Raw genomic sequence first — 220,030 nt, forward strand, 5'->3', positions numbered from 1 at the left:
CCGGACAACTTCTACTTCGCGCTGTTGCATCCGGGAATCTCGCAGGATCAGGTGCCGCAAGGGCAAGACTGGGTCAGCTTCGACACCGATGGATTCAACACGCTGGACGTGGCGGCGTGGGCGAATCGTGACTTCATGCAACTCGTCGAAGACGCACAGTCGACCTACAACGAACAGCAACGAACGAACCTCTACCGACAGGCCGGAAAACTCGCCCACGACGAAGCGCCGTGGGTGTTCATGGACCACGCGAAGGAGCTTCGCGGCGTGAGTAACCAGGTCGATGGCTTCGTTGTCGAACTCATTTCCGGTCCATTCCTAAATCTCGTTTCATTGAAAGGATAGTCGCTAACTTCCTTATACTCTCAATTTTCGACGTATATCTGGATAACAAATCGCCATCGAAGCCCAATTTAAGGCTTTGTTTCCTGCGTACTCTTCCTAATTTGGGTTCGGTATGTTTATATAGAACATGTGACCACACTGGCGTATGGCGTCACGCGACAGGTTAACAGATAGGCGTAGTTTCCTCAAAGCGGCTGGCGGTGCTGCTGCCGCGGCGGCACTGGCGGGCTGTACGAGTGATAGCGGCGATGGCGGTAACGATGGCGACGGCAACGGTGGGAAGAAAGGTGGCACGCTCACCTTCGCCCGCGGGAGCAACTCCAAGACGCTCGACTTCCAGAACACGACCAGCGGTGAGGACGCGAAGGTCACGAACCAGATCTACGACACCCTCATCGCGTTCAAACCGGGCAAGACCTCCCTGACGGAAGGACTTGCGAAGAAGTGGAACGTCAACGGAAAGAAGGTCACGCTCGACCTCCGCAAGGGCGTGAAGTTCCACAACGGTGAGGAGTTCACCGCGTCCGACTTCGTCGCGACGTTCCGCCGATTCGTCGACGAGGAATACAAGCACTACCCCGGCAAGGACTACGCGTCCGGCTACGGTCCGTACACGTTCGGCGTCGTCAAAGACGTGAAAGCTGCCGCCGAATACAAGCTGGAGATCACGCTGAACAAGAAGTACGCGCCCATGCTCGCCAACCTCGCGATGTTCGTCTCCGGAGTTCACTCGGAGAAGGAGATCAAGGCGAAGGGCAAGAAGCTGGCCAAGCAGCCGGTCGGTACTGGTCCGTTCAAGCTGAAGAACTGGGACCGGAACAACAACCGTGTCCGTCTCGAAAAGAACGACGACTACTGGGGCGAAGGTCCCTACGTGGACGAGGTCGTGTTCACGGTCGTCGGAAACAACACCTCGCGCGCACAGACGCTCGACGCGGGCGACGCCGACATCATCGACGGTCTCGGCGCGCAGTCGTCCCAGCAGGTCGAGAAGTCCGGGAAGGCAAAACTCGTCTCGGACGCCGGTATCAACGTCGGTTACATGGCGTTCAACATGGCGAAGGTCGAAGCCTTCCGCAAGAAGAAGGTTCGACAGGCTATCAGCCACGCGATCGACACGAAGTCCATCGTCGAGACCATCTACAAGGGCATCGCAAAGCAGGCCAGTCAGCCGATCCCGAGCAGCGTGATGGGATACAACGACAGTCTCAGCCCGTACAAGTACGACAAGGAGAAGGCGAAGAAACTCCTCAAGGAAGCGGGCTACGAGAGCGGCTTCTCGTTCGAACTGGCGACGTTCAAGAACCCGCGGACCTACAACCCGAGCCCGATTCAGGCGGCGCAGACGGTCAAGTCGAACCTGAACGACATCGGCATCAACGTCAGCATCAAACAGATGGCGTTCGATCCGTTCCTCGACTACACGGACTCGTACAAACACGACGCGTGTTTCCTCGGCTGGATGACGGACAACGCCGACCCGGACAACTTCTACTACGCACTGCTCCACCCCGGCGTCTCCACGGACAAAGTGCCGAGCGGCCAGGACTGGGTCGACCCGGGCAAGCACGAGATCAACACGCTGGATGCAGCGGCGTGGGCCAACAAGGACTTCATGAAACTCGTCGAAGAGGCGCAGGCTTCCTACGACGATGCTACCCGTAAAGAGAAGTACAAGAAAGCTGGCAAGATCGCACACGACGAAGCGCCGTGGGTGTTCATGGATCACGCGAAAGACCTTCGCGGTGTTCACAACTCCGTCAAGAACTTCAAACTTGCACCCATCAGCGGCCCGTTCCTGCGGCTCGTGAAACTTAGCTAACGAGGCTTTTTTCACCCCTGAGGTTTCAGTTCCGGGTGATGATCTCCAAGCGGTTCGTTGTCAAACGACTGTTGTTACTTATTCCCGTGCTATTCGGGGTGGCGACGTTCGTGTTCGCTATTCTCCAACTCGCACCGGGAGATCCTGCGCGCGTGGTCGCGGGGCAGCGTGCGTCGGAGGAGTTCGTTCGGCAAGTTCGCCACGAACTCGGACTCGACGACCCGATATGGGTACAGTATGGACGATTTCTGATGGATGCGGTGCAGCTCAACTTCGGGCAGTCCTATCAGATTCGAAAAGGAGTTCCGGTCACCGAGATCCTTCAGAACCGGCTTCCGGTGACCGTCGAGATGGCACTTTACGGCCAGCTCTTCGGCATCCTCTTCGGGATTCCGCTCGGGGTGCTCTCGGCCATCAAGCAAGACTCCCTGACCGACCACCTCACTCGCGTCGGTGCGCTCGCGGGAATCAGCATCCCCATCTACTGGAGTGGGCCGTTGCTCATCCTGCTGTTCGCTCAGTACCTCAGCCTTCTCCCGCCGAGTGGGCGCATCGGTTCGGCGCACAGCATCAATCCGATAACCGGTCTCATCACGGTCGATACCCTGTTGAGAGGGAACTTCGCGGCATTCCAGTCTGCGTCGCTGCACCTACTGCTCCCGGCAGCGGTCATCGGGATCTATTCGATGGCGCTCATCTCGCGGATGATGCGCTCGTCGATGCTGGAAGTCATCCGGCAGGATTACATTCGAACTGCCCGCGCGAAGGGACAGGGCGCGAAGATCACCATCATGAAACATGGCTTCCGTAACGCGATGATTCCGGTCGTCACCGTCATCGGCATCCAGTTCGGCACCCTCCTCGGTGGGGCCGTGCTGACGGAAACCGTCTTCGGTATCCCCGGTATCGGCACGATGCTCGTGTCCGCCATCGAAGTCGGTGACTTCCCAGTGGTACAGGGAACCGTGTTGACCTTCGCGTTCCTGTTCACGGTGGTCAACCTGTTCGTCGACATCACCTACTCCTACCTTGACCCGAGGATCGAACAATGAGCACGCAAACCGAAACCAGCGAGACGGCCTCCCGTGGCTTCGTCGAACGCCTGCGGGCGTCGCCGTTTCTCTCCGAACTCCTGTCGAATCGCCTCGCAGTCACCGGGTTGGTCATCATCGCGTTCATGGTGATCGTCGCCATCTACGCCCGACTGACCATCGACCTTGCGGCTATCAAGCAGACCCAGATCGGCACCAACCCGAGTCTCGCACGACCGAGTGGCGAGTACTTCTTCGGGACGAACCTGCAGGCACAAGACCTCTTCCCCCGAGTTCTGTACGGCGCGTGGTACGCCATGCTGTTCGGGACGGTCACGGTCAGTGCCTCGACCTTTCTCGGCGTCGGACTCGGCATCGTCGCTGCGTACTACAGTGACATGACGGACAACGTCATCATGCGGACGATGGATGTGCTCCTCGCGTTTCCGGCGCTTCTGCTGTCGCTGGCGCTGGTCGCCATCTTCCCCGACGAGTGGGGTCTCTGGCGCGCGGTCGGCGCACTGACGCTCGTCTACACGCCACGGTTCGCTCGTGTCGTCCGTGGTGCGGCGCTCAAGGTGCTCGAAGACGAGTACATCGACGCGACGGTGGCGCTCGGTGCCAAAGATCCTCGCGTCCTCGTTCGTCACGTCTTGCCGAACTGTCTCGCCCCGATCACGGTGCAGAGTACGCTCAACTTCGGTCTCGCCATCATCGACATCGCGGCACTGTCGTTCCTCGGCTTCGGTGCCGAGGCCGGAACGCCGTCGTGGGGGCTGATGCTGTCGAACGGCGTCAAGCACGGGCTGTTCAGCGTCCCCAGCGCGTGGTGGTGGTCGTTCTTCCCCGGCCTGTTCCTCGCCGTGACGGTGCTCGGCTTCAACCTGCTCGGTGACGGGATGCGCGACGCGCTCGACCCACGGATGCGAGAGACCGTGGACTGATGGATCTAACCGGTTATCTGCTCCCTCGGGTTCGTCTCGTCTCGCGGTTCGGACTATACGGACTCGTGCTCGGTGGCGTGGGTGTCTTGCTCGTCGTCGCCGCGGGCGAGACGGTAACGTTCGCCAGTCGGAAGGTGTTCGCCGTCGCCGCGCTCGCGCTCGGCTTCGGTGTGCTCGGTTGGTCGGGGTCGGTGTTCGCTGGCCAGGCCGTCGAGAACATGCAGGAGTACCTCGATTCGAACAGCGACTGGACGGAGGCCGACTCCCGACGAGCGATGACCGTCATCGGAAGTCTCGGCGCTGGCGGCATGCTCGGAACGAGCGTGATGACGCTCGTCTTGCGTGTGGCATACTGAGCCGTAAGATTTTTGGTCACCTATCATAGTTAAGAATGGTATGCCACTCCTCGAATCGACGCTCGTAGGTCTTCTCCTCGCAGGTATCGGCATCGCGATAGTGACACGACCGCGAGAAATATTCTACATCCGACAATCGATGGGCGTCGTCTCAGCAGCCGATCCTGGTGGGTTCGGTGTCGCACGATATCAGCTCTATGGGCTGGTGTGCGTGCTCGTGGGGCTGCTGATGGTACTCGTTCCGTTCTTCCTGCCGTAGCGGCGAAACACATTCCGACCTACGGGCCTTCTATCTTCCTATGAACGCGTGTTCCTACTGTGGATGCGATATCGACGACCACCAACCCGTGTTCGTCTCCGAGCGTATCGACGGAGCGAGACGACAGACTGGCCAGTTCTGTAACTACGCCTGTCTGTCAGCGCACATCGAGGACGAGGCGTTGACGACAGGTACCCGTTGTCAGCTATAGATGCGACGCGAACCAGTCTCCCGTGAGGTCGGCGACCGTCTCTAACGCGCCAGGCTCTTCGAACAGGTGTCCGGCACCGTCGACGACCTCCAATCGTTTCTCACCGGTCAGTTGGGCGTACGCCTCACGATTCAGTTCGAGCACTTGCGTGTCGCGCCCGCCCACGACGAACAGGGTGGGTGCTCGAACGTCGCCGAGCACGTCCGTAGCGAGGTCGACGCGCCCGCCGCGCGAGACGACCGCACCCACTTCGTGGCGGCGTGCCGCTGCGCGGAGCGCGGCGGCGGCCCCCGTACTCGACCCGAAGTAGCCGACACGATAGTCGGACGTCTCCTCACGGCTCTCGACCCACTCCGTCACGGCGACGAGTCGGTCGGTCAACAGGGCGATGTCGAATCGATTCTCGTACGTCGCGTCCTCTTGCTCGGTGAGCAGGTCGAACAACAGAGTACCGAGTCCGAACGCACGCAATCGCTCGGCGACGAAGTTGTTTCGCGGACTCTTCCGACTGCTACCGCTTCCGTGTGCGAACACGACCAATCCCGTCGCATCATGTGGAATCTGCAGGTCGCCTTCGAGTCGGATGCCATCGACCGGTATCTCGACTACAGTGTTTTGCTCCCCCACCATACCGAATCGAGTTTCGACGTGCAGGCCGGTAACTGTAGCGCCCAGGGTCGGGTGGCGACCCGAGTCAGGTGGCGAGCCACATCATTGGCGAAGTCGCCGTTCCGCCGCATCGCGTTCTTCTGGCGTGTTGACGTTCACCGACCAGCCCTCGGTCGTCATCACGTGCATCGTGTGGTCGTCCACGAATCGCTGGATCGACTCCGCGAGTTCGTACTCGCCTCGAACCGACAGCTCCGTCTCCGAACAGGCGTCGAAGATGTGTGGACTGTAGACGGCGAATCCCGCCGCGACGAGACTCGGTTCTGGCGGATCGTCGGGCTCTTTCTCGATTCCGAGCAGTTCTCCCTCCTCGGTCACGTCGCAGATGGCTTTCACGCGCGCCGCCTCGACCGGAACCCCTTCGGCGTGTTGTACCGCGTCGATACCCACTTCGCGCTGGCGTTCAACCAGCGGGCGAAGGTCGGATCGGATCACGCAATCCCCGTCCAGACACATGAAATCACCTTCGACGCACGGTTCGGCCTGCAAGAGTGCGTGTGCCATCCCCAACTGTTCGTCTTGCCAGGCGTAGGTTATCGGCACGCCGTCGAACGTTTCCCCGTAGTATTCCTGTATCTGGTCGCCCTGATAGCCGACGACGACGACCAGTTCGTCCGCCCCGAGACCGACGACTGTCTCGAAACAGCGAGTGAGGATGGGTTTTCCGGCGACCTCGACCAACGCTTTCGGCTTCTCTGCGGTCAGCGGTCGGAGGCGGGTACCTTCTCCTGCGGCGAGGACGACTGCTTGCATGTTCGTCCTGTCCAGTTGAAACGAAAAATCGCTTTGGGCCTATGCCCGGACGTTCTCGCCGATCGGGTCGCCGAACTCGCCATCCTCGAAGACGATGTTGCCTCGCACCATCGTCAACTCAGGGAAGACACCCGTCCAGCCCTCGAACGGCGTCCAGCCGCATTTCGAGTGGAGGTCGTCACCGCGAATCTCGCGGGTTTCGTCGGGGTCGACCAGCACGACGTCGGCCATGCGCCCCTCCTCGATGCGACCCTTTCGTGGCATTCCGAACACCTTCGAAGGGTTGCGGGCGGTGAGGTCGGCCACGCGGTCGTAGCTCAGATTATCTTTTCGGGCCTGTTCCAGCAGAAGGGGAAGCATCGTCTCGACGCCGGGGACGCCGCTCGGTGCGTTCCAGATGTCCGCATCTTTCTCTTCGCGGGTGTGCGGTGCATGGTCGGTTGCGATGATATCGACTATCCCGTTCGCCACGCGCGCAAAGACCTCCTCCCGTCGCGTCTCGCTCCGCAGGGGCGGGTTCATCCGCCCGAACGTCCCGAGTTCGGCGAGGTCGTCACGCGAGAGGAACAGGTGGTGGGGAGTCACCTCACAGGTCGCGCCCGCATCGTGGGCGGCGTCGATACCTTCCGGCGTGCTCGTGTGTGCGATGTGGAGTCGGGCATCGAGTTCATCGCCGACCTCGCAGGCGCGTGCGACGGCATCGGCCTCGGCTTCTGCCGTGCGGTAGGCACTCCACGCATCAGCGTCGTCGCGTGATTTCGCGTCCTGGTCGAAGAGATCCGCGTTCTCCGCGTGAACCGTCACGACGACGTAGTCGTCCGTTGCGCGTTCGACCGCCGTGCGAAACAGGTCTTCTTCGATCCCCATCTTCCCCGTCGAGTCGGCAAGGAACACCTCGCCAAGTGCGAGGATGGGTCGGTCGAACAACTCCTCGGGCTTCCAATCGGGTGTGACCCCACCGTTGATGCCGTAATCGACGTAGGAGCCTTCGGCCAGTTCGGCCTTCTCGTCGAACCCGTCACCATCGACCGTCGGCGGGTTCGTGTTCGGTTGGTCGACGACCGTGGTTACGCCACCTGCGGCGGCGCTCTTGCTGCCGGTCTTCCACGTCTCCTTGTGCGGAAATCCGGGTTGCCGAAAGTGAACGTGAGCGTCGATGGCCCCCGGTAGAAGCAGTTTCCCTGTCGCATCGATGACCTCACCGGACTCGGTAAGCGAAGATCCGACCGCAGCGATCCGCCCCGCGTCGGTGTCGATTCGGACGTCGCGTCGGCTCCCGTCAGCGAGCGTCGCATCCCGGATAGTGAGCATATCCGCCACTGTTTCGGGAATCGTCCTAAGTGTCCCGGTCGCCAGCGTGTTCGGAGCCGCTGTCTCCCTCGACGAGCTCGGCCTGTGTGTCCATGTCGGCCTGTGCGTCCACGTTTGCCTGTTCGGTCTTCTCGTCTCCGTCGACGTATTCGACCGTCGTGTCCGCATCGCCGACCAGCAACTCTTCGATGGTTTCGATCACGAGATCCGGGTCTGCATCGCTGTCTACATTGGCGATACTCCCCACCGACTCCTGGTCGAACGGGACGTCGAGAGCAGCGTAGATGGGGTCGAGCACGCCCGCAATCTCTTTGTGGCCATCGACGATGACCACACCGGAGACGAGCGCCGCGCCGGATTGAACCCGCTGTGCGACCCCTGCGAGTTTGCCTTTCCACTGGAGCGAGTAGTCTCCGGGGCAGAACGACCGGGGTGGTTCCCCGCGCTGTGCCGGAACGCCGAGTCGCCAGAAGGCACGTTGTATCGCCTCGGTCGTCTCGGCGTATCGTTCTTCCATCCCGGTTCGCATATCTTCGAGCGGAACGGTGTGAGCGAACGCGACCGTCGTTCCGGTGTAGGCGACCGCGCGTCCACCGACGCTTCGCTCGACGGGTTCGAACTCGCACGTTCGAGCGATTGACTTCGCCACTTCGAAGCTCTCGGATCGTGCATCTCGACGCCCGAATGCGATCTGCCGGTGTGGCGTCCAGACGCGAACCGCCGGTTCGCCGGTCGCTGCCGTCTCCGCGAGCATCGCAGCTGTGACCTCCCGGTCGTCGTTTCGACTTTCGGCCCGACCACGGAGCACGCGCATAGCACCCCATTGGACCCGACGTATGTAAACGCTCCCGGTCCAGAGTGAACACATGGTCGTCTTTCCGTCGGAGGTGCTCGCGCGCTATCCGCGCTTTTCGCTCTACAACTCGCCGTACATCGCACACGACGAGGGATGTGCCATCGACCTCTATCCGGATAGCGCAGACCGCGGCTCGCGAACCGAACTCGCGCCCAGCCCCGTCGCTGGCGAGGTGGTCGCGGTGCGGTCGGTGACGGCACCGTCGAAACCCTACGCCGTCCCCGACGATCACCTCATCGTGGTCGATACCGGCGACTATCTGGCCCGGATGCTCCACGTCGACCCCGGCGTCGAACCCGGAGACCAGGTAGCGGTCGGTGACTCGCTGGGCGAGCTGGTTCGCTCGGGATTCTTCGCACCGTGGGTCGCAAACCACATCCACCTCGGTTTTCGAGAGCGTGGCGCGAACCCGGTGCGTGCCTCCGGGTCGCTTCCACTCGACCTCGATGTCGAGATCGAACCGCTCTCGTGGGGTGGGTCGGGTCGCGTAGTCGAGACTGCCGAGACGTTCGTCGTGCTAGATGCGCCCGCTCACCCCGCACCCGGCGAGCGATTCGTCGGAATCGCGGATGGCGATGGGCGAGTGCTGGACGGTGGGCTACCCCACTACGAAGGCGGGGGCGTTCTCGGTGCGGGAACCCCATCGGATTCGACTCGTCCATCGGATGTGGACAGGCCTCTGGATTCCGTCTCGCTCGCTGGTGCGCGCGTGGGCGTAGCCGACGGGCGAACCGTAACGTGGGACGACGTGGAGGTTCGCGCGAACGGAACTCCGATCACGGGCGTCTCGCTTTTCCTCTCGCGCGAGCAGTTCGGCGCGAAACTGGTCTGTCCGGGCCACGATTTCGAAGTCGGTGACGCAGTTTCGGTCAGCGTTCACTGATTCGCCATCGAGTTTCGGCGTGCGATTTTGCCCGTTCTTGCGTACAAGAACCGCTTAGTTTTCGGTTGTCTGTCGTCACATCGTGGCGACTCTGGTTCCGTCTTCGGTCATAAACATTCGGCACGACGTGGGGCTATTTCGGATTCGGTCGGGAACATCCTCGACGCAGTAAGGTCACTTGCGGGCCTGGTGGTGACGGGCGAACGAGGGAGTCCGGGAGCAGACGCGAAACGTCTGCGAGCGAGCGCCCGAGTGAGGGCGTGGTTTTGCTCAAGCGCCACCACCGAACTCGACTCCACCAGCGTCGGTGACCAGCACTCCTCTATCCAAATCCGTCTTTCCGACTCGTCGCAGCAGTGCTTGCGCGGTTGCGCGACCTCGACTATATAAACAGTACAAATTAGTACATTTCAGTATGTCTCGGTTTAAACGGTTATAGCCACCTCTCAGAACCCAATAACCATATTTTACAGGCGGTCGAGGCGAATGCCCCGGGGCTTGATCCCGAGGTGGTTCACCATCGCTGCGAAGTTCCTCCTGCGCTACTCGAACGTCACGTCGTCCAGTTCCACGCCTTCGCCGAACAACCACGCGGCGTGATCGACCGCGTACTCCTTGTGGCCTTCGTCGATGTAGCCGACGGCGTCTTCTACGATGACGGGCTTGAAATCGCGCAGTCCGGCGCTTCCGGCGGTGTGGAGTACACAGACGTTGGCCAGCGTCCCGCAGATGAGCAGGTCTTTGATGCCGTGGGTGTCGAGGTAGCCTTCGAGGTCGGTACGGTAGAAGGCGTCGTAGGTGTGTTTCGTCACGACGTGGTCGTCTTCGTGTACGTCGAGGTCGTCGATTATCTCCGCCTCCCACGAGCCTTCCACGACGTGCTCACCCCAGCGGTCGAACTCGTCGTAGTAGTGGGTGTCCTCGAACTGCTCCGGCGGGTGGACGTCGCGCGTGAACACGACCGACGCGCCCGCTTCGCGTGCTCGCGCGAGGAGTCGCTGGATGTGTTCGATGACCGCTTCGCTTCCGGGTGCGTGGAGGCTCCCATCTGGGTGACAGAAGCCGTTTTGCATATCGACGACGACGACAGCCGTCGAGTCGGGTTCGAAGTTCATACCCGACGCTATGGTCGGTCTGTAGGAAACGGTTTCGCAGATAGTCAACGTGTCTCTTCTGACGTGTTACCACTCGTCACTTTCAAGAGCTTTTTTACACAGCAGTTCTTGTTGTCACCTACAGAATGCGAACGATTACCGTCGTCGCGGTTGCTCTGATGCTCGTGCTGGCTGGCTGTTCGCAGGCCCCTGGTGCGAACGATACGACGAGCAACACCGACACAACGCAAACGACCCAGTCCCCCGGTACCACGACCGATGGCCCGGCCCAGAAGAAGGCGGTTCATCCGCCAGATCCGGACTCGGACGTGCTCGGCTGGGAGGAGGGCTACTGGTACAACGAGACGGTCAACGTCACTCGGAGTGACGGTCTGAACGACTCCGAGATGGACGCCGTCGTCAGTCGGTCGATGGCCCGCGTCGAGAAGATTCGGCGGCTGGAGTTCGACAAGAAGGTTCCGGTAAAGGTCATCTCGCGCAAACAGTTCCGCAAGGAGCAGTCGAATCGGAAGACGCCCGAGAAGCGCAAACTGTTCGACAACGTCAAATACGAGGCGCTGATGATGATCGGCGAATCGACCGACTCTATCGCCGTGCAGAACCAGAACTCCGGGTCGTCCGTCGGCGGCTACTACAGCCCGAGCAAGCAGTCCATCGTCATCATCTCGAACAACGAGAGCGCGCCCAAGATGAACGAGATCACGCTCTCACAGGAGCTGTTCCACGCGCTCCAGGATCAGAAGTTCGGCTTCGATTCGTTCAAGCAGAACACTCGTGAGCGCCACAACGCCATCGACGGCGTCATCGAGGGCGATGGGAACTATCTCGACTATCTCTACGAGAAGCGGTGTAACAACCAGTGGAAAGGCACCTGTCTAATGCCCGACGACAGCGAGAGCGTCGGTGGCGGCAAGCTCGCCAACATCGGCCCGTATCTGATCAAGTACCAGCCGTACAGCGACGGCCCGCCGTTCGTGAAACAGATCCGCGAGAAGAATGGCTGGAAGGCTGTCAACGACCTCTACAAGAACCCGCCTGCGAGCACCGAGCAGGTTATCCACCCCGAGAAGTATCCCGACGAAAAACCGGCCCAGATAACGGTTCGGGACAAGACGAGCAATGGCTGGCAGCGTCTGAAGCCGGAGGGGCGTCCGAACTTCGGCGAAGTCGGGGAGGCTGGCATCTTTGCGATGTTCATGTATCCCTACTACGAGACTCAGGGGAAACAACAGATCATCCCCGCCCAGCAGTTCTTCAACATGAAGTCGGACGGCGAGAGCCTCAAGGAGTTCGACCCACTGAACTACCGGAGCACGCCGACCGAAGGCTGGGACGGTGACAAGATCGTCGTCTACACGAACAACGACGCCAAGCAAAACGAGACGGGCTACGTCTTCAAGACGAAGTGGGACTCCACGAAAGACGCCAAGGAGTTCGCCTCGGCCTACGAGAAACTGCTCAAGTATCGCAACGGCAAGCAGGTCGATGGTCGGAAGAACACGTGGACGGTGCCGGACAGCACCAAGTTCGGTGACGCCTTCTACATCCAACAGCAGGGCAACACCGTCGTCATCGTGAACGCGCCGACCGTCTCCGACCTCTCGGACGTGCGGAACGGGTCTGCACCGAAGGCGTAATCTCGACGACCCCCTTTTCAGTCGGCGATAAATCCGGAGCTTTTTCGCTCTCGTGTGAGTACCTTTCGCGCATGAACGACAGGTGGTTCGCGTGAGCGACCGATTCGACGTGGTTCCCGAGGCGTCCATCCGCGACGGAACCGCGACGGACGCCTACTTCCTTCGCACCGAGACGACGCTCGAATCTGCGGGGAGAGATCCCCACGTCGTCGCCGAGGTGACCGCCGACCAGTTCCCGACCGGTGAGTTCGAACTGCTCTCGGGCGTGAAAGACGCAGCCCACCTCCTCGAAGGGCTTCCCATCGACGTTGACGCGATGGCCGAGGGCCGACTGTTCGATGGCGGGCCGGTGCTCACCATCGAAGGAAACTACCTCGATTTCGCCCGGTACGAAACCTCACTTCTGGGCTTTCTCTCACACGCCTCCGGGATGGCGACCAACGCGCTCGAAACGCGACTCGCCGCCCCGGACTCGACCGTGTTGAGTTTCGGCGCGCGTCACGTCCACCCATCTATCGCCGCGGTCGTGGAGCGATCCGCGCTCGTCGCTGGACTCGACGGTATCTCCCACGTCGCGGCGGGTAAGATCGTCGGGAAGGAGGCCAGTGGGACGATGCCCCACGCACTGCTCATCTGTTTCGGCAGCGGAAATCAGGAGGACGCGTGGCGGGCGTTCGACGACGCGGTCGGCGAGGACGTTCCACGGGTCGCGCTCTGTGACACTTTCTCCGACGAGAAAGACGAGGTGCTTCGTGCGGCCGACACGCTCGGTGACGCACTCGACAGCGTCCGCATCGACACGACCGGGTCGCGCCGAGGGAACTTCCGCCATATCCTCCGCGAACTGCGCTGGGAACTCGATTCACACGGTTTCGAGGACGTCGATATCTTCGCCAGCGGCGGTCTCGGCCCGGAGGAACTGCGCGACCTGCGCGACGTGGCCGATGGCTTCGGCGTCGGAAGTCACATCAGCAATGCGAACCCCGTCGACTTCGCGCTCGATATCGTGGAGATCGATGGCGAACCGGTGTCGAAACGCGGGAAACTCTCGGGGAAGAAGCAGGTGTATCGAACGACGGACGGTGGCCATCACGTCAGTCTCGCGCGTCACGACGCGGACGGCGAACCACTGTTACAACCGTTGCTCCGCGACGGCGAACTCGTTCGGGAGTTCATCGTAGAAGCGGCGGCTCGGCGTGCCAACGACGACGCAGCAGCAGTCGGGTTTCGGGATTAAAGGCGTTCGATACTGCCTTCCGGTTCTCGCTCGCGGAACACTGGCCCTTCGACGAGGGTGACGAACACGTCGTCTTGCTCCCACGCGCCGTTGGGAAGTCCAGCTTTGCGACAGGTTCTATCGAGATACTCGAACGTACTCCAGTTGTGTTCGACCGGCAGGGTGGGGTACATCCACGCCTGGTTGCCGTGGCCTTCGACCGCGAGGCCGTGTCGACCCACTTTGATGTCGTTCGCGGGGTCGTCGGTCAACATCGTATTCTCGACGATGAATACAGAGATGTTGAGATTCGATAGCTCGGCAGGTTCGATCTCCGAACCGCAGGAGTCGCCGCTGGCTGCCTCGATAGCCGAATCGACGATCGCGTGCCCTAGCTGCTCGCTCGTTTCGTAGGCACCGGCACAACCGCGCAGGCTTCCACGCCCACGGGTCGATTCCAGTCGAACGAAGACGCCCGTTCGAGCGTAGAACGCCTCACGCATACTGCCGGGTTGTTCGCGCTGTCCATTGATTACGTACGACGTAACCGCCTCCCGTGCGAGTTCGACCGCGCGCGTGCCATCCTCGTAGGTGAGGGTAACTGCCTGTGCCTCAGACATACAAACTACTTGTATGCATAGAAGCGTCTTCAACGCTTCCCTTCAATCTGGCTGGCTTTAAGCCCCCATGACTGTCCAGACCGAACGGCTTAAACGCGTCTGTGGGCTAGCTTACTACGGCAGAGGGAGCCCGGTTCCCGCGGTAGACGGTACCGACGGTTGTCGGAACCCACGTGAGGAAAGTCCCCCCACCGTCCGGGCAGGCAACCGGACGCAAGTCCGGAGTGGGAGACCGCTGGCTCTGGAACAGAAACGAGACCACTCCGCGTGACCGATGCAGTGTGCGAACCGACCCGTGAGGGAAGGGAGTTAACCCACCGAGGAATGAACGCGGAGAATGGATGGAACGGCGAATCCTTGCCGGTGCAAGTCCACGCCATAATGGTAGCCCGGACACGCTGTCGGAGCAATCCGACGAGCCTCCGGATGGAATCCGGAGACGGCGTGGACGCTTAGCCGAATGCCGGGCCGAACAGAAGGGGGCTTACTCCCCTCAGCCGCTTTTCAGATGCCGAACGCGAGAGCCAGTAACGCGACCAGAGCGAGTAGTTCGAGGAGAACCACTGCCAGGCCCGCGCCTGCTTTGATGTGCCTCATGCTGCCCGGTTTCACCATCGACACCACACTCAATAAGTGAGAACGATGGTTCGCTACCGTTTCCGTTTTCAATGGTGCATTAACCGATTGAACGGTTTGAATTGACAGATATGGTACCATAAACGACCGTTGAACGGTTATACACATCTGATATACTCCCGCTAACAGCTGATATGCACCTTCTATCTAGTAACTAACGACCCCATATTTACTAGAATTTCGTAACTGGACCCGACTTCCTGACAGGGCAATTAATAACTATCCAGTTGCTAGCATCGGCTGATGAGTAACAATCGGACGGAGACGCTTCGCCTCTCTGTACCCGGCATGGACTGCCCGTCCTGCGCCGGAAAGGTCACCGCGAGCGTCGAGTCCGTCGATGGAGTCACCGAGACCGACGCACAGGTCGCCGCCGGACGACTCGTCGTCTCGTACGATTCCGAGCGAGCCGACGCCGAGGACGTTCGAACTGCGGTCGAGAGCGCGGGCTACGAAGTGGACGACACACGCACCGAGACCCTCTCGGTTCCCGATATGGACTGTCCCTCCTGTGCTGGAAAGGTCGAAAACGCGCTGGACGACGTGGTTGGTGTCACGGAGTACGACACACAACCTACGTCGGGGCGCGTCGTCGTCACCGCCACCGAAACCTCTCGTGACGACCTCGTGAAGGCGGTTGAGGGCGCAGGCTACGAAGTCGCTGACGTAGCGAGCGACGACGGGCAGGCAGTGGGATCGCCACGCGAGGTGTGGACGAGCCCGCGCGCGCTGAAGACGTGGACGGGAGCGGCCTTCCTCGTCGCCGGACTGGTTCTCCACTTCTTGGTTCCCGCCGTGAATCCAACTCTCTTCGATGCCCTCGGTCGGGAGTTCACCGTCGCCGATCTGGGCTTTCTCGCCGCCACCGCTATCAGCGGTCAGGTGATCGTTCGCAACGGCTACTACTCCGCGAAGAACGCCAGCCTCGACATCGACCTATTGATGGGTGCCGGAATCCTGGGTGCGCTCGCGGTCGGTCTATACTTCGAAGCCGCGACGCTCGCAGTGCTTTTCAGCATCGCCGAACTGCTGGAACGCTTCTCGATGGATCGCGCCCGCAACTCGTTGCGCGAACTCATCGACCTCTCGCCCGACACTGCGACGGTACGGAGAGATAGCGACGAGGAGACGCTCCCCGTCGAAGAGGTTCACGTCGGCGACACCGTTGTCGTCCGCCCCGGCGAGAAGATCCCGGTCGATGGCGACGTCCGTGACGGCACGAGTTCGGTCAATCAGGCCCCCATCACGGGCGAAAGCGTTCCGGTCGAGAAGAGCGAGGGCGACGAGGTGTTCGCCGGGACGGTGAACGGGGAAGGGTACCTCGAAGTCGAAGCGACCGCGGAGGCGGGCGATTCGACCCTCTCACACATCGTGGAACTGGTGGAGGATGCCGAGAGCAACCAGACCGAGCACGAACAGTTCGTCGACCGATTCGCGAGCTACTACACGCCCGTCGTCGTGACAGCAGCCATCCTCACCGCCGCAGTCCCACCGCTCCTGTTCGGCAGGACGTTCGAGGTGTGGTTCGTCCGCGGTCTCACCCTGCTCGTCGTGGCCTGTCCCTGCGCGTTCGTCATCAGCACGCCCGTCAGTGTCGTCTCTGGCATCACCAGCGCGGCGCGAAACGGCGTCCTCGTCAAAGGTGGCGACCACCTCGAAGCGATGGGCGAAGTAGACACCGTCGCGTTCGACAAGACCGGCACGCTGACGAAAGGCGAGCTGGCGGTCACCGACGTCATCTCGCTCAACGGCAACAGCGAAGACGACGTGCTCCGCTGTGCGCACAGCCTCGAACGCCGGAGCGAACACCCCATCGCCGAGGCTATCGTGGATCACGCTCACGAACGAGGCGTCGAAGAGCGCGAAGTCTCTGATTTCGAGAGCCTAACGGGGAAGGGCGTCCGAGCCGACCTCGACGGAGTAACCCACTACGCCGGGAAACCCGCGCTGTTCGCTGAGTTGGGTTTCGACCTCGAACACACGCACGTCAGTACGGACGGGGGGATGGTCATGGACGACGACGTAGCCGAGGATGCGACGGTCGAGACCGAAAGCATCTGTGACCACCGCGACGACTGCCTCGACCTCCTCTCCGAAGTCGTCCCGCGCTTCGAGCAGGAGGGCAAGACCATCGTTCTCGTCGGCACCGAAGACGAACTGGAAGGCGTCGTCGCCGTCGCTGACGAGGTACGCCCCGGCGCGAGCGAGACGGTCGCTCGACTCCACGACCTCGCCATCTCCCGCGTCGTCATGCTCACGGGCGACAACGAGGGCACGGCGCGCGCCATCGCGGAGGAGGTCGGCGTAGACGAGTACCGCGCCGAACTCCTCCCGGAGGACAAGGTCGAGGTGGTCGAATCCCTCGCGGACGACGGCGTTGCGATGGTCGGCGACGGCATCAACGACGCCCCCGCGATGGCCGCCGCAACGGTCGGAATCGCCATGGGTGCGGCGGGAACCGACACCGCCATCGAGACCGCCGACGTGGCGCTGATGGGTGACGACATCGAGAAACTCCCCTACCTCCGAAATCTCGCCCGGAAGGCGAACCGCGTCATCCGGCAGAACATCTGGGCGAGTCTCGCAGTGAAAGGTGTCCTCGCGGTCGGCGCACCCCTCGGCCTCGTGCAGGTCGTCCACGCGATCGTCATCGGCGACATGGGGATGAGCCTCGGCGTGACGACCAACGCTATGCGACTGGCGGGAATCTCTCCCGACGACGAGTGAGCCACGCCGTCGATTTACACTCGTAGTCGCGCTGTCGGGTTGCTCCCGTCGAGATAGCTCGAAGACCCGTTCGATTCTCTAGAAGACTTATACGGAAGTGATAGTTTCCACGACGTATGTGCGAACTGAAACGCCGCTCCGTTCTCGCTGCGCTCGGGGGTGCTCTCGTAACTGGGGGATGTGTAAGTGACTCGAATGGAGGGCGTGGCTCCGACGAATCGACCACCGATCACCGTCAGGGGACGACCCAGACCACCGATCTCGATGAGAAGACCACCACCGACGAGACGTCCACGACAGGCGACTGGATATCACACGCATCGAACACGCCCAACCCTGACCATTCGATTACCCTCCGAAACGAGAACGACGAAATCAAAATTGTCCGCCTCCGGATCGTTCGAGAGGCGACTGGCAAGACGGTTTACGACAAGACGCACGAACTCTCGGCGGGAGGCGGCGTCCACGCGTACAACCTGAAGCAGGCCGACCCCGACGGTGTCGAAGCGTTCTCGGTCTGCGGAGAGCTAGTCGGTGACGCGCTGACCGCGACCGAAACCCACACGTCGAGTTCACGCGGGGAATCGGACAAGTCCGATTCCCCCCGCCGTGGCTGTGCGACCATCAGAACGAGTCAGTGCTACGGAGATGCCCACGTGACGGTTCGCGACGACGAGGTTCAGGTCGTCTACGCTATCTGCTGATCGACCACGCCACCAACTACGATACCCTTCAGCCCGTATCTCGCCCGATGGCGCACGACCACGGTGACGACGATACCACCATCCGCCCGCTGACGCTCGCGCTGGCGATCAACACCGTCTTCTTCGTCGTCGAACTCGTCGGTGCGATATTCGCCGGGTCGCTCACTCTCCTCGCCGACGCGGTTCACATGCTCGCCGACAGCGCTAGTCTCGCGCTCGCGCTGGTCGCGGCGTGGATATCTGCCCGGCCTGCCGACGCCAAACGAACCTACGGCTACCAGCGCGCGGAGGTGCTCGGTGCGCTCGGAAACGGAGTCCTCTTGCTCGCCGCGGTCGGCTACGTCCTCTTCGACGCGCTTCGCCGGTTTCAGAACCCGCAACCGGTGGACGCCGAACTGGTCATCCTGGTGGGTGTGCTCGGATTGCTGGCGAACCTCGCCGCGGCGTGGGTGCTGTCGGGCCACCGTGAGATCCTCAACGTCGAAGGAGCGTTCCTCCATCTGCTCTCGGATGCCGCCGGGAGCGTGGCGGCCATCTCGGTCGGTGTTGCGCTCGTCTTCACCGACCTGTACGTCCTCGACCCACTGTTCGCCGTGCTGGTCGCCGCGCTGGTGCTGTACTCCGCGAAAGATCTCTTCGTGGAGAGTATGAACATCCTCCTCCAGGGAACACCATCGGAAATCGCGGTGGACGAGGTACGCGACTATCTCGACGGACTGCCGGGGGTCGTGGAGTCCCACGACGTTCACGTCTGGTCGCTCAGTTCGACGCAGTACGCCCTCTCGGCACACGTCGTGGTCGAAGACGACGCCGACCCGGACGCGGTGCTCCGGCATTGCCAGGTCGAACTGGCGAACCGATTCGGCATCGACCACGCGACCATCCAGGTCGAATCGGGGTCGTTCAGCCACACTTTCGATTTCGACTGCTACTTCCGGGACCGCAAGGCTTGATACTACGAACGACGGAAAGAAGGATAATGACGTGGCGCGCGCTGTCGCTCGCAGTCTGTCTCGTCCTCGCTGGCTGTGCTGGAGCACAATTCGACCGATCGACGACACCCCAAACGACAGACCTCCAGACGACGGAACCGACGACCCAAACCACTGGAACGGTCGTCGACCGGTCTAATCCGTGGGGAGAGTCGGAGTTGACGGTCGCCATCAACGGTAGTGCGAACGGATCGCGTGACTACACCGACGAAGTTCGGCAGGCGCTCGACTACTGGGAGCAACATAGCGAGCAGTACGCGGGCTACGCGCTCGAGTACGAACTCGTTCCGAACGCCGAGAATCCGGATCTGATCATCAACTTCGTCGAGGAGGTTCAGAGTTGTCCCGGAATCGATCACGCTGCGGGCTGTGCACCATATATCACGAAATCGTCACAGATCTCCCGTCCGATGCGCATGGAGATCGACGATGCCTTTTCGAGCAATTCGACCGTCCTCATCCTGAAACACGAACTCGGCCACACGCTCGGGTTGAACCACAGTTCCGCCCCGCAGTCCGTCATGTCCGACGCGGCGGCCCTTTCGCGCAAACCGATGACGAACGCGACAGATCGGTCACTCCCGTGGTCGAACTCGAATCTCACCGTCTACCTCGGCCCGACCGACGACAGAGACGCCGTGAAAGAACAGGTACAACACGCCCTCGACTACTACAACCGGGGCGCAGCGGGAACCGTCCCCGCGAACGTCACGCTCTCGTTCACACAGACTCGATCGGAGGCCGATATCATCGTGCGCTTCCCCGACGAACTCCCCTGCAATCCGGAGGCGAGTGGTTCCTGCGGTGGCGTGCGTGGAATCGATCCCGATGGTGACGGGGCGCTGGAAGAGTACGACCGTCTGCTCATCTCCATCAGTGGCGTCGAAACCGATGCCGTCGGCTGGTACGTCGGCTACTGGTTGGGGTACGGTTTCGCCCTCGAAGAATCGGAACTCGCACCGCCGTTCAAAGACGCCTCGCCCAAAGAACGGCGAAGTAAGTGGTGGACTTAGAGCGAATCCAGCGCGCCCTTCGCGTTGAGTCGCCCCGCACCGAGGTCGGCGTCGCTCTGTCCGGCAACACCGTCAGCACCGTGTTTGATAGCGGATTCGATCTGCTTCGCGGTCGTGCTCGGGTCGGTCTCGCGCACGAGTGCTGCCACACCGGTCACCTGCGGTGCCGCCATCGAGGTGCCTGCGAAGTAGGCGTAGTACGCGCCGTAGATTTCCGGCGGCACCGACGACACGACCAGATTCGTCGGGTACGGCCATTCGGTGTCCGACGCGAGCGTCTTTTCGAGCGTCTCGTAGCCGCCGCCGGGCGCACCGACGTCGATCTCGTCCGTCCCGTAGTTGGAGTAGAAGACGCGCTTGTCGTTCGGCCCGGTCGCGCTGATGCTCATCGCACCTGCGACGCTGTTCGGGAGCGTGAAGTAGCCGCCCTGCTGGAGGTTCGCCCCGGAGTTTCCGGCGCTGGCGACGACCAGCGTTCCGCGACGGGTCGCGCTCTGGATGACGCGCTCGTAGCCCGTTCGGAGGCCACCCGCGTTGTACTCCGGCGGGATGGGTGACGTGCCGAGGCTCATGTTCGCCGCGTCTGCACCGATCTCCGCGGCGTAGTCGATCGCCTTCAGGATGTCTCCGCGCGTCGTGTACAGGCCGCCATCGACGTAGTAGAAAACGCGGAGCGAGACGATCTCGGCGTCTGGTGCCGTCCCGGCGACGCCCTGCATTCCCTCGTTGCTCGCCGCCGCGATGCCCGCGACGTGAGTACCGTGGCCGTACACGTCCTGTGTGTCGTCCGTCACGTCGCCGAACTTGAACAGCTTGCTCAGCGATTCGTTGGTGTTCTCCGCGAGGTCGGGGTGGTCGAAGTCGACACCCGTGTCGATGATGGCGAGTCGCGTGCCCTGTCCGGTCGCCTGTGTGTGAGCCTCGGATACGTCGGTGACCTGTTTATCCCACTGGAGCGGGTACAGGTCTTCGTCGGTGGTATCTTCCTCGCGCTCGGGCGCGTTGAGTTCGAGCTGCTGGTCTGCCGCCACTTCGGAGACGCCGGAGACGCTCTCCAGTGCAGTCCGGTCGTCGGCGATGACCAGGAAGACGTTGCCACCCAGTTCGTGCTGGACGGAGAATCCCGCGTCTACGATGTTGTCACGGACGCCACTTCCGCTTCCGACGACGATGTATCGAGAGCCACCTCCTGCCGATACCGGCCCTGCCACCGTCAGTGTTGTTCCTGCCACTGCAATCTGCTTCAAGAAATCTCGTCTGTCGTATCTCATTTCTTTAACCACGACTGTTGTTTGTACACGATTATTTATAAATCATGTGTAGATAGCAAATATCCTTATACGTTCGAAACTGCATAAATATGGGGTCCATTCGGAGATACTGGCTGATTCTGCAGATATACTCGCTCTTCGGTGTGATCGTGATTTTGTGTCGAAATGCGTATATCCAACCGCTCGTTTCGCCCAGCTGAAATCAGTTCTCGAACCCGTCTTCGAACCGGAACGTTCCGTCGCGCTGGACGACCTGACCGTCCACTTCCAACCGCGAACTCTCGCTCACGTCGGTGATCATATCGACGTGTACTGCGCTGTCGTTGCCCGACTCTCCCTCCGGCAGGCAGGAATCGTAGGCCCGACCGACCGCGAGGTGGATGGTGTCGCCCATCTTCTCGTCGAAGAGGATGTTGTCGGTGAAGCGGTCGATACCCCGATTCATCCCGATGCCGAGTTCGCCGAGTCTGCGTGCGCCATCGTCTGCGTCGAGGATCTCTGCCAGTATGTCTTCGCCGATCTCGGCACTGAAATCGACCACTTCACCGTCTTCGAAGGTGAGGTGGACGTTCTGGATGCGCCTGCCCTGATGGGTCATCGGCACGTCGAAGAACACCTCTCCCTCGGTGGCGTAGGGGGCAGTGAACACCTCGCCACTGGGGAGGTTGTGCGAGTCGTAGGCGACCGACGCACAGCTGTTGACAGCGGTTCGGTCCTCGATGGACATCGTGATGTCGGTGTTCTCCTTGACGATTCGGACCTCGCTTCCCTCGTCCAGTATCGTCTTCATCTTCTCCATCTCGTCGGCGAGCGATTCCCAATCGTGGAGGACGGCGTCGTACACGAAATCCTGGTACTCTTCGTAGGCCATCCCCGCCTGCTGTGCGTGGGCACGTGTGGGATGCAGCGTTGCAACCCAATCGGTTTCGAGCCACGCTCCTCGAATTCCCGTCCGGGCCTTCGAGTGTTCCTGCTGTACCGCTCCGGGAACGTCGGCCTCCGCCATCGTGTTCGTGCTCCCCCCGAGTCGAAGCACCACGTCGGCGTTCTCGTACATCGCCAGTTCGTGTGCAGGGTCTTCGTCGAAATCTCCCTCGTGTGCCCGGAGATATGCTCGCTCGACCTCCTCCGATTTGTACACCGTCAGTAGATTCGCATCGTGCTCGCCGACCTTCTCGCCGACCGCGACCGCGAGGTCATGTGCGCCCTCGTCGACGAGAACGACGACATCGTCACCTGCCTCGACCCGCGCGCTCCAGTCGACCAGCACCTCGGCATGTTTGTGGATCCGTTCGTCCATACCCGACAGTCGAAGGCCGGAAGAAAAGTCCCCGCGATTCAGAACCGCGGCGATTGCTCTTCGACGACATCTGCGACTTCGTCCAACTCGTCGGCCAACGTAACGAGCACGTCGTCGAGCGTGACGATACCGGTGAGCCGTCCACCTTCGACGACCGGCACCCGCCGAATCGCGGCGTCGTCCATCCGCTCGACCAGGTCGTGAACGCTCGCGTCAGATTCGATGGTTATCGGATCGCGGGTCATCACGTCGCCGACCGTCCGACTCGATGCGTCGGCTTCATCTCTCAACGAGAGTGCTATCTGTCGATCGGTGACGATTCCGACCGGTTGGTCACCATCGACGATGGGAACGCAACCGACGTTCTCGTCGGCCATCGTCGTGGCGATATCCGGGAGCGTGCTGTCTTCGGTAGCTGTCACTACGTCCGTCGTTGCGATATCGGTAACTGGCATTGTTCCCCCGGACGGGAATCGACGGGAAATCACCTAAAGACGACGGCCACCATCGCATACGCAGCGATTGCTGCCAGTACGATAGTTCCGCCAGCGGCCAGTCCGTGGGCGTACGACAGCGTGATTCCGACGACGACGGCTATTTCTCCGACGACGACACCCAGGACGAGCGACTGTCGGAAACTGCGAGCGACTTGCGACGCTGTGGCGACGGGAACCACCAACATCGCCGCAACGAGGATGACGCCCATGATTTGCATGGCCGCGACGACGACCAATGCGGTCAGCACGACGAGCAAACGGTTGTACCGCCGTACCGGGATACCCGAAACTCGGGCCGCTGTTTCGTCGAATGTAACGGCGAACAGTTGTCGTCGCGTTAGACCGACGATACCGACGACGAGTGTCGAGAGTGCGATCATCACCGAGACGTTCTCCGATGTAACCGTCGCCAAACTTCCGAATAGATACTGGTCGATACCCACCGCGATTCCACCATCGGAGAGACTGATGAGCACGCTTCCGAGAGCGAACCCGCCCGACAGCACGATAGCCATCGGCACGTCACCGTAGGCGTCAGTGTGCTCTGCAAGCGCCTGTATCGCCAGTGCTGCGATCACCGAGACCACGAGTGCGGTGAGATACGGCGAAACCACGACGTTCACGCTTCCGAGAAACAGTCCGACCGCGACACCAGCGAACGCCGAGTGAGCCAACGTATCTCCGATGAGAGCCATTCCTCGGTGGACGAGAAACGACCCGACGAGTGGTGCGACGAGACCCACGCAGAGTCCCGCGACGAACGCGAGGCGCATGAACCGATAGCCGAGCATCTCCGTGAGATCAATCATGGTCGTGGAGGAGTTGTCGCTGATTCGCGCCGTAGGCATCCGCCAGTACGTCGCTAGCTTCGAACTCGTCGGTACTGCCGTGGAAGTACAGCTTTCTGTTTAGACAGGCGATCCTGTCCGCGTGTTCGGTGACGACGCCGATATCGTGCTCGACGAGAACGACGGCCAATCCGTTCCGATTTAGGTCGTGTAGCAGTCTATAAAACGCCTCTCGTGATTCAGCATCGACGCCGACGGTCGGCTCGTCCAGCACGAGTATCTCCGCATCGGCGGCCAGCGCGCGGGCGATGAACACGCGCTGTTGCTGTCCGCCTGAGAGTCGGGCGACACGGCGGTTAGCAAGATTGGCGATTCCGACCGTTTCCATCGCATGCTCGATGGCGTCGCGGTCTTGCTCTCCGACGAATCCGAATCCGAGGTGGGAACTTCGACCCGCAGAGACGACTTCTTCCACTGTCACGGGCATCCCCGAAACCGCCGCCACGTTCTGTGCGACGTAGCCGACCCGTCCGCCCTTTCTGCCCTTTCGGGGCGGTTCGCCGAACAGTCGAACCGTCCCTTCGTCAGGGTCGCGTAGACCGAGGACGAGTTCGAGAAGTGTGCTCTTACCGGACCCGTTCGGTCCGACGAGTCCGATAAATTCGCCGTCTTTCACCGCCAGTGAAACGTCCGAAAGAACCGGTTGGTCGCCGTATCCGAACGTCACCGAGTCGACTTCGACGACCGTCATTTCGCCCCCAATGCCGTCTTCAGGGAGGGGCGGTTCACTCGTTCCATGATTTCGACGTAGCCCCAGTCTTTTCGGTTCCACTCCTTCGTCACGCCGGGGATCGGCGTGATGGGGAGGTGGTCTTTCGCGTCGGTTTCGGCGACGAGTTGCGTTGCAGCCCTGTCGGATTCGAACACCGGTGCGAGAACGTGTTCGATGTCGTGCTCTTCGATGATATTCTGCGCGCGCTGCACGTCCTTCGGACTCGGCGAGGCATCCGGTGCGAGTCCGGTCAGCGCGTGAATCTCGAATCCGTATCGCGCTCCGAGATACTGGAAGGCGTTGTGGCCCGCGACGAGAACCGCGTCTCTGTTCCTCGATTCGAGCTCGGACTCGAACGTTGCGTCGAGTTCGTCCAGTCGGTTTCGATAGTTCGCCGCGTTCTCAGCGATTGCATCGTCGGAAACGCCGTCCGTTCCCGAAAGATCATCTTCGATGGTCGAAACGGCCTGTTTCGCTCTCTGTGGGTCGAGCCAGAAGTGAGGGTCACTCGCTTCGTGGTCGTGTCCCCCTTCGTCCTTTTCGTGGTCGGTATCGGTTTCGTCCCCGTGATTTCCCCCACTGTGCTCGTTTCCTTCTCCGTGGTTCTCACCCCCTTCGTGATGTTCGTCTGCGCCGCCCCCGACGTGGCCCGGTGCGGGTAGGAAGTCGATCCCGTGTCTGGCCTCGACGATGGTGATCTCGGGCCGTTCTTCTCTTACGTTCTTCACCATCTTGTCGGCCCACGGTTGGAACCCCTCGCCCATGTAGACGAGTGCATCGGATTCGAGTGCATCCCGCTGTACCCGTGCTGACGGTTCCCATCCGTGTCCATGCTGACCGATCGGCACCAAACTCTCGACGGTTTTGGCATCTCTCTCGACGTTTCGGACAAAATCGGTCAAGACGAAAAACGACGTGCGTATCGTGGTAGAACCATCCGCGTTTTTTCCGGTTGAGGAACCGAGACAGCCACCAACGGTTCCACTTGCAAACATCGCAGCCCCGATCTTGATCGCGTGTCTTCGAGCGAGTTTCGTCATCTGAATATTACTAACTTCGACACCATAATTAATAAATACTGCTATATAGTGTCTATGAGTTGTTAATCCGCTGTTCGCTCGCTCGAATAGCACGAATGTCGAGCATCGCCTCTGGTTCGGTGGCGTCACGTTGGTCTGTCGTGCGTCGAAAAAACAGAACGGCAGTCGTTCGAGGGACGTTTCAGGGGAAGACGAGCACGGTCGCGTGCTCGGTTTCGAGCACTTCGACCTCTTCGCCGCTCTCCGCGCGGTACTCTTCTTCGATCTCCACCCAGTCGCCGTCGAGGGTGACCTCTTCGCCCGCCGCGTCCAGCGTGATCTCGCCGTGGGTGTCCAACTGAGCTTTGAGTTCGGCAGGGTCGGTCGATTCCAGTGCACCGATGACTGCGCCTGCTTTATCACGGAACTTCGGCCCGATAGATGCGTGGTCGGGAGAGACCCCGACAGGAGCGAGTTCGACGTTCGGTCTGCCCGCTTCGAGGTAGACCGGGCCGTTCACCGCCTCGCTCAGGTCGTACGTGTCGGGGTTACGTTCCGCGTCAGCGTACAGTTCGATACGGTCGAGTTCCTGATTGAGCGCCATCCCCTCGTCGGATTTCCACGCTCGAATTTCGCTCGCAACCTCGGCGATGATCTCGCCAGCGAGCTCGGCTTCCTCGTCGTGCATCTCCACGTCGGGCCACTCGGCCCGGTGGACGCTTCCCTCGGTTCCGGGGAGGTGGCTGTAGATCTCCTCGGTGAGGAACGGCGAGAACGGTGAGAGCATCCGAGCGACCGCCGAGACACAGGTGTAGAGTGCGTGGCGGGCAGCGTTTCGTTCTCCGGGTCGACCTTCGTATAGTCGTCCCTTGACGAGTTCGAGGTAATCGTCTGCGAGGTCCTCCCAGACGAACTCACGGAGCGTGCGGAGTGCGGAGTCGAAGCGGTACGCCTCCATGTCCTCGCTCACTTTCTGGGCCGTCTGGGACAACCGCGACAGCACCCAACGGTCTGCGTCACGGTACGCCGGATCGGTGACGTTCGGTGTGTTCTCGTCGAAGTGATTCGCGGAGAACTGGAAGATGTTCCACACCTTCGTCAGGAAGCGGGAGGCGGATTTGACCTCCTTCCACTGGAACTGGATGTCGCTACCCGGTTGCCCGCCGAGTGCGAGCGACTGTCGGAAGGCGTCCGCGCTATGTTTCTCGACCGCTTCGGTCGGCGCAACGACGTTCCCTTGGGATTTGCTCATCTTGTTCCCGTCCGGACCGAACACCATCCCGTTGATGAGGATGCTGTCCCACGGGCGCTTGCCCGTGAGTTTCCCCACACGGAGGAGGGTGTAGAACGCCCACGTTCGGATGATGTCGTGTCCCTGTGGGCGGAGCGCCACGGGTTCGAACTCGTCCAGGTCGAGGTGGTCGGGCCACCCGGAGATGTGGAGCGGGGTGATAGAGGAGTCCATCCACGTATCCATCACGTCCGTCTCGCCTGTCCACGAGTCAGCCCCGCACTCGGGACAGTCACCGATTTCCGGGCCGGTTTCAGTCGGATCGACGGGGAGTTCGTCGACCTCGGCGATGTGCCAGTGGCCGCACTCTTCACACTCCCACGCGGGGATCGGCGTGGCGAACACGCGCTGGCGGGAGATGACCCAGTCCCATCCCATGCCCTCGGTCCACTCTTCGAGACGCGAGTGCATGTGGTCGGGAATCCACTCGACCTCTGCTGCCTTCTCCAGAATCTCGTCGGGGTGAACCTCGACGAACCACTGCTCTTTCGAGAGGATCTCGATGGGTGTATCACAGCGCCAGCAGGTGCCGACGGACTGCTCTGTCGGTTCGGAGTCGTTCAGATACCCCTCCTCGTCCAGCGTCTCGGCGACTTCTCCTTTCGCTTCTTCGATGGTCAGTCCCTCGAACTCGTTTGCGAGTTCGTTCAGGCGACCGTCCTCGGTGAACACCGGACGCAGGTCGAGGTCGTGTTCGACCCACCAGTCGACGTCCTGTTTGTCGCCGAAGGTACAGATCATCACCGCACCGGTTCCGAAGTCGCCATCGACGTCGTCGTCGCCGACGAGTTCGACTTCCTGCCCGAACAGGGGAACCTCGAACGTCTCGCCGATCCGGTCTTCGTAGCGTTCGTCCTCGGGATCGACGGCCATGCCGACGCAGGCCGAGAGCAGTTCGGGGCGCGTCGTTGCGATTTCTATCTCTTCGTTATCGACGCCCTCGAACGTGATGTAGTAGAGAGTCCCCGTCCGGTCTTCGTTCTCGACTTCCGCGTCGGCGATGGCGGTCTCACATCGTGGACACCAGTTGACGGGGTGTTCGTCGCGGTAGACGTACTCTTCCATCTCGACGAACGATTGCTGGGTCTTCGCCCAGTATTCGGAATCCATCGTCCGGAACTCGGCGTTCCAGTCGATAGAGAAGCCCAGCTCGTTCATCGTCTCTTTCATCGAGTCGATCTGCTCTTCGGTGTGCTCGATGCAGAGTTCGCGGAACTCCTCGCGTGACACGTCGGTTCGGTGAATGTCGTGATCCTCTTCGACTTTCACTTCGGTCGGCAGACCGTGGCAGTCCCAGCCCTGTGGGAAGAGAACCTGCTTCCCCTGAAGACGCTGGTACCGCGCTGCGAAGTCGATGTAACTCCACTGGAGACCGTGCCCGATGTGGAGGTTTCCTGTCGGGTACGGTGGTGGTGTGTCGATGACGTAGTCCAGGTCGCCATCGGGGGTGTACACGTCCGAGTCTTGCCACTCGTCGCGCCATTTTCGTTCGATACGGTCGGGTTCGTAGTCGGTTGGAACGTCAGTCATGTCAAATCGCTACCGCTGGATGGTCGATCGGCGAGAAATGCGGATAACTCGTCGTCTGCACTAGAGACGTACTACCGACACCATCGCGCTCATACCTGTGACTCTGCGCGCCTTCGCTGATAAAGGTTCCCGTCCGACGCCGCCTCGAAAACAACCTCGAACCGTCCGATCTGTCCAAATTAGAACGAACGCCGTGCGAGTCCTCATAGTATCGGGATGGTTTACTTCGAGCCCATCGACCTCCGGATATCGCCAGATGAAGCGACCGATATCGTCCGAAGAGAGGTGGACGCTCTTCGAGTGGTTCGGAACGACGGCGATATCGGGTTCCGAACGTCCACCGGGTTCGTTGTCATCACGATTCGACCGACTCCCGAGTCGGAGTCGGGGAAGGCAAAGGCGACGCTTCGGTACCGGGTCGATCCGAGACTGCCCATCTTTCTTCACGGACTGTCGAAGGGGGGCGAGAGTCGGGACGCGTTCGACGTGCATCGCGTGTCGGCGAATTGTCTCTCCGTAACGTGATTTTTATACTCTCCCATCCGTCTCATCCACTATGACCATCTACGAGTCCGAGATTCCCGGCGTCGGGCATAAGTTCGAACTCGAACTCGATGACGAAGAGCGACTCGTCGTCATCATCCACCACGACGGAAAACGTGAACTCTACCGGCGGCCATCGCCGAACGAGGACAGCGTCAAACTGGCCTCACTGACCGGGAAGAAGGCGCGACAGCTCGGTTCCATCCTCGAAGGTGCGTACTTCCAACCCGTCGAGATGGACGAACTGAGAGTCCCGCTCGGGGAGGCCATCATCGAGTGGGTCGAAGTCAAAGACGGGTCGCCGCTGGTCGGACGAACCTTGGCGGAGGCCGCGATTCGCCGACAGACGGGCGTCTCGGTCATCGCTATCCAACGCGGCGAGGAGACGATTGCGAACCCGGGCCCCGAGACGGAGATCGAACCCGGTGATATCCTGGTCGCCATCGGAACCCGTGAAGAGCAGGCGGAACTCACGGAGCTACTGAGCGCCAACGACGACGAGGATACGCAGTCCTGACGATGGCGGAGCCGCTCCTCGTCCAGTTCGGAATCGCAGTGACGGCCATCGCTCTTGTCGGCGCGCTCGCGGTTCGCGTCGGTCTCTCGGTCATCCCTGCATACATCGTCGTCGGCATCCTCGTCGGCCCGAACGAACCGACGAGCATCGGGGGTATCTCGCTTCGACTCGTTCAGACACACGAGTTCATCGACGTACTCGCGGAACTCGGAATCGTCTTTCTCCTCTTTTTCCTCGGGTTGGAGTTCAGCCTCGAACAACTCGTCAGCAACCGCGAGAGACTCGTCCGAATCGGTCTCGTGGACCTCGGTATCAACTTCCTACTCGGTCTCGGCCTCGGACTGTTCTTCGGCTTCTCGTGGCTCGAAGCGTTCTTCCTCGCGGGTATCGTATACATCTCGTCCAGCGCCGTGATCACGAAGTCGCTCATCGACGAGGGATGGATCGCGAACGCGGAGAGCGAACCGATCCTCGGAACCCTCGTCTTCGAAGACATCTTCATCGCCGTCTATCTGGCACTGCTCTCGGCAGTTGCGCTGGGTGAGGGGAGCGTTTCGGATGTCGCCCTCTCGGTCGGCACGGCGTTCGCCTTCCTCGCTGTTCTCGTCGCGGTCGCGTGGTACGGAACCGAGTACGTCGAACGACTTTTCAGCGTGTCGTCGAACGAACTGTTCCTGCTCAGGGTGACGGGCATAACCGTCCTCGTCGCTGGTGTCGCGTTGCTACTGGGCATCAGCGAGGCCGTCGCCGCCTTCTTCGTCGGGACGATGTTCGGTCGAACCGACCACGTCCAGCGTATCGAGCAGGTTCTGGCACCGTCCCGCGACCTGTTCGCCGCGGTCTTTTTCTTCTCCATCGGATTGACGACCAAAATAACCCTCTTGGCCGACGTTGCCGTGTTACTGACGGTGAGTGTCGTCGTTACGACCGTCGGAAAATTGGTGAGCGGGACGCTCTCGGGTGCGTTCTACGAACTCGACCGAAGGCGCTCGATTCGCGTCGGGCTCGGGATGGTTCCTCGGGGCGAGTTCTCGCTGGTGTTGGCAACGCTCGCCATGAGCGTCGATACGGGCGCGCTCGGTGAGCTGATACCAGCGTTCGCGGTGGGGTACGTCCTCGTCATGAGCATCCTCGGGACGCTGTTGATTCAGCACGCTGATAGGCTGACGAACGCGGTAGAGACGGTCGCATCGTAGCGAGTCGGCGTCTCGACTCCGCCCCGAACCGCAACCCCTACCACCCCTGGCACGCAGATTTCAGCCATGCAACTGGGCGTCATCGGACTGGGGCGTATGGGACGAATCGTGGTGGACAGAACCCTCGACGCCGGACACGACGTGGTCGCGTACGACGTGGCCGAGCAAGCGATCGAATCGGCGACAGAGGCGGGTGCGGAACCCGCGGATTCGGTGGCCGACCTCGCGGAGATACTCGGCGAGGAGAAACGGATATGGCTCATGGTGCCCGCCGGAGAGCCGGTGGACGCCGCACTGGAAGATCTGGAACCCTACCTCGGCGAGGACGACATCGTGGTCGATGGCGGCAACTCCTACTTCGAGGATTCCGTGCGCCGGGCCGAGACGACCCCGGCGGCTTACCTCGACTGCGGAACCAGCGGCGGCCCGGCGGGTGCCGAACTCGGCTTCTCGCTGATGGTCGGCGGCCCGGCGTGGGCCTACGACGAATTGACGCCGGTCTTCGACGCCGTGGCAACCGGGCCGGACGGTCACGACCGCATGGGCGAAGCCGGGTCGGGCCACTACGTGAAGATGGTTCACAACGGCGTCGAATACGCGCTGATGCAGACCTACGGCGAAGGGTTCGAACTCCTCCACGAAGGTCGGTACGACCTCGATCTGGAAGCTGTCGCCCGGACGTGGAACAACGGCGCGGTCATTCGCTCATGGCTCCTCGAACTCTGTGAAGAAGCGTTCCGCGAGGAGGGATCCGACCTGGGGGACGTTGCCGACCACATCGCGGGCGGTTCGACCGGCACTTGGACGGTACAGGAGGCACTGGAGCAGGAAGTACCGGTGCCACTCATCTATCAGTCGCTCGCCGAGCGCCACGGCAGTCGTACTGAGGGCCGTTTCTCGCGGCGACTGGCGAACCGACTGCGGTACGGATTCGGTCGGCACGAGGTTAAACGAGAGTAGTTTCCGAGAGCGACGAGTGGAACGAGGAGCGAGCGGACTCGGCGTGCACCGTGGGGAGCACCGAGGTTTTGGTCCAGATTTTGTAATCGGAGCGACCGAGCAATCGGTCGCTCCGTGCAGGAAAAGGTGGACGCGCTTCGGTCGGTACGAGGTCAGGCGAGAGTAGTCACCGGAAGCACGCAGTTCCCGTGAACGACCAGCGGGAGTGAACGGGGACAGCGAAGAGTGAGCGAGAACAGGAATCGCGAAATCGTGCGCGACTTTGCGCCGATCACCGACGTGCGACGACGACGTGTGCCTCCATCGGGAAGATGATGCCGTCGTCGTCCGTGTACTCTCGGAGTGTTTCTTCGACATCCCGAACCAGTGCTTCTCGCACGTCTCGCTCTAGCCCGCCGAGTGGCCCGGCTAACGGTGAACTCGCGGCCTCTCGGCGCACGAACTCCTCCGGAGACGGGTATCGCATGGGTTCGATACCGATAGTGATGGAGACGTCGTGGAATCCGGCGTCGCTAACGAGGTCGCGCAATTCGTTCATTCCCCACGAGGGAAACGGTGAGCGCATCATCGCCGCCGCCTCGTCGCCGATGTGGCGCTCCAGGGCGTCCGCCATCACGACGTAGCTGTGATTGAACTCGATGGGCCGCCAGACGCTGACTGCGAGGCGGCCATCGGGCACGAGGACGCGGTGCATCTTCTGTAGTGCGGTCGACGGGTTCGGCACGAACTGGAGAACTTGCTGGCAGAACACCGCGTCGAACGTCTCGTCAGAAAACGGGAGGTCGACGGCATCTCCTTCTCGCCACTCGACTACTGTGCCCTCGCCCGATGAGATCGTTTTCGCCACTTCGAGCATGGCCTCGTTGGGATCGAGTCCGATGACGGAGCCGTCGGGCCCTACTCTTCGAGCCGCACGTCGTGCGACGATTCCGGTTCCACATCCGACGTCGAGCGCACGGTTACCCGGCTCGAGACCAGCACGTTCGACGAGTTCGTCCGCCCAGGGTGCGAACATCCTCGGAACGAGGTATCGTTCGTACGATTCTGCGCTGTTGCCCCCAAGCTGCCAGCCGTCCGACGGTTGTTGAATCTCGTCTGTGTCTCTCATAGTACCTCTGAAGATATATCATGAATTACTATGAAACTAGCTTGCGGGATATTTCACAGTGCGAAAACGACGACGAGGTTGCTCGACGGTCGTCGTTTCCTTCGAAAAAATGACGTTTCCCACGCGAACGAGGTCGTTCGGTGATTCCAGCGATTCCTCCGATTCGGTTGTTGCCGTCGTACTTGCCGATGGTTCGGCAGCCTCCTTCGTGCTCGCGTCAATCACAATGCTGTTAAACCACCACTCCGTAGCCACCGCCATATGGTAAACGAACTGGGTCTGGGACTCGGGCTACTGCTCACGCTCACCGCAGTGGCTCTGCACTTCACCAAGGGAACCGAATGGCGCGTTGCTGACGACATCTCCCAGGAAGTGCTCGAAAAGCGTGCGGCGAGTGTCCCCGAAACCGACTTCCCCGAACCGATGAATCGCTCCATTGGTGGCGGCGGGGTCGCCGTCGGTGCCGGTGCGGAAGGCGAACTCGAAGGCGAGGAGGCTGAGGAAGAAGAGGAAGGCTTCGACCCTGCTGCCATCCCGGAAGACGAGGTCGAATACTACGAGGTCGAGTACGTCAAAGAAGGCTCGACGATCGAAGTCGCCAACAACGAAACGCTCCTCGAAGCGGGCGAAGACGAGGGTTGGGATCTGCCGTACTCCTGCCGTGAAGGCTCGTGTCTCTCCTGTGGTGCGAAGATCGCCGAGGGAGACCCCGAGGACATCGTCCACAGCAACAACGACACGCTCAGCGACGACGAACTCGATCAGGGGTACATTCTGTCTTGCACTGCGTATCCGAAGGCCGATATCAGCATCGAGACGAACGAGACTCCCTGACGATTTCTTTTCTCGCTGTTTCGATTCAACATTCGTAAGTCAAAGCGTTGAAATCCCTTCTAATCATGTAGAATACTAGTGGATAAAACGCAGGACACTATCACTGAAGGGAAGCTTTCGCGTCCACTGTTCAGTCTCGCGTGGCCCATCATCATCACCCAACTACTCCAGGTCGCCTACAATATCACCGACACCATCTGGCTGGGCCGGGTCTCGACCTCCGCAGTCGGTGCGCTCAGTCTCGCACTCCCCGTGAGCGTGCTCATCATCTCCATCAGCGGTGGCTTCACCGTCGCTGGCAGTACACTCGTCGCACAGTACACCGGGGCCGATAGCAACACCTCCGCCGGGGCGATCGCTGGACAGACCATCTCGTTCGTCGCCGGACTGGCGATCGTTCTCGGGATCGCGGGCTACTTTCTCGTCGATCCCCTCCTGGCGTTGTACCCCGCGCAGCAATCGACCGCCGAGACGGTCGTGCCGATGGCGGGCAACTACCTCCGGGTGTTGTTCCTCGGGACGCCCTTCATCTTCGGCTTCCACGTCTTCTCCGCGCTCATGCGCGGCCACGGCGACACGCGCCTCCCGATGCGCGTGATGACCGTCAGCGTCCTGCTGAACGTCGTCTTAGACCCCCTGTTCATCTTCGGCTGGGGGCCGATCGATGGGATGGCGATCCAGGGTGCGGCGATAGCGACCGTCCTCTCGCGCGGCGTTGCGACGGTCATCGGCGTGTACGTCCTGTTCGGAACGCCGTACGGCCCGGACGTACAGCTTCGACACCTCGTTCCCGATGCATCGAACATCTGGAATATCGTTCGCATCGGGACACCGAGTGCCCTGGAAGAGTCGTCCGGCGCGCTGGCGATGCTCACTCTCACGGCCATCATCGTCACGTTCGCGCCACCGGTCATCGCCGCCTACGGTCTCGGTAATCGCGTCGTCTCGCTCGTCTTCCTCCCCGCCGTAGAGTTGGGCCGGGCGACCAACACGATGGTCGGCCAGAACCTCGGGGCGAGGAACGTCGACCGGGCAGAACAGGCGGTCTGGCTCGCGGCGAAAGCAGGTTGTGCAGTGATGGTCGTGGTCGCTATCATCGCGGCTCTGTTCGCCGATACGTTCGTCGGCATCTTCCTGACCACCGGAACGCCGGACGCCGACCAGACGCTCCAATTAGCTGGGGAGTATCTCCGCATCCGAACCGTCGAGTTCGCGTTCATCGGCCTGTTCCACGTCCTCGTCGGTGCGTATCGCGGCGCGGGCAACACCAAGACCGCGATGGCGTTCTCGATGGTGACGCTGTGGTTCTGCCGCGTGCCTGCGGTGTACTATCTCGCCATCGTCCGCGACCTCGGACCGACGGGTATCTGGCTCGGTGTCGCTATCGGGCATATCATCGGTGCCATCGGCGCGGGCCTGTGGTTCACTCGCGGCACGTGGAAGCAAGCCGTCATCAGCGAGCCAGCGACGAGTTCACAGAGCAGTGTCGAGGATTGACCGGGTCAAAACCTTAATGCCGCCGGGAGAGTAGAACTGGGTGAGGGCGCGTAGCTCAGTGGACAGAGTTCTTGGTTCCGGACCAAGATGTCGCGGGTTCAAATCCCGTCGCGCCCGTGCACTCGCGGGTCGATTCGAATCCAATCGCCTGCGGCGGGTTCCTTGTCTGGAACCAGGGCAACTTCGACCACATCGACGAACTAATGTCTGAAGAATACGTCGGACATTGGTTCGGCTTCGAGGGCGAATCCGTCTATCTCGACGGGTTCAAGGAGTTCATCCGTGCGGTGCGGACCGGGTTCCCGGACTTGGAGATGACCGTCGAGTTCATGTTCGCCGAGGAGGACATGATTGCCATTGGATTCACCGTTGTCGGCACCCACGAGGGGGAATTCATGGGAGTTCCCCCGACTGGGAAGGCGGGTAACCCAGTGCCGGGCATCATGGTTCACCGATTCGAGGACGGGAAGGTCGTCGAAGGATGGGCGGTTTGGGACTCGCTCGGCCTCATGCAGCAACTCGGCGTCATCCCCGAGAAGTTTAGCCTCGCAAGCTTCCTCGAAACGACCCTCAACCTCACCAAACAGGACGTTCTCAAGCGTACCGGGCGTAACGCCTGATTCGACTGAGACCACTTTTTCACCCGGACTGATGCTCACTGCGAACCAGTCCCCGGTATGTTGGCGTACTCTAAGTGGAATGTATTCGAAAATTCTACATTGTCAAGGAACTGCAGCCAGTACTCCATTGTCTCGCGCTCCGTATGCCGGTCGTCGACTTCGTCCACTTCCACTTTGGATAAGGATTTAATTTAATTAGAATACGATTAATTTGTAAAGATGTGACTCGAGGGGCAACACGCCCTCGAGAGGAGTACTATGACATCGAAACCACGCCCAGCAGTCCCCGACCGTGTTCGAAGCGCCGGTGTCCCTGCAGCACTCATCGCCGGTGGTTTCAGCCTCTGGCAGACGAATCGCACGCTCGCGACCGCATTCATCGCCCTTGGCATCCTCACGTGGCTCGTCGTCCAGCGGGTATAACGATGCACGTCATTCCCCGGCGAACTCATCCGCCTGTAACTTTGGGGGTGGCGGCGCAACCGTCTGCATCACCCGAAAAAGAACTATTCGACAGCAAAGGTGACGAGCGACGCACCCACGATTCTATGTGGTGATGGGCACGCACTGACCTCCCTGAAGGAGGCTGGACTCTCTTGGAGTTCAAACAACTAATTATGTCTGGGTCTTCACGGTGGCCGGACGGAGGTCACCTTCGTTGCGCCGCCAGAGTTTGTAGCGGTGCAGGTCACGCCCGGTGAGCGTGTTCAGGTTGTCGATGTCCTGCTCGTCACACCAGCGCAGGAAGTGGCCGAGCCGCGATGAGTGACTGTAGATAGTGGCGGTCGAGAGTTCGGTGCGTTTTTCGTCCAGGTACCAGTCAACGGCGTCCTGTGGCGCTATCGGTTCGAGGTCTGTGGTCAAGATTGCCTCGCAAACCGAGGGGACGGTATCGGCTGGCCCGTAGCTCGATTGAACGCGAGCTTTGGTTCCCCACGGTGCGGAAGCGCAGGCGCTGTGCGCCGAGTACCGCGTGATGTCGCGGGTGAGCGGTGCAGCGCCGGTGGCGCGAACCGCGAGTCACGGAAGGGGTTCTGAAACTTGTTTTCAGGTTCCCTTCCGGTGGTTCAAATCCCGTCGCGCCCGTAAGCCGAAACCGAGCACCGCAACGGATTCGAGGTACAGGAGAGGCAGTACTATTCTGTGGGACTGGGCGACCGATGAGTGTTACCAATATGACCAGGGGCTCCAGAAACTGATCCTCCTCTTGATTGTGGCTATTTCGATATCTAATGCCGATATATCGGATTTTATACTGCGTATTTATAAATACGGTTGGAAAAAGGATTATGTGTATCGTCCAGAATGGGTAAGAAAATGGTCCCCCTCCGAATTTCAGGTCTCGACGACAGGTTACGCATACCACATGATATCTGCGCCCTCAGCAGCGTGCTGCTGCTCGGGCTGCTCTAGATCGAGGCGATTCCCCTCCCCATCCAGCCCTACATCGCTCCAGCAACCTCGTTGCTCGCGCTTGTACTGTTTCCTCTGTTGTTGTCTCGGCAGCGCACCCTCCGCCCCTCCCCGTTGTGGGGTGCGCTGTCGCTCTTCGTTGGGTATACGTTCGTGCTCTCGCTTCTCGCCGTGACCATCGATGTCCTCGTCGGTGGTGCTGGCTTGAATCGAGTGTGGCTGTTCGGACGGCAACTAGTGGCTCTCAGTAGCGGTGTCGCCGTCTTCTACGTGCTCAGACGTGCCCTGTCGGTCGTCGAGACCGAGACGATACTGCGAAGCATCCTCGTCGGTGGGCTTCCCTCCCTCGGCGCTGCCTGGCTTACTCTCGGCTGGCAGGCGACCCACTTCGACGCGCTCGCTGTGATTCCACTGGTGTTCCGGGGATTCGCCTCGACTGGATACGACGGGTTGACCCGCACCTCCAGGTTGATGAGCGAGCCCGCGCACTTCGCGTTCTTTCTGATCGCACTCTTGCTCCCGATCTGCCTGCTCGGATATCACCGCGCACAGACGACGAATGACCGCCGACTGTGGGGCGGTGCTCTCATCGCGCTCGCCGGGGCTTTCATCGGCACGCTTCTCGACATCCGGTGTCCTCCTCCTCGTAGTCTTCGTGGGGGCGATCACGCTGCTGAGCGGAAACTGGAAGCTCATGGGTGTCGGCCTGGTGGTCTGTGGTCTGGGTGCAGGGCTATTCGTGCTTGCGTTCCCTGGGACGTATCTCGCGTATCAGCTCACGAACCTCGTGACTGGCTCTTGGGGCACGTCGATACTCACGCGATTTTATTCGACGATCGGGCCTTTCATCACCGCGTTCTCGTCTATCCACGGGTTCGTTGGCTACGGCCTCGGTGGGACGAATCACCACATCCAGGCGATCGTCCCGCCGGACGGCGTCGCTCGCCTGGCAAAGGTCTCGTGGGAAAACTCCGTGAACCTGAAAACGTTGATCGGGCGGCTCACCGCTGAAACGGGGATCATCGGGGTGAGCCTGTTCGGGATCACTCTGACGATGGCCTATTTCGAACTTGCTCGCCTGAATCGCTCGTTCACACCAACGACGTGGTCAGTGTCGGCGCGGGTCATCTTGGCGGGGCTCGTCACGACCGTCTTCGGGCACGGCATCGCCATGGGTTCGTTTGCGATCCCCTTCCTCTGGTTCTGGCTTGCGCTCGTCGACGTCCAACATCTGCAATCACCTACCTATGACGGGCTAGCGGATATCTGACCATCCCCGTACCTCTGTATTATCGCAGACAGACGAACTTCAGTCATGCCCGTTACGTTCTACACCGGCTATCACACGACACCAGACAGGCAGTCCCTACCGTCTCCACAGGTGGTGAGTAACTAACATATTCCATACCTACACGATCACCTAGCACCTGCAGAGAGACCCCGAGTACCCCATCCGCGACCCTGCCGACTGCCCGACCGTTCGCCAGACACGTGACGGCGAGTGGATCGCCAGAGACGCTGACGGACACTTCGCACGCGGTTCGACCCCTGCCGCAGCGATAGCCACGCTCAGGAAGTGATTCTCAGAAAAGAGTCCGACACTGCGGTCCCGTAGTGTCGGACTCAGAACACGCCGCTTTCCGGAGCCACGTCCAGTCCTGCGGCGATCTCGTTCGCCTCCGCTCGAATCGCGTCGGCGTCGGCGACGACCACCTCACCGTCCTGCTGGAGCACCTTTCCGGCGACCATCGTGAACTCCACGTCGTCGCCGTGGGCAGCAAAGACGGCGTGCGAGAGGGGGTCGTACAGCGGCGTGGCACGAGTCAGGTCGGTCGTCAGGCCGACGATGTCGGCCTGCCAGCCCTCGCGAAGCTTCCCGACGCGCTCGAATCCGGCGGCGCGGGCACCATTTATCGTCGCCATCTCGAAGATGGTCTGGGTGGGGGTTGCCCGCGCGTCGAGTTCGCCGACCTTCTGAAGGAGGCTGGCCTGTCGCATCTCGGTGAAGGGGTCGAGCGTGTTGTTGCAGGGCGGGCCGTCGTTCCCGAGCGCGACGTTGATGCCCCGGTCGAGATATTCGACGACCGGTGCGATGCCACTGGCGAGTTTCATGTTCGAGGAGGGGCAGTAGGTGACGTGCGTGCCGGTTTCGGCGAGCACGTCGCGCTCCGATTCGTCCGTCCAGACGCAGTGGGCGAGCACCACGTCCTCGCCGGTCAGTCCGACCTCGTCCAGCCAGTGGATGTTGCGGTGACCCGTCTCGGCTTCGACGGTGGCGACCTCGTCGCGGTTCTCGCTCGCGTGGGTGTGGATACGCACGCCTTCGTGGTCGTCCGCGAGGCGGCGCACGCCCCGGAGACAGTCTTCCGAACAGGTGACGGCGAATCGCGGCGTCACGGCGTAGCGAATCAAGCCGTCGTTCGTGCCGTGATAGCGGTCGATGAGTCGTTCGGTCTCCCGAAGTCCGGCATCGGTGTCCTCCCGCAGTCCGTCGGGGGCGTTCTTGTCCATCAGCACCTTCCCGAGGCGACCCCGGATACCCATCTCGATGGCGGCCTCGAAGGCCCGGTCGGCGTGCCGAACCGAGAGGTGGTCGATACAGGTGGTCGTCCCGCTCTCGACGAGTTCGAGGTAGCCCAGTTTCGCGGCGACGGCCATCTCGTCGGCGTCGAGGCCAGCCTCCATCGGGAGGACGTACTCGAAGAGCCAGTCGAGGAGTTCGGTGTCGTCGGCGATACCTCGCCCGAGACTCTGTACCGAGTGGACGTGCCCCCCGACTAGCCCCGGCATCAGAACGTCGTACTCGTCCACGTCGTGGTCGGGATAGCTGTCGAGTACGTCCGGTCGCTCGCCGACTGCCTCGATGGTATCGCCGTCCACGACGACCGCCCCGTCGTCGATGATCGTCGTCGCGTCGGCGATTACCGTTCCGGTCAGTATCATATGTTCGATTTCTACCGTCTCCAACGGTGGGCCTGACGGTCATGAGTACTTCGGTTTCGGCATCTGTGTGGATCGTGGCATCTGCGTTGAACCGGTCGAACTGGTCGCCCGTTCACCCATCTATTTCAGCCAGTGGTCGAATCGTCCCGTATGCAAACGGCGGCGATGCGGGACACTGTTCGAGACCGGACGTTCGAGGTGTCCCCGTCGGAATTCGAAGTGCTCTGTAAGATGGTGCTCGTCCGGAAACTCGATACCGAGTCGCTTCGGGTGACTGCGTTCCAGAACGACGCCGGTATCGATATCGAGGGAATCATCGACGAAGAGTTACTCCGTGCTCGGCTAGGAGTGCAAGTCAAACGATACGCGGAGGGAAACTCGGTCGGATTGAGTTACATCCAGCGGTTCGACGGTGCGCTTAGGCAGGGAAATCACCAGATTGGGACACACATCACCACGAGTTCCTACACGAGTGGCGCTATCGACGCCGCAGACAGTTCCCACATTTGTCTCGTGGACGGGGAGCGACTCGCAGAACTCATGGTCGAACACGAGATCGGTGTCGAACGAACACACACCGGATGCGAACTCGATCCAGAGTTCTGGGCGGTGTTCGAGGAACCGGAACGCGACGATCAAGTTCCGACAATCGAAGTACCACTGGCGGATAGTTTCGACACGCTTCGGCGAGTGCTAGAAGCGATCGACACGACTGACGGATCGAAACACAAGATAACCGAGTATGTGCGGGGATCGACCGGTGATTCGTTCTCCCCACGGCATGCCGATCTGTACGCCACCGCGGGCTGGTTGCTCGGGTTCGCTCACAAGGAAACGCCGGTCGTCGTGGATGGCCGCGAACAGCGTCGATGGGGGCTGACACGCTCCGGTGTGGAGTATCTCGAACTTCTCGTAAGAGGCGACGACGAGGTCGCCACAGAACTTCTCGTCTCGGCCATCGCGAACGTCGAGATCGTCTCACGGGCTCGGGACGCCCTTTACGGACAGGGACGGTTGACTCGAGACCAACTCGTCGACGTACTCGAAACCGAGTCGGAGCTGTCACGGTCGAGTGCGAACCGGCGTGCGAGCACCGTGAAGAAGTGGCTCGCCATGCTCCCGGATGTCGAGGAACGACGCGATGGCCGCCAAACCGTACTCGTCCGTGTGTAAGCCGGTTTTCGAGGCGTTAGGCTGTCCCTAATCATCGTTTGCTGGTCTTCGTTTCCCTCCGTATGGTGGTGATTTCGGCGGCGACGTCCGGAGCAGTGTACGTAACAGGGAATGGATGCGGCAAATTTCACCGACCCATCTACGAGTCGAAATATTGAAACCGACCTATTTCGTTTCGAAAAGACGATGACTAGCACACAGCCCCGCAGTTCTATCACGGAGGGTGGGCTGGTGCGCCCGATGTTCGAACTCGCGTGGCCGATCGTCGTCATCCAACTCCTGCAGGTGATGTACAACGTCGCGGACACCTTCTGGCTGGGGCGGCTGTCGGCCAATGCGGTCGGTGCGATGAGTATCGCGTTCCCGCTCATCTTCTTCCTCATCTCCGTCGCGGGTGGGTTCACCACCGCCGGGAGCATCCTCGTCGCCCAGTACACCGGGGCCGACAGCGAGGCCTCCGCTGGGAAGGTCGCAGGCCAGATTCTCGTCTTCGTGCTGTTCCTGTCGGTCGTCCTCGGAGTCGCTGGCCACTTCCTCACCCAGCCGATGCTCTCGCTCATGCCGACACAGGATGCGACGGCCGAGAACGTCGTTCCGCTCGCTCGCCAGTACATGGAGACGTTCTTCCTCGGAATGCCGTTCCTGTTCGGCTTCTTCGTCTTCAACTCGCTGATGCGCGGCTACGGCAACACCCGGACACCCATGCGTATCATGCTCGTCAGCGTCGCCATCAACGTCGTACTCGACCCGCTCCTCATCTTCGGCGTGGGACCGTTCCCGAAGATGGATATCGTCGGTGCGGCGATGGCCACGATCATCGCGCGGGGTGTCGCAACCGTCCTCGGGTTGTACGTCCTGTTCGGTGCTCACGCCGGGCCTGACGTGAGCGTCGACGACCTCGTCCCCGATTTCGGTCACATCTGGGACATCATCCGCCTCGGAACGCCCAGCGCGCTCGAACAGTCGACGAGTGCACTCGCCATGATCACACTGACCACGATGGTGGTTCAGTTCGCCCCGCCCGTCGTCAGTGCTTACGGACTTGGTAATCGACTCGCGTCACTCGTTTTCCTCCCGGCGATGGGGTTGGGGAGAGCGACGAACACGATGGTCGGTCAGAATCTCGGGGCGAAGAAACCGGATCGCGCGGAACGAGCGGTCTGGCTGGCTGCGAAGGTCGGGTCGGCGGTGATGCTCGCCGTCGCCATCGTCGCAGCCCTGTTCTCCGAACCCATCGTTGGGGTGTTCATGGCGACCGGGACCGAGAACGCGGCCCGAACCATCGAATTCGGAAGCGAGTATCTCCGGATTCGCTCCGTCGAGTTCGCGTTCATGGCGCTCTTACAGGTACTGCTCGGAGCGTATCGCGGGGCGGGTAACACCAAGACGGCGATGGGATTCTCGATGGTGGCGCTATGGATCGGACGAGTGCCCACGGTGTACTATCTCGCGTTCGTCCGTGACCTCGGGCCGGAAGGAATCTGGATCGGAATGGCGTTCGGAAACGTCGTCGGGGCCATCGCGGCGGCGCTCTGGTTCACTCGCGGGACGTGGAAACAGACGGTTATCGACGAACCGGGCGTTGCTTTTACGGACGGCGATGGTGACTGATTTTCAACTGCCGGGTTTAAGCGTGCCATAATAAAATGAGTAGACCCAGTAGTGGCCTCCAATGAGTCTGGCGAGCGTCGCGCAACAGGGTGGGTTACCCTGTCCGACGAACGACACGAGATACGCTGGCCGAAACTGTATCCGAGGTGAGAAACGATGAGCGGCAACGTCGATGTCCTTCTTATCGGTATCGACGCGGGCTGTCTTCCCGTCTTCGAGCGGCTCTACGAGGATGACGTCGTCCCGAATATCAGATCGATCTGTGAGGACGGTGTCGCTGCTCCGTTGGAATCCCAGATGCCGCCGTGGACACCGAGTGCGTGGCCCTCGATGTACACCGGCGTCAACCCCGGACAACACGGTGTCTGTGGCTTCGTCACCTACGATGGGTACGATTTCCGTGTGGTCAGTGGAAACGACGTCGAAGAACACGCTATCTGGTCGTTGTTCGACGAACACGACCTGTCGAGCGTCGTCGTCAACGTCCCGGTGACACACCCCCCCGACGAGTTCGACGGCGCGCTCATTCCGGGATTCATCGGTCCCGAGAACCCACGTTGCCACCCAGAAGGGGCGTTAGAGGAGGTACGTGAGGCGATCGGCGAATACCGAGTGTATCCGAACTACTCGCGCGAACACTCCGATTTCACCGACGAACAGAAGATGGACGAGTACACGACACTCGTCCGGATGCGCGGCGAAGCGTTCCGCTATCTCGCCGACAAACACGAACCCGATTTCGGCTTCGTCCAGTTCCAGAAACCCGACACCGTCTTCCACGAGTTCGACGGCGACTGGGAGAAGGTGACGACCGTCTACGAGGAGACGGACAGACAGATCGGCCAGATCTTGGAGGAATGCGACCCGAACACGGTCTTCATCGCCAGCGATCACGGGATGGGTCCGTACGAGAAGTACGAGTTCCGCGTCAACGAGTTCCTGCGCGACGCAGGCTACGTGAAAGCGAGGAAAGGCGGCAAAGGTATGCCGTCGTGGAACCCGATCCAGGAGGAACTGCGCGAAGGGAAAGACACCCGAACGTGGGAACCGAACACTGTCGAACGTATCGCGGCGAAAGCAGCCCAGTTCGGCCTGACCGCACACCGCATCCGAACCGGACTGGAGAAGGTCGGACTCGCCGAGATCGCAAAGCAGTACGCGCCGAAGAACGTGGCTCGAACTGCCAACGAGCAGGTCGACTTCCCGAACTCGGTCGCGTACATGCGAGCACGAACCGAGTTGGGCGTCCGCATCAATCTTCAGGGACGGGAACCGAACGGCGTCGTTCCACCGGAGGAGTACGACGAACTGCGCGATGAACTGATAACGAAACTCAGCGCGGTCGAGACGCCCGACGGCGAACCCGTCTTCGGCGAGGTCGCACCGCGCGAGGAGTACTTCCACGGGAAGAACGTGGAGAACGCTCCGGACATCGTGACGATGCCGAACGAGATGGGTCAGTTCCTCTCCGCACAACTGCTCGGCGACTACTTCGCGCCACCGACGGAACCGTGGAACCACAAATTGGAGGGCGTCGTCGCCGCGAAAGGGGCGGGAATCGACACCGAAGCGATGCCGACGAAGGCCCACATCTTCGACATCGCTCCGACCATCATGTCCGCGTTGGGTATCCCGTACAGTGACCGGATGGACGGGAACGTGATTCCCATCGTCGCGGATGTCGGCTCTCAGTCCTATCCCGAGTACGATGAAAGCGACGAAATGGCGATGGACGAGAAGGGAGAAGAGGACGTCGAAGAGCGGTTGGCCGACCTCGGCTACATGCAGTAGACGGCCACCTTCCTTATCCACGACGGCGTCGAACCCCGTGTTCTGGGGTTCGATGGAACGAAACGAATTACCGGGGATGGATGCATCACTCTGGCTAGAGACGACGCAGTCGTCCGACTTCGACCCGCTCGATGGTGATCGTCGGGTCGACGTGGCGATCGTCGGCGGTGGAATCGCGGGGCTGTCGGCGGCGGCGGAGTTGAAAGACGCCGGAAGGACGGTGGCTGTGCTCGAAGCAGAGCGGGTAGTTTCCGGTGTTACGGCGCGAACGACGGCGAAGCTGACGAGCCAACACGGTCTCGTCTACCGCGAACTGCTGTCGCGCTTCGGTCACGAACGCGCTCGCCAGTACGCGACGGCCAACGAGGCGGCTATCGAGATCGTCGCCGAACGTTCCGAGAAGGTAGACTGCGATTTCAGTCGTCGTCCCGCCTACACGTACGTCACCGATTCCGGCGAACGAGGTCGAATCCGACGCGAGGTCGAGACTGCCCGAAGTCTGGGGCTTCCGGCTTCGTTCGTCGAGAGCGTTCCACTCGATGTGGATGCGAACTGTGCAGTCCGGTTCGACGACCAGGCGCAGTTCCATCCCCGGAAGTACTTGCTCACCCTCACAGACGAGATTCAGGGTGACGGGTGTGAGGTGTTCGAAGAGACGCGGGCAACCGACCTCCACTCGGGACACCCCTGTCGCGTCGAGACTGAACGCGGGACGGTGACCGCAGACCACGTCGTCGTTGCGACCCACTTCCCGTTCGTCGACCCCGCCGGATACTTCGCCCGGCAGTACCCGAAACGGTCGTACGTGCTGGCGGTTCGCACGCGTGACCCACCACCGGAAGGGATGTACTACCGGTCGGGCGACCCCTACTTCTCGGTTCGTTCACACGAGACGAACGGCGAGTCGTTCGTCCTCTGTGGCGGCCAGAATCACAAGACTGGACAGGGCGGTTCGACGAGCGACCGGTATCGGGCGGTCGAACGGGAGGCCCGACGTCGGTTCGACATCGAAGAAGTCGCGTACCGCTGGTCGACACAAGATTACGTTTCGACCGACCGCGTCCCGTTCGTCGGTCCCATCGCCCCGTGGCACTCGAACGTCTTCGTCGCCACTGGCTTCGGCGGTTGGGGGATGACGAACGGTATCGCGGCGGGTCGAATCGTCGCCGAGGAGATCGCAGGAGATGGAAGCGAGTGGGCCGACGTGTTCGACCCAGAACGTCTCCCGCCACTCGGAACCGCTCGGGAGTTTCTATCGGAGAACGCGAACGTCGGGACGAAGTTCGTCTCCGACTGGATGAGAAAACCATATGGGGCACGAGAGTCGCTCGCACCGGGCGACGCCCGAATCGTCCGTGAAAGCGGGAATGTCATCGCCGAACACCGCGACGAAGACGGCGAACTGCACCGCGTGTCGGCGGTCTGTACGCACATGAAATGTCTCGTAAAGTGGAACGACGCGGAGCAGACGTGGGACTGCCCGTGTCACGGGTCGCGGTTCGACTACGACGGTGGGGTTATCGACGGTCCCGCCAACCGCGATCTCCCCGAACGGTAGCGAGACGTTAGCTCATCATCTTCCGTCACCTTATCCAACGTTGTCATTTCGGCGATTACACATACCACGCTTATGCGAATTCTGGGTTTATCGATATATGTGGCATGACAACAAACGACACATATATCGGTCGCCGAGCGTTCCTGCGGGCGACTGGCGGAGCAGGAACGACACTGGCATTCTGCGGACGTGTCGGTGCACGTTCGCGTCAGGGGAATCAGATCGCATTCGGGCAGCCAGCGTCGTTGACGGGGAAGTGGGATTTCCTCCAACCGGCGGTGTCGCAGTCGACCGACCTCGCTATCGGCGAGATAAACGATGCAGGGGGGCCACTGGATCAGCAGGTCAATCTCGTGCGGCGGGATACGGCTGTCGAGCCACAGCAGGCTCGAACCGTCGTCCAGCAGATGAACAACAACGACAACGTCGCCGCCATCCTCGGGCTGTTCTCCAGCGAGATCACGCCGTTGTTCCAGTTCCTCAAGTCACAGCAGGTACCCATCGTAACGCCGTGGCCGGGGAGTACCGCGCTCGACGGACGGGGCGGCGACAAGGGGACGCCGGGGAACCTGAGCGACGACGACTGGATATGGCGCACCATCATCGGTGACACCGTCCACACCATCGGCGCGGCGAAGAAGATGGTCGACGAAGGCTTCGACCGCGTCGCCATCATGAACGGCACCAGCCAGGGTGAGCGGTCGTGGGCCGATGCGTTCCAATCCGCCTACGAGAACGGCGGCGGAACGATCGACCAGCGCGTCCAGGTCGAGGAGGGTAAATCGACCTACCAATCCGAACTCGACCGACTGTTCAACGGTAACTTCGGCGCGTGGGCGCTGGCGGTCGCGCTCGAAGACGCGGTCACCATCGTGCGAGAGTGGTCGAGCGCAGGCTACGGCAAACAACTGCTGCTGGAGGACGGACTGCGCGACCAGGATCTCATCGACGGCGCAGGCCAGCAGGCGAGCGGTGCGTGGCTCGCCGCCGCAACCGGACAGGGACCGGGATACGACGCGTTCATCCAGAAGTTCCAGCAGGCGGGTGACGCCGACATCCACCCGTGGGGTGTCGCGGCCTACGACGCGACCAACGTCGTCGCACTCGCCATCGAGCGGGCGGGCGACGCCAGTCGTGATGCGATCGAACGCAACATCGGCCCCGTCTCACGCGGTGGTGGAACGAAAGTCAGTACGTTCGCGGAGGGGAAGGAGGCGCTCTCGAACGACGAGGGGATCAACTATCAGGGGGCGGCGACGCCGGTCAACTTCACCGACTTCGGCAACGTGTTCGGTGCGGTCGGCGTCGAGCGCATCTCTGCGCAGGGGTTCGAGCAGATCGACACCATCCCGACGAGCGAGTTGAAACCGCTGGTCGAGACGTACTGACCACCGCATGGTTTTGCAGGACGTGGTGTTCGGGGTCGTGCTCGGGTCGTACATCGCCGTGGCTGCCATCGGCTTCACGCTGGTCTACGGACTGGTGAACATGATCAACTTCGCCCACGGCGAGTACGTGACCATCGGCGCGTTCGTCGGCTTCGGCCTGGCCGAGCAGTGGGGGCTCCCGACCACCGCGACCATCCTTGGCGTCGTCCTGCTCACGGCAGTCGCGGGGTGGGGGCTTGCGATCCTCTTCTTCCGACCGCTCGCCCAGACTGGGCCGATTCCACTGCTCCTGACCTCGATCGGTGTCGGTCTCATTCTTCGGAACGGCATCCGACTTGTCGCCGGGCCAGACCCGCGCCGATTCTCGCTCGCGCAGCCGAACGTCTATCGCTCGGAGGCGCTCGACGTATTCGTCACGAGCCAGCACCTGTTCGTCGTCGGCATCGCGCTCGCCTCGTTCGTCACCATGCATCTCCTGCTTCAGTACACGAAACTCGGCACGGCACTGCGCGCGATGAGTGACAACGAAGATCTCGCGCGGATCACCGGCGTCAACACGACCCGGATGCGAAGCGTCGTCTGGCTGCTCTCGTCGGGACTCGCCGGGTTGGCGGGTTACCTCCTGGCCGTCCAGCGCGCGGCCAGCCCGTCGGTCGGCTTCGAACAGCTCCTGTTGATAATCACCGCTGCCATCCTCGGCGGTGCGGGAAGCGTGTACGGCGCTATCGTCGGTTCGTACCTCCTCGGAATCACGGTCTCGTTGTCGATCGGTCTCCTGCCGAGTTGGGCGACCCAACTGGGAACGACGATGGCGTTTCTGGTGCTCATCGTGGTCCTGCTGGTACGCCCCGGCGGTATCGCCGGGACGGAGGTGCGGGCGTGAGCGTGGCCGACCGACTCTCGCTCGACCGCTTGCCCCTCTCGGCGGGGACGACGGGCGTTCTGTTGCTCGGGCTGACGCTCGTACTTCTGGCAGTTCCGCTTTCGATCCCACTGCCGGGGTTCGCGCTGGTCTTTCTGGAAGTCGGTGTGACGTTCCTGTTGTACGGGCTGTTGGTGCTCGGCCTGAACCTCCAGTTCGGATTCACCGGTCTCGTCAACTTCGGTCACGTCGCCTTCTTCGCGGTCGGCGGCTACGCCGCCGCCATGCTGACTGCCCAGAATCCATTCGCCGGCGTCGGTCTCGGCCTCCCGTGGCCGGTCGGCCTCCTCGCAGCGGTCGTCGCGGCGTCGCTTCTCGGTGCGGTCATCGGGGTGGCGACGCTCCGACTCAGGGACGACTTTCTGGCGATCGCCACGCTCGCCGTGGCCGAGATACTCCACGACCTGTTGGGGAGCTTCGAGAACGTGACCGGTGCGAATATCGGTATCCTGAACGTTCCACAACCGGTTTCGGCGCTGGCGGCCGACTCGGATACGGAACTCGCCGGAACCGTCCTGCTGCTCGTCGGCATCCTGCTCCTGTCCTACGCAGGATTGCGGCGACTGACGGATGCCCCGTACGGGCGGGTTCTTCGAGCCGTTCGCGCAGATGACCGCGTGACCGCCGCACTCGGGAAGAACGTCTTCGATTACAAGTTACAGGCGTTCGTCTTCGGGGCTGCGCTCGGCGGCTTGGCAGGCGGACTGTTCGCGTTCTACAACGGCGCGGTCGCGCCCGGTTTCTTCGGACTCAACGTTACGGTGTTGGTCTGGGTCGGGATGCTCATCGGCGGCCCCGGCAACCATCGCGGCGTGCTCGCAGGCGTCGGTATCGTGCTGGCGCTTCGATTGCTCACCCGCTTTCTCAACCAGCAGCTCCCGTTCGTCGGTCAGGACCAGTTCGCGTCCGTCCGACTCGTCCTCATCGGCTTAGTCCTCGTTCTCATCATTCGCTACCGACCGGCCGGTATCTGGGGCGACCCGGACGAGCTGGGGGTGAACCGATGAGTCTGCTCGATGCCGATGGCCTGCGGAAGTCCTTCGACGGCGTGCAGGCGCTCGATGGGGTCGACCTCACGGTCGATCAAGGCGGTCTCGTCGGTCTCATCGGTCCGAACGGTGCGGGGAAGACGACCCTGTTCGACTGTCTCTCCGGCGTCCAGTCGCCGGACGAGGGACGAGTTCGATTCGAGGGTCGAGACGTGACGCACGTGGCGACCCACGACCGGGCCACTCGTGGGATGGTTCGGACGTTCCAGCGAACCCGCGAACTGCGGACGCTGACCGTCGCCGAGAACGTGCGATTGCCCGCAGCTGACCATCCCGGCGAGCGTGCGTGGCCCGCGCTGGTTCGCACGGACGCCGCGGTCGAGCGGGAGCGGGCGGTGCGCGCACGAGCGACCGAACTCATCGACTTCTTCGACCTCGGCCCGCTCACGGACGAGTACGCGGGCAACCTCTCGGGTGGCCAGCGCAAACTACTGGAGTTCGCTCGCGCACTGATGCTCGACCCGACTCTCCTGTTGCTGGACGAACCGTTCGCTGGCGTGAATCCGACGCTGACCCGGAAACTCACGTCGTTCGTCGAGCAGATGAACGACGAGGGGTTGACATTCCTCATCGTCGAGCACGAGATCGAGACGCTGGCCGACCTCGTCGACCGCCTGATCGTACTGAATCAGGGTCGAGTGTTGGCCGACGACACCCCGGAGGCGGTGTTGCGCGACGAACGAGTCATCGACGCGTATCTGGGCGGTCGCGTCTGATGAGTGCAGCGGTGAACGACGTTACGCACGGCGACCAGACAGCAACAGGCCGCCCGGACGTTCGACTTCGAGAACTGAACGACTGGTTCCGTTGTTTTGTACTGTTTTCTACTGAAATGTACTGGTTGCGCCATCAGACGGCGTGCGAGGTGCGAGTGAAACGAGTACCGAGCGCGCCCACGCCGCTGGCGGGGAGGTTTGGGGATACCTGTGGTGCGGTGTGGTGCGGTTGCGGTATTTTGCTCTAGCGAATCCTCTCGGTTCGGCAGCAGTGCGGTCGTTCGTGACTGCCGTTGGTTCATCTCCGAGTCTGCTCTCGCTCCTGATTCGCAGCGAACGAAACTGCTCTCGCTCTCGTCACCACTGGGTCAACGCTCTCGCTCCATGTGAGTACGACAGTACGCCGAAAAAGGTCAGGACGCCGGAGATCGAGGCCAGTCCACCGACGTAGAAGACCCACTCGATGCCGGGGCCGGTCATCAGGATTCCTGCCAGAATCGGCGCGAGGATGCTGCCGGGTCGCCAGACGAGTTCTCGAACCCCGAAGCTACTGGCGACGCCCGCGCCATCCGCGCCCTCGTCTGCGAACAGCGCCATGCTGGCAGGTTCGCGGAAGCTATCGGCGACTCCCAGCAGGGCGTTCAGACCGACCAGCGGGCGGAACGCGGGCGAGAGGTCGCCGAGCACGGGGAACGCGGCGGGGAGCGCGAGCGCCCGGCCCATCGCGGGTGCGGACGGGATCAGGAGGGCGACGAGTCCGTACATCCCGCCGCCAGCGAAGACGAACAGTGCCCGACCGTAGTGGTCCGAGAGCCGCCCCGTGTGGGGCTGAAAGAGCATGTTCGTGAACTTCTCGGCGATGAGGATGGTGCTGACTGCGAGGGTCGCGTAGGCCAATCCACCTTTCGCCGCCTCCACACCGGCGAACACGAGCACCCAACTCCTGACCATCGTCACCGCCACGGAATACTGCGCTCGGAAACTGGTGAGCGTCAGGAGCCGACGATTGAACGCCAGTTTCGAGAAGGGAAAGCCCTCGATGCGCGTCTCGTCGCGCTCTACGAACACGAGGACACCGAGCAGTGCCGGAACGAGCAGGGCGACGATGACGCCGAAGACGACGCCGAACCCGTACAGTTCGTACAGCGCGGCGGCGGAGAGCGACCCGAGGATCGACGCCGCGAACCGCGCAGCGTTGGCCTTGCCGATGTGGTTCGACCGCGTTCCCGTCGTCGAGAGTTCACCGACGAGCGAGAGCGTGATGAGTCCCGTCCCGGTGATCGCCACGCCCTGAAGCGCACGAGCCGTGATGAATCCCAAACTGCTCTCCACGAAGGGGAACGCGGCGTATGCCACGATGGAGAGTGCGAGACTGCCGAGCAGGACGGTTCGCTTGTCGTAGCGGTCGCCCGCCCACGCCATCGGTACGACCACGACCGACTGCGCTGCCGTGAGTCCGGAGACGAACAGCCCGACGACGACCCCCGATTTCGGGTCGAGAACGTTGAGATACGTCGGGAGGAGTGCCGCCAGCGTGATGAACCCGAAGCCGCTGGCGAACCGCGAGAGATAGAGTGCGTAGAACTGAACCCGGTTTCGATGCACGACTCTCTCTGCGAAGAAACGTCGAAAAGGCCTTTCGTTTCGAAACCAACTCGTTCTCGAACCGGTTCGGCGACGAGTTCAGTCGTCCGCACTGGCCACGGGTTGCCCCGAGAACGCGGTCTTGGCTTCGGGCGACAGGCGGTTCACGACCGCGCGCCCGTCGCGCTCGCGCTCGACCAGTCCGTCTTCTTCCAGTCGTTTCAGGTGATGCGTGACGGTGCTCGGGTCGCGTCCCAGTTCGTCGGCCAACTCGCCGACCGAGGCGGGTTCCCTGCGCGCGACCGCGTCGAGCACTGCGGCGGGGGTCGGTACGGTCGGGATCGCAGCGACAGGGAGTGCGTTCTATCGAGTGCGGTCGAATCTTCGGCGACTACTGGGGAACGACGAGGAGTGATGCGTCGTTTCGAACTGGGACGTCGTTTCGAACGGGGTTACCGTTATTCTCGACAGTTCGAGCACAGCCCATCTTCGAGATAGACGTCGAGCATTTGTTCTCCACAGTTGTCACACTGGTTGAGTACGTCGCTGGCTGTCACGTCGCTTCGTTCGCTGGTAGTAACCCGATGAGAATAGGGATATCGATTTCGGAGAAGTAGAACCTGTTTCAGTAGTTTACCAGAGTGACATCGCTATACGTTCCCATATTCCCGTTCTCTGCACGAGTCACGGCGTCTGCGGCGTCCACGAAGCCCGACCCGATATTCCACGGCGTGTAGCTACTGAGTGCATCTTCAGCTTCTGCCGAGACGGTGTTCAGCAGTTCGGCTGGCGTCGGCGACCCGCTGTTGTTCTGCCGGTAGGCGTCGACGACGAGCGTGGCGATTCCGGCGACTGCCGGGCAGGCCATGCTCGTTCCGCTGATGGTCGCGTACCACAGCCGGGTGTCCCCGCTGGACGCATTGAGCGGGTCGGTCGGTTCCATCGTGCTGACGATGGCGTTGCCGGGCGCACCGACACCGGGCCGGTAGATGCCGAGCGGGCCGGACGCCGACCCGTCACTGCGATACTGCTCCAGGTTGTCGAGTGCCGTCTTTCGATCCCAGTTGCTCGGGTCGGCGCTCTGTTTACGACCTCGTGATGAGAAATCGGTCACCGATCTATCGTCTTTCGTCGCGGCGACACCGAGGACGTTCGGTGCTTTCGCGTACTGATTGAGCGTGTTCGTGTTCGGTCCGGAGTTGCCCGCCGCGAACACCGGCAGGAGCCCCTGTGTCCACGCCTCCCACGTGGCGACGTTGAGCGCGTCGTCCGGGTTGAACGCCTCGCCGTTCGAGGAACCATAGGAGTTCGAGACGATGGAGATGTCGGTCTCGCCTGCTTGCTGGCGCGCGAGCAGGTGGTCGAACGCGGCGACCGGTTTGACGATGAGGAGGGTCAACCCCGCCGAGTAGACGGTGAGGTCGGCGTCCGGAGCCATCCCTCGGAACTGGCCGTCGCTTTGTGTTCCGTCGCCAGCGATGGTTCCAGAACAGTGGGTACCGTGCCCGTTGTCGTCGGTATCGAGTTCGCCCGCCCGAACCCAGAGCGTCGGCTCTCCAAGTGGGTTGCCCGCCCAGCGCCAGTTCGAGACGAGACTGGCATCGAGGTCCGGATGGTCGCCGTCCACGCCCGAGTCGATGACTGCGGTGTGAACCCCCTCTCCGGTGTATCCTTTCGACTGCACTTCCGACACGCGCGTTACGTCGCGCGTGTCGTCGTTGTAGTAGTCGAGTTCGACGTTCTTCTGGACGTATCGAACCGAATCCCAGTCGGCGACGGTCTCCAACTGACTGACCGAGAGTTCAGTGTAGCCGATGGGCAGCACCTCGAACTTGTGATGACCGTTTTCGAGGTCGAGTGTGCCGAGTCGGTCGACATCGTCGTTGCTTTCGAAGACGACGAGTGCCTCTTGCAGGGCGCTCGTCGTCAGGTCGAACGCAGAGTCGAGTACGCCATCCCCTGCCATCGCCGTTCCGCTGAAGGGTATCGTCGATGCGACAGCCGTCGCACCGGTCGTTTTCAGAAATCGCCGCCGTCCATGTGGCTGGTTGACAACCATTCTATCTCCTATCGTATGTTCTAAGAACTAATAAATTTCCAACGATATTCGAAAAATAATAGAGTATGTAATATTTAGAAAAGTGATATTAGGCGAACGGCTCAGTTCATCTACTCGACGGTCGGTTGCTCGACATTTTCGCCCTGATAATCGCCGTCGTACGTTCCGTCGTGGTCTGCCTCGCTGAGGACGAGTTGCGCGATGCGTGCCCCGCGTTCGAGTTCGATGTCGTGGTGAACCTGCAACAGGCCTTCGCCTTTGCCCTCGTATCCCGCATCCCAGACTGCCGTGTTGAGCATACAGGAGTTACGCATGAGCGACGACCGGGGGAAGATGAATCCGACGTGGCCTTCGGGAATCCGGACGGTCTCGGCGTACTGGACGATGTAGCCACCTTCCGGGAGATAGTAGGTATCAGGCGACTTCTCGGTCACCTCTTCGGGTTCGACCTGCTGGCGGTCTCCGATCTCCTTCCCGTTGCGTCCGATACGGCCTGAATCGCGCTGTTCGTAGACGGTTTCGAGCGTCAGGTCGAGGCCGTTGGGCTGTACCTGCTCGTCCCTGGTTTCCGCGATGTGCTCGGCAACGAACGTTCCGCTCTGGAACATGCTCGAACGGATTCCGCGCGGAGGCAAAATGGTTGTCTTTCTCACTCGACGTACTCGACCGACCCGAGAGATGCGCCGTCCGCCGCGTCGAGTTCGCGTGCCCGGACGGTTTCGACGCTCGCGTTGGGGCCAAGCTGGACGTGACCACCGACGACCGTCTCGACATCCACGTAGTCGAGTGCGATGTCGTCTCCTTCGACGTGTTCGGCCCGGAGGAATCCATCGGGTCTGTCTCGGGTGACGACTACGGAATCGGCGACGAGTCGCCCGACGTTCGATTCCGAGACGAGTTCGAAGGCGAGGTCGTCCGCCTCGATTCGCTCCGCTTCGATGGCTCCGTGGACGCGAACCGTCTCGGCGTCGAGCGTCGTCAGTTCGACCGCGCCGGACGACTCGAACGTCGCCACTTCGACTGTTTCGAGGTGGGCCGCCCCCGAGCATTCGAGGGTATCGGCGACGACCGTTCCTTCGACGTGTATCGACCCGGAGACGACGAGGTGATCCATCCGAACGTCTCCTTCGACGTTCGTGGCCCCGGATACGTCTGCCGTCTCTCCGAGCAGATCTCCCTCGACGTTCGTCGGCCCTGCAAACGAAGCACTCTCGACGTTGACATCTCTCTCGACGGTCACGACGCCAGAAACCTCGAACCGTTCTGCATCGACTTCATCGAAGCTGGTTATTCCGCTCACCCGGATCGTTCCGTCTCGGTCGCCATCTCGGTTGGTGTGTGCTTCCATCACAGTTGGCGTTCCACGACTATCTCCATAAATCTATGCACTAGATGTGAGTCCAATGTGAGTTCTGTGTGAGTTCAGTAGCAATAGTTATGTCAGATGGTGTGGTACGCAGTGATATGGCCCGAGAGATTCGGATCAGCATCGACGATGACGAAGTGTTCGAACGCCTGAAACGCCGGAAGCGGGAACTCGACCTTTCGTGGGAGGAAGCCCTTCGCCGGGGTCTGGAACGCGGACGCGGAGAACCGTCTAGCGCGTGGGGAGGCGACCGCTCTCGACGCCCGCCACGCCCACCGCGTCCACCGCGCCCCCCGCGTGGACACGGACGACACGTCTCGACCCACGGTGGTGATTCGACCCGTGGGGGTGGTGAGCATCCCAGTCCGTTCGACCCCGATTTCGGCGACCGCCTTCGCCGGGAGATCCAGCGGTCGGTACAGGAGTCGATGGAAACCGTCGAGGAATCGATGCACGCCGTTCAGGAGGGACTCGACGCCGAGATCGACCGACTCGAAGATGCGGAAGACGCAGTCCTATCGTTCCCGTCTCTCGACGACGAGCGCGCGCAGGTACCCCTGCGAGTGAACCTTCGGACGAGTCCCGACGGCCTCGACGTCGAAGTCGTCGCCGTTCGCCGCGGCAAGGATACGACGGCGACGAACCGCTTCGCCGACGATCAGCGAGCACAGATAAACCGTCGTCTCGCCTCGGGCGAGTCCGCTCGACTCGAACTCCAGGGTGGCACCGAAACCTACGACGTCGTTCCGGCGCTTTCGTGGGGTCGTGCGGACGATGGGACGCCGACCGTGACCGACGTCGAGATCGCCGACGTTCGGTTCGACTGATTAATCATAGGATCTCCATCATCTAGTTCGACGTGCGATTTTTGAATGGCGAAAATTGCCACGCGAGAGCGCCATTTACAACGAACGATAGAACAGAAACACGCGGGATTTATACCTCCGGAGAGTCGATTATCGACCGATATGGGACAGACACTGACGGAAAAGATTCTCGATGACCACCTCGTCGATGGCGAACTCGAAACCGGCGAGGAGATCGGGATCGAGATCGATCAGGTTCTCACACAGGACACGACAGGGACGCTCGTGTGGCTCCAGTTCGAGGCGCTCGAACTGGACGAAGTCCAGACGGAGATCGCTGCCCAGTACTGTGACCACCAGACGTACCAGTTCGACTTCAAGAACACGGACGACCACCGGTTCCTTCGCTCGGCGGCGGGCACGTTCGGCGCACACTACTCTCGCCCCGGCAACGGTATCTGCCACAACGTCCACAAGGAGAACTTCGCCGCACCCGGCAAGACGATGCTCGGGTCGGACTCGCACACGCCGACTCCCGGTGGTCTCGGTGAACTCGCCATCGGTTCCGGTGGACTCGACGTGGCTGTCGCCATGGGTGGCGGCCCGTACTACATCGAGATGCCCGAGATCGTCAACGTCCGCCTCGAAGGTGAACTCCCCGAGTGGGCCACCGCGAAGGACGTCATCCTCGAGATGCTCCGTCGTCTCTCCGTGAAAGGCGGCGTCGGCAAGATCTTCGAATACACCGGCCCCGGCGTCGAGACGCTCTCGGTTCCCGAGCGCACGACCATCACCAACATGGGGACGGAACTCGGCGCGACGACCTCCATCTTCCCGACGGACGAGAAGACCGAGGATTGGCTTGACCGCCTCGGCCGCAAGGACGAGTACGTCGACCTCCAGCCCGACGAGGACGCGGAGTACGACGACGAACTCGTCATCGACCTCTCCGACCTCGAACCGCTCATCGCCAAGCCGTCGATGCCGGACAACGTCGTTCCCGTCCGCGAAGTCGCTGGCCAGTCGGTCGATCAGGTCATCATCGGCTCCTGTACGAACGGTGGCTACGAGGACATCCTCCCCGCCGCGAAGATGCTCGAAGGTCGCACGGTCAACCGGAAGACCGACCTGATCGTCGCACCCGGCTCCAAGCAGGCCTCCGAGATGCTCGCCCGCGAGGGCTGGGTCGCCGAACTGATGGCGGCAGGCGTCAACTTCTCCGAGGCGACCTGCGGTGCCTGTATCGGAATCGGTCACGTTCCGGCGTCCGACTCCGTCTCGCTCCGAACGTTCAACCGCAACTTCGAGGGTCGCTCCGGTATCGAGGACGACTCGGTCTACCTCTGTTCGCCCGAAGTCGCCACCGCGGCGGCCATCAAAGGCGAGATCATCGACCCGCGTGACCTCGCAGACGAACTCGGCGACCTCGAAGACCCCGGCTTCGAACTCGGCGACAACTACGGCACCAGCGCCGACGATCCCGACCTCATCTCCCCCGACGAGGCCGTGGACGACGAACTCATCAAAGGGCCGAACATCGGCGACGTCCCGCTGAAGGACGAACTCGAATCCGACCTCGAAGGCCCGGCCCTGCTCAAGATGCAGGACAACATCACGACCGACCACATCATCCCGGCGACGCAGGACATCCTGATGTACCGGTCGAACATCCCGAAGCTCTCCGAGTTCACCCTCTCGCGCGTGGACGACTCGTTCGCACAGCGCGCACTCGACGCCGACGGCGGGTTCCTCGTCGCTGGCGAGAACTACGGACAGGGTAGCTCGCGCGAGCACGCCGCACTGTGCCCGATGTACCTCGGTGTCGAGGGCGTCCTCGCACAGAGCTTCGCCCGCATCCACAAGGCGAACCTGTTCAACTTCGGTCTCCTCCCGCTCGAAATCGACGCGGACGACTACGAGCAGATCGAGCAGGGCGACGACATCGAGATCGTCGACGACGTGGCCGAAGCAGTCCGCTCCGGCCAGGAGGAGTTCACGGTTCGCGTGAACGACGAGTGGGAACTCACCGCAACGCTCGACGCCTCCGACCGCGAGCGCCGTATCCTCGCCGACGGTGGCAAACTGCCCCACACGAAGAAGCAGGCCGAGTCCGGAAGCGGCGCGGCTCCTGCGGACGACTAGAACCGCCCTCTTCGCTACCACCTTTTACGATGGTCGCAGGCAGGAGTGACGACCACCGTGGTCGTCACTCCTGCTGGCTCCCTGTAAAAGCTGGACCAAAAGCACGGCGTCACCCCCTCAGTCGTGCCTTCAGCAGACGCTTTGCGTCTGCTTTCGGCACTCTTTCGAGGGTTCCTTAGCCCGGAAAATCGGAGATTTCCCGGGCCGACGACCGAGCGGAACGCAGTGAAGCGAGGGAGGAGGCTTTTGATCGACCTTTTGTCAGGGAGGGAGGCCACGACCGACGCCACGTGGCGCGGATCTCGGCACCCGACCGCAACAAAAGGTTGTGGGGCATGAAAACTATAGTATCCCACGCCGAACTCCATGGTGTGACGACCACCGCGAGCGAAGCGGACACGTTCACCATCCGCCCAGCCGAGGATGCCGACCTGCTCGCCGTCTTTCGTATCGAGAAGACGTCGTTCAGACAGCCGTGGCCATTCTCGGCGTTCGAACGATACGTGGGTGAACCGACGTTTCTCGTCGCGGTGAACGGCGGAAAGGTCGTCGGCTACGTCGTGGCAGACCTGATCCCGAACCACGGGCGGGCGCTCGGGCACATCAAAGACCTCGCGGTTCACCCCGCCCGTCGCGGCGAGGGCATCGGTCGGAAGTTGTTAGAGCGTGCCCTCGCCGGACTCCAGGTTCGTGATGTCCGTTCTGTCAAGTTGGAAGTGCGCGCGAGCAACGAACCGGCCATCTCGCTGTATCGCCAGTTCGGCTTCCGCTACCTTCGGACGGTGCCACGCTACTACGGCGACGGTGAGGACGCGATGGTGATGGTGGTCGAACTCGACTGAATCGTTTTTCTGTCCGCACTTCGTACCCCTGGGTATGGGATTCGCGTGTCCGGTCTGCGAGACGCCACAGTCCGATGGGGAGCACCTCGCCAACCATCTCGCGTTCGCCGCCATCCTCGGCGACGACGAACACGAAGCGTGGCTGGACGAGCACGTCCCGGAGTGGGACGACTACGGCCCGGACGAACTCGCGCCGCGCGTCACCGAGCTGGCACCGGAAGCGGACTATCCACACGTGTTCGACGACACGGTTCACGACCACGACCATGGCCACGAACTGGAAGACGAACTTCAGCAAACCGGTGGCTACGGACGGGATACCCGAACGAGTGGGACTGGTGGCGGGATGTCTGGCGGTGTGATGGGGACAGAGGCCCAGTCGATCCTCGACGAAGCGCGTCGGATGACCGAGGAGATGCTGGAGGAAGGTGAGGACGAGGACGAAAGCGAGTAGTCCCCACCCCGAGAACCGCCACGCATGGAGACTCACGGTATTCTCGCTCCGGACGACGAGGGGGACGTGCGAGAACAGTACGAGGCCATCGGCCCGGCGGCACAGACCGTCGTCAAGGAGACGGCGAAAGCGATGCACTTCGACCGCGAGGAGTACGGCGAGCGCGTGACGAGTGAGGTGGTCGAAACCGCCCGCGACGCACTCTTTGCGTCACTGCTGGAAGTCCACACCGGAACGCGCGAGGAGTTCGAAGCGGCGATTCCGAACGATTTCGACGTTCACGAAGAGGGAAGCGAGAACGTCGCCCACGTCGCGTGGCACGTCGCTCCCGCGACGGAGACCGTCGTCGCAGCTACGTATCAACAGAAAGAGCAAGCGGCGATCGGGACGCTTCAGCGAATCGCGTTCGGACGGGTGTATCGAGCGATCGTCTGAACGACCTCTGCAGATTGCCGGGACTCCTGCTCCTCGATCTGGACAGTGTGACTCGCCGGAAAATTCAGTGGTGCTATTCGTCTTGTACGTCGTCGAGGCACTCGCTGTACTCGTTTTGCGGTGCACTACACTGTCCGGCACATGGGTGGTCGATGCGTTCGCGGAGCCGCGCCACCACCTCGTCGGAGAGTGCGTTGCCCATCTCGCGGGCTTCCTCGGGATCGTCGAGTTCGAGGTCGTCCGCGAAGAAGTTCTCCGTGACGCAGTGTTTCCACATCACTTCTCGGGCGGTCGCCTCCCCCTCGTCGGTGAGTGTTGCACCCTTGTACTTCTCGTAGGTCGCGAGGTCACGCGTTTCGAGGGTGGCGAGCATCTCGGTGACGCTGGCGGCACTCACGTCGAGGGCCGTCGCCAGTTCGCCGGTTTTCGCCGGGCGGCCAGTGCTCTGGCTGACGAGGTGGATCATGCTGAGGTAGCGCCCGACGCTCGCAGAAACCTCGTTCATGCTGAGAAGCTAGCGCGTGGCGAAGTCATAAATCATTCCCCACGACCTTTTGCTGCGGTCGGGGGCCAGCGGGCGCGTGCCGTCGCACGCGCCCGCTGGCCGTCCTCCCTGGTAAAAGGTCGATCAAAAGCACTCTTCACCCCACTTCGGGGGTTCGTCGGCCCGGAAAATCTCCGATTTTCCGGTGAGTGAGCTAGCCCCCTGGCGGTCGTGTCGCCTGCTGACTTTTGGGGTCATCACGTCTGCTACGTCCTGAAAACGGGTGTTTCCGTCTCTCGTCGTGACCTGTTCGCCACCGCCTGCCGATCGCGATTCGTTCCTTCCGATTTTAAACGTTCGCCGCCACAGTTCGAACCATGACCGATGATCTGCGAGACGACGATTGGCGCGACCACGACTGGCCGGTGCTCGAATCGGAAGTGGAGTACGATACCGGCTGGTACACGGGCGGCTACGATCTCGTGGAGCAGCCAGATGGAACGACGAAAAAGTACTACTGGGCGGAACTCCCACCAGCGGTGGTCGTTCTGGCCGTCGCAGATGGGCAGGTCGTGTTCGTCGAACAGTACCGACCTCCGATTCGAGAGCTGTGTCTGGAGTGCCCCGCCGGAATCGTCGAAGACGGGGAATCGTACACCACCGCCGGAGCGCGGGAACTCCGCGAAGAGACCGGCTTCGAGGCCGACGGGATCGCCCTGCTCGAATCGTTCTGGGTCGCCACCGGTGTTCTGCGCCACGAACGCGGCATCGTTTTCGCGGAGGGGTTGACCCCGACCGAGCGCGAACTGGACGACAACGAGTTCCTCTCGGTGCGAACGCTTCCGGTCGAAGATGCCCTCGACGCCGCCCGCGAAGCACCGGCCAACGACGCGACCATCGAAGCCCTGCTCCTTGCAAGTGAGGCTGGCCTGCTCGACAGATGAACTGGGAACGTCGCGGGGAGACGAGCCTCTCGGTTGGGAAGTACGCCGTGGGGTACGATGCCCTCCAGCGACCCGACGGAAAGAGCGTTCGGCGCCTCTGGTTCGACCCGCCGGACTCGGTCGCCATCGTTGCCCGCACCGGCGACGAGATCGTGCTCATCGAGGAGTATCGCCCGCGTCTCGGCGAGACGATGGTGTCGTGTCCGGCAGGCCGCGTCGAACCCGGCGAGTCGTTCGAGATGGCGGCGAAACGCGAACTCCACGAGGAGACGGGGTACGAGGCGGGTGCGGTCGAACATCTCGAAACCTACTTTCCGGCAGCAGGGATGCGAAAGCGTCGGGGAGTCGTCTTCGCAACCGATCTCACTCCGGGCGACCAGCATCTCGACCCCGACGAGTTCATCGACGTTCGAACCGTCCCCGTCTCGGACGCTATCGACGCGGTTCGTGCCGGGCCGACCTGCGGCTGGTCGCTCCCGCCGTTGCTCCTCGCTCGTGAAGAAGGGTTACTCTGACCGCCTTCATCACTCCAATCGTCCAGCACGAATCGCCCGGAGAGTCGGCGTGCTCTTTGGCTCCGACGACTCTTCCTGGGTCGGGTCCGGAATCGCCGTCACCACCGTCGCTTTTCGTGTCATGAAATTGCTGTATGGTAACGATGCTCAAAAGCCTTCCGCCGGTGAGATACGTTTTTTCCTGCCTTCTTCTGGGTCGTATCTTCGATGTCGAAGATGCCGGGGGTCTGGCAGGCGACCAATCCGTTTATTCCGGCGGCGACCTTAGCTTGCGTCGATGGACGCGGAGATCTCCACGACAGCGGTTCACGAACTCGTCGAATCGGAAGATGACGTCCGGATCGTCGACATCCGGTCGCAAGCCGAGTTCGATCACGGTCACATCCCCGGCAGCGAGAACATCCCGTTTCACGAACTCCCGCAACGAATCTCGGAACTGGACGACGCCGAACACATCGTCACCGTCTGTCCCGTCGGCCAGTCGAGCGTACAGGCCGCCCGACTCATCAGCTCCTACGAGGGCGTTCCGTCGGATGCACAGGTCGAGAGTATGGCTGGCGGACTGGAAGATTGGGAGTACGCACTCGAATCGGCGAACGACGCCGAGTGCGATGCACCGTTCTGAGTTCGTCGGGAAGATCACACCGGGGTTCGATATCAGGGGCTGTTTGTCTCGCTCCTATTCTCACTGAGATGCGCTAAAAATAAGTAGCGCGTGGCTTTTCTGTAGAAAATCCGACCGACGCTCGTCGTTAGGCGACGTTGAATCCTTTGTCTCGGAGGAAATCCTCGACACGACCGGTGTGGTTTCCTTGGAGTTCTATCTGGCCATCTTCGACTGTTCCGCCACAGGCGAATTTCGACTTTAGATCTGAAGATAGACTATCCAAGTCTACATCCTTGGGGTCGAATCCTTCGATGATCGTTACCTCTTTTCCGTAACGGCGCTCGTCGATGCGGATGGTGATCTGCTGGGATTCTTTTGCGACGTCTTCACAGACGCAAAGCTCCTGAGGCAGCCCGCACGTCGAGCAGACTTCCGACATTACGCATGGGGCTACGAAAGCAACCTATTAAACATTGTCGGGTATGTTGCCATATCGAGTGGTAATCAGCCACGCATGTTCCGTCGCCTGGACCCTCGGACGATGTCGTTCACGAGCGACACCGCCTCGTCCGCCTGCTCGCTCGTCACCTCGCCTGCGTAGCGTGCCCGCTCGTACAGTGTGCCCACGCGCTGTGCTCGCTCGTCCACACCGACGTGCGAGAGCGCGGCGATGTACTCTCGCGGCGTCTCGCCCGGTCGTCGCTCCCGATGCTTTCGAGCGAGATGGTACTCCAGTCGGTCGAACGCGCGTTCGACGTCCGTCTCCGGTTCGTCCCGTGGCTGCCAGCGCACCCACACCGCACGATAGACGGTTCCGAGGGTGCCGGTTCGTCTCGCTACGAGTAACAAGCCGAAAGCCAGTAACCCACCGTACAGTAGTTGTTCTGTCGACGGCATCCGGACCGGAACCCCGCTACCGCCGACGGTCGTCGTGTTTGCCGACGTGTTCGTCGTCACGACGCTCGTCCCGTCGCCGATGCCGATATCTCCGCGCCGACCCTGGTCGACGTCCGGCCCAGTTCGCGTGTTATTCGAGGAGTCGCTTTCGTCGGTCGTCGAATCGGTCGGGCTGGTCGTGGTCGGCGATTCCGGTGTCCACGTTCCGTTTTCGCTTCCGCTCGCGTCGACGTCCGTGACGTTGTTCGCGCGCGCTTCTTCGACCATGTTCTGCTCGGCGTCCTGCCGCGGGCCACTCGGCGTCGGGTCGAACCGAACCCAACCCGCGTTCGGGAAGTACACCTCGACCCACGCGTGTGAATCGAGACCACGGACGACCCACCTGTCTTCGTCGACGCGCTGTCCCGACGTGTAGCCGGTGACGAACCGTGCCGGGATTCCCTGGGTCCGGAGCATTGTCACCATCGACGTCGCGTAGTAGACGCAGTAGCCTTCCTCCATCTGGAAGACGAACTTCTCGGCCACGTCACCCTGTGGTTTCTCGACTTCGAGGGAGTATCGCTTGTTCTCTTCGAGCCAGCGTTCGATGTAGAGGGCTTTCTCGTATGGGTTGTCCGCCCTGGCCGTGATCTGGTTGGTCTTCTGTTTCAGCCGCTTCGACGTGCTTGCGGGGAGTTGCGTGTATCGATGCTCGACCGACGAGGGGTAGTCCGTCCCGGCGTTCCGCAGTCGGTTCGGACTCTTCACCGGCACGCGGCTGACGACGCTGTACGTCTGTCCATCCACCATAACGTTCTTTGGCGAGAAGCTTCCACCGCTCCCGATTCGAACGTTATTCTTGGCTTTGCCGATGGCCCGTATCGGTTTCCACGCGGCGGGCATGGCGTTGACGCGATCCGCCTTGACCCTGAACGTCTGTCGCACTTCGTACGAACTACCCACCGGTGGTGACTGCACAGTGTAGGGGCGACTGCCTTCGGTTCGCATCCAGTTGGTTCCGGTGTAGCGGTCGTATGCGGCCACCCGCCAGTAGCTTCCACGATTCGCCTCCACCGTATAGTACACTTTCGGCGAGAGTTTGATGCTTCCCTGGATGGCAACGCTTTGGCTATTGCTGACGAGTCCGCCGCCACCGCCGGAGCCACCACCGCCACTCGGCAAGATCGGACTCACGCTCCCACCCGGTACGACGCTCACGGTCGTCGAGAGGAGTATCATCCCGACCAGCGCCACGGCCAGCACGTCGACCTGTGCGACGGTTCCGCCGTACTGCGCCATCGTCCCGAAAGCGAGGATGCCGAGGATACCGACCATTCCGAAGAGCGTCACGAACGATCCGGCATCACTCGTGAGAACGAAGAACCCGAGCGCCGCCCCGCCGCTCACGGCGGCGAGCACGTATCGCCGCCGGAAGACGAGATACCACGGGACGAAGACGGTCGCTGGCGCGACGCCGAGCGCCCACGTTCCGACCTCTCGCATCTGGAGGATCGACAGCCCCGTCAACAGTGCCACGTTGTCAGCGACGATACGGCCTGTCTGTGAGAGATTCGCACCTGGTACCGTCGAATAGTAGCTGAACAATCCGCCACCGAGCAACACTCCGCCGAGGACGAACGCAGTCCACGCCGGGAGTTTGCGGGCCAATATCGTCGCTCCGACGAGGGCGCCCGCAGCGTACAGGAGCAGGTCGTCACTGCCACCGACGACGTTCGTGATGTGATAGAAGACGCGGAGATACGATGCGATGAGCACCGCTGTCGAACCGACGGCGAACCAGTGGTAGGGAATCCTGATTCCACCGAACCGAACCGCGTCGTTCTGTACCGTGCTCATCGTCGATCACCACTTTCTAGTCCGGTTTCTGATGGAATTTGCATTCCACCGTCCGTCCGCGCCATCCGACTCGATGGACTACTCTGTTTCCCACCAGCCGCGAACTCGTCGAACGACACCGTGCGCCCGCGGAACTCGATCTCGGCGTCCTCGCGCTCGGTCATCCCCCGGATGACGATATCTGCTCGTTCCCGGTCACGTTCGTGAACTCGGCCACTTTCCATGTGTGCGAGCAGCGTGAGGATGGTGGTCTGTTGGCCATCGCTGAAGTCGGGCGCGACACGGCCTTCTGGCGTCGTCATCCCGACGGCGACGCCAGCATCGAGCAGGGCGGCGGCGATACTCGCCGCCGCATCCGCCACGATATCGACCCGGCCACCGTCCGCCTCTGCGCTGATCTCGATCCGCTGTCGCTCCTCTTCCGATTCGAACTCCCGGACGAGCAAGTCTTCGTCCGGTCGTTTCGCGCTCGATTTCCAGTGTACGTCTCGAAGTGGGTCACCGCGCTGGTACTCGCGCAACTGGTCGAACTCGCGCCGTGCCGCGATGCCGAGACTCTCGTGGAGTGCGGTCACCGTCTTCACGTCGTTCACCTGCTGGATTCGCGGGAAGACGAGGATCGACTCTCGAACCTGATGGGTGAACGTTCGCTGAAACAGGCCGAATACGTCGCTTGCGACGACGCGCACGGGACCGATGGCCTGCTCCCCGCGATCGGCGAGACCAACGTCGAATTCGAGCGTCGTCTCGCCGATACTGGCGTCGACCGGTTCGCCCGAATGGTCGATTCCGTCTGCGAGCTGTAACGAGACGCTCCCGACGAACGGGTCGGGGGCCGAGAAATCGAGTGTGATGGTCGCCTCGTCGCCGCGAAAGCCGACCTGCGGTGCCGACACGACGAGGTTCGGATGGCTGGTTCGTTTCAACTGGACGTATCCGACGAGCAGCGCGACGAGGAGCGGCCCGACGACGGCGTTCAGCGACCGCGCACCGAACGCGAACGCCAGTAGGACACCTGCCACGCCGACGACGACGAACGTCTTTCCGCGTCGCGTCAGCATCTTACTCCACCGGAACGCTGTCGAGGGCGTCCTGGACGATAGCGTCTCCTTCGTCACCACCCATCGTTCCGCTTTCACTGCGGATTCGGTGGGGCAGCACCGTCACCGCCTCCGATTTCACGTCGTCGGGGACGACGTACTCCCGCCCTTCGAGGACGGCTCGCGCTTGTGCCGCACGGAGCAGGGCGATCGACCCCCGTGGACTCACGCCGAGTTGACTGCGGTCACGGGTGTAGTTTGCCAGTCGCGTGACGTAATCGCGGACGGGCGGTCTGACGGTCACCTTCGTGATGGTCGCCCGTGCCCGGCGGATGTCGCTGGCGCTCGCCACCGGATCGAGTCGTCGGATCGGGTGTTCGCCGACGATGCGCCGGAGCACCTCCGACTCGTCCTCCGGACTCGGATAGCCGAGCGTGAGTTTCTTCATGAATCGGTCGACCTCGGCGACGGGCAGTTCGTACGCCCGGTCTTGTTCGACCGCGTTCTGCGTGGCGATGACCGTGAACGGGCTGGGAACGTCGTGAGTCGTCCCGTCGATGGTGACCTGCTCTTCTTCCATGGCTTCCAGCAGGGCGGCCTGCGTCTTCGGCGGTGCCCGGTTGATCTCGTCCGCGAGGACGACGTTGCCGAAGATCGGGCCGGGCTGGAACTCGAACTCGTTGGTCTTCTGGTTGTAGACGTTCACGCCGGTCACGTCCGATGGAAGGAGGTCGGGCGTGAACTGCACTCGCTTGAACGAACAGTCGATAGAGCGCGCCAACGACCGGGCCAACATCGTCTTGCCGACGCCCGGAACGTCTTCTAGCAGGAGATGACCACGGGCGAGGATCGTCGTCAGAATGTGTTCAGCTACGTCGTGTTTCCCGACGATGACGTGTTCGATGTTCTCGATGATCCGCTGTGCTAGATCCGCAGCGTCCTCGATAGAAAGTGGGTCTGCAAACTCGTCTGTCGGGCGTTCCACGGAGGTCGGCTCGGGGTCTTTGTTAGCTTCCTTCATGCTATGAATGACGCGATTGGGTACGGGTTCGAATTGCCCCTTCTGGAGACGCTCTCTCACCGTCTCCTTCGTTACACGTACAAGGGGGACATACCTTTGTAACTTTTGTCGCTACCCAAAGATGTGTAGCCATTCCTCTTGAATGCTTTGTGCATTGGTATCTCGATACCCGAGATATGTTGGTGAGCGAAGAAACGGAAGCGGTCGCGTCTCGTCTACGTGACGGTGTGTCGACTATCTCTGCGACGAACTTGTCCGTTCACCACTCCTTGCAGTCGGCACAGACCATCCCGTCGTCGTCCCGCCACCGTCGCTCGACCGACTCACCACAACCCGCACATGTCGCCCCGTCGGGCGTCCAGTCGTAGGTCGCGCGTGCCGGTTCGACCTCCTCTTCATCGTCGTGGCTCCCCGTTTCATCACCGTGGCTCTTCTCTTCGTCGCTGTAGCTCTCCTTCCTTTCCTCGCTGGCTTCCGTATCGACCCCTTCGTCACCCTTCTCGTCGGCGTCCGTCGGGCCGAAATCGGACAGTGACGTCTCTTCTGACACGTCCCCGCCTACGAAGTCGCTCGTCGTAAGCGTGACGGAGCAAACAAGTACCCCCAGTACCGACTTCCGACCATGGCAAGCCTCGTCCACAATATCACCGAGATGATTCGTCTGTTCACCGAGATAGCGACGGCGAGTCCCGTCACTGCGCTTCTCGTGCTCGCTGGCGCGATACTCGTCGGCCTCCCGGTGCTGGTCTTCGGCTACCTCGCCCTCGGCGGCCTCGTGTCGCCACTCATCCCCGACTCGCCCGGTCGAGCGCCGCCGCAGTGAGGCTGATCGCTTTCTCGCGGTCGGGGCCGAGCGGCGACCCGGCGACGAAGCTGTCCGCGTAGTCGAGAACTCGGCTGATTCGGTCGGCCACCGACTCCGACGTTCCGGCGATGGCGAAGGCATCTATCATCTCCGGCGTCACCTGTTCGAACGCATCCGAGAAGTCGCCCGATTCGATCGTTTCACCGATCCCTTCCGCCCGTTCGTGGTCGAGACCGTGTCTGTCGAGCACCGGTTTTGCCGCACCGCCCGCGATGAACGCCACTGGGGGGCGAGCGGCCTCGCGTGCTTCGTCTCCGTCTTCGGCGACGCTCACGCAGGCGTACGCCGCGAAATCGAAGTCGCCTCGCTCGTCTGGTCGTTCGTCCAACCCCTCCGCGATTCGCTCGGCGGCCCACTCGAAATCGCGAGGATGGGATGCGTTGACCAGCGCCCCGTCGGCGTGTTTCGCGCTCATCCGGAGCATGTGTGGGCCCTGCGCGCCGACGTACACCGGAATCTCGCCTGCCGAGTAGTTCAGTCCCGCATCTCGCACGGTGAAGGTGCCATCGTGGGTCACGCGCTCCCCGGCCCACAGTCGCTTCGAGACCTTCATCGTCTCCAGTACGCGCCGCAAGGGACGGTCACGGTCGATCCCGAGATTTCGCAGGGTCGAGCGGTCGCCTGCGCCGAACCCACAGACCCCTCGCCCATCGCTGGCTTCGTCGATGGTGGCGACACGGGAGGCGAGAGTGACCGGGTGGGTTTCGTAGGGATTCACGACGCCCGGGCCGAGACGGATGTCCTCGGTCGTCTGTGCCACCTGAGAGAGGACGACGAACGGGTCGCGGTTGTTGTAGTGACTGCTGGCGAACAGCGTGTCGAACCCCTCGTTTTCCGCCCGCTCACTGAGCGCGACCAGTTCGTCGATGGGATGTTCGGGCGTGAGTTCAATCCCGTGCAAACTCCCACCCCCGGAGTGCCTGCCGGATGAAATCGCCCTCGACCGCTCGAAAGAGGTTCTCGCTACCCTCGTGGTTGCCGAACTCCCAGTCCCGGACGACGACGACCGGCAGGCCGTCGTCGCCCTCGCCGGTCACGAGGTTGGCGGTCGACGCGAGTTCGTCCACGACCGACTCGACCGTCACTTCGAGTTCGTGGCCGTCCCTGTCGCGCTCGCCGCGCCAGTCCCTGCTCGCGGGCATCCCGGCCCAGCCGAGGGCGACGCCGCGCTGACCGTGCCGAAACGGTCGGCCACAGGTGTCGGTGACGACGACCGGTACGTCCACCGAGAGGTTCGCTCGGATCCGCCCGGCACTTTCGCTCGGCTGTTTCGGGAGCAAGAGGAGGTCGGCGTCCCCGGTGTTCGAGCGGTCGATCCCCGCGTTCACGCCGATGTGACCGAAGCGCGTCGCGGTGAGCAGGAAGGGAGCCTCCACGATTATCTCCGTGCTCTCTTCCAGCACGGCCTGTGCGAATCGGGGGTCTTTCTCCTCACCCGAGATGTCGGCGAGTCGGGCCGCGAGTTCCTCCGCACGCGGACTCGCCGGAAACGCCGAGAGGTCGGCCATCCGGCCCTCGGCTTTCGAGACGATGGTGCTCGCTACCAGTAGTACGTCGCCCGGTTCGAGGTCGACGCGCTCCTCGACGAGTCCGGCGATGTCGTCGCCGGGTTCGACCTCCGGGATCCCCGGTACCGCGAAGACGTTCATGACCGGTCGTTGGTGCGCCCGGATAAAAACCCGCCCGGAACGAGCAAATCGCGTCAGCTTTCGTGCATCTGGACGGTCAGGGTGCCGTCGTCGATGGTCGCAACGAGCATCGTCGCCTTCCGGGCGGGTGCTGCGCCGGTGGCGCTCCCCGGATTGAGTAGCCGGACGCCATCGACCACCTCGTCCATCACCCGGTGTGTGTGCCCGGCGACGCCGACCGCTGACGAGTCGGCGGTTTCGCGAACCGTCTCCGCAATGCGCTCTCGATATCCTCGTTTCGGCCCCGTCCCGTGAGTTACGACGAACGTGATTCCGCCGATGTCGAGCGTCGCCACCTCCGGAAGTCGCAGCGAGTGGGGGTCGGTGTTTCCGGTGACTGTGGTGAGGTTGCCGTCGGTCAGTTCCGACACCGACGCCAAAGCGTCTGCCGAATCGAAGTCCCCTGCGTGGATCGTGTGGTCTGCGCGCTGGATCCTGGTTCGAACCCAGTCGGGGATTCGATTCGCGCGCGAGGGGATGTGGGTATCGCTGATGATGGCGACCCGGAGCATGGTCGGTGTTTCGACACACTGGTTGAAAAGCGTTCGAGGGACGAATCGCCCAGAACGCTTTTTTCTTCGCTTTCGAAGTTCAACAGTATGGGCCACGGTACGCGACGAGATTTCCTTCGTGCTACCGGTGTCGGTGTCCTGGGGCTATGTAGCGGTTGCAGTACCTTTCGAGCGGATTCGCGCTGGACGGTAGAACTGCCTGGGTCGCCCGCCCGAGCGTCTGCCACGACTGACACCGGATTCGTCGTTGCATCCACGCTGGCGACCGAGGGTGGAATAGATCACGTTCGCTTTTCCGGCGACTCCGAACGTCTCGCCACGCTCTCGCGTATCACCACGGCACCCGTCCTCGATGGAAAGCGCGTACTCGTCGAAGCCGATGGCATCATCCACGAAGTCCCACTCTCACAGAAGAAGTCGACGAGCCTCGGAACCGCTTATCTGGCGTTCGGGCGCTACTCTCCCGTGGTCTCGAACGCACGGATGTACGGTATCGGCTACAGCGAAATCATCGGGCGGTACGTCGTGTTCTCCCTCGACCTCGACGCGGGACGAGTCGAATGGCTGCGTCGATACGGGAACGTGCGTGCATCTGTCGACACCGATGGTGACCGCGTGTTCGCCGGTTCTCCAGCGGGCGTGGTGCGGGCGTTCGACGCAGCAAACGGAACGCCACACTGGAGATGGAAAACAGCCGGAGATGCACTGCTCACGCATCACGACGGGACTCTCTTCGTCGCATCGACGGACGGTCTCACGGCGTTGGATCCCACCGACGGAGCCGTGCGTTGGCACAACGAGAGTAACTGGATCGGGGCGGTCGGAACCATCCCCGAGGTGAACGATTCGAGCGTCTACGCGGTGCTGTCGTTCTACTCGAACCGGGGTCGGACGCGACTCGCGATGGAGACGTATCTGGTGGCGTACAACCGGAAGACAGGTGAAGAACGGTGGCGGACCCGCGTGAAATTCGGCACCCCAATATCGGTGACGAAGAATGCCGTGGTCGCCGAATCGGTCGAACGAGTCGAAACGACGGGAAGCAACGCGAAACGTCGAGAGCGACTGTCCATCTTCGGTGTCGGTGGCGCACGCAAACAGCAGTTCGACCTGTCAGGACGGTTGACGATGAAGCCCATCCTCCACGACGATGTCGTCATCGTCGGGGACGACAACACCATCGTCGCACACGACCGGTAATCTGCTCACCGACCGAACCTCACTGACCCACCGACCGATTCATTCGCCCACCGACGACCCTTTTGCCCGCAGGTTCACGTACCGCCACGACGACGATTCGACCATGGACGAAACGCACGTCGTCACCTGCTTTCTCCGGAACCGTGGCGAAGTGTTGCTCCTCCGGCGGAGCGACGAGGTCGGGTCGTACTCTGGACTGTGGGGCGGGGTCGCCGGACACGCGGAGGGTGACCCGGACACGCTCGCACGCGAGGAGATCGCGGAGGAGACGGGGCTGCTCGACGCCTGTACGCTCGTGCGAGCAGGTGACTCGTTCGAGGTGAACGACGAATCGCTCGATACGCGGTGGGTCGTCCACCCATTTCTGTTCGACTGTGCGAGCCGAGACGCGACGACGGACTGGGAGACGACCGAGACGGCCTGGGTTACGCCGACCGACATTCTCCGTCGGGAGACGGTGCCCGACCTATGGACGTCCTACGAGCAGGTTGCACCCTCGGTCGAATCCGTCGCGGGCGACGACGAACACGGCTCCGCGTACATCTCGGTTCGTGCGCTCGAAGTCCTCCGCGACAGGGCCGGACTGCTCGCGGTACGCGGTGGTGAGCGAGAAGGGCTGGGAAGTGCGCGGGACGAGTTGGCCGAGGTCGCGCGTGACCTGCTCGATGCCCGCCCGAGCATGGCTGCGCTCGCAAACCGGGTGAACCGAGCGATGACCGACGCGAAATCACTGGAAGCGGTCGAGCAGGCGGCCATCGACGGTATCGAGCGAGCCTATCGGGTGGACCAAGAGGCGACCGACGCTGCGAGCGAGCGATTCGCGGATTCCACGGTGCTAACGCTCTCGCGCTCGGGAACCGTGCTCGATGCGCTTCGGGACACAGAGCACGTCTTCGTCGCGGAATCGCGGCCAGCCCGTGAGGGTGTCGGAGTCGCGGAATCGCTCGCTACGGCGACGGACGTGACGATTCACACCGACGCCGCGATGGCGCACGTGCTGGCGACCGAGGACGTAGACTGCGTGGTCGTCGGTGCGGATTCGGTACTTCCCGATGGCGACGTGGTGAACAAGACCGGGACGCGGGCGGCGGCGGTGGCGGCAGTTCACGAATCCGTGCCCGTGTTCGTCGTCACCGCGACCGACAAGGTTCGAATCGAGGATGAGCCGGTGTTGGAATCGGGTATCCTGACGGCGGTGTACGACGGCAACGCGGACGTTTCTGTACTGAATCCGACGTTCGACGTGACGCCTGCGGGGTTCGTTTCGGGCTACGTGACCGAGCGCGGAATTCTTGATGGTGAGGATATTCGTGACGTGGTCGAGGAACTGCGCGAACTGGCCGAATGGGGCGAGTAACAAGAGTCAAACCGCTCGGGTGGCTACTTCCGGACGGGCGGCGGTGACGAAAGTTACCCCCTCCGAGCCCCTTGTGACGAGGTCTTTACCCGAGCCGCCCGTTCCGAAGATTCAACCTGTAGCCGTGGGTATCCCTCGTCTATGCAGGTTTCACACCTCGGAATCCACGACTCGGTCGGTGCCGTCTTTCCACCCGAACAACTCCGCGACGAACTTTCGTCGCTCGACCTGGAGGTAGTCGTCGTGGGCCACGACGCGGACGACCTCGCGGCGTGCGATGCCCTCGTCACGTTCGGCTACAGCGAGGCGTTTCTCGATTCCGGATTGCAGTGGATTCACTCGATCCAAGCGGGCTACGACCGTTTCCCGCTCGACGAGCTCGAATCGAAGGGTATCGTCCTGACGAACAGCACTGGTATCCACGGAACCAGCGTCGGCGAGACCGCACTGGGGATGATGCTGTCGCTCGCTCGCCGTTTGCACACCTACGCCAAGCAACAACCCGAGCGCGAGTGGAACCGTCCGGCGTGGGACGAACCGTTCACGCTTCAGGACGAACCGCTGTGTGTCGTCGGTCTCGGAACCCTGGGGCAGGGAATCGCGAAGCGGGCGGACGCCATCGGGATGCGCGTTACGGGAGTTCGGCGCTCGACCGACCCGGTCCCCCACGTTCACGAGGTGTACGCGAACGACGACTTGCACGAGGCCGTCGCGAAAGCGCGGTTCGTCGCGCTGGCGACGCCTCTCACGTCCGAGACGCGCGAACTGATGGGTGAAGCGGAGTTCGCCGCCATGCGCGACGACGCCTACTTCGTCAACGTGGCTCGCGGAAAATGTGTCGACGAAGATGCGCTGATATCGGCGCTGGAGGAGGACGAGATCGCGGGTGCGGCCCTCGACGTGTTCGAAACTGAACCGCTTCCCGAATCGTCGCCGCTCTGGACGATGGACGAGGCCGTCGTCACACCCCACGCCGCAGCGGCGGAGATCGATTACTACCGTCACATCGCCAAACTGGTGCGGGAGAACGTCCGGCAGATCGACGCCGACGAGGGACTGGTCAATCGAGTCGTTTAGTGCCCAGACGAGCGTCATAGCTGGGTCGTGTCTCTGTGCGGGTTCGATGTCGCCACGCTCGTTTTCACAAGCAGCGATCTCGTGAGAGAGCATACACGCAAACGAACACCTTTTGAGGGAGGGTACCCGAGTGCCACCCATGGCGACTGAACAGGCATCAGAGCGACGGTCGGCCCATCTCCGGAGTATCACCGTCACGTCGCTCGCTTCGCTGGCCGGAATCGTTGCGGCGTTCGTCTCTGCCTCCCTGGTAGGGACGACTCCGGCGGCAGCGAAGGATCAGATGGGACTGGCGATCGTCCTCGGCTTCGTGGTCATCCAGCTCCCACTGCTCCGTTTCATCGGCTTCGAGTTGGATGGTGCGAAAGATTACCTCTACGTGACGTTCATGACGTTCTCGCTGTGGTTCATCACGTGGGGCATCCTGCTGATAAACCACGTGCAGGTGTAACCATGGCGGAGGACAGTATCGCCGTCGTCGACCTGGAGCGTTGCTCACCCGACCGGTGTAACTACGAGTGTAAGAACTACTGCCCACCGAACCGAACCGGCAAGGAATGTATCACGCTCCGGGGCGAGGACGCGGACGAAGGCGGCCCCGACCAGATCCACATCAGCGAGGAGATCTGTCTCGGCGAAACCTGTGGCATCTGCGTCGAGAAGTGTCCCTTCGACGCTATCGAGATCATCAATCTCCCACAGGAGCTACAGGACGACCCGGCCCACCGATACGGCGAGAACGCCTTCGCGCTGTACGGTCTCCCCGTCCCTGAGAAGGGACAGGTGACGGGTATCCTCGGCCCCAACGGGAGCGGGAAGACGACCGCCGTGAAGATCCTGGCGGGCGAACTTGCACCCAACCTCGGCCAGTTCCACGATCCGCCGGGGTGGGACACGGTGCTCGAACGCTACCGAGGGACGGAGCTTCAGAACTACCTTGGCGCAGTGCGAGACGGCGACGTGACCGTCGCACGAAAGCCCCAGTACGTCGATAAGATCCCGACTCGGTTCGATGGCAGTACCGCCACACTGCTCGAACGAACCGACGAGCGCGGCGTGTTGGACGACCTCCTCGAACGCCTCGAGATCGAGCACGTGATGGAACAGGATATCGACAGCCTCTCCGGCGGGGAACTCCAGCGCGTGGCGCTGGTGGCCGCACTCGCCCGTGACGCGGACTTCTACTTCCTGGACGAGATCACACCGTATCTCGACATCAGCCAGCGGGTGAAGGTCGCGCGCCTGATCCAGGAGATGGCGAACGAGGACGGGCGGTCGATGCTCGTGGTCGAACACGACCTCGCCATCCTCGATCTGGTGGCCGACAACCTCCACGTGGCCTACGGTGAACCGGGCGCGTACGGTGTCATCACGACGCCGAAATCGGTGCGCAACGGCATCAACGAGTATCTCGCAGGCTACCTCAACAACGAGAACATGCGTATCCGTCCGAACGCCATCGAGTTCGACGAACACGCACCCCGCGAGACGACGACCGCCGACCCACTCGTCGAGTATCCCGACCTCTCGAAATCCTACGGCGAGGGCGAGTTCTCGCTCGACATGGAGGGCGGGACGATCTACGAGAACGAAGTGCTCGGCATCGTCGGCCCGAACGGGATCGGGAAATCGACGTTCGCCAAACTGCTCGCTGGACGACTCAACCCCGACAAGGGAAGTGTGGACTTCGACCTCGACATCTCCTACAAACCCCAGTACATCGAGATCGACCAGCCGATGCGAGTGGACGCCTTCCTCTCCTCGCTGACTGACGACTTCGGTTCGTCGTACTGGAACACGGAGGTCGCTCAACCGCTCCAACTCGACCGTATCATGGAGCAGAACCTCACCGACCTCTCCGGCGGTGAGCGCCAGCGAGTCGCCATCGCGGCCTGTCTCTCGAAGGACGCCGACCTCTATCTGCTGGACGAACCCTCGGCGTACCTCGACGTGGAACAGCGCGTCCGAGCGACGCGCGCCATCCGACGCTACGCCGAGATACAGGACGCCACCGTGTTGCTCATCGACCACGACATCTACATGATCGACCTCGTCTCCGACCGCCTGATGGTGTTCGACGGCGAACCCGCAGAACACGGTCACGCCGGTCGCCCGAAGGGCATGCGCGAGGGGATGAACGACTTCCTCGCCAACCTCGATATCACCTTCCGCCGCGACGAGAACGTGGGTCGCCCACGCATCAACAAGCCCGGCAGTCAACTCGACCGCCAGCAGAAGGGCGACGGCGAGTACTACTACAGCTAATCCGGTTTTTCAGCTTCTTCGCTTCTTCAGACGATAGCGACTCGAAGGTAGTGGTATCGTCCCTCGTACCGCACGACCTTCACGCGATCTTCGTCGTGGAAACTGAACTCGCCGTCCAGCGTCACGGAGCAATCGCACTCCATGGCTTCTTCGACCACCTGCTTGCGCTCCGCCGAGAGATCTTCGAAGGCGACTCGCTCGCTAGCGTCAAACTTCATAGCCTGGCCCTCGTTCAGTTCCGAGACCGAGAGGAACTGGGTACCTTTGGCGGGTGTCGTCTCGGTGTCCCCGGTCGTTTTGGTGGTGGTCGTCGATATCGCGGAAATCGTCTCGCCGGTCGAGGTCTGCGTCGATTCGACCATCGCCGGTTCCGCCGTGTCGGGGTTCGGTGAGACGCCGGAGCAACCGGCGAGCAGGAGCGAGAGGGCGACCAATCCAGCGACAGCTATCTGCCTGTCGAAGATCACCGATTCCGAATATTTATTTCGATAAGTGCTTTGTGCTGCTGGAATACGACTGAGCAAGAATGCGTGACGAACCGAATCACCTTTTTTCCGACCGGTCGAATCGCCGGACAGTGATCTCGACGCTCGTCGCGTGGCTTTCGGTCTCCGACAACCGCGCGAAACTGTTCGCCTTCCTCGCCGTCTCGCTCTTCGCTGTCGCTGGCGTCGGGGCGCTCTCCGCCCCCGACCGACCGTTTCTGACGACGGACGAAGAGCGCCCGACGAACAACACCCTCGTCGCCCTTCAGGGGTACGAACACGAGGGGCGCGCCATCGAGGTGAACCCGGAGGGCGAAGTCGTCTGGGAGTACGCGAAGGCAGACGACGTGTTCGACGTGGAACCCCTCGGGCCGAATCGCGTCCAGATCGCGGTGGCCGACGAACTCCCGGACGAGCAGTGTCCACCCCGATTCCGCGACGACGGACACGAGAACTGCGTGCGAAACGCGCTCAGGATAATCGACCGAAACACGAAAGCGACGCTGTGGGAGTACGCGTGGTTCGACGCGAAGCTCCACGCACACGAACTGCACGATGCCGACCACTACTCCGTCGATGGCGACGACCGCTGGGTGCTAGTGGACATGGGTAACGACCGCGTGTTCGCGGTGAACCGCGAGAAGGAGGTTCTCTGGCAGTGGAACGCGACCGACCGCTACCAGCGCCCGCAGAAGTTGGGGCCGGAAGGCGACTGGACGCACGCCAACGACGTGGACAGGGTCGAGCCGGGTGTCTTCCGGGTCAGTCTCCGGAACTTCGACACGGTGGTCGATCTCCACGTCGAGAGCGACGCGACTGGAAACGAAGCGGAATCGGTTCGCGTGGAGAGGGTCGTCGGCCCCGATTCGTTCTCGAAACGCGGCGACATCCTCCACGAGCAACACAACCCCGACACACTCGACGACCCCGATACGCCCGGCGATACGCTGCTCGTCGCCGACAGCGAGCACGACCGCGTGGTCGAGATACGAAACGGCGAACTCGTCTGGGAGTACGGCGGTAGCGCCGTCTTCGATTGGCCTCGTGACGCCGACCGCCTCTCGAACGGGCACACGCTGGTCACGGATTCGTACAACGACCGCGTCGTCGAGGTGGATGAGAACGGCGAGATCGTCTGGGCCATCGAAACCGGATCGCTCCCATACGAGGCAGACCGCCTGCCGGGTGAGGGAAGCGACGGTCAGACAGCGGGTGAAGTGGGGATCCCGAACCGGACACAGGATGCGTCGGTCGTCCGCGAACGCGGCGCGTGGGCCATCTCGATGGCGAAGTACGTCGGGCCGGACAGTCTCGCAGAACAGTTGTTCGTCGTCGTCCTCGGTCTGCTCGCACTCGTTGGTGTGGCTATCGAACGCTGGCGATAATCAGTGATTATACTCAGAGTACCTGCCGCTGGCAGGTGCCACAGAGGTTCTCTTCTTTCACGTCCACTTCGCGGACGGTCGGCGAGAAGTTCATCACACACCGCGAGTTGTCGCAGTGTTCGAGTCCGAGCGTGTGGCCGATCTCGTGGACGACTTCCTTGCGGACGCGGTCGGAGAACAGTTCGTTCGCTGGCTTCGTCGAGATACCGCCGTCGGAGGAGAGACCGTCGGATGCAGGTTGCAGTCGGTAGGTAGAGATGACGCTTCCGCTGCCGTCGAGATAGGCGAGTCCGAAGACGTAGTTCCGGCGGCGGTAGAAGAGATCCTGGGGCGTGATGGCGATGTTCTTCTCCCCGGTTCCGATCCGACTCGCCATCTCGATGAAGTCCTCGGCACGGTACTGTTCGCGGTTCGGGTCGTGTGACCCGGCTGGAATCCCCTGTCGTTCGTGCACCATAACGTCGCAGTCGTAGATCGTCCGGAGGGCCGCAGACGCCTCGCGTTTGACCCGCCCCGCTACGTCCCCCACAGGGACGATGTCAATCAACATAGCAACTCCTATGGGGGGACGCCCCATAAACATCCCGCCGTGAATCAGCCTACCCGCGACGGAATCGTCACCCGCCTCGCCGACTACCGGCGCGCCGTCGAGATCGGTATCGGCGATCGAACCGATGTCGCGGAGGCGCTCTCCGACGCTGGCGTGGCCGTCACCGCGACAGATGTCTACCCGAGAGAGGTTCCCGAGGGCGTTCGGTTCGTACTGGACGACGTGACCGACCCCGACGCGACAGTCTACGAGGATGCCGACGTACTCTACGCACTGAACATCCCACCAGAACTGCATCGTCCTGCGCTGGCGGTCGCACGCGCCTGCGACGCCGATTTCGTTTTCACGACGCTCGGTGGCGACCAACCCTCGGTTCCGGTTCGCCGGGAGACGATTCCGGGCGAGACGCTGTTCTGGGCGCGAGAATGAACAGCAGATTTTTCGACTTCCTCGAAGAATCCCTCGAAACCGTCGTTCCTAGGCCCTTGCTGAAAGGGATTCTCGTGACGAACACGAGTCTCCACGGAAGGGGGAGATGGCTCTTCTTCCGCCGGTGTTCGGTCGTTACTTCCTCAGAGTTCGGCTCCGTAGTCGATCTCGGTAATCGCCTGACGGACGCGCTCTTCGGTTCCCGGTTCGCCTCGGACGGTGACCTCGTCGGCGTGGGCGTTGGGAGCGACACTACTTACTCCTGGAAGGCGCGTCACCTTCCTTCGGACGGTGTTCTCACAACTTTTGCAACTCATGCCGATCACGTGGACTGTGTACTCTTTCATCTGCACTCGATCAGACGGCCTCTATCCAGTTAATACCGGAATATCCGACAGATATATCGATTATTTTCCTAAATCGTGTCGTCTTGGTCACTCGGATTCGAAACACTGCCGACGATTCCAATTCAGATGAGGACTGGCGAAAGTCTACTCCGCCGGTTTCCGTGCCACTAGCGTCACTGCTGCGTGTTGGTGCGGCTCTCCACCGGAGTCGTCGTCGAAGATGAATTCATCTTCGTCCACGATCTCCCAGTCGTCGTAGTAGCTTCGGAGTTCACCCTGTTCGTAGAAGTGTTCATTCTCCCCCCAGTCGGGCGCGGGCGGAACGTCGGGGTGGTCGACGAAGGCGAACAGGACGTGGATGCCGTCGTTCGTCGTGTCGCTCTTGAACTGGTCGAACTGTCGTTCGCGGTTCTCGGGGCGAAGATACTGGAGCGTGCCACAGGAGTACACCACGTCCATCGCCGGGAAGTCGAGATCGTTCACGTCGGCCTCACGGGTCTGGATCTCGACGCCGCGCTCCTCGGCGAGTCGCTCGGCTTTGTCGAGTCCGTTAGACACCGGATCTACCGCGAGGACGCTGTATCCCGCTTCAGCGAGGTAGACCGCGTCCCGACCCTCGCCCGCGCCGATATCGACTGCGGCAGGGGTCGCTCGGTCGGGGGCGAACTCCAGCACTGCTTCGGTTAATCCGTTGGGGTCTGTCCCCCAGTAGTACTCCTCGCGTCCATAGACGCGCTGGAGTTCGTCGTACTGCATCGCTCGTGCTTCGAAGGGGAGACGGAAAAAGGTGATTCGGCAGACCCTTACTCCATCGCACGAACGCCAGCACATGAACGTGGACGCTGTCGTACTCGACATCGACGGAGTGCTCGTGGACGTGGCGGACTCCTACCGCCGCGCCATCGTGGAATCGGTCACGAAGCTCTACGACGACACGATTTCGAAAGCCGACGTGCAGGCGTTCAAGGATGCGGGCGGGTTCAACAACGACTGGGAACTCACCTACGCCGCAGCCCTGTACGTCCTCGCTTCGCGCGAGGGACTTGACCAATCCATCGAAACGTTCACCGACCGGATCACCGAGGAGGGCGGTGGACTCGACGCCGCAGAGGAAGTCGTCGCCGACGCGCTCCCCGACGACGCCCTCGCCCGAGTTCGAGATGCGTGGCATCCGGAACGATTGCGCGAAGTGTTCCAGCAACTCTATCTCGGCAGGGAACTGTACGCCGAGATCGAAGCCGCAGAACCGACGCTTTCCACGCGCGGCTACATTAACGACGAACCCGTGCTGGTCGAATCGGAGACGATCACCGAACTCACCGGGAACTACCCGGTCGGAATCGTCACCGGCAGACCCGCAGCCGAGGCCGACATCGCCCTCGAACGCGCCGGACTGGACGTGGCCGACGAGCACCGATTCACGATGGACGACTGGGAGCAGGGGAAGCCACACCCCCACGCACTGACGACGCTCGCCGAACGCTTCGACGCGAGTTCGGTCGTCTTCGTCGGCGACACGCTAGACGACGTTCGAACCGCAGTGAACGCGAGCGAGTCGGACTCCAGCCGCGAGTACGTCGGCGTCGGCGTCCTGACGGGCGGGCTGACGGGCGAGGAAGGCCGAAGGAAGTACGAGGCGGAGGGTGCTGCGGCGGTCGTCGATTGGATAAACGACCTGCCTGCACTGCTTACAGAAGACTGATGCCGTTTGGTGGGGACTGGCGGGTATGGTCTCCGCTGAACACGCCGTCAGAGCCGTCCTGCTCGCCCTCCTCCTCGCGTTCACTTTGGGTGCGATCCTCTCACCGCCCGACCCCTTCACGCAGGTTTTCTACACGGTTCCCCTGTTCGTCGTGATGCTTCCGGTGGCACACTTCGCGCTGGAACATCTCGCGTAGTTCAGTCCAGCATGACGGGCTAAGCTCGACCTGCGGGCGCTTCAGACGGAACATAACAAAGTGGCCAACTCGCGTTCTCGGCGACGGTAGTCCGCGCAAAGCGTGGATGTGACGAGAAAATGAGTTCTCGAACGCCCCTGAGCACCCCGCACCGAATCGAGAGGTCAAATCGCCGATGAGCAGACGTGCCGTACTGACCGCCCTCCTCGTCGTTTCGCTGGTCGGAACTGCTGTCGCCCTTCCTCCGCCCGGACTCCCCGGTGACGACTTGCCCGACGCGCCAGCGTCAGACCACGACACCTACGCCATCCAGCAGGGCGGCACCTGTGTCCCGGTGAAACCGATCCGGGGGAACCAGAACGTCGTCGAGTTCTACGACTACCGAAATCCCTACACCGAACCGAGCGACTGGTCGTACAGCTCCTTCGCGCCATCGTCGGTCACCCGCGACAACGGGAGCACGATGTTCCTCTACGAGGCTCCCAACGGCGTCGTCAGCCTCGTGATACTGCACGATCAGCGGCGAAGCGAGCGTATCGGGGATGGGCTGCCGATGAGCGCGGTGACGTTCCGGTTCGGCGGTCTGCCGGGGTCGGGTCAGTGGGTGCTCATGGACGACACCTACGAGAACCGAGACGACCGCTGGTCGCGGAACCGTATCGACTGGACGTGGACTGGCTCGCGCGTCGATGGTGCCGTCTTCCGCGGGCTATCGGGTGAGTTCCGGATGACCGTCGTCCCGAGGTGGAACGAGGATGCCGCACTGCACGACACGCGTTTCGAATCGGAATCGGTGAACTCGTGGACGTTCCTCTCCGGCAGTGTCGGCAACCCGTCCGAAACGCAACTCGACATGGGTACACCCCTCGTCGTCACACCCGACGGCTGCGGTGCGCCGCCGGAAGCCGCGCTCAGTGCGACTGGGTCGGATGAGGGGGACGAGACGGACGGATCGGAGGCAAAGACGGGCGAACCGGTGTCCTTCGACGCAGGCGAGACGACCGACCCGGACGACGACGTGACGGAGTATCGCTGGGATTTCGACGGCGACGGGACGGTGGACGAGACGACGAAGAACCCGACGATCGAGCACGTCTTCGAATCCCCGGGCGAGTACTCGGCGCGAGTGACGGTCGTCGATAGTGAGGGCCACACCGACGCCGCGACAGCGACCGTCCGGGTGAGCCGACCGATCCCCGATATCAGCGTTGCGAGCGCGTCACTCGACCAGCCGCAGGTTTCGCCGGGTGAGACGGTGACCGTGACTGCGACCCTGGAAAACGTGGGCGATGGGGACGGGACAGCGATCGTCGAACTGTCCGTCGAGGAAACCGCCGTCGAGTCGAAGCAGGTGGATGTACCCGCAGGCGCGTCCCGAGAGGTGACGTTCACCTACCGGGCAGAGTCGCCGGGCGAACACGCGGTGCGCGTGAGCGGTGTGGAGGGCGAGGCAGGGACGGTCGAGGCGGGGACACTCGTGGTCGAGCGATCTACGACCACTGAGTCGCCGGGTGATGGGACGGGTGACAGTGAGACGGGTGACGATGAGAAGACGGGTGACGAGACGAAGAGCGATTCCAACGCACTCCCCGGATTGGACGTGCTGGCAGCCCATCCCAAGTGGGGAACGATCGCGGTCGGACTCGCACTGCTCGCCGGGGCTATCGCGGCGCGACGGTGACGAGGCGTTTTTATTCGTGCCCTCCATAGCGCCTGTCAATGACGACGATCCTCGTCGTGGACAACCACGGCCAGTTCACGCACCTCGAACACCGGGCGCTCCGGGATATGGGTCTCGAAACCGATCTCATCGATAACACCACGTCGCCCGAAGAGATCGACGCCGACGGCCTCGTCCTCTCCGGCGGCCCCTCGATGGACGACATCGGACACTGTGCGGAGTACCTCGAACTCGACGTGCCCGTTCTCGGCATCTGTCTCGGCATGCAGGTGATGGCTCACGTCCTCGATGGCGAGGTCGGCGGAGGCGACTACGGCGGCTACGCCGACGTGACGGTCGAGATAACCGAAGACGACGACCCGCTCGTCGGGTCGCTCGCGCCCGAGACGCGCGTGTGGGCCAGCCACGCCGACGAAGTGAAACAGGTTCCATCCGGCTTCGAACGCACCGCCACGAGCGACGTATGTGGCATCGAGGCGATGAGCGATACCGACCGCAACCTGTACGGCGTCCAGTGGCACCCGGAAGTGGCACACACCGACGAAGGGGAGGAAGTGTTCGAAAATTTCCTCGCTATCTGTGAGTAGCATTCTTTAACTCTCCTCGGCGTAGGTTTCCTGCAATGACAGCGACCCAGAGCGACCTGGCGAGTCTGTCCCGGTACATCTTCCGCGCGCCGCGGTGGTACGCGAGTGTGATGTTCGCACTCCTCATCGCGGCCCTCGCCGGTATCGGGGCATTCGACTCCCAATATATCCTCCAGGATGCGTGGGAGGGTATCTTCTTCATCGGGATTCCGACGGTCGCCGCGAGCGTTCTGACGACGCCGGTAGACCGCCGTCTCGGCGGGCAGTTGACCTACAATCGGTCGTCACTGCTGGCGTTGACGTGCGAAGTGCTCGTCGTCGCAGTGATGACCATCGCGGGGATAATCGCGACGCTCACGTGGGTCGGCCAGCAGTTCGTCTTCGACGCTCTTCTCGTCAGTCTCGCGTCCGTGTTCGCTTTCCGTCTCCTCGTCGTGATGGCCGTCTCCCGCAGTTCGTTTCTCGTCTCGACCATCCCGGCCAGCATCCAGACCGCCACCGCCGCGTTGCTCTTTTTCATCTACAGCGAGACGATCCGCGTCTTCGAAGTCGGTGGCCCACTCGTGCAGAATCTGCTCGCTCGTGGCGACAAGGCTCCGGAGGCCCTCGGCGTCATCTCGCCGCGCGATTTCCTCCTTCTCGCCATCGTCAGTGGGATGTACGCTCTCGGCGTGTACGGCTTCCTCACCGTCATCGACCGCCCGTGGCGGCGCAGTCTCGGCGTCAGTTCACTCGACTTCATCCGGGGCTTCATCGGCCACATCGCGGAAGGAACCCGCGAACTGGAGGACTTCTTCGAGCAGATCGGCCAGCAGGCGGTCGTTCCCGTCACTGTCCTCTCGTTCCGGCGAACCGACGGGAGTGAGAAAGCCAGGTTCGTCCTGCCGATGATCCATCCCGGGCCGATGGGCGAGATCGGCGGCGGCAACCTCCCCCGGCGCGTGGCGAGCCAGTCGGAGGGACTCGCGTTTCCGCCTCACGCCACCGCCGGACACGACTTCAACCTCGTCACCGAGCGCGAGGTCGACACCATCCTCGAAACCGCGAAGGATGCCTACGAACGGATCGAGTACAGCGACAGTGCGACACGAAGCATCCGGACACAGAACGGGGACGCCAAGATAGTGGGACAGGGGTTCGGTGACGACGCCTTGCTCGTGGCAACGTATTCCCCCCAGTTCGCCGACGACGTGGAGTACGCGGTCGGCCTCGCTGCCGCCGCGGAAGCGCGGTCGAGTGGACTGGACGACGTGATGCTCGTGGACGCCCACAACTGCAACAACGGACTCCAGGGCGAGGATATCGGCCACGTCTACCCCGGCAGCGAACGCTCGTTCCAGATGATCCAGGCCGCGCGCGCCGCCGCGACAGAACTCGGCGATGCGGAGCGCGGACAGCCGAAACTCGGTGTCGCGTGGGACGAGACGCGGTGGACGCCCGCCGACGGGATCGGCCCGCTCGGTGTCCGCGTCGCCGTGGTCGACGTCGCCAGGCAACGGACGGCCTACGTGCTCGTGGACGGAAACAACATGGAACCCGGCCTTCGAGACAGAATCGTGGCCGCGGTCGAGGCGGACGAGGTGGAGGTGATGACCACTGACACCCACGTCGTCAACATGATCGAATCCTCGAATCAGGTCGGCGGCGCGCTCGACCACGACGAACTCATCGCGCTGGTCGATGGACTGGTCGAGGACGCTGTCGCCGACCTCGAACCGATCGAAGGAGGGATGGAGAGCGAGTACGCCGAGGTGACGGTGTTCGGCAACGATCGCACCGAGACGCTGGCGAGTCACGCCAACGCCGTCATTGCCATGGGTGGGGCGCTGGCGGGTGCGGTCATCCTCGCGGTGATGGCCATCAGCGTGCTCATCTTCTTCCTCGCCTGAATCCGCGTCTCACGCGGATTTCATCACTCGTCTCGTTCGCATCCCATCTCTTCTCCCGGCTCATTTCGCGTCTTATTCTGCGCTCGGTGCCTGTCAGACCATTTTGCAGTCGCGTTTATCGACGTTCCAGTCCTCTCTATCGGTGGTGGGGAACATGGCGATAGAGACCATCGAATCGACGGCAGCGGAGTTCGAATCGGCAGTCGCGGCGTTCGAATCCGAACTGAAAGGAGACCTCGTCACGCCCGAAGACGAGGATGCGTACGACGAAGCACGTCGAGTGTGGAACGGGATGATAAACCGACGACCGTCGATGGTCGCCCGGTGTGAGGGGGTCGCAGACGTTATCGTGGCAGTGACCTTCGCGCGAGAGCACGGCCTGCCGATCGCGGTCCGTGGCGGCGGTCACGGCGTCGCCGGACGAGCGACGGTGAACGACGGACTCGTCGTCGACCTCGAACCGATGAACTGGGTGCGGGTCGAACCGGACGACAGACGAGTCCGTGCCGGAGCGGGGGCGACGTGGGGCGACCTCGACCGCGAGACGCAAGCCTTCGGACTGGCCGTGCCGGGCGGCGTCGTCTCCGACACCGGTATCGCGGGACTCACGTTGGGCGGCGGGATGGGTCACGTCCGCCGGAAGTACGGTCTCTCCTGCGACAACCTCGTCTCGGCGGACGTGGTGACCGCGGATGGCGAGTTCATCACCGCCAGTGAGGACGAACACGAGGACCTGTACTGGGCGCTCCGCGGCGGTGGCGGCAACTTCGGCGTCGTCACGTCGTTCGAGTACGACTGCCACCCGGTCGGGCCGGAGGTCGCCACGTGTTTCGTCTGGCACGACGGGGACCGGGTGACCGAGGCCCTCCAGTTCTTCCGGGAGTACGCAAAAGACGTCCCCGACGAGGTGAGTCTGCTCCCGTTCTACGCGTGGGTGCCCGAGATGGACGAGTTCCCGGAATCGTTGTGGGGCGATCCTGCCGTCGTCTTCCTCGGCTGTTACGCTGGCGACCCCGAGGAGGGCGAAGAAGCGCTTCGACCCGTCCGAGAGTTCGCCGACCCGGTCGCGGATTTCAGCGGGACGATGCCCTACGTCGAACTGCAGACGATGCTGGACGAAGATTACCCGAACGGCCGGTACTACTACTGGAAGTCGCTCTATCTGGACGACCTGAACGACGACATCATCGAGAGTATCGTCTCCTGCTCGGAGCGATGCCCGGTGCCGCTTTCGACCGTCGATATTTGGCACCTCGGCGGCGAGGTCGCCCGCATCGGCGAGGAGGAGACCGCCTTCGCACACCGGGATGCACCCTACAGTCTCAACTTCGAAGCCAACTGGGACGACCCGAGAAAGACCGAATCCGCCCTCGCGTGGGTGCGCGAGGGCATCGCGGAGATGCGAGAGCATCCCGAAGTGCGCGGCCAGTACGTCAACTTCCCCGGTCTCGAAGAGGAGCCATCGGCGGTTCCCTTCGGCGAGAATGCCGAGCGACTCGCGGCGGTGAAAGCCGAATACGACCCCGAGAACGTCTTCACCGCACACGGTAACATCGAACCCAAGGAGTGAGACTGGCGGTCGTGTGGTGCTGAACGTACCGGTTTTTCTTGTTGTTCGACTCTTGTGGGACGGTCTCTTGGCGATGATTCGGCGAGGATGACGAAGAAATCGACAAGATACTAGCTGACGCTAGCGACTAGTCACGCCCTCCTCGGCCACTCGCTCGCAGACGCTCCGCGTCTGCTCCCGAACTCCCTCGTTCGCCCGTTGCCACCAGGCCGCGAGCAGTTGGTCGGCATGCCACCGTGCGTCAGCTGGCCGGCTTTCTGCTGGAAGTCGCCCGGACGGGCACCCGCCGAAAGCGGCTGGTCGGCTTCGGTTCTGGCACGGCCCGCCCCGCCTGCTGTCCCGGTGCTTTGAAAACGCTTCGCGTATGTGATCAGAAGGGAAGAGCTTGCTCTTCAGTAGGCGTGATTAGGCTCAAGCAGCAGCTAGCGTCACGCTGGTTCCATTGCCGGTTTCGATAGCTTGTCGTGGGCGAGGCGTTGCTCAGGCATCGGCAGCGAACTCGACTTCATCGACATTGTTCTCACTGCGACCGAGTGTGAGTGGATCAGATTACTTATATACAGTACAAGATAGTACGTTTCAGTACAAACCGTTGGCAGTACATTTCAGTACGATATCGCACATGCGGTTCTCCCCCATCGACATCACGAAGAACCGTTCCGAGAGAAGGGGCGACCGTGACCGGCGGCGCACGAAACCTACTCTCCCCCGACGTTTCCGCCGAGGGTTTTCGGGTCACCACCTTCGGCCTGTCCCGACGTGTAGCCCTCCACGCAGGTCCCCGCCTACTCCACAGAGGGAGGGCGTTTCACTGCTCGGTTCACGCCGGTTCGCCCGAGGGAAAGGTGCCCGGCCACCGGTTGTCTCAGTGGGTATCGGGTGGGCGGTTCAGTCCGGAAGAACTCTGTCTCACGACGCGAGGAAAGCGCGCCGATTCCGCCGTCTCCGGCGGTCGTCCCCCAGACGGGCCTGTGACTGGTAACGCGTCACACACGAGTCGAAGATATGATAGTAAATAAACGTTGATGAAAAGTTCTCTGGAAGAAGGAGTCGAAAATTAGGCGTGCTCGGCGAACAGTTCGTCCACTGCCGCGCGGGCCGCCAGTGCGGCGTCGTTCGCCACCTTCTCCTCGTCCCGATCCGCTTCGGGCGCGTTGACGTACACGTCCACGTCGAGGATACCCTCTTCGAACGTGACGGTCACGTCGAAATCCTTGACCTGCGATTGCTTGATTCGTTGGAAGATAACGTCCTCGGCTGCCTCTGCGGCAGTCTGGACGACTTCTTCGTCACTGACCATCGCTTACGCGCCGCCAGCGCCGCCGGGGCCGGTCGGGCCACCTGGGCCTGCGCCTGCACCGCCGCCGAGCATGCCCTGGAGTTCGCCCTGCAGTTTCTCGAACTGCTCTCGAACGCGCTCTTCCTGCTTTTCGAGCGTCTCGACGCGGATTTCGAGACTGTCTACCTTGTCTTCGAGGTCGTCCTGTGCCTCGTCGTAGTCCGTCTTGACGAACAGTTCGCCGACCTCGCGGAACATCGTCGTGTCCTCGTCGATGTTCTCCAGCTCGTCGAGCGCGTTCTGCGCGTCGGTCAACTCCGTCTCGGCCTGGTTCTTCTGCACTGCGACCTGCTGTGCCGTGTCCTGAAGATCCTGCAGTTGTTCGAGCTTCTCCTGTGCTTCTGGTGGAAGATTACCCTGCATACCTCTTCTCTCGTGGTGGGGACGGAAAAAGCCACGCTTTTAGCTGAGCACGGAACAGCAGCCGATCCCGACCGCTGTCGGTCGATTCGGGTCGCATCGTTCGGGGAACGTTGTCGTTCCCCAACTCGGTTCGACTCGACCAGACCCAAATCGACCAACCTCTTCCCCGGCAGAACCATTATAGTATATTGACACGAATCGCCACGTATGAACGTCTTCGTCGCAGGCGCGACCGGTGTCCTCGGTCGCCGACTCGTCACCGAACTCACCGACAGCGGCCACACCGTCGTCGGACTCACGCGCGACACGCGGGGAGACGAAATCGTCGCCGAACGCGGCGGTGAACCCCGACGTGGCGACGTGCTCGACCGCGAATCGCTTCTGACCGCCGCCGAGAACTGTGACGTCCTGATCCACGCCGCGACCGCGATTCCGACGAGCCGAAAACCGACGGAAGAAGAGTGGGTTCGCAACGACCGAGTGCGTGTCGAGGGAGCACGGAATCTCGTCTCGGTCGCTACAGAAATCGACGCTCGTCGACTCCTTCTTCAGAGCATCACGTGGCTCGCCCGTCAGCCAAGCGGCGAGTCGTTCGACGAGGATTCCCCACCGAATCCGGATCGGACGACGAAGTCGGCCGACGACGCGGAGCGGATCGTCCAGCGTGGCGCTGACGAACACGATTTCGAGGTCGGCATCCTGCGCTGCGGGTGGTTCTACGCACCGGACTCCCCCCACACCCGTCAGATGGGTTCCGGACTGCTCGACGGGAAGTTCCCCATCCTCGGTGGTGGACTATTCGGAAGACAGGACGCGACCCTCTCGATCCTCCACGTCGAAGACGCGGCACGGGCGTTCGCCACCGCAGCTGAATCCGACGCCACCGGTCTCTGGCACGTCACCGACGACGAACCGGTCACGCTCGCTACATTCCTGCGGACGTTCGCCGACCGACTGGGGGCGTCCGAACCCCGACGGATTCCGGGGTGGCTGCTACGCCCCGTCGTCGGCAAGGCGTCGGTTCGCCTGCTGACGAGTTCGGCACCGACATCGAACGAGCGATTCCGCGAGACGCTCGACTGGGAGCCACGCTACCCGACCTACCGGGAGGGTATCGCCGACGTGGTCGAGACGTGGCGCGAGGAGGGGACGCTCGCCGAGATGGCAGGCACGCCCTCACCCGGATCTCCTGCCACCGCCGGAACTGCGAGGAGCGACGAGTGACACGAAAATCGACCGTCGCAGTCGCGGGAGTCGCCCTCGGTGTGTACCTGCTCGTCAATCTGGCCCACGGCGTCCCGCACGTCGCCGCCCCGGTTCCGCTGACACAGTTCCAGTCGGCGTTCGTCGGCTTCGTGGTGACGCTCGCACCCGTGGTTGGGTTCGTCCTCCTGTGGCGCGGAAGGGAGCGACTCGGGAGTGCGGTGTTCACACTCTCGATGGCCGCATCGCTCGTTTTCGGCGTCTACTTCCACTTTCTCGTCTCGAATCCGGACAATATTCACGCCGTCGTCGGGCCATGGGAGTTGCCCTTCTTCCTGACCGCCGTACTGGTCGCGGTGGCTGGAGTAGGTGGTGTCGTGGTCGGCGTGTGGCTGTGGTGAGTGGCAGACGGCCGAGAAACCGAGCCGGTCACCTAACTGGCGACCGTCCGTCAGCAGCCGCCGACGGAGGTGCCCCGTCCACTCGTCGAAACCTCTTCTGCGACCCCCACTAACGTCTGCCACGTGTTCAGGGCGGCCCGGAGCGCCACGAGGTCGTCGGCTTCGATGCGGACGACGACGTTCTCCCCATCTCGCTCGACGGTCGCTTGCGAGCGGTCGCCCTCGATCTCGCCGACTTCCTGTTCGACGCTTCGGAAAACGAGTGCCGCGCGCTCGTCGGATTCGTAATCGAATTCGAGAAGCGCGTCGTGAGACACGGCGTTACCGGACGTTCACTTGCTTCACGTCGCGGCTTCGCTCTTTCAGCAGGACGCGGTGCCCGCAGTACGGACAGCGGACGCCGCCGTACTCGTCCAGTTCGACGTCCCGCTTGCAACGCGAGCACTTGTAGCTCATTCTTCGTCGGAGAGGGCAGCGCGGATGGAACGCTTGACGGTCTGTCCAGCAGGCGTCTGCGGGCGGTAGGTGCCGCCAGCGAACTGGTAGCCACACCGACCGCACGCCCAGATACCCGTACCTTTCCGGTCGACGGTCTCGCTACCGCAGTCCGGACAGGTGTGGTTCTTGTTTTTGTCCGCTTCGATCTCGGAGACACGCTTGCGTGCGACGCGCCCGTATCGCGCTCCGAACCGTCCGGCGCTGCCGGTTCGTGATTTAGAGTCTTCGGCCATAGTACCGGAGAATTACCCGAGAGGACTGATAAAGCCTTTGAGTTCGACCAGCGCCGAGATCGAGAATGAGTTCGATTTGAAATGTTGTCTGAATGAACTATCGAACAGAGGGTATTCATTCGGTAGAGTCGACGGGCGGTCGCGCCAAGGCGTACCCGACGACGAGCACTGCCGCGAGCAGTCCGGCTATTGCTAGCGGGAGCGACGTGAACTGTCCTGCTACGAATCCACCACCCGAGAGCGTTGGGATCGCCGCGAGCATTGCGTCGTAGCGTGAGGCCATGTAATTACATATAATTAGGCTCCCTGAAAAGGGCTGTGGCTACTGGAACCCTGCGCTTGCAAGGACTTCGTTCAGGTCTTCACGCACGCGCTCTCCGCGCTCCCGATCCATCGCCGTGGTGATGACGCGGTTCTCTTGCACGCTCGACCCATCGCGCAGCAGCAGGCGAACGTTCCCGTTCTCGTCGGCCCGCGTCGCCTTGGCACGGACGCCGGACGGCGAACTCGACCCACCCGCGCTGATCGGTCCGGGGACGATCTTCTTGACGTGCGGATGGGACGCGACCTCTCGAACTGCGCGCATCCCGTCTCGATTGCCGATGAGCGTCGAGTGTGATCCCCCGAGTTTGTCGCCTGGGGCAGTCTCGACTACCTCCAGCGACCGGTCTCCTCTGCGTTCGAGTACCTCCTCGACCGGGTTCTCGTCACCCACCCGGTAGAAGTCGTGGTGCAGTTGTGCGCGCACCGCCTGAATCACGTCGCGGTCGCCCGCCGCGTACACCTCCTCGGGGCGCTTTCGCCGGATTTCGTCCGCGACTCGTCCGGCGAAGTTGCGGAGTTCGACCACCTCCTGTTCGCCGTCCTCGGGCGTGGTTCGTACGTCGGTCGCGCCGACCACCTCCTCGTCCAGCACCATCGTCATCGTTGCGTGGTCGCGAGAGAGGTCGAGCACCACCGTGTCGGCGTTGTGCGTCCGGCAGACCAGGCAGTAGTCGCCCGGGCGTTCGAGCGAGGAGACACACTGCCGACACTCCATGGGCGTCACTTTCCAATCGTCGCGTTTAATCTCCCCGTTTCGCCCTGGACTCTGTAAGGGAAAGAAATGTATCGGATAGAGGATGATTTAGAGTATGCGTCTCCGACCGGTCGTCATCCTCGTCCTTGTCCTCCTCGTAGCGACGTCGACCATGGCCGGACGGCCACCACAGTTGGTCTGTGAACCGTGTGGTTCCGGATTCGAGCAGGCTGCGGCGTATTACGGCGATATCCACGGTGTCGAGAGCGCGACGGCCACGGATGTCGAATACAGCACCGCCACGATTCACGTCTACGAGAACGAGACCGCCATCTGGACGGTCAGAAATCGACTGACAAGCGAGCGGACCGTTCGGTTCTTCCGCGAAAACGAAACCGCGTTCACCGAAATCGCACGAAATGCGGATCATTTTGGGGAAAAATCCTTGCTCTCAGCGTGGGTCGTCGGAAACGACACGGTCGTCCTCCGGTATCGGAGCGACGAACAAGTTTCCCGAACACGCGGCGGCGTCCTCCGATTCGACGGCTTCCGTGACGAGGGGAGCAAGAAGTTCGCCGGGTTGGGTGCCGACGAACTGACGGTCATCGGGCCATCCGGAACCGTCGTCACGCGCGCACCGACCGAAGCGACGGTTCGCGGAAACGAACTCACCTTGACCACCTTCACCGACAGAGCAGGCGATGGCCCGTTCGTCACGTTCGCGCGATCCGGCGGTGTGGTCGGAGACGCCTGGAGTTTCGTCTCGGTTTCGGAATCGCTCGTCGACGACGTGGTTCGAAATCTGATCTTCGACATTCTCCTTCCCGCAAGCGCACTTTTCGCGCTTCTCGTGGGGTTCGTTCGAGTCAGCGAAAGAACGATCGAGCGTGACGAGAGAACGGCGCACTTGCTCGCGGGAATCGTCACCGTGCTCGGTATCCTCTCGGTGCTGTTCGGAATTGCGGGAGCCGCCACCGGAGGTGGTTTCCCCTCCGGCGTCACGATCGCAGGCGGTGCCTACACCGCCTTGGCGCTGTTGACCTTCGCCGACGTTCGCCCGACGGTGCCACGTATCGCCGTGGGCGTCCTCCTTGCGTGGTTGTTCGGCGTTGGGGTGATGGCGGTCGGTGCCGTAATCGCTACTGATGTCTATCTCCCGGCTACACTCGGCAATTTGAGCTACTATTTCGTTCATGAAGTCATGTTTGCGGCACTTTCCGTTCTCCTCCTTCTCTCGATGGCCCTCGTGGGCTACGCCGTCACCGACCCCCGATACCGTAAGTCAGCTCTCGCGCTTCCGCCGACGATACTCGCAGTCAGCCTCGCAGTGGTGCGGCCGGTCACACTGGTTCGAACGCCACTCGATTTCTTGTACTCCATCCTGGTTGTCGTGCTGATACTGGTCGTCGTGTCCCTGTTCGGTATCCCTGCGTTCCTCCTCGGACGAACCATCCCGACGAAAGAGTGAGAAATCGACTCAGGCCTGTTCCATTATCTCCGCGATTCCCTCGCCGCAGGCGCTACAGTACTTCGCGCCCTCCGCGATGGCGGCCCCGCAGTTCGGACAGGTCATGCCGACCGGTTCCGGTTCGGTCGGCAACTCCGTTCCGCAGTTTCGACAGTAGTTCGCGTCGGGGTTGACCTCAGCGCCGCACTCCGAGCATCCGCGTCCGGACTCCCAGAGCACCCGTCGCTGCGAGTCGTTGACGTACTTGTAGGCGGCGTAGGCCAGATTGCCGATGCCGAGCGTCCACCAGAACGTCAACAACGCGAGGACGACGTGGACGGTGAAATCGCCGTAGTTTCGCTTCACGAGGACGACCCTGTCGGGCGCTTCGGATTCGATTCGCCACCCCTCCGCGAGCGCGGTGTCGATCTCGCGCTGGATTCGGTTACTTCGCATGTTCCCCCAGAACGAAGTAGGCGACCGACGTGGAAAATCCTACCCCATGTCCAGCGGATCAGCTTTCAGGAACTCCCGCAGGAAGACCGTGGCGTACGACCCCGAAGGAAGCGAAAATTCGAACGAAAGCGGGTCGTTGGACAGCGCGAACTCGGTTCGAACCAGCATCGCTCGTCGGGTTCCGGTCGAGTAGAACTCTCCCGGTGAGTTGAAATCGGCCGGGGCGAGGTCGAGGTCGGCGAGCACCTCGCGCTCGATCTCTCCCGGTTCACCCTCGGCGAGTTCCGTCTCGGTGCCGACGAGCGGGGCGGTGACGAACGCTCGTCCGCGTCGGCAGTGGCGTTCGATGGTGCGGACGCGTTTTTCGGTCACGCGCTGCTGTCGGTCGATGTCCGGGACGACCAGTCCGTCTACCTCCTCGGCGAAACAGACCACGTCGCCGGCGACGGGTCTGTCGAACGGCAGTCCTCTGCGGAGCCGTTCGCTCAGGATTCGATTGAAGACGAACGACTGGGCCGCGTTCACGAACAATCGCTGGAGATTGGTCGGGAGGGCTTCGAGCGCGGCCCGGAAATCGTCTGGGCCGGGGTCATCACTGCCGTTTTCGGCGAGTTGATGTACCATCGCTCGCTCGAATCCCAGTCGCTTCGGCAGGGCGTCGAGCGCGGCGTTCCAGTCCGGGGCGACCTCCTCGACCGTCTGGCGGGCTTGCTGGGTGTCTTCGGGTTCGGTTTCGAAGGGGTTGGCGACGTAAGCCATCACCGCCTTCTCCCACTCGCCGCGGACGACGTGCAGGCCGACTTCGTGGGTGATGGGTCGCCGACTGCCGAACCGTTGTTGGCCGAAGAAGTTCGGTACGGCGAGTCGATTCGGGTCCTGTTCGCCAGCGAATCCTCGCAGTTCGTCTGCGATCACCTCGGCGTTCTCCGGTCGGTCGGGGTTCGAGACGGTTATCTCGAACTCGTTGCCCGCGAGGTCACCGAACTGGAGCGCCCGCCCTGCCCGCCCCACCGGTTCGATGTCGACATCTGCTATTTCGGGGAGTTCGTCCGGCGTGACCTTTCGGAGGCTGAACAACTGCGTCGTCACCGCGCGCTTGTCCTTCGTTCCGGCCCACGAAACGCGCTCGCGGCTGATGGCGAGCGCGCTGGAGAGCCTGCGCGCGAAGTCGTTCGTATCCCATCCGCGCAGGGTCGCTCGGACGACGAGATGTGGGTACGAACCCGGGTCGGCGTCGAGCGGTTCGGTGTCGAATCGTTCGATCTCTCGCACGCGGAAGTCGTCGTTCGTCTCGCGGAGATGCCCTTCGACACCGTCCGCGTCGCTGACGTAGTACTCCATTCCGACCACTGTCTCGATAGGGTGTGCCTCGCGCATTCGTCCGGGAGAAGAACCCGTACGGGATTAAAAATTGTACTCTGCGAGTTCGAGGCAATCTACCGCCAGCTCGATGGTCTCTCCGGAGACGACGGTACCCGAATCGGGATCGTAGGCCACGAGACCGACGTCTGCCATCATCGGGAGGTGGACGTGATAGAGCAGTATCGTGATGCGCTCTACCACGTCTGGGGGGACTTCGTCCACGGTCGTGTCGCTCTCCTGTTCGACGACGTGCTGGGCGAGTTCGTCCACAGAGACGCTCGTCGATCTCTTATCGATGTAGGAGAGGACGTGTCGGCGTCGTGGATTTCCGAGAACGTCGAACAGCATCTCGACCGATACGTCGCTGTTCTCACCAGATGCCGATACCACCGTGTCGAATTTCGTTTTCCGCTCGATCATCGATTGGGTAGTGGCACGTTACCACCAAGAACGGTGTACCTACGTGCGTTGGTACCCAGACGAGATGGGATCGCACGGTGCCAAAAATCGCAGTACTGCTGGGGGTGATGGACGATCATCTCGAATTCGTGGCGTTCAGTGCCGACGTTAAGCGTCGCCGTGGCTTCGAAAGGATCTGTGTCCTCGCTGTGACGTGCGAACTCCCTCGTGAGAGCATCCCCGAAAATTCTCGGTCGCTCTCGACACGACGGGCGAGTCGCCTCTGTCGTCGAGTCCTCGAAAGCAACGACCGAAATATCCGAAACGCAACTCACCTCGCTCTGATGTACTGAAAACAACTGAATTGTACTGAAATGTACTGGACAACCTCCCCCCTCTCGAACGCATCCCCACTCGGAGACTGAACTTATGCTACCCCCGAATCAATCACCAGCTATGGAGTTCACCGCCGCCGAGATCGACATCGGGACCCGCGCGCCGACCATCCTCCTGAACGTCGCCGACGCGAAGGAACTCGGCGTGAACCCGCTCGACAGGGTGCAGATTCGGCAGGACGGCACGACGACCATCGGTATCGTGGAGTTGACCGAAGAGCTGGTTCCGATGGGGACACTCGGGGTTACGGAACGGCTCACCCACCTCGACGGGGTGGTGGACGTGACGCTCGCGCCGAAGCCCGACTCGGTTCGCTACATTCGGAAGAAACTGGACGACGTGGAACTCGAAGCCGACGAACTGCGAACCATCGTCAGCGACATCGACGAAGACCGCTTGAGCGACGTGGAACTGGGTGCGTACGTCTCCGCCACCTACGCCAACGGCATGTCCCTCTCCGAGACGATGCATCTCACGGAGGCGATGACGGGCGCGGGGTCGGCTATCGAGTGGGGTGAAAGCATCGTCGCCGACAAACACTCCATCGGCGGTGTCGCTGGCAATCGCGTGACGCCGATCGTCGTTCCCATCGTCGCCGCGTGCGGCATCAAGATCCCCAAGACCTCGTCGCGGGCGGTCACGTCGCCTGCCGGAACCGCCGACACGATGGAAGTTTTCTGCGACGTCTCCTTCTCGCTCGAAGAGATCCGCGACATCGTCGAGAAGACGAACGGCTGTATGGTCTGGGGCGGCGCGGTCAACCTCTCGCCGGTGGACGACAAGATCATCCGGGCGTTGACACCGCTCTCGATCGACCCGCCGGGACAGGTCATCGCGTCGGTGCTCTCGAAGAAGCAGAGCGCGGGGTCGTCCCACGTCCTCATCGACATCCCCTACGGTGAAAGCGCGAAGGTTCACGGACTGGACGATGCCCGCGAACTGGCGGAGGATTTCCGGCGCGTCGGGGAGGACGCCGGACTGCGAGTCGAGTGTACCATCACCGAAGGCGGGCAGCCCATCGGACGCGGCATCGGCCCCATCCTCGAAGCCCGCGACGTGTTGAAAGTGCTCGACGGGGACGGCCCGGACGAACTGCGACTCAAGAGCCTTCGGCTCGCGGACATCCTGCTCGACCTCTGCGGGGCCGACGAGCAGGCTGGCGACATCCTCGACTCGGGGCGGGCACGGGCGAAGTTCCGCGAGATAATCGCGGCCCAGAACGGCGACCCCGACGTGGAGCGCGACGACCTGCAACCGGGCGACGAACAGCGAGTCGTCCAGGCAGAGCGCGGCGGCGTCGTGACGCACGTGGACAATCGACTGGTCAGCGAACTCGCGCGTAGGGCGGGCGCACCCAAGGACGCGGGCGCGGGGCTGTACCTTCACCAGACGGTCGGCGCGGAGGTCGAACCGGACGACGACCTGTTCACCATCTACGCAGAGAAGACAAGCAAGCTGGACGACGCACTCTCGCTGTCGGCACGAACCGAGCCGGTCAGGGTGCGCGACCCAGGTGAGGCGCTGGTGGAGCGCGTCTAACGCGGAAGGTCGTTCCTATCGCGGCGTTTCGGTTCCCCACTTGTCGAGCGCGGTCTTCAGTTCGGGGTGGTCTTCCGCGTACTCCTCGATCGGTGTGCCCTCCACCGACGCGTCCACCGCCTGCCGGAGTGCCGCCGCACCTGCTCTGGTTCCATCGGGGTGGCCGTGGACGCCACCGCCCGCCTGGATGGCGATGTTCTGTCCTTCGCGCTCGATGAGTTCGGGGACGAGGCCGGGGTGCAGGCCGCCGGAGGCGACGGGAAGCACGTCGTTCAGGCCGTGCAGGTCGGCGTAGAGCCACTCGTTGATGCCTCTCGTGTCCTCGTTGGCGAGTTTCCCGAGGTCGGCGGTTCCGGTGTGAAGCTGGTCGACGCCACAGATGCGAGCGATCTGCGCTATCACGCGCATCGAGACGCCGTGGGTCGGGATGCGGTCGAACGCGGCGTGCATGGCGCGGTGTGCGTGGATGGCGAGGCCGAGTTCCTCACATCGCTCGCGGACGGCCTGGACAGCTCCCCAGCCAGTGGTGATCACGTCCACCATCACGTACTCACACCCCTGTTCGGCGACCATGTCGGCGCGTTCGAGCATGGTGTTCGTGTCGGCGGTGATGTTGACGAGGTAGCTCTTCTTCTCGCCCGTCTCGTCCTGTGCGTCGTCGCGCCGGGCCAGACTCTGGGTGAGACGGTCTGCGAAGGGGTTGAACTCCTGATCGGTCAGATTCTCGTCGTCTTTGAGGAGGTCGAGACCACCCGTCCACGCCTCGTAGCCGATCTGGGCGTGCTGGTCGGTCGAGAGGCCGACCTTCGGTTTGGGAACCGTGGCGGTGATCGGTCGGTCGCCCACGTCGAAGATGTCGTTTCGCACCGACGAACCGAACTGCGGGCCGGGGAAGGAGGTGGTGAGCGGTTCGGGCCATTCACAGTCGAGCAGGCGGATGCGGTCGACCGCCTTCATTCCCATGATGTTGCCCGCGATGCAAGAGAGCACCTGTGCCATGTTCCCGTCTTCGAACAGTTCGTCCGGGTAGGCGACCTTCACCTCGTTGCCCTCGATACCGAACGTCGTGGCGCTCAGGTCGGTGATGTTGCCTTCGACCTGTAGCTCTGCCCACGTCCCGTTGGAACTCTCGCTGGCCACGCGCGACGCGGCGGCCTCCATGTCCATGTCTTCCGCAGGTTCGACGTAGAAGGTGCAGACGAGGTCGGAATCGGCGGGGTCGTACTCCAGGTTCAGGAAGTCCTCGTATGTGATGCCGGGCATAACCTGATTCTTCGTCGTCATGGGTTAAAAAATCGACCGCCGATTCGTAGGGTGAACGAGACTGGTCGCAGTTCGAGCACGTAGCGTTCACGTAGCGCAGGCAAGTCGCGTTCACGACCGCAAATAGTTGAATTCCGAGAGATAGAGAACGGGACATCCACGAGCGTCACGTCCGGCGACGACGTACACGAGGCATGGACATCAGTGAGATGGTATCGACCGAGTTCGAGGAAGTCACAGGAGATACACCGGTATCGAAGCTGGTGGGACGGTTCGAGAGCGAGGAGTTACAGGCGGTCGTCGTGACCGAAGACGGTGAATACCGGGGGCTGGTCACGCGCCGGCAGTTGAACTCCGCGCAGCGGCACGCCGACGAGAAAGCACGGAACCTCGTCTGGCACGTCGCGCGCGTCGCGCCGGACGAGAGCGTGCGCGAGGTCGCACGCCTGCTCGTCGGCAGTCGGTCGAACGTCCTGCCGGTGTTCGAGAACGGCAACCTCTCCGGCGTCGTGACCACCAACGCCGTCCTCTCGGCTGTCGAATCGTTCCTCGGCGTGCTGATCGTCGGAGACGTGTACACCCACGACCTCGTCACGATCGAACCGAAGACCATGCTCGGCGAGGCGTTGCACGTCCTCCGGGAGAACGACATCACGCACCTTCCGGTGGTGGAAGACGGCGGGGGTGGGGACGAGGTCGTCGGCGTCGTGAGTCTCTTCGACCTGCTGGACTTCTCGGCACGCGAGATTCGAAAGGAAGAAGGCGGATCACCCGGCGGATTCGGCGACCGGTCGCACGGCGGGTTCGGCGAACGACGTGGCGAACTCGATCGACTGCTCGACCTGCCGGTACGGAACGTGATGTCGGAACCGGCACTGACGGTCGACCCCGACGATGGACTGGACGAAGCAGTCGGGCAGATGTTGTCGGCGGGAGTCTCGTCGCTCGTCGTCACGGTCGGCGACGAACCGACCGGTATCGTCACGAAGACGGACGCACTCAGGTCGCTGACATGGACGGGCGAAGAACATCTCACCGTCCAGATAGACGGTATCGACCTGCTGGACGACATCTCACGCGAAGAACTGGTCGAGATGATAGAACGTGTCGCCAGCAAGTTCGGTCGGATGACGGTCTACGATGCGCGTGTTTACCTCCACGAACACGACGAGACGTTCCGCGGGACGCCGCTTCTTCTGGCGCGGATTCGTCTCTTCACCGACAAAGGACACTTCGTCGGAACCGGTGAAGGGTTCGGTGCAGGTCACGCGCTTCGACTGGCGCGGAACCGACTCGAACGCGATATCCTGGAGGGCAAAGAGTACGGTCGGTCGAAGAAGCATCCCAGTCCGGAGGAGAAAGAGAAGCTCCTCGGGTGGTGGCTCTCCGGATAGCGACGACCTGATCGGGCGGCTCTGTTGAAACCCTCGAACGTCGATATATTACAGAGCTCGTGCCGAATAGAAAACGCATAGTTAGCAACGTAAGTCGGAGATCTCGGGATGGATCGGTCGGTGAATTTCGTCGGGGCAAGCCCCGAGACACTCGCCTCGCACTTCCGTAGAGACAGAACACCTTACTATCGGGAACGGCGAGTCGCAGACGGGCTGGAGTAAAGGCGGGAAACTGTTGCTCTGTGGGTTATCACGGCGGGTTAGATCCCTCTGATCGTTTCTATCGCCCCTATCGTCTCGAGGCCGATCCAGACGAGAAATACTCCGTAAAGGCCGATGAAGGCGTACGCTTCACGGGTAGTCAGTTCGAGGTGGGTTCGGGTGAAGACGATAAATACCAACGTCGCGAAGCCGAGGAAACTCATCAACGGTATGGCGACGAGGAAATTGATCGTCGTCGGTCCGGCGATGAGGACCCCCACAGGGATGGCGACAAGAAGATTGAACGTGTTGCTCCCGAGGACGTTCGTCAGGCTGGTGACGCTGTCCTCACGCTTCGCAGCGCGGATGCTGACGAACGCATCGGGCAAACTCGTCCCGAGCGCGATGACCGTCAGCCCCCAGAAGAACGATGGTGTGTCGAGGATCGAACCCAGACCGAGGGCAGCCCGGACGATCCCCTCGACGCCGACCGTGATGATGGCGAGGGACACGAGGAGTCGCGCCCACTCTCCGGTTGGTTCGACATCCATCCCCTCCGCACTCACGTGCTCACGGGTGTCCTGGTGGTGTAAGAAGACGTAGACGCCGTAGGTGACGAGCGGGAACAGGACGAGAATGGGCGTCAGGATGGCCGCGCTATTCGTCCCCCCCGGGACATAGGTCGCCCCGAGTGCGAACGTGATGAATAGAACCAAGACACTGATGATGTAGAACTGGGCGTCCTTGTGGACGATATCCCGAGTGGATTCGAGCTTCTCGCTGGCCAGCGCGGAAAGCGCCGGGATGATGAGCAGGTTGAAGATCGCACTCCCGACGATCGCACCAAGGCCGAGCGAGAACTCGCCATGGAGTACCGTACTGACGATAACCGAACTGAGTTCCGGGAAACTCGACCCGACAGCGACCACGATCGCACCGTGCACAGCCAGCGGTAAGCCGTAGTATTTGCTGAGCCGCTCTGCCGACTGTTCGAGTAGTTCACTCCCTTTCCAGATGACTCCGGTGGATACCACCACGAGTCCTAGTAGTACCAGAATACCTGTCATGCAATTTCACGATCGTTCTATTCGAGACTGGAGACACTGGCGCTATTTCGGCCAGGATGTTTAATCATCGGTTCCTCGGAGCCGTCCAGATGAACCTCGACGGGGGACATCAGGTCTATGTAGGAGACAGAACCCGTTCGTGAGGACGAGTTGAACCCCGGCAACGGGTCGAATACTGATCTCGACAGGATTCATCGGCTGTCGGTGATTCAATCTTACCCACGACGCAGTAGAAAGTGGTGGCCTATCCAGATACTTAGATAGCTCGAGGGCAGTTCGGTATCAGAACGGCCTACAAATCAGAGCCGATTCGGTCGGTTACCAACCGACTGGCGGCCATTCGACCAGCGACCACGAGATTCGAGCGACTATCGGTCGGCAACCATCCACTCAGCGACCTTTCCTTGCAGCCGATTCGCCCGGAATCACCAGACCGTGCGTCCGGTATCGTCCACACGCCCGACCCACAACAGGTGTGTGTACGGAACGAACGCGAGGAACTCCCGGTCTTCGTCGAAGAGCCTGACACCTGCCTCTTCGTTCTCGTAGTTGGCACACACTATCTGCTCGCCGTCGGTAAGTTGTGCTTTGAACATATCCTATCGGACGGTCTTCTTCGAGTAAAAGGTACCCCCCGGCAGAGCTTTGGGCCTGTCCGTCGTGTCAGGGCTATGGTTCGAAGCTACGAGTTCGAGGGAGTGGAACCATCCATCCACGACGACGCTCACGTCAGCCGAACGTCGACGCTCGTGGGTGACGTTCAGGTCGAGGCCGACGTGAGTATCTGGCCGGGTGCAGTGCTTCGCGGTGACGTGGCGCCCGTGCGCGTCGGGCGGGAATCGCACATCGGCGACAACGCCGTCATCCACGCTTCGGTCGTCGGCGACCGGGTGATGGTCGGTCACGGCGCGGTGCTGAACGACGCGGCGGTCGGCGATGGTGCGCTCGTCGGCTTCAACGCGACGATAAACAGCGACGTCCGGGTTGGCGAGCGAAGCATCGTCGCGGCGGGTACCGTGACACCCGAAGCGTTCGAGATACCACCGGAATCGTTCGTTCGGGGTGTCCCCGCACGAGCGATGGCGCTCTCGGAGACGACCATCGACACCGAGGAGATATTCGAATCGTACTCCTCCGGCGCGTACACCGACCTCGCGACACGTCACGACGAACTGTTCGAGTAGCAGACGAGATGGCGATAGGTGAGTGAGATGGCGGGAAACGGGCAAGAATACATCGAATCGCCAGTATCGGGTGATGGCGATATAAAGAACCTTGGAACGCAACCCGTGCAGTGATTGGGCTATCTATCTCATCCACTAACAAGACAAACTAATGGACAGGAGCGCCATCGATACCTCTACGTCGAATACAGCCACGCCCTCGACGTCGAGTCCGTTCGAGAGCCGAGAACTGGTGCTGGTGTCGAACCGAGAGCCGTACTCTCACGAACACGACGACGGAACGATTTCGGTCGTCAAACCCGCGGGCGGCCTCACGTCTGCTCTCGATCCGATGATGGCGAGTATCGGTGGGACGTGGGTCGCGTGGGGAAGCGGTGACGCCGACACCGAGGTAACCGACGAGAACGGGTGCGTGCAGGTGCCCCCCGACTCGCCTGCGTACGAGCTGAAGCGCGTCTCACTGACCGACGAACAGGTGACCAACTACTACTACGGCTACAGTAACAAGGTGCTGTGGCCTCTGTGTCACTCAGACATCGCCAAGATGACGCCGGAAGCGCGATATTGGCGGCATTACCGAGAGACGAACCAGCAGTTCGCGGATGCGATTCGAGATCGAGTCGATCCGTCGAACGCTGTCGTCTGGTTCCAGGACTACCACTTCGCGCTGGCACCGCGGATGGTGCGCGAGCAGTCACCCGGTGTGTTCTGCATGCAGTTCTGGCACATCCCGTGGCCCTCGTGGGACGTATTCCAGCGGTGCCCGCAGTACGACGAGCTGCTCGACGGCCTGCTGGCGAACGACCTCCTCGGCTTCCACGTCGACCAGTACTGTCAGAACTTCCTCGACTGCGTTTCGCAGGCGGTCGACGCCGAGGTAGACCGAGAACGTGGGCGTATCCACTACGACGGGCGGACGATCCGCGTCGCAGCGTTCCCGCTCGGTATCGACGCCAAAGGGCGGCGAACCCTCGCCGAATCCAGCGAAACGGACGACGAGTGGGCCACACTGCGCGAGCGATACCCGCTTCCGGACGACGGCCAGTTCGCCATCGGTGTGGATCGACTCGACTACACGAAAGGGATCGAACAGCGACTCGCCGCCCTCGAACACCTGTGGGAGTGGTATCCCGAGTACCGGGAGCGATTCACCTACGTCCAGAAAGCCAGTGAGAGTCGGAGTCGGATCGAGGAATACCAACAAGTGCAGTCGAACGTCACGGAGACGATCGCGCGGCTCAACGACCGCTTCGGGACGGAGTCGTGGCAACCGATCGTTTACATCGACGACCACCTCCCGCTGTCGGGGCTGGCCGCACTGTATCGGGAGGCGGACGTGTGCCTCGTAAGTTCTCTCCGCGATGGCATGAACCTCGTCGCGAAGGAGTTCGTCGCCTCGCAGGTCAAGGACCCCGGCGTGTTGGTGCTCAGCGAACTCGTCGGCGCACACGAGGAACTCGGAGAGGAGTCGCTGACGGTGCATCCGAACGACACGGAAGCGTTCGCCGCCACCATCGACGAGGCGCTCCAGATGGAGCCCTCGAAGCGAGCGACCCGGATGGGGTCGATGCAAGAACTGGTCGAGACGAACGACCTCGAAGCGTGGAAACAGGCCGTGCTCAGACACGCCACCGAGATCATCGAGCAGAACGATTCCGACGTGACGACGTGAGGAGGTGCTGATCGATACCCTACGCCCCTAGGAACGGTCTCGGACGCACTTTTCGAAAGGGTACTGACATCGAAGAAGTAGTATTCAAGAAAGCCCTCTTGCGTGTTCACTCTCTCTGGGGAGAAGTAAGGTGCCCGAAACGACCGCTGGCCAGTACACTTCAGTACATTTCAGTACATTCTCCAAGGATCCCGCCCCGGATCTTCTGCAGAGTCGGAACGAGGGTATTCGTTCGTCAGTCGTCGCCCGTTGCTGCGGTGGTTCCCCCAAGGCGGTCGAGACGGCGCGAAAGAGACGGATGACTCGACACCAACTCGTCCAGCCGGTTTTCGTTTTGGGGCAGGATATTCAGATCCGTGAGGTCGACGAGTGCGTCCGACATCGCCGACTCGCTGGTTGTATGGGCAGCGTATCGGTCTGCGTCGTGTTCAAGCCGTCTGGATATCGCACGGAGACAGAGCCAGAACGATATGGCGAACACGAGACAGTAGAACCAGTACCCGACGTTCGCCGTCAGTACGCTCGCCGAGACTGCGAGTGCCACGCTCGTGAGAGCCGTTTTCAGTCGAAGATGGTGACGACGATGATGCGCCAGTTCGTGTTCGACGACCGCGGAGATGGCTTCCGGGGTGAGTTCCGACAGCAGATACGACGTCAGATAGACGTACTGATACCCCGGAAGAAGCCCCGCCGCCAGGCCGAGTGCGACCTTCGTCCGGTCGGTATCGATCACTCGGATCGGAATATCGGCCTCTCGAATCCGGATCCGTTCTCGTTCCGCCGAGTCGAGTTCTCGTGTTTCGTTTCCCAGTTCGACGAAGACGGGCCTCACCACACCGAAGGTCGCGTGTGCAACCCCGACGACGATGCCCGCTCCGAGTCCTGCCGGTGCGGATTCGGCGAGATACCAGAGTGCGAGTGGCAGTCCAACGACGAGCGCGTAATGAACCGAGAATCGCCGGAGTGCAGCGCGCATCGGGTCGTCGGTGTCGCGTACCTGTTGTACCGCGGCGTACGAGACGAGGAACACCACCAGACACGTCACGAACCACGGACCGACTGCGAGGACGGTGGTCATGACGAGTAATGGACTGAACGTCACGGTGACGAGCGGTAGTTCGAGCGTCGTCGGAACCAGAGAGCCGACCTCGCACACGAGGCTCGTCATGAAGATAACCGGACAGAGAGTGAAGTAACCGAAGGTCGAGACGAAGTTGAGACGGGCGATCGCTCGCTCTGGTTCGCTATTCCGAACGATGATTCGTGTGACCAAAGCGTACAGCGCAGTCACGCCGACGAGCAGCAGAATCCAGAGATAGACGAGTTTCACCGGACTGATACAGACACTCGTATAAAATATCTGATTACAACATAAATTAAAACTTTTCAATAGAGGCGGCGAGAGAAGTCCTCGTTCCAGACGTGTTACGACAGGCGTCTTCGGCTCAGACGTGCTCGTCCAGGAAGTCGGCGGTCGTCGTGTACGCCTCGATACGGTTTTCCAGTTTCGAGAAGCCGTGACCTTCGTCCGGGAAGATCAGTTTCTCGACGGGGACGTCCTGCGCTGCGACCTCGTCTGCGATCTGCTCGGCTTCGCCCACGGGCACGCGCGGGTCGTTCTCACCGTGGAGGACGAGCAGTGGTGCCTCGATCCGGTGGGCGTTGTTGATCGGACTGATCGATTCGAGGAACTCCCGGTCGTCTTCGAGCGAGCCGTATTCGGCTTCACGTAACTCGCGCCGCCACTCGCCCGTGTTCTCCAGGAACGTGACGAAGTTGGCGATGCCGACGATGTCCACTCCAGCAGCCCAGAGGTCGGGGTACTCCGTCAGGGCCGCGAGCACCATGAATCCACCGTAGGAGCCGCCCATGACGGCGATTCTGTCGGGATCGACGCTCCGCTGGTCGTGAAGCCACTCGACGCCCGACTCGATATCCGCCACCGAGTCCATCCGGTTTTCCACGTCGTCCAGATGCGTGTACTCCCGACCGTAGCCCGACGACCCCCGGACGTTCGGCTCGAAGTAGGCGTAGCCGCGATTCAGGAAGTACTGCTTGGTTGGGCTAAACGATGGCCGACGCTGAGATTCCGGTCCGCCGTGGATGTCGACGATGACGGGCGTCTCGCCCGGTTCCGCATCGGCTGGCTCCGAGAAGAACGCGGGAATCGTCCGTCCGTCGAAACTCTCGAAGTGGACGAGCTTCGGGCGAACGAACGTCTCGGGTGGGATTCCGGCGGTCGAGGCGTCGGTCCAGCGTTCGGCGTCGCCCGTCTCGGTTTCGACGACGTAGACGTTCGCGTTCGTCGTACTTCCCGTGACGGTGATGGCGAACCGCTCCGCGTCAGGATCGAAGCTGACCCCGCCTGCGATACCCCGTGGAAGGTTGGGCGTCGGGAACTCGCGGATGGTGGTCTCGCCGGTCAGTTCGCCGACCGTGAGTTCGGTGTAGCCGTCCTCGTTTCGGGAGTAGACGAGTCGACCGGTATCCTCGTCGAGGGAGACACCATCGACGTTCCACTCCCCGCCTTCCTCGACGACTTCGATCTCGGTCGAATCGAGGTCGAGGCGCGCGAGGTACATCGTATCACTCCCTTCGTCAGTGACGAGGTAGAGTGCGTCGCCATCCGGACCCCAGTTGATGCTCTGATATCGCACGTTCCCGTCGTGAGGAGTCACGTGCGTCATGTCGCCCGATTCGATGTCGAGGACGTAGAGATCTTGATCGAACGACGAGTGTGCTTCGATCACGACGAGCCGACCGTCGTCGGGACTCCATCCCCCGAGCGAGAGCCACCCGTCGCCTTCGAACACCATCTCCGCGTCGTCATCGGTCACGTCGCGGTCCTGGACGTACACGTCGAAGACCGCCTCGTCGCGCCGATTGGACGTGAATGCGAACTGCGACCCATCGGAGTTCCAGCCACCCCATCGGTGTTTCGCGTCGGGCTTGTCGGTCAGTGGGGTGATCGTTTCGCCGTCTCCATCGAGGCGGAAGAACTGCGCGCGCTCGTTGCCGCCTTCGTCCATTCCGAAGACGAGTTCGTCCTTCTCCGGCGACCACGAGACGAAGGTGACTCGCTCGTCGTAGAACGTGAGTTGGCGGGGCCACGACCGTGGTTCGTCCACCTGCCACACCTGGGGAACGCCCGTCGTATTCAGCAGAAAACTCAGTCGCTTACCATCCGGGCCGAACGAGGCACTGTGTGCGCTTCGGACGTTGAGATACCGCTCGAAATCGTACGGAGCCATTGCGTTCTCTTTCGAGTCAGGTGTGAAAGTAGTTTGGTAAGCGGTATCTCGGAACGTAACCTCACGAAGGAAGGATGACACGATTCTACATCAGTCATCTTACTTAAAGGATGGAGATGCGAAGGCACAGGCTTTGTAGAACCGATAGCTTGATTCGAACTACTATTGGTGATATACTATGGAATCTACATATTCGTATTCAACAATGATTCAGAGTTGATACATCAATTCTCGTTCGACGAAAGTCAGACGGACAGTATCGTCGTCGCTATCAGCAAGGCGGTCGCGCAGGTGACAGACTCCCCGCTCGAAGAGTTGCCACCGCTTCAGGAGACCGTCGACTGTGACGCACTCGAAGCACTCTTCCACTCCTTCGATATCGACGGGATGGCTGGCATCGGACAAGTGCAGTTCCCGTTCCACGGCTGTACCGTGCGAGTCGATACGACCAGAACCGTGCAAGTGTTCGACAGCCAACGGCGAGTCACGTCCGATGACACAAGGTGCTAGGATCATGACTGGTGACGTGGAACTGCTCTCGCTCGACGACTTCGAGCACCGACTCGGCGAACTGATCGCGGTGAGTGCTCGAAACGGGATCGGTTTCGACCGGTCGTGGACGTTTCGCCAGCCGGACGAGGACATTCCAGACGTAATGGTCGAAATCACCTGTCTCCAGCCATCTCCCGAAGGATCCGAGTAGCGACAACGACCTCGTTCGTTCTCTCTAGTCTTCGTTACCAGCCAGTATCCAGTACATAACATCTGACTCCGGAGTGTCACGTCACGGCTCGTAGCGAGAAAGCTCGCGCGGACGAGAAACCTGACAACGGACCCCGAGAGCGCACTACTCGACGCTGATGATGCGACGACGAAAGAACCCTCCGACGCCGGTGACGACGAAGAAGAGGGAAACTCCGGTCAGTGTCACCGTTCACGCAAAATCCGTCGAGGCAGGGGAACTCCGGCGATATCGGCACGATTCTCGAGTGAAAATCGTTCAGCGAAACGACCGTCTGGGCGACGTTCGTCCGGATTCGTGGTAATACGTAGTTGAATCGATGACGGGAAGGGAGCGAGGCCGACCGCATCGTGTCCTCGGAGAAACGGTTCAATTTGCAGTTTGCTATCCGGGTAATCGTTCACACCTCGAAGACATCACCGGATACGGACTGAACAGAGTTGTCGATTTATGCGGGTTCTTGGCGTGCGGATAGTAACCGGGGTGGGAGGAATGAATACGACACAGCCACGAGAGTCACACGACCAGACACGGCCGTCCGAGCAGACATCGTCGGATGAAGGGCGGTCACGATCGTTTTCGGAACAGGAAGTGTACGACGCGGTGAAGAACCTGCGCCGCCGGTACGTCCTCTATCATATCAACAGGGAACGCCGACCGGTCGAACTGGGCGAACTCGCCGAGCAGATCGCGGCGTGGGAGAACAACATCGATATCGAGGATGTCACACCGGAACAGCGTAAATCGGTGTACAGCGCACTGTACCAGACACATCTACCGAAATTAGAGAATATCGGTATCGTCACCTACGACCGGGAGTCGAAGGAGGTGTCGTTCACCGACGGTGCCAAAGATTTCGAACTGTATCTCGCCACGGATTCACAGACGACGATTCCGTGGCACAAACTCTACGTTCTTCTCTCGGGCATCGGTGCGTTATTGATCGCCTTCAGTTGGCTCGGCGTCGTTCCGTTCTCCGGATTTCAACTTTCGGTGGTCGTCCTCGGACTGTTCGGAATGACTGCACTCGGACACTTTTACGATCATCACTGCTGGCAACGACGGTTTCAGGATTCGACACCCGACCTCGCGCTCGGGTTCGGCGAGGGGCGCTGGTTCCAGTAACGGTGTCGCCGTTCGCGGGTCGAACCGTATGAAAGACGATTTTTACTTTCGCGTTTCGTGGCGGGGTGTATGCGCGTCGCGTTCGTCGCAGAAGTGACGGCTCAGCACGAAGAAAGGGGGGCAACACGCCGACTCAGGCGTACCGCGGAACTTCTCGCCAGTCGCGGCCACGATGCACTCGTCTTCTGTGCGAAGTGGTGGGAGGGAGACCACCGGACGTTCGAACAGGCGAACGTGACCTACCACGCCGTGACGACCGACCCACCCGACGAGATGCCCTCGCGGCGGTTCGCCCTCTCGCTTCCCGGCGCACTCCGCCGGGCGAAACCCGACGTGATCCACGCCGCCGCAGTGCCGAAACACGTCCTGGCGGCGAAGACGGCGAGCAAACTCTCGCGCACGCCGCTCGTCGTCGACTGGTACGAACCACCGCCGGCAGCCTCGGTCACTACCTCGAAAACGCTCCGGATGGCAGCACGCGCACCCGACGAGGTCATCACGCCGTCGGAGACGGTGAAAACCCGCGTCCGAGAACTCGGTGCGAACGCCGAGGACGTGCGCGTGATTCCGAACAGTATCGGCATGGACGCCATCCGAGATGCACAGGTCGTCGAAGGTGCCGACATCGTCTACTCTCGCCGTCTCGACGAGGACGCCAACCTCGAAAGTCTCCTGCTCGCACTGGCCGAACTGCGCGACAAGGGCTGGCACGCCGTCGTCATCGGTGACGGGCCGGAACGCGAGCGATACGAGCGACAGGTCGCCGACCTTCGCATCGACGACCGGGTGGAGTTCACGGGCGACCACCCCGTCGAGAAACGCATCCCCGTGTTCCGCGGTGCTCACGTCTACGTCCAGACCGCCCGACGCGAAGCGTTCCCCACCGACCTCCTTCGCGCGCTGGCGTGTGGCTGTGCGGGCGTCGTGGAGTACCACGTCGAGTCGAGCGCCCACGAACTGGTCGAACGCGAGGAGCGAACGTTCCGAACGACGAGCGAACAGGAACTCACCGACGCACTTCGGTCTGCCGCCGACCTCCAGCAGATGACCGAAAACGAGGAGTTCGCTCGCTACGACCATCGACCGGTGTTAGAGCAGTATCTCGACTGCTACCGAGACGTGCAGGATTCGTTCGGCTTCTTCTGACCGCCGAATTCCTTGATTTCGCACGTCTCAGTGCCTGAGAGTAGCAATCAGACTACTTTTATATTGTTACTCTGCGTATAAATTGTATGGCAGCTATCGAGTTGAACGGTGTGACCAAACAGTTTGGAGAGGTGACCGCACTCCGGGACGTCGATCTCGTCGTCGAAGAAGGGGAGATATTCGGCTTCCTCGGCCCGAACGGGGCGGGCAAGTCCACGACCATCGACGTGTTACTCGACTTCATCCGCCCGACCGCCGGGAGCGCCTCGGTGCTCGGTTTCGACGCACAACGCGAGAGCCTCGAAGTCCGAAAGCGCGTCGGTGTTCTCCCGGACTCGTACCACGTCTACGACCGCCTGACCGGTCGCCAGCACGTCGAGTTCGCCATCCGGTCGAAGGATGCCGACGACGACCCGATGGCGATACTGGAACGTGTCGGTATCGCCGACGCCGCCGATAGGAAGGCCGGTGGCTACTCGAAGGGGATGCGCCAGCGCCTCGTCCTTGGGATGGCGCTCGTCGGGCAACCAGACCTGCTCATCCTGGACGAACCCTCGACAGGACTCGACCCGAAAGGAGCGCGCGAGATGCGCGAGATAATCGACGAAGAACGTGACCGAGGTGCGACGGTGTTCTTCTCCAGTCACATCCTGGCACAGGTCGAAGCGGTCTGTGACCGCGTCGGCATCCTGATGGGTGGCGAACTGGTCGCCGTCGACACTATCGAGGGACTGCGAGATTCCGTCAGCATCGAGCAGACGCTCTCGATCACGACCGATCGTCCCATCGACGAGGCGGCACTCGACGCCATCCGAGCGGTCGATGGCGTCTCGCAGGCAACCGCGAGCGGTACGTCCGTCGCCGTGACGTTGGAGTCTTACTCCAAGTCGGCGGTGCTGAACGCGCTCGAAGCACGAGATATCAGCGTCGAAGACTTCAGCACGGAAGAGACCTCGCTGGAAGAGCTGTTCATGGCCTACACCGACGGTCGCTCGACCGCTGAATCGGTGGAGGTGACGGCATGAGCTTCGCCGTCATCGCCCGCAAAGACTTCCAGGACGCGCGTCTCTCGAAGACGCTCTGGGCACTGTCGGCGTTGTTCATCATCTTCGCGGCAGGGATGGCGTACCTCTACGCCGTGTTCCCCGGTCTGGGAAGCGACGCAGAGGAACTCTCGGCGCTCGGACTGATGTTCTTCCTCTCCGCACCCGCCACCCTCTTCGTCTCCATCACGGCGGTCGTCATCGCCGCCAAGTCCGTCGCTGGCGAACGCGAGAACGGAAGCATGAAGCTCATGCTCTCGTACCCCCACTCTCGCCGTGACGTAGTGCTCGGGAAGGTACTCGGACGGGCCGTGGTGCTCGCACTTCCCATCGTCATCGGGTTCGCGGTCGCGGCGATCGTGGTGCTCGCGAAGTACGCCACCTTCTCGCCGGTCGATTACGTGCTGTTCGTCCTGCTGACGGTGTTGTATGCGTTCGCCTACATCAGCCTCGTCGTCGGTCTTTCGGCTACGACGGGGTCAGGCGCTCGGGCGACGGCGATGGCCATCGGGCTGTTCGTCGTGCTCGAACTGCTCTGGGACGTGGTTCCAGTCGGCCTCCTCTACCTGTTGGAAGGTCGTCTCGTCCCGATACAGGAGTACCCGAACTGGGCGCTGTTCATCTCGGGGCTCACCCCGAGTGCCGCCTACTCGACCGCGATGGGAGCCGTGCTGCCGGAATCTCCCACCGCCGTCCTCGGAATCGGCCCGGCTGGCGACGTCCCGTTCTATCTCGCCGACTGGTTCGGACTCGTCCTCCTCGTCGCGTGGGCCGTCGTTCCGGTCAGTCTGGGCTACCTGCGGTTCCGCGCCGTTGACCTCTGAAGCAACTTTATTTCTTCTCTTACAGATATTAATAGTACTTACTACCATAAGAAAAATTTATTGCCCGGTGGATGGTGTTATAATCTGCGATCCATCTATGGAAGACAAACAGACGCGACGAAACTTCATTCGTACCGTTGGTGCAACGGCGATCACCGTACCGTTCATCTCCTCGACCGCCAGCGCAGCCTACGACGATTTCAACTGGCCAACCACGGGACAGATCACGTCCGATTACTACGACAGCCGTGACGGTGGTACGCGTACCCATCGCGGTATCGACATCGACTGGGAAACCGGGCAGCCGATCTACGCGGCCCGCGCCGGGACGGTCACGACCGCGAGCTACACCAGCGGGTACGGCTACCGAGTGAAAATCGACCACGACGGCGGCTACCGAACGCGATATGCCCACTGTCAGTCCGACCTCAAAGTGAACGTCGGCGACTGGGTCGACCGAGGTGATCACATCGCAGACCTCGGCGGAAGCGGTGGCTACGAACCGCACCTCCACTTCGACATCAAACGAAACGGTAGCTACGTCTACGTCCCCGGAGACGCCGGAGACTGGGTCGACACCAGCGACCCGATCCCGAAGGATTACGCCGGTATCAGCGGCACGAACGGCGACGGCAGTACGAGTTACAGCTGGCCGACCTACTCCTACGGCGACCAGGAAGAGGCGGTCTACTCCATCCAGTATCTCCTCGAGGAACACGGCCACGCGCTGAACTACCACGACGGTATCTACGGCTCCGAAGTGCAGAACGCGGTCGAATCGTTCCAGTCCAACCACGGTCTCGCCGTGGACGGCATCGTCGGCCCGAACACGTGGGGCGAACTCTACGTCACGGTCTGGGACGCGAACAACGACCCGTGGTGGGCGACCTACGGTGCCCAACACCACCTCCGTTACGGACAGGGCTACAGTATCGCCGTGGACGGTTACTATGGCCCGGAGACCGAGAACGCCGTGCGCGATTTCCAGTCCAACGCGGATATCACCGTGGACGGAATCATCGGCCACGATACGTGGCAGGCACTGATGGACATCCCGAACTGAGAGATAGAGAACCCGAATCGAGAAACCGATACGACGGCTCGCGTTCAGTCGTCTCCGGTATCCGGCGCTTCGAATCGCTCGGGGGATTCCGCCGCCTCGACCGCCCGAACCGCCGCGACGTTCTCCGCGACGTCGTGGACGCGAACGATATCGGCTCCGCGTTCCGCTGCGATGGTGGTTCCAGCGACCGTCGCGGCGGTTCGGTCGTCGTCCTCGCCGATCAGGCCGAACATCGACTTGTGCGAGTGGCCGACGAGCACGGGGCAATCGAGGGCGTGGAGCTCCCCCGTCCTGCCGAGCAGTTCGAAGCTCTCGGAGGAACGTTTGCCGAATCCGAGTCCCGGATCGACGATGATCTGACTCCTGTCGAGTCCTGCTTTTTCCGCGAGCAAGACGCGCTCTTCCAGTTGTGCGATGACGTCTTCGACCACGTCGTCGTACTCGACCGACCGCCTGGGCTTTACGGGTGCGTCGATGCTGTGCATCACCACGAGTGGGACGTCGTGCTCGGCTGCGACGAAGCGCATCTCGGGGTCTTCGAGTCCCGACACGTCGTTCACGATGTCCGCACCTGCGTCGAGGGCGGCGCGGGCGACTGCCGCCTTTCGCGTATCGACTGAGATCATCACGTCGAGGTCGCGGATCGCTTCGATAACGGGAACGACGCGCTCGGTCTCTTCGTCGATCGAGATCTCGTCCGCACCGGGGCGCGTGCTTTCGCCACCGACATCGACGATATCTGCGCCCGCTTCCACCATCTCGGTCGCGCGCTCGATGGCGTCCTCGCGGGCTTCGAACTCCCCGCCGTCGTGGAAGCTGTCCGGCGTGACGTTGAGGATGCCCATCACGGCCGTCCGGCCTTCCCACGGGTAGCCGTGCTCGTCCGAGGTCTGGTGGATTCCGAGGGTGTGTCGGAGTTCGTCGGCGAACACCGACAGGCCGTATGGTTGCCCGTCGAGTTTGTCGGCGAGGCGTTTGAACTGCGCCAGCGTCCCCATCAGTAACACGTCGATGTTCTCGTCGTCGCGGTCGTTCAGCCCTGACTGGGCGCACTCACCGCCGAGGCTGAGCATCTCTTCTTTGATGTACTGGGCCTGTCGGGTCTGGACGCGCGTCTTCAACACTCGGTGGACGGCCTTGCCGCGCATCCGCCAGACGCCGGGCGTCGAGACGTGGGTTCCTTCCAGAGCCTCACGTGCGTCGTCCAGATCACCGATCCGTTTCGGGATCTCGCCGCGCGTCCAGCGCGCCCGTGCCTCGGCCACCGCGAACAGCGACCCGGTGACGAGCACGAGATCGTCGGGGCCTGCCTCGGTGAGGGCGTCGTCCAGCGCGCTCTCGACTGAACTGATCCGTTCGACGCTGTCTGCGTGTTCCTCGAACACCCGTGCGAGAACGTCCTCGTCCTCTGCACGGTCGATGTTCGGATGACACGCGACCACGCGGTCTGGCGTCGGGAGCGCGTCGGCCATCCCCTGAACGTCCTTGTCGTGCATCGCGCCGAAGACGAGGTGGAACTCATCGTAGTCGAACTCCGCGATGGTTTTGGCGAGCGCCTTGCACGCGCCGGGATTGTGCGCTCCATCGAGCACCACGAGTGGGTCGGTACCCATCACTTCGAACCGCCCTGGCCAGAACCCCTTCCGCAATCCTCGTGCGAGTTCGTCCTCGGTCGCGTCGGCGACTTGTCGGGCGAGCACCGCCGCGATACCCGCATTCTGGGCTTGATATTCGCCGAGCAGTGGGATGGCCGTCTCGACGCTCCAATCCGGTCCCGACAGCGAGATCGCTGCTTCGGTGTGGTTCGTCCGCCCCTCGTAGGTAGCCTGCACGTCCACCGAGTCGCTCCCCTTGCCCGCGTCGCCTTCATCGCTTTCGCCATCTGCGTCACCCTCGCCAACCACGATTACATCCCCCGCTTGCTCTCGAATCGCGTCGAGGGCGTCCCCGGACGCGCCGGTGACCAGCGGGGCGTCGGCGGGCGCGACGTGTGCCTTGTCGCGGGCGATCTCCTCGATGGTCTCGCCGATGATGCCCGTGTGTTCGAGCGTCACGCTCGTCAACGCCGACGCGATGGGTTCGACCACGCTCGTCGCGTCGTATCGCCCGCCGATGCCGACTTCGAGGATGGCCACGTCTACCTCTTCGCGTCCGAAGTACCAGAGCGCCATGGCGGTCATCCCCTCGAAGAACGTCGGTGATTCGCCGCGTGCCCCACGGTCGGTGACGTAGTCGTGAACCGAATCCACGAACTCGACCATCGCGGATTTCGTTATCTTCCGGCCATCGACCGTGATGCGTTCGCGCACGTCGTCGAAATGCGGTGACGTGTAGAGACCGACGGTCAACCCCGCTTCGCGGAGCGCCTGCTCCGTCATTCGTGCCGTGCTCCCCTTCCCGTTCGACCCCGCTACCTGCACGAACTGCACGCCATCGTGGGGGTCGCCGAGGTGTGCGAGGAGGTCTGCGGTGGACTCCGTCCCCGGTTTCGGGCGGAACCGCCGCAGGTCGAAAAGAAAGTTCGCTGCCTCGTGGTAGTCCATGCCAGAGACGACAAAAGCCGTGCGCTTTAGGCTGTCGGAGTCAGACCAGTAGGTACAACGACCGTTTCACTTTACTGAAAACTTTTACCGGAATCGACTGTGCTCGTTTCCATGAAGCGCCGCCGACTGCTCTCCACCCTCGCAGTCGGGTCGGTTTCACTCGCTGGCTGTCTCAGCACCAGTCGTCCAGGCAGTACAGGAACGACGACGACAGACCGAACGACGACCAACACCAATACCAACACTGACACCGACCCCGCTCAGCGAGTGCAACGCCACCTCGGAGAATCATACACGACCGATGACGGGCGCGTCGTCACGGTTCACGACGCGCGAGTACAGAAATCGGTCGTCGAGTTCGAGATCCACACTGACATCGTCTCGCTCCCCGACCGTCAGTTCGTCGTCGCGGACGTGTCCGTGACCGAGAACGAAGGAGACGAGAGAACCGAATTCACGAACGTGTTCAGCGTGAAACTCGACGGAACGGAGTTTCCACAGGACGAGCACGTTCGGTGGCTCGAACCGCCATCCGAAGACGGGCATTCACTTGGGTTTCCGGTTCCCGTGACCGACGCAGACGAAGCCGCAGTGGTCTGGCACACGGGCGACGACCCACTCGTCCACTGGTTCCTCGGGGACGACGAGCGTCAGAAACTCCTCAATGCTCCCGCATTCGAGATTCGTGAGTTCTCGGTACCCGATAGTTCGGAAGCTGGCGGAACGCTCGAAGCGACCCTGACCGTCGCAAACGTCGGTGACCGCGATGGCATCTTCCGCACCGAACTCGGGACGAACCTCATCTCCGACACGCCGGAACTGATGCTGGACATTCCCGCTGGTGAATCGGCGACCCGAACCGAAACCATCGACGTACCAGATTTCGCCAGCGACGACGTGAAGATAGTTCTGGATTGGGGTGCAGACGTACTAACGCGGACGGTGAGCGTCGAGAAGTGACGGTTTATCGGTCGAACTCGCGCTCTGCTCGCCTGCGCTCTCGTCGCGCTCGTTCGCCATCGGAGCCTTCCGAACCATCCATGAGCTGTTTCATCCGGCGCTCGAACTCTAACTCGCCGATCTCGTCCTCCACGTACTGTCGTTTCAACTCGTCCATACGGTCTTCTTTCGTCGGTTCGACCCGCTTCGAGAGGCCGAGCGAACCGGCTTTGGGAAACAGTCGCTCGGCCCGCCGGAGCAGTCGAGCAAGTCGGTCGTCGCGGGGCACCGACACGCGCCGCGCGGCGGTGACCGTCAGCGCGACGAAGAGCAAGCCAGCGAGAAGTCCATCGAGCAGAAATGCCACGATGTAGGGGGCGGCGGCGTCGAGAAACACGATGAGTAGTGGCGTGTTGGCGTACTCGGGGTTGCCGAGCGCCGAGAGTGCCGCCAGCAAGCCGAGCGCGGCGATACCGACGAGCACGACCAGCGAGAGCAGCAAGCTGGCGAGCAGCGCCTTGACTTTCGAATCACCGAGCAGTCCCATCGGTTGGCCGTTCGTGGTGCGAACACTTTAACTCGTTCTCCACCGGTCTCGCTTGGCCGCGACGATTTTGCACCTGCGAGACGAGTGAGAGGCGTGATGCCGTACGAACAGTGCAACGGAGCAACTCTCTACTATGAGGAGAGGGGTGAGGGGACGCCAGTCGTCTTCTTGCCGGGAGTGATGACGGGGGTTCGGTTCTTCAGGCCGCAGTTGTCGGCACTTTCGGACGACTTCCGGACGGTCGCACTCGACTACCGAGGTCACGGTCGATCGGAGAAGACGGAGATGGGGCACACCGTACCGCAGTACGCCCGTGATCTGCGTGCCTTCCTCGACCAGCGCGAACTGGACGACGTCGTTCTCGTCGGCTGGTCGATGGGTGCGCTCGTCGCGTGGGAGTACGTCGACCAGTTCGGAACGGATGGAATTCGAGGACTCGTGAACGTGGACATGTCGGCCTCGGCGTTTCAGTGGGACGATTTCGAGCACGGGAGCACCGACCTGGAACGCCTCGTCGGTACCCTCGAACTGATCCAGACCGACCAGTCGGCCTTCATCGAACAGCTCGTCGAGGCGGCGTTCGAGGAACCACCATCGGACGAGACGCGAACGCTGGTGTTCGACGAACTCTCTCGCACGCCCCCACCCATCAAGAGCGCCATCCTCTTCGACTACACGATGCGCGACTACCGCGACGTGCTCCCCGATATCGACGTTCCGACGCTCGTCTGCGCCAGCGCGGACGAGGAGTGGCGAACCGTCGCCGCCGTCGAAGACGTAGCAGACCGCGTCCCGGATACCGAGTTCGAACTGTTCGAGGAGAGCGGACACTGTATCACGCTCGAAGAACCGGAACACTTCAATCGAGCAATCGCCGAGTTTACAGAGTCGTTGTGAATGAACTATCGCCGTCTGGCGATAGTTCATCTGAACACACTATTTTAAATCGACTGCTCCCGTGATAATAGACGATGAACCGTCGTCGATTCCTGCGGTCAGTTACTGCCGGAGGGATTCTATCAGCCGCAAGTGGCTATTCGATGCTCTCAAGCGACGACATCCTCGTCGACCGAGTGATAATCGCAAATTGGGATCGGACGAGTGGTCACACGATTTACGTTTCACTCGACTACGAAGGCGAAACCATCTACGAGAAGACATATCAGTTCAAATCTCGAGAGGGAGAAGTGGTTCCGTCGGTTACTATCACTGAGGAACTTCCCGACGAGGCAGGAACATTCGTAGTCTCTGCCTCAATGCCATCACGCGATGAATCACTGAGTCGCGTCAACGTCGGACGCTCTGCGGACGGGAACTGTACCATCGTGGAGATTCACACTTTCGAGCAGAATCGACTCGGTATCGCGGTCGGAGAGAGCTGTCAGTCGAGCTGAATCGTGAGAAAACACCGTCGTTCCCTTCGCTCCACTCTACGACGAGCTTCCGACATTCCTTCGTTACCACTCAGTCATGTCGGAAACCGTGCGAGACGGTCGCCCGTGGGCGCTGCGTCTCGCTTGCTTCAGACACTCCTTCACTTCGTTCAGTCGTGTCGGAAACACCGACTCCCCGTGAACACCATCGCTATCCCGTGCTCGTCGGCGGCCTCGATCACGTCGTCGTCGTTGACCGACCCGCCGGGTTGGATGACTGCCTCGATTCCGGCCTCGGCGGCCATTTCGATGGCGTCCGGGAACGGGAAGAAGGCGTCGCTGGCCATCACCGCACCCTCGGCGTCCTTGCCCTCGGCGTCGCGCTCGGATTTCGTCTTCGCTATCTCGACCGCGTCCACGCGGCTGACCTGTCCCGCGCCGACGCCGACCGTCTCGGTACCTTTGGCGAAGAGGATGGCGTTCGATTTGACGTGCTTGATGGTCTGCCACGCGAAGCGCATGGCGTCCAGTTGTTCCTCGGTGGGTTCGCGTTCCGTGACGACTTCGAGGTCGTCGCGGGTCGGCGCTTGCAGGTCGCGCTCCTGAACGAGTCGCCCACCGACGATGTCTTTCTCGGCGTGGGTTTCCGTGACGTCTCCGAGTTCGCCGACCGCCAGAACCCGGAGGTTTTTCTTCTCGCAGAGGGTCACCAGTGCGTCGTCGGAGTAACCGGGGGCGACGACGACCTCCTTGAACGAGTCCACGATGTGCTCGGCGGTCGCCTCGTCACACTCACGATTGAGGGCGACGATGCCGCCGAAGGCGCTCTTCGCGTCGGTCGAGAGCGCACGGTCGTAGGCTTCCGAGAGCGAGTCGGCGGTGGCACAGCCAGCGGGATTCGTGTGCTTGATGACGGCGCACGCGGGGCGGTCGAACTCCTTGACGAGATTCAGCGCGGCGTCGGCGTCGTTGTAGTTGTTGTACGACAGCGCCTTCGCGCCCTCGTTCAACTGGTCCGCGTGGACGACGCTCGCCTCCTCGCAGGCAGTGTCGGCGTAGAGCGCAGCGTCCTGATGGGGGTTCTCACCGTACCGAAGTTCGGCCGCGCGGTCGGTGGTTTCGATCCGGCGAACCGGCAGCGAGTCAGCCTCGTCGCTGGCGACGTGAACCGCGTTCGCGTCGTAATCGACGTCGGCCTCGCCTTCAGCGAACCACCGCACGGCGCGGGGATATGCCTTGAACTCGCCCTGATACAGCACGCGATCTTTCAGGATCTCCTTCGTATCGCCTTCGTAGACCGGGATCGGCTCCTGTGTGACGATCGGTCCACTGTCTACCTTTCCGGGGTCTACCTCGCCCGCGTCGTCCGTCGCGTCCGTGACGACGTGAACCGTACAGCCGGTCAGGCTCACGCCCGCGTCGAGTGCGTCGCCCCACGCATCCATTCCGGGGAACGAGGGGAGGAGTGATGGGTGGACGTTCAGCGTCACAGGGACCTCGTCGAGAAACTCGCCCGTGAGTATACGCATGTAGCCATCGAGGCAGACGAGGTCGAAGTCGTACCCCGAGAGCGCGTCGAGCACGCGTCGTTCGTGCTCCTGCCGCGATTCGTCGTCGCCCAGCTCGACGACTTCGGTCGGAATCCCGCGTTCTTTCGCTTTCTCCAGTACCGGCGCGTCCGCGCTGTTCGTCAGCACGACCGCGAGTTCCGCCCCGCCCGGCGTGAGATCGTCGATGTGCAAGAGATTTCGACCACGGTTTCCGGCCATACCCGCAATCTGTGTCATGGTCGGAAGACCGACCGGCGTGGGCAAAGTAGTTGCGGTCGAGAGCGACAGAATATACATACTAGTGCATAGATTTCACGGTTCGAGATGATATTCTACTCGTTGTATGCACGTCTGTGCGTCATCGTACCGATACGCTTTTGCCGAACGCCCCGGCAGGCACACGTATGGATTCCCTATACGCCGTTTCGCCGCTTGATGGGCGCTACGCCGGTCGCACCGCGCCCCTCCGCGAGTATGCGAGCGAGGCCGCGCTCATGCGCGCTCGCGTGCGAGTCGAAGTAGAGTATCTCGTTGCACTGGCCGACCTCGACGTGACGCCGTTCGAGATCTCGTCCGACGACCGCGACAGTCTTCGAACGCTCTACGAGGAGTTCGACGAAGACGACGCTAGCGTGGTCAAAGCACTCGAAACCGAGGGCTACGCCGGATACCCGGCGACGAACCACGACGTGAAGGCCGTCGAATACTTCGTTCGACATTCGCTTCCCGACCACCTCGAAGACCTCTCCGCGTGGATCCATTTCGCGCTGACGAGCGAGGACGTGAACAACCTTGCACACCGACTGCTGGTCAAACCCGCAGTCGAGGAGGTTTTGCTCCCGGAACTCGTCACCGTCCGCGACGACCTCGCCGAGATGGCCCGCGAGCACCGCGACGTTCCCATGCTCGCTCGAACCCACGGACAGCCAGCGACGCCGACGACGTTCGGCAAAGAGATGGCCGTCTACGCCGCCCGTCTCGGTCGCGCCATCGTGCGAGTCGAACAGGCCGCAAAATCTCTCTCCGGCAAACTCGCCGGGGCGAGCGGTACCTACGCGGCCCACGTCGCGGCGTACCCCGACGTGGACTGGCAGACGTTCTCCCGGACATTCGTGACGGGCCTCGGTCTCCAACATACCGCGCTCGCCACGCAGGTCAACCCCTGTGACGACCTCGCAGAACTGTTCGACGCGCTCCGCGGCGCGAACAACGTCCTGCTCGATCTCGACCGCGACGCGTGGCTCTACGTCAGCGACCGGTATCTCGGACAGGAGGCAACGGCGAGCGAGACGGGCAGTTCGACCATGCCGCACAAGGTGAATCCCATCGACTTCGAGAACAGCGAAGGCAACCTCTCGAAAGCGAACTCCGATCTCACGTTCCTCGGCGACTACGTCACGACCTCGCGTCTCCAGCGCGACCTCTCCGATTCGACCGTCAAGCGAAACATCGGTGCAGCGTTCGCCTACTGCCTGCTCGGCTACACGAAAGCCCAGGACGGTCTCGGCAAGGTTGTCCCGAACGAGCAGGTCATGCGCGACGAACTCGAAGCCACGCCGGAGATCATCGGCGAAGCAGTCCAGACCATCCTCCGCAGAGAGGGCCACGAAGACGCCTACGAGCGCGTCAAAGACCTGACTCGCGGGAAGCGCGTTACGCTCGACGATTTCCGCGACCTCTTCGACGATCTGGACGTAGACGACGACGTGCGAGCGGAGCTGCACGACCTCACCCCCGCAGGCTACACCGGCGTCGCCGACGAACTGGTGGACGAACTCGATTGATCTCGCCGGTTCGAATCGTGCCTCCCCACGCCGAACATCGTTAAGTCGCTCGGCGACGTTACCGATTGCATGTTCTCGAAGGTCAGCCGACGAGTGCTCGCTCGGGCCACGATCCTCGCCGCACTCGCGTACTGGTTCGTCGTTCGACCGTGGCACCTTCGATGGGGAGCGACCGACGAAGAGGTCGAGATGACGCTTCTGGGCGACGAACTGCTCCCGTCTGCCCGGTCACAGGTCACCCACGCCATCACCATCGACGCACCGGTCGAAGACGTGTGGCCGTGGCTCGCCCAACTGGGCCAGGGTCGCGGTGGCTTCTACAGCTACGACTGGCTGGAGAACCTCGTCGGCGCGGATATCCACAACGCCGATCGAATCCTTCCGGAACATCAGCACCTCGAAGTCGGAGATACCATCCGACTCGCTCCCGAGGACTATCCGGCACAGACCCCCGAATCCGCCCCCGAGGTCGCAGTGCTCGACCCCGGTCGGGCACTGGTACTTCGCCCACCCGTCGAATCACCACGATGGACGTGGGCGTTCGTCCTCCGCCCGATGGACGAGGAGATGACTCGATTTATCGCCCGGATGCGTTCGGAAGGGAAACCAACGCTCGCGGGCAAACTGGCTGACTACCTGTTTTGGGAACCGGCGCACTTCGTCATGGAGCGCAAGATGTTGCTGGGCGTCAAAGAGCGTACGGAGTTCTGACACACCGTCTTTCGGGCGTTCAGCGGTAGTAGTCGCGTTTGCTGTACACGTAGGCGATGAGTAATCCACCGATCACGATACCGAAGATGGCACCGAAGTTGCCGAGTAGAAGACGGATGAGATCGAGCAGGAGGTCGATACCGTACACGATCAGCGTGAGCGTCCACGCCCACGGTTTGAGCGTCCAGAGTCCCCACACGACGACGAACTGTGCGACAGAAAAGAGGATGGCAACCGGGCCGACGAACAGTCCGAGTGGCGAACTGGCCATCGCGCCGAGTCCACCGAAGATTCCCAGTATCGCGCTTATCCCACCGAGTACACAGAGGATTTTGATTCCGAGGGGAGGTGATCGATTCCTGTAGGACGTTGCTGATGTCGACATGAAATCACATTTCTCACGACTCCTAATAAACCTCGCTTCGAGAAAATATTTACAAGGACGACACGTAGTTTCGTCCGTAATGAACCCTGACTCCCCCGATAGTTCCGGCTGTCCGAAATGCGGTCACACGAGCGCCTCCACCGACTCCATCTCGACCACCGACTCCGGACTGAGCAAGATGTTCGACGTGCAGACCAAGAAGTTCACCGTCGTTTCCTGTGACAACTGCGGCTACTCCGAACTGTACAAGGATGTCCGTAACCGCGGGAGCGACGTCGTGGACATCTTCTTCGGCTGATGGGAACATCCACTCGACGGACGTTTCTCGCAGTCTGTGGAACGACCGCGGTCGCTGGCTGTAGTGCCATCTTCGGCGACCAACCGGTTTCGGAACGAGACGACAGCGCCGACTGGCCGCTGTTTGCACACGATGCCAGAAACACGGGCTACAATCCACACGCATCCGGGCCAAAATCGCCACCGACGGAACGCTGGCAGGTTCGAACGTACGACCGCCGAGACGAATTTCGCGGCTACGCGCTGACGACCTCCCCGGTCATCATCGGCGACCGAGTGTACGTCGGCGGCGAGTCGCTGACCGCCCACCGGACCGGCGATGGTTCGGTCGTCTGGGAAACCCGGAGCGACGAAACGTACCAAGGCGCTGGATTCGCCGGAGAAACGCTATTCATTTCGACGTGGGACGCTGTGGCCGACACGAGCGCGATTTCGGCGTTCGATACCACTGGTAACCGCAAATGGCGGCAGAAAACTGGCAATAGAAACACTCTCGCCCCACTCGTTGCCGATGGAACCGTTTACGCACCGAGCGACCCCCGGATAGTCGCGCTCGATGCGAAGGACGGACGCCGACAGTGGCGAACCGAAGAAATCTGGCCGTATCCGACACAGCCTGCGGTGTCAGACGGACTCTACATCCCGACGGATTGGGATGGCTGTGTCGCCCGAAATCGTCGGCAAGACCCACTCGCATCCCTTCTGGGTCATCCACCGAAAAAGCAGTGGACACACGACCCGGAGGGGATCACGAAAACCCCGCCAGCAGTCGGCTCTCGGCACGTGTACGTCGCCGCGTCAGGGGAGTGGCATCCCGACGTATACCCGAAACGACCGCGACTCTTCGCACTGACTCCTGCCGGGAAACGGGTCTGGTCACGACCTTCTGGAACGCTCTCTTCGACGCCGGTGGTCGGCGATGGTGTCGTGTTCGAAAAGACCGGCGTCTTCGTCGAGAAGATACACGGAGCGGGCTACGTCGAAGGTCGCTTCGACGCGAAGATCACCGCCCACGACGCAACGGACGGAACGACTCGCTGGCGCAGAACCTTCGACGGATCCGGTAGCTGGTACATCCAACCGGTGCTCGCGGATGGCGTACTCTACGTGCCGCTTCACGACGGAATCAGTGACGAAAGTCGACTCGTCGCACTCGACGCGAAGACTGGTGAGACGCTGTGGAACCGTGCGCTGGACGCACCGACGACGCACCTCGCACTCGCCGGGAACACGCTGTACGTGACCTCGTACGACGGAATCTTGCACGCCTTTGAATAGTTCGATTCGAGTGGTCAGATTCGATTCCTGGTCGAACCAGTCTGCTATTTTCGACCGGACAGCCACCTTGACGTTTATCTTCGCTGGTGACCAATAGATAGCGTATGGGAAACGACAATAGACTCATCCACGCAGTGATCGGAGCCGTCGTGACTATCGTCACCGCCTTCGTCCCCTTCTCGCCCATCCTCGGTGGTGCCGTCGCGGCCTATCTCAACGACGCGAACACCGACGCTGGCGTTCGAATCGGGGCCATCTCGGGCGCGATCGCAACGATACCGATGATCCTCGTCGGTTTCCTCTTCGTGGGTCTCGTCGCGTTCGGTGGTGTTCCAGGTGGCTTCCTGGTCTTCCTTGTCCTCCTCGGCGTGTTCGCACTGCTCTACACGATGGGGTTGAGTGCTCTGGGCGGCTACATCGGCGCGTATCTGGCGGACGAATTCTGAACGTTCGTCGGTTGAAAGCTGAACGAACTACGCGAGCAGTTTTCGCAGTGTTTCGGTCACGGCGTCTGCTGCTGCTTCGACCTCGTCCACGCGCACGTACTCGCGGGGGCCGTGTGCCACCGCACCGTCGTCGTCGGCCAGGACGCCCGGCCCGAATACGACGGTCGGTGCGCCCTGCGCGAAATAGGAGGCTTCCGTCGCCGCACCGAACGGGCGCACCTCGCCGCCGCTGGCGTCTCGGAGCGCCCGCACCAACCGAGAATCGGCAGGTGTCTCGAACGCTTCGAGAAACGGTGTGTCGCGCTCGGCGAGCGCGACTTCCACATCGACTTCCACAGGTGCGGCCCGGCGAAGGTGTGTTTCGAGACCCTTCCGGAACTCCTCTGCCCCCTCCGGTGGGACGCTTCGCCGATCGACGACGAACGAACATTCGGCGGGAATCTGGTTCGTTGCCGTCCCTCCCTCGACCGTCGTCGGCGTGAGCGTCGGCGCACCGAGTTCGGGATGCGCCTCGCCGGGGTCGAAGGTGTCCAGCGCGCTGAGCACGGGCGAGAGCGCACCGACGGTATTGACCCCGTCGTCGGGGTCGGCGGCGTGAGCGTTCTCCCCGCGAAGTGTCACGGTCGCCTGAAATCGCCCACGTGCCGCATTGCAGACGTCGAGACCGGTCGGTTCGCCGACGATGACGGCGTCGGCATCGATATCGAGTGCTGCTGCACCCGTCGAGTTCGTCTCCTCGTCGGGCGTGATCGCGAGCGTGACCGTCCCTCGGTCGGGTTCGACTGCGAAGAAGGCGTCGAGGAGTGCCGCGAGTGGTCCCTTCGCATCACAGGACCCCCGACCGCGGATCTCGTCGTCGTCGCGGGAAAACGGGACGTGTGGCGGCACGGTGTCGATGTGCGTGTTCAGCACGACGTGGGGGCCATCTTCCCCCCCGCCACGCTCGGCGATGACGTTTCCTGCGTCATCGACGTGGGATTCGACGCCAGCCGCGTCAAGGGTGTCTACGAGCAGGGTTCGCATCTCCGCGACCGATTCGTGTGACTGCGTCTGCACCGCCCGTTCGAGGAACGTGATGGGGTCGAAGGCGGTCATGCTTCCGAATCGATCCGTCCCGTTGCGGACACGCTCACGTCACCGTCGAACTCCTGCTCGACGGGGCCGGAGAGCGTCGCGTATCTATCTCCGAGCGTCACTTCGAGCTCGCCACCCGGCGGCGAGACAGACACGTGTTCGTCGTCGATGAGTTCGAGATGCTCCGCGACGGCGGCGATCGCTACCGCGCCGGTTCCACAGGATTGCGTCTCGCCTTCGACGCCACGTTCGAAGGTGCGCTGGTCGAATCCACCCGGTCGACGTGACGCGAAGGTGACGTTCGCACCGTCCGGGAACACGTCTGCGTGCCGAATCTGTGGCGCGACCTGCTCGATGTCCACTGCGTCGACGTCGTCGACGAAGGCGACTGCATGTGGAACGCCCGTGTTCACCGCCGTCACTTCGTACTTGCCGATGCGCTCCTGGACGAGTGGTTCGTCCTGGGCGACCGGAACGGCGTCAGGGTCGAATCGCGGCGCGCCCATCTCGATGGTCGCGCCGCCGTCGTCTATCTGCGCGTAGCGCGTCCCGGCGAGCGTATCGATCATCACTTCGTCCGCGCCGGTCTGTTCGGCGGCCCAGACGGCCGCACAGCGCGCTCCGTTTCCGCACATCTCCGCAGTGCTTCCGTCCGGTTGGACGAGGGTCATGATGACCCGTGGCGGCCGGTAATCCGGTTCGAGCGCCAGAAACAGCACGCCATCTGCGCCGATCCCCTCGACCCTGTCGCAGGCTCCACGGGCGAATGCGGCTCGGTTGGGAACACAGGCGTCTGCATCGACGACGACGAAGTCGTTGCCGGTGCCGTGGTACTTCTCGAACGAGAAGGTCATACCCACGCCACCTCCTGTTCGGTCGCCGTCACGTCGGCACGCGTTTCTCGGCGGTTGGCGACCGCAGTCCGCTCGCCGTCCACTACGACGACTGCGGGACGGGGACGTGAGTTGTACTGGCTGGCCATCTCGTAGCCGTATGCCCCTGCGTTACCGACCGCCAGCAGGTCGTCGCGCTGTGGCGCAGCAAGCGTGTGTTCGCCGAAGGTGTCTGCACTCTCGCAGATTGGGCCAGCGACGGTCGTTTCGACCTCGGCGTCGTCTCCGGTGACGTTGCGGACGTGGTGGTAGGCATCGTAGAGCGCAGGCCGTGCGAGCGTCGTCATCCCGGCATCCACGCCGACCACCATCGTCTCGGGCGTTTCCTTGACCGTGTTCACGCGGGTCAGGAGGACGCCAGCGTCGGCCACGAGATAGCGTCCCGGTTCAACGACGAGGGTCGCGTCGATGTCACCGAGCGCGTCCCGCGTCGCGTCCGCGACCGCATCGAGGTCGAGCGGCGATTCGTCGGGATGGTACGGAACGCCGAAGCCGCCACCGACGTCCACGAATTCGAGGGAGAGCGGAATCTCCCGCGCCAGTTCGCCCATCCGCGAGACGAGTTCTCGGTGATTGCCGAGGTCGTCGCCGGTGATGCCGCTGCCAGCGTGGGCGTGGATGCCGACCACGTCGAAGTCGTCGGCTGCGGCTTCGAGCAGGTCTGTTGTACGGTCGTAGGGGACGCCGAACTTGGCGTCCGCGCCGGTTCGAACCTTCTCGTGGTGTCCGGCACCGACACCGGGGTTGACGCGGAGACAGAGCCGTCCGTCGTAGCCGCGCTCCGCGAGTCGTTCGATGGTGTCCGCTGCACCGACCGTGATGGTCAGTTCAGGATGGTCGTCGGCGAGTTCGACCGCCCTGTCGAGGTCTTCTGCGGGCGGGTTGACGGCGGTGTAGTGGACTCGCTCCCCGTCGAACCCGGCGGCGAGCGCCCGCTCGGTTTCGCCCGCGGACGCACACTCGACGCACGACCCTTCGGCTTCGAGCGTGCGGAGAACGGCCTGCGAGGTGTTCGCCTTCGCAGCGTAGTGAACCTCGGCGTTCGGAAACGCGCCTTCGAATCGCCGGTAGTTCTCTCGGACGCGAGCGAGGTCAACCACGTAGAGTGGCGTTCCGTGGTCGGCGGCGAGTGCGTCGAGTCGCTGGTCGGACCAATCGGCGAGTCGTCGTACCGGCAGGTTGTCACTTGCCGGTCGGTCGTCGCTCATCGCAGGGCCTCCTCACGCTCGACCTGTTCGAGCGTGTCGTCTTCCACGTGAAGCGCGACGACGGCGGGCTTGTAAGCCCCGCCGTCGAACAGTGCGTGGTCGCCGAGACCGGACTCCACGAATCGGGTGAACGCCCGGCGATTCGGTGGCAGGTGGCCGTAGATGATCTCTTCGTCCACGAGGTCGTAGACGGGGATTCTGGGCGTGAGCAGGGTGTTCTCGCCGACAATGCTTCCCTCGCCGACCACGAATCCCGAGGTGACCCGGCAGCCAGCACCCAGCGACACGTCGTCTTCGATGATGACGGGCGTGTCTTCCACGGGTTCGAGGACGCCACCGATCAGGGCGTTCGCGCCGAGTTTGACGTTCTCGCCGATCTGGGCGCAGGACCCGACCGTATCGCAGGAATCCACCAGCGTTCCGTCGCCGACGTATGCGCCGACGTTGACGAAACTCGGACTCATCAGGATGCAGTTCGCCCCGACGTGTGCGCCCCGGCGGAGCACGGTTCCGTCTGGCGTGTTGCGGGTTCCCCTTCCGGGCAGGTCGTCCGTCTGCCGAAGGGGGAGAACGTCGTGGTAGGTCACGTCGCCGTACTCGCGCCCTTCGATGTTCCGGAGGCCGAAGTTCAACAGGATTCCCTGCTTCACCCACTCGTTCGCCTCCCACTCGTCACCGTGCTTCTCGGCGGCGCGTACCTCGCCCGCTTCCAGTGCGTCGAGGAACGCTTCGAGGGTCGCGTGTTCGTCCGTTCCTGCGTTCTGTGCATCCAACTCACCCGAATCGTATCGCTGCCACAAATCTCGTATCTCGTTTCTCATTCTGCGATCACCTCGCTGAAGTCGTACCAACCCGGATTCCGCCCGGCGAGCCACACTGCCGCGTCGAGGGCACCGTCGGCGAACACCGACCTGCTTCCAGCCCGGTGGACGAGCCGCAGTTCTTCGTGGTCGTTCGCCAGCATGACTTCGTGTTCGCCCTTGATTCCACCTGCTCGGCGTGCGTGGACGCCGACCTCGCCCGACTGTCGCGGAGCGTCTCCCTCGCGCCCGTGAACCTGCTCGTCGGGGCCGCCCGCGGACGCGATCCGGTCGAGGAGGGTCTTCGCCGTCCCGCTCGGTGCGTCCTGCTTGCCATTGTGATGCGTCTCGGTCAGTTCGACGTCGTAGTCGGGAAGATCGGCGACCGCGCCTTCGACAGCCCGGAGGAGCGCCTGGACGCCTCGGGAGAAGTTGCTGGCCTTGAGGACGGGCACGTGGTCGCTCACCTGTCGCAGGACGGATTCGCCCTGCTCGTCGAATCCGGTCGTCCCGACGACGCAGGCGATGCCCGCTTCTCCGCAGACCGCGACGTAGTTCTGGCTACTCGACGGGGCCGAGAAGTCCACGAGTACGTCGGGGTCGTGCTCCCTGAGTACCGCCCCGAACTCCTGGACTGGTGCGGTTGGGACGCCGTCGACCTCGGCGGGTGGGTCGCGGCTCACGCCAGCGACGACTTCCACGTCGTCTCGGGCGGCGGCTTCGTCGATGACGGTTCTGCCCATCCGGCCAGTGACGCCAGTGACGATTACCTCCGTCATCTGGTTCCCTCCAGCGAGTCGAGTACTGCGGCCAGTTCTTCTCGGTGTTCGGACGAGAGTGGCGACAGTGGCAGTCTGAGTTCGCCCGGCCCGTAGCCCCGATGTTCCATCGCGGCCTTCACCGGAATCGGGTTCGTCTCCACGAACAGTTCGCGGAAGAGCGGGCCGAGTTCACGCTGGAGTTCGCGCGCCCGGTCGTAGTCACCAGAGAGTGCCGATTCGACCAGTTCGCAGGTTCGCTCGGGTTCGATGTTCGCCGAGACGCTGATGGTACCGGTCGCACCGAGCGCGAGCATCGGGAGCGTAAGCGCGTCGTCGCCCGACAGCACTGCGAATTCCTCGTCCTGGGTTCGTTCGATGATCTCGGCGATCTGCCCGAGATCGCCACTCGCGGCCTTGTACCCGGCGATGTTCTCGTGTTCCGCCAGCGAGACGGTCGTCTCCACGTCGATGTTTCGGCCCGTGCGCGACGGGACGTTGTAGACGATCTGCGGGAGGTCTACCCCGTCGGCGATGGTTCGGTAATGCTGTTCCATCCCTGCCGGTTCGGGCTTGTTGTAGTACGGTGAGAGAAGAAGGAGTCCGTCCGCCCCGGCGTCTGCGGCGCGTTGCGAAAGTTCGAGTGCTTCGTGGGTCGCGTTGCTTCCGGTGCCTGCGATAACCGGAACGTCTACTGCGTCTACGACCGCTTCGACGACCTCGACGTGTTCGTCGTGCGTCAGGGTCGCACTCTCGCCGGTCGAACCGACAGGGACGAGGCCGTCGACGCCAGCGCGTTCGAGGCGCTGGGCGTCACTGCGAAGGTGGTCGAAGTCGATACGCTCGCCCGCAAAGGGCGTGGTCATCGCGGGATAGACCCCGCGGAACGGTGATTCTGTGTTTGTCATCTGTTTTCGGTCGGAAGTCGGTCGTCGCGCGGTACAGAACGAGGATGGCTCGGAACGGGGGTGCCACGCCCGCCACGAACCGGTTACGCCGCGCGTTTTGTGCGTTTTCCGACCGTGCTGTGGCTCACTCGCCCGAAATAGTGAGCAGTGAGCGTCACAGCACGTAGCATATTGGACACACCTGTTGCGGAGGGTCTTATGCTTTGCGTCACAGGCGAACCATGTAACACTCTCCGGAGTAGATTCAAATACCTATCATCCATTCATCTATTCATGAACTGGGATCTCATCGCACGGTGCGGCGTGCGCTACACGCTTTTCTACGCCGGGATCGTCGTCGCTCTCGTCTTCTTCGTCACGCAGTCCGAACTCGCGCTCATCGGCGTGTTCGGACTTGGGATGGTCGTCTTACTGCTCGCACTCGGCGGTACCGGAACCGTTCGAATGAGTGCGGCGATGACGAACGCACAGGCACTGGGGTTTCGAACCGGCATCGTCGATGCAACGGACCTGCAAGCGAAGAACCTGGACAGTGACATCAAACTCCTCTTTTTCGGCGTCGGTCTCCTGATATTCGCCGCGGTCACACTCGTCCTCGTCGGATGACTGAAATCCGTCGGTCTTATCACGCTGTCGAAAATATACCATACAGATGCTCGTCCTCGGAGACGCCCACGCTGCCGATCCCGACAACCGGCGCGCGCTCTTTGCGGCCTACCGCGAGGCAGATGCGGACGTCGCGCTGCAACTCGGTGACTTGATGTACTACGATCTGCCGACGCCGACGTGGTTCATCGCGGGAAACAACGAGGACTTCGACGTCATCGCGGCGTTGCGGAACGGGCTGATCTCGAACTCGAACGTCCGCGATGCCCATCTTCTCGCGAGCACCGCCGTCGAACTCGAAGGGCTTCGAGTCGCCGGACTCTCGGGCAACTACGCGCCGACCCAGTACGACCGCCCGCGTGCGAACCTCATCGGCGACCGTCGCCGCCACTTCACTCACGAGGACGTGGAACGAGCGATGGCACTGGAATCTGTCGATGTGCTCTTGACCCACGAAGCGCCACACGGACTGCCGGTTTCCGAGGAGTACGACGTGGGATGCGGATACATCGACGATCTGATCTCGACGCTCGAACCCGACCTCTGTCTCGTCGGCCATCACCATCAACACACGGAGACGACGTTCGGAACGACCAGGGTCGTCAGTCTCGCGCCGACGTGGGAGCGATACTACATACTCGACCCCGATTCCCTCTCGCTTACGTGGTTCGAAACACCAGATAGATGATGAGTACAGAGGAGGAACCTCTTTATGTGAGTACTTATCATACCCACGTATGACGGAGATTCATTCGGATCAGCGCGTCACGGTGTTAGCCGACGCGCAAAACCTCTATCACACCGCCCAAAGTGTCTACAGTCGGAATATCGACTACTCGTCTCTGCTTTCGAAGGCAGTCCAGGATCGTGAATTGACGCGAGCTATCGCCTACGTCATCCAGGCCGACAGCCCCGACGAAGAACGCTTTTTCGATGCACTCACCGATATCGGCTTCGAGACGAAGATCAAGGCGCTGAAGACGTTCGGCGATGGATCGAAGAAGGCCGATTGGGACGTGGGAATGTGTCTCGACGCGATCACGCTCGCGCCGAAGGTGGACACCGTCGTCCTCTGTACCGGAGACGGTGATTTCGCGCGTCTCGCGACGCATCTTCGCCACGAAGGTGTGCGCGTGGAAGTGATGGGATTCGAAGAATCGTCCGCCGAGGAACTCGTCGCCGCCGCCGACTCGTTCATCGACCTCAGCGAACGCTCGGATACGTTCCTTCTTTAGACCGGACGACCGTCTTCTGCGGTTCCGTACATCAGCGCGCCGCCTGCGAGCACCAGCGTGGAGAGACCAGCGAGGGCGTTCGTCGTGAACGATGCACCCATCGTCGTGACACCGACGATCAGGACGGTGCCCACGAGTAATAACGCGATTCCGAACAGTTCTTTCGAGTTCATACCCCTCCTTGCATCTCATAACTAATAAATCGCTCTCAAATCGATAGACTGGAACATGGTACCAAGTGACAATGGTACGTTAACACATATCACTCGGGAGATGTCGAAGGGCTTTCACCGACCCGCTACGAATCCAGTCCAATGACCGACGCCGAGGATTTGCCCGCACTTCGCGTGACCGCCGATTACCAGTTCGGAGCAGGTGCTGGCAACGCACTGTTCCCACCGGACGAAGACCTCGAAATTCGTCGCTCGTCGTCCGGGCGGCCACAGCAGATCCACGCCGATGGGTCGCGGCTCGTCACCTACGCCACCGATGGTCGATTCACGCTCGGGGTGGCAGGTGGCTCCCGACTCGCCGATGCACTCGACTCCCTGGCGGGGCGCGTCGTCGTCGGCGACGAGAGCGAGCCGTTCGTCCGCGACGGCAAGAACGTCTTCGCCAAGTTCGTCACCGAGGTCGACCCCGACGTTCGCGCTGGCGACGAGGTGCTGGTGACACACGGAAACGGCGACCTGCTCGCCGTCGGACGGGCGGAACTCGACGCCGACGCCATCCTGGATTTCGACACCGGGATGGCGGTGAAGGTGCGCGACGGGAGAGACGAGTAGCGCTCGTCCGCCACGCTTATTTTTCCTCGTTCCGACCATTCGCGTATGTTCGGAGGAGGCGGCGGTGGACTCAATCCACGCAAGATGCAACAGATGATGAAGCAAATGGGCATCGAGGTAGACGATATCGATGCCGAAGAAGTGATCATCCGCACGGGCGACGGCGAGGAACTCGTCTTCAGCGACCCCGAGGTCACCCGGATGGACGCCCGCGGTCAGCAGACCTACCAGGTCGTCGGCGATGCAGACACGCGCGAAGCGTCCGGCGGCGCAAGCGAGGCGGCTGACGACGAAGAAAGTACGGAGTCCGCGAGCGAGGTGCCGGACGCGGACGTAGAGATCGTCGCCCAGCGCACGGGCGCGAGCGAAGACGAAGCCCGCGAGGCTCTGGAGGCGACCGATGGCGACCTCGCGGCGGCGGTCGAGCGACTGGAGTGACGGTTCTTCTCGTTCACGGCGACCGAGAGTACCTGCGCGACCCCGGCGAGGAACTGCAGACCGACCTCGGCGTGCTGACGGTTCCAGAAGACGTTCAGCCGGGCGACACCCTGGCCACGCATCTCGGCGAAGAGTTCACGGTTCGCCGACTTCGTGGCCCGGATCTCTTCCACCATTTCGAGCGCACCGGCGCACCGATGCTCCCCCGCGACGTTGGGCTGGTCGTCGGCGAGACGGGTGTCGCTGCAGGTGATCGCGTCCTCGACGCAGGCACCGGAACGGGCGTGTTGGCAGGGTATCTCGGTCGCATCGGTGCCGAAGTCGTCACGTTCGAACGCAAAGCGGAGTTCGCCGAGGTGGCCCGCGAGAACATCGAGATGGCCGACGTGGCCGATACAGTCGAGGTACGAACTGGCGACGTGACCGAGCATCTCGACGACCTCGGCGAGTTCGACGTGCTCACGCTCGACACGCCGGACGCCGCAGCGGTGGTCGCGCACGCACCCGATCTGCTCGCCCAGGGTGGCTCGCTCGGCGTCTACTCCCCGTTCGTGGAGACCACGCGCGACGTCGCGGAGGCCGCACGCGAGGCGAACCTCGACAACGTTCGGACGATGGAGACCATCCAGCGCGAGATGGACTTCGACGAGCGCGGGACGCGCCCGACGACGACGGGCGTCGGGCACACGGGCTATCTGACGTTCGCACGGAAGACGTGACGGTCTGCGTCGATTTTCCGGTTCCGTTCGTCCGATTTTTCGAAGTCGTCGCTTCGGCTGCAATTCCCCCGCCGAGAGGGAACGCTGAACTACCCCCTGTCCCATCTTCCGATCGATGACGCGCTTTCAGAACACCGGACAACCCGACTGGGACTGGTGGGGACAGCTCTGGCCGGAGCCGAGCGACCTCCTCCAGACGCTCGGCGTCGTATCGGGAGAGACGGTCGCGGAGATCGGCTGTGGAAACGGCTACTTCGTCATCCCGGCTGCCGAGCGTGCTGAGGCAGTGTACGCCATCGACATGGACGACGAGTTGCTCGCGGAACTCACGGATATCGCCGAGGAGCGCGACGTCACCGACCAGATCGAGACGATCTGCGGTGACGCACGGAATCTCTCCACGTTGCTTCCCGACACCGTCTCGTTCGCCCTAGTTGCGAACATTCTGCACGGAGTCGCGGAGAAAGAGTCGTTCCTGCGCGAGGTGCGGCGCGGACTCCAACCGGCCGGACGGATCGCGGTCATCAACTGGCACGACCGGCCTCGCACCGAGACGACGCTCGACGGCGAACCTCGGGGACCGCCGACCGACCTGCGGATGTCGCTCGACGAAACGAAAGCCGTGCTCGAAGAGAGCGGGTTTTCGATCGAAGAGACGGTCGACCTCCCGCCGTTCCACTACGCTCTCGTCGCCGAACGAAGTGAGCATTCGGATTGAGCAGTAGGCAGGGCGTCCGACCGCCGGAAATCAGCAGGTGATACAGCCGCCGAAAAACCGGCTCCCTTCTACGACCGCAGCATTTCGAAAGTCACGGTACAGCAGGAGTCGCTAGGACAAAATACCGCAACCGCAGTGCGGTGCGTCGTGCGACGGTCGGCACGACGCACCGCGAGACCCCATTCCTCCCCGCCCGAAGCAGGCTGAGCCGATGGTCGGCTCAGCCTGCTTCGGGGCGCGTCCAGAAAGCGGCTGACTGACCCGTCGTCGTAAATCAGCAGGCCGATCAACCGCCGAAAGTCGTCCGGCGACACAACCGCCAGAGACCAGGTGACTCTCCGGAAAATCTTCGATTTTCCGGGCCGACGAATCCCTCGAAGGAGCGTCGAAGACGCGACTGAGGGGGTGAGGAGTGCTTTTGGTCGAGCTTTCTCCAGGGAGGGAGGCCGAGACGAGCGCCACGCGGCGCTCGTCTCGGCACCCGACCGCAGAAAAAGGTCGGTATTAATGATCGTCTTCGCGCCACTTGTGCTCACATTCGGTGCAGACGAAAAACCGCGTTTCGCTCTCGTCAGCCGACCGAATCTGCTGCATGTACCAGTAGGCTTCGTCGTTGTCGCAGTTCGGACACTGCGCGCTGGTCGTCGGCAGGCCACTGCTCCCGCCGCCGCTCTCGATTATCTCGCTGACTTCCTGGTCTTCGGTAACGACGTACTCACTGGCGTCACCTCTGGGCGTTTCGTTGCCACAGCTTCCGCAGACCCAAAAGCCATCGTTGGCTTTCATCATGGAACCGCACTCGTCACAGAACTCCATCGTTGTCCCCGGATAGCCGACGCGCCCATTTAAACGGCGTGCTTCTCAGTCTTCGCTCCCAGTCTTCGCTCTTCGCCCTCCATCTCCGTTCTCAACCCCCACTTTCGGCTTTCTGTCTCAACCCTCGCCTTCCGACTGGTACGGTTCGCCCACCGCCTCCCGCGGCAGGACGTTGTTGACCTCGACTTCGAGGTCTTCTGCAGACCGGTAGGTCTCCTGTTCGGTCTGCGAGACGAGTTCCCCGAGGTTCTCCTCGCCTTCTGCGAGGACGAGTGTCACGTCGTCCAGTTCCGCCGTCGCCTCGCTACGCGAGACGGGGTAGTCCAGTTGCTGGAGCGTAGACGCTAGATGACTGAATTTGACAGTACGAGCCATGGTACCATGGACGCCGAGTACGGTATTAGCTGTTATCACGACGACCATCACAATCGTCTTGAGCACGTAGTCGGTATTTCGAATCGAATGTTCGGTATCGACAGGCGGGTACTCGCATTAGCGCTGGCGCGGATGGCCGACGCAGTCGGGAACTCTTTTCTCATCGTCGTTCTGCCCGTATATATCGCCAGCGGCGCGGTCACCGGGGAGACGTTCGGCCTCGCGGAGACGATGGTGACCGGTATCGTGCTCTCGCTGTTCGGCTTTCTCAACAGCTTCACCCAGCCGTTCGCGGGGCGCATCTCCGACCGAACCGGCAGGCGAAAGGTGTTCATCCTGTTCGGACTGGCGATCCTGACGGTGACCAATGTCGCCTATGCCTTCGCCGGAAACTACGTCTCGCTGCTGGTCATCCGGGCGCTCCAGGGGATCGGCGTGGCGTTCACGATTCCCTGCACCATCGCGCTGGTCAACGAACTCGCGACGTCCGACACACGGGGCGGGAACATGGGCGTTTTCAACACCTTCCGTCTGCTCGGGTTCGGTCTCGGCCCCATCGCGGCAGGAACGGTCGTGGACGGCGGCCCCTACGACTTCTCTGGGTTCCAGATGACCGGTTTCGATGCCGCCTTCTACTTCGCGGCGGTCGGCGCGTTCGTCAGCTACCTGCTCGTCACCCTGCTGGTGAGCGACCCCGAGAACACCAAAGCCAGTGCTGGCGAGGAGTTCGACCTCTCGATACGCGGAAAACGGGGTGGACTCGACTCCGTATTCACGCTCGGACTGGCGACGCTGTTTCTGGCCGTCAGCATCGCCCTGCTCGCGACCATCGAGCCGATGATAAACGACCGACTCGACCAGGGGAAGACGTGGTTCGGCCTCCAGTTCGCCGCGTTCGTCCTCGTGCAGGTCGTCCTCCAGACCCCGGTTGGGCGGGCGAGCGACCGCTTCGGACGCCGCCCGTTCATCGTCGCCGGACTCGTCGTGCTCGTTCCCTCGACACTGGTACAGGGGTTCGTCGACACTTCGATGCAGATGCTCGCCGCCCGACTCGTGCAGGGGGTCTCGGGTGCGCTGGTGTTCGCCCCCGCGCTCGCACTCGCGGGCGACCTCGCGCGTGAGGGCCAGTCGGGCACGCAACTCTCCATCCTGACGATGTCGTTCGGACTGGGCACCGCCATCGGTCCGCTCGCCTCTGGCTATCTCGTCCAGTTCGGATTCGCGGTTCCGTTCGAGGTCGGCGCGGTGCTGGCAGCATTCGCGGCAGTCCTCGTCTACACACAGGTCGAAGAGACGGTGTCGCCGGGAGCGGATGTGCGCCCGACGCCGCAGGATTAGCGGGCGATCCAACGGTTCGAACTCGGCTCTGTAGCCGGTTTCGATCACTCGAACTCTGCGTCGCGGTCGTCCAAGAACGCGGCCATCCCCTCGCGCTGGTCGTGCGTGCCGAACAGCGAACTCCAGAGGCGGCGTTCGTAGGTCAGCCCCGACGACTGCGTACTCTCGTGAACCTGATTCAGTGCTTCCTTGGCGGCCTGGAGTGCGAACGCCGGGCGCTCCGCGAGGTCGCCTGCCATCTCCGCGACGTGATTCGCGATCTGATCGTGGGCGACGACTTCGCCGACCAGCCCCATCTCGTGGGCGTCCTGCGCGTCGACTCGCTCGCCGAAGAAGACGAGGCGGCGCGCGAGTTCGTCGCCGACGATGCGTGAGAGACGCTGTGTGCCACCCCAGCCAGGGATGATGCCGAGGTCGATCTCCGTCTGGCCGAGGACGGCGTTCTCGCTCGCCACTCGCAGATCGCAGGCCAGCGCGAGTTCACAGCCGCCGCCGAAGGCGTAGCCGTTGATGGCCGCGATGACGGGGGCGGGGAACGCTTCCAGCGCGTCGGCGACCTCGTGGCCCAACTCCGCGTACTCCTGTGCTTCGGTGGTCGAGAGGTCTTGCATGTGGCTGATGTCGGCACCCGCGATGAACGCCTTCTCGCCCGCACCTGTGAGCACGAGCGCGCGAGCACCCTCTTCCTCGGCTTCGGCGATGGCCTCCCGGAGCGCGTGGAGCGTCTCCACGTTCAGCGCGTTGAGTCGGTCGGGTCGGTCGACCGTGAGCGTCGCTACGTCGTCGTCGAATTCGAGTCGTACGGTGTTCCAGTCTGACATAGCTGAGGTGTCTCTCGGTGGTCGGTTAATCATTACGACAATGGAGTTGACGGCGAGACCGCTGTGGGGTGTGAAAGCAGACGGGAGATGGAATTGTCATGATTGTTGGCTCTTGAGCATAGTGAACCGTTGGGAAAGGAGTTGAGACCTCCATGTCGCTAGCTGCTGCTTGAGCAAAGCCACACCCTCATTCAGTCACTTGCTCGCAGGTGCGGAGCACCTGCTCCCGCCGTTCCCTCACTCGCCCGTTGCCACCAGGCCGCAGGTCGGGCGGCCACGGCCGCCCGGCCAAGCCCAATCCGGCCAGCCGCTTTCGGCGGTTGGTAGTCTTCCGATTCCTGTGGAAAAGCCGACCAGCCGACCCGCGGTAGCAGGCCGACCGGGTGCCTGCGGGCCTGGCGGCAACGGGCGAACGAAGGAGCGACGGAGCAGACGTGATGCGTCTGCGAGGGAGCGACTGAGTGAGGACGTGACTAGGCCCTAGCGGCCGCTAGCGGCACGGCGGTTTTGACTGCACTCTCGAGGGTTCTTCATAGTCGAACAACAGTAGCCACAGCAGTTTCCACCTATTCCCAATACAAATCAGAGCTGGCAGTACAAATCAGTTCATTTCAGTACAAACCAATCACAAGCGGTGCTCAACCATCGAACCGACCATCTCTCGAACATCCCATCCCAGCCGTCACCCACGTCGCTCCGGAACTGGCAAATATCACCCCGCCATACCCATCGGACGATGACGCTGTCCGAGGAGGCCCGTGAGCGACTCGCCGATCTGGTCGAGCTACAACCGACCAAGAACAGCGAACTGCAAGACAGATGGGGGTTAGAGAGCGGGAGCGAAGTCCACCAGTATCTCGAAGACGAACTGAAGGAGTACTACTACCGCGACGAGAACAGCTATATCTGCGCGACGACGGAGGCCAACGAACTGGTGGACGTTGAACCGGGCATGGTCGCCGACGAGGATGGGGACGTGCCGAGCGTCGTCCGGGTGCCGAAACTCCAGCGACAGGTGTTCGACGTGCTCGCGGGGGTGGACGACCGCTCCGAGAGCGTCGTCTCCGTCCTCAACAAACTCCGTGACGAGTTCGACATCGACCCCGACGTCGACGACGTGCGCTCCGCACTCCAGAGTCTGAAACGCAAGGGTGTCGTGGAGGTCGTCTACCGCACCGTCCCGACGTTCAAACTCGCCGCATCGCGCGACGATATCTCCGTCGAAGAATCCGGTTGAGTCGGTCGATCCTTTACCGGCTCGAAGTCGGATTATCCCGGTCGATTCCGCTCCCGTCGCGATTCGAGCAGTCGTTGGATCGCTTTGCCGGGGCCACCCTCGATGGGCCAGCCCATCTGCCGCCACGCTGGCGGTTCGGGTTCGAACTGCGAGCACCGACCCGAACACTCCCCCGCCGTCTGGTGGCAGTCTTTCGCCGCACAGTAGGGCAGCATCGTCTCGTTTTCGTGCCGGAGTTCGAAGTACCGACAGTCCGGTCGCATCGTTCGGGTGTACGAACGCCAGCCGCGCTCGTAGGCACGCTCTGCGATTTCGAGGCGCTTCTCGCGTTTCGTCTCGGGCGAGACGTACTCGAACCGCGCCGCCGACTGGTCGTACTTTCCGCCCTTCGGTCGCTCCAGAATCCGCGTCCCCGGCGCGTTCACGTCGAGCGTTCGAGGGAACCACACCACTGTCGCATCGTCTCCGCCTTCGGCGTCGTTTCTACCGACGGTCAGGATACCGGCCTCGACCGGCATGGATTCGAGCAGTGCGGGTTCGACCCGGTCGCCCGTCGAGCGCGTGGCGACCCACACCTCGTCGGCCAGTGCGAGCGCAACGTCTCGTTCCAACTGTGGACGCAGGTCGCGGGCGGCGCTGGCATCCAGGTCGGGTTTGTTCTCGATGGCGACGATGCGCCGAACCCAGTCTGGATACTCGTACCGCTGGCGAATCTCCAGTCGTCGTCCACGTTTTCGAACGTCCAGAATCCCCCGGTCGTCCGCCTGATGGATCGTCTCACGGACGTATCGCCACGGATAGCCGGGGTCAGGCAGCGCGTCTTGATACCACGCCCACTCGTCCGGCGCGTTGCGCACCACGTGCAGCAGGTCGCTATCCAATCGACGGCGGCCGAACTGCGCGCGTCGGGCGAGCGCGTCTGCGTCCACCTCCACGACGACCGTATCCCACCGCCTGCGCTTGACACCGAGCTGTCTGGCGACGATGACGTGGCGCTCGCGGCCCTCGGGCGGCCAGTATCGCTCGGCCCAGCGGCAGATACGCAGTTCGAAGGTGAACTCCGGTTCGGCCATATCTCTCCCTTATCCCCAGTACTGGTAAGCGATTCGACTACCAAAATAGCAGAAAACATTTATTTATGAACGTGAATATTCCTGTACGCTCGTCAGTAGACGGGTGAACGCGGTTCTACCGCTCTGAAATCCGGATAGTTATGAACGTACGACAAGCCCTGACCTCCGTGGTGGTCGTTTCACTGCTCGCTGGAACTGCAATCGCAGGCTCCGCCGGAAGTGCGACGCACACCACACAGAACCCTGCTGTACAGTCCCCTCTGCTCTATCAACAGGCAGATGGCAACGGCACAGTTACCCTCAATCGCTCCATCTACGAGGTGCAACACGGTGAGACTGCCGTGATGAACCTGAGTCTCACCGATCTCGACGGCATCACGTTCCAGGTCGGCGGTGGCCAGGCGGACTACAAACTGAACGCCACCGTCACCGACGGGAACGGCGACGGACAGATTGTCTTGCTGTTCGATACCTCGAAGGCCGGAAGCGGTGACGGCGCGGCACTGACGACGAAAGCGGATGCCGATAACCTCACCGTCAAGAACGAAACGAAGGTAGACAGCTTCGAGCCGAATATGTACGGTCTCACCGTCTACGCCGGAACCAGTGAGAACGTGTCCACTGTCGCACTCGGCGGTCTCGACGTCCAGGGAGACGAGACGACCGGTGGCACGACGACGACAACGACCACGTCGGATGACGACTCCTCGGACGAAACGACGACCACGACCACCGGGACGACCGAGTCCACGGAAAGTGACGGCCAACCCGGCTTCGGTGTCGGCGTCGCTATCGCTGCCCTCGCGGGAGTCGCATTGCTGGCGCGTCGACGATAACGACCGACCGATCTTTTTTCGATCCCCTACGTGTCGTCGTAATCGTCGAGGAACTCGTGTGCGTCACGGAGGATGTCTCGGGGACCATCCTGCGTGATGGTGTTGATGGCCTGTTCGTAATCACGCCACTGCAAGTCGCGGTGTTCGTTCGAGAGCTCCGCGCTCGCCTCGTAGGATTTCGCGATGAACAGATGCACCGTCTTGTGGATCGTCTTTCCGTTCGCCTCGAAGACGTAGCTGTAATCGTCGCGGAAGCCGTCGAGGAGGCGGAAATCGTCGATTCCGGCCTCCTCTTTCACCTCCCGGATTGCCGTTTGCTGTAGCTCTTCGTCGCCCTCCACGCCGCCTTTGGGGAACTCCCAGTCGCCCGGACGGCTTTTAAGGAGGAGGTATTCCCTGCGACCGCGGGTATCCCGGAAGAGGATCGCACCCGCGCTCGTAGCTTGGACTGCCATTGCGCTCACCTATGAGGTTCGCCATTAAAGGAATGTCGGACCCGCACGGTCGTTCTCTGACGTATGCCGGGATTTCGATTGCATTTCCGTACACATCTATTTATTGATATTAATAAATGGTGGAAATATACCGTCCCTAAATCAGAAGCAGACATTTTACGTAGTGGGACGGAATACAGCCTACAGAGCCAGCCATGACCTTCATCACGAAAATACTACTCCAAAGCGGCAACCGACCCGTCCTCGACAAGGTCGCGTCGGAGATCCGCTCGATGGTCGAACGAAAAGGAGCCGAGATGCGAGGGCCACACTCCGACCCACCGGAACAGCATCGGGTTCCACAGTACAAGACGCTCTCCGGAGACGAGGGCCAGCAGTTCAGAAGTTGGGAGTACACGGTCTACACGCGGAAGATGGAGATCATCGGACACAACGAAGTTGCTCGCCGTATCGCCGACATGGAGTTCCCACCAGGCATTCGCGTCGAGATCGAACTCGACCAGGTGCAGGGCATGCGAAAAGCGTGACTCTCTCGTCTTCTACACGTCTGTTTCGATTCACTCTATTTCGAATCTCCTGATTCTACTGTGGAGTCTCCGAAAAAATGAGACGTCGGAAGATCAGCCGCCGCCACCGCCACCGACGCGGCTAACGGTCGTATTCAACAGGTTGAGTCTTCCATTGAAGACGTTTGCATCCTGCGAGAACCGATAGCGAGTACCCTCCTGGAGCGTCCCCGTGGTGAACACGTAGCTCGCACCGATGACGTTCTGATTACCGATACTGTATCTCATCGCGTAGCCGTTGTAGTCGTCCGGTTGTGAGATCTCCGGAACGTTGTTACCGTTCGGCAGCCGAAGCAGTTGAACCGTGATAGATTGCGGGAGTTGGGAGACGATTCGGAATGGCGTTCGTGCGATGAAATCGTCGGTGTAAACCAGCACGTCGTCTCTCTGCTGCGCAGCGGTCGTCCCTGCCCCGGCGAGTCCGAGTCCAACTGCGCTAGCCGTGAGCGCACCTTTCTTCATGAAATCTCTCCGCGAGTCGTCTGCTTTCGTGTCTGTTCGTTCTCTCGTGTCGTTCGTTTCGTTCTTCATCGAGTGGCACCCCCCACAGGTGCTACATGAGAGACTATGGATTCTACCGCCATAAATGTAACCTAAACTGAATGTTACTAGGTGACCTCTCCGTAACTAGCTCGAGTCACGACATCGACGCCGGAAAAATGATTCGCCGTTCGAAATCAGGCTAGACCGACTCTCCGTCGATCATCTCGACGAACGTCGCTCGTCCCGTGTGGTCGTTCGAGTCGAACTCCTCTACGCGAAGTCGGACACGAGAGTCCACTGCCTGTGCAGGTGCGCCATCAACGTCGAGAATCGTGTCGCCGATACGAGCCTCGGCAGAACCGTTTCGATATCCGGTGACGTACACGTCTATCTCCTCACCCATGTCGAACTCGGGTTTGTTCGTACGGAACGACCAGCCTTTGGTGTACTTCTCCAGGAGACTCATACTCGCGCCACCTCCTCGGCACGGCGGTCGGAGACGTACTCCAGCCCGAACCCGGTCAACGCGGAGACGAGGAACACTCCGAACAGAACCCAGCCGTGGAAGACGAACGGCCAGACCTCGGCGGGGTTGACGAGCATCGACCGGGTGAACCAGTCGAACTGATTCACGAGGCCGAGCATCGTCGCGTAGCCCACCAACACGCCACCACCCCACGGGAAGATGTACCCCATCGCGGAGGTGTTCGCGTCGAGGATGTTCGCGCGGCGGTAGCCGTTGATGTTGAACTTCTGCCCGATACGGGCGATGTACGGTGCGATGGCGATCTCGGCGGCGGTGTTGATGGTGATCATCGCGTTGACGCCCGCCGTACCGAGCACCATCGTCGTCTCTGCCCGACGAACGCTGGTTGCGACGCTTCTCAACAGCCAGTTCTGGAGCGCCTCGAAGCCACCGCCTCGGATCATTATCTGTGCGCCTGCCACGATGAGCAGGGTCAGGACGATGAGCGCGAAGAAGCCTTCCGCTCCGGCGTACAGACTGCCACCGACGGTGCCAGCGTTCTCCGCATTCGCCTCGACGACCTGTACCATCGGTAAGAAACCCAGTTCCTGCGCGAACGGCCCGTTTTTCGGCGCGTAGAAGACCAGCAACTTCCCGATCGATGCCAGTCCGAGGGTGACGTTGACGACGACTGCGAAGATGAGTCCCCACGAGATGGCTTCGACGATGTGTCGCCCCGAGATCGCCGTCACGATGACGATGAGCATCGACACGAGATGAACGAGACCGACGGGGGTGCCCTGCAGGACGTTCTCACCCGAGACGGGGGTGCCCTGCATCATCGACCCCGCGACGACGTACCCTGCCAACGCCAGGATCGCCGCAGTGAGTGCGTACTTGAACCGTGAGGCGACGACACCGCCGATATCGGAGTCCTGGGTCACCGCACTCACGATGGTCGTGTCGCTGACTGGTGCGAGATTGTCGCCGAATACCGCTCCCGAGAGGATGGCTCCGAACATCAGGACGGGACTTGCGCCGACGACCACCCCTGCCGGGAAGAACAGGCCGGTGAACGCGATGGTCGTCCCGTAGCCGGTACCGATACCCGTCGCCAGCAGTGCGGCGAGGATGAACGTGGCCGCCGGGAACAACGCGGCACCGACGCTCAGCGCGTCGGCAGCCCAGACGAGTCCCTGTACGAAACCGCCGTCCTGGAGCACCTGCGCGAACATCCCCGCCCAGAGCCAGGCGACGATCGCTGTCGCGGCCACGCGCTGGGTCATCCCTTCGAAGATGGTGTTCGCGTAGGTCTTCCAGTTCCCTTTAGCGAAGAGCATCCCGACGATGAGCGAGACGAGCATCCCGATGACGAGACCCGTCGTGTCTCCGATACCGAGGAATCCGCTCTGGAAGATCGCCCAGATGATGAACAGCCCGATCGGGAGGGTGCTCATCCACTTCCCGCCGTAGAACTCGATCTTCGGCTCACTTCGCGCCTGTTCGGCTTCCATCAGTTCTTCTTCTACCGATTCGTCTCGACTGTCATCTGACGTACCCATCTAATGCACCTCTAACAGACTATGCCATGTCGACCGGGGGTTATAAATTACAATCCGTGACAGATGATACGTCGAAAATCTGAACAAGAACGGCCGTAGAAACGTAGAAATTCCAAGACTTTTTATATGGTGGCGAAATCATTCCGAGCCGAATCGTAGTCGAGCCCCGGTGAGTGAGAACACGCCGTCAGACAAGAGCCAAGACGAACAACACCTCCAGACGGTCGCCAAATCGTGCAACGCCTGCCCGCTCTAGATAATTTAAGGGTGCGCTCTTCGTTCACCTCGATATGAGCCAACAGACTCGGCGAGACCGACTGGTCGAACTCCGTCGAGAACTCCACCGCCACCCGGAACCTGCGTGGCGCGAGTTCTGGACGACCTGCCGAATCGTAGACGAACTCGAAACCATCGGCGTAGACGAACTCTACATCGGTCCGGAGGTGCTCGACGAAGACGAACGCATGGCCGTTCCCGACGACGCGGAACTCGGACGCTGGTACGAACAGGCGCGACAGGAAGGGGCGCGCGAAGACATCCTCGAACAGCTCGAAGGCGGCTACACGGGAGCACTCGCCGTTCTCGAACGCGGCGAAGGGCCGACCGTCGCCCTGCGGGTGGACATCGACGGACTGCTCCGCGAAGAGTCGACGGACGACGACCACGTTCCTGCCGAGAGGGGCTTTCGCTCCGAGCACGCGGGTGCGATGCACGCCTGCGGCCACGACGCTCACGCGACCATCGGACTCGGCGTCATCGAAGCCATCAAAGACAGCGACTTCGAGGGAACGCTGAAGGTGCTCTTCCAACCCGGCGAGGAGATGGTCGCTGGCGGGAAGCCGATGGCCAAAAGCGGCCATCTGGACGACGTGGACTACCTGCTTGCGGTTCACATCGGTCTCGACCACCCGACCGGCGAGGTCATCGCGGGGATCGACGGCTTCCTCGCGGTGAGTCACTTCAAAGCGGAGTTCGAAGGCGTTCCGGCCCACGCGGGCGGCAGGCCGGAGGAGGGCGAGAACGCGATCCAGGCGATGGCGACCGCCATCCAGAACCTCTACGCCATCCCACGCAACAGCGACGGCCCGACGCGCGTGAACGCCGGACTGGTCGGCGGCGGGACGGCCACGAACATCATCCCGGAACACGCCTTCATCGAGGGCGAGGTACGCGGCGAGACGACAGAACTCAAAGATTACATGCGAGAGCGCGCCGAGCGCGTCCTCGAAAACGCGGCGGAGATGCACGGCTGTACTGTCGAGTTGAGCACGGAAGGTGAAGCCCCGAGCGCCGAGAGCGACGACGAACTGGTCGGGGTCATCCACGGCGTCGCAACCGAAACGCGCGGCGTTGACAGTCCCATCCGCCGTGACACGCTTGGGGGAAGCGAGGACGCGACGTATCTCATGCAGGAGGTACAACAGAACGGCGGCCTCGCGGCCTACGTCGGCGTCGGCACCGACCACCCCGGCGGCCACCACACCGCGACGTTCGACGTGGACGAGGACAGCCTTCCCGTCGCAGTCGATCTGCTCTCCGATTCGATCCGGGAGATTGCTAGCCGCCAGCCCTGAAAACTCTAATTCGGGCCGTCGGTGTCCGACGTTCGAAGCTGACGACTACCTGATCGAAGCACTTCCGCAGTCGTACCGCTCTCACCAGACCCAACCCGCGCAGGCGAAAAACGCTTTTTCGAGAACGTCGATGGTCTGTCCATGGGGGGAACGACCACACGGCGAGGGTTCCTTCGCGGAATCGCGGGGGGTGCTGCTGCCGGTTCCGTCGCCAGCGAAGCGGTCGCACAGGGCCAACAGACCATCGACATGACCGACGATCTCGTGTTCGACCCGGATTCGGTGACCGTCGCGCCGGGGACGACCGTGGTCTGGCAGAACGTCGGCAGCATCGGCCACTCGGTGACGGCGTACCAGGACCAGATTCCGGGAGAGGCAGAGTACTTCGCCAGCGGCGATTTCGACAGCGAGGAGGCCGCTCGGCAGGCGTACCCGGAAGGCGATATCGGCGGCGGCGGGCAGTACCAGCACACGTTCGAGGTGGAAGGTACCTACGAGTACTTCTGTATCCCACACGAGAGCGCGGGGATGCTCGGAACCATCGAAGTCGGCGAAGGCGGTGGAACGACCCCCGGTGGTGGTGGAGCGCTACCGTCGGTACCGAACAGTGCGAGAACGCTGGGAGTTGCGACCGTCTCGGCACTCCTGTCGGTGCTAGCGCTGGCGTACTTCTTCCTCAAATACGGCGGTGATTACGGACTCGACTGAAACCGATACGGGGAATGTTATGAATTCCCAACTGTTTCAACGATATACGGTAATTTTTATAAACACCCGTCGCAATGCTCTGCACAGACCGACGCAGAATCGCGTAATAACGAGGTTCAACAGTTATGAACGGGAATTTCAACGAGACAGACGACGGTAGCGTTATCGCAAGCACGAATCAACAGAGCCAGCACACCAGCTATGCGGAGGACACTCCGCTCAGTACAGCGGTGGTCATAGCACTCGCGGAGATGGCTGGAGACGACCCCGCCGAGATGGGTGTGCCGCTCTACGATGTCATCGACCCGGATGCGCTCGACTCCCTCTTTAGCGACAAACACGATGGGACGCCCCGGATGGGTGGCAAAGTCGTGTTCACCATTCTAGACTACGAGGTAACCGTCCACAGTTACGGTGAGATCAACATCCGAGAACAGCACTGAGCGATCCGTCTCGGGAACGATCAAGTTTCTTCTGGAGTCGTGACGTTCCGACATCTGCTGAGCCGTCCCAGATGTACTGGAACGTACTGAAATATACTGAAATGTACTGGCCGGGGTGATCACGTCACCGACCGTCACGACCAAACCGGACTTCACAGCCCCACCGAAGTCACAGCCCACCATACCTCACAGAAGCGGTTCGTCTCCGAAATACGCGAGAAACGACTGCACCAACACGGTGAGCACACCGCCGAACGCGAGCAAAGTGATGGTCGTTTCTAGCTGCACCGGAAACAGGCCGAAGAGGTCGAGCACCAGCGCGGCGACGGCCAGCGTGAACAGCCAGATAGCGACACCAGCAAGCGATTCTGTGAGTCCCATCAGTCGTGGCCCGAGCGTCGTTCGAGGTCGGCCTGCACGTCGTTCGTCACCTCACGGAGCCCGTCGCTTATCTCGACCGAGTACTCCGCAGGGTCGCGGAGGTCACGGCAGCCGAGGGGGAGGTTTCGGCGTCGTTCGCGTGCCCGGTCGGCGATCGCGTCGAGGCCGGGCGGATCGTACACCAACTGGCCGTCCTCGATGACGGTGACGAGTTGTTCCTCGCCGGGTGCGTCTTCGTCACGCAGTGCGAGCACGTCCTTCGAGTAGCTCCCTTCGCCTTCCTCGTCTCCGTTCTTGATGTCTTCTTCCTCCCGCTCGACTCGCCGCACACTCTTCTCGCTGGGGTAGGTGACCTTCCCCGAGGAGAGTTTCATGCTCGGACGCATCTCGCCCTCGCGTTCGACCGCAGTGAGTTTGTAGACGAGGTCGAGCGATGGGGCGTCTTTACTCGTCGTCAACGCCGTTCCGGGGCCGAATCCGGATGCGATACCGCCATCGCGGAGGAAATCGGCGATCTTGTACTCGTCCATACCGGACGAGACGAAGATGGGTGCGTCGCCGACGATGTCCGCGACCTCTTTCGAAAGTGAGACGAGGTCGCCCGAATCGAGGCGCACCCCGACTTCGGCGTCGTGCTCACGGGCGACCTCCATCGCCTTCTTCGCTCCCTCGACGGTGTCGTAGGTGTCCACGAGCAAGACCGAATCGTCGCCGTACTGCTCGACGAATACGTCGAACGATTCGCGCTCGGTCTCGAAGCTCTGTACCCACGAGTGCGCCATCGTACCGTAGACGGGGAGATCGAAGGCTTCGCCCGCCGAGACGAGCGAGGTGCCGTCGAAGCCACCGACAACGGCGGCGCGTGCGGCTTTCATCCCGGCGTCGGTGCCGTGCGCGCGGCGCGAGCCGAAATCGACCAGCGATTGGTCGTCGCCGTAGCGTTCGACCGCCTCCCGCATCCGGGCGGCTTTCGTCGCTACGAGGCTCTGGAAGCCGACCTGATTCAACAGGATGGTCTCGAACAACTGTGCTTCGAAGATCGGCGCGGTCACCTCTAAAATCGGTTCGTTCGGGAAGACCGGCGTCCCCTCGGGGAGTGCCCGCACGTCGCCCGTGAACTCGAGCTCCGCGAGGCGATCGAGGAAATCCGCTTCGAAGCCCCTCTCACGGAGGTACGACAGCGCCCGGTCGCTGAACGACAGCGTCTGGATCGACGCGATCGCCTGCTCCAATCCCGCCGCGAGGACGTAGCCCCTGTCCGGCGGCAGCTTGCGAAAGAAGAGGCTGAACGTCGCCAGTGGGTCGTGTTCCATCTCGTGATAGCCCTGTAACATCGTCAGTTCGTAGAGATCGGTGAACAATCCCAGATTCTCGGGCGTGACGTACCCGAACTCGGCCCCCCTCATGGTCGGTTCGTGACGATGGGGAGCCAGTAATAGCTATGGGCGGTGTGAGCGGTGGGTGGCGTGAGTTAAGAGTGGACGAGAGGGGTAGGGAAAGCGACGAGTGGTGTGAAAGCGGTAGCGCGATCGACGGGCAGCGTGAGGCGTTTATTCACAGGGAACGTAGTGAGGGTGTGAACTTCGACGCCCTGAAACCCGACTTCCTCACGCCGAACTGGAAGTGCAGCGCCTGCGGGAAGACGTACTGGCGCAACCGCCGCCAGTGCAGTCGATGTCAGAACACCGTCTTCGACCGAGTGCGATAGTCGAGACGAGAGCGAAAAACGGGCAAAGACCGAGTACGACCGCAGAAACGAGATCGGATTTTCGCCGACCGAGTAGCGGTGGCGGTGGAATTTTGACGCTGGCGTGAACGCGCTACCGAACACGCTCGTCCGCCACGACGAGCTACCGCAGTAGCGGTGTGGTTGAAACCCTTACTAGCGCGAGATATCGTCTCTTTCGGCGTCGATGACGCCCTCGACTTCCGCCCGCGTCACGACCGCCACGTCGCCGGGGATCGTTCGCTTGAGCGCGGCGGTCGCCGCACCGTATTCGAGGGCGGTCTGGATGTCCTCGCCGTCGAGTCGGCAGGCGAGAAACGCCCCGACGAAGGCGTCGCCGGTTCCGATCGGATCGACCGTCTCGGTGTCGAACGCCGACTGCGTCGTGACCTCTCCGTCGTGGAGGGCCAGTGCACCTGCCGAACCGCGAGTGACGATCACCGTGTCGAAGTCCCAATCGGCCGCGAGTCCGGTGGCGATTTCCTCGGCATCGCCCGCCCGGTCGAGCACCTCGCGGGCGTCGCGCTCCGCCGTCACGAGGACGTCGATGGTCGGAAAGAGGTCGGTCATGGTGGCGCGCGCCTCGGCGGGAGACCAGAGCTTCGACCGGTAGTTCATGTCGAAGGCGGTCGTCGTCCCTGCGTCCTGTGCCTCGGCGAGCACCTCGCTGACGGTCGATTCCAGCGTGGACGAGAGGGCTGGCGTGATGCCACTGGTGTAGAAGGTACGTGCGTTACGGATGGACTCCAGCGGCAGGTCGGTGGGGAGGGTCGTCGTCACTGCGGCGTCGGACCGGTCGTAGATGACGTTCGTCCCACGAGGGTCGCTCCCGTGTTCGAGGTAGTAGGTACCCTGTCGCCCGTCGTCGCTCCACGCGACATCGGTGTCGATGCCGTACTGCCGAAGGCCAGCGATCACCCGCCGACCGAGTGGTGAATCGGGGAGTTTCGAGGCCCATAGTGCATCTGCGCCGAGTCGGTGGGCGGCGACAGCGACGTTGCTCTCCGCGCCCGCGGCTCGGAGTTCGAGGGTCGCCGTGCTCTCGATTCGCTCGCGGTCGGGTGGGGAGAGACGCAACATCGTCTCGCCGAACGTCACGAGGTCGGTCATAGGGACGAGATAGACCGCGAGAATCATAGTTCGCCCGGTCTCCTGATTCCAGCCCGCATGGAATCTTCCACTGCCGAAAACTATATTGTTCGTTAATTAACTATATGAGCCACTGGTCACCGCATGGAAAATCAGAAAGGGGGGAACTCTGTCGATCCCTGGGAGGGGATGTTCGAAGAAGATCTCTACGATACGCTTCCTGATCTGTTCTACGTCATCGACCGCGAGTGGCAATCACGTCGCTGGAACGACCAGTTGCTGAAGCAGACGGGGTACACGGACGAGGAGATCGCGGAGCTACATCCCCTGAAATTCATCCCCGAAGAAGAGCGCGAAACGATGGTTCGACACGTTCGGGCAGTGTTCGAACACGGTGAGACGCGAACCTACGAATCGTCGCTTCTCACCAAAGACGGCGAGCGCATCCCCTACGAGTTCAACGGGTCGCCCGTCACCGACGAGTCGGGAACCGTCGTCGGACTCGCGGGGACGGGGCGAAACATCTCCGAACGGAAAAAGCGGGAGCGCGAACTCCAGCAGTACGAAACCCTGTTCGAGACCATCGACGATGGCGTGTACGTCATCGATTCCGACCTCCGCTTCGCCGCCGTCAATGAGGCGTTCGCAACGATGACCGGATACGACCGCGACCAACTGATCGGTTCGCACGTTTCGCTCGTCACGACCGAAGACGGATTCGGCCGGGCCAGCGAACTGGCGATCGAGATAGCGGACGGGAAACGAGACGTGGCGGTGCTCGAATCCGAAGTCGTCAGGCACGACGAGACGGTGTTGCCCACCGAGACTCGGTTCACCGTCCTTCCCGACGATACGACGTCGTTCGTCGGCGTCGTCCGCGACGTGAGCGACCGCCGCGAGCGCGAGCGCGAACTTCGCCAGCAACGCGACGAACTGGAGACGCTGAACCGCATCAACGCCCTCATCCGCGAACTCCTCCGGGCGCTCGCATCTACGGCAACACGCGACGAAGTCGAACGAACCGTCTGTGCCCACCTGGCAGACTCCGACCTGTACCGATCCGCGTCGATCGGTGAACGAGATCGAGAGACGGGTGGAATCGCACGCAGGACACACGCAGGGACGGACGACGGGATCTGGAAACTCATCGAAAGAGGAACCGAAGAGAACGACTGGGATCGCCCTGCAAGTGATGTGCTTCGAACCGGGACGCTGGATGTCGTCGCGAACATCAGTACCGACTCTCGATACCCCGAGTCGGTGCGGGATGCTCTCTCTGCAACCACCGTCCAGTCCCGAATCGCGGTGCCACTCTCGTACGGGCAGACGACCTACGGCGTGCTGGTGGTCTACGCGACGCGGCCGGATGCGTTCACCGAGCGCGAGGCCGCCGGGTTCGAAGCCCTCGGCGAACTCGTCGGCTTCGCCATCAACGCCACCGAGAGCAAGAAACTCCTGACGACCGACGCGGTCGTCGAACTGGAGTTCCACGTGACCGACGACGACGCCGTGATGGTCGACCTCTCACGTCGAACCGACTGCCGCCTCGTACTCGACGGGACGGTTCCGACGTCCGACGGTCGGTATCTCTACTACGTTCGCGTCGAGGGGACGCAACCGAAGCAGGTCGCGGAGAGCGCACGCACGCTTTCGACGGTGTACGACGCACAGGTCATCTCCACGCACAACGAAGGTGGGTTGCTCCTCCTGACCGTCTCGTCGTCACTCGTCGAACTGTTCGTCGAGGCGGGTGCGAAGGTTCTGACGGCGCAGGCACAGGATGGGGTGGAACACGTCGTCGTGGAGGTTGCACAGGATACCGATATCCGAACGCTGGTCGGGTCGATACAGTCTTCGTACCACGGCATCGAACTCGTCGCCAAGCGAGACGCCGGGCGAACCGACGACACGGAGACCGAGTTTCAGGACGTGCTCGCAACAGACCTCACGAACCGCCAGCAAGCCGCGTTTCGCGCGGCCTATCTCGCGGGGTACTACGATTGGCCGCGCGACAGCACGGCGGAAGAGGTCGCCGACACTATGGGAATCGCGCCTGCCACCCTCCACCAGCATCTGCGGAAAGCGGAAGGCAAGCTGGCATCGGCGTTTTTCGACGACGTGACGAGTTGACGACGGTGGACTGCTTCTCGTCCCTTCGATAGCAATCGCGGAAAGTCCTCTCACGCACTTCCCGAGACGAACTAACGACTGCAGTAGAATCGTCCTCGAAAGCCCACGTGTGCTACCCTCGCTCGCGCCGCGCTGCGCTCCTCACCTCCCTCGCTTACGTTCGGTCGGTTTGCGGTGCTTCGGGTAGCCTACTCACGGTTTCACCGTTGTCTCGCAGCATCGCCGCTCGACGGTCCACGGAATGGAGTTTCGCGCTATTCACACTCGAGGCGCGTCGCGCCTCGCACCTCTCGCCCTTTCAGTCCGCCAGGATGTAGAAAAGACGGGGTGGTGCGCTTATCATGACTAGCAGGTGCGGACGCACGGCGGCTTTCAAAGACAGACCGTCACTTCGGGAACTCACCGATCGGAAAACCAGCAAACTACCATTCGTGAGCGACCGGGAGCTTTCGAAGACACCGCGACCGCGATCACCTACCGACCAGAGCCACGACCATACGAAGCTTATCAGTCGAAGAATGCGAGGCCGTGAATCCGATCATCCGGGGTCAGTTCCGGATGGAACGAGGTGCCGACGACCGGGCCGTCTCGAACTGCGACGGGACGTCCATCCCAATCTGCGAGCACCTCCGCATCACCCACATCACCGATGATGGGCGCGCGGATGAACACGGCGGGGAAGGGGTCATCGAGACCGGTCACGTCGAGTGGGGCCTCGAAACTGTCTTTCTGGCGACCGAAGGCGTTTCGTTCGACGGTCACGTCCACGAGGCCGAGGTTCTCGACGCGGTCGTCGCCCGCGTCTGTGGCGGCGACGATGAGACCGGCGCAGGTGGCGAGGACGGGCTTTCCTGCCGCGACGTGGGTCTGGATCTCGGGCGCGATGCCCTCCGATTGGAGTAGGCGGGAGATGGCGGTCGATTCGCCGCCGGGCAGGCAGAGGAGGTCACAGTCTGGGACGATGTCGGACTGACGGATCTCGGTGACCTCGGCGCGTTCGCCGTGGGCGGTGGCGGCCCGCCGGATGGCATCAGCGTGCTCGCTCACGTCTCCCTGTACGGCGATGACGCCAGCGTTGAGACTCATGAGAAGCGATTCGAAGCGGGCCGGGAAAAGGGACTCGTTATATCGCGAGGAAGTTCAGCACGATGATGAGGACACCGAAGAAGATACCGAACGCGAAGACCGTCTTGGGGTCGATACGAATCGCGTTCCGGTCTTCGGCATCGAAATACCGCACGAGTCCGGCACTGGACATCAGTCCACCGGAGTTTTGGCCACTGCTCATACCTGCCGGTCGGAGAGCGTGAGGCGTAAACCTTTCGCAACGCGACCGACGCAGCCCACGATCTGCCGTCGGTTCGAACCGCTGGTCACGATTACCGATCCCGACTACCGACCCGACTACCGGTCTCGGTTGTCGGTCACGAACGGCCGAACCGACATCCCGGCAGAGTCGGCGGAGTAAGAAACTCTTATGCACACAGGGCTAGAAATTCAGGAAAGAAACGCATGACTGTCAAGCTACTCGACTTCTACGCAGACTGGTGTGGCCCGTGTAAGACCCAGGATCCGATTCTGGACGACCTGGAGGAAGACTGGAGCGACAGCGTCGACTTCGAGAAGGTGGACGTGGACGAACACCAGGACATCGCGAACGAGTACCAGGTGCGTTCGATCCCGACCATCGTCATCGAAGACGACGAGGGTGTCGTCGAACGGTTCGTCGGCGTCACGCAGCGCGACGACTTAGAGCGCGTCCTCGAAGAAGCAGGCGCGTAAGTCCCGCACACGAACGTCGTGTTTTTTGCAACCGCATCGCGAGCGGTGCGGCCGTTCGCCAGCCACGGACTCTCCGACCAGCTACTCGAACCGGACGCCGAGGTCGTGCATCCCCTCGTTGTTCAGTGCGAGGTTGATGAGCAGGGGCGTCATGCTCTCGACTTCGGCGGCGTTGGCGATCCCGCCCGCATCCAGCGCACGTAGTCCCTCGATCCCTTCGGCGAGCATCCGAACGAGATCCTTTGCATCCTCGTCGTCACCCACGAGGAGCGTGTCCTGTGAGAGTTCGATCTCCAGATTGGCGAGTCGGTCTGCCGAGAGGTTGTGGAACGCGCCGACGACTGGGATGTCCTCCGGGGAGGAGCCTGCGACGAGTTCCGTCACACTCCCCGCCTTCGGCGGTTTGTAGTGGAATCCGTCTTCGTCTCGATCCATCCCCACAGCGGGGGTGACGAGGACGTCCACGTTCTCGAGGCGGTCTGCCACGGCGTCGATGGTGTCCCGGACGTAGAACGGTGGGACGGCCAGCACGACCACGTCTGCACGCTCGGCGGCCATCTCGTTTGCGAAGCCGTTGATGGAGCGCGAGACGCCCATGCTATCGAGTTCGGTCTCGTACTCCTCGGCCATCGTCCGGGCCTTCTCCGGGTCGCGTGAGCCGATGACGACCTCGTGGTCGGTGTCGTACGCCCAGCGAAGTGCGAGTCCCTGCCCGATATCACCGGTACCCCCCAGTAGTGCGATTCGCATACACGGGAAGTCTGTCGGAGCGAGGTTAAATTCTCCGAAACACGCATTCTGGTGATGGTTTTGGCGACGTCTGATTCCAGTGATCACCCTCCCGATTTCTGAATAGATCCACCCTCGATTCCGAAATCCCACTTCAGCCTGGTGGTTTCGAACCCCCACTGGATTTCCGCCGCTACAACCCCTTTTTCCTCGCTCCCCCTTGCCACTTACACGATGGCATACGACGCTAGCGACGGAATACCGAAACTCGGACTCGGAACGTGGCAGAACACTGATCCCGAAGAATGTGCCGAGAGCGTGAAATACGCCCTCGAACTCGGTTACGAGCACGTCGATACCGCGCAGGTCTACGACAACGAGGAGTACGTCGGTGACGGAATCGAGCAGGCGTCGGTCGCCCGCGAGGACTTCTTCCTCGCCACGAAGGTCTGGATCGAGAACTTGGAACACGACGACGTGTTGCAAAGTACGGAAACGAGCCTCGACAAACTCGGCACCGACTACGTGGACTTGCTCTACGTCCACTGGCCCGCCCGCGAGTACGACCCCGAAGCGACGCTCTCCGCGTTCGACCAACTGCACGACGAGGGGAAGGTAGAGCACATCGGCCTGAGCAACTTCGAACCCGAACATCTGGACGAGGCACAGGAGGTTCTCGACGCCCCCATCTTCGCCAATCAAGTCGAGATGCATCCCCTACTCCAGCAGGACGAACTCGTCGAGTACGCCCAGCAGAACGACATCACCCTCGTGGCGTACTCCCCACTCGCCCGTGGCGAAGTGTTCGAGGTGCCCGAACTGAACGACATCGCCGCGAAACACGAAGCCAGTGAAGCACAGGTCAGCCTCGCGTGGTTGATGCAGAAAGACCACGTCGTCGCCATCCCGAAAGCGACCGGCCACGACCACATCGAGGACAACTTCGCCGCGCTCGACCTCGAACTGGACGACGAGGATATCGAGACCATCGACGGCATCGAACGAACGAACCGCGAAGTCGACCCCGACTTCGCGCCGTGGTGATCGGTCGAAAAAGATGACAAGCAGTCGAGTTATCGGTTGAGGAAGGTGGAAACCAATCGGGCGATCAGTCGAAAAAGGCGGTGAGCAGTTTCTGTTCTGCTTTTCGGACATGTTGATGGAGTGTCGCAGGCGTGACGCCAAGTGCTTCGGCCACGTCTTCCGCGGTGCTCTCGCGCGGCCATTCGAAGTATCCTGCGACGTACGCCGTCCGGAGCGCGGCCAACTGGCGCTCGGTGAGATCGTTTTCGAGTTCCACCCACGATTCCTCGACCGTTCTGACGGGTCGCCCACGGTCGCGTTTGCCGACGAGTTCGGTGGTCGGAAACGCTGCTGCGAGTGCCTCGGCGGTGCTCCGAACGTCTGCATCTGGTGGGACATCTGCGATGATTCTCGCTTCGCCCCGCTCGGCGGTCGCGTTCCGTATCGACGCCCCGTGGTCGATCAACGACAGGATCGGTGACGATTCGATGATCGTGATTTCGAACAGAGAGTTCCCGAGCGCCCGGATATGCCCGATCGCATCCGACTGCTCCGCGTGATGTAACACCATCTGCGTCGGGACGCCTTCGACACGGACGTATTCGAGCAGTGTCCCGCTTTGAGCCGGAATCAGCTCTTCGAGGATGCAGGTAGCGTCGAACTGCCTGGAGAGCGAAACCAAAAACGATGCGTCGTTCGTCACTCGGAACTCCAACTCGACGACTCGGTCTGCGTGGAGCAGTCGTTTGCTCTCGACAGCGTCGATGACGAAGCCGACGAGTTCGCCGAGGGCTTCGAACCCGGCGGCCTCGCGCTCGGTGAACGCATCCGGCCGCGTCGCGTAGACCACCAGCACGCCGTAGGTCGTCTGCCCGTACGAGAGTGGCACCGCGATTCCCGAGTGGAGTCCACGTTGGCTCCCCTCCACACGGAGGCGCTCGGGGAAGACGGACGATTCGGAGATATCACGAACGACGAGATGCTCACCTGTCTCCAACACCGTGGTCGCAGGGCGCTCCCAGTCGCCCGCTGCCATCTCTCCGATCAGTTCCTGGAACCCCTCGTCGTCACCAGCCTTCGCCCTCGCGACGAGACCGTCTTCGACGATGTCGTACTCGCTGACCCACGCGAAGCGATAGAGGTCGGAATCGGCGAGATAGTTGCAGACGGTTTCCTCGATCTCCTCACGCGATGCCGCCGCGACGAGTTCTCGGATGACCTCGCGGACGAGTTCGTTGATGCGGTTCAGCGTCTCCAGTTCGTCGCGTTGCTGGCGAAGTTCGCGCTCGCGCTCGCGGCGGTCGGTGATATCCGCGATGGAGGCGACGACCTCCGCGACCTCGTCTTCGGAGTCGAACACGGGTGCAGTGTTGACCGACAACCAGATCCGGATTCCGTCGGGTCGTTCGACGCTGATGATGCTGTCGTACAGCGGTTCTCCGGTGGCCATAGCTCTGGCGAACGGAAGTTCGTCCGACGAGATCGAGTTACCGTCCTCGTCCGTGGCGTTCCAGCGCGCGTCGTCGTACGTCCGTTCGGTGATCTCCTGTTCTGGGAGTCCAAGGATGCCTCCTGCGCGGTCGTTCGCGTCGATGAACTGCCCCTGGCTGTCGAGGATGAGGATTCCGATGGGACTCGTTTCGAGCACCTGTCGTGTCCGGTCGCGTTCCCGCCGAAGTTCTCGTTCCCGTTTCCGACGCTCGGTGATGTTTCGTCCAGTTCCGACGAATCCGGAGACCTCCCCATTCTCATCGACGGTTCGTCTCGCGTTGAACTCGTACGGGACGCGGTCGCCGTCTTTCGTCACCAGTGCGGATTGGCGGGTCTCGATCCGGTCGCCTGCCAGTACCGCTTCGATAGCAGATGCTATCGTCTCAGAATCCTCTTCTGGGACGAACTCGAACGGACTCATCCCCGCGAGTTCCTCGTCGTCGTACCCAGTGATTCTCTTGAGTCGGTCGTTCCACTGGACGAGTGAACCCGTAGCGTCGAAGACGTAGAACACGTCCGGCAACGTATCGAGTACGACTCGAATGGTTCGTTCGTCCATCACAGATAGTGGATGTTGATTGCTAACATAGTTCGCAGACTATCGTTCGAGTATCCGAGCGAACCGACAAAATCTTTTCCCGTCTCACATTCTCGTTGCCACGAGACGGGCTATCGATGCGACGGATCGGGATCGAAGCCGACGAAGAGCGAGTGAAACGCCGATATCAGTACAGCGAAAGATCGCCCGTCACCTTGTCAACGATGTCGTCTTCCGCAGGGCCGACGGCGAGTGTCGTGACCGTTCCGGGGTCGAGTTGTGTGTGTCCCGCATCGCGGATGACTGCGTGTGGTACTCCTTCCGCCCGCGCCTTCTCCGCGAGGCGAAAGATCTCGCTCTCACCGCTGGCTTTCAGGACGACCTTTTTCTGACCGCCACCCTTCCATCTCTTTCGTGCCCGACGGCCTGTATCCTCGTACGCCGAGAGGGAGGCGTGGGCGACCTGCGCTGCGAGTTTCCCTTCGCCCATCCCGATGTCGGTGCGAGCGACGATGGCCTGCTTCATGGTTGAGCGTCGTGGTGTGGAAGTAAAACGCTGGCTACTCGATTCGAGAAGACTTATGACATATAACATGAACGTCGGAGTATGCTTCCCGACGCCCTCTTCCGCCCTGACACGTTCTTCCGAGAACACGCCCCTCGTCCGAGCCTCGGGTCTGCACTCGCTATCGTCCTCCTCATCGCTATCGTCACGACGACCGCGATCGGTGTCGTCGGATGGGAGATGAGTCGCGGGATGATGGCGACGGAAGTCGACAATCCGAATCGACCAGCCGACTGGGTGTGTGAAGATCGAACCGATTCGGGCTTCGAATCCCCCGGCTGCGACCGCCCGAAGACGGTACCCCTCGGCGAGGTGATGTGGGATACGGTCGGAAAGAAGCTTCCACTCGTCTTCGTCGCTCCGTTCATCGGCTGGATCGTGATAGCAACCGGCTTTCACGTCCTCACCGCGCTCGGGAACGGCGAAGGGTCGTTCGGCAACACTGCCTCCATCACCGCGTGGGGAATGATTCCATCGCTCTTACAGACCCTCGTGGGATTCGGACTGCTCTATCTCACCTTCAGGAACACCGAATTCGGCGGCAGTCCACAGGCCGTCTTGGAACAGATGCAGTCGCTCGTGTCGAGGATACGCGGCGGCAGTCTCCTCCTGTCTGCCATCGTCTCGCTCTGGCAGTGGTACATCTGGACGTACGGTCTGAAACACGCCCGAAACGTCTCGAAGGAAGCGGCAGGCGTGGCCGCCGGACTCGTCGCGTTCGTTGGATTCCTGCTCACCGCTACCTGACGACCGGTGGGTCTTTACTCACCCCCGCCCGTTCTACTGACATGATACTCTCGGACGCCGACATCGCCCGTCGCCTCGACTCCGGTGACCTCGTCGTGGAACCGATAGACGAGCCAGACCTCCAGATCCAACCGGCGAGTATCGACCTCCGACTCGGCAAGGAGTTCCTGGAGTTCCAGCGCACGAACATCCCCTGTATCCATCCCGACAGTGAACAGGAAGTCGATAGCTACGTCACGGAAACCGTCGTCGAGGAGGGGAACGAGTTCATCCTCCATCCCGGCGACTTCGTGCTCGGGACGACGAAAGAGCGCGTCGAGATCCCACCAGACCTACTGGCCCACGTCGAAGGCCGGTCGTCGCTCGGGCGACTCGCAGTGGTCGTCCACGCCACGGCAGGCGTCGTCGACCCCGGCTATCGCGGCCAGATCACGCTCGAACTGTCGAACCTCGGGACTGCACCTGTCGCGTTGACGCCCGGAACGCGCATCTCACAGCTCATCTTCACGGAACTCAAGAATCCAGCGGAGCGCCCCTACGGCTCCGACCGCGGGTCGAAGTACCAGGACCAGGCCGGGCCGCAAGCGTCCCGAATCGGCAGCGACCACGAATACGGAGGTGAGCAGATGTGAAGTTCGCGGAGGAGATAGTGGTCGAGGAGTTCCTTCCCACGTTTCGCTCGATGCTCGCCGAAGACCTCCGAGAGCGCGGATTGACCCAGAGCGAGGTGGCCGACGCCCTCGGCATCAGCCAGAGTGCCGTCTCGAAATACGCCCACGGTGACGTGACCCAGAACGTTCGCATCCGCGAAGACGGGCGAGTCGAGCGCCTCGTGACGGAGATCGCGGAGGGGCTGGCGTCGGGGAACATGAGCCAGGTGCAGGCGCTCGTCGAGGCCGAAGTGCTCATCCGACGACTCGAAGACCACGACCTCATCTCACAGCTCCACGAAGAGCAGATGCCCGAACTGGAAGGGCACGGTGGGGATTTCAACATCCACGACCCTGAGGACGAACTCCGGACGACGGAACGTGTCCTCTCGTCGATGCGCCGGGGTATCCGAATCGTCGAGCAGACGAGTGGTTTCACGTCGCTCGTCCCGGCGGTCGGGTCGAACCTCTGTGAGTGCCTTCCCGACGCTGAAGGTATCGACGACGTTGCGGGCATTCCGGGCCGCATCTTCGACGTGAAGGGGCGGGCGACCATCCCCGCAGAGCCGGAGTTCGGCGTCAGCGAACACGTCGCGTCCATCCTGCTGGCAGCCCGCAGTCAGGGCGTCGAAGCACGCGCCGCACTCAACATCCGATACGACCTCGACATCATCGCTCGACTGGAAACGTTGGGCGAGGAAACGACGGAGTTCGACGCCGAGTACGACAACCTCCGGACGGCGGTCGGTACGGCCCTGGACGAGAACCCGAACGCGACGGTGCTCTACCACACCGGTGGATACGGGATCGAACCCATCACCTACCTGCTCGCCGACAGCGCCGAAGAAGCAGCCGAAACCGCTCGGAAACTCGTCTGAGTCAGTCCGTCTCGGTTCGAAACGGTATTCGCCACCTCTCGAACCGAAAACTCCCCACTCTCAACCCTGTGCCCGTCCATTCCGTTGGACTTCCCGGACGATATCGTCCGGCAACGCCTCGTCTCTGGTTCGAAGGTTATCGACCGCCTCCGCGAACGAAACGAGTTCTTCGATGGCCCGTTCGCGCGTATCGACGCGACCGACCGGTCTGACCGTCGAGAACTGATTGCCGATGTTGTCGACCAGTTCGAGTTCCCATTCGTCTGCGAGCGTTGCTTTCACTACCTTCACCGCGATATCTTCGTCCTGATGCTGGAGTTCGATCTCGTCGCCGCGGACGGGTGATCGTTCCCATCCGGTCGGGATATCTCTGATATCGGGGAGTAGTGGCATGTTCGGTTTTGTAGTTAGTGGTCGCATTTCGTCTGTATCGTGCTTGCTTGTGCGGGTCGTTTATGCCACTCTGGCGAGTTGGGACACACAAAGTATATACCAACTCGGTCTCACTATTCATTCACCTCGGGTAGGGGTACACGAGGTCGATTTTTTCAGGACAAACCGCTCAGCGACAGGTCTCCGCGACGTTCAGCCGCGAATCGGGAAGCCGATCAGTCGCGAGTCTGGATGACGATCTCGTCGTCTTCGATTCGCTCTATCGCGTCTTCGGAAAGCGCGAACGTGTTCTCGTCGCTTCCACCCGTGCCGAGTTCGGTCTTCATCCGTTCGACGACTGCTGGGTCGGCATCCACGTGGGCTGTGCCGTGTCGCACGTCCTCGACGATCCCGACTTCGTCGCCGTCCGCTTCGACTACTCGCTTTCCTTCGTCTTCCTCGGTAAGCGCGATAGTCATGAGAAAAAATCCGTCGTGAGACGTCTTCAGGGCTGTGGCCGTTTCGCACCCTGTGTCGGGGTCGACTCCCGCGTGGGTGCCGACGTCTCCCCGCCGCGTCGCCCGAACAGGAAGAGTGCGAACACGATCGGCGAGAGCAGTGCTGTCACGAGACTGCCACCGAGCGCGAGTTCACCCGTCGAGAGTCCGGATTCCGCAGGTGCGACGCCGCCCTTCCCACCGACGACGACCGCGCCTTTCATCCCCATCGATTTGTGGGGTTCACAGGCGTACTTTGTGATTCCCTTCTCCTCGAAAGTGTGTTCGAAGGTCGCGCCCGCATCGCTCAGCATGTCGCTCTTGAACGAGCCATCCTCCGCCGCGACGTTGTGTGAACCACCGTTGCCGGTCCATTCCCACGTCACCGTCGTTCCGGGGTCGACTCGGACGGCGGCGGGGCCGAATCCGAACCCCCCGCCGTTCGCCTCCGACCCGACTTCGAGGGTGACGGTCTTCTTTCCGGTCATGTCCACGGTTCCGTCGAAATTATCGACGTCGCCGAACCAGTCGCCGTAGTCGGGGTCAGACAGGGCAGACTCGTCCGTCGATTCTGCCGAGTCAGTCGAATCCGTCGAGTCGGCGGATTCCGTGGTGGTCTGTTCGCTGCCTGCTGCGAGCGTCGCATCGCCGACGAGGACGGTGCCGACCATCCCCATCGCCCGGTGCGGTTCACAGGCGTATTCGAACGCGGCTTCCTTCTCGAAGGTGTGCTCGAAGGTCGCGCCCGCGTCGCTCAGCATGTCGCTCCCGAACGAGCCGTCGTCCGCTACGACGTTGTGCATACCGCCTTTGCCGGTCCACTTCCATATCACGGTCGTGCCGGGATCGACTCGGACGTTCGCGGGGCTGAACGCGAACGCCCCGCCGTTGCCTTCTGCTCCGACTTCGACCGTGACCTTCTTCTGGCCGGTCTCGTCCACGACCGACTGGGCCGCGCTGGCAACCGAGGGGAGCACCGAGAGTGCTGCCATCCCTGCCGCACCGCGAAGTACGTCCCGTCGTCCTATCTCGGTCATCGTCTCACCCCTGGTACCCTGCGTACTCCATCAGCTGTTTGAAGATGTCCGTGCCCATCGCCTCTTTGTAGACGATGGCCGAGAGCATCCCGCCGGGGTACGACGCACCGTTGCGGACGTGGTCGACCTTGTGGCAGTGCATGAGATAGATGCCGGGGTCGGCGTCCGCCTCGAATTCGAGCGTGTATCGCTCGGCGGGCGCGACGTTCACCACGTCCTGTTTGAACTGGAGCGCCTCCGGGTAGTCCGCACCGTCTTTCTCGACGATCTTGAAGCGGTGATTGTGCGTGTGCAGCGGGTGTTCCATGAACCCGGCGTTGACGAAGTGAATGCGGACGGTGTCGCCCGATTCGACGATGAACGGGGTTCCATCCTCGGGGTGGAGCGTGCGCGGCGCGCTCTTGCCGTTGACGGTGAACACGTCCGCGCGGCGGTTCGTGAGGTCGAACTTCGCATCCTCGCCGCCGTACATCCGCGAGAGGCGGGAGTCCCACTCACGGACGGTGGCGAAGTACTCCTTGTCGGCCTCTTCGTACCCTTTCGGGTCGACGCGGAGGATACCGAACATCCCCATCTCCATGTGCATCGGCGTCTGGTAGTGGCAGTGATAGAGGTGGGTACCGGGCACGTTCGCCGGGATGGTGTAGGTGTGTTTCTCACCGGGTTTGACGGTCACGCCCGTCGTCGTCGGCACGCCGTCGTTCTTCCACGATTTGCGGACGCCGTGGAAGTGCAGCGTGTGCGGGTTCTTCATGTTCGTGTTGTCGAGCGTGATCTTCAGGTCGTGGCCCTCGGTCGTGCGAAGGACGGGGCCGGGAACGCTCGGCGGGAGATCGTTCGCCTGGAACGCCCACGTATGCGGGAGCGTCACCGGGCCACCCATGTTGTCGAGGGGGTGAACTTCGTGTCGGGCGGGGACAGATCGCATCGTCACTTCGTGGCCGAGTTCGTCCAGATCGACGACCTGTGGGGGGCTTGTCGTCGGAAGTGAGGCGTTCTGTTGGGCAGCGACCTTGTTGTCCCGCTCTTCTGGTTGAGCAGGTGCCGCACAGCCTGCAGTTGCCGCAACGCCCGTTGCGCCGGATGCCTTTACGAAATCGCGTCGCGAGATACCGCTTCCAGGTGCGCCAACCTTAGATTTCATGTACGATTTGGTCTTTGAGTAGAAGGGTCATAAGTCGGAAAGCTCGTTCCCACGTCTTGAGACCCGTTCTCAGAAACTGAGAATAGAGGTATGTGGGCGCATAGCATTCGGATATTAGTGTTGCGAGTTACCTCTCGATCTGGTAGTTCTTGGGACTACGGACGGTTCGAGGCTGGTTTCTGACACTGGTGGTACGCTGGAACGTTCGAACCACTTCCGCTGGGACGTTCGAACACCGGCCATTCGTTTCGTGACGACGCTACCGACGACGTGACGGCGTCCTCGAAGAACCCGAACTCGTCGCCAGTACAAAACAGTACATTTCAGTACAACACCGACCCCGCCCACTTCCGTCGAATCGTTCGTCTCCCAGCTACCTACCGTTCCCGCCGCCACCTCAACCCATAAACCTCCGTCGCGCATTGCACGGTATATGGCAGTCCACGTACTCATCATCGGCGCGTACGGAAGCGCAGGCGTCGCAGTCGCCCAGCAACTCGCGGACGAACCGGACGTCGAGTTGACGCTGGTAGACGACGGCGAACCGGGTGGCGGGCTATGTATCCTCCGGGGCTGTATGCCCTCGAAAGAGGTGTTGTCGGCGGCGGCCCACCGGTTCCAGGCTCGCCACGACTCCCGGCTCTCGGGGACGCCGGAGGTGGATATCGAGTCGGTCGTCGATCTGAAAGACGAGCACACCCTCGGTTTTGCAGAGCACCGCCGCGCCGCGGTTCGCGACCTCGCAGAGCGCGAGAACGTCGAGTTCTACCACGACACCGCTCGGTTCGTCGGCGAGCACACGGTCGAAGTCGATGGGCGCGAGATCGAAGCCGACTACGTCGTCGTCGGCACGGGGTCGGTCGTCAACGTCCCCGACCTCCCCGGAATCGGTGACGTGGACTACATGACCAGTGCGGACGTGCTGGACGCCACCGAGTTCCCCGATTCTGGCGTCGTGATGGGATTCGGCTACGTCGGACTCGAACTCGTCCCCTATCTCAGCGAGGCGGCGGAGATGGATATCACCGTCATCGAACACGACGAGCGACCGCTGGACGAAGCCGACGAACCGTTCGGCGACGAACTGCTCGACATCTACCGTGAGCAGTTCGGCATCGAGGTCCTCACCGAAACCTACGAGAAACGCGTCGAAGCCACCGACGACGGGGTTCGTCTCCACGTCGAGCAGAACGGCGAAGCGCGCGCTATCGACGCCGACCAGCTCTTTCTGTTCACGGGTCGGCGACCGAACCTCGACCGACTCGGACTGGAACATACCGCGCTCGAACCGGGGCCGGGCTGGGTCGAAGACACCATGCAGGCCCGCGACGCCCCCCGAACCTTCGTCGTCGGCGACGTGAACGGGAAAGAACCCATCCTCCACGTCGCCAAAGAGCAGGGATTCACGGCAGCAGATAATATCCTCGCGCACGCTCGCGGGGACGACCTCGACCAGTACGAGAACGTCCACCACCACGTCATCTTCTCGGGCGTCGGCGTCTACCCCTTCGCCAGGGTCGGTCTCTCGGAGCGCGTGGCGACTGCCGAGGACAGAAACTACGTCGCAGTGACGCGCCGCGCGAGCGACGACGGCGTCTTCAAGACGAAAGATGCCCCCGAGGGACTCGCCAAACTCGTGGTCGATGCGGACGACGGAACGGTGCTCGGCTATCAGGGACTCCACTACCACGCCGACGTGATGGCGAAGACGATGCAGGTCGTCGTCGAACGCGAGATGGACGTGCGCGACATCCCCGACCGTGCCTACCACCCGACGACGCCAGAGATTCTGGATGGGTTGTTCCGGGACGCGAGCGCGAAGATCGAGGGGTAACGTATCACGCCTTCGTTGAGGAGTAACGATCCGTCGCACTGGTCGACCCGATGGTTGTCGATACCTTCGAACCAGCACGCGGTGACACCGACTCAGTCACCGACCTTCGAATATCGAGACCACCTTCAATAGGGTTTCGACCCGTGTGTCCGGACGATACCGGACTGTTCCCGATTCCCGGTCAACGATGAGTAATCCTGCATCGGCTAATCGTGGAATGTGGGCGTGGTGCAGATCGACAGACAGTGTCCGTCGTGGCATCTCTACTCCTCGGGCTATCAGTTCGTCGGATAGCTCGTCGATCGCTATGTAGTTCTGTTCACCCGTCGATAACAGCAGGAGTATCCGACGCCGGATCTGATCGCTCAGTAACTGGAAGAGCGCGTCGAGCGTGATGTCGGCACGTGATGCTTCCTGCGGGCCTTCTGTCAGTTCTCTGCATTGGGTCTCGCGCTTTCGTCGTTCTGGTGAACTAGGCATCGTTCGACAGACAGATGTGGTGATGCCTTTATCATAACTTATTTTGATATCCCGGACACAATATCTGTGAAACTTTCAAACCAGTTTATATACCTTCGAAATGGTTCCAATCTCCGTACCGAAGAGCGTCAATCTCCATCTATCTGGAACTGCTTCAGTGGCTGGAAATACTGATTGCGGATCAGTATCTCGTTTCGGTGTTCTAACCCTAGCTCGGGGAGTGCGGTAGCGATACGGGTCAGGTCGTCGTTGGACGCGCCGACGGCTTCTATCCGAACGTTGTTCTCTCCTGCCATCAGTTCGCGCACGTTCACGACTCCCGGTATGTCACGTACCTTGTGGGCGATATCCCTTCGTTTAGCGACGGGGGCAGTACACACCATCAATACGTCCAGGGGAAATCCAGCTCCTTCGTAATCGACCGTCGCTTGATACCCTGTGATGATGCCGTCCGATTCGAGTTGGTCGATCCGGTTGCTCACGGTGCTGGCCGAAACGTCGAACTGGTTCCCGAGTTCGGTCGTCGTCGAGTTCCTGGCATCGCGCTGGAGTGCGTACAGAATCCCCTTGTCGATCTCATCCAGAACGTGGGATGACATGTGATACCTATGGTGGTTGGTCGTCATGGCCCTTTCTTCCGATTTCTCATACACGAATGGGTGAAAATCGAGATCTCCTGTCTGCAGTACTCAGGGGCATCCCATCCACTACTCGACTGTTGTTCGTCGACTCACGGGCTGAGTGCAGGTAAGGCTAAAAACCGGGGGGACATAGAGACGAATATGAAGGCCAAGCGGGAGTATCGACGCCGCGCGGACATCGAAGTCCGGGTGCTCGACGCCCTCGTCGACCGGAGTGAGGACGGGATGACGGTGTTCGAACTTCGGTCGCACGTCGAGGCCGACATCGACGACCTCGAAGACGCCCTCGGAAATCTCAAGGAGGACGACCTGATCAACGCGAAAACGCAGAACGGTCGAACGCGAATCAAACCGGACGAGCGCGTCATCCCCGACCCCGACGAACAGGGCGAAGAGCCATCCATCGTCGACCGCATCATCGACCGTTTACCGCTGTAACATCCGACGTTTTTACCCGGCCACGACTTCGAATAGGTGTATGAACCCTCTCGAAACAATCCACGCCGACCACGGCGCGACGTTCTGCTCGGTCGGGAATCGCCGGGTTCCGCGCGACTACGGAAAACCCGAGCGCACCCATCACGCCGTCAGAAACGGCGTCGGCCTCACGGAGATGCCCTACGGTATCGTCGTCGTCTCCGGCGACGACCGTATCGAGTTCGTCGACAACGTCGTCTCGAACTCGATTCCGACGGCAGACGGACAGGGAACCTATGCCCTCCTCCTCGACCCACAGGGCCGCATCGAACTGGATATATACGTCTACTGTACGGACGACAGCCTCTTGCTCTTTACAGCACCCGGCAAAGCGACCTCGCTCGCCGAGGAGTGGCGCGAGAAAGTGTTCATCCAGGACGTAGAGATCACGGTGGCGACCGACCAGTTCGCCGTCTTCGGTGTTCACGGCCCCACTGCAACCGAGAAGGTCGCCAGTGTTCTGAATCGCGCAGGCACGCCGGACGAGCAGCTCTCGTTCGTTCGCGGGAAGATGTCCGACGTGGGCGTGACCGTCATCCGAACCGACGCGCCGACGGGAGAGGAGGGGTACGAAGTCGTCTGCACCACGGGCGAGACGGAAGACGAGATGGGTCGTACGCGCTCGAACGTGGAACTCGTCTTCGACACCCTGCTCACTCGCGGGATGAACGCCGCACCCTTCGGCAGGAGGACGTGGGAGTCGCTGACGCTGGAGGCCGGAACGCCGCTCTTCGAGTTCGAACTCGACGGCGAGATTCCGAACGTCCTCGGTCTGCGGAACGCCCTCGATTTCGAGAAAGGTTGTTACGTCGGTCAGGAGGTCGTCTCGCGCGTCGAGAACCGCGGCCAGCCGAGTCGCAGACTCGCCGGACTCCTGCCCGAAACCGTCCCGGAGCAGGGGGCCGCCGTCTTTGAGGGCGACGAGGTGGTCGGCGAAGTCACCCGTGCCATCGAGAGTCCGTCCCGAGAGGAACCGGTCGCCCTGGCGCTCGTGGACTACAACGTGACGGAAGGAACCGAACTGACGGTACGAGTCGATGGGGAGGACGTGTCTGCGGAATCGGTGACGCTCCCGTTCGTGGAGGGCAGTGATCCGTCAGGTCGTCTGCCGCAGTACGATTGAGGCAGGACGGTATAATGACGTAGATACGGTAGACTTCTTTTCTGAAATCGGATTTCGGGTGTTTCGAGTGACTTCTCTGTCACACACGGAACAAAACTGTTTTTAATCACTCCATGATACCACTAGGTGATATGCAAGAGTTCGAAGGATTCGCAGACGTCAGTGAAGCGGAAGTCACGCGAGCCATCGGCAGTGCGTGGAGCGAGGAGTTCGACGAGTTCTCGGAGAGCGAGGTCATCATCGTGGGCGGCGGCCCGTCCGGTTTGATGGCGGCGAAGGAACTCGGCGAGCGCGGCGTCCAGACGATGGTCGTGGAAAAGAACAACTACCTCGGTGGTGGGTTCTGGCTCGGCGGATTCCTGATGAACAAGGTCACGGTACGTGACCCATCCCAGGCCGTGCTCGACGAACTCGGCGTCCCGTACGAGGAGTCCGACGAGGCAGAGGGGCTGTACGTCGCAAACGGCCCGCACGCCTGCTCCGCACTCATCGAATCGGCCTGTGCCGCGGGCGCGAAGATGCAGAACATGACCGAGTTCACCGACGTGGTCGTCCGCGAGGGCCACAGCGTCGGCGGTGTCGTCATGAACTGGACGCCAGTTCACGCCCTGCCGCGCGAACTCACCTGCGTCGATCCCATCGCGGTCGAGTCCGACCTCGTCATCGACGCGACGGGCCACGACGCAGTCGTCGTTTCGAAACTCCAGGAACGCGGCGTCCTCGACGCGCCCGGCCTCAGCCACGCGAAAGAGTACAACACGGGCATGGACAAGACCGAAGACGACCAGTACGGCGCACCCGGCCACGACTCGCCCGGCCACGACTCGATGTGGGTCGCTAAGAGCGAGGACGAAGTCGTCGAACACGCCGGGAAGGTTCACGACGGTCTCGTCGCCACCGGTCTCGCCACCGCGACGACCTACGGGCTGACCCGGATGGGACCGACCTTCGGTGCGATGCTCCTCTCGGGCAAGCGCGCCGCACAGGTCGCGCTCGACGAACTCGGTGTCGGCGGAACGGTCGAGATGTCGGCCACCCCATCGCCCGCAGACGACTGAGCGGCTTCCGGGTTCGGTTTTCCGGAGTCGATCTCCCAGAACTGATTCGATCTTTCTCGCTACGGCAACCGCCCGCCGGTGATGCGAACCACACCCATCACGTGTTCGCTGTCCTGCACGTCCGTCGCGCGCTCCGAGAGCACGCGCCGTGCCTCCGCGATCCGCTCGTCCAGCACGCTCCACGGTGGGTGTTCGAAGTCTAACCCACCGCCGGGTGTGGAGGCGACGACCAGTCCGCGGAAAGCCTGGTTCACGGGCCACGAAAAGGGGTGGGTGCTCTGCCCTGCGTCGAGGAGGGCGAGGTGCCCGCCGGGGCGAATCCAGTCCGTCCAGTGTCCGACCGTCGTGTAGGGGTCGTCCAGCATGCCGATGACGAACGTGGCGAGGACGCCATCCACCGCCTCGTTCGGTTCGAACGTGGCGGCGTCGGCCTGGACGAGGTGGACGTTCTCCCATCCCTCGCGCTCCACGCGGTCGCGTGCCTGTTCGAGCATCCCCCGCGTGAAATCGACGCCGATCACCTGCCCCTCTGGGCCGACCTGCTCCCGGAGATGTGGGATGTTCGCACCGGTGCCACAGCCCATCTCGACGGCTGTATCGCCCGGCGCGAGATCGAGTATCGCCACGGCACGCTCGCGCAGTCGGGTGAGTCCGGGCGTCGCCGTTGCGAGGAGGTCGTACAGCCGCGCCCACCGCCCGTAGAACTGCTGGGCGGCAGTGGTTCCACTCCGTGCCATACCTGCTTGTAGGACGGGATTCGTCAAAAGAACGGGGGCGGCGAGCGGTTCGATTCTCGTTTCGCTCCTTACCTCGTTTCGCTCCTTACCTCGTTCGCTCCTTTCGGTCGTTCACGAGAACTCCGCTCCTTCGGTTGGCGGTGCTTAGCTAGCGAGAGCGAAGCCCTCGCATGTCACCTGAGTCGATCGACCGGGGGATTTCGAAGACACCGCTACTGCGGTAGCTCGCTATTCCGGAAGAGAGCACCACGTCTGAAACGCGTTCGTCCAGGTGAGACGAGTGAAACGTTCGAAAGAAGCCGCGGAATGTACCGAAATGTACTGACATCTACTGAAATGTACTAACGGGATGCCAAATCCGATCTTCCGTCGTTTCACCGGTTCATCCGAGGAGTTTCGCCTCGGCCTTCCGCAGGTGTTCTAAGAGCGTCGTCTTCGAGAGATCGAGTTCCGTCGCCAACTCGGATGCAGTCACCTCGCGGGGCCACTCGTAGTAGCCGCGTCGTCGTGCCAGTTCGAGCACTTCTCGCTGGCGCTCCGAGAGATCGTCCGTCCGCAGGATTCCCGGCCCCGTCTCGGCGGTCGCGACGTGGCGCACCCGAATATCGGCGTCCATCTCCTCGCAGACGGCTTCGATCCGCTCGTGGAGTTCGTCCTTGCCAGCCTCGACGATGACCGTCCAGTACTCGCGTCCGCCGTACATCCGCACCGGTTCGTCCGGGATGAACCCCCGCGAGACGAGCGCATCGTTGATACTGTTCTGCAGGTCGTACCGCACGACGATGCCGCGACTCGCACTCCCGAAGGCGATCGAATCCTCCGTCGTGTGCGGGTGATCCGTCTCCCACACCGACTCGGTGAGGTCGGAGTCCCGAACGGTCTCGATGAGTGCGTCCACCTCCTTCTGTGTGTTACCGTACGCGGTGAAGCGACCGGTCGCCATCCCATCGATGGTGTGAACGCCGTGCCCGAGCAGGCCCGCGACCGTCTTGTCGGTGACTTCCAACGTCCAGCAGTCGGGATGCCAGATGTCGAGTGTCACCCTGAGTCCCGTCGTCTCCGGTGTGCCCATCTGTGACAAAGAGACACGGGACGGGTAAAAACTATTTTTTGAATTTCTGATATATTTTCCTCATCGAATATCAGTTAGATGATACTTTCTCCCGAACTCCCTCGCTACTGTCATCACCCCGTCCATGAAAGGGGGTGGTATTTTCGTCCGGTGTGCGTCTGTCTAGCACATGAATCTCCGAGACGCCTTCGACGCTCCTGCACCCGCGATCGTCCTCGCGGAAGGTGCGTTCGGAACGATGGACGGCAAGACGGCCAACGGGGTCGTCATGCACAGCGAACTGTTCGACGCACGGGCGGTGATCGACTCGACACATACTGGTGAGGACGCGGGAAACGTGCTCGACCGTCCCGACGTCGGCGATGTCCCTATCGTCGCCTCCACGGGCGACGCCCTCGAACGCGCGCCTGACGCCGAAGCGCTCGTCATCGGCGTCGCACCTGCTGGCGGTGCGCTCCCCGACGAATGGGTCGCCGATATCGAGGAAGCCATCCAGGCTGATCTGGATATCGTCTCTGGTCTCCACGTCTTTCTCTCCGAGCAGGAGTCGTGGCGAACGCTCGCAGCCGACCACGACGCTCGCCTCTTCGACGTTCGGAAACCACCCGAGGACGACGACCTTCGCGTCGGCGACGGTCGCGTGGACGAAGCCGACGCCGACATCGTGCTGACCGCCGGAACCGACTGCGCGGTCGGCAAGCGAACGACGGCGTTCGAACTCTATCGCGCGGCGAAGCGCGCCGGACTGAACGCAGGCTGGGTCGCCACCGGCCAGACGGGAATCATGGTCGGCGCACATCGGGGCGTCGTCATCGACCGCGTCCCCGCCGATTTCACCGCAGGCGTCGTCGAAGACCTCGTTTACGCTGTCACCGAAGACCACGATATCGTCTTCGTGGAAGGGCAAGCCGCACTCACCCACCGTGCCTACTCGGGGGTCACACTCTCCATCCTCCACGGCGCGTGGCCCGACGCCGTGGTGCTGGCCGACCAGCCAGACCGCGACCGCAGGACGCACTTCGACCAGTGGCCCGTCGCGGGTGTCGAGAAAGAAGTCGGACTCGTTGAATCACTCTCGGACGCGACGGTCGCCGCGATTTCGACGTGGGCCGACCCGGCTGACGTTGACTATCCGGTTCCTGCGGCCAACGTCTACGACGAAGGTGGGGCGGACGACCTCCTCACGGCGGTCCGGGAGCGTTTATAAGACCGACCGATCCGGGAAACTTCGGCGCGTGACTCGGTATCATCCAGCAGTCGTGTCAACGTTTGAAAACTCCTATACCTTCGGATGGCCCAATCCGGTCTAATGAGCTACAAGATCGGTCTGGTCGGGAAGCCCTCGGTGGGCAAATCGACCTTCTTCAACGCCGCGACGATGAACGACGTCCCGGAGGGTGCATATCCCTTCACGACCATCGACCCCGCCGTCGGTGAGGCCTACGTCCGCGTGAACTGCGCCGCACCCGAGTTCGAGGAGTCGTGTACCCCTAGCGTCGGCTTCTGTGAGGAGGGAACGCGCTACGTCCCCACGAAACTCGTCGACGTGGCAGGGCTGATTCCGGGCGCACACGAAGGGAAAGGGCTCGGCAACCAGTTCCTCACCGATCTGAACGAAGCCGACGTGCTCGTTCACGTCGTTGACTTCTCCGGCACGACCGACATCGAGGGCGAACCCACCGAGGGCCACGACCCCCGCGAAGACATCGCCTTCCTCGAAAACGAACTCGATATGTGGTATCTCGAGATTCTGGAGAAGGGGATCGAACGCTATCACTCGGGCTACGACGGCGACGAGAAGCACGTCGAAGTCGATCTCGCCGAGCAGATGTCCGCGTTCAAGACCAACAAGGACGAGATCAAACAGATCATCCTCTCGCTCGGTCTCGAACTCGACCCCGATACATGGGAGGCCGCCGACCGCGAGGAACTGGCCCGCGAGATCCGCAAGCGAACCAAACCGATGGTCATCGCGGCGAACAAGATGGACACCCCCGAGGCGCAGGCCAACTACGACGACATCACTGCCGACCCGGATTACGAACACCTCACCATCGTCCCCGCGAGCGCACACGCGGAGAAAGCACTCAAGAAGGCCGACGAGCAGGGTGTCGTGGAGTACAGCGCGGGCGACACCGACTTCGAGATCACGGGCGACGTGAGCGACGAACAGGAAGCAGGACTCGAACAGATTCGGGAGTTCACCACCGAATTCCACGGCACGGGCGTCCAGCGCGCCATCGAAGCCGCCCTGTTCGACGAACTGAACCTCATCGCGGTGTTCCCCGGCTCGGCGAACGGCAGCGCCAGCGAGAAAGGCGTCTTCCGCGACTGCTTCCTCCTCCCCGGCAGTTCGACTGCCGAGGACTTCGCCTACCACCTGCATAGCGACATCGGCGATGGGTTCCTGCATGGCATCGACTGCCGGAGCAAGCGCCAGATCGGGTCGAGTTCGGAATTGGATCACCGGTCTGTCGTCGAGATCGTCTCCACTGGTCAGTAGTGAAATAGGTTTGGAGCATCTCTTGAGCATGACGAGGAGCGCAGCGACCGGACGAGCGCAGTGAGTCCGACCCGGTGGGGCGAGCACCGGGTGACGGCGTCTCCCGAGCTCACGGCGTGAAGCACCGTGAACGACCGGGGACTTTCGAAGACGACGATACCGCGGCAACCCACTCGCCAAAAAAGATCATATTCGGTGTCGTCCTTGTCCCGAGAACGTCCCTCGGGCGTTCAAATCGTGGGTGGACTATCGAAGCGCATGTATTAAAGTGTACTGAAGTGTACTGAAGTGTACTGGCTTCGAAACAGGGGAAAAACGACGCCGCCTTCCGATCTCGGTCGCGAGCTACACGCTCGACCCGTCGCCCACGAACCGCAGGGCACCCTCGGCGACGATTCGTGCCGTCTCGACCACCTCGTCGGTGTAGACGAACTCGCCTGCGCTGTGGATGTTCTCGCCATCAGGCCCGACGATGACGGTCGGCAGATCGGCCCGGTCGCCGAAGTAGTTGAAGTCGCCGACGCTGGCGAAGTAGCCGAGCGCCGGTTCGACGCCTGCGACCACTTCCGTCGCGCCCGACAGCGACTGGACGAGGTCGTGATCATCGGGGGTGACGTAGGGGCCGTAGTAGATGTTCGGATCCGGCGATTCACGGGAGCCAACTTCGACCTCGCTCTCGATGTCGAGGGCTTCGATGGCGTCCTCGACCTGTTCGCGCACCAGTTCTTCGGTTTCACCGAGGACGACGTGGCGATCGACGACGAGCCGGGCGCGCTCGGGCACCGAGAGTGTCTCACTGCCACCTTCCAGCAAGAGTGGGCAGACCGACCCCTCGCCGAGTTTCGGGTGCGAACCGACTTCGAGTTCGTTCAGGGCATCGGCCACCTTTCCTGCGTCGACGATCGCGTTGACGCCCTTGTGGGGTTGCGAGCCGTGGGCCGCTTTTCCGCGAACTTCGATGTCGAGGAGGTAGCGCCCGCGTGCGCCGAGGAGGAGCGCGGGGTTCTCGATATCCTCCTGTGCGAGGATCGGACCGGGTTCGGTGACGACGGCGGCATCGCAGTCGTCGGTCAGGCCATCGCGGATGAGGCGGTCGCTGCCGAGTCCGTACGGCCCTTCTTCGTCCACGACGGCGGTGAAGAGCACGTCGCCAGCGAGGTCTTTCTCGGCCAACGCTTCGAAGGCGACCATGATGGCGGCGAGACCGCCTTTCATGTCGCAGGCCCCCTGACCGTACATCTTACCGTCCTCGATTCGCCCGGAGCAGGGGTCTTCTTCCCAGTCCTCGACGAGTTTGACGGTGTCCATGTGGGCGTTGAGCAGGAGGGTGGGTGCGTCGGGGTCGCTCCCCTCCTGTCGCGCGATGACGTTGTTTCCTTCGTACCCCGTGATGTCGAGTTCGCGGACGGGGTGGTACTCCGGGTCGAGGTTCCGTTCGTCGAGCCAGTCGTAGACGAACTCGCCCAGTTCGTGCTCTTCGAAGTACGGGCTCGGGATGCGAACCATCTCCTGTAGCAAGTCGATGGTCGCGTCGGGGTCGATCGTCTCGACTTCGAGGGCCTCAGTCATCCGTCGGTACCTCCCGGACGTTCGAGTCGCGCTCGTCGCTCGCCACGCCGGGCAGGGTCTCCAGGATCTCGCTCACGTCGGTTCCGCGGAGATGACCGAGCCACCAGTAGGCGCCGAAGATAACCATCCCGACGATCAGCCACGGGACGTAGATATTGAGTGAGCCCTTGTACGCCTGGGTCAGCAGGCCTGCAGCACCGACCGTCCCGATGATCCCCGTGATGGGCGTCAGCCAGCCGTAATCGAAGCCTGCCTGTTCGACGAGGTCGGCACGATTCGTTCGCACGTAGAGCAGGGTTATCGACACCGCACAGTACGCGATGAGGTAGCTGAACGTGGCGATCGCGAGCGCCTGCGTCAGCCCGGTGCTCCAGAACGTGAGTCCTGCCGCCACGACGTACAGCGTCGCCAGCGACCAGTGGGGCGTGCCGAACCGGTCGTTCACCGCCGAGAACTGCTTCGGGAACACTTCGTCCCACGACCACGAGTAGGGCATCTTGATGCCCGCCGCCATCACCGCGTGGACGCTCGATGCGGTGGCGAGGAGTCCACCGAACGCGACGACAGCGGTAGCACTGTCGCCGAGGAATGCCTCGGCCGCGGTCGCAAGCGGGCGCTCCGAGTTCGCCAGCACGGTGTAGTCCCCGACGACGCCGTAGATGACGGCTGCCGTCCAGATGTAGAGGACGATGAGCGTGAACGTTCCCCCAACCATCGCCAGCGGTAGGTTTCGAGAGGGATTTTTCACTTCTGCGCCCATCTGCCCCGCGACCGCGATACCGATGTAGGCGTAGAACAGCGGGACGGCGGCAGCGACGAACCCGTCGAACCCACCCGTGAAGAACGGCTGGTAGTTCGCGGGGTCGACGGTGAACGACCCCGGAATCACGAGGACGAGGATGGCGAGCATCAGCACGGCGAAGATGGCATTCTGCGAGATGCTGTACTCTTTCGTGCCGACGAGGTTAACGAGGAAGAGGATCGTGAGCAGTGCGAAACCAGCGATCTTCGGGTCGATTCCGGGGTAGAATACCTGTAGATAGCTCCCGAACCCGAGCGCGAGAACCGCGTCGGCGGCCATATACCCGAGCCACTTCGACCACGTCACCAGAAAACCGGGGAGTCTGCTGTCGAACGTCCGCGAGACGTATGCGTACGACCCGGCAGCGGCGGGGAAGATGGTCGCCATCCAGCTATAGTTAACCGCGATGGCCATGGCCAGGATTCCCGAGAGCACCACCACGAGGATGACGCTCGGTCCGGTCGTTTTACTCGCGGTGCCGAGTGTGACGAACAACCCGGCACCGAGCGTTCCTGCCACGACAGTACTCATCGCCCCGAACAGTCCCATGTCACGCGAGAGACTGTTATCGTCTCTGCCACGTGTGCTGTCATGCGAGGATGACATATGGTGACATGCGACTATCTCGCGGTATAGTCCCCGTCCCTAGCATGTACGGGGTGTCCAGAAATGACGGCTTAGCGGACGAATTCCGGCCACTCACTCGAACAGGCCGTCCACATCTCGTTCCCGTGAATCACGTCGTTCGACGTGTTGGCGAAGTCGTTGGAAGACGAGTCCCCGATCGTCTTCTTCGCGCACGAAATCCATGACGAGGGTGATAAATCGACTACCTTCGTCACCCAAACCGATGTCGTCGCTGGCGAACTCGATAGCTCGCTCGACGGTTTCCTCGTCGTATCCGAACTCCTCGGCGAGCACGAGGGCGGCGATCGCAGACTCCTCGAGATCGAGATCGTCGAGGTGGAGGACGCGCCCCTGATAAGTCAGCCTCGGTGGGGCGGTTCGTTCGACGTGCTCGGGGTCGTCGTGGACTGCTCTGAGGTACGGTCGAACTGCACCGAGGTCGACACCACGGTACTCCGCTGGCAATCCGTCGAGATACGCGACGGCACTCTCGGCCAACCCCTGGATTCCCTCCCAGTTCGAGTCGTCGGCGTGGTACACCGCCGCGGTGAACTGGATGAGACCGTGAAGAAATCGCTCGTCGGGAGAATCGCGTTCGAGTTCCAGCCAGTGGTCTTCCCACGCATCGTGAGCCGCGTGGAACTCTCCTGCGTTGTAGATGGCGATACCGGCACGGAGAGACTCGTCCATACCGCCGCATTCTCGCCGGACGAGAAAATTCCTTCCGAACCGAGAGGTGTTAGCAAACCACAATGATTATTCGCGCGGCTATCGTACAGACGGTAAAGCGATGCTCCAGGGGTCGGTTATCGATGAACATACACTGAACAAAACGTTTCGACTGTTAGCGAACGAGCAACGTCGATACGTACTCTACTATCTCCATGGACTCGACGGCTCCGCCGAAATCGACGAGATCGCTACACAGGTCGCGGCGTGGCAACGAGAGAAATCGCTGGACGATGTGACGGACGATGAACGGGAACAGATACTGATTCGCCTGCGAAACGTCGATATGCCGAAGTTGGCGGATGCGGGTGTCGTCGAGTACGATTCGAGGACGGGGATGGCTCGATTCCGCGAACCGGGCAAACTGTTCGGCCTCTTCCTCCTCCTCGCGGCGCGGATAGAGCGACCGTTCGGGAACGATTCGTAAAAAAGCACCACCTGACGGCTCGTGTACGGATACGTCGCTGGACGACTCGTGTAAGAACGCATCGCTAAACGCTATCACCCCTCACTCTGTATCTCGACTGCGTTCACCGCGCAGAAGAAAGGTGTTCTACTCTACTTTGCCGTCTTCTTCACGGCCCACTTCTTGAGATCCTGTACGAACAATCGGTAGTTCTCAACTTTACTCATACACGAGTAAATACTGAGGCGAAGTTCAAAAGTGTCACGATTTGCAGTACATATGGACTGTGAAAGCATATCACGACCGGCCAGAGCATACACGAGGTTCCTGCGGCCAGAATTGACTCGACGGTAACGATCATACTGCCGACAGACCTCGATCCAGTATGGACGATATCGAACAGAAACGCGAGACGACGGCGTCGTTCGGCGAGCTCGCCAGCGCCTACCTCGACAGTGACGTCCACCGGTCGGGTGCGGACCTCGAACTGCTTGCCTCGTGGTGCGACGGCGCGACAGGGGCACTCGACGTTGCCTGTGGCGCGGGACACACCGCCGGAGCACTTGCGGACGTGGATATCCCGGTCGTGGTCGCCGCAGACGCGACCCCCGCGATGGTCGAAACCGCCACGACGACGTTCGAGGTACCTGGCGTCGTCGCCGACGCGGAGCGACTCCCATTCGCGGACAGCACCTTCGACGCGGTCACCTGCCGGATCGCGGCCCACCATTTCCCGAATCCACGGGCGTTCGTCCGCGAGGTCGCCCGCGTGCTCGCGCCGGACGGTATCTTCGCGTTCGAGGACAACGTCGCACCGGACGACGAGCACCTGGCCGACTTCTTCAATCGATTCGAACACCTGCGCGACTCGAGCCACGGGGAAGCCGTCTCGGTCGAGCGATGGCACGACTGGCTCCGCGAGGCGGAATTCACCATCGAAGAATCGGCGACCATGCGAAAGGAACTGGACTACGAATCGTGGGTCGAGCGGACGAATCCCGACGAAGAACGACGGGCAACACTGGACGAACTCGTCCGACAGCCAGAAGCCGAGAGGGTCTACGGCGTCACGCTCGAAGACGGTGCTGTTGACGGATTCGATAACGAGAAGGTGTTGATTCGGGCACGGAAGTGAGTCGAGAGATAACGACTCGCTCCGCTCGTCGAAGTTGTCTCCTGAAAACGTCCTGACGGAGTCTCACGCGAATGTAGCGAGCGTGAGACACGTCAGGTCGCGAACGAAAGTGAGCGTCCTGACGGAGATTTGAACTCCGGTCCCTGGCTCCGCAAGCCAAGAGGATAGTCCACTACCCTACCAGGACTCATTCATCCCTTTCGCGGTTTCGGTTATAGGGGTTACGGTCTGAAGGTGCCGTGCGGGGGTGACACACGACCAAACATTTTATTCGGCGAGAATATGCGAGTAACTCAAATCATCGTTTTCGCTTACGGGAGTGTTTTTACAACGTGGGTGTTGTTTCCTCGTATGCAACGACGGGAGATCCTCAAACAGACGGGGGCAGCAGTTACCGTCGGTCTCCTCGCTGGCTGTCTCGGTCAGGGTGGCACCGCACCAGGTGATCAGGCACCCGACGACGGGTCAGACGGGTCGGGAGACCAGACTACGACGACGACCGCGGAACCGACGCTCAAGAAACGCTCGTTCGAGATCCTCGACACGAACTGCGGCAATCCGACGAACGAAGCCACGGTCGAGTTCGACCAGTCGAACGTCGTCGTCACCGGAACCATCAGCGGTAGCGACTCGTGTGCGAAACCGGTGCTCGCGGGCGCGAAGATGGAGTCCGGGGAGTTGACGGTCTCCGTCAAGACGAAGAAGAAAGACGGTACGACCGCCTGCTCGGAGTGCATCACCGAACTCCGATACCGGGCCACGCTCGCGTTCGACGGCTCCCTCCCGAAATCAGTGACGGTCGTCCACGAGAGCCTTGGCAAGACGAAGACGGTGACGACCACCGGGCAAGGTACCACGACCTCCACGACGACCACGACCAGCGACGGAACGTAGCTTTCGGACTCGAATAGATCGGCAACCGTCGAAGCGTACCTTTATCCGGGAAGACGCACCCAGTACTGTTTGTGAGCCGAAACGTATCGAAATCACCCGGCAGCGTCGGGTTGCCGACACAAAGACAACGCTTAAGCGACGGCCAACCGACCACCTTAGTACGATTATGGGCGTTATAGAGGACGTACATGGGGACCTCGACGCCGACATTTCTCTGGAGGAATTCCGGGATGCCGTCGAGGAAAAAGTCGAACAGATGGGTGGACTCGCGGACGAAGAGACCGCCGCGATGCTCATCGCCCACGAGATGGGCGAAGACGAAGTGAACGGGGTCGCCGACATCGAACCCGGCATGGAGGAAGCGAAGTTCGTCGCCAAGGTGACGAGTATCGGTGACATCCGGACGTTCGAACGCGACGGGGACGACGAGGACGGTCACGTCCTGAACGTCGACGTCGCGGACGAGACGGGGTCGATCCGAATCTCGTTCTGGGACGAACAGGCCAAAGCCGCGGAAGACGAACTCGAACCCGGGCAGGTGCTCCGCATCAAAGGTCGTCCACAGGACGGTTACAGCGGTACCGAGGTCAGCGTCGATCAGGCCGAACCCGACGACGACACCGAGATCGACGTGCAAGTGCAGGACACCTACGCGGTCTCCGACCTCTCGCTCGGCCTCTCGGACGTGAACGTCCAGGCGAAACTCCTCGATACGGACTCCGTCCGAACTTTCGACCGCGACGACGGGTCGGAGGGGAAGGTCGCCAACCTGACCATCGGTGACCAGACGGGCCGGATTCGGGTCACGCTCTGGGACGAGCGGGCCGACATCGCGGAGGAACTCGAACCGGGGATCTCCGTCGAAATCGTCGACGGCTACGTACGCGAACGAGATGGGAGCCTCGAACTTCACGTCGGAAACCGAGGTGCTGTCGAGGAGGTCGAAGCGGACATCGAGTACGTTCCCGAGAGCACACCGGTCGAAGCGCTCCAGATCGGCCAGACGGTCGATATCGCGGGCGTGATCCGCTCGTCAGACCCGAAACGTACCTTCGACCGTGACAATGGCTCGGAAGGGCAGGTCAAGAACGTCCGCGTGCAGGACGAGACGGGTGACATCCGTGTCGCGCTCTGGGGAGAGAAAGCCGACCGCGAACTCGCACCCGGCGACAAAGTCCAGTTCGCGGATATCGACATCAAAGACGGCTGGGCGGACGATATCGAAGGCTCTGCAGGCTGGCAATCGACGGTCACCGTCCTGGACAGCAGTTCGCCGACTGAATCGACTTCGGACGAGAGCGATGCGACCGGCCTCGGTGCGTTCAGTGACGACACTGAAACCGAGTCCACCGACACCGAATCTACCGATACGGAATCGACAGCGACCGAATCGAAGCGTGCAGCGACCGTTTCCGGTAGTACGGAAACCGTTTCGACCACCCCGGCAGACGACGATACAACCACGACAACTGACGAAGGCAGCGAGTACGTCGAGTTCACCGGAACTGTCGTTCAGGCTGGTAACCCCGTCGTTCTGGATGACGGTGAAGAAACGGTGAGCGTCGAGACGGAGGCAGACGTTCATCTCGGCCAAGAAGTCACGGCGCGAGGCGAGTTTCACGATGGAACGCTCGACGCCGACGACGTGTTCTAACGCTCGAGCGACTCGACTCTCTACCGTTCGAACAACTCTCTTCCGCTCACGTTCGAGGAGCTAGCTCTCGAACGGCTCTTCGTCGCGGTGGTTGTCTACGTTCTGTTCGTCTGCGGCGGCATCTTCGCGTGCCTGATCGTGTTCGACGTCCGTCTCGTCTTCGAGTTCGTCCTCACGAGCCTGCTCTACCTCTTCTTTTCCTTCTGCGTCCTCCGATTCTTCTTTCTCTTTCGCCATCGTTCGGTCACGCTCGTGTGGGTCACTCATCGTGGCAAACGGTTTGGCTTCGACTCTCTTATTCGTGCTGGCGGCCACATCTCGACTTCGGCCTCATTCCGGTCGAGTACGATTTGCCGCGAACGCCGGTAGGGAAAGATTAAGGGCGACTGACTCCCGCTGTTGGATTATGAGCGTTGAGCTTCCGTTTGCGCCGGTCGATACGATCATCCGACGGAACGCAGGCAATCTTCGAGTAAGTGCAGGTGCTGCCGAAGAACTCGCGCGTCGCATCCAAGTTCACGGGGCAGACTTGGCCACAGACGCCGCAGAACAGGCAACAGCCGATGGACGGAAGACACTGATGGCCGAGGATTTCGGTGTCCAACAGGTCATCGACAAAGACTCCCTCACTCTGCCGGTCGCACCAGTCGACCGGATCGCCCGCCTCGACATCGACGACGATTACCGTGTCGCCATGGATGCGCGAATCGCGCTGGCGGACATCCTCGAAGACTACGCAGATAACGTCGCAGCGGCAGCGGCGACTCTCGCGCACCACGCCGACCGGCGAACGGTTAAGGGCGAAGACATCGAGACCTACTTTAGGCTGTTCGAATGAAGTTCGGCTACAGCGAAGTTTGCCTGGAACACGATACAGGACGGCGTCATCCCGAGAACCCGGATCGCCTACGTGCGATTCGAAAGGCGCTCACGCGCAAACACGGCGTCGAGTACATCGAAGCCGACCCGGCGACAGAGTCCGAGATAACCGCCGTCCACGACGCGGACTACGTTGACGAGTTTCGCGAGTTCTGCGCGAGCGGCGGTGGAAACTGGGATCCTGACACCGTCGCTGTCGAGAAGACGTGGGACGCCGCCCTTGAAAGCGCTGGATTGGCCTGTTGGGTCGCGGAGGCAGCGCTGGCGGGCGACGACGGACGACAGACTCCATTCTCGCTGGGGCGACCACCGGGACACCACGCCGTGGTCGCCGACGCCATGGGATTCTGTTTCTTCAACAACGCTGCAGTCGCAGCCCAGTCGGTCATCGACTCGGGTGACGCCGAGCGCGTCGCCATCCTCGACTGGGACGTTCACCACGGTAACGGCACGCAGGACATCTTCTACGACGATGGCGACGTGTTCTACGCCTCGATCCACGAGGCTGGCCTGTATCCCGGTACTGGCGAGATCGAGGAATCCGGGACGGACGACGGCGCGGGCACGACACTCAACGTCCCGCTCCCCGCCGGGTCGGGTGACCCGGAGTACCGGGTGGTTTTCGACGAACTCGTCGCGCCTGCGATTGCCGCCTTCGACCCAGACCTGTTGCTGGTGAGTGCGGGCTTCGACGCCCACCGTCACGACCCCATCTCGCGGATGCGCGTCTCGACGGATGGGTACGGCATGCTGACAGCCCACGGTCGGGACGTGGCGGACGAGGCAGGGGCAGCCCTCGGCTTCCTTCTCGAAGGTGGATACGGACTCGACACGCTCTCGGACGGCGTTGCGATCGTCCACGAGGTGTTCGACGGGATGGACCCCGTGATCTCCGACGAGGAGGTAGACGACGACGTGGAGGAACTGGTTTCCGAAGTTCGTGGGTCACACCCCCTCTTGGACCCGGTCTAGGATTTACAGCTCAGGGTGCGTGGGCGAGGTGGGTTTCGAGATATTGTTCGTTTTCTATGGAATTTCCGAGGCTCTCTTGCTGGCACCGTGATGCCGTAGAAAGCCATTCGGATGCTTTCGGTGCTACCTTCGCATCGACGACACGCCATCGACGCTAGGTAGACAACGGAAGTGTTCGACCCACAGGAGTCGAAGTGCCCGGGTCATTGAACCGAACTCTTCCCGGGTCACCGAACTGAACTCTCGCCCCTCATTCGGCGTACTGCTCGGGATTCGACTCGAATTCGGCTTCGTGCTCCGAGGAGCAGAAATAGTACGTCTCGCCGCCGTAGTCGGCCGTCGCGGGGGCGAACTCCGTGTCCTGATAATCGGTCTCGTTCGGACTCTCGGCGTCGAGGTCGGAACCGCAGACGATGCACGTGGCCATACCGGGCATCGGAGCCGAATGTACGAAGAATTTGTGGCCTCGGCGTCTTCGAAGAATTTACGCTAGCGGATTACTGTGACAATACATATTTCAAAGTCTGAATACAATTTATAACTTGGCGTGCTGTAGCATTGGCAGACCCGAAGGGGTAGCCCAATGAGACAGGAATCACGAGGCGTCTCTGCCGCGATATTACACGATCGGTTTCCCGGAATCGGTGGCGGAGAGCGATTCGCTATCGAGGCGGCGCGAGTGCTCGACGCACCGATCTACACGATGTACGTCGCCGAGGGTGTCGACCTTCCGGACGACGTGCGAGTCGTTCCGATACGACAGGACAAGTACACCAGTGGTATCTCTGGGGAGTTTCTAGAGTGGAAGAACGAGGGGATGAACCCGCTGGAGACCCTGTCGGTCGCGCTCGATATGACGAACGCTCACGAGGAGCTGGCCACATACGACGTGCTCGTGGAGAGCGCCCCGCTCTCGAAATCGTACGTTCCGCGAGTCGAGCAGACGGTGCTCCACTATCCTCACAGCCCGCCCCGGTGGCTTTATGACCTCTACAGTGAACGCATCAAAGCGTTCGAGTATCCCGGCATCAGCTTCGCACTGAAGGCGTACGCGAAGTTCTGGCGCACGCTTGACAAGGAGGCGAACGACTACGTCGATACGTTCGTCGCCAACAGCGAACTCGTCCGTGACCGGGTCCAGCGGTACTACGATCGCGATGCGGAAGTCGTCTACCCGCCCGTGACCGGCGACTGGCGCAACGAAGGCGACGACGGCTATTTCGTCACGTGGTCACGACTCGCTCCGGAGAAGCGAGTCGGGCACGTCGTCGATGCGTTCGCGGAACTGGACGAGCGTCTCCTCGTCGTGGGCGATGGCGAGGAACGGGAGAAGATCGAGCAGAAAGCGAAGCGCCACGACAACATCGAGGTACTGGGATACGTCGAGAACGTCGAAGACATCGTCGCTCGTGCGACTGCCGTCGTATATGCGCCCAACAACGAAGATTTCGGCCTCGTCGGGGCGGAAGCACTGTCGGCGGGGAAACCTCTCATCGGCGTGAACGAGGGGTACACCCGCCATCAGGTGGTCGAAGGGAAGACCGGACTTCGATTCGAACCCACCATCGCGTCACTGCGCGATGCGATCGACCGCTTCGACCCCGACGACTTCGATTCCGACGAGATACAACGATTCGCCGAACGATACGACAGGGCGACGTTCGCGGATAGCCTTCTGAACCTGGTCAACAGAACACACGCGGACGCCGCATCGAAGCGATCCGCAGTCGACGCCGATGATACGGAAACCGTACACGTCCCCTGACCCTCTCGTCTCGGTCGTGATTCCGACCCTCCCGGCAAACGACCACGACCAGGTGGTCGCAGACCTCCGCGAGCAGACGATGACCGACTTCGAGGTGCTGGTCGTAGACGACGCGAGTCTCGACATCTGCGAGGCTCGAAATGCCGGAATCGAGGCTGCGAAGGCCGATATCGTCGCACTCACCGACGACGACTGTCGCCCACCAACGGACTGGGTTGCCCGCATCGACGACGCACTCTCGGGCGGCATCGTCTGCGTCGAGGGGCGCGTCGAGGGTGGGAGAACCTACCGGGGCGAGGGACGATACGTCGGGTGTAATCTCGCGTTCGACCGCGAGACTGCTCGCGCTGCGGGCGGATTCCGAAGCGAGTATGCCGGGTGGCGCGACGACACCGAATTCGGCTGGCGGATGGAGGAGTACGGCTCGTGTCGCTACGAACCGGAGCTTGTGATGTACCATCCCGACAAACCCCGTGCCGAAATCGACGACGCGAAAGAAGCACGCCTGAAACGCGAGTATCCCGACCGCTACGAGGAGCGAATCGTGCCCGACACGACGCTCGGGCGGGTCAACGACTGGCTCTGGCGACGAGGCTTCTGGGACGCAGTTGACAGGGTACGCACCCCCGGAGGGAGTCGATGACGCTCGGCGACTGGCTCGCCGAGAGTCGAACCCGCATCCGCGAGGATGGCTGGCGTGGTGTCGATACGTCGGCCTACGAGTTCTACAAAGGTATCCTCCGCCGACTCGGGGACCACAGAAACTACGGCGAGCCCATCTACAGCCATCCGTGGGACGCTCTCGTCGTCCTCGATGGCTGCCGGTTCGACACGCTGTGCGAAGTCGCCTCCGAGTACTCTTTCATCGACCATGTCAGTCAGTTCGAATCCTTGGGCACGCGCTCCGACGAGTGGATGCGTGCGAACTTCGCCGACCGAGATTGTACCGATACGGCACACGTCACCGCGAACCCGAACTCCGCAGAACACCTCGACGCAGAGAACTTCGACCTGCTGGACGAACTCTGGCGCGACTGTTGGGACGACGAATCGGGGACGGTTCCGGCCCGTGCCGTCACCGACCGGGCGATCACGGCGGCACGCGAGCACGACCCTGAAAAGCTCGTCGTTCACTACATGCAACCGCACTTTCCGTCAGTTCCCGACTCCCTTCCAGGCGGGGCGATGAGCCGAGACGAGTTCGGCCAGCGAGTCGGCGTCTGGGAGCGCCTGCGACGGGGCGACCTCACGCGAGAGCGCGTGTGGCGTGCATACCGCGAGAACCTCCGGTACGTCCTCGACGACGTTTCGCTCTTGCTCGACAACCTCGATGCCGACCGAGTCATCATCACGGCAGACCACGGCAACGCCTTCGGGGAGTGGTACGTCTACGGCCACCCAGACAGGATTCCCATCCGCGTTCTGCGCGACGTGCCGTGGGTCGTCACCAGTGCCAGCGACGCCGAGACGCACGACCCCGAAGCGTGGACGCGAGAGACGACCCACTCGGACGAATCGGTCACCGACCGCCTTTCAGCACTGGGGTACCGATGAAGGTCGCACTCGTCGTCCTCGACACGTTACGGAAAGACGCCTTCGACGAGCATTTCGACTGGCTTCCCGGTCAGCGGTTCGAGAACGCCTACTCCACGTCACACTGGACGGTTCCGGCCCACGCCTCCCTGTTCGCGGGCAAGTATGCCAGTGAACTTGGGGTGTACGCCGGGGCGCAACTGCTCGACTGCCCGGAACCGGTGCTCGCGGAGTCGTTTCGGCAGGCGGGATACACTACTCGTGCGTTCAGCGCGAACGTGAACGTCTCTCGCCCGTTCGACTTCCATCGCGGCTTCGACCAGTTCGAAGGGAGTTGGCGACTTCGGGCGCTCTCCGAGAACGTCTTCGACTGGGACGGGTTCATCGCAGAGACGCGAGAGATGGGGCCGGAACGCTATCTCTTCGCCCTCCGCGACGTGCTCACTGGCGACTGCGATACGATTCCGTCGCTCAAACGCGGCGCACTGCTCAAACTCCGCGATCTGGGCTGGGGACGAGCGACCCACGACGATGGGGCGACCGAGGCACTCCAGTTCGTCCGTGAAACCGACTTCGGCGACGACGAATTCCTGTTCGTCAACCTGATGGAAGCGCACACACCCTACGACCCGCCGGAAGCGTACCAGACGGTCGAACCACCCGAACTGAACGGACTCCGGGCCACGCTCGACACCCCGGATGCAGACCCGGACAGGATTCGACAGGCCTACGACGACAGCGTTCGCTACCTCTCCGACCGCTATCGCGCCATCTTCGATGAACTCCGCGACGAGTTCGATTACGTCATCACCCTCTCCGATCACGGCGAGGCACTCGGTGAGTACGACGCCTGGGAGCATCTCTGTGGTCTCTATCCCGACGTGACGCGAATCCCACTCTGTATCTGGGGTGACGGACGCGACGGAACTCGTGATGGAATGCGCGACGAGACGGTGAACCTGCTCGACGTACACGGGACGATCCTCGACATCGCCGATCTGGACGGTGAATCACGAGGACGCTGCTTGCTCGGCGACGTGGGCGACAGGCAGTGGTTGTCGGAGTATCATGGCTTGACGAATCGCCACCGTACATCACTGCTCAGGGACGGTTTCGACACCACACCACTCGATACCGAGATGAACGCTCTGGTCGCGCCTGGGTACTACGGATGGGAAGCGCCAGACGGGTTCCACGAACTGGGCGAAATAGACAAGCCACGCGAGCGAATCGAAACGCTTGTGAACCAACTCAACCGGCGTGCGGTCGAGAACGACGTGGTCGTTTCGGATGCTGTCGAGTCGCAACTCCGAGATCTCGGCTACGCATGAGCGAGGCGGCGGGAATCAACCTCAGCAAGGAGACGCTCGGCGGAACGGTCGCCCAGTTCACGATGGCGGCGATCGGATTCGCCGGAACCGTCATCTTCGCGCGTTGGCTCGGCCCGACCGCGTTCGGTGGCGTCTACTTGCTGTACGCGCTGGCGAAACTCGCAGACCGACCGATGAACGGCTGGTCGTTGGCGGCGAAGAAACGTCTCTCGGAGTCCGACGCGCTCCGGCCACCCGCGTTCGGGGCGCAACTGCTGTTCGACGCTGGCTGGCTCGTCATCGCGGGGGTGGTCGTGTTTCTCGCTGGCGACGCACTCCGGAACTACACCGAACTCGCGGCTGCGCCCCTCCTGCTCGTCCTCCTGCTCGCAACCGAATCGGTGTACGAAACCATCGACAGTCTGGTTCAGGGTCGCGGTCGAATCAGCGCGGCGACGTGGATCGACACGCTTCGGTCGGTGCTCACCCTCCCATTTCAGATCGGCTTCGTCTGGCTTCTCAGCACTGCTGGAACGGTCGCTGCTGCCGGGATGGTGTACGGGCTCGCCACTGCCTCGGCGCTGACGGTTCCCGTCGCCGCCGCGTTCGTCGGGGTACGACCGACGCTCCCATCTCGCGCGTTCGTTCGGAGTCTCGCCGACTACGCTCGATACAGCATCCCGACGACGGCACTGGGGACGACCTACGACCGTCTCGACGTTCTCCTACTCGGGTTCTTGCTTACCCCCGCCGCGGCGGGGTACTACGAAGTGGCGTGGAAACTCACGCTCCCGGCAGTGTTCGTCGCCGACGTGGCCGGGCGTGGACTGATGGCGGCGGTGAGCGCCCGAAAAGCACGAGGAACAGGTGCCGGGGAGGACGTGTCGAACACCGTCGCCTACACCGGCGTACTCGCGTTTCCCATCTTCTTCGGGGCGCTCGCGCTGTCGGAGTCGCTCGTCGTGACGGTGTACGGCCCCGAATATCGAGAAGCTGCCCTCTTGTTGGTCGGTCTCGCCGCCTATCGCATCATCCGAACACAGAGCGGCCCACTCCTGCAGGCGGTCAACGGACTCGACAGGCCGGACATCGCCATGCGACTCTCGGCGGTCGCGGTGGTCGTGAACCTCGCACTCGGTGTCGTACTCACGCTCAGGTTCGGTCCCATCGGCGTCGTCGTCGCAACCATCGTCGCCGAGACGCTTCAGTATCTCGGAGCGGTGTCGTTCCTGCGGAAAGTCGTTTCCGGATTCGTTCCCCTGTCGCGTCCGATGGTCGCTCAGATCGGCGCGAGTCTCGTCATGTTCGGGGCCATCTCGACCGTCCACGCTTCGTTTCCCGTCCGGTCGTGGAGTGACCTCGCCGTACTCGTCTCACTCGGTGGCGTCGTCTACCTCGGTGTCCTGTTCGCCGTCAGTCCGGGAGCAAGACACACGCTCGGCGAAGCAGTTCGCGGGACGTTCGTTTCATCTTAGCTCTTCGACTCGCTCTTGCAGGGCCTCCATGCTTCGACCTTCCGCGATGACCGTCTCTACCTCCCCGGATTCGCCGCGAACCGGTCGGATGGAGACATCGAGCAGTACCAGTCCTGAACCCGTCGTTCGATTCTCCGCGTGGAAGCGAACGAACTCGCCACTTGCAGCCTGCGAGATTCGTTCGCGCAGGTCGTCCTGAACGGCTTCGGAGAACGACCACCAGGGCGTGTCCCAGAACAACTCGCCCGCTATCTCTTCTGCATCTTTGTCGATGGCATCGAGTGCGGTTTGGTTCACCTGGATGACCGTCCCGTCGGTTTCGATCAGTCCGATGAACGAGAACGGGTCGTCGAAGACGGCCTCGAACTGTCGTTCGCTCTCCCGGAGTTTCGCCTCTCGGCACATTCGGTCGCCCACGTCGCGCCCGACGCCGCAGATGCCGAGCACGTCACCACTGCTGTCGGTGAACGTCGCACCACGAAATTCGTACGGGACGAACTCGCCAGCATGGGTTCGAATCTCGGTTTCGAAGACGCCTATTCCGTCGGCGAAGATCGAATCGAGGTCTGCGGAGACGTCTTCGGCGAAGAGTTCCGTCAGTCGCATGTCGGCGAGGTCGATATCGGCGTGGCCGGTCACCTCGCTCACCGTATCGTTCCAGCGAAGGAACTCGTAGTCCGTATCGATGGCGTAGAAGATGTCGTTGAGCGAGTTGAGCGCGCTCTCGACGAACGACTGTTCTTCCCTGAGAGCGAGTTCTGCTCGGTACTTCTCGACGGCGTTTTCGACGACGTTCGCGAGGACGGTGTACTGGTCGACCCCGGATTCCTTCTGGAGATATCCAGAGACGCCCGCGGAGATCGCCTCACTCGCTATCTCCTCGCTTCCCTTGCCGGTGAAGAGGACGAACGGAAGTTCGGGATGTGCCTTCTGGACGGTCGCGAGCAGTTCCAACCCGTTCATGCCGGGCATGTCGTAGTCACTCACGACGCAGTCGAATCGTTCCTCTCCGAGTCGGGAAAGTGCGACAGTCGGGTCGGTTACTGCGTGCGTATCGAAGACGTCACGCTCTCGCTCGAGAAAAAGTGCAGACATATCCGCCAGATCTGGCTCGTCATCGACCAGCAGTACACGGATGGCCATCGTCATGTCCCGTCATACACACCCCAGTACGTAAACCTGACTCATATTTTATTAACTCCAATTTATCTTAGTGGACGTGGCAGGGTGTCTGTGCAAGCCAGAAGCTATAATGTCGCTTGGTGACGAACAGAATTGTGATGACGCTCTTCGAAATCAACCTCGAAAAACCCGCGCTCGTCGAAGAACGAGTGTACGCTGATGGGGACACGGCACCCGATAGCGCGAAGGGACAGACCTCTGAAACCGAGCAGTCCGAATCGTCTGGACGGTCTCTGGGCACGTTGCTCAAACCGGTGCTTGGACTGTTGGTCGTCGCCGGTATCGGCCTGCTGGTTCGCAAGCGTCGCGCGTCGTCGGGCGACGAAACCGAAGACGAACCGACCGAGATAGAAACTGAGGATCCCGTCTCCGAAAGTGAAACGGCCGATCTGGAGTACGAGAACGAGACGGAGGAGTCCAGCTCCCGACTGGCACGTGGTCGAAAAGCTGCCCGAGCGATGGGGATTCTGGGAAGCATCCTCGGCCTCGTCGTCGTCGCACGAAAAGTTCGGGGCGGCTCGACGAACGAGTAATCGCACCTGACGTTTTTCTGAGGTCAGTTTTTCCAACGCCGTCGTACCAAGATTTATATAGGTCGAGTGGGTTGTATTCGAAACATCAGAATGACTATCAAACCCGCCGACTACGACCTGCGCGAGCTCCGCAGGATGGCCGACGAGGACGAGTCGCCACTCGACCTCTCTTCGGGGGGCGACGAGCGTACTGCGGAAGACCTCTTCCGACTGGGTCAGCGCGAGGAGCTGATGAAACTGCAGACGCAGGTGCTCGCGTCCGGGTCGTTACCGGAGAAACCCTACCTGACGGCGCTTCCGAACAGATACGGTGCAGAAGTCATCGTCTTCGAATGGCTCGACTTCCTCGTCGAGAAAGCCGGATTCGAGAACACCGGCAACGCACTCTCGTACTACCAGGACATCGATTGGCTGAGTGAAGATGCACACGAGAGTCTGCGCGCCTACATGTTCGGCTTCTCGGAGGACGACCGATTCGGTGCGACCGGTCCGGCCGACCTCGATACGAGCGACCACGTGTTGAGTCTCGTTTACATCGCCCGACTCGCGTCGCTGTAGCCGCCTCCCGTTACCGTAGCCGGCTCGTGTCGCTGTCGATCACTCCGCGTAGCCGAGGTTTCGCAGCCGATCTTCGATCACGTCGTCGGTCATCTCCTCGCGCGCTTCAGGTGGCTCCGCCGTCACGTCACGACGTTCGTCCGCGTCGACTTCGGCCCACGGTACCTGGATGAGTTCGCGTTTGTGGAGACCACCGGGATGACCGTAGGTCTGCATCGGAATCGGATAGGTGCGTTCGCCGATGAGGTTGCCGTGGTCTGCCGTGATGACCGATTTTCCGGGGAGTTCGTCGACCAACTGCTCGACGTGCGGTAGCGTCACGTCCAGATTCTCGATGTACGCTTCGATTATCTCCGACTCGTTCGTCGTTTCGCCGTACAGTAGCGCATTCCACGGGTGGGGTTCGCCACTGTGTTCGTCCGAATCGAGTTGCATCTCGATACCCGAGTGTCCGAACTGCCGCCCTTTCTCGCCGATGAACGGGAAGTGAGGCTGCATGAAGTGGGTGATGATGCGTTTGTCGGGATACTTCTCGAACGCCGCGAGCGTCTGTTCGACGATCGTCTCGGGCATGACCGTCCGGAACTCCTCGTTCCAGTGGTCGTCCAGCAGGTTGACGACGACGTGGAAAGTGCCGTCGGGAAGTTTGTAGGCGTGCGGATTCGACGTGACGTACACCGTGTCGTGGAACTCGCGCCCGACGAAACTCTCCTGCATGAACTCCCAGCTCTCGCTTCCCGGTGAGAGCTTGCTCGTCACCCGGTCGCCGATGTTGGCGCGCGTGGCGAACATGTCGTACCGGCAGGCGTCCAGGATGATGAGGTTGTCCCAGTCTTCGCTCATCACGTCAACGCGCTCTTCGTCGTTCAACAGGCGAGAGACGTAGGCGTTCGCCTTCAAAGCGTCTTTTCGCAATCGCCGAGTTTCTCCACGAATGAGGGATGGATCTTTGAGAACCCGAAGTGCGTTCTGGAGATTGTACCGTCTCCGAATAGCCATACCAGAACGCACTGGGGCTACGCCCTTACTTATGGCCTGTTTAAAAGCTCAGACGCCTGCAATGAGCGTCGTCTATCGTCTTGCTAAACCGGTAGCTTTCGAGGTTTTACCATTTCTGCCCGACGCTGTTGCTCGCACACGCTTTGCGGTGCTCGCAGAAGTCGAACAGAAATGGGCCCTGTCGGATTCGAACCAACGACCACCCGGTTATGAGCCGAGCGCTCTAACCAGACTGAGCTAAGGGCCCACTTGCCTATTCGTAATCTGGGGCACCTCTTTAGCGTACCGGGTTCGAGCCGAAGATATCGCTCTTGCTCATCGAGTGAGAGAGTGGAAAAGCGCCGCCGCCAGGGCTCGAACCTGGGACAACCTGGGTAACAACCAGGTGCTCTACCAACTGAGCTACGGCGGCTTTCGTCTGCAACTGTCCATAGATGGAGTTCTTTGATAGGGCTTTCGTTTTCCGCCGGTTGCATCGATACGCTTTCACGCGTTCGTGGAAAAGTTTCGGGCGATGGAACGCTTCGAGGACGTCGTCGCGGCAGTCCGCGAGGAGGTCGAACCGGACGCCGACGAACGAGCGCGGCTCCAGCGCGTCGTGGACGAACTGGTCGAGCGAACCGAGGATGCGGTCGCCGACTTGCCGGTCGGGGCCGACGTGATCCAGGTCGGGAGCACCGCGCGTGGGACGTGGACCAGCGGCGACCGGGATATCGACCTGTTCGTTCGGTTCCCCACCGAACTCGACCGCGAGACGCTGGAATCCTACGGGTTGCAGGTCGGCCACGCCGTCTTGCCGGACGGTCACGAGGAGTTCGCAGAGCATCCCTACGTCAAGGGCGAGTTCGAAGGGTTCGACGTGGACCTCGTCCCGTGCTACCGCGTCGAGTCGGCGTCGGCGATCCAGTCTGCGGTCGACCGCACACCATTCCACACGCAGTATCTCGAAGCGCGGTTGGACGACGACCTCGCGGGCGAAGTCCTGCTGTTCAAGCAGTTTCTGAAGGGCATCGGCGCGTACGGAAGCGACCTCAGAACGCAGGGCTTCTCGGGGTTTCTGGCCGAACTTCTCGTCCTCGAATTCGGTGGGTTCCGCGACCTGCTCGAAGCGACCGCGGAGTGGCACCCACCCGTCCACTTCGACCCGATAGACCACGGACGGGCGACGTTCGACGACCCACTGGTGGTCATCGACCCGACCGACCCGGAGCGCAACGTCGCCGCCGTCCTCTCTGCCGAGAACGTCGCTCGACTCCAACACTACGCCCGAGACCTGCTCGAAGCGCCACGCGAGTCGCTCTTCTTCCCGGACTGGCCCGACCCACTCACGCCCGCCGACGTCCGCAAATTCGTCGCCGACCGCGGAACCACACCCGTCGCGTTGCGATTCGACGCACCGGAGATCGTAGCGGATCAGCTATACCCCCAACTCCAGAAATCACTCTCGGGTGTCGGGGACGCTCTCACACGGCACGGGTTCGATGTCCTGCGCTGTGACCTGTTCGCGGACGATACCGCAGTGCTCTTTTTCGAACTCTCGGTAGCCGAGCGGCCAGCAGTCGAACGCCACGACGGTCCGCCCGTCCACGTGCGAGCCCACGCGAGAGGCTTCTACGAGAAGTACGCTGGCGACGATGACGATGTGGGCGACGAGAATGCTGTCGATGAGAACGCTGGCGAAGGGGATGTGGATGACGAGAACGCTGTCGGCGAGAATGCCACAGCGGATGCGGGTGAAGTGAATGCCGACAGGACGTACGGCCCGTTCATCGACGGCGAGCGCTACGTGGTCGAGCGGACGCGCGAATTTACGACCGCGACCGAACTCCTCGAAAGTGACGCCGTCTTCGATGCTGCGCTGGGCGTCCACGTCGAGAAGGCGTTACGAGACGACTACGACGTGCTCGTCGGTGACGAAATCGATACGCTAGCAGCGGAGTTCGGTGTCGAGTTAGCGCGTTACTTCGACCCGAAACCGTGATTTAGGCATTCGAATACTCCTGAATTTAGTTGATAAGATGATTCTGGCGTCTGTCTGACCATCAGGGTTATAAGGATGGTGTGCATTACCATAGCACGTATGGCCTCCGCCCCAACCGGCAACGATGAGTCCGTTTTCGACCAGTTCCTCGCCGACCGCGGTCACGAAACCGAACGAGTAGACTGGGAGCAGGAGTATAACAAAAAGCAGTGTCCGGAGTGCGGCGGACTTCACGACCTCTCGGCGAGCGAGTGTTCCGTCTGCGGTTGGTACCCGTAGCGATACCGTGCAGTAGGCGAAAGTAATCGAATCCTCACAACCGCGCTCACACCGCGGTGATGATTCCCGCACCGACGACGACCAGCGTCGCGCCTGCGACGATGCCACGGGTGACTCGCTCCACGTCTCGGAGCAGGAAATACGCGAAGACGGTCGTGAAAAGCGGCGCAGTGCCGGTCAAGGGGTCGACGATAGCGACACGTCCATCCGGGAGCGACAGCGCAGCGAACAGCGACAGCAACGCGATGGCAGTGATCACGCCACTCGTCGCGAACAGGCCGTAGGTCTCCCGTGGTGCCGTCAGAACGTCTCGACGGTTCCGTGCGAGCGCGTATCCGAAGAGTGCGACGAACGCTGCCGTCTCGTTCAGTGCGACAGCCTGCAACACCGTGACGTCCGTCGTCGACAGGCCGAACCGTCGGACGACGTTGCCGACCGCGAACGCTCCTGCAGCACCCAGCGGAAACGCCAGATCACGGAGTTCCCACCCTCTGAGGTCGCCGCCTTTCGCCAATGCGAGGATCGTCAGTCCTGCGACGAGGACGACGATACCGATAGCCGTGGTGAGCGAAAGCGGTTCGTCGAGGACGGCGACTGCCAACATCGTCGCAAACAGTGGTCGCGTACTGATTCCGGCACTGTTGATGCTCGCGCCGACGCGCCGGACACCACCGAACGCGGCCAGTCTTCCGACAGCAGTTCCGACGAATCCGGCGGAGAGAAAGACACCGATGGTCGTCACCGAAAGCTCTCCGAGTGGATTCAGCCCCTCGAGGGCGACCAGTGCGAGCCAGTAGATGGCGGAATCCACCACGACGACGACCAGTGACGCCTGTAGTGAGTCGCCACCGGCCGCCATCCCGCGTTTCGAGACGATCGGTTCGAATCCCCAGAGGACGGCGGGGACGAGCGAGAGGAGATACACCTCGACGGGGAGTGCCATTGCAGAAGGATACCCATCCGGCGGCTTAACTCCTGTCCGACCTGATGTCGATAGATATATACTGTAATATTACGAACCGTTCGACGGAGAGAGAATGCCAGAGTGTCAGAACTGTGGTTCGTTCGTAACGGCAGCGTACGCGAGAGTGTTCACGCCACCAGGGGTCGAAGCTCCGCGTGTCTGCCCGGATTGTGAAGACAAGATTCGTGACGGTGCCGAGATACGCGAAGCGCGCTCACCCCGCGGCACCTGAGCCGAAACACCCCCGTTTCGATTCACGTCGTTTTATACGTTACCAGCACTTGTGATGGTGTAATGACCGCGCCAACGGCGGAGACTGACGTGAAAGTGACCCGGTTGTTCGGTGGGCCGGGGAGCGGTAAGACGACCGAGCTGTTAGATAGAGTCGAAGAGATTCTCGCCAAGGACGACGTTACGGTGAATGACATCCTCGTCGTCTCGTACACCCGTGCTGCCGCGAACGAAGTCCGCGACCGACTCGCAGAACGGCTCGACGTCGACCCGCGCTCGCTGCAGGGGAACGTCTGCACGATGCACGCGAAAGCGTACGAACTTCTCAATCTCTCGCGTGGCGACGTCGTCGGCGAGAAACACAAGAAGGAGTTCTGTGAAGACTTCGGCCTGGAGTACGAAGACGAGTACAGCGGCTCTGGCCGTCGAACCGCGCGCTCGACGACGCTCGGAAACAAGATCATCGCCACCTCGCAGTGGCTCCAGCGAACTCGCCGTCAGGTCGCCGACTGGTACGACGTTCCCTTCCAGTGGGACGTCGAGACGGTTCGACTCCCGCCGGACATCGACCCGAACGCACAGGAGGGCAACAAGTACACCCCGACGTGGCCGAGTAGCGACGACCGATTCGACGTTCCCGAGGCCATCCGAGCGTGGCGAAAGTACAAAGGTGACGAAGGACTCGTCGGCTTCGCCGACATGCTCGAACGCGTGAAACAGCGTTCGCTTCTTCCGAGCGTCGATTATCTCATCATCGACGAATTTCAGGACATCACCCAACTGCAGTTCGACATCTACGAGGAGTGGAAACCGCACATGAAGAGCGTCCTCATCGCGGGTGACGACGACCAGGTCGTCTACGCGTGGCAGGGTGCAGACCCGAAACTGCTGCTCGGCGAAGGCGGCGAAGACGTCATCCTCGATACCTCCCACCGTCTTCCCTCTCGCGTTCTCAAGGTCGTCCAGAAGGAAGTCAGCCACATCGAGGAACGACAGGAGAAAAACCTCAAGCCGCGCAAGGAAGGCGGTATCGTCGAGGCCGTAAAAGACCCCTCGATGCTCGACCTCGTGCGGAACGTCCGCTACACCATCCGCGAGTTCGACGGCACCGCGATGGTGCTGTTCCGTGCCCGCTACCAGATGTTCAGGTTCATCGATGAGTTCATCGACGAGGGCATCCCGTTCAAGACACTCACCGACCAGCGGATGTGGACCGACCGACTGAACCAGTACGTAGACGCGGTCGAGCAGATCGACGCCGGAGAACCCATCGACGGACTGCAAGCCCGCAGGCTCGCGGACATGCTCGCCGACTCGACGTTCGGGACGAACGAGCGCGACGAGATGTTCGACGCCATCGACGAGCGCAAAGAAGAGGAGGGCGTCGACGACCTCACCGAACTCTCGTTCGAACCCGACTTCGTGAAGAACTTCGCGCCGTTCATGCCCGGCCCGAAATCGGCGTCCGACATGGTTCGAAAGGTCACGAGCTACCAGAAACGCTCCATGGACGCCTACTTCACCGGGAAGTATCAGGGCATGGATCGAGACCGTCTCCGTATCGGTACGATCCACAGCGCGAAAGGTCGTGAGGCAGATCACGTGTTCGTGGCGACCGACCTCACCGAGAAGGTCGTCGAGCAGATGGCCGCGACGGTCGAGAACGAGGGTATCGACGTGCCCATCGAAGAGGAGTTCACCGCCAGAACCGACCCGGTCCCGATCCTCACCGACAACGAACGTCGGGTGTTCTACGTCGGGATGAGCCGTGCCCGCGAGCGTCTCGTCATCATGGAGAATCTCGTCAGCGGTGCGCCGACACTCAAACTCGACGTACTGCTGTTCAACGAACCGAACGAGAAATCGGTCGAAGATATCATCGGCGAGGAAGTCGAAGCGAAGTAGTCGGATCGCGCTCCGGATAGCCGGGCTGCACTCCATTTTCCGATACCCGTGCATTGATACTGTCTGACGATGCAATAAATTCGCATGGCAACTGCCGAACACGAATCCGAGTCTGCGTACGGCGAACTGCTCGACCGGGTGCAGCGATTCACGAACATCGGGAAAGCAGGGATGGTGCTCTACTGGGATCAACAGACGAAGATGCCGGAGGGTGGGACACCGGCTCGCTCCAAACAGCTATCGGCGCTCCAGTCAATCCAGCACGAACTGCTGACCGACGAGCGTACGGGCGAACTGCTCGACGAACTCGAAGGCGAGGAGTTGGACGACGAACAGGCAGCCGTGGTTCGTGAGATTCGGCGAGAGTACGACCGAGGGGTGGACGTCCCCGGCGAACTCGTCGAGGAACTCACCGAGACGATAAGCGAGGCGCAACAGGCGTGGCAAGAGGCGAAAGCGGAAGACGAGTTCGAGACGTTCGAACCCTACCTCGAACGATTGCGCGACCTCCACATCGAGCGCGCGGAGCACATCGACCCCGACAAAGATCCTTACGTGGTCATGTTCGAGGAGGGCGAACCCTACCTCTCGCTCGATACCGTGGAGCGAATCTTCGACGAACTCCGAGAAGGACTGGTTCCGCTCATCGAGGACATCGAAGAGAACGGTGCGGATATCGCCGACGACGCCTTCGAAGGCACCTTCGACGCCGAGACGCAGGAGGAACTCTGCCGAGACGCGCTCGACACGCTCGATTACGACTGGGACCGTGGCCGCCTCGACACCGCACCCCACCCGTTCATGTCAGGGACGCAGTACGACGCGCGGGTGACGACGCGGTACAACGAGACCGACCCCATCGACTCTCTTACCGCGACGATCCACGAGTTCGGACACGCCTCCTACCAGCTCGGGCTGCGTGACGACGCCTACGGCACCCCGCTCGGCGAGTCGCGGAGTTCGGGCATCCACGAGTCCCAGTCGCGGTTCTGGGAGAACCACGTTGGGCGAACGAAGGCTTTCTGGGAGCTGTTCCTGCCGAAGATGCACGAGCGATTCCCGGAGACGGAAGACGTGACGGTGGACGAAGCCTACGAGGCGGTCAACCAGGTGTTCACGGACAACCTGATCCGCGTCGAAGCGGACGAACTCACGTATCACATGCACATCATCCTCCGCTCCGAGATCGAACAGGAGTACATCTCCGGCGACCTCGACGCGGACGAGATTCCCGCCCGCTGGAACGAGTTGATGGACGAGTACCTCGGTGTCGTCCCCGAGACGGATTCGGAGGGCTGTCTGCAGGACATCCACTGGACGAGTCGATTTGGCGGATTCCAGAACTACACCGTCGGCAGCGTCTTCGCCGCCCAACTGTGGGCGACCATCGAGGAGGAGATCGACGACCCGATGGAACTCATCCGCGAGGGCAACTTCGACCCCATCCGCGAGTGGCTGACCGAGAACATCCACGAACAGGGACAGCTGTACACCACCGACGAACTCATCGAGCAGGCGACCGGGGAACCGCTGACCGCCGACTACTTCCTGGACTACGTGACCGAGAAGTACTCGGAGATCTACGACCTCGACTAGACTTTCGAGGATTTCGGATCGTTTCTGGCTCTCTTTTGTTCCGAAATACAGACAAGACACTTACCATCACTGGACGACGTTCCTCGTGTGAGAAACGAGCCGTCGATCACGTACATCGGAGCGACGATCGTGGCTGCCATGTTGGCCATCGCCGGGGTGTGGCTCCCGTGGGTCCGGAAACGGCCGGTCGGTTACGCCGACGGGCAACCGTACTACACGTCCGAATTCGTGTCCGGCTTAGAATCCGGCCTTCGCGGTATCGACCCGGTCGTCGTTCTGCTCGTTCTCGGAGTCGTCGGAGTGGTCGTGCTGGCGCGACAGCGTGACTGGCATCCTGACGTTGTTCTCGTCGCCGCCGGTGGGCTGATGGTCTTGGTGTTCGGCAACATATTCCGCGACTACAGGACGGTCGAACGATATGCGATAGAACCGGGGCTGTATCTCTTGATCGCCAGTGGGTTCCTCCTCATTCTCCTCGGAGCAGGCGCGATTTTCAAACGGCGCTTTACGACGTTTGCAGAAGGAGACAGTGTGGATCCCCCCACTGGATGATGTCAGTCTATCTGACCGTACGTTCCACGTTGAGATGAACGAAACAGCGGGGAGAACGCGATTTCATTCTCCCGAGTTTCCGCGTTCAAACGAGGCCATTGTTCTCTCCGTTTCCAGTACAAAACAGTACATTTCAGTACAACCGGTTCGCGAAAATCGAACCTCGCGGTCACTCCTGTTCCTCGTCGGTCTTCACGACCTTCCCGACCACCTTCTGCGCCGCGCTCGCCGGGATATCGGTCGGCGTGGTCAGCCACTCGCGGAGGACGACCATCAGCGCGGCGATGACGACGAACGCGCCGCCGAAGAGGGTTTGGCCCGCGAGCAGGCGTTCGATACCGAACAAGGCGATAGGGATGGCGAACACCAGCGTCGCCGCAAGACTCACGGTGTCGAGGATGCCCAGTTTCATGCTCCTCCGTACCCGGCCACCGGCTAAAAGTGCGCCGCAACAGGTCGAGCGGCGGCGCGACTTCCGCCACGACACCGGCGATTCGGAACGGTTTTCAACCACTCGGCGTCACAGTTCTGTTATGTTTACCGGAATTGTTGCAGAGGCGGGCGAAGTTCGTCGCGTCGAAGCGACGGAGGGTGGCCGCCGACTCACGATCGCGGCGGACGAGATACTCTCGGACGTGGAACACGGCGCGAGTATCAGCGTCAACGGTGCCTGCCTGACCGTCGAAGGGTTCGACGAGGAGACGTTCGAAGTGTTCCTCGCCAGCGAGACGGTCGAGAAGACCTACCTCGGCGAAGTCGAGGAAGGCGACGCCGTCAACCTCGAACGCGCCCTCCGCGCGGACGCCCGACTCGACGGGCACTTCGTTCAGGGGCACGTCGATACGACGACCGAGGTCGTGGACGTCCGGCAGGTCGGTGAGGACTGGGAGTACGAGTTCGCCATCCCGGGGGGCTACGGCCAGTACATCGTAGACAAAGGGTCGGTCGCACTGGACGGCATCAGTCTCACGGTTGCTGACAGGCGCGACGACACCTTCACGGTCGCTATCATCCCCACGACTCGTAACTTGACGAACCTCTCGGAGAAAGAACCCGGTGACCCAGTCCACCTCGAAGTGGACGTACTGGCGAAGTACGCCGAACGACTGCTCGCAGAGTAGTTCATACGCCGACAAAAATCGACACGCCGACGAAAACCGGAAGACCGGTTCCCGGCGTCAGTCCATGGGTGACTCGACGACGCCGAGTTGGTGGAACATTCCTAACGTGTCGGGTTGCACCCATCGCTCGGCTATCTTTCCGTCTTCGATCCGCGTGAAGACCATGTTCTGTACCTCGAACGAGTTCCCGGTCGGCTCGATCCCCATGAACTCGCCCTCGTGTGTGCCCCGGAGTGTGACGCGCATGGCGACTTCGTCGTCCTCGGCGACGATGTCCTCGACCGTCGCCTCGAAGTCGGGGAACGCATCGATGATGTTCCGAAGTCGCTCCACGTTCGCGTCTCTCCCCTCCGTTCGCTCCCCGAAGGCACCGTGTTCGACACAGTCCTCAGTGGCCACCGCTTCGACGAGGTCGAAGTTCCGTTCGGTGGCGATATCCTCCGGAATGCGGCGCGCGAGTCGCTTGTTCTCCTCGATTGATTTCGTTGCCATCGTACCCCTCCATAGCGTCTCCCTCGACACCTCTCGCTTTCTCCCGTCTCCCCCACCCTCTCTGCTTTTCCGCTCGCAGCATCTCCTTCCCGCTTCGAGACGCTACTACTAGCTTCGACACTGCTCACGATAGGCGTATCGTCCGATAGAGTGCGAGACATACCAAGAGTACAGCGAACCTACTGCGTCACGGGAAGTGCAGCGAAACTACTCCGATTTCATGTCGACCGTCTCGTCCGACGGCCGTCCTTCGTCGTCACCGAACGCCACTGGTTCCTGCTGGTTCGCCTCGTCGTACAGCCGACGATAGCGGTCGATCTTTCGGTAGAGCAGGTAGCCGAAGAAGCCGTCGTACACGATGACGAACCCGATGTACGCCATCGCGGGCGAGACCGCCGGGAAGAAGGTCGACGCGAGTGCGGGCACGAAGCCGACGAGCGAGTTGTAGGTCGCGTGGATGAACGCCGCGATGAGCAACCCTTTGATGACGATGGGACCACCGTTCTCACGGTTGAACTTCGCCAGTCCGAGGTAGTAGCCCGCGAACGCTGAGTAGATGACGTGACCCGGCCCGGCGAACAGTCGGAAGACGGCGGTCTGTCCCGCCTGCAGGAACTGGTTCGTTCCGCCGGAGTTCAAGAACTCCTGGCTGATGTAGATGGCGTTCTCGATGGTCGCAAAGCCGAGTCCCGCCATCGCGCCATACACCGCACCGTCGATGACGGCGTCGAAGCGAGAACTGCGGAAGGCGTAGAGGCGCACCGCCAACAGCTTCACCGTCTCCTCGATGGGGGCGACGATGACGTAGAAGAAGATCACCATCCCGACGACTGGTATACTGCTGAAGAGGGGTTCCGTGTACGAGTTGAGCACCGCAGCGAATCCGGCGAACAGCACGCCGAGCAGGAAGGTGCCGACGAGCAGTGGGAGCGGTTCCGACATCGTCACGTCGACGTGCCAGATGTAGGCCGCGAGCGCGAACGCCGGAACGACGGAGAGCAAGATGAACGTCCCGACCCACGGGTCGGTTATCGCCGCCAGTCCGCCGAGTGCGAACTGCACGAGCAGGATGGCAAACGCGAGCAAGATGATGAACGCCCGCGCCGTCCCCACGACGACCCCGTACAGCTTCGTCGCGAGCCAGTCGAGACGCGACCGTTGCTCCCACGTCGAGATACCGTAGAGATCGGTCGAATCGTCCATCCCCCGAGCAACTGGATCGCTTTTCTCGTCCATGCTTCGTCATCGCACGGACGGGGAGTAAATCGTTCGGCGGAGCTGACCTATTATTCCTAATACGTGTATAAATAACATATATTCATGTAGGGGTGAGTTTATTAATGGGAATCCACCAGTCGTGAGATACAATGACGCCCACGAGTCAGAGCCGGGGAATCATGTACTCGGCACCGCCGGAAAAAACAGCACGAAACGACGAGAACAAATCAGTAGCAGACGAACCGACGGAATCGGTAGAATCGGCGGAAGCGTCCGACGATCGAATCTCCCCCGGATCCGACGCGAACTGGACTGGCGCGGTTCCGGCAGACGACTGAAATCACAGCTGTCTTCGGCTTTTCTCGTCGTCACGCTGAAAACCCCTCCACACCAAGCGGAAGGTATGCCTCCCACTCTCTCTTTCCACGCACCGACCGCCAACTGCTCACTTCGATGCCGGCCATGAGTCGGGTTCGCGTCCGTGGGATCTACACCACGGCTCTCACCACCCTCCTCACTGATGAGTTCGACGTGGTGCAGGCCTCGCCAGCCATCCAGCGACGATTCGACCACGAGTTCGAAACCGGCGAGTACGATGCTACCGTCGAGACGACCGACGACCGACAGGGTGTCGGTATCTTCGGTGACCCGGAGACGGTCGAGACCGTCGCAGAACGAGCGACCGCTATCGGCATCGACACCTTCCACTGGGAGGACTCTGCGGCCAGAGGTGCGCTCTTCGACGGCATCGTCAGCGAGACGCTCGGAAGCGGGGCGGTCGTGAACCTCGGCGACCGCGACGGATTCCTCCCCTACAGAAAGATCGACGACAGGATCGACGAGGGCGACCACGTGCGCGTGCAGGTACACGACCCCGCGCCGCCGTGGGCGCGCGACCGACCCCTGCTCGGAACCGACGTGCAGGTGTTCGGCGGCGTCGCCAGCCTCTCGAAAGGCGTCAATCGCGTCGTCGCGAGTGCTCCGGACGACGCCAGCAGGCGCGAACTCGCTCGGACGACCGAGATGCTTCCGACCGACGTCCCCGAGGAGTGGGGTGTCCGCTGGGAGTACGCCGCGACCGACGCCGACATCGGCGAGATGGACGCCGCCCTCTCTCGGGCCGTCGAACGCGCCGAAACCATCGACGACGCGCTGGCAGACGACGAGGAAGACGAGGTGGACGAGGAGGCAAAGAGCGACTTCCCGCGAACTATCGCCGAACCCGAAACGACGGCGTGGCTCTGGTTCGGCAGGGAATCCCGATTCGAACTGGACGACCTGCGGGGGGAGACCACGACCACCATCCCCGGCCATCATCGGATCAAAGCCGCGGACGAGTCAGCGAGTTCGGCGGTCGATTTCGTGGAAGACCTCGTCGACCCCGACGACGAATTTCCGACCGGCCCGACCCTCCGTCAGTTCGGCCCGGAAGACGGCGGCGAGGTGTTCATCGACCACGGTAAACCCGACGGGCGCTGTTTCTCGCTCGGAAAGGGCGAGGTGGCCGAGGCCGACCTCGAATCCGGAAAGTACACCGTCCGCCGCGAGATGCAGGGGCCGGGCACCTACGACGCCCTCGGCACCGACCGCGAGGCGGGCGACGTGGCGATCACGAAGTTCCGCGAAGGACGGTGGTGGTATCCCACCGCCTACCGGAGCGACGACGGCGAATCGAAGGGCACCTACGTCAACGTCTGTACCCCGGTCGAGTTGTTTCCCCAGTCCGTTCGCTACGTGGATTTGCACGTTGACGTCGTGAAACGACCGGACGGAAGCGTCGAGCGAGTGGACGACGACGAACTGGATTCGGCGGTAGAAGCGGGCCACATCTCCGAGGAACTGGCCGGGAAAGCCCGGAGCGTGGCGGCGAGCGTGGAGAAGGTCTTGAAGAAGTAGTGGAGAAGAAGTAACAGAGGCGAAGAAACCACAGTAACCAGTCGGCGACACAACCGCCAAAGGCCAGCCCACTCACCGCGGGCGAAGGAGCACCGCGACTGAGCGAGCGGGCCGACGACCGAACGGAACGTCGTGAAGTGAGGGAGGTGTGCTTTTGGTCGAGCTTTTCCCAGGGAGGCAGGCCGAACCGCAGAACAAGGTCGTTAGAAATGCTCGTTGTCGGACGAGGTGCCCATCTTTCCGCCCCGACCACCCTCACTGCGGTCGATGCCCATCACGCTCTCTGGTTGATCGACCTTCCAGTCGCCCGTGCCGTCGTCCGGGACGCGCACCGTCACGTCGTCGATCTCGTCGAACTTCTTCAGGAGGTCGACTTCGATGTTCTGGGACGTGACTGCGCTGATGGCACAGCCGCTACAGGTGCCGCCGAGTTCGATGACGACCTCGCCGTCTTCGGGGTCAGCCTTCCGGACTGCGCTCGTCCCGCCGTGCATCTGGATGATAGGCATCTGGGCGGAGAGCCAGCGCTCGACCCGCGATTTGAGATCGTCCGCTTCGTCCGTGGCTTTCGTCTCGCCGGTCTCGGTCATTGGGTGAGTGTAGGGACTGGAAGTATGGGAATGTTGGGGTTCGCGGTCGTGGGGATGTGGACGGATTATCGTCGATGCAGTATCTTGGGAAGCTCTCTGGCGCTCTCTTCGAGATGTGCGAGTTTCCGCAGGTACGTCGTCCTCGAAAGCCCCCGGCCCCTTTCAATCCCACCCGACCGCAACTGCACCGCGACCGCCACCGCACCTCGTTCCTCCCCAGCCTCCTCCCTTCGTCCGTCACTGCGGTAATTCGTCTGTAGTTAGAAAGCACATCTAGTACAAAATAGTACGTTTCAGTACAACCTGTCCGCCGTCTTATTCTCGATTCCGAAGCCGTTTCCACGCGCTAAAGCCGAGCACCGAGAGTCCGGCGACGCCGACGCCGAAACCGGGTTGTTTCGTGGACGATTCGGTCGTGATCGTCGTCGTGGAGTTCTTCGGAGCCGAGATCGCGCCGTCGGTTCCGTTGTCGCCCGCGGTGAGCGTCGGCGGATTCTCCTGCTGGCCCGCCCGGTTCGGGAAGGTGTAGAGTCCACCCTTCCCGTCGCCGTGTCTTCCCATGCTTCCGGCGACGAAGAAGTCGGACGAGACGTGCTGGGCGGACCAGAACGCGGCCTTCGCGGGGTCGCGCCACCACGCGAGTTCGCGGGGATTCGACGGGTCGCTGATGTCGAACAGCTTCACGCCACCCTGATACCACGTCGTGTAGAGGCGGTCGCCCACGATGTCGAAGTTGTGCGAGGTCGTCCACTGCCCCGACGCGCCAGCCCCGCCGGTGCAGTCGTGGCATTTCCCGTGCGCCGAGGCGACACCGACAGGCGACAGTTCCGAGAGGGACGAAGAGAGCTCAGAAATCCTCGAAGACAGTCCGGAGAGGGCGGAGACGGCTCCCGAACCGCCGATATCGTAACTCGGATCTGCCGATTTCGGTGCGGCTATCTCGGACAGTTTGGTCGGATCTTCGAGATTCGACACGTCCCAGAGCTCCATCCCGCCGGGACCGTTCCCGCCCGCTCCGTCCGTGTCCCACGCCTCCTTGTTGACGACGAGCAAGGAGCCATCCTCGTTCGTCCGAACGTAGTGGTCGTTGCCCGGCAGACCGAGCACTGCATCCCGTTCTGATGGAACCGAAGCGAGTTCGTCGATCGATCGGCCACCGATATGCGTGACGTACGAGGGATTCGTCGGATTCGAAACGTCCACGAGCCACGTCCCGGCGTCCCACTGCGCGAGATACGCCATCCCGTCCTGTACCCACACGTCGTGGAGCGACCGCACCCACGAATCCACGTCCGACCAGTCCGAATCGACGTCGAGCATCGACCATCGACCCACCTCTTCCGGATCGTCGTCGGACACGTCCACCAGCACGAGGGGGTTGCCGTCACCGTCGTTGCCGGTGAGATACGCCATCTCATCGGTGAGCATCGCGTTGTGGATCGGAAACTCGGTCTCGTGGAACGCCACTCGCTTCGGCTTCGACGGGTCGCTCACGTCGTACAGCAGAAACCCGTGTGGAACGTCGCCTTCGACCGGATTCGCCGGGCCAGCGACGAGCAGGCGGTCCCCATCGACTTTCACGTCCCAGATCTGCGAGAGTGGGCCTCCCGCCCGGTCGGCGAGCAGGTCTCGGCGCTCCGTCAGCTTGGCCGGGTTCGCCGGATTCTGGATATCGACCGTCGCAAACCCGTCGGTCGCGGCGACGAAGGCCGTCTTCCCGTCGTTCCCCACGACCGCTTCTTTCGCGTTTTCGATGGCGACACTGCCGAGTGGACGATACGGTTTCCGAGCGCTGACACCATCAGCGGTAAGCAGAGCCACACTACTTCCCCCCACGGCGGCGGTACGGAGGAATTCTCGCCGTCGCATGCAATCGTAGAAGGCCGCGAGAATGATAAAAGCGCGGGTGGCGGAGCTAATGCACCTTCGTCTGGTCACCGGTACCGTCGGTCAGCGCGCTTGCGACCGCACCTTTCAACACGACCTCGTCGCCGAGCGTCGTCACCTGCACGTCGGGGACGTTGTTGAGCAGTTGGTTACTGATCCGCTCTCGAACCGGGTCGACGACCAGTTCCTCGTTGTTGAGAGCGACCGCGCCGCCGAAGTAGACGACGATGGGTGCGTACGCCTGCACGACGTTCGTCACGCCGACCGTATTCCAGTGGACGACCTGCTCGATGACGTGGTCTGCGAACGAGTCGATCCCTGCGTGGTCGAACACGTCTTTCGCCGAAAAATCCGGGTCTTCGAGGGGGAGGGCCGTCTGAACCTGTCCATCCTCTTCGGCCAACATTCGAGCGTACTTCGGGATGTTGTTCCCCGAGCAGTAGGCCTCCCAGTGGCCGTCGTGTCCACAGCCGCAGGTGAGCCTGCCCTGTGGGTCGACCACCATGTGGCCGACTTCGCCCGCGTTGCCGTCCCAGCCGGAGAGGACGCTGCCGTCGACGGTGACACCTGCACCGATACCGCTCGAAATCGTGATGTAGACCATGTCGTCGGGGTTTCGTTCGCTGTAGAAACGCTGTCCGATGACGCCCGCATTGGTATCGTTGTGCAAGAATACCCGGTCGCTGGCGATGAGGTTACCGATCGGCCCGGTCAGTGGGATTCGGTCGATGGTGTCCGGCAGGTTCGCCGGATTCTCGACCGCACCCTCAGCGAGGTCGAGCGGGCCGATGCTGCCGATGCCTGCGGCCACGACCTCCACTGGGTCGATGCCCGCGTCAGCACAGGCGCTCCGCAAGCAGTCCAACACTGCCTCGGTGACCGCGATGCCGGTCGGTCCCTGTGGTGTGCCGCGTTCGTCCGCGTTGACGACGTTGCCTTCCTCGTCGGCGACCGCCGCTCGGACGTTGGTCGCCCCCAAGTCTACGCCCGCGTAGTAGGCCATTATTCAGGTCAACAGAGGTTACCGGGACCACTTAACTACAGGCATTTACTCACCACTGAGTTACGTTGTGACATGCTGCTTTTTCTCCCGAGACCGACGAAATCAGTGGAGCGATTGACGTGACGACGCCGGAATCAGTCATCCCGAACGAACGTCACCGGGCAGGGTGCCGAGAGCATCACTTCCTGTGCGGTGCTCCCGAACACCGCCTTTCCGGTTGGCGAGCGTTTTCGCCCACCGACGAAGATGCTGTCTGCGGTCACATCTTCCGCGAGTTCGACGATGGTCTCGCCGTGTTCGCCGACAGCACCACGGATTGCGTACCCTACGTCGTCTTCGTCCAGTGAGTTGGCGAGCGAGCGGATCGTCGCGTGTCGAGCCGCGACCTCGTCCGGGTTCGGCTTCCCACTCGGGTCGTAATCGAGCTGTTCGACGACGTCGTCGAATTCCACGTCCGTGAAAACGTGTGCGAGTACTACCGTTGCCCCAGTCGGTCCGGCCACGTCCGCGACCGCAGATGCGAGTCTCTCGGTGCGGTCTGCGTCGCCCGGTCCCACGGCGAGCAGAATCGTCTCGATTGCCATGGTATCATCTCTCCACGCAGAATATTAAAGATGGGGGCGTTAACTCAGAAGCGAAGAAAATCAGACATCAAGATAGTTTAGCCGCCACGTCGAAGCGTCGGTATGATCAAACCAGATCTCGACGGTCGGGTCGCACTGGTTACGGGTAGTGCGAAAGGCGTCGGTCGGGAACTCCTCCTCTCGCTCGCCGACTGTGGCGCTGACGTCGCTGTTCACTACCGGTCGAGCGACGAGCAGGCACGCGACGTCGTTGAACGGGCTCGAGACAGGGGCGTGGACGCCACGCTCGCGCAGGGGGACGTGACCGACCCCGACAGCGTGGACGACCTCTTTGCGACCGTCGAAGCCGACCTCGGAACCGTGGACGTGCTGGTGAACAACGTCGGACCGTTCGCACCCGACCACTGGGAGGATATCTCGTTCGACCGCTGGAACACCATCCTCCACGGCAACGTCAACGGAACCTACCTCTGTTCGAAGCGGGCGCTCCCTGGAATGCGTGAACAGGCGTTCGGGCGGATCGTCAACGTCGGTTACGCCAGTTCGGAGAAGGGGCTGGTCAACCCGAAGAACGCACCCTACTTCATCGCCAAGGCGGGCGTTCTGATGTTCACCCGGATGCTCGCCGCCGACACGCAGGACGACGGAATCACCGTCAACGCAGTCTCACCCTACGTGGTCGAGAACTCCGACGTGTTCCCCGACGACCTGCCCCGTGGTCGCCCCGCCAGATTCGAGGACATGGCACAGGCAATGCACTTTTTCCTGGACGAAGATAGCGATTACCTGAGCGGCGTGAACGTGGAAGTCGATGGCGGCTGGCTACCGGAGACCGTCTGACTCCGGAACCCGTCGATTCCATCGACCGTCGCTATCTCCACCCGCTCAGTTCCCCTCCAGCGCGTCGATGGCGATCGCACCCACGACGAGTGCGGTTTTCGGTATCGTTCCCGCGTCATCGATGTGAATGTCGTACTGGTCGCGGAACGAGAACTTCCCCGCGATCTGGCCGACAGACTCGCCATCAGGCGTCGTGATCGAATACTTGTGAGGGAGGAACGAGAGAACATCGACGACCGACCGCAGTGCTTCCAGCAACGCACTTCGGGACGCGATCTCCGCCACGAGGGTTCCGTCGGGGCGTTTCAGCGTCCAGTCGTGGTGGAAGAACGTGAAGTTCTTGCTGAGCACCAGGATCGGATCGTCGGAGCCTTCTTCGACGATGACGTAATCGCCCGCCACGTCGAGGAAGTTCTTCGCTTTGACGCGGAAGACGACGTTCCCATCCGCGTCGAAGAAGGGGAACTCCTCTTTCATCTTGAAGCGTTTCTTCTTCGACTTGAGGACGAGATCTCCGGCCTCGTCGTACACCTTATACTTACTCCGGATGAGACTTTGTTTGACGGTGTAGCGGTCGCCAGACAGGACGACGCCGCCGATGCCACCGCTTTTCTGTGTCGGATCTTCCATCACCTTCTTTTGTTCCGAATCACATATAAAATTGAGCGTACCTCGAACGTTACTCACTCGATTCCCTCGGCGGAGACATCTCCGCCGTCAACTTCGGAACGACGCCGAATCGCTCGCTCGATGAACTCCCGTGGAAGCGATTCGATCTCGCCCGCCTGCACCCGCCAGAGGTTGGCGTAGAGTCCATCGAGTGTGAGGAGTTCTTCGTGAGTGCCACGTTCGACCACGCGCCCCTCGTCCAGAACGACGATCTCGTCGGCGTCCTTGATGGTCGAGAGACGATGTGCGATGGCGAACGTCGTCTTCTCACGCACGAGTCGGGCGAGGCTTCGCTGGATGAGCGCCTCGGTTTCCGTATCGACGTGGCTCGTCGCTTCGTCCAGGACGAGGATGGCAGGGTCTTTCAAGACCGTCCGTGCGATGGAGAGCCGTTGACGCTGCCCGCCCGAGAGTTTCACGCCGCGCTCGCCGACCTTCGTGTCGTAGCCGTCCGGCAAGTTCTCGATGAACTCGTGGGCTTCGGCGGCCTTGGCGGCCTCGACGATCTCCTCGTCACTCGCACCGAACGTGCCGTACTCGATGTTCTCTTTCACCGTCCCGTAGAACAGGAATGGTTCCTGACTCACATAGCCGATTGCACGCCGAAGGCTTCGAAGATTCACGTCCCGAACGTCGGTGCCGTCGATGCGAATCTCCCCTTCGTCCACATCGTACATCTGGAGCAGGAGTTTGAGTACGCTCGATTTGCCCGCGCCAGTGGGGCCGACGAGCGCGACGGTGTCACCTCGCTCGGCGCTGAGGTCGACGTTCGAGACGACCGGGTCGTCCGCGTAGCCGAAACTCACGTCGTCGTACTCGACGTTCCCCTCAGTGACGATCAGGTCGGGGTCGTTCGCATTCTCTTCGAGCGACTCCTGTTCGTTCATCAGGCCGAACACCCGCACGCTCGACGCCTTGGCCCGCTGGTACATGTTGATGATCTGCCCGAACTGCGCCATCGGCCAGATGAACTGCTGACTGAGGACGATGAAGGTGACGAACTCGCCCGGTTCGAGCGTCCCCGAAAACGGACCGGGCGGTCCAGACAGCAACCAGAATCCGCCCACCGCGAACGTCACCGCGAACCCGACCCCCGTGAGCACGCTCAGGCCGGGAAAGAACGTGATTCGCGTCCTGATGGCGTCCCAGTTCGCGTCGTAGTAGTCCCGAGAGGCGTCTGCAACGCGCTCGGATTCGTACCCCTCTGCCGTCTCGGTCTTGATGACACGAACCCCGCCGAGGTTGTTCTCCAGTCGGGAGTTGAGCGCCCCCACGCTCGCCCGCATCGCCGCGTACTTCGGCTGGATTGTTCGCACGAAGAGGTAGGTGAACCCCGCGAGTAGCGGCACCGGCAAGAGTGCGACGAGCGCGAGCGAGGGGTTCAGCGAGAACAGGAGCGCCCCGATGCCGACCACCATCACGCCGATCCGGAGCGCCGAACTCAGTCCGTCGTTGAGGAACGTCTCAAGTTGGTTCACGTCGTTGTTGAGCACCGACATCAGCTCGCCGGTCTGCTTGCTGTCGAAGAAGTCCATATCGAGCAGTTGCATCGTGTCGTAGGTATCGACTCGAAGCGCGTGCTGGACACCCTGTGCGAACCGATTCCACCCCCACCCGGAGAGCCACGAGAAGACCGCCCCGACGAGAAACGACCCCGCGATGAGGGCGATCGAGAGCCACAACTGACCGGTCTGCGTTTCGGGTATCAACTCTGTGGGGAACAGGGGAAGTCGAAACTCACGCCGATTCAGGAATATCGCGTCGATAGCGAGGCCGAGGACGAACGGCGGGAGCAACCCCGACAGTCTGCCGAGCGTCGTCGCGACGATTCCCAGGGAAAACTCGCCCGTGTGCGTGCGACCGTACTCGGCGTACAGTCGCCACATGGGGTTTTCGGTGGGATTTCGGATATCAGTGAGTTTGTCGGGGTGGCTGAATGGTATCACCTATCTCAGAACCGTAGGTGCCCGAAGGCTATCTCCCTTTCAGTCGGGTACTGACCGTCGTCACCGACCGCGATTCCACTTTCACTTTCACTCCGCTTTCATCTGCAACCGACAGGCATACGCCCATTCAGTCGCTGTCTGTGGATAGATGAGCAAGGACTACATCGAAGTACGGGGGGCCGAGGAACACAACCTCAAAGACCTCGACGTGCGGATTCCGCGCGAGGAGTTCAACGTCGTGACCGGACTGTCGGGGTCGGGTAAGTCCTCGCTCGCCTTCGAGACGGTGTACGCCGAGGGTCAGCGACGCTACATCGAGAGCCTCTCCGCCTACGCCCGGAACTTCCTCGGGCAGATGGACAAACCGCAGGTCGAGAACGTCGAAGGGCTGTCGCCCGCTATCTCCATCGACCAGAAGAACGCGGCGAACAACCCGCGCTCGACGGTCGGGACGGTGACGGAGCTTCACGACTACCTGCGACTGCTCTACGCGCGCGTCGGCACACCCCACTGTCCACAATGTGGGCAGGAGGTCGGCGAGCAGAGCGCCCAGAACATGGTTCGGCGGGTGCTGGACTTACCCGAAGGCACGCGAGCGAAGATCGCCGCCCCGGTCGTCCGCGACCAGAAGGGCGCGTTCGCCGACCTGTTCGACGACCTCGTCTCGGATGGCTACTCCCGCGTCGAAGTGGACGGTGAGGAGTACGACCTGACACTCGACCGCCCGGAACTCGACAAGAACTACGACCACACCATCGACGTCATCGTGGACAGGGTGAAGGTGAGCGAGGAGGCTCGTTCGCGGATCACCGACAGCGTCGAGACCGCGCTCGAAGAGGCCGAGGGCATATTGAAAGTCATCGTCCCAGACCCACCGGAAGACATCGACCTGGGTTCGCAAGCGCGCTCGACCGGTGACCTGGCTGGTACAGGGGAGGAACGTCTCGCCGTCGAGTTCTCGGAAGACCTCGCCTGCACGCACTGCGGCATCGACTTCCGCGAGATAGAGACGCGGAGTTTCTCGTTCAACAGCCCGCACGGCGCGTGTCCGGAGTGTGAGGGGATCGGCGAGACGAAAGAGATAGACGAAGCCCTCGTCGTCGAAGACCCATCGAAACCGCTGAAGAACGTCTTCGAGCCGTGGAGCTATCAGCGCACGTACTACCGACGGCAGCTCGATTCAGTGGCCCGACACTTCGACGTCGACCTGAACACGCCGTTCGAAGACCTCGACCCGGCGATTCGAGAGGCGTTCCTCTACGGAACGAACGAGGACGTGCTGTTCAAGTGGAACACGAAGAACGGCATCCGGCGGAAAGAAGAGCCGTTCGAGGGCGTCATCCCGAACCTCGAACGTCGCTACGTCGAAACCGATAGCAACCGCGCCCGAGACCACATCGAGGACTACATGGCGGTGACCGAATGTCCCGCCTGTGACGGCACGCGACTGCGACCGCAGAGTCGGTCGGTGTACGTCGACGGCACCTCCATCACCGAGGTCAACCGGATGTCCATCGGTGACGCACTGGCACACTTCGAGAACCTCGAAGCGAACCTCACGGAACGAGAGAACCGAATCGCGGAGGAGATCCTGAAGGAGATTCGCGCTCGACTCGGCTTCATGGAGGAGGTCGGCTTGCAGTATCTCACGCTCGACCGCGAAGCCTCGACGCTCTCGGGTGGCGAGAGCCAGCGGATTCGATTGGCGACACAGATCGGGTCGGGACTGGTCGGCGTGCTCTACGTGCTTGACGAACCCTCCATCGGCTTGCACCAACGCGACAACGACCGCCTGCTGAACACGCTCTGTGAACTGCGCGATCTCGGAAACACGCTCATCGTCGTCGAACACGACGAGGAGACGATGCGCCGGGCGGACACCGTCATCGACATGGGTCCAGGCCCCGGCAAGCGCGGGGGAGAGGTCGTCGTGCAGGGTGACGTCGAAGAGGTGATGGCCCACGATGGAAGCATCACGGGCGACTACCTCGCCGGGCGCAAGGAGATACCGGTTCCGGATGGTCGCCGGGAGAGCGACACCCATCTCACGGTGCAGGGTGCGCGCCAGCACAATCTGAAAGACCTGGACGTGGACATCCCGGTCGGGCAGTTCACGGCCATCACGGGCGTCTCGGGGTCGGGCAAGTCCACCCTGATGCACGACATCCTCTACAAGGGACTGGCCCGCGAGATGAACAACAACACCTCGGTTGACCCCGGTGACCACGACGCGATCGAGGGGATGGCCGAGATCGAGAAGGTACGGCTCATCGACCAGTCGCCCATCGGTCGAACCCCGCGCTCGAACCCCGCCACCTACACGGGCGTCTTCGACTACGTCCGCGAACTGTTCGCCGAGACGAAGTTGGCGAAACAACGTGGCTACGAGAAGGGTCGCTTCTCGTTCAACGTGAAAGGCGGGCGCTGCGAGGAGTGTGGCGGACAGGGTACCGTCAAGATCGAGATGAACTTCCTCTCGGACGTGTACGTCCCCTGCGAGGAGTGTGACGGTGCACGCTACAACGACGAGACACTCGACGTGACCTACCGGGAGAAGACCATCTCGGACGTGCTCGATATGTCCGTCGAAGAAGCGCACGACTTCTTCGAGCACGACACGCGCATCCGTCGTCGCCTGAAGCTGCTGAAAGACGTCGGACTCGATTACATGAAACTCGGTCAGCCGTCGACGACGCTCTCGGGTGGGGAAGCCCAGCGTATCAAACTCGCCGAGGAACTCGGAAAGCGGGATTCGGGCGATACGCTCTACCTGCTGGACGAACCGACGACCGGTCTGCACCACGAAGACGAGCGAAAACTCATCTCGGTGCTCCAGCGACTGGTGGACAAGGGTAACTCCGTCGTCGTCATCGAGCACGAACTCGACCTCGTGAAGAACGCAGACCACGTCATCGATCTCGGTCCCGAAGGCGGCGAGAAAGGAGGCGAAATCGTAGCAACAGGGACACCCGAAGAAGTCGCTCGAATCGAGCAGTCCTACACCGGGCGCTACCTTCGTGACAAACTCCCGGGCATCGAACTCGACGGTCCACGCGCCGACCGACCCGCACCTGCCGCGATGGACGACTGACCGGTCTTTCGCGTTCTCGAAGGAATGGCGGGCTTACCGCCAGGAATTGCACACTTAAAGCCAGGTGCCATAATTAATTTGAAAATTACTGGTAGCTAAGCACTGGATAACAAAGTGTTGTCCGCGGTAATTTCGCACTCGTGTTACGTTCGGGTGGCAATGGCATAGGCATAACAACGGATTGCGGGTCACTGGTGGCATGAGTTCGACTGATGGAACCCCTCAAGAACTGTCGGAAGATTTAATCTTCGACGTTCTCAAAAATCGGCGGCGGCGATACACGCTCCACTATCTCAAACAGCAAGGTCGTCCAGTCGAGTTGAGCGAACTTGCCGAGCAGGTGGCGGCGTGGGAGCACGACACCACCGTCGAAGGCCTCTCCGCGAACGAGCGGAAGTCGGTGTACACGTCGCTGTACCAGACACATCTCCCGAAACTCTCGGACGCGGGTATCGTCGACTACAACCAGAGCAGAGGTGTGGTCGAGCTGTCGGAGAACGCGGCACAGTTGGAGGGGTATCTGCGCCCACAGGACGAGTTTCCGTGGATCAGATACTACCTCGGTCTCGCCATCGTCAGTGCAGTGCTCGTCCTCGCGGACTTCCTCGGTATTCCACCGTTTACCGCGATTCCTGACGAGATCTGGGGTGTGCTCATCGTTGCCGCGTTCGCGCTCTCCGCACTCGTCCACTATCTCCGTCGCCGACAACTCGGAACCGGGGAACGACCGCCATCGGCGCGGTAGCAACGAGAGATGTCGGTGCCGAACTCGTCAGCAGGCGAAACGCGACTTCCTCTTTTCACGAGTCGGGAACGACCCTTCCCGAACTCACGGTGACTTCACTGACTGAAACGAGAAAGAAGGTATTTGAATCGGGGGCAAGTAACCGACCACAATGCACGATTTCGTGGTTGTTGGCGCGGGCCCCGCCGGGTCGCGGTTCGCACGGCAGGCCGCAGATGGCGGGTTCGACGTTCTCGTTCTCGAACGAGGACGGGTGGGGACGCCACTCGCCTGCTCCGGCCACGTCAGCACCGACATCTGGTCGTTCACCCCCGACGGAGCACGCGACCATCTCCTTCAAAACGAGATCTACGGTGCGCGATTCCACGTCGGCGGGCCGGATTCGGCGGAACACCCCTTCTACAAGGATACGGTCATCTCGAACGTCATCGACCGCGTTGGTCTCGACCGCATGCTCGCGGACGCCGCCCGCGACGCAGGCGCGGACGTACGCGAAGACCACAGTGTGTCTTCGGTCGCAGAACACGGTGAGTACGTGGACGTTACGGCGAGTACCCCCGATGGTACCGAGACGTTCCGGGGGAGGATGGTCGTCGGGTGCGACGGCCCCGTCTCACGCGTCCGGCGGGAACTCAGCCTCCCGGAACCGCGCGAGAAACTCCAGGGCGTCCTCGGGTTCGCACCGGACGCTCACAGCGGCAACTTCGTGGACGTTCACCTCACTGCTCCGCGATTCTTCGCGTGGCGAATCCCACGCGGCGAGGCGGGCGTCGAGTACGGACTGGCCGCACCGCCAGGAGAGAACGCTCGAAAGCTGTTCGACCGCTTTACCGCGGATTACGGCGTCGAAACGGATCACTTCTGCGCCGGGATCATCCCTATCGGCCCACCGCCCCGCGTGACTGCCCACAGGGGCTTCCTCATCGGGGACGCCGCCGCCCAGACGAAACCCTTCACCGGGGGCGGTATCCTCTACGGTATGACGGCGGCAGACCACGCGGTTCGCACCATCGACCCCGACGACCCCGGCACGCTGGCCGACTACGAACGAGCGTGGCGAACGGAGCTGAAGAACGAGATTCGACTGGGTCACTGGGTTCGCCGGACCTACTCGCTTCCGGAACCGGTACAGACCGCCGGGCTCAAGGCGATGTCTGGCGAGATCGGCGTCCACATGGACAGGCCGACGTCGTTCTTCTCGACGGAACACCTGCGGACGCTTCTGAAACGGACGTGATCTGTCTTCCGAAACGGACGTAATCAGCCCGTTCGGCGCGCTGGCGACGTGAAACCAGCGATGGAAACACCTCTACTGTTTTGTACTGAAATGTACTGGGAGAGGACGAGTCCGAGTGGTCCGTTATCCGTGCGTTCCCTTCAGCAACGAGATTCGCGTCGTCGGAGGCAGTGTGGCAACCGATTGGCACGTCTCTTCCGCCGCCTTCGGCTCTCGGTACCCATCGTATTCTCCGCCGTTATCCATCGTTTTCTCCGTCGCTATCCTTCGCTATCGGACGTTCCAGTAGGGGAACGAGCGAAAAGTTAGTGACGAAGAGCGAGGGTCAGATGACGATCGAACTCGCGTTCAATCGAGGTCGTACAGTGCGCCGTACTTCTCGTTCGCGTAGTCGAGGAAGTAATCCGCAGTGAACGACTCACCGGTCGCCTGTTCGATGAGTTCGTCGGTGGTGTAGCGACTGCCGTGCTGGTGGACGTTCGTGGTGAGCCAGTCGTGGAAGTCGTCGAACTCGCCCGCTCGAATCTGCTCTTCCAGGTCCGGGATGTCATCCTCGGCGTTGTCGTACAGCTGTGCCGCGAGGACGCTGCCGAGCGAGTAGGTCGGGAAGTAGCCGAAGCTGCCGTGGCTCCAGTGGATGTCCTGCAGGCAGCCCTCGGAGTCGGTGTCGGGGCGGATACCGAGGTACTCCTCGTACTTGTCGTTCCAGAGTTCCGGCACGTCTTCGACTTCTATCTCGCCGCGGATGAGTGCCTTCTCGATCTCGAACCGCACCACGATGTGCATGTGGTACGTGAGTTCGTCCGCTTCGACGCGGATCAGGTTGTCCTCGTACACGCGGTTCGCGGCCTCGTACACGTCCTCGACGGTAGCGTC

The 220,030-nt window shown here is 61.8% G+C and carries 232 protein-coding genes, 4 tRNA genes, 1 other RNA gene and 1 pseudogene (2 of these 238 running past the window's edge); 130 read left to right on the forward strand and 108 right to left on the reverse strand.

Translation table 11 applies throughout. The annotated features are described in order from the left end of the window. The 7 genes from ACR3FE_RS09145 to ACR3FE_RS09175 all read left to right on the forward strand — a co-directional run. Positions 1–345, forward strand: the final stretch of a protein-coding gene (locus tag ACR3FE_RS09145) for an ABC transporter substrate-binding protein (protein WP_458206801.1). 1,326 nt of this gene lie to the left of the window's left edge; 345 of the gene's 1,671 nt are visible here — the last part of the coding sequence; its start codon lies off the left edge, out of view; its stop codon occupies positions 343–345. Positions 346–490: 145 nt separating this feature from the next. Further along, the gene (locus ACR3FE_RS09150; RefSeq protein ID WP_458206802.1) at positions 491–2,167 is read left to right on the forward strand and encodes an ABC transporter substrate-binding protein; all 1,677 of its coding nucleotides are present in this window, start codon (positions 491–493) and stop codon (positions 2,165–2,167) included. A gap of 38 nt (positions 2,168–2,205) precedes the next feature. Further along, positions 2,206–3,219 (forward strand): ABC transporter permease, encoded by a 1,014-nt coding sequence (locus ACR3FE_RS09155; RefSeq protein ID WP_458206803.1) that lies wholly within the window; start codon positions 2,206–2,208, stop codon positions 3,217–3,219. Beyond that, the gene (locus tag ACR3FE_RS09160) at positions 3,216–4,142 is read left to right on the forward strand and encodes an ABC transporter permease (protein ID WP_458206804.1); all 927 of its coding nucleotides are present in this window, start codon (positions 3,216–3,218) and stop codon (positions 4,140–4,142) included. The genes ACR3FE_RS09155 and ACR3FE_RS09160 overlap by 4 nt, the downstream gene beginning before the upstream one ends. Then, complete coding sequence (locus ACR3FE_RS09165) at positions 4,142–4,498, forward strand: DUF7268 family protein (protein WP_458206805.1); 357 nt, start codon at positions 4,142–4,144, stop codon at positions 4,496–4,498. Before ACR3FE_RS09160 ends, ACR3FE_RS09165 begins: the two co-directional genes overlap by 1 nt. 40 nt (positions 4,499–4,538) lie before the next feature. Further along, entirely contained in the window at positions 4,539–4,757 is a 219-nt protein-coding gene (locus ACR3FE_RS09170; RefSeq protein ID WP_458206806.1) for a DUF6199 family natural product biosynthesis protein, read from the forward strand. Between the two features lie 40 nt (positions 4,758–4,797). Continuing rightward, positions 4,798–4,968 (forward strand): hypothetical protein, encoded by a 171-nt coding sequence (locus ACR3FE_RS09175; RefSeq protein WP_458206807.1) that lies wholly within the window; start codon positions 4,798–4,800, stop codon positions 4,966–4,968. Here ACR3FE_RS09175 and ACR3FE_RS09180 read toward each other — a convergent pair. The 4 genes from ACR3FE_RS09180 to ACR3FE_RS09195 form a co-directional block, all read right to left on the reverse strand. After that, entirely contained in the window at positions 4,963–5,598 is a 636-nt protein-coding gene (locus ACR3FE_RS09180) for a dienelactone hydrolase family protein (protein WP_458206808.1), read from the reverse strand. The genes ACR3FE_RS09175 and ACR3FE_RS09180 overlap by 6 nt on opposite strands. Before the next feature lie 81 nt (positions 5,599–5,679). After that, positions 5,680–6,390, reverse strand: coding sequence for a sugar phosphate nucleotidyltransferase (locus ACR3FE_RS09185; protein WP_458206809.1), 711 nt, complete (start codon positions 6,388–6,390; stop codon positions 5,680–5,682). Positions 6,391–6,429: 39 nt separating this feature from the next. Beyond that, positions 6,430–7,701 carry a dihydroorotase gene (locus tag ACR3FE_RS09190; RefSeq protein ID WP_458206810.1) on the reverse strand — a complete coding sequence of 424 codons (1,272 nt, stop codon included), beginning with the start codon at positions 7,699–7,701 and terminating at the stop codon, positions 6,430–6,432. A 25-nt stretch (positions 7,702–7,726) separates the two neighbouring features. After that, positions 7,727–8,515, reverse strand: coding sequence for a lipoate--protein ligase family protein (locus ACR3FE_RS09195; RefSeq protein ID WP_458206811.1), 789 nt, complete (start codon positions 8,513–8,515; stop codon positions 7,727–7,729). A 52-nt stretch (positions 8,516–8,567) separates the two neighbouring features. Here ACR3FE_RS09195 and ACR3FE_RS09200 point away from each other — a divergent pair, with 52 nt between their 5' ends. Next, positions 8,568–9,440, forward strand: a complete 873-nt coding sequence (locus ACR3FE_RS09200) for a DUF8155 domain-containing protein (protein ID WP_458206812.1) — start codon at positions 8,568–8,570, stop codon at positions 9,438–9,440. Between the two features lie 542 nt (positions 9,441–9,982). Here ACR3FE_RS09200 and ACR3FE_RS09205 read toward each other — a convergent pair. Further along, positions 9,983–10,555, reverse strand: coding sequence for a cysteine hydrolase family protein (locus tag ACR3FE_RS09205; RefSeq protein ID WP_458206813.1), 573 nt, complete (start codon positions 10,553–10,555; stop codon positions 9,983–9,985). 125 nt (positions 10,556–10,680) lie between these two features. Here ACR3FE_RS09205 and ACR3FE_RS09210 point away from each other — a divergent pair, with 125 nt between their 5' ends. Continuing rightward, on the forward strand, positions 10,681–12,192 hold the full coding sequence (locus ACR3FE_RS09210) for an Hvo_1808 family surface protein (protein WP_458206814.1): 1,512 nt from the start codon (positions 10,681–10,683) through the stop codon (positions 12,190–12,192). A 91-nt stretch (positions 12,193–12,283) separates the two neighbouring features. Further along, complete coding sequence (locus ACR3FE_RS09215; protein ID WP_458206815.1) at positions 12,284–13,429, forward strand: nicotinate phosphoribosyltransferase; 1,146 nt, start codon at positions 12,284–12,286, stop codon at positions 13,427–13,429. Here the strand turns inward: ACR3FE_RS09215 and ACR3FE_RS09220 are convergent. Continuing rightward, positions 13,426–14,028: a TIGR00296 family protein gene (locus ACR3FE_RS09220; RefSeq protein ID WP_458206816.1), complete on the reverse strand. Its 603-nt coding sequence runs from the start codon at positions 14,026–14,028 to the stop codon at positions 13,426–13,428. The two genes, ACR3FE_RS09215 and ACR3FE_RS09220, sit on opposite strands and share 4 nt — an antisense overlap. 118 nt (positions 14,029–14,146) lie before the next feature. On the opposite strand from ACR3FE_RS09220, the gene rnpB reads away from it, so the two are divergent. The 5 genes from rnpB (at position 14,147) to ACR3FE_RS09245 (ending at position 20,100) form a co-directional block, all read left to right on the forward strand. Beyond that, positions 14,147–14,527: RNase P RNA component (gene rnpB, locus ACR3FE_RS09225), an RNA gene on the forward strand. A 380-nt stretch (positions 14,528–14,907) separates the two neighbouring features. After that, complete coding sequence (locus ACR3FE_RS09230; RefSeq protein ID WP_458206817.1) at positions 14,908–17,391, forward strand: heavy metal translocating P-type ATPase; 2,484 nt, start codon at positions 14,908–14,910, stop codon at positions 17,389–17,391. Between the two features lie 116 nt (positions 17,392–17,507). Beyond that, positions 17,508–18,095 (forward strand): hypothetical protein, encoded by a 588-nt coding sequence (locus ACR3FE_RS09235; protein ID WP_458206818.1) that lies wholly within the window; start codon positions 17,508–17,510, stop codon positions 18,093–18,095. Between the two features lie 47 nt (positions 18,096–18,142). Further along, positions 18,143–19,048 carry a cation diffusion facilitator family transporter gene (locus ACR3FE_RS09240; protein ID WP_458206819.1) on the forward strand — a complete coding sequence of 302 codons (906 nt, stop codon included), beginning with the start codon at positions 18,143–18,145 and terminating at the stop codon, positions 19,046–19,048. A 26-nt stretch (positions 19,049–19,074) separates the two neighbouring features. After that, positions 19,075–20,100 (forward strand): matrixin family metalloprotease, encoded by a 1,026-nt coding sequence (locus ACR3FE_RS09245; RefSeq protein ID WP_458206820.1) that lies wholly within the window; start codon positions 19,075–19,077, stop codon positions 20,098–20,100. On the opposite strand, the gene ACR3FE_RS09250 is transcribed toward ACR3FE_RS09245, so the two are convergent. The 7 genes from ACR3FE_RS09250 to ACR3FE_RS09280 all read right to left on the reverse strand — a co-directional run bounded on the left by ACR3FE_RS09250 (position 20,097) and on the right by ACR3FE_RS09280 (position 28,568). Next, on the reverse strand, positions 20,097–21,371 hold the full coding sequence (locus tag ACR3FE_RS09250; RefSeq protein ID WP_458206822.1) for a S8 family peptidase: 1,275 nt from the start codon (positions 21,369–21,371) through the stop codon (positions 20,097–20,099). The two genes, ACR3FE_RS09245 and ACR3FE_RS09250, sit on opposite strands and share 4 nt — an antisense overlap. A gap of 202 nt (positions 21,372–21,573) precedes the next feature. Beyond that, positions 21,574–22,671: an aminopeptidase gene (locus ACR3FE_RS09255; protein ID WP_458206824.1), complete on the reverse strand. Its 1,098-nt coding sequence runs from the start codon at positions 22,669–22,671 to the stop codon at positions 21,574–21,576. Positions 22,672–22,709: 38 nt separating this feature from the next. Beyond that, positions 22,710–23,126, reverse strand: coding sequence for a CBS domain-containing protein (locus ACR3FE_RS09260; RefSeq protein WP_458206825.1), 417 nt, complete (start codon positions 23,124–23,126; stop codon positions 22,710–22,712). Between the two features lie 29 nt (positions 23,127–23,155). Beyond that, on the reverse strand, positions 23,156–23,977 hold the full coding sequence (locus tag ACR3FE_RS09265) for a metal ABC transporter permease (RefSeq protein WP_458207184.1): 822 nt from the start codon (positions 23,975–23,977) through the stop codon (positions 23,156–23,158). Beyond that, positions 23,970–24,707: a metal ABC transporter ATP-binding protein gene (locus ACR3FE_RS09270; protein ID WP_458206826.1), complete on the reverse strand. Its 738-nt coding sequence runs from the start codon at positions 24,705–24,707 to the stop codon at positions 23,970–23,972. Before ACR3FE_RS09270 ends, ACR3FE_RS09265 begins: the two co-directional genes overlap by 8 nt. Further along, a complete protein-coding gene (locus ACR3FE_RS09275; protein ID WP_458206827.1) occupies positions 24,704–25,768 on the reverse strand; it encodes a metal ABC transporter substrate-binding protein in 1,065 nt (354 codons plus the stop codon). The genes ACR3FE_RS09270 and ACR3FE_RS09275 overlap by 4 nt, the downstream gene beginning before the upstream one ends. 181 nt (positions 25,769–25,949) lie before the next feature. After that, positions 25,950–28,568: a valine--tRNA ligase gene (locus ACR3FE_RS09280; protein WP_458206828.1), complete on the reverse strand. Its 2,619-nt coding sequence runs from the start codon at positions 28,566–28,568 to the stop codon at positions 25,950–25,952. 216 nt (positions 28,569–28,784) lie between these two features. Here ACR3FE_RS09280 and ACR3FE_RS09285 point away from each other — a divergent pair, with 216 nt between their 5' ends. From ACR3FE_RS09285 to gnd, 4 genes and pseudogenes are all read left to right on the forward strand, one after another. Further along, positions 28,785–29,093 (forward strand): hypothetical protein, encoded by a 309-nt coding sequence (locus ACR3FE_RS09285; protein ID WP_458206829.1) that lies wholly within the window; start codon positions 28,785–28,787, stop codon positions 29,091–29,093. A 31-nt stretch (positions 29,094–29,124) separates the two neighbouring features. Continuing rightward, complete coding sequence (locus tag ACR3FE_RS09290) at positions 29,125–29,628, forward strand: cation:proton antiporter regulatory subunit (protein WP_458206830.1); 504 nt, start codon at positions 29,125–29,127, stop codon at positions 29,626–29,628. A gap of 2 nt (positions 29,629–29,630) precedes the next feature. Next, on the forward strand, positions 29,631–30,824 hold the full coding sequence (locus ACR3FE_RS09295; RefSeq protein WP_458206831.1) for a cation:proton antiporter: 1,194 nt from the start codon (positions 29,631–29,633) through the stop codon (positions 30,822–30,824). Positions 30,825–30,875: 51 nt separating this feature from the next. Continuing rightward, positions 30,876–31,784, forward strand: a pseudogene (gnd, locus tag ACR3FE_RS09300) (phosphogluconate dehydrogenase (NAD(+)-dependent, decarboxylating)); the annotation flags it as partial. A gap of 271 nt (positions 31,785–32,055) precedes the next feature. Here gnd and ACR3FE_RS09305 read toward each other — a convergent pair. After that, complete coding sequence (locus ACR3FE_RS09305) at positions 32,056–32,892, reverse strand: methyltransferase domain-containing protein (protein WP_458206832.1); 837 nt, start codon at positions 32,890–32,892, stop codon at positions 32,056–32,058. Between the two features lie 261 nt (positions 32,893–33,153). Here ACR3FE_RS09305 and ACR3FE_RS09310 point away from each other — a divergent pair, with 261 nt between their 5' ends. The 5 genes from ACR3FE_RS09310 to ACR3FE_RS09330 all read left to right on the forward strand — a co-directional run bounded on the left by ACR3FE_RS09310 (position 33,154) and on the right by ACR3FE_RS09330 (position 36,266). Then, positions 33,154–33,726, forward strand: coding sequence for a 2Fe-2S iron-sulfur cluster-binding protein (locus ACR3FE_RS09310; RefSeq protein ID WP_458206833.1), 573 nt, complete (start codon positions 33,154–33,156; stop codon positions 33,724–33,726). 78 nt (positions 33,727–33,804) lie between these two features. Further along, on the forward strand, positions 33,805–35,223 hold the full coding sequence (locus ACR3FE_RS09315; protein WP_458206835.1) for an MATE family efflux transporter: 1,419 nt from the start codon (positions 33,805–33,807) through the stop codon (positions 35,221–35,223). 44 nt (positions 35,224–35,267) lie between these two features. After that, positions 35,268–35,340 (forward strand) — tRNA-Arg (locus tag ACR3FE_RS09320). Beyond that, entirely contained in the window at positions 35,340–35,843 is a 504-nt protein-coding gene (locus tag ACR3FE_RS09325; RefSeq protein WP_458206836.1) for an ester cyclase, read from the forward strand. The genes ACR3FE_RS09320 and ACR3FE_RS09325 overlap by 1 nt, the downstream gene beginning before the upstream one ends. A gap of 258 nt (positions 35,844–36,101) precedes the next feature. Next, positions 36,102–36,266 (forward strand): hypothetical protein, encoded by a 165-nt coding sequence (locus tag ACR3FE_RS09330; protein WP_458206837.1) that lies wholly within the window; start codon positions 36,102–36,104, stop codon positions 36,264–36,266. A 192-nt stretch (positions 36,267–36,458) separates the two neighbouring features. Here ACR3FE_RS09330 and ACR3FE_RS09335 read toward each other — a convergent pair whose 3' ends face one another. The 3 genes from ACR3FE_RS09335 to ACR3FE_RS09345 all read right to left on the reverse strand — a co-directional run bounded on the left by ACR3FE_RS09335 (position 36,459) and on the right by ACR3FE_RS09345 (position 37,799). Then, complete coding sequence (locus ACR3FE_RS09335; RefSeq protein ID WP_458206838.1) at positions 36,459–36,707, reverse strand: hypothetical protein; 249 nt, start codon at positions 36,705–36,707, stop codon at positions 36,459–36,461. Positions 36,708–37,196: 489 nt separating this feature from the next. Next, the gene (locus tag ACR3FE_RS09340) at positions 37,197–37,490 is read right to left on the reverse strand and encodes a hypothetical protein (RefSeq protein WP_458206839.1); all 294 of its coding nucleotides are present in this window, start codon (positions 37,488–37,490) and stop codon (positions 37,197–37,199) included. Continuing rightward, positions 37,491–37,799 carry a hypothetical protein gene (locus ACR3FE_RS09345; RefSeq protein WP_458206840.1) on the reverse strand — a complete coding sequence of 103 codons (309 nt, stop codon included), beginning with the start codon at positions 37,797–37,799 and terminating at the stop codon, positions 37,491–37,493. A gap of 16 nt (positions 37,800–37,815) precedes the next feature. Here ACR3FE_RS09345 and ACR3FE_RS09350 point away from each other — a divergent pair, with 16 nt between their 5' ends. Further along, entirely contained in the window at positions 37,816–38,526 is a 711-nt protein-coding gene (locus ACR3FE_RS09350) for a hypothetical protein (protein WP_458206841.1), read from the forward strand. A 353-nt stretch (positions 38,527–38,879) separates the two neighbouring features. Here the strand turns inward: ACR3FE_RS09350 and ACR3FE_RS09355 are convergent, their stop codons facing one another. After that, complete coding sequence (locus ACR3FE_RS09355) at positions 38,880–40,199, reverse strand: 5'-deoxyadenosine deaminase (protein WP_458206842.1); 1,320 nt, start codon at positions 40,197–40,199, stop codon at positions 38,880–38,882. Positions 40,200–40,349: 150 nt separating this feature from the next. On the opposite strand from ACR3FE_RS09355, the gene ACR3FE_RS09360 reads away from it, so the two are divergent. The 8 genes from ACR3FE_RS09360 to ACR3FE_RS09395 all read left to right on the forward strand — a co-directional run bounded on the left by ACR3FE_RS09360 (position 40,350) and on the right by ACR3FE_RS09395 (position 50,407). Next, positions 40,350–41,372 carry a restriction endonuclease gene (locus tag ACR3FE_RS09360; protein WP_458206843.1) on the forward strand — a complete coding sequence of 341 codons (1,023 nt, stop codon included), beginning with the start codon at positions 40,350–40,352 and terminating at the stop codon, positions 41,370–41,372. 186 nt (positions 41,373–41,558) lie between these two features. After that, positions 41,559–42,983, forward strand: a complete 1,425-nt coding sequence (locus ACR3FE_RS09365) for an MATE family efflux transporter (protein ID WP_458206844.1) — start codon at positions 41,559–41,561, stop codon at positions 42,981–42,983. A 156-nt stretch (positions 42,984–43,139) separates the two neighbouring features. After that, positions 43,140–44,774 carry an alkaline phosphatase family protein gene (locus ACR3FE_RS09370; RefSeq protein WP_458206845.1) on the forward strand — a complete coding sequence of 545 codons (1,635 nt, stop codon included), beginning with the start codon at positions 43,140–43,142 and terminating at the stop codon, positions 44,772–44,774. A gap of 52 nt (positions 44,775–44,826) precedes the next feature. Continuing rightward, positions 44,827–46,332, forward strand: coding sequence for an FAD-dependent oxidoreductase (locus tag ACR3FE_RS09375; RefSeq protein ID WP_458206846.1), 1,506 nt, complete (start codon positions 44,827–44,829; stop codon positions 46,330–46,332). 104 nt (positions 46,333–46,436) lie between these two features. Beyond that, positions 46,437–47,720 (forward strand): ABC transporter substrate-binding protein, encoded by a 1,284-nt coding sequence (locus tag ACR3FE_RS09380; protein WP_458206847.1) that lies wholly within the window; start codon positions 46,437–46,439, stop codon positions 47,718–47,720. Positions 47,721–47,727: 7 nt separating this feature from the next. Continuing rightward, positions 47,728–48,603: a branched-chain amino acid ABC transporter permease gene (locus ACR3FE_RS09385; RefSeq protein WP_458206848.1), complete on the forward strand. Its 876-nt coding sequence runs from the start codon at positions 47,728–47,730 to the stop codon at positions 48,601–48,603. Then, complete coding sequence (locus tag ACR3FE_RS09390; protein ID WP_458206849.1) at positions 48,600–49,649, forward strand: branched-chain amino acid ABC transporter permease; 1,050 nt, start codon at positions 48,600–48,602, stop codon at positions 49,647–49,649. Before ACR3FE_RS09385 ends, ACR3FE_RS09390 begins: the two co-directional genes overlap by 4 nt. Next, the gene (locus ACR3FE_RS09395; protein WP_458206850.1) at positions 49,646–50,407 is read left to right on the forward strand and encodes an ABC transporter ATP-binding protein; all 762 of its coding nucleotides are present in this window, start codon (positions 49,646–49,648) and stop codon (positions 50,405–50,407) included. The genes ACR3FE_RS09390 and ACR3FE_RS09395 overlap by 4 nt, the downstream gene beginning before the upstream one ends. A 357-nt stretch (positions 50,408–50,764) precedes the next feature. Here the strand turns inward: ACR3FE_RS09395 and ACR3FE_RS09400 are convergent, their stop codons facing one another. From ACR3FE_RS09400 to ACR3FE_RS09420, 5 genes are all read right to left on the reverse strand, one after another. Continuing rightward, the gene (locus ACR3FE_RS09400; protein ID WP_458206851.1) at positions 50,765–52,012 is read right to left on the reverse strand and encodes an MFS transporter; all 1,248 of its coding nucleotides are present in this window, start codon (positions 52,010–52,012) and stop codon (positions 50,765–50,767) included. 78 nt (positions 52,013–52,090) lie between these two features. After that, on the reverse strand, positions 52,091–52,333 hold the full coding sequence (locus ACR3FE_RS09405) for a metalloregulator ArsR/SmtB family transcription factor (RefSeq protein ID WP_458207185.1): 243 nt from the start codon (positions 52,331–52,333) through the stop codon (positions 52,091–52,093). Positions 52,334–52,616: 283 nt separating this feature from the next. Beyond that, on the reverse strand, positions 52,617–54,050 hold the full coding sequence (locus ACR3FE_RS09410) for a S8 family serine peptidase (protein ID WP_458206852.1): 1,434 nt from the start codon (positions 54,048–54,050) through the stop codon (positions 52,617–52,619). A gap of 110 nt (positions 54,051–54,160) precedes the next feature. Beyond that, on the reverse strand, positions 54,161–54,658 hold the full coding sequence (locus ACR3FE_RS09415; RefSeq protein WP_458206853.1) for a deoxyuridine 5'-triphosphate nucleotidohydrolase: 498 nt from the start codon (positions 54,656–54,658) through the stop codon (positions 54,161–54,163). Between the two features lie 41 nt (positions 54,659–54,699). Next, entirely contained in the window at positions 54,700–55,398 is a 699-nt protein-coding gene (locus tag ACR3FE_RS09420) for a hypothetical protein (RefSeq protein WP_458206854.1), read from the reverse strand. A 116-nt stretch (positions 55,399–55,514) separates the two neighbouring features. Here ACR3FE_RS09420 and ACR3FE_RS09425 point away from each other — a divergent pair, with 116 nt between their 5' ends. The 5 genes from ACR3FE_RS09425 to ACR3FE_RS09445 all read left to right on the forward strand — a co-directional run bounded on the left by ACR3FE_RS09425 (position 55,515) and on the right by ACR3FE_RS09445 (position 60,095). After that, complete coding sequence (locus tag ACR3FE_RS09425) at positions 55,515–56,243, forward strand: hypothetical protein (protein WP_458206855.1); 729 nt, start codon at positions 55,515–55,517, stop codon at positions 56,241–56,243. 141 nt (positions 56,244–56,384) lie between these two features. Further along, positions 56,385–58,364, forward strand: a complete 1,980-nt coding sequence (locus ACR3FE_RS09430; RefSeq protein ID WP_458206856.1) for an aconitate hydratase — start codon at positions 56,385–56,387, stop codon at positions 58,362–58,364. Positions 58,365–58,699: 335 nt separating this feature from the next. Then, positions 58,700–59,206: a ribosomal protein S18-alanine N-acetyltransferase gene (gene rimI / locus ACR3FE_RS09435; RefSeq protein WP_458206857.1), complete on the forward strand. Its 507-nt coding sequence runs from the start codon at positions 58,700–58,702 to the stop codon at positions 59,204–59,206. Between the two features lie 34 nt (positions 59,207–59,240). Next, a complete protein-coding gene (locus ACR3FE_RS09440) occupies positions 59,241–59,660 on the forward strand; it encodes a DUF5810 domain-containing protein (RefSeq protein ID WP_458206858.1) in 420 nt (139 codons plus the stop codon). A 24-nt stretch (positions 59,661–59,684) separates the two neighbouring features. Then, positions 59,685–60,095: a DUF5809 family protein gene (locus tag ACR3FE_RS09445; protein ID WP_458206859.1), complete on the forward strand. Its 411-nt coding sequence runs from the start codon at positions 59,685–59,687 to the stop codon at positions 60,093–60,095. Positions 60,096–60,168: 73 nt separating this feature from the next. Here the strand turns inward: ACR3FE_RS09445 and ACR3FE_RS09450 are convergent, their stop codons facing one another. Continuing rightward, entirely contained in the window at positions 60,169–60,600 is a 432-nt protein-coding gene (locus ACR3FE_RS09450) for a metal-dependent transcriptional regulator (RefSeq protein WP_458206860.1), read from the reverse strand. A gap of 356 nt (positions 60,601–60,956) precedes the next feature. On the opposite strand from ACR3FE_RS09450, the gene ACR3FE_RS09455 reads away from it, so the two are divergent. The 3 genes from ACR3FE_RS09455 to ACR3FE_RS09465 all read left to right on the forward strand — a co-directional run bounded on the left by ACR3FE_RS09455 (position 60,957) and on the right by ACR3FE_RS09465 (position 62,663). After that, positions 60,957–61,523 (forward strand): NUDIX hydrolase, encoded by a 567-nt coding sequence (locus ACR3FE_RS09455; protein ID WP_458206861.1) that lies wholly within the window; start codon positions 60,957–60,959, stop codon positions 61,521–61,523. Next, positions 61,520–62,038, forward strand: a complete 519-nt coding sequence (locus tag ACR3FE_RS09460) for an NUDIX hydrolase (RefSeq protein ID WP_458206862.1) — start codon at positions 61,520–61,522, stop codon at positions 62,036–62,038. Before ACR3FE_RS09455 ends, ACR3FE_RS09460 begins: the two co-directional genes overlap by 4 nt. Positions 62,039–62,315: 277 nt before the next feature. After that, complete coding sequence (locus ACR3FE_RS09465) at positions 62,316–62,663, forward strand: rhodanese-like domain-containing protein (RefSeq protein WP_458206863.1); 348 nt, start codon at positions 62,316–62,318, stop codon at positions 62,661–62,663. Positions 62,664–62,790: 127 nt separating this feature from the next. Here the strand turns inward: ACR3FE_RS09465 and yciH are convergent, their stop codons facing one another. The 5 genes from yciH to ACR3FE_RS09490 all read right to left on the reverse strand — a co-directional run bounded on the left by yciH (position 62,791) and on the right by ACR3FE_RS09490 (position 67,989). Then, positions 62,791–63,084, reverse strand: a complete 294-nt coding sequence (yciH, locus tag ACR3FE_RS09470; RefSeq protein ID WP_135829300.1) for a stress response translation initiation inhibitor YciH — start codon at positions 63,082–63,084, stop codon at positions 62,791–62,793. A gap of 65 nt (positions 63,085–63,149) precedes the next feature. Next, positions 63,150–65,378, reverse strand: coding sequence for a transglutaminase TgpA family protein (locus ACR3FE_RS09475; RefSeq protein ID WP_458206864.1), 2,229 nt, complete (start codon positions 65,376–65,378; stop codon positions 63,150–63,152). Further along, a complete protein-coding gene (locus ACR3FE_RS09480) occupies positions 65,375–66,439 on the reverse strand; it encodes a DUF58 domain-containing protein (RefSeq protein ID WP_458206865.1) in 1,065 nt (354 codons plus the stop codon). The genes ACR3FE_RS09475 and ACR3FE_RS09480 overlap by 4 nt, the downstream gene beginning before the upstream one ends. A 1-nt stretch (position 66,440) precedes the next feature. Continuing rightward, entirely contained in the window at positions 66,441–67,439 is a 999-nt protein-coding gene (locus ACR3FE_RS09485; RefSeq protein ID WP_458206866.1) for an AAA family ATPase, read from the reverse strand. Between the two features lie 259 nt (positions 67,440–67,698). Further along, positions 67,699–67,989, reverse strand: coding sequence for a DUF7573 domain-containing protein (locus ACR3FE_RS09490; protein WP_458206867.1), 291 nt, complete (start codon positions 67,987–67,989; stop codon positions 67,699–67,701). Between the two features lie 72 nt (positions 67,990–68,061). On the opposite strand from ACR3FE_RS09490, the gene ACR3FE_RS09495 reads away from it, so the two are divergent. Continuing rightward, positions 68,062–68,262, forward strand: coding sequence for a DUF8024 family protein (locus tag ACR3FE_RS09495; RefSeq protein ID WP_458206868.1), 201 nt, complete (start codon positions 68,062–68,064; stop codon positions 68,260–68,262). Here ACR3FE_RS09495 and ACR3FE_RS09500 read toward each other — a convergent pair. The 3 genes from ACR3FE_RS09500 to ACR3FE_RS09510 are packed head-to-tail and all read right to left on the reverse strand — an operon-like array spanning position 68,225 to position 70,504. Beyond that, entirely contained in the window at positions 68,225–69,205 is a 981-nt protein-coding gene (locus tag ACR3FE_RS09500; RefSeq protein WP_458206869.1) for a 5,10-methylenetetrahydromethanopterin reductase, read from the reverse strand. The two genes, ACR3FE_RS09495 and ACR3FE_RS09500, sit on opposite strands and share 38 nt — an antisense overlap. Next, positions 69,192–69,953, reverse strand: a complete 762-nt coding sequence (locus ACR3FE_RS09505; protein WP_458206870.1) for a coenzyme F420-0:L-glutamate ligase — start codon at positions 69,951–69,953, stop codon at positions 69,192–69,194. Before ACR3FE_RS09505 ends, ACR3FE_RS09500 begins: the two co-directional genes overlap by 14 nt. 53 nt (positions 69,954–70,006) lie before the next feature. After that, entirely contained in the window at positions 70,007–70,504 is a 498-nt protein-coding gene (locus ACR3FE_RS09510; RefSeq protein WP_458206871.1) for a metallophosphoesterase family protein, read from the reverse strand. An 87-nt stretch (positions 70,505–70,591) separates the two neighbouring features. Here ACR3FE_RS09510 and ACR3FE_RS09515 point away from each other — a divergent pair, with 87 nt between their 5' ends. The 5 genes from ACR3FE_RS09515 (at position 70,592) to ACR3FE_RS09535 (ending at position 76,403) form a co-directional block, all read left to right on the forward strand. Continuing rightward, entirely contained in the window at positions 70,592–71,704 is a 1,113-nt protein-coding gene (locus ACR3FE_RS09515; RefSeq protein ID WP_458206872.1) for an outer membrane protein assembly factor BamB family protein, read from the forward strand. Positions 71,705–71,807: 103 nt separating this feature from the next. Further along, positions 71,808–73,061, forward strand: coding sequence for an eIF2B alpha/beta/delta subunit family protein (locus ACR3FE_RS09520; RefSeq protein ID WP_458207186.1), 1,254 nt, complete (start codon positions 71,808–71,810; stop codon positions 73,059–73,061). Between the two features lie 141 nt (positions 73,062–73,202). Next, positions 73,203–74,138: a D-2-hydroxyacid dehydrogenase gene (ddh, locus tag ACR3FE_RS09525; RefSeq protein ID WP_458206873.1), complete on the forward strand. Its 936-nt coding sequence runs from the start codon at positions 73,203–73,205 to the stop codon at positions 74,136–74,138. Positions 74,139–74,277: 139 nt separating this feature from the next. Continuing rightward, positions 74,278–74,589, forward strand: a complete 312-nt coding sequence (locus ACR3FE_RS09530; RefSeq protein WP_458206874.1) for an EMC6-like membrane protein — start codon at positions 74,278–74,280, stop codon at positions 74,587–74,589. Positions 74,590–74,591: 2 nt separating this feature from the next. Continuing rightward, on the forward strand, positions 74,592–76,403 hold the full coding sequence (locus tag ACR3FE_RS09535; protein WP_458206875.1) for a ribosome biogenesis/translation initiation ATPase RLI: 1,812 nt from the start codon (positions 74,592–74,594) through the stop codon (positions 76,401–76,403). 26 nt (positions 76,404–76,429) lie between these two features. On the opposite strand, the gene ACR3FE_RS09540 is transcribed toward ACR3FE_RS09535, so the two are convergent. Next, the gene (locus ACR3FE_RS09540) at positions 76,430–76,870 is read right to left on the reverse strand and encodes a DUF7979 domain-containing protein (protein WP_458206876.1); all 441 of its coding nucleotides are present in this window, start codon (positions 76,868–76,870) and stop codon (positions 76,430–76,432) included. Positions 76,871–76,980: 110 nt separating this feature from the next. Here ACR3FE_RS09540 and ACR3FE_RS09545 point away from each other — a divergent pair, with 110 nt between their 5' ends. Next, a complete protein-coding gene (locus ACR3FE_RS09545; protein ID WP_458206877.1) occupies positions 76,981–78,273 on the forward strand; it encodes an NHL repeat-containing protein in 1,293 nt (430 codons plus the stop codon). 13 nt (positions 78,274–78,286) lie between these two features. Here the strand turns inward: ACR3FE_RS09545 and ACR3FE_RS09550 are convergent, their stop codons facing one another. After that, positions 78,287–78,823 carry an archaemetzincin family Zn-dependent metalloprotease gene (locus tag ACR3FE_RS09550; protein ID WP_458206878.1) on the reverse strand — a complete coding sequence of 179 codons (537 nt, stop codon included), beginning with the start codon at positions 78,821–78,823 and terminating at the stop codon, positions 78,287–78,289. Between the two features lie 39 nt (positions 78,824–78,862). On the opposite strand from ACR3FE_RS09550, the gene ACR3FE_RS09555 reads away from it, so the two are divergent. Continuing rightward, positions 78,863–79,252, forward strand: coding sequence for a UPF0146 family protein (locus ACR3FE_RS09555; protein WP_458206879.1), 390 nt, complete (start codon positions 78,863–78,865; stop codon positions 79,250–79,252). Positions 79,253–79,395: 143 nt separating this feature from the next. Here ACR3FE_RS09555 and ACR3FE_RS09560 read toward each other — a convergent pair whose 3' ends face one another. Next, positions 79,396–79,599: a heavy-metal-associated domain-containing protein gene (locus ACR3FE_RS09560; protein ID WP_458206880.1), complete on the reverse strand. Its 204-nt coding sequence runs from the start codon at positions 79,597–79,599 to the stop codon at positions 79,396–79,398. Between the two features lie 144 nt (positions 79,600–79,743). Continuing rightward, on the reverse strand, positions 79,744–80,355 hold the full coding sequence (locus tag ACR3FE_RS09565; RefSeq protein ID WP_458206881.1) for a methyltransferase domain-containing protein: 612 nt from the start codon (positions 80,353–80,355) through the stop codon (positions 79,744–79,746). Between the two features lie 73 nt (positions 80,356–80,428). Between ACR3FE_RS09565 and ACR3FE_RS09570 the strand changes: the two genes are divergently transcribed. From ACR3FE_RS09570 to ACR3FE_RS09595, 6 genes are all read left to right on the forward strand, one after another. Next, positions 80,429–81,301: a TIGR01548 family HAD-type hydrolase gene (locus tag ACR3FE_RS09570; RefSeq protein ID WP_458207187.1), complete on the forward strand. Its 873-nt coding sequence runs from the start codon at positions 80,429–80,431 to the stop codon at positions 81,299–81,301. 25 nt (positions 81,302–81,326) lie between these two features. Further along, positions 81,327–81,497 carry a hypothetical protein gene (locus tag ACR3FE_RS09575; protein WP_458206882.1) on the forward strand — a complete coding sequence of 57 codons (171 nt, stop codon included), beginning with the start codon at positions 81,327–81,329 and terminating at the stop codon, positions 81,495–81,497. A gap of 175 nt (positions 81,498–81,672) precedes the next feature. Continuing rightward, positions 81,673–83,178, forward strand: a complete 1,506-nt coding sequence (locus tag ACR3FE_RS09580) for a PKD domain-containing protein (RefSeq protein ID WP_458206883.1) — start codon at positions 81,673–81,675, stop codon at positions 83,176–83,178. Positions 83,179–83,216: 38 nt separating this feature from the next. Next, on the forward strand, positions 83,217–83,765 hold the full coding sequence (locus tag ACR3FE_RS09585; protein ID WP_458206884.1) for a GMP synthase subunit A: 549 nt from the start codon (positions 83,217–83,219) through the stop codon (positions 83,763–83,765). A gap of 35 nt (positions 83,766–83,800) precedes the next feature. After that, positions 83,801–85,654: a DUF2070 family protein gene (locus ACR3FE_RS09590; protein WP_458206885.1), complete on the forward strand. Its 1,854-nt coding sequence runs from the start codon at positions 83,801–83,803 to the stop codon at positions 85,652–85,654. Between the two features lie 154 nt (positions 85,655–85,808). Beyond that, entirely contained in the window at positions 85,809–87,224 is a 1,416-nt protein-coding gene (locus ACR3FE_RS09595) for an FAD-binding oxidoreductase (RefSeq protein ID WP_458206886.1), read from the forward strand. A 1,057-nt stretch (positions 87,225–88,281) separates the two neighbouring features. On the opposite strand, the gene ACR3FE_RS09600 is transcribed toward ACR3FE_RS09595, so the two are convergent. Beyond that, positions 88,282–88,524, reverse strand: a complete 243-nt coding sequence (locus ACR3FE_RS09600; RefSeq protein WP_458206887.1) for a DUF3194 domain-containing protein — start codon at positions 88,522–88,524, stop codon at positions 88,282–88,284. 3 nt (positions 88,525–88,527) lie between these two features. Beyond that, positions 88,528–88,926, reverse strand: coding sequence for a prefoldin subunit beta (locus tag ACR3FE_RS09605; protein WP_458206888.1), 399 nt, complete (start codon positions 88,924–88,926; stop codon positions 88,528–88,530). A gap of 207 nt (positions 88,927–89,133) precedes the next feature. Between ACR3FE_RS09605 and ACR3FE_RS09610 the strand changes: the two genes are divergently transcribed. Next, positions 89,134–90,150, forward strand: a complete 1,017-nt coding sequence (locus ACR3FE_RS09610; RefSeq protein WP_458206889.1) for an NAD-dependent epimerase/dehydratase family protein — start codon at positions 89,134–89,136, stop codon at positions 90,148–90,150. After that, a complete protein-coding gene (locus ACR3FE_RS09615) occupies positions 90,147–90,530 on the forward strand; it encodes a hypothetical protein (protein ID WP_458206890.1) in 384 nt (127 codons plus the stop codon). The genes ACR3FE_RS09610 and ACR3FE_RS09615 overlap by 4 nt, the downstream gene beginning before the upstream one ends. A 50-nt stretch (positions 90,531–90,580) precedes the next feature. Here the strand turns inward: ACR3FE_RS09615 and ACR3FE_RS09620 are convergent, their stop codons facing one another. The 5 genes from ACR3FE_RS09620 to ACR3FE_RS09640 all read right to left on the reverse strand — a co-directional run bounded on the left by ACR3FE_RS09620 (position 90,581) and on the right by ACR3FE_RS09640 (position 92,300). After that, positions 90,581–90,847, reverse strand: coding sequence for a KEOPS complex subunit Pcc1 (locus ACR3FE_RS09620; RefSeq protein ID WP_458206891.1), 267 nt, complete (start codon positions 90,845–90,847; stop codon positions 90,581–90,583). A gap of 4 nt (positions 90,848–90,851) precedes the next feature. Beyond that, positions 90,852–90,986: a DNA-directed RNA polymerase subunit P gene (locus ACR3FE_RS09625; RefSeq protein WP_458206892.1), complete on the reverse strand. Its 135-nt coding sequence runs from the start codon at positions 90,984–90,986 to the stop codon at positions 90,852–90,854. Further along, a complete protein-coding gene (locus ACR3FE_RS09630) occupies positions 90,983–91,261 on the reverse strand; it encodes a 50S ribosomal protein L37ae (RefSeq protein WP_458206893.1) in 279 nt (92 codons plus the stop codon). The genes ACR3FE_RS09625 and ACR3FE_RS09630 overlap by 4 nt, the downstream gene beginning before the upstream one ends. 115 nt (positions 91,262–91,376) lie before the next feature. After that, positions 91,377–91,544, reverse strand: a complete 168-nt coding sequence (locus ACR3FE_RS09635; protein ID WP_458206894.1) for a DUF8015 family protein — start codon at positions 91,542–91,544, stop codon at positions 91,377–91,379. A gap of 39 nt (positions 91,545–91,583) precedes the next feature. Then, positions 91,584–92,300, reverse strand: a complete 717-nt coding sequence (locus tag ACR3FE_RS09640) for a DUF2103 domain-containing protein (protein ID WP_458206895.1) — start codon at positions 92,298–92,300, stop codon at positions 91,584–91,586. A 94-nt stretch (positions 92,301–92,394) separates the two neighbouring features. Between ACR3FE_RS09640 and ACR3FE_RS09645 the strand changes: the two genes are divergently transcribed. Further along, positions 92,395–93,747: a hypothetical protein gene (locus ACR3FE_RS09645; RefSeq protein WP_458206896.1), complete on the forward strand. Its 1,353-nt coding sequence runs from the start codon at positions 92,395–92,397 to the stop codon at positions 93,745–93,747. 9 nt (positions 93,748–93,756) lie between these two features. Here ACR3FE_RS09645 and ACR3FE_RS09650 read toward each other — a convergent pair whose 3' ends face one another. Genes ACR3FE_RS09650 through ACR3FE_RS09660 form a run of 3 tightly spaced genes read right to left on the reverse strand, consistent with a single transcriptional unit; the run spans position 93,757 to position 95,964 of the window. Beyond that, positions 93,757–94,182: a zinc ribbon domain-containing protein gene (locus tag ACR3FE_RS09650; protein WP_458206897.1), complete on the reverse strand. Its 426-nt coding sequence runs from the start codon at positions 94,180–94,182 to the stop codon at positions 93,757–93,759. Between the two features lie 39 nt (positions 94,183–94,221). After that, positions 94,222–95,559, reverse strand: coding sequence for a tRNA pseudouridine(13) synthase TruD (truD, locus tag ACR3FE_RS09655; protein WP_458206898.1), 1,338 nt, complete (start codon positions 95,557–95,559; stop codon positions 94,222–94,224). Between the two features lie 27 nt (positions 95,560–95,586). After that, complete coding sequence (locus tag ACR3FE_RS09660; protein ID WP_458206899.1) at positions 95,587–95,964, reverse strand: DUF7344 domain-containing protein; 378 nt, start codon at positions 95,962–95,964, stop codon at positions 95,587–95,589. A 435-nt stretch (positions 95,965–96,399) separates the two neighbouring features. Here ACR3FE_RS09660 and ACR3FE_RS09665 point away from each other — a divergent pair, with 435 nt between their 5' ends. Next, positions 96,400–97,878 (forward strand): AMP phosphorylase, encoded by a 1,479-nt coding sequence (locus tag ACR3FE_RS09665; protein ID WP_458206900.1) that lies wholly within the window; start codon positions 96,400–96,402, stop codon positions 97,876–97,878. Between the two features lie 15 nt (positions 97,879–97,893). On the opposite strand, the gene rbcL is transcribed toward ACR3FE_RS09665, so the two are convergent. Next, on the reverse strand, positions 97,894–99,141 hold the full coding sequence (gene rbcL / locus ACR3FE_RS09670; protein ID WP_458206901.1) for a type III ribulose-bisphosphate carboxylase: 1,248 nt from the start codon (positions 99,139–99,141) through the stop codon (positions 97,894–97,896). A 194-nt stretch (positions 99,142–99,335) separates the two neighbouring features. Here rbcL and ACR3FE_RS09675 point away from each other — a divergent pair, with 194 nt between their 5' ends. Continuing rightward, positions 99,336–100,535 carry a CBS domain-containing protein gene (locus ACR3FE_RS09675; RefSeq protein WP_458206902.1) on the forward strand — a complete coding sequence of 400 codons (1,200 nt, stop codon included), beginning with the start codon at positions 99,336–99,338 and terminating at the stop codon, positions 100,533–100,535. Positions 100,536–100,795: 260 nt separating this feature from the next. Here ACR3FE_RS09675 and ACR3FE_RS09680 read toward each other — a convergent pair whose 3' ends face one another. Next, positions 100,796–101,803: a sodium:calcium antiporter gene (locus ACR3FE_RS09680; protein WP_458206903.1), complete on the reverse strand. Its 1,008-nt coding sequence runs from the start codon at positions 101,801–101,803 to the stop codon at positions 100,796–100,798. Positions 101,804–102,228: 425 nt separating this feature from the next. After that, positions 102,229–102,399, reverse strand: coding sequence for a hypothetical protein (locus ACR3FE_RS09685; protein ID WP_458206904.1), 171 nt, complete (start codon positions 102,397–102,399; stop codon positions 102,229–102,231). Between the two features lie 75 nt (positions 102,400–102,474). On the opposite strand from ACR3FE_RS09685, the gene ACR3FE_RS09690 reads away from it, so the two are divergent. Both ACR3FE_RS09690 and ACR3FE_RS09695 read left to right on the forward strand, forming a co-directional pair. Beyond that, complete coding sequence (locus tag ACR3FE_RS09690; protein ID WP_458206905.1) at positions 102,475–102,987, forward strand: gamma carbonic anhydrase family protein; 513 nt, start codon at positions 102,475–102,477, stop codon at positions 102,985–102,987. A 151-nt stretch (positions 102,988–103,138) separates the two neighbouring features. Further along, on the forward strand, positions 103,139–104,659 hold the full coding sequence (locus tag ACR3FE_RS09695) for an alpha,alpha-trehalose-phosphate synthase (UDP-forming) (RefSeq protein WP_458206906.1): 1,521 nt from the start codon (positions 103,139–103,141) through the stop codon (positions 104,657–104,659). Between the two features lie 235 nt (positions 104,660–104,894). On the opposite strand, the gene ACR3FE_RS09700 is transcribed toward ACR3FE_RS09695, so the two are convergent. Together ACR3FE_RS09700 and ACR3FE_RS09705 are read right to left on the reverse strand one after the other, a co-directional pair. Then, a complete protein-coding gene (locus ACR3FE_RS09700; RefSeq protein WP_458206907.1) occupies positions 104,895–105,989 on the reverse strand; it encodes a M48 family metallopeptidase in 1,095 nt (364 codons plus the stop codon). A gap of 115 nt (positions 105,990–106,104) precedes the next feature. Next, positions 106,105–107,910, reverse strand: a complete 1,806-nt coding sequence (locus ACR3FE_RS09705) for a S9 family peptidase (protein WP_458206909.1) — start codon at positions 107,908–107,910, stop codon at positions 106,105–106,107. A 216-nt stretch (positions 107,911–108,126) separates the two neighbouring features. Between ACR3FE_RS09705 and ACR3FE_RS09710 the strand changes: the two genes are divergently transcribed. The 7 genes from ACR3FE_RS09710 (at position 108,127) to ACR3FE_RS09740 (ending at position 113,853) form a co-directional block, all read left to right on the forward strand. Then, on the forward strand, positions 108,127–108,420 hold the full coding sequence (locus tag ACR3FE_RS09710) for a HalOD1 output domain-containing protein (protein ID WP_458206910.1): 294 nt from the start codon (positions 108,127–108,129) through the stop codon (positions 108,418–108,420). A 4-nt stretch (positions 108,421–108,424) separates the two neighbouring features. After that, positions 108,425–108,613: a hypothetical protein gene (locus tag ACR3FE_RS09715; RefSeq protein WP_458206911.1), complete on the forward strand. Its 189-nt coding sequence runs from the start codon at positions 108,425–108,427 to the stop codon at positions 108,611–108,613. A gap of 531 nt (positions 108,614–109,144) precedes the next feature. Next, the gene (locus ACR3FE_RS09720; protein WP_458206912.1) at positions 109,145–109,777 is read left to right on the forward strand and encodes a DUF7344 domain-containing protein; all 633 of its coding nucleotides are present in this window, start codon (positions 109,145–109,147) and stop codon (positions 109,775–109,777) included. A 69-nt stretch (positions 109,778–109,846) separates the two neighbouring features. Beyond that, positions 109,847–110,923, forward strand: coding sequence for a glycosyltransferase family 4 protein (locus ACR3FE_RS09725; protein WP_458206913.1), 1,077 nt, complete (start codon positions 109,847–109,849; stop codon positions 110,921–110,923). A gap of 86 nt (positions 110,924–111,009) precedes the next feature. Further along, a complete protein-coding gene (locus ACR3FE_RS09730; protein ID WP_458206914.1) occupies positions 111,010–111,948 on the forward strand; it encodes an ABC transporter ATP-binding protein in 939 nt (312 codons plus the stop codon). Beyond that, the gene (locus ACR3FE_RS09735) at positions 111,945–112,790 is read left to right on the forward strand and encodes an ABC transporter permease (RefSeq protein WP_458206915.1); all 846 of its coding nucleotides are present in this window, start codon (positions 111,945–111,947) and stop codon (positions 112,788–112,790) included. Before ACR3FE_RS09730 ends, ACR3FE_RS09735 begins: the two co-directional genes overlap by 4 nt. A gap of 97 nt (positions 112,791–112,887) precedes the next feature. Then, entirely contained in the window at positions 112,888–113,853 is a 966-nt protein-coding gene (locus ACR3FE_RS09740; protein ID WP_458206916.1) for a peptidoglycan hydrolase, read from the forward strand. A 44-nt stretch (positions 113,854–113,897) separates the two neighbouring features. Here the strand turns inward: ACR3FE_RS09740 and folP are convergent, their stop codons facing one another. Beyond that, the gene (gene folP / locus ACR3FE_RS09745) at positions 113,898–116,396 is read right to left on the reverse strand and encodes a dihydropteroate synthase (protein WP_458206917.1); all 2,499 of its coding nucleotides are present in this window, start codon (positions 116,394–116,396) and stop codon (positions 113,898–113,900) included. Positions 116,397–116,507: 111 nt separating this feature from the next. On the opposite strand from folP, the gene ACR3FE_RS09750 reads away from it, so the two are divergent. Beyond that, positions 116,508–117,356: a hypothetical protein gene (locus ACR3FE_RS09750; RefSeq protein WP_458206918.1), complete on the forward strand. Its 849-nt coding sequence runs from the start codon at positions 116,508–116,510 to the stop codon at positions 117,354–117,356. 4 nt (positions 117,357–117,360) lie between these two features. Here the strand turns inward: ACR3FE_RS09750 and ACR3FE_RS09755 are convergent, their stop codons facing one another. After that, on the reverse strand, positions 117,361–117,882 hold the full coding sequence (locus ACR3FE_RS09755) for an SHOCT domain-containing protein (protein WP_458206919.1): 522 nt from the start codon (positions 117,880–117,882) through the stop codon (positions 117,361–117,363). Positions 117,883–117,978: 96 nt separating this feature from the next. On the opposite strand from ACR3FE_RS09755, the gene ACR3FE_RS09760 reads away from it, so the two are divergent. Both ACR3FE_RS09760 and ACR3FE_RS09765 read left to right on the forward strand, forming a co-directional pair. Then, positions 117,979–118,779, forward strand: coding sequence for an alpha/beta fold hydrolase (locus tag ACR3FE_RS09760; RefSeq protein ID WP_458206920.1), 801 nt, complete (start codon positions 117,979–117,981; stop codon positions 118,777–118,779). A gap of 143 nt (positions 118,780–118,922) precedes the next feature. Then, on the forward strand, positions 118,923–119,276 hold the full coding sequence (locus ACR3FE_RS09765; RefSeq protein WP_458206921.1) for a hypothetical protein: 354 nt from the start codon (positions 118,923–118,925) through the stop codon (positions 119,274–119,276). A 149-nt stretch (positions 119,277–119,425) separates the two neighbouring features. Here ACR3FE_RS09765 and purH read toward each other — a convergent pair whose 3' ends face one another. After that, positions 119,426–121,042: a bifunctional phosphoribosylaminoimidazolecarboxamide formyltransferase/IMP cyclohydrolase gene (gene purH / locus ACR3FE_RS09770; RefSeq protein ID WP_458206922.1), complete on the reverse strand. Its 1,617-nt coding sequence runs from the start codon at positions 121,040–121,042 to the stop codon at positions 119,426–119,428. A gap of 167 nt (positions 121,043–121,209) precedes the next feature. Between purH and purB the strand changes: the two genes are divergently transcribed. Together purB and ACR3FE_RS09780 are read left to right on the forward strand one after the other, a co-directional pair. Next, on the forward strand, positions 121,210–122,589 hold the full coding sequence (gene purB, locus ACR3FE_RS09775) for an adenylosuccinate lyase (protein WP_458206923.1): 1,380 nt from the start codon (positions 121,210–121,212) through the stop codon (positions 122,587–122,589). A gap of 69 nt (positions 122,590–122,658) precedes the next feature. Beyond that, complete coding sequence (locus tag ACR3FE_RS09780) at positions 122,659–123,300, forward strand: hypothetical protein (protein ID WP_458206924.1); 642 nt, start codon at positions 122,659–122,661, stop codon at positions 123,298–123,300. 19 nt (positions 123,301–123,319) lie between these two features. Here the strand turns inward: ACR3FE_RS09780 and ACR3FE_RS09785 are convergent, their stop codons facing one another. Beyond that, complete coding sequence (locus ACR3FE_RS09785; protein WP_458206926.1) at positions 123,320–123,685, reverse strand: DUF2127 domain-containing protein; 366 nt, start codon at positions 123,683–123,685, stop codon at positions 123,320–123,322. 79 nt (positions 123,686–123,764) lie between these two features. On the opposite strand from ACR3FE_RS09785, the gene ACR3FE_RS09790 reads away from it, so the two are divergent. The 3 genes from ACR3FE_RS09790 to ACR3FE_RS09800 all read left to right on the forward strand — a co-directional run bounded on the left by ACR3FE_RS09790 (position 123,765) and on the right by ACR3FE_RS09800 (position 125,706). Next, positions 123,765–123,983 (forward strand): zinc ribbon domain-containing protein, encoded by a 219-nt coding sequence (locus ACR3FE_RS09790; protein ID WP_458206927.1) that lies wholly within the window; start codon positions 123,765–123,767, stop codon positions 123,981–123,983. Continuing rightward, a complete protein-coding gene (locus ACR3FE_RS09795) occupies positions 123,983–125,260 on the forward strand; it encodes an outer membrane protein assembly factor BamB family protein (RefSeq protein WP_458206928.1) in 1,278 nt (425 codons plus the stop codon). Before ACR3FE_RS09790 ends, ACR3FE_RS09795 begins: the two co-directional genes overlap by 1 nt. A 104-nt stretch (positions 125,261–125,364) precedes the next feature. Then, positions 125,365–125,706 carry a DUF5518 domain-containing protein gene (locus ACR3FE_RS09800; protein WP_458206929.1) on the forward strand — a complete coding sequence of 114 codons (342 nt, stop codon included), beginning with the start codon at positions 125,365–125,367 and terminating at the stop codon, positions 125,704–125,706. A gap of 27 nt (positions 125,707–125,733) precedes the next feature. Here the strand turns inward: ACR3FE_RS09800 and ACR3FE_RS09805 are convergent, their stop codons facing one another. The 6 genes from ACR3FE_RS09805 to dapA are packed head-to-tail and all read right to left on the reverse strand — an operon-like array spanning position 125,734 to position 131,347. Next, positions 125,734–126,801 carry a M20 family metallopeptidase gene (locus ACR3FE_RS09805; protein WP_458206930.1) on the reverse strand — a complete coding sequence of 356 codons (1,068 nt, stop codon included), beginning with the start codon at positions 126,799–126,801 and terminating at the stop codon, positions 125,734–125,736. Beyond that, positions 126,798–127,634, reverse strand: a complete 837-nt coding sequence (gene dapF / locus ACR3FE_RS09810) for a diaminopimelate epimerase (protein WP_458206931.1) — start codon at positions 127,632–127,634, stop codon at positions 126,798–126,800. The genes ACR3FE_RS09805 and dapF overlap by 4 nt, the downstream gene beginning before the upstream one ends. Further along, on the reverse strand, positions 127,631–128,881 hold the full coding sequence (lysA, locus tag ACR3FE_RS09815; protein ID WP_458206932.1) for a diaminopimelate decarboxylase: 1,251 nt from the start codon (positions 128,879–128,881) through the stop codon (positions 127,631–127,633). Before lysA ends, dapF begins: the two co-directional genes overlap by 4 nt. Further along, complete coding sequence (locus tag ACR3FE_RS09820) at positions 128,878–129,702, reverse strand: 2,3,4,5-tetrahydropyridine-2,6-dicarboxylate N-succinyltransferase (protein WP_458206933.1); 825 nt, start codon at positions 129,700–129,702, stop codon at positions 128,878–128,880. Before ACR3FE_RS09820 ends, lysA begins: the two co-directional genes overlap by 4 nt. Continuing rightward, entirely contained in the window at positions 129,699–130,460 is a 762-nt protein-coding gene (dapB, locus tag ACR3FE_RS09825) for a 4-hydroxy-tetrahydrodipicolinate reductase (RefSeq protein ID WP_458206934.1), read from the reverse strand. Before dapB ends, ACR3FE_RS09820 begins: the two co-directional genes overlap by 4 nt. Continuing rightward, positions 130,457–131,347 (reverse strand): 4-hydroxy-tetrahydrodipicolinate synthase, encoded by an 891-nt coding sequence (dapA, locus tag ACR3FE_RS09830; protein ID WP_458206935.1) that lies wholly within the window; start codon positions 131,345–131,347, stop codon positions 130,457–130,459. The genes dapB and dapA overlap by 4 nt, the downstream gene beginning before the upstream one ends. 273 nt (positions 131,348–131,620) lie before the next feature. Here dapA and ACR3FE_RS09835 point away from each other — a divergent pair, with 273 nt between their 5' ends. The 3 genes from ACR3FE_RS09835 to ACR3FE_RS09845 are packed head-to-tail and all read left to right on the forward strand — an operon-like array spanning position 131,621 to position 133,188. Next, on the forward strand, positions 131,621–131,953 hold the full coding sequence (locus ACR3FE_RS09835; RefSeq protein WP_458206936.1) for a DUF8070 family membrane protein: 333 nt from the start codon (positions 131,621–131,623) through the stop codon (positions 131,951–131,953). 46 nt (positions 131,954–131,999) lie between these two features. Then, a complete protein-coding gene (locus ACR3FE_RS09840; protein ID WP_458206937.1) occupies positions 132,000–132,641 on the forward strand; it encodes a metallophosphoesterase family protein in 642 nt (213 codons plus the stop codon). Between the two features lie 49 nt (positions 132,642–132,690). Further along, positions 132,691–133,188, forward strand: coding sequence for a LabA-like NYN domain-containing protein (locus ACR3FE_RS09845; protein WP_458206938.1), 498 nt, complete (start codon positions 132,691–132,693; stop codon positions 133,186–133,188). On the opposite strand, the gene ACR3FE_RS09850 is transcribed toward ACR3FE_RS09845, so the two are convergent. Next, positions 133,185–133,361 carry a DUF8178 family membrane protein gene (locus tag ACR3FE_RS09850; protein WP_458206939.1) on the reverse strand — a complete coding sequence of 59 codons (177 nt, stop codon included), beginning with the start codon at positions 133,359–133,361 and terminating at the stop codon, positions 133,185–133,187. The two genes, ACR3FE_RS09845 and ACR3FE_RS09850, sit on opposite strands and share 4 nt — an antisense overlap. Positions 133,362–133,502: 141 nt before the next feature. On the opposite strand from ACR3FE_RS09850, the gene ACR3FE_RS09855 reads away from it, so the two are divergent. The 4 genes from ACR3FE_RS09855 (at position 133,503) to ACR3FE_RS09870 (ending at position 135,848) form a co-directional block, all read left to right on the forward strand. Then, entirely contained in the window at positions 133,503–133,973 is a 471-nt protein-coding gene (locus ACR3FE_RS09855; RefSeq protein WP_458206940.1) for a PUA domain-containing protein, read from the forward strand. 45 nt (positions 133,974–134,018) lie between these two features. After that, positions 134,019–134,411, forward strand: a complete 393-nt coding sequence (locus ACR3FE_RS09860) for a nascent polypeptide-associated complex protein (protein WP_458206941.1) — start codon at positions 134,019–134,021, stop codon at positions 134,409–134,411. Continuing rightward, entirely contained in the window at positions 134,408–135,130 is a 723-nt protein-coding gene (locus tag ACR3FE_RS09865) for a methyltransferase domain-containing protein (protein ID WP_458206942.1), read from the forward strand. Before ACR3FE_RS09860 ends, ACR3FE_RS09865 begins: the two co-directional genes overlap by 4 nt. Before the next feature lie 115 nt (positions 135,131–135,245). Next, positions 135,246–135,848 (forward strand): class I SAM-dependent methyltransferase, encoded by a 603-nt coding sequence (locus ACR3FE_RS09870; protein ID WP_458206943.1) that lies wholly within the window; start codon positions 135,246–135,248, stop codon positions 135,846–135,848. Positions 135,849–136,352: 504 nt separating this feature from the next. Here ACR3FE_RS09870 and ACR3FE_RS09875 read toward each other — a convergent pair. Both ACR3FE_RS09875 and ACR3FE_RS09880 read right to left on the reverse strand, forming a co-directional pair. After that, complete coding sequence (locus ACR3FE_RS09875) at positions 136,353–136,664, reverse strand: transcription factor S (protein ID WP_458206944.1); 312 nt, start codon at positions 136,662–136,664, stop codon at positions 136,353–136,355. Between the two features lie 117 nt (positions 136,665–136,781). Further along, positions 136,782–137,039, reverse strand: a complete 258-nt coding sequence (locus ACR3FE_RS09880; protein WP_458206945.1) for a DUF5789 family protein — start codon at positions 137,037–137,039, stop codon at positions 136,782–136,784. A gap of 87 nt (positions 137,040–137,126) precedes the next feature. Here ACR3FE_RS09880 and ACR3FE_RS09885 point away from each other — a divergent pair, with 87 nt between their 5' ends. Further along, positions 137,127–138,377 carry an MFS transporter gene (locus ACR3FE_RS09885; RefSeq protein WP_458206946.1) on the forward strand — a complete coding sequence of 417 codons (1,251 nt, stop codon included), beginning with the start codon at positions 137,127–137,129 and terminating at the stop codon, positions 138,375–138,377. A 44-nt stretch (positions 138,378–138,421) separates the two neighbouring features. Here the strand turns inward: ACR3FE_RS09885 and ACR3FE_RS09890 are convergent, their stop codons facing one another. Next, positions 138,422–139,198: an enoyl-CoA hydratase/isomerase family protein gene (locus ACR3FE_RS09890; protein ID WP_458206947.1), complete on the reverse strand. Its 777-nt coding sequence runs from the start codon at positions 139,196–139,198 to the stop codon at positions 138,422–138,424. Between the two features lie 736 nt (positions 139,199–139,934). Between ACR3FE_RS09890 and ACR3FE_RS09895 the strand changes: the two genes are divergently transcribed. Next, positions 139,935–140,435, forward strand: coding sequence for a DUF5797 family protein (locus ACR3FE_RS09895; RefSeq protein ID WP_458207188.1), 501 nt, complete (start codon positions 139,935–139,937; stop codon positions 140,433–140,435). A 32-nt stretch (positions 140,436–140,467) separates the two neighbouring features. Here the strand turns inward: ACR3FE_RS09895 and ACR3FE_RS09900 are convergent, their stop codons facing one another. After that, entirely contained in the window at positions 140,468–141,508 is a 1,041-nt protein-coding gene (locus ACR3FE_RS09900) for a DUF5787 family protein (protein ID WP_458206948.1), read from the reverse strand. A gap of 140 nt (positions 141,509–141,648) precedes the next feature. Between ACR3FE_RS09900 and ACR3FE_RS09905 the strand changes: the two genes are divergently transcribed. Further along, the gene (locus ACR3FE_RS09905; protein WP_458206949.1) at positions 141,649–142,344 is read left to right on the forward strand and encodes a DUF7827 domain-containing protein; all 696 of its coding nucleotides are present in this window, start codon (positions 141,649–141,651) and stop codon (positions 142,342–142,344) included. Between the two features lie 26 nt (positions 142,345–142,370). Here the strand turns inward: ACR3FE_RS09905 and ACR3FE_RS09910 are convergent, their stop codons facing one another. Next, positions 142,371–142,799 carry a bis(5'-nucleosyl)-tetraphosphatase gene (locus ACR3FE_RS09910; protein ID WP_458206950.1) on the reverse strand — a complete coding sequence of 143 codons (429 nt, stop codon included), beginning with the start codon at positions 142,797–142,799 and terminating at the stop codon, positions 142,371–142,373. A gap of 194 nt (positions 142,800–142,993) precedes the next feature. Here ACR3FE_RS09910 and ACR3FE_RS09915 point away from each other — a divergent pair, with 194 nt between their 5' ends. Then, on the forward strand, positions 142,994–143,326 hold the full coding sequence (locus ACR3FE_RS09915) for a 30S ribosomal protein S10 (RefSeq protein WP_458206951.1): 333 nt from the start codon (positions 142,994–142,996) through the stop codon (positions 143,324–143,326). 93 nt (positions 143,327–143,419) lie between these two features. Here ACR3FE_RS09915 and ACR3FE_RS09920 read toward each other — a convergent pair whose 3' ends face one another. The 3 genes from ACR3FE_RS09920 to ACR3FE_RS09930 form a co-directional block, all read right to left on the reverse strand. Further along, positions 143,420–143,896: a twin-arginine translocation signal domain-containing protein gene (locus ACR3FE_RS09920; RefSeq protein WP_458206952.1), complete on the reverse strand. Its 477-nt coding sequence runs from the start codon at positions 143,894–143,896 to the stop codon at positions 143,420–143,422. A gap of 151 nt (positions 143,897–144,047) precedes the next feature. Further along, the gene (locus ACR3FE_RS09925; RefSeq protein ID WP_458206953.1) at positions 144,048–144,314 is read right to left on the reverse strand and encodes a DUF7513 family protein; all 267 of its coding nucleotides are present in this window, start codon (positions 144,312–144,314) and stop codon (positions 144,048–144,050) included. Beyond that, positions 144,311–145,828, reverse strand: coding sequence for a Na+/H+ antiporter NhaC family protein (locus ACR3FE_RS09930; RefSeq protein ID WP_458207189.1), 1,518 nt, complete (start codon positions 145,826–145,828; stop codon positions 144,311–144,313). Before ACR3FE_RS09930 ends, ACR3FE_RS09925 begins: the two co-directional genes overlap by 4 nt. Positions 145,829–146,166: 338 nt before the next feature. On the opposite strand from ACR3FE_RS09930, the gene ACR3FE_RS09935 reads away from it, so the two are divergent. The 3 genes from ACR3FE_RS09935 to ACR3FE_RS09945 all read left to right on the forward strand — a co-directional run bounded on the left by ACR3FE_RS09935 (position 146,167) and on the right by ACR3FE_RS09945 (position 148,601). Continuing rightward, positions 146,167–147,450: an amidohydrolase gene (locus ACR3FE_RS09935; RefSeq protein WP_458206954.1), complete on the forward strand. Its 1,284-nt coding sequence runs from the start codon at positions 146,167–146,169 to the stop codon at positions 147,448–147,450. A 141-nt stretch (positions 147,451–147,591) separates the two neighbouring features. Continuing rightward, positions 147,592–148,158, forward strand: a complete 567-nt coding sequence (locus ACR3FE_RS09940; RefSeq protein WP_458206955.1) for a plastocyanin/azurin family copper-binding protein — start codon at positions 147,592–147,594, stop codon at positions 148,156–148,158. Positions 148,159–148,283: 125 nt separating this feature from the next. Next, complete coding sequence (locus tag ACR3FE_RS09945; RefSeq protein ID WP_458206956.1) at positions 148,284–148,601, forward strand: HalOD1 output domain-containing protein; 318 nt, start codon at positions 148,284–148,286, stop codon at positions 148,599–148,601. Between the two features lie 186 nt (positions 148,602–148,787). On the opposite strand, the gene ACR3FE_RS09950 is transcribed toward ACR3FE_RS09945, so the two are convergent. Next, positions 148,788–148,982, reverse strand: coding sequence for a hypothetical protein (locus tag ACR3FE_RS09950; protein WP_458206957.1), 195 nt, complete (start codon positions 148,980–148,982; stop codon positions 148,788–148,790). Further along, entirely contained in the window at positions 148,982–150,388 is a 1,407-nt protein-coding gene (locus ACR3FE_RS09955) for a nicotinate phosphoribosyltransferase (protein ID WP_458206958.1), read from the reverse strand. The genes ACR3FE_RS09950 and ACR3FE_RS09955 overlap by 1 nt, the downstream gene beginning before the upstream one ends. Before the next feature lie 35 nt (positions 150,389–150,423). On the opposite strand from ACR3FE_RS09955, the gene ACR3FE_RS09960 reads away from it, so the two are divergent. Beyond that, the gene (locus ACR3FE_RS09960; protein ID WP_458206959.1) at positions 150,424–150,690 is read left to right on the forward strand and encodes a hypothetical protein; all 267 of its coding nucleotides are present in this window, start codon (positions 150,424–150,426) and stop codon (positions 150,688–150,690) included. Positions 150,691–150,864: 174 nt separating this feature from the next. On the opposite strand, the gene kdgK1 is transcribed toward ACR3FE_RS09960, so the two are convergent. Continuing rightward, positions 150,865–151,818 carry a bifunctional 2-dehydro-3-deoxygluconokinase/2-dehydro-3-deoxygalactonokinase gene (gene kdgK1, locus ACR3FE_RS09965; protein WP_458207190.1) on the reverse strand — a complete coding sequence of 318 codons (954 nt, stop codon included), beginning with the start codon at positions 151,816–151,818 and terminating at the stop codon, positions 150,865–150,867. A gap of 123 nt (positions 151,819–151,941) precedes the next feature. On the opposite strand from kdgK1, the gene ACR3FE_RS09970 reads away from it, so the two are divergent. After that, entirely contained in the window at positions 151,942–153,927 is a 1,986-nt protein-coding gene (locus ACR3FE_RS09970; protein WP_458206960.1) for a bacterio-opsin activator domain-containing protein, read from the forward strand. 507 nt (positions 153,928–154,434) lie between these two features. Here the strand turns inward: ACR3FE_RS09970 and pdxT are convergent. Beyond that, the gene (pdxT, locus tag ACR3FE_RS09975) at positions 154,435–155,013 is read right to left on the reverse strand and encodes a pyridoxal 5'-phosphate synthase glutaminase subunit PdxT (RefSeq protein WP_458206961.1); all 579 of its coding nucleotides are present in this window, start codon (positions 155,011–155,013) and stop codon (positions 154,435–154,437) included. Positions 155,014–155,050: 37 nt separating this feature from the next. Continuing rightward, positions 155,051–155,215 (reverse strand): preprotein translocase subunit Sec61beta, encoded by a 165-nt coding sequence (locus tag ACR3FE_RS09980; RefSeq protein ID WP_458206962.1) that lies wholly within the window; start codon positions 155,213–155,215, stop codon positions 155,051–155,053. 224 nt (positions 155,216–155,439) lie between these two features. Here ACR3FE_RS09980 and trxA point away from each other — a divergent pair, with 224 nt between their 5' ends. Then, positions 155,440–155,709: a thioredoxin gene (gene trxA, locus ACR3FE_RS09985; protein ID WP_472850186.1), complete on the forward strand. Its 270-nt coding sequence runs from the start codon at positions 155,440–155,442 to the stop codon at positions 155,707–155,709. An 81-nt stretch (positions 155,710–155,790) separates the two neighbouring features. Here trxA and npdG read toward each other — a convergent pair whose 3' ends face one another. Further along, a complete protein-coding gene (npdG, locus tag ACR3FE_RS09990; protein WP_458206963.1) occupies positions 155,791–156,459 on the reverse strand; it encodes an NADPH-dependent F420 reductase in 669 nt (222 codons plus the stop codon). Between the two features lie 213 nt (positions 156,460–156,672). On the opposite strand from npdG, the gene ACR3FE_RS09995 reads away from it, so the two are divergent. Continuing rightward, a complete protein-coding gene (locus ACR3FE_RS09995) occupies positions 156,673–157,482 on the forward strand; it encodes an aldo/keto reductase (RefSeq protein WP_458206964.1) in 810 nt (269 codons plus the stop codon). A 64-nt stretch (positions 157,483–157,546) separates the two neighbouring features. Here the strand turns inward: ACR3FE_RS09995 and ACR3FE_RS10000 are convergent, their stop codons facing one another. Both ACR3FE_RS10000 and pth2 read right to left on the reverse strand, forming a co-directional pair. Then, the gene (locus tag ACR3FE_RS10000; RefSeq protein ID WP_458206965.1) at positions 157,547–159,511 is read right to left on the reverse strand and encodes a PAS domain S-box protein; all 1,965 of its coding nucleotides are present in this window, start codon (positions 159,509–159,511) and stop codon (positions 157,547–157,549) included. 166 nt (positions 159,512–159,677) lie between these two features. Further along, positions 159,678–160,016: a peptidyl-tRNA hydrolase Pth2 gene (gene pth2, locus ACR3FE_RS10005; protein ID WP_458206966.1), complete on the reverse strand. Its 339-nt coding sequence runs from the start codon at positions 160,014–160,016 to the stop codon at positions 159,678–159,680. A gap of 81 nt (positions 160,017–160,097) precedes the next feature. Here pth2 and ACR3FE_RS10010 point away from each other — a divergent pair, with 81 nt between their 5' ends. Genes ACR3FE_RS10010 through ACR3FE_RS10020 form a run of 3 tightly spaced genes read left to right on the forward strand, consistent with a single transcriptional unit; the run spans position 160,098 to position 162,330 of the window. Next, positions 160,098–160,802 (forward strand): Yip1 family protein, encoded by a 705-nt coding sequence (locus tag ACR3FE_RS10010; protein ID WP_458206967.1) that lies wholly within the window; start codon positions 160,098–160,100, stop codon positions 160,800–160,802. Between the two features lie 41 nt (positions 160,803–160,843). Beyond that, positions 160,844–161,434, forward strand: a complete 591-nt coding sequence (dcd, locus tag ACR3FE_RS10015; RefSeq protein WP_458206968.1) for a dCTP deaminase — start codon at positions 160,844–160,846, stop codon at positions 161,432–161,434. Further along, positions 161,431–162,330: a thiamine-phosphate synthase family protein gene (locus ACR3FE_RS10020; protein WP_458206969.1), complete on the forward strand. Its 900-nt coding sequence runs from the start codon at positions 161,431–161,433 to the stop codon at positions 162,328–162,330. The genes dcd and ACR3FE_RS10020 overlap by 4 nt, the downstream gene beginning before the upstream one ends. 60 nt (positions 162,331–162,390) lie before the next feature. Here the strand turns inward: ACR3FE_RS10020 and ACR3FE_RS10025 are convergent, their stop codons facing one another. The 4 genes from ACR3FE_RS10025 to ACR3FE_RS10040 all read right to left on the reverse strand — a co-directional run bounded on the left by ACR3FE_RS10025 (position 162,391) and on the right by ACR3FE_RS10040 (position 165,380). After that, positions 162,391–162,723 carry a hypothetical protein gene (locus tag ACR3FE_RS10025; RefSeq protein WP_458206970.1) on the reverse strand — a complete coding sequence of 111 codons (333 nt, stop codon included), beginning with the start codon at positions 162,721–162,723 and terminating at the stop codon, positions 162,391–162,393. A 215-nt stretch (positions 162,724–162,938) separates the two neighbouring features. After that, positions 162,939–163,181 (reverse strand): PRC-barrel domain containing protein, encoded by a 243-nt coding sequence (locus ACR3FE_RS10030; protein ID WP_458206971.1) that lies wholly within the window; start codon positions 163,179–163,181, stop codon positions 162,939–162,941. Between the two features lie 26 nt (positions 163,182–163,207). Next, complete coding sequence (locus ACR3FE_RS10035; RefSeq protein WP_458206972.1) at positions 163,208–164,236, reverse strand: halocyanin domain-containing protein; 1,029 nt, start codon at positions 164,234–164,236, stop codon at positions 163,208–163,210. Positions 164,237–164,240: 4 nt separating this feature from the next. Then, positions 164,241–165,380 (reverse strand): multicopper oxidase domain-containing protein, encoded by a 1,140-nt coding sequence (locus ACR3FE_RS10040; protein ID WP_458206973.1) that lies wholly within the window; start codon positions 165,378–165,380, stop codon positions 164,241–164,243. A gap of 433 nt (positions 165,381–165,813) precedes the next feature. Between ACR3FE_RS10040 and ACR3FE_RS10045 the strand changes: the two genes are divergently transcribed. Then, a complete protein-coding gene (locus ACR3FE_RS10045) occupies positions 165,814–167,214 on the forward strand; it encodes a dihydrolipoyl dehydrogenase family protein (RefSeq protein ID WP_458206974.1) in 1,401 nt (466 codons plus the stop codon). 96 nt (positions 167,215–167,310) lie between these two features. Here ACR3FE_RS10045 and ACR3FE_RS10050 read toward each other — a convergent pair whose 3' ends face one another. Both ACR3FE_RS10050 and ACR3FE_RS10055 read right to left on the reverse strand, forming a co-directional pair. Continuing rightward, positions 167,311–167,694, reverse strand: coding sequence for an ArsR/SmtB family transcription factor (locus ACR3FE_RS10050; RefSeq protein ID WP_458206975.1), 384 nt, complete (start codon positions 167,692–167,694; stop codon positions 167,311–167,313). Between the two features lie 128 nt (positions 167,695–167,822). Further along, positions 167,823–168,293 carry an Lrp/AsnC family transcriptional regulator gene (locus ACR3FE_RS10055; protein ID WP_458206976.1) on the reverse strand — a complete coding sequence of 157 codons (471 nt, stop codon included), beginning with the start codon at positions 168,291–168,293 and terminating at the stop codon, positions 167,823–167,825. 183 nt (positions 168,294–168,476) lie between these two features. Here ACR3FE_RS10055 and ACR3FE_RS10060 point away from each other — a divergent pair, with 183 nt between their 5' ends. The 3 genes from ACR3FE_RS10060 to ACR3FE_RS10070 all read left to right on the forward strand — a co-directional run bounded on the left by ACR3FE_RS10060 (position 168,477) and on the right by ACR3FE_RS10070 (position 170,993). Next, on the forward strand, positions 168,477–168,773 hold the full coding sequence (locus ACR3FE_RS10060) for a DUF6432 family protein (RefSeq protein ID WP_458206977.1): 297 nt from the start codon (positions 168,477–168,479) through the stop codon (positions 168,771–168,773). A gap of 40 nt (positions 168,774–168,813) precedes the next feature. After that, positions 168,814–169,935, forward strand: a complete 1,122-nt coding sequence (ygfZ, locus tag ACR3FE_RS10065; RefSeq protein ID WP_458206978.1) for a CAF17-like 4Fe-4S cluster assembly/insertion protein YgfZ — start codon at positions 168,814–168,816, stop codon at positions 169,933–169,935. A 131-nt stretch (positions 169,936–170,066) separates the two neighbouring features. Further along, a complete protein-coding gene (locus ACR3FE_RS10070; protein ID WP_458206979.1) occupies positions 170,067–170,993 on the forward strand; it encodes a sulfide-dependent adenosine diphosphate thiazole synthase in 927 nt (308 codons plus the stop codon). 59 nt (positions 170,994–171,052) lie between these two features. Here the strand turns inward: ACR3FE_RS10070 and ACR3FE_RS10075 are convergent, their stop codons facing one another. Both ACR3FE_RS10075 and ACR3FE_RS10080 read right to left on the reverse strand, forming a co-directional pair. After that, positions 171,053–171,730 (reverse strand): class I SAM-dependent methyltransferase, encoded by a 678-nt coding sequence (locus tag ACR3FE_RS10075; protein WP_458206980.1) that lies wholly within the window; start codon positions 171,728–171,730, stop codon positions 171,053–171,055. Positions 171,731–172,112: 382 nt separating this feature from the next. Then, positions 172,113–172,802 (reverse strand): helix-turn-helix domain-containing protein, encoded by a 690-nt coding sequence (locus ACR3FE_RS10080; protein WP_458206981.1) that lies wholly within the window; start codon positions 172,800–172,802, stop codon positions 172,113–172,115. Positions 172,803–172,971: 169 nt separating this feature from the next. Between ACR3FE_RS10080 and ACR3FE_RS10085 the strand changes: the two genes are divergently transcribed. Further along, the gene (locus ACR3FE_RS10085) at positions 172,972–174,009 is read left to right on the forward strand and encodes an N-acetyltransferase DgcN family protein (protein WP_458206982.1); all 1,038 of its coding nucleotides are present in this window, start codon (positions 172,972–172,974) and stop codon (positions 174,007–174,009) included. 102 nt (positions 174,010–174,111) lie between these two features. Beyond that, positions 174,112–175,305, forward strand: coding sequence for a redox-regulated ATPase YchF (locus ACR3FE_RS10090; protein ID WP_458206983.1), 1,194 nt, complete (start codon positions 174,112–174,114; stop codon positions 175,303–175,305). Positions 175,306–175,650: 345 nt separating this feature from the next. Here ACR3FE_RS10090 and ACR3FE_RS10095 read toward each other — a convergent pair whose 3' ends face one another. The 3 genes from ACR3FE_RS10095 to ACR3FE_RS10105 all read right to left on the reverse strand — a co-directional run bounded on the left by ACR3FE_RS10095 (position 175,651) and on the right by ACR3FE_RS10105 (position 178,993). After that, positions 175,651–176,874 carry a M20 family metallopeptidase gene (locus ACR3FE_RS10095; protein ID WP_458206984.1) on the reverse strand — a complete coding sequence of 408 codons (1,224 nt, stop codon included), beginning with the start codon at positions 176,872–176,874 and terminating at the stop codon, positions 175,651–175,653. Further along, positions 176,867–178,282: an APC family permease gene (locus ACR3FE_RS10100; protein WP_458206985.1), complete on the reverse strand. Its 1,416-nt coding sequence runs from the start codon at positions 178,280–178,282 to the stop codon at positions 176,867–176,869. The genes ACR3FE_RS10095 and ACR3FE_RS10100 overlap by 8 nt, the downstream gene beginning before the upstream one ends. Positions 178,283–178,375: 93 nt before the next feature. Then, positions 178,376–178,993: a DUF309 domain-containing protein gene (locus ACR3FE_RS10105; protein ID WP_458206986.1), complete on the reverse strand. Its 618-nt coding sequence runs from the start codon at positions 178,991–178,993 to the stop codon at positions 178,376–178,378. Between the two features lie 100 nt (positions 178,994–179,093). Between ACR3FE_RS10105 and ACR3FE_RS10110 the strand changes: the two genes are divergently transcribed. After that, complete coding sequence (locus ACR3FE_RS10110; RefSeq protein ID WP_458206987.1) at positions 179,094–179,459, forward strand: DUF7344 domain-containing protein; 366 nt, start codon at positions 179,094–179,096, stop codon at positions 179,457–179,459. A gap of 364 nt (positions 179,460–179,823) precedes the next feature. Next, a complete protein-coding gene (locus ACR3FE_RS10115; protein ID WP_458206988.1) occupies positions 179,824–180,573 on the forward strand; it encodes a class I SAM-dependent methyltransferase in 750 nt (249 codons plus the stop codon). A 114-nt stretch (positions 180,574–180,687) separates the two neighbouring features. Here ACR3FE_RS10115 and ACR3FE_RS10120 read toward each other — a convergent pair. Continuing rightward, positions 180,688–180,760, reverse strand: a tRNA-Arg gene (locus tag ACR3FE_RS10120). A gap of 164 nt (positions 180,761–180,924) precedes the next feature. On the opposite strand from ACR3FE_RS10120, the gene ACR3FE_RS10125 reads away from it, so the two are divergent. Together ACR3FE_RS10125 and ACR3FE_RS10130 are read left to right on the forward strand one after the other, a co-directional pair. Beyond that, on the forward strand, positions 180,925–181,467 hold the full coding sequence (locus ACR3FE_RS10125) for a hypothetical protein (RefSeq protein WP_458206989.1): 543 nt from the start codon (positions 180,925–180,927) through the stop codon (positions 181,465–181,467). Between the two features lie 166 nt (positions 181,468–181,633). Further along, complete coding sequence (locus tag ACR3FE_RS10130; protein WP_458206990.1) at positions 181,634–183,121, forward strand: single-stranded DNA binding protein; 1,488 nt, start codon at positions 181,634–181,636, stop codon at positions 183,119–183,121. A 60-nt stretch (positions 183,122–183,181) separates the two neighbouring features. Here ACR3FE_RS10130 and ACR3FE_RS10135 read toward each other — a convergent pair whose 3' ends face one another. Next, entirely contained in the window at positions 183,182–183,388 is a 207-nt protein-coding gene (locus ACR3FE_RS10135) for a hypothetical protein (RefSeq protein WP_458206991.1), read from the reverse strand. Between the two features lie 139 nt (positions 183,389–183,527). Here ACR3FE_RS10135 and ACR3FE_RS10140 point away from each other — a divergent pair, with 139 nt between their 5' ends. Further along, positions 183,528–183,959: a histone gene (locus ACR3FE_RS10140; protein ID WP_458206992.1), complete on the forward strand. Its 432-nt coding sequence runs from the start codon at positions 183,528–183,530 to the stop codon at positions 183,957–183,959. Beyond that, positions 183,956–184,972 (forward strand): histone deacetylase family protein, encoded by a 1,017-nt coding sequence (locus tag ACR3FE_RS10145; protein WP_458206993.1) that lies wholly within the window; start codon positions 183,956–183,958, stop codon positions 184,970–184,972. Before ACR3FE_RS10140 ends, ACR3FE_RS10145 begins: the two co-directional genes overlap by 4 nt. 250 nt (positions 184,973–185,222) lie before the next feature. Here the strand turns inward: ACR3FE_RS10145 and ACR3FE_RS10150 are convergent, their stop codons facing one another. Continuing rightward, positions 185,223–185,399, reverse strand: a complete 177-nt coding sequence (locus ACR3FE_RS10150; protein WP_458206994.1) for a YHS domain-containing protein — start codon at positions 185,397–185,399, stop codon at positions 185,223–185,225. A gap of 156 nt (positions 185,400–185,555) precedes the next feature. On the opposite strand from ACR3FE_RS10150, the gene ACR3FE_RS10155 reads away from it, so the two are divergent. From ACR3FE_RS10155 to ACR3FE_RS10175, 5 genes are read left to right on the forward strand one after another with little or no spacing between them, the layout of a single operon-like run. Next, complete coding sequence (locus ACR3FE_RS10155) at positions 185,556–186,737, forward strand: glycosyltransferase (RefSeq protein WP_458206995.1); 1,182 nt, start codon at positions 185,556–185,558, stop codon at positions 186,735–186,737. Further along, positions 186,709–187,380 (forward strand): glycosyltransferase family 2 protein, encoded by a 672-nt coding sequence (locus tag ACR3FE_RS10160; protein ID WP_458206996.1) that lies wholly within the window; start codon positions 186,709–186,711, stop codon positions 187,378–187,380. The genes ACR3FE_RS10155 and ACR3FE_RS10160 overlap by 29 nt, the downstream gene beginning before the upstream one ends. Further along, on the forward strand, positions 187,377–188,291 hold the full coding sequence (locus ACR3FE_RS10165) for a sulfatase-like hydrolase/transferase (protein ID WP_458206997.1): 915 nt from the start codon (positions 187,377–187,379) through the stop codon (positions 188,289–188,291). The genes ACR3FE_RS10160 and ACR3FE_RS10165 overlap by 4 nt, the downstream gene beginning before the upstream one ends. After that, positions 188,288–189,601: a sulfatase-like hydrolase/transferase gene (locus ACR3FE_RS10170; protein ID WP_458206998.1), complete on the forward strand. Its 1,314-nt coding sequence runs from the start codon at positions 188,288–188,290 to the stop codon at positions 189,599–189,601. Before ACR3FE_RS10165 ends, ACR3FE_RS10170 begins: the two co-directional genes overlap by 4 nt. After that, positions 189,598–191,055 carry an oligosaccharide flippase family protein gene (locus ACR3FE_RS10175; protein ID WP_458206999.1) on the forward strand — a complete coding sequence of 486 codons (1,458 nt, stop codon included), beginning with the start codon at positions 189,598–189,600 and terminating at the stop codon, positions 191,053–191,055. The genes ACR3FE_RS10170 and ACR3FE_RS10175 overlap by 4 nt, the downstream gene beginning before the upstream one ends. Here ACR3FE_RS10175 and ACR3FE_RS10180 read toward each other — a convergent pair. Further along, a complete protein-coding gene (locus tag ACR3FE_RS10180; RefSeq protein ID WP_458207000.1) occupies positions 191,047–192,204 on the reverse strand; it encodes a PAS domain-containing protein in 1,158 nt (385 codons plus the stop codon). The genes ACR3FE_RS10175 and ACR3FE_RS10180 overlap by 9 nt on opposite strands. 131 nt (positions 192,205–192,335) lie before the next feature. Here ACR3FE_RS10180 and ACR3FE_RS10185 point away from each other — a divergent pair, with 131 nt between their 5' ends. Together ACR3FE_RS10185 and ACR3FE_RS10190 are read left to right on the forward strand one after the other, a co-directional pair. After that, positions 192,336–192,770, forward strand: a complete 435-nt coding sequence (locus tag ACR3FE_RS10185) for a hypothetical protein (RefSeq protein WP_458207001.1) — start codon at positions 192,336–192,338, stop codon at positions 192,768–192,770. A gap of 90 nt (positions 192,771–192,860) precedes the next feature. Then, positions 192,861–193,328 carry a FlaD/FlaE family flagellar protein gene (locus tag ACR3FE_RS10190; RefSeq protein ID WP_458207002.1) on the forward strand — a complete coding sequence of 156 codons (468 nt, stop codon included), beginning with the start codon at positions 192,861–192,863 and terminating at the stop codon, positions 193,326–193,328. A 39-nt stretch (positions 193,329–193,367) separates the two neighbouring features. Here the strand turns inward: ACR3FE_RS10190 and ACR3FE_RS10195 are convergent, their stop codons facing one another. The 3 genes from ACR3FE_RS10195 to ACR3FE_RS10205 all read right to left on the reverse strand — a co-directional run bounded on the left by ACR3FE_RS10195 (position 193,368) and on the right by ACR3FE_RS10205 (position 194,739). Further along, complete coding sequence (locus tag ACR3FE_RS10195; RefSeq protein ID WP_458207003.1) at positions 193,368–194,327, reverse strand: hypothetical protein; 960 nt, start codon at positions 194,325–194,327, stop codon at positions 193,368–193,370. Between the two features lie 172 nt (positions 194,328–194,499). Then, positions 194,500–194,574 (reverse strand) — tRNA-Ile (locus tag ACR3FE_RS10200). A 92-nt stretch (positions 194,575–194,666) separates the two neighbouring features. Beyond that, a tRNA-Asn gene (locus ACR3FE_RS10205) sits at positions 194,667–194,739 on the reverse strand. Between the two features lie 102 nt (positions 194,740–194,841). Between ACR3FE_RS10205 and cca the strand changes: the two genes are divergently transcribed. Both cca and ACR3FE_RS10215 read left to right on the forward strand, forming a co-directional pair. Further along, a complete protein-coding gene (gene cca, locus ACR3FE_RS10210) occupies positions 194,842–196,308 on the forward strand; it encodes a CCA tRNA nucleotidyltransferase (protein ID WP_458207004.1) in 1,467 nt (488 codons plus the stop codon). 99 nt (positions 196,309–196,407) lie between these two features. Further along, entirely contained in the window at positions 196,408–196,587 is a 180-nt protein-coding gene (locus ACR3FE_RS10215) for an HVO_0416 family zinc finger protein (RefSeq protein ID WP_458207006.1), read from the forward strand. A gap of 46 nt (positions 196,588–196,633) precedes the next feature. Here the strand turns inward: ACR3FE_RS10215 and ACR3FE_RS10220 are convergent, their stop codons facing one another. Beyond that, entirely contained in the window at positions 196,634–197,530 is an 897-nt protein-coding gene (locus tag ACR3FE_RS10220; RefSeq protein WP_458207007.1) for an EamA family transporter, read from the reverse strand. Between the two features lie 94 nt (positions 197,531–197,624). On the opposite strand from ACR3FE_RS10220, the gene ACR3FE_RS10225 reads away from it, so the two are divergent. From ACR3FE_RS10225 to ACR3FE_RS10240, 4 genes are all read left to right on the forward strand, one after another. Next, on the forward strand, positions 197,625–197,783 hold the full coding sequence (locus ACR3FE_RS10225; protein ID WP_458207008.1) for a DUF7563 family protein: 159 nt from the start codon (positions 197,625–197,627) through the stop codon (positions 197,781–197,783). A 62-nt stretch (positions 197,784–197,845) separates the two neighbouring features. Next, a complete protein-coding gene (locus ACR3FE_RS10230; protein WP_458207009.1) occupies positions 197,846–199,687 on the forward strand; it encodes a UvrD-helicase domain-containing protein in 1,842 nt (613 codons plus the stop codon). An 84-nt stretch (positions 199,688–199,771) separates the two neighbouring features. Continuing rightward, the gene (locus ACR3FE_RS10235) at positions 199,772–201,283 is read left to right on the forward strand and encodes a carboxypeptidase M32 (RefSeq protein ID WP_458207010.1); all 1,512 of its coding nucleotides are present in this window, start codon (positions 199,772–199,774) and stop codon (positions 201,281–201,283) included. An 87-nt stretch (positions 201,284–201,370) separates the two neighbouring features. After that, the gene (locus tag ACR3FE_RS10240; RefSeq protein ID WP_458207011.1) at positions 201,371–201,835 is read left to right on the forward strand and encodes a hypothetical protein; all 465 of its coding nucleotides are present in this window, start codon (positions 201,371–201,373) and stop codon (positions 201,833–201,835) included. Positions 201,836–202,004: 169 nt separating this feature from the next. On the opposite strand, the gene ACR3FE_RS10245 is transcribed toward ACR3FE_RS10240, so the two are convergent. Then, on the reverse strand, positions 202,005–202,247 hold the full coding sequence (locus ACR3FE_RS10245) for a DUF7533 family protein (RefSeq protein ID WP_458207012.1): 243 nt from the start codon (positions 202,245–202,247) through the stop codon (positions 202,005–202,007). Positions 202,248–202,368: 121 nt separating this feature from the next. Between ACR3FE_RS10245 and ACR3FE_RS10250 the strand changes: the two genes are divergently transcribed. Beyond that, a complete protein-coding gene (locus ACR3FE_RS10250; RefSeq protein WP_458207013.1) occupies positions 202,369–202,956 on the forward strand; it encodes a riboflavin synthase in 588 nt (195 codons plus the stop codon). A gap of 57 nt (positions 202,957–203,013) precedes the next feature. On the opposite strand, the gene ACR3FE_RS10255 is transcribed toward ACR3FE_RS10250, so the two are convergent. Both ACR3FE_RS10255 and ACR3FE_RS10260 read right to left on the reverse strand, forming a co-directional pair. Beyond that, positions 203,014–203,448 carry an ester cyclase gene (locus ACR3FE_RS10255; protein ID WP_458207014.1) on the reverse strand — a complete coding sequence of 145 codons (435 nt, stop codon included), beginning with the start codon at positions 203,446–203,448 and terminating at the stop codon, positions 203,014–203,016. Between the two features lie 207 nt (positions 203,449–203,655). Beyond that, a complete protein-coding gene (locus ACR3FE_RS10260) occupies positions 203,656–204,684 on the reverse strand; it encodes a PrsW family intramembrane metalloprotease (protein WP_458207015.1) in 1,029 nt (342 codons plus the stop codon). 161 nt (positions 204,685–204,845) lie between these two features. Between ACR3FE_RS10260 and ACR3FE_RS10265 the strand changes: the two genes are divergently transcribed. Together ACR3FE_RS10265 and ACR3FE_RS10270 are read left to right on the forward strand one after the other, a co-directional pair. Continuing rightward, complete coding sequence (locus ACR3FE_RS10265) at positions 204,846–205,004, forward strand: hypothetical protein (protein ID WP_458207016.1); 159 nt, start codon at positions 204,846–204,848, stop codon at positions 205,002–205,004. A gap of 124 nt (positions 205,005–205,128) precedes the next feature. Beyond that, complete coding sequence (locus ACR3FE_RS10270; protein ID WP_458207017.1) at positions 205,129–206,562, forward strand: ribonuclease FAU-1 family protein; 1,434 nt, start codon at positions 205,129–205,131, stop codon at positions 206,560–206,562. Positions 206,563–206,765: 203 nt separating this feature from the next. Here ACR3FE_RS10270 and ACR3FE_RS10275 read toward each other — a convergent pair whose 3' ends face one another. The 4 genes from ACR3FE_RS10275 to ACR3FE_RS10290 all read right to left on the reverse strand — a co-directional run bounded on the left by ACR3FE_RS10275 (position 206,766) and on the right by ACR3FE_RS10290 (position 210,626). Then, the gene (locus ACR3FE_RS10275; RefSeq protein WP_458207018.1) at positions 206,766–207,152 is read right to left on the reverse strand and encodes a NifU family protein; all 387 of its coding nucleotides are present in this window, start codon (positions 207,150–207,152) and stop codon (positions 206,766–206,768) included. A 315-nt stretch (positions 207,153–207,467) separates the two neighbouring features. Next, positions 207,468–209,021, reverse strand: a complete 1,554-nt coding sequence (locus tag ACR3FE_RS10280) for an LVIVD repeat-containing protein (RefSeq protein ID WP_458207019.1) — start codon at positions 209,019–209,021, stop codon at positions 207,468–207,470. 46 nt (positions 209,022–209,067) lie between these two features. Continuing rightward, a complete protein-coding gene (locus ACR3FE_RS10285; RefSeq protein ID WP_458207020.1) occupies positions 209,068–210,042 on the reverse strand; it encodes an ROK family protein in 975 nt (324 codons plus the stop codon). A gap of 134 nt (positions 210,043–210,176) precedes the next feature. Then, the gene (locus ACR3FE_RS10290; RefSeq protein WP_458207021.1) at positions 210,177–210,626 is read right to left on the reverse strand and encodes a universal stress protein; all 450 of its coding nucleotides are present in this window, start codon (positions 210,624–210,626) and stop codon (positions 210,177–210,179) included. A gap of 102 nt (positions 210,627–210,728) precedes the next feature. Here ACR3FE_RS10290 and ACR3FE_RS10295 point away from each other — a divergent pair, with 102 nt between their 5' ends. Continuing rightward, the gene (locus tag ACR3FE_RS10295) at positions 210,729–211,466 is read left to right on the forward strand and encodes an SDR family NAD(P)-dependent oxidoreductase (RefSeq protein ID WP_458207022.1); all 738 of its coding nucleotides are present in this window, start codon (positions 210,729–210,731) and stop codon (positions 211,464–211,466) included. 45 nt (positions 211,467–211,511) lie between these two features. Here ACR3FE_RS10295 and ACR3FE_RS10300 read toward each other — a convergent pair whose 3' ends face one another. Both ACR3FE_RS10300 and ACR3FE_RS10305 read right to left on the reverse strand, forming a co-directional pair. After that, positions 211,512–212,096 (reverse strand): LURP-one-related family protein, encoded by a 585-nt coding sequence (locus ACR3FE_RS10300; protein ID WP_458207023.1) that lies wholly within the window; start codon positions 212,094–212,096, stop codon positions 211,512–211,514. A gap of 53 nt (positions 212,097–212,149) precedes the next feature. Next, positions 212,150–214,021 (reverse strand): ABC transporter ATP-binding protein, encoded by a 1,872-nt coding sequence (locus tag ACR3FE_RS10305; RefSeq protein WP_458207191.1) that lies wholly within the window; start codon positions 214,019–214,021, stop codon positions 212,150–212,152. A 208-nt stretch (positions 214,022–214,229) separates the two neighbouring features. Between ACR3FE_RS10305 and uvrA the strand changes: the two genes are divergently transcribed. The 3 genes from uvrA to ACR3FE_RS10320 all read left to right on the forward strand — a co-directional run bounded on the left by uvrA (position 214,230) and on the right by ACR3FE_RS10320 (position 219,154). After that, complete coding sequence (gene uvrA, locus ACR3FE_RS10310) at positions 214,230–217,172, forward strand: excinuclease ABC subunit UvrA (RefSeq protein WP_458207024.1); 2,943 nt, start codon at positions 214,230–214,232, stop codon at positions 217,170–217,172. Between the two features lie 199 nt (positions 217,173–217,371). Then, positions 217,372–217,917: a DUF7344 domain-containing protein gene (locus ACR3FE_RS10315; protein WP_458207025.1), complete on the forward strand. Its 546-nt coding sequence runs from the start codon at positions 217,372–217,374 to the stop codon at positions 217,915–217,917. Positions 217,918–218,068: 151 nt separating this feature from the next. Continuing rightward, the gene (locus tag ACR3FE_RS10320; RefSeq protein ID WP_458207026.1) at positions 218,069–219,154 is read left to right on the forward strand and encodes a geranylgeranyl reductase family protein; all 1,086 of its coding nucleotides are present in this window, start codon (positions 218,069–218,071) and stop codon (positions 219,152–219,154) included. A 123-nt stretch (positions 219,155–219,277) separates the two neighbouring features. On the opposite strand, the gene ACR3FE_RS10325 is transcribed toward ACR3FE_RS10320, so the two are convergent. Further along, on the reverse strand, positions 219,278–219,400 hold the full coding sequence (locus ACR3FE_RS10325; RefSeq protein WP_458207027.1) for a hypothetical protein: 123 nt from the start codon (positions 219,398–219,400) through the stop codon (positions 219,278–219,280). 102 nt (positions 219,401–219,502) lie between these two features. Further along, on the reverse strand, positions 219,503–220,030 hold the 3' portion of the coding sequence (locus ACR3FE_RS10330; protein WP_458207028.1) for a carboxypeptidase M32. The gene runs 984 nt beyond the window's last position; only the last 528 of its 1,512 coding nucleotides appear in the window; the start codon falls outside the window, past its right edge; its stop codon occupies positions 219,503–219,505.

This window comes from Haladaptatus rarus (genome assembly GCF_054177585.1).

Excerpts from the sequence above, each read along its gene's own strand:
- ACR3FE_RS09720 (WP_458206912.1), top strand. The coding sequence starts at position 109,145 with ATGAATACGACACAGCCACGAGAGTCACACGACCAGACACGGCCGTCC.
- ACR3FE_RS10105 (WP_458206986.1), bottom strand. The coding sequence starts at position 178,993 with ATGGACGAGTCTCTCCGTGCCGGTATCGCCATCTACAACGCAGGAGAG.
- ACR3FE_RS09455 (WP_458206861.1), top strand. The coding sequence starts at position 60,957 with ATGACCGATGATCTGCGAGACGACGATTGGCGCGACCACGACTGGCCG.
- ACR3FE_RS09705 (WP_458206909.1), bottom strand. The coding sequence starts at position 107,910 with ATGGCTCCGTACGATTTCGAGCGGTATCTCAACGTCCGAAGCGCACAC.
- ACR3FE_RS09290 (WP_458206830.1), top strand. The coding sequence starts at position 29,125 with ATGACCATCTACGAGTCCGAGATTCCCGGCGTCGGGCATAAGTTCGAA.
- ACR3FE_RS09275 (WP_458206827.1), bottom strand. The coding sequence starts at position 25,768 with ATGACGAAACTCGCTCGAAGACACGCGATCAAGATCGGGGCTGCGATG.
- ACR3FE_RS09395 (WP_458206850.1), top strand. The coding sequence starts at position 49,646 with ATGAGTCTGCTCGATGCCGATGGCCTGCGGAAGTCCTTCGACGGCGTG.
- ACR3FE_RS09425 (WP_458206855.1), top strand. The coding sequence starts at position 55,515 with ATGGCCCGAGAGATTCGGATCAGCATCGACGATGACGAAGTGTTCGAA.
- ACR3FE_RS10260 (WP_458207015.1), bottom strand. The coding sequence starts at position 204,684 with ATGGACGAGAAAAGCGATCCAGTTGCTCGGGGGATGGACGATTCGACC.
- ACR3FE_RS09910 (WP_458206950.1), bottom strand. The coding sequence starts at position 142,799 with ATGGCAGTCCAAGCTACGAGCGCGGGTGCGATCCTCTTCCGGGATACC.
- ACR3FE_RS09580 (WP_458206883.1), top strand. The coding sequence starts at position 81,673 with ATGAGCAGACGTGCCGTACTGACCGCCCTCCTCGTCGTTTCGCTGGTC.
- ACR3FE_RS09605 (WP_458206888.1), bottom strand. The coding sequence starts at position 88,926 with ATGCAGGGTAATCTTCCACCAGAAGCACAGGAGAAGCTCGAACAACTG.
- trxA (WP_472850186.1), top strand. The coding sequence starts at position 155,440 with ATGACTGTCAAGCTACTCGACTTCTACGCAGACTGGTGTGGCCCGTGT.
- ACR3FE_RS09785 (WP_458206926.1), bottom strand. The coding sequence starts at position 123,685 with ATGTCGACATCAGCAACGTCCTACAGGAATCGATCACCTCCCCTCGGA.
- ACR3FE_RS09955 (WP_458206958.1), bottom strand. The coding sequence starts at position 150,388 with ATGAGGGGGGCCGAGTTCGGGTACGTCACGCCCGAGAATCTGGGATTG.
- ACR3FE_RS10115 (WP_458206988.1), top strand. The coding sequence starts at position 179,824 with ATGGACGATATCGAACAGAAACGCGAGACGACGGCGTCGTTCGGCGAG.
- ACR3FE_RS09450 (WP_458206860.1), bottom strand. The coding sequence starts at position 60,600 with ATGAACGAGGTTTCTGCGAGCGTCGGGCGCTACCTCAGCATGATCCAC.
- ACR3FE_RS09530 (WP_458206874.1), top strand. The coding sequence starts at position 74,278 with ATGGCGACTGAACAGGCATCAGAGCGACGGTCGGCCCATCTCCGGAGT.
- ACR3FE_RS09675 (WP_458206902.1), top strand. The coding sequence starts at position 99,336 with ATGGACATCAGTGAGATGGTATCGACCGAGTTCGAGGAAGTCACAGGA.
- ACR3FE_RS10315 (WP_458207025.1), top strand. The coding sequence starts at position 217,372 with ATGAGTTCGACTGATGGAACCCCTCAAGAACTGTCGGAAGATTTAATC.
- ACR3FE_RS09295 (WP_458206831.1), top strand. The coding sequence starts at position 29,631 with ATGGCGGAGCCGCTCCTCGTCCAGTTCGGAATCGCAGTGACGGCCATC.
- ACR3FE_RS09370 (WP_458206845.1), top strand. The coding sequence starts at position 43,140 with ATGAGCGGCAACGTCGATGTCCTTCTTATCGGTATCGACGCGGGCTGT.
- ACR3FE_RS10135 (WP_458206991.1), bottom strand. The coding sequence starts at position 183,388 with ATGAGTGACCCACACGAGCGTGACCGAACGATGGCGAAAGAGAAAGAA.
- ACR3FE_RS09760 (WP_458206920.1), top strand. The coding sequence starts at position 117,979 with ATGCCGTACGAACAGTGCAACGGAGCAACTCTCTACTATGAGGAGAGG.
- ACR3FE_RS09440 (WP_458206858.1), top strand. The coding sequence starts at position 59,241 with ATGGGATTCGCGTGTCCGGTCTGCGAGACGCCACAGTCCGATGGGGAG.
- purB (WP_458206923.1), top strand. The coding sequence starts at position 121,210 with ATGGATTCCCTATACGCCGTTTCGCCGCTTGATGGGCGCTACGCCGGT.
- ACR3FE_RS09765 (WP_458206921.1), top strand. The coding sequence starts at position 118,923 with ATGCTCTCAAGCGACGACATCCTCGTCGACCGAGTGATAATCGCAAAT.
- ACR3FE_RS09420 (WP_458206854.1), bottom strand. The coding sequence starts at position 55,398 with ATGGAAGCACACACCAACCGAGATGGCGACCGAGACGGAACGATCCGG.
- ACR3FE_RS09180 (WP_458206808.1), bottom strand. The coding sequence starts at position 5,598 with ATGGTGGGGGAGCAAAACACTGTAGTCGAGATACCGGTCGATGGCATC.
- ACR3FE_RS09330 (WP_458206837.1), top strand. The coding sequence starts at position 36,102 with ATGACATCGAAACCACGCCCAGCAGTCCCCGACCGTGTTCGAAGCGCC.
- ACR3FE_RS09915 (WP_458206951.1), top strand. The coding sequence starts at position 142,994 with ATGACCTTCATCACGAAAATACTACTCCAAAGCGGCAACCGACCCGTC.
- ACR3FE_RS09305 (WP_458206832.1), bottom strand. The coding sequence starts at position 32,892 with ATGAGAGACACAGACGAGATTCAACAACCGTCGGACGGCTGGCAGCTT.
- ACR3FE_RS10095 (WP_458206984.1), bottom strand. The coding sequence starts at position 176,874 with ATGACTGAGGCCCTCGAAGTCGAGACGATCGACCCCGACGCGACCATC.
- ACR3FE_RS09280 (WP_458206828.1), bottom strand. The coding sequence starts at position 28,568 with ATGACTGACGTTCCAACCGACTACGAACCCGACCGTATCGAACGAAAA.
- ACR3FE_RS09595 (WP_458206886.1), top strand. The coding sequence starts at position 85,809 with ATGGCGATAGAGACCATCGAATCGACGGCAGCGGAGTTCGAATCGGCA.
- ACR3FE_RS09855 (WP_458206940.1), top strand. The coding sequence starts at position 133,503 with ATGACCGACGCCGAGGATTTGCCCGCACTTCGCGTGACCGCCGATTAC.
- ACR3FE_RS09445 (WP_458206859.1), top strand. The coding sequence starts at position 59,685 with ATGGAGACTCACGGTATTCTCGCTCCGGACGACGAGGGGGACGTGCGA.
- ACR3FE_RS10275 (WP_458207018.1), bottom strand. The coding sequence starts at position 207,152 with ATGACCGAGACCGGCGAGACGAAAGCCACGGACGAAGCGGACGATCTC.
- ACR3FE_RS10150 (WP_458206994.1), bottom strand. The coding sequence starts at position 185,399 with ATGGCCACGTGCATCGTCTGCGGTTCCGACCTCGACGCCGAGAGTCCG.
- ACR3FE_RS09520 (WP_458207186.1), top strand. The coding sequence starts at position 71,808 with ATGGACGAAACGCACGTCGTCACCTGCTTTCTCCGGAACCGTGGCGAA.
- ACR3FE_RS09250 (WP_458206822.1), bottom strand. The coding sequence starts at position 21,371 with ATGAGATACGACAGACGAGATTTCTTGAAGCAGATTGCAGTGGCAGGA.
- ACR3FE_RS10255 (WP_458207014.1), bottom strand. The coding sequence starts at position 203,448 with ATGGCAACGAAATCAATCGAGGAGAACAAGCGACTCGCGCGCCGCATT.
- ACR3FE_RS10215 (WP_458207006.1), top strand. The coding sequence starts at position 196,408 with ATGGCCTCCGCCCCAACCGGCAACGATGAGTCCGTTTTCGACCAGTTC.
- ACR3FE_RS09255 (WP_458206824.1), bottom strand. The coding sequence starts at position 22,671 with ATGGACGAACGGATCCACAAACATGCCGAGGTGCTGGTCGACTGGAGC.
- ACR3FE_RS09585 (WP_458206884.1), top strand. The coding sequence starts at position 83,217 with ATGACGACGATCCTCGTCGTGGACAACCACGGCCAGTTCACGCACCTC.
- ACR3FE_RS10220 (WP_458207007.1), bottom strand. The coding sequence starts at position 197,530 with ATGGCACTCCCCGTCGAGGTGTATCTCCTCTCGCTCGTCCCCGCCGTC.
- ACR3FE_RS09820 (WP_458206933.1), bottom strand. The coding sequence starts at position 129,702 with ATGAGAAACGAGATACGAGATTTGTGGCAGCGATACGATTCGGGTGAG.
- ACR3FE_RS09840 (WP_458206937.1), top strand. The coding sequence starts at position 132,000 with ATGCTCGTCCTCGGAGACGCCCACGCTGCCGATCCCGACAACCGGCGC.
- ACR3FE_RS10145 (WP_458206993.1), top strand. The coding sequence starts at position 183,956 with ATGAAGTTCGGCTACAGCGAAGTTTGCCTGGAACACGATACAGGACGG.
- ACR3FE_RS09680 (WP_458206903.1), bottom strand. The coding sequence starts at position 101,803 with ATGACAGGTATTCTGGTACTACTAGGACTCGTGGTGGTATCCACCGGA.
- ACR3FE_RS09950 (WP_458206957.1), bottom strand. The coding sequence starts at position 148,982 with ATGGGACTCACAGAATCGCTTGCTGGTGTCGCTATCTGGCTGTTCACG.
- ACR3FE_RS09725 (WP_458206913.1), top strand. The coding sequence starts at position 109,847 with ATGCGCGTCGCGTTCGTCGCAGAAGTGACGGCTCAGCACGAAGAAAGG.
- ACR3FE_RS09895 (WP_458207188.1), top strand. The coding sequence starts at position 139,935 with ATGACGCTGTCCGAGGAGGCCCGTGAGCGACTCGCCGATCTGGTCGAG.
- folP (WP_458206917.1), bottom strand. The coding sequence starts at position 116,396 with ATGGACTACCACGAGGCAGCGAACTTTCTTTTCGACCTGCGGCGGTTC.
- ACR3FE_RS09430 (WP_458206856.1), top strand. The coding sequence starts at position 56,385 with ATGGGACAGACACTGACGGAAAAGATTCTCGATGACCACCTCGTCGAT.
- ACR3FE_RS09610 (WP_458206889.1), top strand. The coding sequence starts at position 89,134 with ATGAACGTCTTCGTCGCAGGCGCGACCGGTGTCCTCGGTCGCCGACTC.
- ACR3FE_RS10295 (WP_458207022.1), top strand. The coding sequence starts at position 210,729 with ATGATCAAACCAGATCTCGACGGTCGGGTCGCACTGGTTACGGGTAGT.
- ACR3FE_RS09835 (WP_458206936.1), top strand. The coding sequence starts at position 131,621 with ATGAACTGGGATCTCATCGCACGGTGCGGCGTGCGCTACACGCTTTTC.
- ACR3FE_RS10125 (WP_458206989.1), top strand. The coding sequence starts at position 180,925 with ATGCAACGACGGGAGATCCTCAAACAGACGGGGGCAGCAGTTACCGTC.
- ACR3FE_RS09260 (WP_458206825.1), bottom strand. The coding sequence starts at position 23,126 with ATGCCAGTTACCGATATCGCAACGACGGACGTAGTGACAGCTACCGAA.
- yciH (WP_135829300.1), bottom strand. The coding sequence starts at position 63,084 with ATGTCGGAAGTCTGCTCGACGTGCGGGCTGCCTCAGGAGCTTTGCGTC.
- ACR3FE_RS09885 (WP_458206946.1), top strand. The coding sequence starts at position 137,127 with ATGTTCGGTATCGACAGGCGGGTACTCGCATTAGCGCTGGCGCGGATG.
- ACR3FE_RS09380 (WP_458206847.1), top strand. The coding sequence starts at position 46,437 with ATGACAACAAACGACACATATATCGGTCGCCGAGCGTTCCTGCGGGCG.
- ACR3FE_RS10325 (WP_458207027.1), bottom strand. The coding sequence starts at position 219,400 with ATGGATAACGGCGGAGAATACGATGGGTACCGAGAGCCGAAGGCGGCG.
- ACR3FE_RS09550 (WP_458206878.1), bottom strand. The coding sequence starts at position 78,823 with ATGTTGATTGACATCGTCCCTGTGGGGGACGTAGCGGGGCGGGTCAAA.
- ACR3FE_RS09695 (WP_458206906.1), top strand. The coding sequence starts at position 103,139 with ATGGACAGGAGCGCCATCGATACCTCTACGTCGAATACAGCCACGCCC.
- ACR3FE_RS09270 (WP_458206826.1), bottom strand. The coding sequence starts at position 24,707 with ATGACGGTCGTCGAAGTCGACTCGGTGACGTTCGGATACGGCGACCAA.
- ACR3FE_RS09780 (WP_458206924.1), top strand. The coding sequence starts at position 122,659 with ATGTTCTCGAAGGTCAGCCGACGAGTGCTCGCTCGGGCCACGATCCTC.
- ACR3FE_RS09900 (WP_458206948.1), bottom strand. The coding sequence starts at position 141,508 with ATGGCCGAACCGGAGTTCACCTTCGAACTGCGTATCTGCCGCTGGGCC.
- ACR3FE_RS09465 (WP_458206863.1), top strand. The coding sequence starts at position 62,316 with ATGGACGCGGAGATCTCCACGACAGCGGTTCACGAACTCGTCGAATCG.
- ACR3FE_RS10070 (WP_458206979.1), top strand. The coding sequence starts at position 170,067 with ATGCAAGAGTTCGAAGGATTCGCAGACGTCAGTGAAGCGGAAGTCACG.
- ACR3FE_RS10165 (WP_458206997.1), top strand. The coding sequence starts at position 187,377 with ATGACGCTCGGCGACTGGCTCGCCGAGAGTCGAACCCGCATCCGCGAG.
- ACR3FE_RS09170 (WP_458206806.1), top strand. The coding sequence starts at position 4,539 with ATGCCACTCCTCGAATCGACGCTCGTAGGTCTTCTCCTCGCAGGTATC.
- ACR3FE_RS09995 (WP_458206964.1), top strand. The coding sequence starts at position 156,673 with ATGGCATACGACGCTAGCGACGGAATACCGAAACTCGGACTCGGAACG.
- ACR3FE_RS09905 (WP_458206949.1), top strand. The coding sequence starts at position 141,649 with ATGAACGTACGACAAGCCCTGACCTCCGTGGTGGTCGTTTCACTGCTC.
- ACR3FE_RS10025 (WP_458206970.1), bottom strand. The coding sequence starts at position 162,723 with ATGCCACTACTCCCCGATATCAGAGATATCCCGACCGGATGGGAACGA.
- uvrA (WP_458207024.1), top strand. The coding sequence starts at position 214,230 with ATGAGCAAGGACTACATCGAAGTACGGGGGGCCGAGGAACACAACCTC.
- ACR3FE_RS09415 (WP_458206853.1), bottom strand. The coding sequence starts at position 54,658 with ATGTTCCAGAGCGGAACGTTCGTTGCCGAGCACATCGCGGAAACCAGG.
- ACR3FE_RS09360 (WP_458206843.1), top strand. The coding sequence starts at position 40,350 with ATGCAAACGGCGGCGATGCGGGACACTGTTCGAGACCGGACGTTCGAG.
- ACR3FE_RS09355 (WP_458206842.1), bottom strand. The coding sequence starts at position 40,199 with ATGATACTGACCGGAACGGTAATCGCCGACGCGACGACGATCATCGAC.
- ACR3FE_RS09560 (WP_458206880.1), bottom strand. The coding sequence starts at position 79,599 with ATGAAAGAGTACACAGTCCACGTGATCGGCATGAGTTGCAAAAGTTGT.
- pdxT (WP_458206961.1), bottom strand. The coding sequence starts at position 155,013 with ATGAGTCTCAACGCTGGCGTCATCGCCGTACAGGGAGACGTGAGCGAG.
- kdgK1 (WP_458207190.1), bottom strand. The coding sequence starts at position 151,818 with ATGACCGACCTCGTGACGTTCGGCGAGACGATGTTGCGTCTCTCCCCA.
- ACR3FE_RS09175 (WP_458206807.1), top strand. The coding sequence starts at position 4,798 with ATGAACGCGTGTTCCTACTGTGGATGCGATATCGACGACCACCAACCC.
- ACR3FE_RS09485 (WP_458206866.1), bottom strand. The coding sequence starts at position 67,439 with ATGAAGGAAGCTAACAAAGACCCCGAGCCGACCTCCGTGGAACGCCCG.
- ACR3FE_RS09510 (WP_458206871.1), bottom strand. The coding sequence starts at position 70,504 with ATGCTCCGGGTCGCCATCATCAGCGATACCCACATCCCCTCGCGCGCG.
- ACR3FE_RS09220 (WP_458206816.1), bottom strand. The coding sequence starts at position 14,028 with ATGTCTGAGGCACAGGCAGTTACCCTCACCTACGAGGATGGCACGCGC.
- ACR3FE_RS09740 (WP_458206916.1), top strand. The coding sequence starts at position 112,888 with ATGGAAGACAAACAGACGCGACGAAACTTCATTCGTACCGTTGGTGCA.
- ACR3FE_RS09570 (WP_458207187.1), top strand. The coding sequence starts at position 80,429 with ATGAACGTGGACGCTGTCGTACTCGACATCGACGGAGTGCTCGTGGAC.
- ACR3FE_RS10225 (WP_458207008.1), top strand. The coding sequence starts at position 197,625 with ATGCCAGAGTGTCAGAACTGTGGTTCGTTCGTAACGGCAGCGTACGCG.
- ACR3FE_RS09935 (WP_458206954.1), top strand. The coding sequence starts at position 146,167 with ATGAGCCAACAGACTCGGCGAGACCGACTGGTCGAACTCCGTCGAGAA.
- lysA (WP_458206932.1), bottom strand. The coding sequence starts at position 128,881 with ATGAGCGACGACCGACCGGCAAGTGACAACCTGCCGGTACGACGACTC.
- ACR3FE_RS10235 (WP_458207010.1), top strand. The coding sequence starts at position 199,772 with ATGGCAACTGCCGAACACGAATCCGAGTCTGCGTACGGCGAACTGCTC.
- ACR3FE_RS09575 (WP_458206882.1), top strand. The coding sequence starts at position 81,327 with ATGGTCTCCGCTGAACACGCCGTCAGAGCCGTCCTGCTCGCCCTCCTC.
- ACR3FE_RS10090 (WP_458206983.1), top strand. The coding sequence starts at position 174,112 with ATGAGCTACAAGATCGGTCTGGTCGGGAAGCCCTCGGTGGGCAAATCG.
- ACR3FE_RS09480 (WP_458206865.1), bottom strand. The coding sequence starts at position 66,439 with ATGCTGACGCGACGCGGAAAGACGTTCGTCGTCGTCGGCGTGGCAGGT.
- ACR3FE_RS10300 (WP_458207023.1), bottom strand. The coding sequence starts at position 212,096 with ATGGAAGATCCGACACAGAAAAGCGGTGGCATCGGCGGCGTCGTCCTG.
- ACR3FE_RS10075 (WP_458206980.1), bottom strand. The coding sequence starts at position 171,730 with ATGGCACGGAGTGGAACCACTGCCGCCCAGCAGTTCTACGGGCGGTGG.
- ACR3FE_RS09230 (WP_458206817.1), top strand. The coding sequence starts at position 14,908 with ATGAGTAACAATCGGACGGAGACGCTTCGCCTCTCTGTACCCGGCATG.
- ACR3FE_RS09515 (WP_458206872.1), top strand. The coding sequence starts at position 70,592 with ATGGGCCACGGTACGCGACGAGATTTCCTTCGTGCTACCGGTGTCGGT.
- ACR3FE_RS09930 (WP_458207189.1), bottom strand. The coding sequence starts at position 145,828 with ATGGAAGCCGAACAGGCGCGAAGTGAGCCGAAGATCGAGTTCTACGGC.
- dapA (WP_458206935.1), bottom strand. The coding sequence starts at position 131,347 with ATGACAAACACAGAATCACCGTTCCGCGGGGTCTATCCCGCGATGACC.
- ACR3FE_RS10055 (WP_458206976.1), bottom strand. The coding sequence starts at position 168,293 with ATGTCATCCCACGTTCTGGATGAGATCGACAAGGGGATTCTGTACGCA.
- ACR3FE_RS10050 (WP_458206975.1), bottom strand. The coding sequence starts at position 167,694 with ATGCCTAGTTCACCAGAACGACGAAAGCGCGAGACCCAATGCAGAGAA.
- ACR3FE_RS10320 (WP_458207026.1), top strand. The coding sequence starts at position 218,069 with ATGCACGATTTCGTGGTTGTTGGCGCGGGCCCCGCCGGGTCGCGGTTC.
- ACR3FE_RS09185 (WP_458206809.1), bottom strand. The coding sequence starts at position 6,390 with ATGCAAGCAGTCGTCCTCGCCGCAGGAGAAGGTACCCGCCTCCGACCG.
- ACR3FE_RS09245 (WP_458206820.1), top strand. The coding sequence starts at position 19,075 with ATGACGTGGCGCGCGCTGTCGCTCGCAGTCTGTCTCGTCCTCGCTGGC.
- ACR3FE_RS10170 (WP_458206998.1), top strand. The coding sequence starts at position 188,288 with ATGAAGGTCGCACTCGTCGTCCTCGACACGTTACGGAAAGACGCCTTC.
- ACR3FE_RS10230 (WP_458207009.1), top strand. The coding sequence starts at position 197,846 with ATGACCGCGCCAACGGCGGAGACTGACGTGAAAGTGACCCGGTTGTTC.
- ACR3FE_RS10245 (WP_458207012.1), bottom strand. The coding sequence starts at position 202,247 with ATGAAACTGGGCATCCTCGACACCGTGAGTCTTGCGGCGACGCTGGTG.
- ACR3FE_RS10045 (WP_458206974.1), top strand. The coding sequence starts at position 165,814 with ATGGCAGTCCACGTACTCATCATCGGCGCGTACGGAAGCGCAGGCGTC.
- ACR3FE_RS10160 (WP_458206996.1), top strand. The coding sequence starts at position 186,709 with ATGATACGGAAACCGTACACGTCCCCTGACCCTCTCGTCTCGGTCGTG.
- ACR3FE_RS10010 (WP_458206967.1), top strand. The coding sequence starts at position 160,098 with ATGCTTCCCGACGCCCTCTTCCGCCCTGACACGTTCTTCCGAGAACAC.
- ACR3FE_RS09715 (WP_458206911.1), top strand. The coding sequence starts at position 108,425 with ATGACTGGTGACGTGGAACTGCTCTCGCTCGACGACTTCGAGCACCGA.
- ACR3FE_RS09285 (WP_458206829.1), top strand. The coding sequence starts at position 28,785 with ATGGTTTACTTCGAGCCCATCGACCTCCGGATATCGCCAGATGAAGCG.
- ACR3FE_RS09160 (WP_458206804.1), top strand. The coding sequence starts at position 3,216 with ATGAGCACGCAAACCGAAACCAGCGAGACGGCCTCCCGTGGCTTCGTC.
- ACR3FE_RS09890 (WP_458206947.1), bottom strand. The coding sequence starts at position 139,198 with ATGTCAGACTGGAACACCGTACGACTCGAATTCGACGACGACGTAGCG.
- ACR3FE_RS09240 (WP_458206819.1), top strand. The coding sequence starts at position 18,143 with ATGGCGCACGACCACGGTGACGACGATACCACCATCCGCCCGCTGACG.
- ddh (WP_458206873.1), top strand. The coding sequence starts at position 73,203 with ATGCAGGTTTCACACCTCGGAATCCACGACTCGGTCGGTGCCGTCTTT.
- pth2 (WP_458206966.1), bottom strand. The coding sequence starts at position 160,016 with ATGAAGCAGGCCATCGTCGCTCGCACCGACATCGGGATGGGCGAAGGG.
- ACR3FE_RS09235 (WP_458206818.1), top strand. The coding sequence starts at position 17,508 with ATGTGCGAACTGAAACGCCGCTCCGTTCTCGCTGCGCTCGGGGGTGCT.
- ACR3FE_RS10030 (WP_458206971.1), bottom strand. The coding sequence starts at position 163,181 with ATGACTATCGCGCTTACCGAGGAAGACGAAGGAAAGCGAGTAGTCGAA.
- ACR3FE_RS09640 (WP_458206895.1), bottom strand. The coding sequence starts at position 92,300 with ATGGAGTGTCGGCAGTGTGTCTCCTCGCTCGAACGCCCGGGCGACTAC.
- ACR3FE_RS10130 (WP_458206990.1), top strand. The coding sequence starts at position 181,634 with ATGGGCGTTATAGAGGACGTACATGGGGACCTCGACGCCGACATTTCT.
- ACR3FE_RS09310 (WP_458206833.1), top strand. The coding sequence starts at position 33,154 with ATGGTAAACGAACTGGGTCTGGGACTCGGGCTACTGCTCACGCTCACC.
- ACR3FE_RS09650 (WP_458206897.1), bottom strand. The coding sequence starts at position 94,182 with ATGCGAAGTAACCGAATCCAGCGCGAGATCGACACCGCGCTCGCGGAG.
- ACR3FE_RS09200 (WP_458206812.1), top strand. The coding sequence starts at position 8,568 with ATGGTCGTCTTTCCGTCGGAGGTGCTCGCGCGCTATCCGCGCTTTTCG.
- ACR3FE_RS09920 (WP_458206952.1), bottom strand. The coding sequence starts at position 143,896 with ATGAAGAACGAAACGAACGACACGAGAGAACGAACAGACACGAAAGCA.
- ACR3FE_RS09660 (WP_458206899.1), bottom strand. The coding sequence starts at position 95,964 with ATGATCGAGCGGAAAACGAAATTCGACACGGTGGTATCGGCATCTGGT.
- ACR3FE_RS09795 (WP_458206928.1), top strand. The coding sequence starts at position 123,983 with ATGGGAACATCCACTCGACGGACGTTTCTCGCAGTCTGTGGAACGACC.
- ACR3FE_RS09690 (WP_458206905.1), top strand. The coding sequence starts at position 102,475 with ATGGTTCGAAGCTACGAGTTCGAGGGAGTGGAACCATCCATCCACGAC.
- ACR3FE_RS10190 (WP_458207002.1), top strand. The coding sequence starts at position 192,861 with ATGACTATCAAACCCGCCGACTACGACCTGCGCGAGCTCCGCAGGATG.
- ACR3FE_RS09800 (WP_458206929.1), top strand. The coding sequence starts at position 125,365 with ATGGGAAACGACAATAGACTCATCCACGCAGTGATCGGAGCCGTCGTG.
- dapB (WP_458206934.1), bottom strand. The coding sequence starts at position 130,460 with ATGACGGAGGTAATCGTCACTGGCGTCACTGGCCGGATGGGCAGAACC.
- dcd (WP_458206968.1), top strand. The coding sequence starts at position 160,844 with ATGATACTCTCGGACGCCGACATCGCCCGTCGCCTCGACTCCGGTGAC.
- ACR3FE_RS10175 (WP_458206999.1), top strand. The coding sequence starts at position 189,598 with ATGAGCGAGGCGGCGGGAATCAACCTCAGCAAGGAGACGCTCGGCGGA.
- rbcL (WP_458206901.1), bottom strand. The coding sequence starts at position 99,141 with ATGCCCGGCATCACATACGAGGACTTCCTGAACCTGGAGTACGACCCC.
- ACR3FE_RS10250 (WP_458207013.1), top strand. The coding sequence starts at position 202,369 with ATGTTTACCGGAATTGTTGCAGAGGCGGGCGAAGTTCGTCGCGTCGAA.
- ACR3FE_RS09730 (WP_458206914.1), top strand. The coding sequence starts at position 111,010 with ATGGCAGCTATCGAGTTGAACGGTGTGACCAAACAGTTTGGAGAGGTG.
- ACR3FE_RS09970 (WP_458206960.1), top strand. The coding sequence starts at position 151,942 with ATGGAAAATCAGAAAGGGGGGAACTCTGTCGATCCCTGGGAGGGGATG.
- ACR3FE_RS10270 (WP_458207017.1), top strand. The coding sequence starts at position 205,129 with ATGAGTCGGGTTCGCGTCCGTGGGATCTACACCACGGCTCTCACCACC.
- ACR3FE_RS09845 (WP_458206938.1), top strand. The coding sequence starts at position 132,691 with ATGACGGAGATTCATTCGGATCAGCGCGTCACGGTGTTAGCCGACGCG.
- ACR3FE_RS09870 (WP_458206943.1), top strand. The coding sequence starts at position 135,246 with ATGACGCGCTTTCAGAACACCGGACAACCCGACTGGGACTGGTGGGGA.
- ACR3FE_RS09925 (WP_458206953.1), bottom strand. The coding sequence starts at position 144,314 with ATGAGTCTCCTGGAGAAGTACACCAAAGGCTGGTCGTTCCGTACGAAC.
- dapF (WP_458206931.1), bottom strand. The coding sequence starts at position 127,634 with ATGACCTTCTCGTTCGAGAAGTACCACGGCACCGGCAACGACTTCGTC.
- ACR3FE_RS09150 (WP_458206802.1), top strand. The coding sequence starts at position 491 with ATGGCGTCACGCGACAGGTTAACAGATAGGCGTAGTTTCCTCAAAGCG.
- ACR3FE_RS10180 (WP_458207000.1), bottom strand. The coding sequence starts at position 192,204 with ATGACGATGGCCATCCGTGTACTGCTGGTCGATGACGAGCCAGATCTG.
- ACR3FE_RS09875 (WP_458206944.1), bottom strand. The coding sequence starts at position 136,664 with ATGGAGTTCTGTGACGAGTGCGGTTCCATGATGAAAGCCAACGATGGC.
- ACR3FE_RS09155 (WP_458206803.1), top strand. The coding sequence starts at position 2,206 with ATGATCTCCAAGCGGTTCGTTGTCAAACGACTGTTGTTACTTATTCCC.
- ACR3FE_RS10040 (WP_458206973.1), bottom strand. The coding sequence starts at position 165,380 with ATGAAATCTAAGGTTGGCGCACCTGGAAGCGGTATCTCGCGACGCGAT.
- ACR3FE_RS09685 (WP_458206904.1), bottom strand. The coding sequence starts at position 102,399 with ATGTTCAAAGCACAACTTACCGACGGCGAGCAGATAGTGTGTGCCAAC.
- ACR3FE_RS10280 (WP_458207019.1), bottom strand. The coding sequence starts at position 209,021 with ATGCGACGGCGAGAATTCCTCCGTACCGCCGCCGTGGGGGGAAGTAGT.
- ACR3FE_RS09365 (WP_458206844.1), top strand. The coding sequence starts at position 41,559 with ATGACTAGCACACAGCCCCGCAGTTCTATCACGGAGGGTGGGCTGGTG.
- ACR3FE_RS09375 (WP_458206846.1), top strand. The coding sequence starts at position 44,827 with ATGGAACGAAACGAATTACCGGGGATGGATGCATCACTCTGGCTAGAG.
- ACR3FE_RS10080 (WP_458206981.1), bottom strand. The coding sequence starts at position 172,802 with ATGGGCACACCGGAGACGACGGGACTCAGGGTGACACTCGACATCTGG.
- ACR3FE_RS09805 (WP_458206930.1), bottom strand. The coding sequence starts at position 126,801 with ATGACCGCCTTCGACCCCATCACGTTCCTCGAACGGGCGGTGCAGACG.
- purH (WP_458206922.1), bottom strand. The coding sequence starts at position 121,042 with ATGACACAGATTGCGGGTATGGCCGGAAACCGTGGTCGAAATCTCTTG.
- ACR3FE_RS09590 (WP_458206885.1), top strand. The coding sequence starts at position 83,801 with ATGACAGCGACCCAGAGCGACCTGGCGAGTCTGTCCCGGTACATCTTC.
- ACR3FE_RS10110 (WP_458206987.1), top strand. The coding sequence starts at position 179,094 with ATGCTCCAGGGGTCGGTTATCGATGAACATACACTGAACAAAACGTTT.
- ACR3FE_RS09350 (WP_458206841.1), top strand. The coding sequence starts at position 37,816 with ATGACCGCCGACTGTGGGGCGGTGCTCTCATCGCGCTCGCCGGGGCTT.
- ACR3FE_RS10305 (WP_458207191.1), bottom strand. The coding sequence starts at position 214,021 with ATGTGGCGACTGTACGCCGAGTACGGTCGCACGCACACGGGCGAGTTT.
- ACR3FE_RS09960 (WP_458206959.1), top strand. The coding sequence starts at position 150,424 with ATGGGCGGTGTGAGCGGTGGGTGGCGTGAGTTAAGAGTGGACGAGAGG.
- ACR3FE_RS09495 (WP_458206868.1), top strand. The coding sequence starts at position 68,062 with ATGGCAAGCCTCGTCCACAATATCACCGAGATGATTCGTCTGTTCACC.
- ACR3FE_RS09755 (WP_458206919.1), bottom strand. The coding sequence starts at position 117,882 with ATGGGACTGCTCGGTGATTCGAAAGTCAAGGCGCTGCTCGCCAGCTTG.
- ACR3FE_RS09645 (WP_458206896.1), top strand. The coding sequence starts at position 92,395 with ATGCGTCTCCGACCGGTCGTCATCCTCGTCCTTGTCCTCCTCGTAGCG.
- ACR3FE_RS09850 (WP_458206939.1), bottom strand. The coding sequence starts at position 133,361 with ATGAACTCGAAAGAACTGTTCGGAATCGCGTTATTACTCGTGGGCACC.
- ACR3FE_RS10140 (WP_458206992.1), top strand. The coding sequence starts at position 183,528 with ATGAGCGTTGAGCTTCCGTTTGCGCCGGTCGATACGATCATCCGACGG.
- ACR3FE_RS10100 (WP_458206985.1), bottom strand. The coding sequence starts at position 178,282 with ATGTCATCCTCGCATGACAGCACACGTGGCAGAGACGATAACAGTCTC.
- rimI (WP_458206857.1), top strand. The coding sequence starts at position 58,700 with ATGAAAACTATAGTATCCCACGCCGAACTCCATGGTGTGACGACCACC.
- ACR3FE_RS09565 (WP_458206881.1), bottom strand. The coding sequence starts at position 80,355 with ATGCAGTACGACGAACTCCAGCGCGTCTATGGACGCGAGGAGTACTAC.
- ACR3FE_RS09735 (WP_458206915.1), top strand. The coding sequence starts at position 111,945 with ATGAGCTTCGCCGTCATCGCCCGCAAAGACTTCCAGGACGCGCGTCTC.
- ACR3FE_RS10185 (WP_458207001.1), top strand. The coding sequence starts at position 192,336 with ATGACGCTCTTCGAAATCAACCTCGAAAAACCCGCGCTCGTCGAAGAA.
- ACR3FE_RS09190 (WP_458206810.1), bottom strand. The coding sequence starts at position 7,701 with ATGCTCACTATCCGGGATGCGACGCTCGCTGACGGGAGCCGACGCGAC.
- ACR3FE_RS10195 (WP_458207003.1), bottom strand. The coding sequence starts at position 194,327 with ATGGCTATTCGGAGACGGTACAATCTCCAGAACGCACTTCGGGTTCTC.
- ACR3FE_RS09980 (WP_458206962.1), bottom strand. The coding sequence starts at position 155,215 with ATGAGCAGTGGCCAAAACTCCGGTGGACTGATGTCCAGTGCCGGACTC.
- ACR3FE_RS09600 (WP_458206887.1), bottom strand. The coding sequence starts at position 88,524 with ATGGTCAGTGACGAAGAAGTCGTCCAGACTGCCGCAGAGGCAGCCGAG.
- ACR3FE_RS09750 (WP_458206918.1), top strand. The coding sequence starts at position 116,508 with ATGAAGCGCCGCCGACTGCTCTCCACCCTCGCAGTCGGGTCGGTTTCA.
- ACR3FE_RS10085 (WP_458206982.1), top strand. The coding sequence starts at position 172,972 with ATGAATCTCCGAGACGCCTTCGACGCTCCTGCACCCGCGATCGTCCTC.
- npdG (WP_458206963.1), bottom strand. The coding sequence starts at position 156,459 with ATGCGAATCGCACTACTGGGGGGTACCGGTGATATCGGGCAGGGACTC.
- ACR3FE_RS09210 (WP_458206814.1), top strand. The coding sequence starts at position 10,681 with ATGCGAACGATTACCGTCGTCGCGGTTGCTCTGATGCTCGTGCTGGCT.
- ACR3FE_RS09635 (WP_458206894.1), bottom strand. The coding sequence starts at position 91,544 with ATGGCCTCACGCTACGACGCAATGCTCGCGGCGATCCCAACGCTCTCG.
- ACR3FE_RS09475 (WP_458206864.1), bottom strand. The coding sequence starts at position 65,378 with ATGAGCACGGTACAGAACGACGCGGTTCGGTTCGGTGGAATCAGGATT.
- ACR3FE_RS10035 (WP_458206972.1), bottom strand. The coding sequence starts at position 164,236 with ATGACCGAGATAGGACGACGGGACGTACTTCGCGGTGCGGCAGGGATG.
- ACR3FE_RS09945 (WP_458206956.1), top strand. The coding sequence starts at position 148,284 with ATGAACGGGAATTTCAACGAGACAGACGACGGTAGCGTTATCGCAAGC.
- ACR3FE_RS09410 (WP_458206852.1), bottom strand. The coding sequence starts at position 54,050 with ATGGTTGTCAACCAGCCACATGGACGGCGGCGATTTCTGAAAACGACC.
- ACR3FE_RS09880 (WP_458206945.1), bottom strand. The coding sequence starts at position 137,039 with ATGGCTCGTACTGTCAAATTCAGTCATCTAGCGTCTACGCTCCAGCAA.
- ACR3FE_RS10000 (WP_458206965.1), bottom strand. The coding sequence starts at position 159,511 with ATGGACGAACGAACCATTCGAGTCGTACTCGATACGTTGCCGGACGTG.
- ACR3FE_RS09195 (WP_458206811.1), bottom strand. The coding sequence starts at position 8,515 with ATGCGCGTGCTCCGTGGTCGGGCCGAAAGTCGAAACGACGACCGGGAG.
- ACR3FE_RS09625 (WP_458206892.1), bottom strand. The coding sequence starts at position 90,986 with ATGAGCTACAAGTGCTCGCGTTGCAAGCGGGACGTCGAACTGGACGAG.
- ACR3FE_RS10285 (WP_458207020.1), bottom strand. The coding sequence starts at position 210,042 with ATGGCCTACTACGCGGGCGTAGACTTGGGGGCGACCAACGTCCGAGCG.
- ygfZ (WP_458206978.1), top strand. The coding sequence starts at position 168,814 with ATGAACCCTCTCGAAACAATCCACGCCGACCACGGCGCGACGTTCTGC.
- ACR3FE_RS09165 (WP_458206805.1), top strand. The coding sequence starts at position 4,142 with ATGGATCTAACCGGTTATCTGCTCCCTCGGGTTCGTCTCGTCTCGCGG.
- ACR3FE_RS10155 (WP_458206995.1), top strand. The coding sequence starts at position 185,556 with ATGAGACAGGAATCACGAGGCGTCTCTGCCGCGATATTACACGATCGG.
- ACR3FE_RS09630 (WP_458206893.1), bottom strand. The coding sequence starts at position 91,261 with ATGGCCGAAGACTCTAAATCACGAACCGGCAGCGCCGGACGGTTCGGA.
- ACR3FE_RS10290 (WP_458207021.1), bottom strand. The coding sequence starts at position 210,626 with ATGGCAATCGAGACGATTCTGCTCGCCGTGGGACCGGGCGACGCAGAC.
- ACR3FE_RS09460 (WP_458206862.1), top strand. The coding sequence starts at position 61,520 with ATGAACTGGGAACGTCGCGGGGAGACGAGCCTCTCGGTTGGGAAGTAC.
- ACR3FE_RS09860 (WP_458206941.1), top strand. The coding sequence starts at position 134,019 with ATGTTCGGAGGAGGCGGCGGTGGACTCAATCCACGCAAGATGCAACAG.
- ACR3FE_RS09265 (WP_458207184.1), bottom strand. The coding sequence starts at position 23,977 with ATGATTGATCTCACGGAGATGCTCGGCTATCGGTTCATGCGCCTCGCG.
- ACR3FE_RS09940 (WP_458206955.1), top strand. The coding sequence starts at position 147,592 with ATGGGGGGAACGACCACACGGCGAGGGTTCCTTCGCGGAATCGCGGGG.
- cca (WP_458207004.1), top strand. The coding sequence starts at position 194,842 with ATGGAACGCTTCGAGGACGTCGTCGCGGCAGTCCGCGAGGAGGTCGAA.
- ACR3FE_RS10265 (WP_458207016.1), top strand. The coding sequence starts at position 204,846 with ATGTACTCGGCACCGCCGGAAAAAACAGCACGAAACGACGAGAACAAA.
- ACR3FE_RS09505 (WP_458206870.1), bottom strand. The coding sequence starts at position 69,953 with ATGAACGTCTTCGCGGTACCGGGGATCCCGGAGGTCGAACCCGGCGAC.
- ACR3FE_RS09790 (WP_458206927.1), top strand. The coding sequence starts at position 123,765 with ATGAACCCTGACTCCCCCGATAGTTCCGGCTGTCCGAAATGCGGTCAC.
- ACR3FE_RS09665 (WP_458206900.1), top strand. The coding sequence starts at position 96,400 with ATGGAGTTCACCGCCGCCGAGATCGACATCGGGACCCGCGCGCCGACC.
- ACR3FE_RS09385 (WP_458206848.1), top strand. The coding sequence starts at position 47,728 with ATGGTTTTGCAGGACGTGGTGTTCGGGGTCGTGCTCGGGTCGTACATC.
- ACR3FE_RS09205 (WP_458206813.1), bottom strand. The coding sequence starts at position 10,555 with ATGAACTTCGAACCCGACTCGACGGCTGTCGTCGTCGTCGATATGCAA.
- ACR3FE_RS09535 (WP_458206875.1), top strand. The coding sequence starts at position 74,592 with ATGGCGGAGGACAGTATCGCCGTCGTCGACCTGGAGCGTTGCTCACCC.
- truD (WP_458206898.1), bottom strand. The coding sequence starts at position 95,559 with ATGCGCGAGGCACACCCTATCGAGACAGTGGTCGGAATGGAGTACTAC.
- ACR3FE_RS10060 (WP_458206977.1), top strand. The coding sequence starts at position 168,477 with ATGAAGGCCAAGCGGGAGTATCGACGCCGCGCGGACATCGAAGTCCGG.